The organism is Ensifer sp. Root142 (genome assembly GCF_001426785.1).
GTDB classification, from domain to species: domain Bacteria; phylum Pseudomonadota; class Alphaproteobacteria; order Rhizobiales; family Rhizobiaceae; genus Ensifer; species Ensifer canadensis.
Genome location: NZ_LMFK01000044.1, coordinates 57,002 through 285,908 on the forward strand (window position 1 = coordinate 57,002; position 228,907 = coordinate 285,908).

Below are 228,907 nucleotides of genomic sequence, written 5' to 3' on the forward strand. Positions count from 1 at the left end.
GAGCACCTGCATACGCGCACCGCGGCAGGTCTGTTCGACGTTTCTCACATGGGCCAGGTCATCGTTCGGCCAAAGTCCGGCAAGATTGAGGACGCAGCGCTGGCGCTGGAAAAGCTGGTGCCCGTCGATGTGCTCGGCCTTGGTGAAGGCCGGCAGCGCTATGCGATCTTCACCAATGCCGAAGGCGGCATTCTCGACGACCTGATGATCGCCAACCGCGGCGACCACCTCTTCCTGGTGGTCAACGCCGCTTGCAAGGATGCCGATTTCGAGCACCTGAAGAAGGGCCTCGCCGACACCTGTGAAGTCACGATGCTCGACGACCGTGCGTTGATCGCGCTGCAGGGCCCCCACGCAGAAGCAGTTCTTGGCGAATTGTGGGCCGATGTTTCGGCCATGCGCTTCATGGATGTCGCCGAAGCCGACCTGCACGATGTAGCCTGCATCATCTCCCGGTCCGGCTATACCGGCGAAGACGGTTTCGAGATTTCCATTCCCTCGGTATCGGCCGCCGACGTCACGCAGCGGTTGCTCGAACACCCTGATGTCAAGCCGATTGGCCTTGGCGCGCGCGATTCGCTGCGTCTCGAAGCCGGACTTTGTCTCTATGGCAACGATATCGATACTTCGACCACACCGGTCGAGGGCGCGATCGAGTGGGCGATGCAGAAGGCGCGGCGCGCCGGCGGTGCCCGCGAGGGCGGCTTTCCCGGTGCGGACCGGATTCTTGGCCAGTTCGCAGACGGCGCCAAGCGCCGTCGCGTCGGCCTGAAGCCAGAGGGCCGCGCGCCCGTGCGCGGTGGTGCCAATCTTTTTGCCGACACCGAGGGCAAGACGCTCGTCGGCAAGGTGACTTCGGGCGGCTTCGGCCCCACCGTCGATGGCCCGATTGCCATGGGCTATGTCGACGCCACCCATACCGACAACGGCACGACGGTTTATGCGGAGGTGCGCGGCAAATATCTGCCGGTCGTCGTCGCCGCCCTGCCCTTTGTCAAACAAACCTACAAACGCTGATCAGGAGAGAGCGCAAATGTTGAAGTTCACCGACGAACACGAGTGGCTGAAGGTCGAAGCTGGCGTAGCAACGGTCGGCATCACCGAACACGCGGCCGGCCAGCTCGGCGACCTCGTTTTTGTGGAACTGCCGGAAACTGGCTCCACCTTTGCCAAGGGCGACACGGCGGCAACGGTTGAATCCGTCAAGGCGGCATCCGACGTCTATTGTCCACTTGATGGCGAAATCGTCGAAGTCAACCAGGCGATCGTCGACGACCCGTCGCTGGTCAACAGCGATCCGCAGGGCGCTGCCTGGTTCTTCAAGCTGAAACTCGCCGATCCGAACGCAGCCGACGCCCTTCTCGACGAAGCGGCCTACAAGGAGCTCGTCGCCTGATGAGCATGCCCAAGGACTTCACCTTTACCGACTACAAGCCGTATGACTTTGCCAACCGGCGTCATATCGGCCCGTCGCCGGCGGAAATGGATGAGATGCTGAAGGTCGTCGGTTATCCGTCGCTCGACGCGCTCATCGATGACACCGTGCCGCCGTCGATCCGTCAGAAGACGCCTTTGGCCTGGGGCGCGCCGATGACCGAGCGTGAAGCGCTCGACAAGATGCGCGAAACGGCCAACCGCAACCAGAAGCTCGTGTCGCTGATCGGCCAGGGCTATTACGGCACGATCACGCCGCCGGTCATCCAGCGCAACATCCTGGAAAATCCGGCCTGGTACACGGCCTATACGCCCTATCAGCCGGAAATCAGCCAGGGTCGTCTCGAGGCGCTGCTCAACTACCAGACGATGGTCTGCGACCTGACCGGCCTCGACGTTGCCAACGCTTCGCTGCTTGACGAAGCGACGGCTGCCGCCGAAGCCATGGCGATGGCCGAACGTGTGTCGAAGTCCAAGGCGAAGGCCTTCTTCGTCGACGAGAGCTGCCACCCGCAGACGATTGCTCTGTTGAAGACCCGTGCCGAGCCGCTCGGCTGGCAGATCGTCATCGGCAATCCGTTCACCGATCTCGATCCGGTCGACGTCTTCGGCGCCATCTTCCAGTATCCGGGCACCTACGGCCACGTGCATGACTTTACCGGCCTGATCGCCCGCCTGCACCAGGCCGGCGCGATCGCGACGGTCGCGGCCGACCCGCTGGCGCTTGCCCTCTTGAAGTCGCCCGGCGAAATGGGTGCCGATATCGCCATCGGCTGCACCCAGCGCTTTGGCGTTCCGGTCGGCTACGGTGGTCCGCACGCTGCCTACATGGCCGTCAAGGACGCGCACAAGCGCTCGATGCCCGGCCGTCTCGTCGGCGTCTCGGTCGATGCACGCGGCAACCGCGCCTATCGCCTTTCGCTGCAGACCCGCGAACAGCATATCCGCCGCGAAAAGGCGACGTCGAACATCTGCACCGCGCAGGTGCTGCTGGCCGTCATGGCCTCGATGTACGCTGTTTTCCATGGACCGAAGGGCATCAAGGCGATCGCTCAGAGCGTTCACCAGAAGACCGTTCGCCTCGCCATGGGCCTCGAAAAGCTTGGCTACACTGTCGAACCGGACGTGTTTTTCGACACGATCACCGTCGATGTCGGCAAGCTGCAGGGCATCATCCTCAAGACTGCCGTCGCCGAGGAAGTGAACTTGCGTAAGATCGGCGAAACCAAGATCGGCATCAGCCTCGACGAGCGCTCGCGCCCCGTCACGCTCGAAGCCGTCTGGCGCGCCTTTGGTGGTGACTTCAAGGTAGAAGAGTTCGAGCCGGGCTATCGCCTGCCGCAGCCGCTGCTGCGCACCAGCGAATACCTGACGCATCCGATCTTCCACATGAACCGCGCCGAAAGCGAAATGACGCGTTACATCCGCCGTCTTTCGGACCGCGACCTGGCGCTCGACCGGGCGATGATTCCGCTCGGTTCCTGCACGATGAAGCTCAACGCTACGGCGGAAATGCTGCCGATCACCTGGCCCGAATTCGCCGAAATCCATCCTTTCGTTCCGAAGGATCAGGCGGCCGGCTACCAGCACATGATCGAAGACCTGTCGGATAAGCTCTGCGCCGTCACTGGCTATGACGCGATTTCCATGCAGCCGAACTCCGGCGCACAGGGCGAATATGCCGGTCTGTTGACGATCCGCGCATACCACCTGGCACAGGGCAACGACCATCGCGACGTCTGCCTGATCCCGACTTCGGCGCACGGCACGAACCCGGCGTCCGCCCAGATGGCCGGCATGAAGGTCGTCGTCATCAAGGTGAGCGACAACGGCGACATCGATATGGATGATTTCCGTGCAAAAGCCGAGCAGTACGCGGAAAACCTCTCGTGCTGCATGATCACCTATCCCTCGACGCACGGCGTGTTCGAAGAGAACGTCCGTGAGGTCTGCGAGATCGTGCACAAGCACGGCGGCCAGGTCTACATGGACGGTGCAAACATGAACGCCATGGTCGGCCTTGCCCGCCCCGGCGACATCGGCTCCGACGTCAGCCACCTGAACCTGCACAAGACCTTCTGCATCCCGCATGGCGGCGGCGGTCCTGGCATGGGCCCGATCGGCGTCAAGGCGCATCTGGCACCCTACCTGCCGGGTCACCCGGAAACGGATGGCAATGACGGTGCGGTTTCGGCTGCTCCTTTCGGCTCGGCCTCGATCCTGCCGATCTCCTGGAGCTACTGCCTGATGATGGGCGGAGAAGGCCTGACCCAGGCGACGAAGGTGGCGATCCTCAGCGCCAACTACATCGCTGCTCGGCTGAAGGGCGCCTACGAAGTGCTCTACAAGTCGTCCAAGGGTCGTGTCGCGCATGAGTGCATCATCGACACCCGCCCGCTGGTCGAAAGCGCCGGCGTGACCGTCGACGACGTGGCCAAGCGCCTGATCGACTGCGGTTTCCACGCTCCGACCATGAGCTGGCCGGTTGCCGGCACGCTGATGATCGAGCCGACGGAATCGGAGACCAAGGCTGAGATCGACCGCTTCTGCGAGGCAATGCTGGCAATCCGCGAGGAAGCCCGCGCCATCGAGGAAGGCCGGATGGACAAGGTCAACAACCCGCTGAAGAACGCTCCGCACACGGTCGAAGACCTGGTCGGCGATTGGGATCGTCCCTACTCGCGCGAACAGGCCTGCTACCCGCCAGGCGCTTTCCGGGTCGACAAGTACTGGTCGCCGGTCAACCGGGTCGACAACGTCTTCGGTGACCGAAACCTGGTCTGCACCTGCCCGCCGCTGGAAAGCTACGCGGAAGCAGCGGAATAAACCGATGACAAGCGGGGCGCGCCCGATGGTGCGCCCCGATCTTACCCTACTGATCAAGCACGACGCCGCGCGGCGGCAGGGTGTTTTCTATCCAGAAGCGGACGAAGGCCTCGGCGAATTGCCTGTAGCCCGAAAGCGACGACGGCTTGGCCGCATAGGCGTTTGCACCGGCCTTGTAGGACCGGAAAACGTCGCTCGGATTGGTGGACGACGTCAGCACGATGACCGGCACCACCGATGTGCCCTCATTGCTGCGAATGCGCTCCAAGAGTTCCATCCCGTCGACACCGGGCATCTTGATATCCAGAAGCACATAGTCGAAGTGCTCGTGCCCGAGGCGCGCCACGGCCTCGTCGGCGTGGGTGACATGGACGATGTCGAGCGTGTCGTCGGTCTGTGAAAGGGCACGCGTGACGAAACGCGCGTCGTGCACGTTGTCCTCCACCACAAGCAATCGCTTCGGTGACTTGGCCAATCTTGTCGCCTTACTTGGTCTTCCGCATGCGCTTGGGAAGCGTCACCACAAATCGTGCGCCTTCGGTGAAGCTCGTGTCAAGATGGATCGATCCGTTGTGGCTTTCGGCGATCCGCTTGGCAAGCGCAAGGCCGATGCCCGTGCCGCCATAGGTGCTTTCGTCGTGGTGCAAGCGCTGGAACACTTCGAAGATGCGCGTGGCGAATCGCGGGTCGATGCCGATGCCATTGTCCTCGACCGCAAGCTCCACCTGCTGGCCGACGGCGCGGCCGTTGACGCGCACGATAGGCCCGCGATCCGGATGTCGATACTTGATGGCATTGCCAACAAGGTTTTGCACCAGCCGGCGCAACAGTTCCGGATCGCCCTGGACCTTCGGCAGCGGACCGATCTCGAAGGCCACATTCGCCTCGCGCGCGTGACCGCCGAGAACGCCCAGAGTATCGGCGACGATGTCGCCGAGGTCGACATCGGACCATGTGCTGATCTGATAGGCAATCTGCGAATAATCGAGCAGGCTGTCGATCACCCGGTTCATCCGCCTTGCGCTGTCGCGCAGATGGCGGGCGCTGGCCGAAACCTCATCCTGATTGCCGGCGGCCAATTCATCCTCGATCATCTCGGAGAACATCGAAATGTGCCGCAAGGGTGCCTTCAGGTCATGGGAGACCGTTGCCGTGAACTGATCGAGGGCCTCGTTCTTGTGCTCGAGCTCCTGTCGCTGGCGCTCGAGCGTCAGTTCCGCGCGCTTCAGTTCGGTCACATCGACGCGCAGGACGACGGTGTTTCCGTCCTTGGTCTTGATATTTTCAACCCTCAGCCAGCGGTCGCCGGCGTAGCGGTAGATCTTCGCCCTGTTGTCCGGTTGACGAAAGTCCTGCAGCCGATGCGCCACCCAGGCGGGCCAATCCGGGTTACCGGGCAAGGCTTCGGGATAGTGCCCCTCCTTCTGCGCAAGCAGAAGGATCTCTTCGGCGGTCATGCCAGGGTGAAGCAAGGGGCCGGCTGGGCCGCAGATCGTCACATAGGCGCGATTGTAGACCAGCAACCTTTCCTCGGCATCGAAGATTGCGAAACCTTCCGGCATAACGTCGAATGCTGCGTCGAGCATGTCGGACGCCCGCTGTCTCTCAAGCACGGCCTTGGCGAGATCTGAGACGTCGCGGATGATGCCGATCAGGGCCAGTTCCCGTCCGGCGGCATCGATCAGCGGCGTGGTGCGCAGATGGCCCGAGAATGTCGAGCCGTCGCGCCGGATATAGCTGTAGGTCGAGGTGCGCGCGATCGTCTCGTCGACCCTTGCCGCGCGATTGCGCAGCCGCCTCAAGTATTCGTCGTCGTCAGCATAGATAAGGCGCGCCGGTTGGCCGATGAACGCGTCGGCCGCATAGCCGAATTGCGTGAGTGCAGCTGGGTTGGCGGAGCGAATGATGCGCTCAGCGTCGAGGATGATCACCGGATCCGGAAAGGTCTCATAGAGCGCATTGAAGACAAGTTCCTCGTCGAACGCCGTCACGCCCATCTCCCCCAGTTACGCGACCGCATATCAGCAGAAAAAAGGCCCGGCGAAAACCCGGGCCTGCCATCTCTCGAAACACAAGGAGCGTATCAGTTCGCGCGCACCACGGCGTCGCCGCGCTCCGCAAGCGCTGCCAGATCGGCCGGCTTCAGCTCGACCGATTCGCCGCATCCGCAAGCTGACGTCTGGTTGGGGTTGTGGAAGGTGAAGCCGGAGCGAAGCGTCGTCACCTCGAAATCCATCTGGGTGCCGAGCAGGTAAAGCACCGCCTCCGGCGCAACCCAGACCTTGGCACCAGCGTGCTCGATCAGATCGTCCTTTGGATTGGGCTCGGTGACGAGATCCACGGCATACTCCATGCCGGCACAGCCGCCCTTCTTGATGCCGACGCGGATGCCCAGGGCATCGCCACCTGCATTTTCAACGATCGACTTGACGCGCCCGGCGGCTGCATCGGTCAAGCTCATCACGGCAAAGCCCATCGGCCTTTTCTCCTTGTCGTCACCGGGGTAAAGGCCCGGCGCCTTCCAGAATCAAATGTAGTGTCCGCAGCTTAACGGATCAATATGGCGCCTTGCGGTCAGTACCAACCGATGGCCACCTGTGCCTCTTCCGACATGCGGTCAGGCGTCCACGGCGGATCGAAGGTCATAGAGACCTCGACTCCCGACACGCCTTCGACGGCGCCCACCGCATTTTCGACCCAGCCGGGCATCTCGCCGGCGACGGGGCAGCCCGGCGCGGTCAACGTCATGTCGATCTTGACCATGCGGTCATCTTCGATGTCGATCTTGTAGATCAGGCCGAGCTCGAAGATGTCGGCGGGGATTTCCGGGTCGTAGACGGTCTTCAGCGCGCTGATGATATCGTCGCTCAGACGTGCCAGTTCTTCGGACGGGATTTCCGAATGCACGATGCCCTCGCGCACGTCGATCTTGTCTTCCGTTGCATCCAGGCTCATGTCGGCCTCCTAGACTTTCTCTTTCAGTTCAGATGCTTGAGTTGAAACTCTGAACCATTTTCCAAACCCGATCAGGCGAAGAACTTGCGCGCGTACTCAAGCGCGTCAGCCAATGCGTCCACTTCAGCCCGCGTATTGTAGAGGCCGAAGGATGCGCGGCATGTGGAGGTGACGCCGAAGCGTTTCAAGAGCGGCTGCGCACAATGGGTGCCCGCGCGAACTGCGACGCCGGCGCGGTCGATCACCGTCGAGATGTCATGGGCGTGAACGCCTGCGATCTCGAAGGAAAAGATGCTGCCCTTATCAGGCGCATTGCCGAACACTTTCAGCGAGTTGATCCTCGACAGGCGCTCGCGCGCATAGGCGGTCAGGTCGGCTTCGTGCCTGGTGATCGCCGCCCGGCCGATCTTTTCCATGTAGTCGAGCGCGTAGCCAAGCCCGATCGCCTGGACGATCGGCGGCGTTCCGGCTTCGAAACGATGCGGCGGATCGTTGTAGGTGACGCGGTCTTCGGTCACTTCCTCGATCATTTCACCGCCACCCATGAACGGGCGCATTTCCTTCAGGCGGTCCATCTTGCCGTAAAGCACGCCGATCCCCGAGGGACCGTAGAGCTTGTGGCCGGTCATCACGTACCAGTCGCAGTCGATGTCCTGCACGTCGACAGGCATGTGGACTGCGCCCTGGCTGCCGTCGACCAGCACCGGAATGCCGCGCTCGCGGGCAATCCGGCAGATCTCCTTGACCGGTACAACGGTGCCCAGAGCATTCGACATGTGGGTAATGGCGATGAGCTTGGTGCGCTCCGTCAGGCACTTGACGAAATCTTCGATGTGGAACACGCCATCGTCGTCGATCGGCGCCCAGACCAGCTTGGCGCCCTGGCGTTCGCGGATGAAATGCCAAGGCACGATGTTAGAGTGGTGCTCCATGATCGACAGCACGATCTCGTCGCCCTCGCTAAGCTTCGGCATACCGTAGCCATAGGCGACTGTATTGATCGCCTCGGTGGAGGATTTTGTGAAGATGATGTTGTCGGCCGATGGCGCGTTCAGGAAGCGGCGCACTTTCTCGCGCGACGCTTCATAGGCCTCGGTGGCGGCATTCGAGAGGAAATGCAGGCCCCGATGCACGTTGGCGTATTCGTTGGCGTAGGCATGGCTCACCGCGTCGATGACTGACTGCGGCTTCTGCGCCGATGCGCCGTTGTCGAGATAGACAAGCGGTTTGCCATAGACAGTCCGGGACAGGATCGGAAAATCCTTGCGGATCGCTTCGACGTCATAGGCTGGCACCGGCACAGTGTGTTCCATGTCTTTCAATCCAATCAGTCGCGCCTGTCAGGCATGCTTCACGAGCCAGGCCGAGATTACGCCTTCCAGCGCCTCGACCAGCGGCTCGTCGTCGAGTTCCTCGACGATTTCGGCGACGAAGGCGTTGACGAGCATCGCCCGCGCCTTGTTTTCCGGAATACCGCGCGCAAGCAGATAGAAGAGCTGCGTGTGGTCGATGTCAGTAACCGTCGCGCCGTGACCGCACTGCACGTCGTCCGCAAAGATCTCCAACTCGGGCTTGGACGAAAGGTCGGCATCGTCCGAAAGAAGCAGCGTGTTGCACGCCATCCGCGCGTCAGTCTTCTGCGCGTCCTTGGCAACCAGGATCTTGCCCTGGAAGACGCCTTTGGCGCGATCGAAGACCACGTTGCGGATGATTTCCGTCGATGTGGTGTGCGGCACGTTATGGCCAAGCGTGAAGGTGACGTCCGTGTGGCTTTCGCCGCCGAGCAGGTTGATGCCGCGTAGCTTGAAATCAGCGCCTTCGCCGCTCGTCTTGCCGTGGATCTCCTGTCGCACCAGCTTGCCGCCGGCATTGATGACGAAAAGATACAGCTTGGCGTCCTTGGCGAGATCGAAGCGCATCTGCCCGAGATGGGTGTCTGCGGCTCCCTGCTGCTGCAGGATGATCCAGATGATGTCGGCACCCTCGCCAACCGCAACGTCGCTGACCGTTGAGACCAGGCTCTCGCCGGCATCGGTTGACAGGTGACGTTCGATCACAGTCGCCTTGGTGTTCGCACCGAAGGAAACCGGGAAGCGCGTGTGCGACTGGCCGATGCTCTGCACCAACTGAATTTCAAGCGGGTCTTCCAGCTCGGTTCCGTCTGCGATCGCAAGCTCGATACCACCGCGCACGAGGCCGCCGTTGATGCGGCCGATTGCGTCGTCCGAGCCGAGCACCGCAAGGCCGGCAGCAGCCGACCCGTCGAGCAGGCTGTCGGTGTAGGAGCGCATCGTCACGCCCTCGGGCGCATTGCCCTTGAGGTCGGCATGGCCGTTGCGCACCGCAAGTACTGTCGAGCCGGCGACAAGCGCCTCGACGCGATCAGCAAAAGCCGTCGGGTCGGCGGCAGGTACCGCACGCAGCAGCGTGCGAAGATCGGTATAGTGCCAGGACTCGACGCGGCGCGTCGGCAGGCCTGATGTCCGCAGTTCGTGCACCAAGGTGTCACGAACCGACAGCACCGAGCCGTCGCCGGGTAGATCGCCGATCTGCGCGGTATAGGCATCGACGAGCGCCGTTTCGGCTGCCGTCATCTTGATTGCCTGTTGCATATTCATTCGAACACTCCTTCAACAGGCCCTAGGCTGCAGCCTCGATGATATCAGCGTAGCCGTTGGCTTCGAGTTCGTGTGCAAGCGCCTTGTCGCCCGACTTGATGACCTGGCCCTTGTAGAGCACGTGCACCGTGTCCGGAACGATGTAGTCGAGCAGGCGCTGGTAGTGGGTGATGACGATGACGGCGCGGTCGGGCGAACGCAGTGCGTTGACGCCGTCGGCGACGATCTTCAGCGCATCGATGTCGAGGCCGGAGTCGGTTTCATCAAGCACGCACAGCTTCGGCTCGAGCAACGCCATCTGCAGGATCTCGGCGCGCTTCTTCTCACCGCCGGAGAAGCCGACGTTGAGCGGGCGACGCAGCATTTCCGGAGCGATCTTGAGCTCGGCAGCGGCTTCCTTGACACGGCGCATGAATTCCGGTGTCGTCAGCTCGTCTTCGCCGCGATACTTGCGCTGCTCGTTCATCGCCACCTTCAGGAACTGCATGGTGGCAACACCCGGGATTTCGACCGGGTACTGGAAGGCAAGGAAGATGCCCTTGGCGGCGCGCTCGGAAGCCTCCAGCTCAAGGATGTTCTCGCCGTTGTAAAGGATCTCGCCTTCGGTCACTTCGTAGTCTTCGCGGCCCGACAGGATGTAGGACAGCGTCGACTTGCCGGAGCCGTTCGGCCCCATGATGGCGGCGACTTCGCCGGCCTTCACCGTCAGGTTCAGGCCACGGATGATTTCAGTGCCGTCTTCGGCGATGCGGGCGTGCAGGTTCTTGATTTCAAGCATTATATCGTCCTCTTGGGAAACGAACGTCTGTTTGCGCGCAAAGCGGATGCGCGCCATTCAATAATCAGTTCAAGGCCTCAGCCGACCGAGCCTTCGAGCGAGATGCCGATCAGCTTCTGCGCTTCGACGGCAAACTCCATCGGCAGTTCCTGGATCACTTCCTTGACGAAGCCGTTGACGATCAGCGCGATCGCCGCTTCAGTCGGGATGCCGCGCTGCAGGCAGTAGAACAACTGGTCCTCGGAGATCTTCGAGGTCGTCGCTTCGTGCTCGAACTGTGCCGTCGAGTTCTTTGCCTCGATGTAGGGCACGGTGTGCGCGCCGCATTTGTCGCCGATCAAAAGCGAATCGCACTGGGTGAAGTTGCGGGCGTTCTCGGCCTTGCGGTGGGCCGAAACCTGGCCGCGATAGGTGTTTTCCGAAACGCCGGCAGCGATGCCCTTGGAGACGATGCGGCTCGACGTGTTCTTGCCGAGGTGGATCATCTTGGTGCCACTGTCGATCTGCTGATGGCCGTTCGATACGGCGATCGAATAGAACTCGCCGCGCGAACCGTCGCCGCGCAGGATGCAGGATGGATACTTCCAGGTGATCGCTGAGCCGGTTTCCACCTGGGTCCAGGAGATCTTGGAGTTCTTGCCGCGGCAATCGCCACGCTTGGTGACGAAGTTGTAGATACCGCCCTTGCCGTGCTTGTCGCCAGGGTACCAGTTCTGGACCGTCGAATACTTGATCTCGGCTTCATCGAGGGCCACGAGTTCGACGACAGCTGCGTGCAGCTGGTTTTCGTCGCGCTGCGGCGCCGTGCAGCCTTCGAGGTAGGAAACGTAGGCGCTTTCTTCGGCGATGATCAGCGTGCGCTCGAACTGGCCGGTGTTCTTCTCGTTGATGCGGAAGTAGGTCGACAGCTCCATCGGGCAGCGAACGCCCTTCGGCACGTAGACGAACGAACCATCGGTGAAGACGGCGGAGTTGAGCGTCGCATAGTAGTTGTCGGTCGGCGGAACGACAGTTCCGAGATACTTCTTGATCAGATCGGGATGCTCGCGGATCGCCTCGGAGATCGACATGAAGATCACGCCGGCCTTCTTCAGCTCTTCCTTGAAGGTCGTCACCACCGAAACGCTGTCAAAGACGGCGTCGACGGCGATCTTGGACTTCTGCACGCCGGCGAGGATTTCCTGTTCCTTCAGCGGGATGCCGAGCTTTTCGTAAACCTTCAGAATTTCCGGGTCGACTTCGTCGAGCGACTTCGGACCCGTCGTGCCCTTCGGCGCGGCGTAGTAATAGATGTCGTTGAAGTCGATTTTCGGATAGTTGACGCGCGCCCAAGTCGGCTCGTCCATCGTCAGCCAACGGCGATAGGCCTCAAGACGCCATTCCAGCATCCATTCCGGCTCGCTCTTCTTGGCAGAGATGAAACGGATGATATCTTCGGAAAGGCCCTTCGGCGCCTTTTCGACTTCGATGGTGGTTTCAAACCCGTATTTGTACTGGTCCACGTCGATCTGACGGACCTGATCAATGGTCTCCTGCACGGCAGGCATGTCGTTCTCCAATCTTGCCGGATCCAAGGTCCGGTAGCTTGTCAACACGATGCGAACTTGGCGCACCGCTTATGTAATGGCTAAAAGGCGCTTTTCACCCCGTTTGCCAAGCGGAAAATTGCTTTTCCGCAATTTCGTTCAACCGCGCGTTCTCACGCGGCCTGACCTGTCGTTCGGCGCCTTGCGGCGACCTTGGCGAACACCGCCGCGCAACGCTCGATCTCGGCCTCCGTGGTGGCCGGGCCGATCGAGATGCGCAGTGCCCCCTGACGGGGGTCGTAACCCATTGCAGTCAGCACGTGGCTCTGACCGACCTTGCCGGATGAGCAGGCGGAACCCGCCGAAAGTGCGACACCCTCGAGGTCGAAGGCGATCTGTCCGGTTTCCGCTTTCATGCCAGGAAGCGTGAAGAAGATGGTGTTGCCAACGCGCGAAACGTCGCGGCCATGGATCACCACATCCGGCGCCGAGGTCTGCATATCCTGTTCCAGCCGATCGCGAAGCGCTGCGACCGATGCCATGCGATCATCGAGGTTGTCGGCAGCCTTGCGCGCCGCTGCAGCAAAGCCTGCGATCGCAACCGCGTTCTCGGTACCTGAGCGATGGCCCTTTTCCTGGCCGCCGCCCCGGATCAACGGTGCCGGCATCATGATCTCACCCCGGGCGACAAGCGCGCCAGCGCCCTTGGGGCCGCCGATCTTGTGCGAGGAGATGATGAGAAAATCCGCACCCAGTTCTTCGATAGATAGCGGCAGCCGACCGGCCGCCTGTACGGCGTCGACGAGGAGAATACCGCCATGGGTGCGAACGATCGCGGCAATCTCGGAGATCGGCTGAATGATGCCGGTTTCGTTGTTGACCAGCATCACCGCGACCATCGGCAGGCCGCTTTCGCGGTCGTGGGTGTCGAGAAGCGCACGCAGGGCCTCGAGATCGACGACACCGGCGGTCGTCACCGGGATTTCCGAAACGTTCTCGCGCGCAAACCGCCCGCCTTCGCGCAATGCAGGATGCTCGATCGCCGAGGCATAGAGTCGGCCAATCTTCAGCGGCGTGCGGCCCATGCGGAAATCGGGCGTCAGCACCATGTTGGCCGCTTCGGTCGCGCCGCTGGTGAAGATCACGCTTGCCGCCTTGGCGCCGCAAAGCGCGCCCACGTCGCGGCGGGCATTTTCGATCAGCGTGCGGATCGTCCGGCCCTCGCCATGGACGGAGGAAGGATTGCCGACCAGATCGAGCGCAGACAGGCACGCGTCGCGCGCTTCGGCAAGAAGCGGCGCCGTGGCGTTCCAGTCCATATAGATGCGCGAGGTCGACATAATTTCCTTCGCTAGAACAATAGGCTCACCGCCGACAACCACCGACGATGCATTTTCCTTGAATTTTCCGCACCGCTTGCCTTATGAGACGAAGCACACGGCGGAATGCCCGCACAGAAGTTTTGAACGGTTCTAAACTAGGTTTTAGAAAAGCTGAGTGCTTTCGTCAAGACTCATCGCGATCCGAAACCAAGATTCGAACCAGGAACACCCCCGGAGAGCCAATGCCCGAAATTATCTTCAACGGACCTGCCGGCCGCCTCGAAGGCCGCTATCAGCCTTCGAAGCAGAAGAGCGCCCCGATCGCCATCATCCTGCACCCGCACCCACAGTTCGGCGGCACGATGAACAACCAGATCGTCTACCAGCTTTTCTACATGTTCCAGAAGCGCGGCTTTACGACGCTGCGTTTCAACTTCCGGGGCATCGGCCGTAGCCAGGGCGAGTTCGACCATGGCGCCGGCGAGCTTTCGGATGCCGCATCTGCGCTCGACTGGGTGCAGAGCCTGCATCCCGATTCGAAGAGCTGTTGGGTTGCCGGTTATTCCTTCGGCGCCTGGATCGGCATGCAGCTCCTGATGCGCCGTCCGGAAATCGAAGGCTTCATGGCCGTCGCCCCGCAGCCGAACACCTATGACTTCTCGTTCCTGGCGCCCTGCCCGTCCTCCGGCCTCATCATCAATGGTGATTCGGACAAGGTGGCACCCGAGAAGGACGTGAACGGACTTGTCGAAAAGCTGAAGGCGCAGAAGGGTATTCTCATCACCCACAAGACCGTGCCGGGAGCCAACCACTTCTTCAACGGCCAGGTCGAAGGCCTGATGGCGGAATGCGAGGATTATCTCGACCGCCGCCTCAACGGCGAACTGACGCCGGAGCCGGCTGCCAAGCGCATCCGCTGATACCGATGCGGGCGGCTCTTAAGGCCGCCCGATCCATTGTGGGGGCAATGGGTTGACCACATTTTGTAGCGCCTCGGCGCATTCCACACGATTGCGCCCGTTTTCTTTTGCCGCATAGAGAGCCTTGTCGGCCCGCTGCATCGCCTGTTCGAGCGGTTCACCCTTGGCAATCGCCGCAACGCCGAAGCTTGACGTCACTCTCGCCTGCTCCGCAAGACCGTCGATCTTTTGCGACATCATCGCAGCGCGCATTCCGTGCGCCACCACCCGCGCCTCCTCCAGATCTGTGGAGGGCAGGAAAACCACAAACTCCTCGCCGCCAAGACGACCGGCAACTGCGCGGTTGGGCATGACATCTTTCAGGACGCGCGCAAACTGGCGGATCACCTCGTCACCTGTGTGGTGTCCGTAGCTGTCATTCACCAGTTTGAAACGGTCGAGGTCGGCCAGAATCAAGGTGCCCGGCTGACGGCCCTCGCGCAGCTGGAGCATAGGGATGACGCGTTCGGTGAAGCCACGCCTGTTATAGAGCCCGGACAAGAGGTCTATTTCCGAGCGTGCGCGGGCATCATCGACGATCTCCTTGACCATGACGCCGAGCATCGCAAGACCGGTGCTGACGATCAGCACGGCGCCAAGCGCCTGGGAAATCAGCGCGAACGGGCTCGATACATAATCCTGCGCGGTTGCCCCGGAACCGGCCGCGACGGCCGCGTAGATTTTCAGGAGATAGTAGCCAGAGGTCAGTACCAGCAGCGAGAGCAGGATCCAGTCCGCCGCCGAGCGCCGTTTGGAGCGGATGACGACGGAGGCCGACCACGCCTGGATGACAAAGAATGGCAACTGGTAGGGGGCGGCATGCTGCAGCGTTCCCCTAGGAAGATCATAGATCGCGAGGTCGAGCGTCACCGAGGCCAGGAAGAAGGCGACAAGCACCTGCCAGTTGGCTGGCACGCGATAGAACAGACCAAGGCCGAAGCGCAGCAGACAGAAACCGGCAAGCACGCTCGCAAATGCACCGATGGCAAAAAAACGGGGAAAGGATGTGAAGGGCACGACGGTTTCGAATACCGCCGCGAGCGAGGCAACGGCAAAGCCGCCGGCGCAAAAGAGCGCGGCCCTTCTGGACCGGCTCTTGGCGGCAATGACAAGAAATGCTGCAGTGAATATCTGGGCGATAACGAAGTTCACAGCCAGCAGAGAAATCGCACCACCCATCGACGAACCCGAATTGTCTGTTGCCACGGCAGGGCCGCTTTGTGCCACCTCATGTGGCAGCACCGGACGATACTATCGGTGGCAGGCGAAAATTTGATTAATCGGGCAAAGGGAATCGCGGCAGGCGGTACCTGCCGTCAGCCTGCGGTGCGGGATGCGAATTTGCCGCCGGTGACCGGTTGGCGCACCCCGGTTGTGCCGGGATAGGTGAGCGGCAACCCCCGCTGCGCACGCACCGCGAGATAGGCCCAGGCCTCTGCCTCCATCGAATCACCGTTGAAGCCGACCGCTTCGGCCGCAAGCACGTTTGCACCATGGGCTGTCGCCTCCGATGCCAGATCCCGCATGATCACCGGATTGAGCCGGCCGCCGCCGCACACGATGTAGGTTCGGGGCGCTGCTGGCAGATGACTGGCCGATTTGATGATCGCAGCCGCCGTCACATAGGCGAGCGTTCGCGCTCCGTCTTCGAGATTGGCGTCCTTTCCCTTTGGCGGTGCGAAATCGTTGCGATCGAGCGAACGGCGCCTGTCCGAGGAGAAGAAGGGATTGAGCAGATAGCGTTCGGCAAGATCCGGCAGCACGCTGCCTTCGCTGGCAATCATGCCGCCCTGGTCAAAGGGAATGCCGGCATGTGCCTCCACCCATTGATCGATCAGCGTGTTGCCGGGCCCGCTGTCGTAGGCAACCAGTCCGACGTCGGCGCCGATGAATGTCAGATTGGAGATGCCGCCGATGTTGACGAAAACGACCGGCTGAACCAGTTCGCCATTCGCTGCGGCGTTCCGGGCGAGTGCTGCATGATAGGCCGGAATGAGCGGTGCGCCCTGGCCACCATGCTCCATGTCGTTGGCGCGCATGTCATAGACGACATCGATGCCCGTTTCGCGGGCAAGCAGCGCCCCGTCGCCGATCTGGACGGTCAGGGCATCGTCTGGCCGGTGAAGCACGGTCTGGCCGTGAAACCCGATAACATCAACACTTTCGCGCAAGATGTTGTTCTGCCGGAGAAATGCCTGAACCGCTTCGACATGCCTGAGCGTCAGTTCCCGCTCGAGATCGGCCAAAATTCCTGGCCGTTGCTCGCGGCTGGCGATCGACTTTGCGTCTTCGAGACCCTGTTTCAGCCGGTCGCGGAAGCGTGCCTCATAGGCGTATCCCGCCGAAGGTCCCTGCTCGACGATCGCATCGCCGTCGGTGCGCAGCAGCGCCACGTCGATCCCGTCCATGCTTGTCCCGCTCATCAAGCCGATCGCGGTCATGATCTTGCCCATGCATTCCTCCAAGGCGTTGCCCATCTACATAGCAAAAACATCGGCCAAGCAAAGACGTGCACTTTTGCCCAAACAGTGCTAAACGCCGCGCGCAGACGTTCTACCCAGCCGAAAGAGACAGGTCATGTCCGAGTTCAAGTCCGATTTCCTCCACACCCTCAGCGAGCGCGGTTTCATTCATCAGATTTCCGACGAATCTGGTTTGGACGAACTGCTGCGCAAGGAAACCGTGACTGCCTATATCGGCTACGATCCGACCGCTTCGAGCCTGCATGTTGGCCACCTGACACAGATCATGTTGCTGCACTGGTTCCAGGCAACCGGCCATCAGCCGATTTCGCTGATGGGCGGCGGTACAGGCATGGTTGGCGACCCTTCCTTTAAGGAAGAGGCGCGCAAGCTGATGACCGTTGAGATAATTGAGGACAATATTGCCTCTCTCAAGCATGTCTTCGCCAACTACCTCGACTACGACAAGTCCGAGACCCCGGCACTGATGATCAACAATGCTGAGTGGTTGCGCGGGCTTAACTACCTTGAATTCCTGCGTGACGTTGGCCGCCATTTCTCGGTCAACCGCATGCTGTCGTTCGACAGCGTCAAGACCCGGCTTGATCGCGAGCAGTCGCTGTCGTTTCTCGAGTTCAACTACATGATCCTGCAGGCCTACGACTTCGTCGAACTGCACAAGCGCACCGGCTGCCGATTGCAGATGGGCGGCTCGGATCAGTGGGGCAACATCATCAATGGTATCGACCTGGGCCACCGCATGGGAACGACCCAGCTTTACGCCCTCACCTCGCCGCTTCTGACGACGTCGTCCGGTGCGAAGATGGGCAAGTCGGTCAATGGCGCTGTTTGGCTCAACAAGGACCTGCTGCCGATCTATGACTTCTGGCAGTATTGGCGCAATACCGAGGATGCCGATGTCATCCGCTTCATGAAATTGTTCACCACTCTTCCCATGGCCGAAATAAATCGTCTCGCTGCCTTAGGCGGATCGGAGATCAACGATGCCAAGAAGATTCTGGCAACGGAAGTGACCGCAATCTTGCACGGACGGCAGGCAGCGGAGGAAGCTGCTGAGACCGCCCGCAAGACCTTCGAGGAAGGGGCAGTCTCCGAAAACCTGCCGTCGGTCGACGTGCCTGCGTCGGAACTCGAAGCCGGCATCGGCCTGCTGACGCTTGTCGTACGTGCGGGGCTTGCCTCGTCCAACGGCGAAGCCCGCCGTCACGTTCAGGGCGGCGCCGTGCGCATCAATGACGAGGCCGTCAGCGATGAGCGCCGCCTGATCGGCAGTGGCGATGTGACCTCGGATGGCATCGTCAAGCTGTCGCTCGGCAAGAAGAAGCATATCCTCGTTCGCCCCGCATAAGCCGGTGCACTCCTAGAGAATCTCGAAGGCCGGCCATTGTGCCGGCCTTATTATTGAAACTCGAAGATGCTGCGGAAGACGCCGGGCGCGATGATCGAAAGCGGGTTGATCGTCAGCTTCGGCTGGTTGAATGGGCCATTGAGTTTGAAGGTGATACCGAGCAGGCCACGGTCGCGGCCATTGCCGAGCAAGACGCCGATCAACGGCAGTTCGCCAAAAATTCGGTTCAAACCGTAGGCGGGCATGAAGGTACCCGTCATATCCATGATGCCGTTGCCGTCACGCACTGTTCCCTGGAAAGTCGCGCCGACATCGGTTCCCCTGAGGACGCCGCCATCGACCCGAATGGCGCTGCGGTCGAGGGCAAGCTGGGCAAAACCGCGCTCGAATCGCGCCGTGCTGACATCGATGTCGCGCTTTACCGCCTGGTTGAGGCTCCGTCCGTCCTGTCCAGCCGGCGTCGACACCATCGACTGCAGCCGTTGCTCGCCGACCAGCTGGAACTTGCGGATGTCGACCGAGCCGCGCCATGACCGGCCGCCACGATCACGCAACTTCATGTTCAACAGACCACCGCGCATGTTGCTATAGATGTCGGCGAACCGAGCAAGCGAGCCGGCGTCGCCGGTGGTCAGTTCAAGAATGTTGTCGGCACCGGATTTGGCGAGCCGCGCCACTACTGCCTGGCCGCTTCCGGTGACTGCCGACAGATTGATGTCTTCGATCTGTTGGCCACGCTCCGAATAGACCAGGTTCACATTCGAAAGCACTTCGCCGTTGAAGCCGGCGACGCGACCGAGCTGACCCTGGATGGTGATGTCGTCACCGGCGCCACCGTCGCCGTTCGAGCCGCTCTTCATCTGGGCAAGGATCGGACGAATGTCTGCCGCGGCACCGCTCAGCGTCACGACATGGATGCCTTTGCGGCGATCGATGGCAACGTTGAAATCGTCGCCCTGCGCCAGACGGACATTGCTGAGCTTTGCATTAACGATGCCGGCGCCATCGACCTGCAGATTACCGCGTGCGCCGAAACCGTCACCGGCGATTGCAAAGTCCTTGATGGTTGTAACGCTGTCGTTGATGTCGGATGTGAAGCGCACCTCGGCTGGTATGCCTGCACCTTTGTTCCAGCCGATCCAGGGAAGCGAGAGCCTGGCCTTGGTCAGATCGACGGTAACGTGCTGAACATCAGCCTCGTCGATCACCAGATCGACGTCCATCGGCCCGAAGATGATCTTCGACAGGCCGGGGGTCAGCTTCTCCCGGGCTGCCGCATCGAGTGTGCCGCTGATTTCGCGTTTGCGTTTGACCTTCGATTTGCTGTCGACCGGTTCGGTGAGCGCGATCTTGACCTTTGCGCCTTCAACAACCGCATCGGCATCGAGAACCGCTTGCTCGTTGTCGACCCGGAACGTGCCGGAAAGATTGGAGACGCCGCGTCCGGCGATCGGGCGCGTGACGGTGACGTCCTCAAGCTGCATCTCCACTTGCCAGAGCGGCGGTGGCGGGTGCTGGTCGGTGACAAGGCCAAACCGCGCTCCGACCTGTGCGGTTAGCGGGCCGGTAAAGTCGCCTGGGACAAACGGTGTCTTTTGCAGCGCCTGAATCGGCTTGTAGGTGACGAGCTCGGCGATCGCGTCTGCCTCGCCGCCAACTTCGATCTTCATTTCCGCGATCAACGGCTTGGTGTAGACATCGGGAATGATGAAATCGCCGCCATTGAGCGCGACGGACCGGCCGGAGGGAAAAAAGGCCGCCCCCTGCTTTACGCCCACTTCCATGCGCTGGCCGCTCAGCTTGAACGTGCCCGATGTGTCGCGCAACGGCGGTATCTCACCAGCAATGTTGATCCGCGTTTCGTCGATGTTGAACGTGATGTTCAGTTCTTTCTCGTCGAGCTTCAGCTCGCCTTCGTTCTGGGCGATCCGCCCCTCTGCCACCGAAACCTCGATGCGCGCATCAGTGACCGTGCCGCCGAAGAGATTGCGGATCGCCCAGCGGCGCGCGCCCTTGGCGATCCACCAGGGCCAAAGCTGCTTGACGGCCGTCGGTTGCATCTGGTCGCTGACGGCGGCAAAGCTGACCTGCGGCGAAGTCTTGCCGAAGGCGACCGAAAGCGAACCGAACATCGAGCCGAGCGGGCTGGAAACGGCGAGCTGATCGAAGATCAGGCGGTGGCGCGCATCCGAGGTGAAGCGGCCGCTTGCCTTCGCATCGAAGATCAAGGGACGTTCGGTAATGTCCTCCGGCGCGGAACTTGCATTCCTGAACAAAAGATCGATGGCAAAACCCTGATCGGTTGCGCCTGCTGTTCTGTCGAGGTCTTTCACTGCACCAGTAAACGGGAAGATCGAGCGACCGATATTGACCGTCGACGGCAGCACCTCGACGGCAGCCCGCTCAAAGTCATAGGCGATATCCATCTGGGAGGGATTGATCGTCGAAACCAGCCCACCGGCGTGGAATGCACCTTCCGACGTCCTGACGGCCACGCGAAGGTCGGGCTTGGCGCCTTCGGCGGCGCGTGTCGCCGTGAGGGTCAGCCCCGCGGTCGCATCGATGCCGAAGGCGGCCTCCTTGCCGAAGGGGCCGTGATAGAAGAAGGGCTTCAGCGGAATGTTCGAGATTGCCGCTTCGAAGCCGGACATATGACCCTTTGCACCAAGAGCGTTGGCGCTGAGATCGACATCGACTCCATCGACGGTCACGCTGCCTTTGACGTGCATGGAGCCATCGGCATCACGATTGAACTCCAGCTCCTTGGCATCGACCGGCACGACACGGTTACGTGCACCGGCGACTGTGAACGAAAAGTTGGAAAGCAACACCGTCTGGTCGCCACGACCTGCCGCCATCTTCGACATGCGGTCGACATGGGCAAAAAGCTGCTCCAGTGCGTCGCCGACATCGGCGATCTTGATCTTCGTCAGATCGACCGGCTCGCCGCGTGGCAGGAGGCCGGTGTCGAAGTCGCCACCTTCGGCTTCAAGACGTGAAACCGAAATCCTGCCCGTCAACAGCGCCAGAGGGTCGAGGGCAATGGATATCGAACTCAACTTTGCGACAGGTTGGCCGGACGTGGCTTCGCTCAGCGCCACTTCCCGCGCCTTGAGCGCCAGCGCGCCGTTCGAGGTCATGCGAACGACGGTGCTACCGACCTCAGCGCGATAGGCGCCGCCGAGTGCCGCGTTCAGCGCCGTGCGGGCGCGCGCGTTCAGTGTGCTGTCGATCGCCCCGCTCTCGACGACGGCGATGAGGCTGGCCGCAGTGATGAAGGCGAGCAGTAAGCCGCAAAGGGCAATCTTGCTGAGAAAGCGCAAGAGCCCGCGTTTGTGCGGGGCATGCACGATGACGGGTTCGTGTGCCTGCGCCGAGGGCAACGCATGCAACGCGACGATGTCTTTCTTGCGAAAGCCGACTTTTTCGCCGCGGATCTCACTCATCGGCGCGGACGCCCTCCAGTTCATACGGGAAAGCCCGCCTCTCCCGTCGACGCATCATGCGGCAGCGGGTCGACGGATCATTGCCGTCACGTAGACCACATCTGGCCGGACGGTGTCATCACGTCTGGCCGACCATGCTGTGGAAAGCATTCACACATCCGTGGGTTTCGTGTGCGCGAATGCCGGGCAAAGGGTCCTATCGACGCAACCCGTCCGGAACCTGTCAAATCTAGCACAAATCCGCTGGACTGCGGTCGCCGATTCTCGATATGCCCTAGCCGGCGATTGTTCACAAAACTTGGCGCAAGGAAGGTTTATTCATGGCAAGCCTCACCCCCGGAGATCTCGCTCCCGACTTCACGCTTCCCCGTGACGGCGGCGGCACGATTTCGCTTTCTGCCTTGCGCGGGCGTCCGGTCGTCTTGTTCTTCTACCCCAAGGACGACACGAAAAGTTGCACCTTGGAAGCGATTTCCTTCACCGAACTCGCCTCCGAGTTTGCCGCTGCAGGCGTTGAGTTGATCGGGCTCTCGCCCGATTCGGTGAAACGTCACGATCGCTTTGCGAAGAAATATGATCTGGCAGTCACGCTTGCTGCCGACGAGGAAAGATCCGTCGTCAACGCCTATGGTCTATGGGTGGAAAAGAGCCTCTACGGGCGCAAATATATGGGCGTCGAACGCACCACCTTCCTGATTGCCGCCGACGGCCGGATTGCGCGCGTTTGGGAGAAGGTCAAGGTCAATGGCCACGCCAATGAAGTGCTCGAGGCCGCCAAGGCGCTCTAAGTCAAAACGACGAGGCCGCAATGAAGACGCTTCCCAACTTTCACAGTCTACGCGGCGCTGCCGTTGAGGCGATCAGTGCTGCCGACCTGACCGTCAAGACGGAACTGGCCCAGGAAGCGGCACGGCGCTGGCAGCGCCGTGCGCTGTCGCTGCGTTCGCCGCTGGATCGCCCCGTTCCTCTGCGTCCGGGTCGGCCGGAAAGGCCTGTTCTGACGCCACCCACGCAGGTGAAGAAGCGCTCGCTCGGCTCGCTCAAGGGCCGGATCGCGCTCTTGCATTCGATCGCCCATATCGAACTCAACGCCGTCGATCTCGCGCTCGATATCGTCGCCCGCTTTGCGTCCGAATCGGTGCCGAATTCGTTTTTCGACGGCTGGATGAAGGTTGCATTCGAGGAGGCCAAGCATTTCCGCATGGTTCGGCAGCGCCTGAACGACCTTGGCGCCGACTATGGCGACCTGCCCGCGCATGACGGGCTCTGGCAGGCGGCGCACGACACCCGCAACGATCTGACCGCCAGGCTGGCCGTCGTCCCGCTTATCCTCGAGGCGCGCGGGCTCGACGTGACGCCGGCGCTGCAGGCGCGCATGCGCGAGACCGGAGACTTCGAGACTGCCGCGGTACTCGACGTCATCTACGAAGACGAGAAAGGCCATGTGGCCGTCGGTGCCAAATGGTTTCGTTTCCTGTGCGCGCGGGAGCGGAAAGATCCGGCAGCGACTTTCCAGCAGCTCGTTCGCGCCAATTTTCGAGGTCCCCTCAAGGCGCCATTCAACGATATCGCCCGCGCCGAAGCCGGGTTGACGCCATCGTTCTATCGCTCGATGACGGCTTCCACAACCTCTCGTAGCGCGAGCACTCAACCAAATATTAACCCTAACGAAGTGTAATGCCCGTCAAGCAATGCGAGACAATTCGCACATGGCGGGAGCGGTGGAGTGTCTGAACGTTCGGCAAATCGCACCTTCGGAAATCGCGCGCAGAATCACGTCCTGATCCTGGCGAGCGGCGACAAGGTTCGTCACATGACCGTGCGTCCTTGGATGGCGGCCCTTGCCGTTTCTGCAGCCGGTGTGTTCAGCATCGGTTACCTCGCCGCCACATCCTACCTTGTTCTTCGCGACGACCTCATCGGTGGCACGATCGCCCGCCAAGCGCGCATGCAGCACGAATACGAAGATCGAATCACCGCGTTGCGAGCGCAGGTCGATCGCGTTACGAGCCGGCAGTTACTCGATCAACAGGTGGTCGAAGAGAAAGTCGAAAAGCTGCTTCAGCAGCAGCAGGCGCTTTCTTCTCGAAACGGCAAACTCGGCGCGCTGATCGAACGGGCTGAAAATTCTGGTCTGTCGACCGATTTCACCCAACCTGCACCGGTCGAACCCCTCGCCTACGAAGAACGTGCCGATGCCACGGGCGGTGTGCAGGCAATCGAAAAACTGATGGGGCTGAGCGGCACACAGGGTGCCGCGCCCGCCCGAGTTGCGGCCCTCGCCTATGCCCGGCCTGCCACGGTTGAAAGCACCTCCGATCGCGCCGATCGGCTTTTTTCGAAAGTGACGCTCTCGCTGAAGGATGTTGAGCGCGACCAGATGTTGCGGCTTGAGCAACTGACCGACGGAGCCGCCAAAACGTCCGAGGCGATCCGCAAGATCGTCGGTCGCACAGGTGTTGCCCTACCAGAAAATGACGTCGCCGAATTGCCGCCCTCAGATGAAACCACCGGTTCCATAGATAGCGCGATCGGCGGACCTTTCGTAGAGCCCGTCAATGACGACGGCTTCGGTCGATCGCTTGCCGCGCTTGACTCGGCGCTTGTCGAGCTCGAGCGGACGCGCGCACAGGTCCGGGAGTTGCCATTCGGCAACCCGTCGCCCGCAAGTGATATCACCAGCGACTTCGGCAACAGGCTCGATCCCTTTCTCGGGCGGTTGGCGCTGCATGCGGGCATAGACTTTCGCGCCACCGTCGGCACCCGCATCCGCGCGACGGCTCCGGGCACCGTGACGACTGCCGGGCTGACGGGTGGCTATGGAAACATGGTCGAGATCGATCATGGCAATGGCGTTTCCAGTCGCTATGCCCATCTCTCGACGGTGCTCGTCAAGGTCGGCGACCGGATCAAGGCCGGTGATGTCGTTGCCAAGTCCGGCAACACCGGTCGTTCGACAGGCCCGCACCTGCACTATGAGGTCAGGCTGAACGGTCAGGCAGTCGACCCCATGCGGTTTCTCAACGCCAGTAGCAAGCTCGCGAGCTACATGAAATGAGCATCATGCCGACCCGCTCGGCCCGTGCTACTTGACAAGAAACGCAACAGATTCGTTGCCATCAACCTTTTCCAGCTTCAACGTGCTGGATTTCTTGACTTTCGACGGCATTCGGCTTAAGAGCCCGGCCACGCGGTGGTGTGTTTTCCACCGATCGAGCAGTGTTCTTCCCGAACCGGAACGGAAACAGATTTCCCTTTGACCAATTTTGCTGACCTTGGCCTTAGCCAAAAAGTTCTCTCCGCAGTTACCGATGCGGGCTACACAATCCCGACCCCGATCCAGGCTGGTGCCATTCCCCCGGCACTGCAGCGCCGTGATATCCTCGGCATCGCGCAGACGGGAACAGGCAAGACGGCATCCTTCGTGTTGCCGATGCTGACCCTGCTCGAAAAGGGTCGTGCACGTGCGCGCATGCCGCGCACGCTGATTCTGGAGCCGACGCGCGAACTGGCGGCCCAGGTTGCAGAGAACTTCGACAAGTACGGCAAGAACCACAAGCTCAACATCGCACTTCTGATCGGCGGCGTCTCGTTCGACGAACAGGACCGCAAGCTGGAGCGCGGCGCCGATGTGCTGATCTGCACGCCCGGCCGCCTGCTCGACCATTTCGAGCGTGGCAAGCTTTTGATGAGCGGCGTCGAAATCCTGGTCATCGACGAAGCTGACCGCATGCTCGACATGGGCTTCATTCCTGATATCGAGCGCATCGCCAAGATGATCCCGTTCACGCGCCAGACGCTGTTCTTCTCGGCAACCATGCCGCCGGAGATCCAGAAGCTTGCCGACCGCTTCCTGCAGAACCCGGAACGGGTCGAAGTTGCCCGTCCGGCATCGACGGCACAGACGGTGACGCAGCGCTTCGTCGCGACGCACGCGAAGGATTACGAGAAGCGCGCCGTGCTGCGCGATCTGATCCGCGCCCAGGACGAGCTGAAGAACGCCATCATCTTTTGCAATCGCAAGAAGGATGTCGCCGACCTCTTCCGGTCGCTCGAGCGTCATGGCTTCTCGGTTGGTGCTCTGCATGGCGACATGGACCAGCGCTCGCGCATGGCCATGCTTGCCGGCTTCAAGGACAACAACATCACATTGCTGGTCGCATCCGATGTTGCTGCCCGCGGCCTCGACATCCCCGATGTCAGCCATGTCTTCAATTTCGACGTGCCGATCCATGCGGAAGACTATGTTCACCGCATCGGCCGTACCGGCCGTGCTGGCCGCTCCGGCGCGTCCTTCACGCTGGTGACCAAGCGCGACACGAAGTTCTCCGACGCCATCGAGAAGCTGATCGGCCAGAAGGTCGAGTGGCTGAACGGTGATCTGTCGAACCTTCCCGAGCCGATGGAAAGCCACGACACCGGTCGCCGTGAACGCGGTCGTGACGGTCGCAGGGACCGTAATAAAAAAGATGGGGACCGGGCGCCACGTGGCCGTTCCGATCACAAAACCGATACGGTTCGTGCCGATAGTGAGGCCGAAATTGAAGCAGTCGTGGAAAGGGTAGAATCGGTGAAACCGGCACGCAACGCAGAGACGAAGCAGAGCAACGGCCACCGTCCGGAACGTCCGGTCCGCGCGGCAAACCCTGCCAATGACGACAACCGCGATCGCCGCAGCCGCCACCGTCGCGATCACGACGACGGCCCGACACCTGTCGGTTTCGGCGACGAAATCCCCGCATTCATGCTGATCGCCGGCAAGGCCTGATCCTATCAATGGGTCGGCCAGGCATCGACTTTCCGGGCTTCGGTTGCGGACTAGCGATCATGCGCGATGGCAAGCTGTTGTTGTGCAAGCGTTTGAAGGCGCCCGAGGCCGGCCACTGGAATATCGTGGGCGGCAAGGTCGATCACATGGAGCGCAGCGAGCTTGCTGCGCGCCGTGAGGCGGAAGAGGAAAGCGGCCTGTCTATCCGCTCGACCCGCTTTCTCTGCCTCAGCGAACAACTGATCGAAGCAGATCGTCAGCACTGGATCTCGATGATCTACGTGACCGACGACTTTTCGGGCGAACCGCAACTGACCGAACCGGACAAGCTTTCCGACATCGGCTGGTACGATCTCGATGCCCTGCCCCAGCCGCTTTCGCGGTTTGCCGCCGACGCCGTCCGTGCCATTCGCGTGCAGACGAAGGCGCTGGTTGACGCCAATTAAACTCCGTCGTCGATTCTATTTTTTGGCCCGCAGCGACGCCTCATAGGCAAGCCTGACCCACCGCGCCATTTCGTCCGGATCGTCGTACGCTTCTTCCGGGATGCTCCAATAGGGCATCTTCACCGTTTTCCCCTTGCCGTCATAGGCCCATTGTCTGGATCCGGCCGCTTCGAAGGTCGGGCCTGTCCTGTCGTCGCCCTTCAGCAATATTTCGCCATCGACTTCAAGCGCGAAGATGATGCCTTCGAAATAGACGCCCTTGCCGCCGAACATGCGTTTGATGGTCACGGCCCCAAGCGTTTCGAACATCTCTTCGATTGCCGCATTGTCCATGCTGTCACTCCTCCAATATGCCGCCGGCAGCGATGATCTGCTCCGGTGTGTCGAGGTCGAGACGCGCAGCTGCTCCAAGCTCGACGTCGACCACCGACAGTCCACATCTCTCGACGATATGCCTTGCGCCGACATCGCCAACCAGCTGGCTGATGGCAGCAAATGTCTGGCGCGGCAGGATAACCGGGTTGCCGCGCTGGCCATCGGCCGTTGCTCGAATCACTGCCCGCCCGCCTTCAGCGGTAAATGTATCGACGAGCCGGCGCAGATCGCCTGCCGTTATCCCGGGCATGTCGGCGAGCATCACCAGCATGCCGCCCGCTCCTTGATCGAGTGCCGAAAGCCCTGATGTCAGCGACGATGCCATACCGGACATGTAATCGGGATTGGAAACGAGCGTCACCGGCAAATCGCCGAGTGCCGCGCGGATTTCGGCCTCCCGATGGCCGGTGACAACGATCACCCGGCCGATATCGGCTGCAAGCGCGCTGACGACGGTGCGACGGATGAGCGGGACGCCATCGAAGGTCGCGAGCAGCTTGTGGCCGCCCTCCGGCCCCATGCGGCTTGCACGACCCGCTGCCAGCACGACGGTTTCCACCGGGCCCAGAGCTTTGGAGGCAACGGGCTCTCGCGGCTGCGGGCGGGTGGGTATCTCCTTCAGCAGGCCGCCGACGCCGAGCCCGGTAATGTCATGCGGGCTTGGCCATTCGCCGGCGAGGATGCGATCAAGCACCCAATCGAAGCCGTTTTCACGCGGGCTCCGCGCACAGCCGGGCGCTCCGACCACCGGCACCGTGCCGACGCGGCCGAGCACGATGAGATTGCCGGGATCAACAGGCATCCCGACATGGTCGACAGTGCCGCCCGCACGGCGGATGGCGGCCGGAATGACATCATCCGAATCGGCAACCGCCGACGCGCCGAAGACAACGATGAGGTCGTGGTCGGCCTTCAAATCGCCGATGGCTGCAGCCACGGCGTCTTCCGTATGGGCGACGCGCCGCTCGGTCGTTAGCCGGCTTGCGGATTGCCGCAGCCGCGCAGCCAGCACGGCATGGGTCTTATCCATGACCTGGCGTTTCAGCGATGGCAACTCGGTTGCTATTAGTGCCGCGTCGCGCGGGGCGAAGGGTTTGACCTCGAAGGTTGTGTGTTGGCGTAGCAGCGTTTCCGCCTTCGCCACGAGCGAGCCTGCCACTGCAAGCGGGATGATCTTGATCGTCGCCACCATGTCGCCGGGCTGCACCGGCACATGGTCCGCAAGGCAGGCGAGCGTGATGGCCGGGTCGATGCGGTTCAACTCGTCGACGGTCCCGCGGGTGGCGACGAACAGTCCGTGTACGCGGGAATAGATGTTTACGCGGCCGGTTGCCGCTGCCGAGAACCGCAGATGGTCGGGCGCGATCGCCGCAGCGATCCGGGCCGCCGCTTCATCCTCCAGCAGATCACCCCGATCCGGCTGGGCGACGATAACTTCGTCGGTGCCCGCCTGAACCAATGCAGCAATATCGGCTGAGGTCAGGACGTGCCCCTTCGGCAATCGAAGATTGCCAATCTTGACCGCGTGCGCAAGCACGGTGCCTTCGGCCGCTGAAACACTGAGGCTCCCAAATCTCATCGATGTTCCTCGCTGCCGGACATGATGTCCCGGCGCCTGAGCGCTTCGATGATTTCGGCAAGGATAGCAACGGCGATCTCCGCTGGGCTCGCCGCGCCGATGTCAAGGCCGATTGGCGCCCTGATCCGCGCGATCGCATCGTCGGTGAGCCCCAGGCGACGCAGGCGTTCGGCGCGGCCTGCATGGGTCTTTCTGCTGCCAAGCGCACCGACATAGAAACAGCCGGCACTAAGGGCCGCCCGGATCGGTTCGTCATCGATCTTCGGATCATGCGTGAGGGCGACCATGGCCGTGAACTGATCAAGCGGCCGGACGTTGAGAACATCTTCGGGCCACTCCGCTATCAGCTCTACGCCAGCAAAGCGCTCGGCCGTCGCAAAGGCCGTGCGTGGATCGATGATAGTAAGGTCGAAGCCTGCTATGGGCGCCATGCGCGCGAGCGCCTGGGAGATATGGACGGCGCCGACAACCAGGATGCGCGGTGGCGGCAGGTAGACATTGAGGAAAAAGGACCGCTCACCTACGACGATCATTCCGGGCTTGCCGGAGCGAAGTGCTGCCGACATCGCCTCGGTCCATTCGGCCGGACAGCGCTCGCCTTCGACGCAGAGCACGCTTTGGCCGGTCTCGAGATCGCTGAAGACGACAGCCGCTTGCCGCCCCGTCCGGGCTGCATTCAATGCCTGAAGGGTTGTGAGGTCCATGGCTCAGCCGTCAACCCGCTCGACAAGCACCCGGATCCGGCCGCCACAGGAAAGACCGACACGCCATGCCGTCTCGTCGGCAACGCCGAATTCCAGGATCCTCGGATTTCCCGTCTCAAGAATATCAGCGGCTTCGCTGATGACAGCACCTTCGACGCATCCGCCGGAAACGGAACCTTCGAAATTGCCGGCACCGTCAATCACCAGATGACTGCCGACCGGCCGCGGCGCAGACCCCCAGGTTTCGATCACCGTTGCGATCGCCACCCGGCGGCCCTCGCCGACCCAGGCCTCGGCGACTGCGAGCGGATCGAGGACGTCAGCTGATATCTGCATTTTACTTGCCTCCCAGCACGGCGCGATGCTCGCTCATGAACCGTCGAGGGTCGGCCTCTCCGGACCTTTGACCCGACAGCGATCTGACTAGCTCGCCCACGGACTCAAGATTGTGCACGGCACGGAATTCGTCAACATGCGGCAGCATCGCCTTGACGCCGCGCGCCCGCGCCTCGAAGCCGTCGAACCGCAACAGCGGATTAAGCCAGATCAACCGACGGCAGGATCGATGCAGACGATCGATCTCCTGCTCAAGCTCTGTCGTATCGTCCCGCTCGAGCCCGTCAGTAATCAAGAGCACGATGGCGCCCTGCCCCAGGACGCGCCGCGACCAGCGTCGGTTGAACTCATGCAAAGTTTCGCCGATGCGCGTGCCACCCGACCAGTCCTTGACCGCGGATAGGCATTCGTCGAGCGCGACATCCGGGTCGCGGTTTCGCATCGGTCGAGAAACATTGGTCAGCCGCGTGCCGAAGAGGAAGGTGTGAACGCGCTGGCGCTTTTCGCTCAAGGCATGGAGAAAGTGTAGAAAGATGCGGGTGTATTGGCTCATCGAGCCGGAAATATCGGCAAGCACGACCAGCGGCGGATGAACGAGACGCCGTTCGCGAAAGCGCGGCAAGATCAGTTCGCCGCCGAAGCGCATCGCATCGCGCATCGTCGCGCGCGGATCGATCCGGATCTGCCGCGCCGAAGGCCGGTATCGACGCGTACGCACCCGATCGAGTGGCAGCACCAAAGCCGATAGCGCCCGCCTCGCTTCGGTGATCTCGGCAGCCGTCATCTGGGCGAAATCGGCTTTGCGGAACAGCTCCTGGCCCGAGACCGTATAGCGCGCATCGACCTCGATCTCGGGTTCGTCACGTGGCGGCCGGGTGTCATCGTGGCCGGACATCAGTGCGTCGCTAACGCGCGTCTCGCCGGCCCGTCGGCGCTGGCGCTCGCTCTCGCGTTGCGGCGCGAGCGGAGACATCATCGCAATCATTTTCTCGACGAGGCCGCGCGAGCGCCAGAACAGGCGAAAAGCCTCTTCGAACACGGGCTGATCCTCGTGGCGCTTGACGAAGATGCACTGAAGGGCGGCGTAGAACTCCTCGCGGGCGCCGATGCCGATCAGGGCCACCGCGCCGATGGCGTCGGCCACCGCCCCGGGTCCGATCTTTATCCCGGCGCGTCGCAGGGCGCGGGCAAAGTACACGATGTTGTCAGCCAGCCTTCCATCGCCGGGCAGGATCGGCGGGAGAATGGCACCATCAGGCGGATGTTCTCCCGGCTCCATCGTCAACCAGCCGCCAGCAGTTCGGCCTTGACCTCGGCGAGCAGCCTGCGCCCCTCGGCTCCGTCGATCCTGGCGATGTCGTCCTGGTATTTGAGCAAGGTGCCGAGCGTATCGGCGATCGTTTCGGGGTCGAGCGCGAGCCGGTCGAGCTCGGTCAGGGCCGTTGCCCAGTCGATCGTTTCGGCGACACCCGGGTTCTTGAAGAGATCGATGGTGCGAAGCCGCTGCACATAGGCGATGATTTCGCGCGACAGGGCGGCGTTGCAGCCCGGAACCTTGCGGCGGATGATTTCGAGTTCCTGTGTTGCCTTCGGATAGTCGACCCAATGATAGAGGCAGCGCCGCTTCAAGGCGTCGTGGATCTCGCGCGTGCGATTGGTGGTGATGATGACGATAGGCGGCTCAATGGCACGGATGGTGCCGAGTTCAGGAATCGTGACCTGGAAATCCGAGAGGACTTCGAGCAGGAACGCTTCGAAGGCTTCATCCGTGCGATCGAGTTCGTCGATCAGGAACACCGGCGCCCGCCCGTTCTCAGCGGAAATCGCCTGAAGTACCGGGCGTCGAATGAGAAATCGTTCGGAGAAGATGTCGCTTTCGACCCTGCGTCGGTCGACCGCTCCGGCCGCTTCCGACAACCGGATCTCCAGCATCTGCGCAGGGTAGTTCCACTCATAGACGGCAGAGGCGACGTCGAGCCCCTCGTAGCACTGCAGGCGGATCAAGGGCCGATCGAGGGCACGAGCCAGCACCTTGGCAATCTCGGTCTTGCCGACACCGGCCTCGCCCTCGAGAAAGAGCGGGCGTTTCATCCGCAACGCGAGAAACAGCACGGTCGCAAGCGCCGTGCCGGCGAGATAATCCTGTGCCTCCAGCATCGCCATCGTTTCATCGATGGATTGGGGCAATACGCCTGTCGCCGGTGCCGTCATGCATCCTCCGCCACGGCCAGTTTCAGTTGTAAGCTATTTCGGTTGAAGTAATGCCTTTATATCAGTAAGTTGCAGGCGTTTTCTCAATCAAGCGCAGAGAGTGAATTACGCCTCGTGAAAACCTACAGCGAGTGATATCCGCGGTCTACATAAATGAGCGGCGGGCGCGGCGGGCCAAGCGCGACGTCCACGACCTCGCCGAACAGCACCAGATGCGTCGCAATGGTCTTGACCTCGATCAGCCGGCAATCGAACGCGGCCGTCGCATTGACGAGGATCGGCGAACCGGTTGCCAGCTGCCTCCATTGGCCAAGCGCAAAGCGACGATCCATGTCGAGCTGGTCACGGCCGGAAAAGGCGTGGGCGAGCGCACGGTGTTCGTCACCGAGCAGGTTCAGCGCAAAGCTGTCGCCGCGCACGAAGATGTCGTTGCGCGGGTTGGCGCCGTTCAGGCAAACGAGAACGGTCGGCGGACTGTCGGAAACCGAGCAGGAAGCAGTGACCGTGACGCCGCGGCGCTCGCCGCCATTGGCAGCGGTGATGAGCTGCACGTGGCCGGCCAGGCGGCTCATGGCGTCGCGATAACTTATCGGGTCCAGTCGGGTTCTCTCCAACACATCTCTCTCCGGGCGAGGTCAGGCACATATAGACGCTGGCGTAAATTATGAAACCCGCCGGCTGGAGATTCTTTCAGATCCGCGACATGGCCATGGCGCGGATCGGATGCCCGTTGTTTCCACTCGCATCTTTTCCTTTGACGCCGGTGGCCACATCCTTAAAACATGCGGCCACTACAGCGCTGCGGGTGATTGAGTTCATGCCAAGGATTGCGGTAGCATTTTTGGACTCGCTGCATAATCTTTCCTTGAAACCAATCCGAGCTTGGGAATTATGCAGTAGCGGGGAATTGCATGCTTCGATCGATCGTTTTGAGCCTCATCGTAGCGGGAATGGCGCAAGCCGCACCTGCCGCCGCTGCCGGCGTCAAGGTCGCGGTCGTTGCCCCCGTTGAAGGGCCATTTGCCCTTCTCGGCAAACAGATCATCGATGGCGCCTCTTTCCAGGCCGGCGATCGCGGCAGCGAAATCGTCGTCATCCCGGAAACATGCGACGCGGCCGGTGCAGAAGCGCTGACCAAGGCGCTTGTGGCAGCAGCTGCAGAGGCGGCCATCGGCTTCCTCTGCGTCGAGAGCCTCGACGCGACACTGCCCGCCCTCGCCGAGGCCAATATACCGGCGGTGACGTTGAGCGTACGGTCCGACATCCTGATGGAAGACGTACTCAAGAAGCATTGGCCGCTGTTCCGCCTGGCGCCGAGTGGCAAGGCCGAATCGGCAGCCGTCGTTGCTGCGATCACCGCGCGTTGGAAGGACAAGCCGATCGCCTTGATCGACGACGGCACGATCCATAGCCGCGAACTGGTCGAGAGCGTGCGCGCAGCGCTCGGCGAAATCGGATTGACCCCGGTCTTTACCGACACTTATCGCCCCGCCCAGGAGCAGCAGATCAATCTCGTACGACGGCTCGTCAAGAGCGGCTCCACCCACGTTTTCACCGGCGGCGACCGGCAGGATACTGCCGTGATCGCGCGCGACGCGCAGGAGGAAGGCGCGAACCTCACCTTGCTCGGCGGTGACACGCTGAATGCAGCCGACGTTGCCGTGCCGCTCACCGACGGTGTCCTGGCGCTGACGTTGCCCGATGCGGCGCGGTCGCCCGAAGGCAAGCCCATAGCCGAGGCCATGCGTGCCGCCGGCATCGAGCCCGATGGCTATGTGCTCCAGGCATTCGGCGCCATGTCTGTTCTCGAGCAGGCCAAGGATCAGGCTGAGAAGGATGAAAAGCCGTTGACGGAGGCGCTGCTCAAAGGCCCATACCAGACGGTTCTTGGGCCGATTGCTTTCAATGCGGGGCATGAACGCGCCGGCAACCCCTATCGCTTGATGCAATGGCAGAGCGGCCGCTTCGTGCCGGTTGCCGACGCCGCCGGAGTGCAATGATGCTGCCTGGTCCACGCAACCTTATCACCGACGTCGCCGGCCTTTCTGTCGGCAATGCCGAAGATCATCGCTTGAAATCGGGCGTGACCGCCATCGTCTGCGATCCACCGGCAACGGCCGCCGTCCAGGTGCTCGGCGGCGCGCCCGGCACGCGCGAAACGGATCTTCTCGAACCGCACAACACCGTGCAGACAGTCGATGGTATCATTCTGTCCGGCGGGTCAGCGTTTGGGCTGGATGCCGCCTCCGGGGCGCAGGCGGCGCTGAGGGAAATGGGACGTGGGTTTGTGATCGGCCCGCACCGTGTGCCGATCGTCCCGACCGCCATCCTGTTCGACCTGATCAATGGCGGCGACAAGGATTGGGGGCAGTTTCCGCCCTACCGCGAACTTGGGTATGAGGCTGTACAAAAGGCTGACGCTGATTTTGCCACCGGCTCGGTCGGCGCCGGCACTGGCGCCTTGACCGCGACCTTCAAGGGTGGCCTTGGCTCCGCCTCAATCGTGCTGCCGAACGGCATTACCGTCGGCGCGCTCGTGGCCGTCAATGCTTTGGGTTCTGCGACTGTCGGCAGCACCCGGCACTTCTGGGCCGCCCCTCACGAGAAACAGGACGAGTTCGGTGGGCTCGGCCTTCCCCACCCCATGCCGGCGAATGCATCCGAGGTCCGCACGAAAATGGGCGCAAATTTGTCGGCCGCCGCCAACACCACGATTGCGGTCATCGCCACAGATGCGGTGTTGACCAAGGCCGAGGCCAAGCGCCTGGCGATCGCCGCGCATGATGGCTTCTCGCGGGCAATATGGCCGGCGCACACGCCGCTCGACGGCGACCTCATTTTCGCCCTTGCCACCGGCGCAAGCGGCCGGACGCTGGAGCTCGCAGACTTCCTCGATCTGGGTGCTGCCGCCGCCGCGACGATGGCGCGCGCGATCGCCCGCGGCGTCCACGACGCCACACCTGCCGAAAACGATCCCTTGCCGTCATGGTCGAGCCGCGGCTAAGGCGCGATTAGCACCAGCGCATGTTGTTTGCGCGGCTGCGGAGTGCTATTGCGCGGGAAACAGCCGGAGCCTTCTCATGACCCATCCCATCCGCATTGCCCCGTCGATCCTGGCGGCCGATTTCTCGAAGCTCGGACAGGAAGTCCGCGATGTCGTCGATGCCGGCGCGGATTGGATCCATCTCGATGTCATGGACGGCCATTTCGTCCCGAACATCACGTTTGGGCCCGACGTGATCAAGTCGCTGCGCCCCTACACCGAAGCGACCTTCGACTGCCATCTGATGATCTCGCCCGCCGACGGCTTTCTCGAAGCCTTCGCAAAGGCCGGCTGCGATATCCTGACGGTTCACGCCGAAGCCGGGCCGCACCTGCACCGCTCGCTGCAGACTGTCCGGTCGCTCGGCAAGAAGGCCGGCGTCTCGCTCAACCCGGCAACACCCGAAAGCGCCATCGAATATGTGCTCGACACCGTCGATCTGGTGCTGGTGATGACGGTCAACCCGGGCTTCGGCGGCCAGAAGTTCATCGACGCGACCGCGGAAAAGATCCGCCGGATCAAGGCGATGATCGGCGACCGGCCGATCGAGATCGAAGTCGACGGCGGCATTGCGCCTGAAACGGCGGCGATTGCAGCCGGCGCCGGCGCAAACGTGCTGGTCGCCGGTTCGGCGATCTTCAAGGGTGGTTGGGTCGATGCCTATCGCTCCGCCATCCAGGCGATCCGAGCGCCTGCCGAACAGGCCCGCTGATGATCTCGCGCCCGGCAGCGCCAGGGCTCCTCCTCCTGGCGGTGACATTTGTCGCCTCGCAGGCATCGGCGGGTGACTATGCCGCATTCCAGCCGATCGGCTTTTCCTCCGATGGATATGTCTTTGCGTTCGAGGAATACGGTGTCCAGGACGGCTCGGGTTTTCCCTATTCCACGATCTACGTCATCGATACCCGCAACGACACTTTTCTGCCGGGTGCGCCGGTGCGCGCAGTCGGTCGCGAAGATGGCGCCCCCCTGCACCGGATGAGACATGAGGCGCATCGGCGCGCCGCTCCGCTGATCGACGCCTACAGGCTTGCCGAGGCGCCGGGATTGCTGGCGGCCTACAATCCGATTACCGAAGCCAATGCAACGCCATTGGCCCTCACTTACGATGCCTTTGCCGCCGACGATGCCTTCCGCCAGACCTACGGCCTGACGCTCGAAGAAAAGAGCTTCGAACCAGGTGGGCTCTGCAAGGACTTCCTGAAGGAGGTCAAAGGCTTCCGCCTGTCGATGACGATGAAGGCGGGCAAGCCTGCAAGCGACGTGCTGCAGGACGATACCCGTGTGCCGGAAAGCCGCCGTTGCCCGACGGGCTATCGCATCGGCGGTGCGGTAACGCACATGAATGACGACGGCACGCAAACCCACGTTGTGATGGTGCTCGTCAAATCGCTCGGGTTCGAGGGCACGACTGACGGACGATGGATTGCGGTTCCGACGCGGATCGCAAAATGAACGAAACGGGCGCCGGGGCGGAAGTGAAATCAGCATATGCTTCCGCGCCCTCCCTCAAGCGCTCGCGATTCCTGCGGGCGTTTCCGTCCGCGGCGGAACTTGTCTTCGGCACGCCAGCCTGGGGGCTGGTGATGGTCGCTTCCGCCTGGGTCGCGCTCTGGCTGCGCGAGGGCGCCCTGACCTTCCACCTGGTGGAACTGCTGGTGATGTATGGTCTGGGCGGCATGCTGGCCTGGCCAGCTGCCCTGTTCCTCGCACGGTTTTCTACGCTTGGCCGCCCTGCCGAGACGCGGTTTGCGGCCTATCTGCTCTGCCTTTCGCTCGGCACGATCGCCGTGACGGCAATGCTCTTCGCACTCGACTATCGCGTCTTTTACGCCCGCTGGCATGCCAATACCGGTACCCGGACCTGGTTCTACCAGTTCGCCTTTACCTCGCTTGTCGCCTTCTACCAGTTCCTTGTGCTGGGCGTTCGGCTCTATCTTCCGGTTGGCGGCGCCGCACTTCTGGCCGCCAGCCTGTGGCTTGCAGGTTCGCGAGGCCGTCAATAACGTTGAGCTTGTCGGGCATCTTTGCTAGAGGCACAGCCATCCTCCACTGATGACGAAAGCTGAGAGCCCATGATCCCCCGTTATTCCCGACCGGAAATGGTGGCCATCTGGTCGCCGGAAACCAAGTTCCGCATCTGGTTCGAGATCGAGGCCCATGCCTGCGATGCGCTGGCCGAAATCGGCGTGATCCCGAAGGATGCCGCAAAGACGATCTGGGAAAAAGGCGGCGCCGCCAAATTCGACGTCGACCGGATCGACGAAATCGAGGCCGTCACCAAGCATGACGTCATCGCGTTCCTGACGCATCTGGCAGAGTTCGTCGGCCCCGACAGCCGCTTCATCCACCAGGGCATGACATCCTCCGACGTGCTCGACACCTGCTTCAACGTACAGCTCGTGCGCGCAACCGACCTTTTGCTTGCTGATATCGACAAGCTGCTCGAAGCACTGAAGCGCCGCGCCTTTGAGCACAAGGATACGGTGACGATCGGCCGCTCGCACGGCATTCATGCCGAACCGACGACCTTCGGCGTCAAGCTGGCGCTTGCCTATGCCGAGTTCGATCGCTGCAAGCAGCGCCTTATCGCGGCCCGTGAAGAAGTCGCGACCTGCGCCATCTCCGGCGCCGTCGGCACCTTCGCCAATATCGACCCGCGCGTCGAGGAACACGTCGCCAAGGCGCTTGGCCTGAAGCCGGAGCCGGTTTCCACCCAGGTCATTCCGCGCGACCGCCATGCGATGTATTTCGCCACTCTTGGCGTCGTCGCCTCGTCGATCGAGCGGCTGGCAACCGAAATCCGCCACCTACAGCGCACCGAAGTCCTGGAAGCGGAAGAATACTTCTCGCCGGGACAGAAGGGCTCGTCGGCCATGCCGCACAAGCGCAACCCGGTGCTGACGGAGAACCTCACGGGTCTTGCCCGCATGGTTCGCGCCTTCGCCATTCCGGCGATGGAGAACGTAGCCCTCTGGCACGAGCGCGATATCTCGCATTCCTCGGTCGAGCGCATGATCGGCCCTGATGCGACGGTGACGCTCGACTTCGCGCTTGCCCGCCTGACCAACGTGATCGACAAGTTGCTCGTCTATCCCGACAACATGACCAAGAACATGAACAAGTTCCGCGGTCTCGTTCACTCGCAGCGTGTCCTGCTCGCTCTGACGCAGGCCGGTGTTTCGCGTGAGGACGCCTATCGCCTCGTTCAGCGCAATGCGATGAAGGTCTGGGAAGAGGGCAAGGACTTCCTTGAGGAGTTGCTTGCCGACACGGAGGTTCGCGCGGCCCTGTCGGAAGCCGACATCCGCGAAAAGTTCGATCTCGGCTACCACACCAAGCACGTCGACACGATTTTCGGCCGGGTCTTTGGCTGACGCCGCCGCGCAAAAGTGCGTAGCGCTTTTGCGATAACGACATGCGCAAGCAATAAGGGCCGGGCGCGATAGCCGCCCGGTTCGTGTCAGAGCGAAGCACGTTTCTGTGGTATTGCGCTATTATGCCCGCATTTGATGCAGTTTGCTCGAATGCGGGCATTTTTGTTAGCGAGGAATTCAATCTTTGCGTGAGATGATCGAGGCTGATCAATTCAGATCGAGGGTTCACATGGCCTACAAGGACAGTGTTCAGCGCACGGCAGCGCGCACGCAGACGAAGATTACCGGAACGGTGACCTGCAAGACGGGTGCGAGCAACGGCATCGTTACGGATCTTTCCGCAGAAGGCATCTGCTTTCAGCTCTATTTCGACATCAATGCACGCACCGGACAGGAAGTGACGATCCGCAGCGAAGAACTCGGATTTCTGACCGGCATGGTCCGCTGGTATCGCGGTGACAAGATCGGCATCAAGCTCAATCTTTCGTCCAACACCGCCGCCCAGATTTCGTCCTACTACAAATTTTTCAAGTAGGTCGGACGATCCTCACAGGAGGAAGCGGCCAGCCTCCGGGAGGCTGGCCGTTTTGTCGTTATCGCATACGGCTGCTGCGAGCACCGGGCTCAACCATCTTGCGATACATGTGCCATGTCGCGTGACCGAGGATCGGCATGATGACGGCAAGGCCGACGAAGACCGGGATCGACCCGATCAGCAGGCCGGCCGCAACGATCAGCCCCCAGAAGGCAACCGGGATGGGATTGACGAGAGTTGCGCGTATCGAGGTTTCGACGGCAGCCACAGCACCGACGTCACGATCGATCAGCAACGGGAACGACACTACGCTGATCGACAGCACGATCGCGGCGAAGACGAACCCGACGGCGTTGCCGACCAGGATCAGGTTCCAGCCCTGCTCCGTGTTGACGATGCCGTTCCAGAAGGCGGCGATCGATGCCGGCGGTTCGGCGCCGAAGATCCTGATATAGAGCGCCTGTGCCACCAGGAGCCAGGCAATGAAGATGACGAATAGCATCGCTGCGACAGCCACGATCGAGGGCAGTGCCGGAGATCGATGCAGGCGGAAGGCGTGAGGCCAGGACGTGTCCATGCCAAGTTCGCGGCGCCTGCTGATTTCATAGAGTCCGATGGCGGCGACCGGCCCGATAAGGGCAAAGCCGGACGCGAGCGGATAGAGCAGCGGCAGCATGTTGGCGCCCGCGCTCCACGTCATGAGCACGGCACCGGCGATGGGGTAGATCAAGCAGAGAAAAACATAGTGAGACGGCTTTTCGCGAAAGTCGTTGAACCCGAGGCGCAACGCGTCCATCACGTCAGCCAGGCCGATCTTTTTTATTCCGGGATGGGCGACGCTGGCGTCCGGTCCCGACAGAACATGGAATGTTGTCATGGCTCACACTCCTCAACCACTACAGAGCGGTCCCGGACCAGCGACAACGGCAAAACTCGAGCCGCATCGACCGCGACCTGCAGTGTCGATTATACATAAAATGATGCCTCTGTCGCCTACGCCTTGACTTCGACGATTTTCGACGCCACATCGCGGCCATTATGAAACTTTCCGACGCCCATATCCTCATCGTTCCCGGCTACACCAACTCCGGCCCTGACCATTGGCAGTCACGCTGGGAGAGAAAAATGTCCACCGCCCGCCGCGTGGAGCAGGCCGAATGGGCCAAGCCCGTGCGCGAGGATTGGGTGGCGCGCATGGTCGAGGAGGTCAATGCCGCTGAAAAGCCGGTGGTCATCGTCGCCCACTCCCTCGGCGTCGCGACCGCGGTCCATGCCCTGCCCCACATCGAAAAGAAGATCGCCGGCGCCTTCCTGGTGGCTCCGCCTGACGTGGCCAATGCCGCGATCCGTCCGAAGCATCTCATGACATTCGGCCCCTATCCCCGCGATCCGCTGCCGTTCCCGTCGCTGTTGATCGCAAGCCGCAACGATCCGTTCGGCTCCTATGAGCATGCCGACGAAATCGCCAAGTCCTGGGGCTCGCTGTTGGTGGATGCGGGGGAATCCGGCCACCTCAACACCGAGTCCGGGCATGGCCCCTGGCCGGAAGGCACGATGGTCTTTGCGCAGTTCCTCAGCCGCCTCCAACCCTGATCGCACTGCGAATAAGACGACTCGGCATTAATCCGAAGTTCATGGTCCGCGATCATCATCTGCCGGCAACAAATGCTGGATCGTGGGATACGTGACCGGACCGAAAGATCCCATCAGGAGCGAACGCCGCGCGCCGGCGAAGCTGAATATCGTGACGCAAGCGGCGCTGGACCAGCTGCCGGTGGCGGCGCTCGTTTTCAATGAACAAGCGTCAATCGTTTCGGTAAACCCCTATGCCAGCGAGCTTCTGCGTCTTCCGCCGGCAGAGTTGCTCAACCGTTCTCTTCGTGACCTTGTTCACCCCGACGACCATCACCTGCTGAGGCCGACCGGGACGGTGCGATCTTCCGCGTCCGCCCAGACGATCCGCTTGCATGGAGCAGCCGATATCGTTTCGGTGGTCTGCACCTCCTATGCAATGGCGGACGGTCGCATGCTGCTGATGCTGCCGGTCGACCACTTGATCGCCGAGATCGCGGGGCTTCGCAACGACGAGACGCGGTGGAAGTATGCGCTGGAAAGCGCACTTGAAGGCGTCTGGGATCACGATTTTTCGACCGGAAACCTCTTCTATTCCGCCACCTGGAAGCGCCTGCGTGGTCTGGCTGATGACGCCGAGGTCGATGGCGCGCTCGATCGCTGGATCGAGAATGTGCATCCGGACGACCGCGCGCATGTCATGGCCTCGATCGGACGCCAGGATTCTGGAGAGGTCACGTACAACACCTTCCAGTACCGCGAACGCCATGCGGACGGACACTGGGTCTGGATCGAAAGCCGCGGCGCATCCGTCGCCTATGGGCCGGACGGCAAGCCCACTCGCATCATCGGCACCGACACCGACATTACGCCGCGCAAGGAGGCCGAGGCGCGGCTGGAGGAAATCTCGCGGCGCCTGAGACTTGCCCTCGACGTATCGAAGATCGGGGTCTTCGACCATAACCTTGAAACCCAGGAGACGCTTTGGGACGAACGTATCCTCGGTATTTATGGGCTTGACCCCAAAGCCGGCGCGCCCAGCGGCCGCAGTTGGGAAGATATGCTCCACCCCGACGACCGCGAAAAGGCGATCGCCCGCGTCAATGACGGCGTCGCCGCGGGTGCACCCTTCACCAATGCGTTCCGCATCGTCCTGGCGAATGGAGAAATCCGGCACATTCGCGCCAACACGGCGTTCTATGTCGACCGCGATGGCACCCGCAAACTGATCGGCGCGAACTGGGACGTAACCGAAGACATCGCGCTGCAGGAGGAACTGCGCAAGGCCAAGGCCGCAACCGAGGCCCGCAACCGCGAGCTTGAGGAAGCGCGCATCCGTATCGAATACAACGCGTTGCACGACTACCTGACGGACCTGCCGAACAGGCGCTATCTCGACCAGATACTGGCGGACGATCCGACGCTCAACGCTATCCTCCACCTCGATCTTGATCGCTTCAAGCAGATCAACGACACGCTCGGGCATCAGGCCGGCGATGCGATGCTGACCCATGCAGCCGCAATCCTGCGGTCTCATGCCGACCAGGACGATTTCATCGCCCGCATCGGCGGCGACGAATTCGTGATCCTCTGTCGGCGCGGCCGCGGGATGGACGAGCTTGGAGATCTGGCCGCCCGCATCGTCCATGCCTTCCGCCGGCCCATTCCCTATGACGGCCAGCTTTGCCGGCTCGGGGCCAGCATCGGCATTGCCTGGAGGGGCGAGGTCGAGACGGATCCCAAGCAACTGCTGATGAATGCAGATATCGCGCTCTACCGGGCCAAGAGCCTCGGCCGCGATCGCTTCGAGGTGTTTTCCGAGCAGATCCAGAACCAGATCCTCAGCGCCAAACGCACCGGCGACGATATCCGTCAGGCGATCGAAGAAGGCCAGTTCGTGCCCTACTATCAGCCGCAGTTCGACGCCCACTCGCTGGAGCTCACCGGCGTCGAAACTCTGGTGCGATGGGACCACCCGGAACGCGGAATTCTTCCTCCGAGCCACTTTCTGAAGGTAGCTGAAGAGATCAACGCCCTGCCCGCGATCGACAGGAACATCGTCGAGATGGCCTATGCCGATTTTGCGGCCTGGGGGCGTGCCGGTCTGACCGTCCCCAAGATCTCGGTCAATGTCTCCTCGCGCAGACTGCGGGACCCGAGCCTGATTTCAGACCTTCGCGCCATGAACATCCCGCCTGGTGTCATGTCTTTCGAGCTCTTGGAATCCATCTTTCTTGACGATCTCGAAGACGAGATTGCCGCGACGATCGCCGCGCTCAACACGCTCGGTATCGAGATCGAAATTGACGACTTCGGCACCGGCCATGCCTCGATTATCGGCCTGCTCAACCTGAACCCGGCCCGCCTGAAGATCGACCGGGCGCTGGTGGGGCCGATCAACGAAAGCGCCAAGCAGGCAAAGCTCGTTCGTGCCATCATCGACATCGGGCATTCGCTCAATATCAAGGTGGTGGCCGAAGGTGTGGAAACGTGGGAGCACGCGGCGATACTGAGGGAGCTTGGCTGTGATATTCTGCAGGGCTACGCCCTGGCAAAGCCGATGAGCCGCCTCGATTTCGAACAGCGCATCAAGAGCGGCTGGAAACTGTCACCGAACGCGGATGCGCCGCCGGAAAAAGGGCGTCGCTACAAGGCGGTCAAATAAAAACCGCCCGAACTGAGGCCGAGCGGCGATATCATGGGCGTATGATAGCCTCGAAGATCAGCTGCTCTGGACTTGCTCGATGGCGACGCCGAGAAGCTCGAGCATGCGCACACGGATCTGCTCTTCGCTCTGGGCAACGCCGGCAGCGTCGAAATCGGCCTTGATCTTGCGCACAACGTCCTCGTGGCCGGCCTCTTCGAAATCGGCCACAACGACTTCCTTCGCATAGGCCTCTGGGTCGCTCTTGCCGAGCAAGCCGGCAGCCCAGAGACCAAGAAGCTTGTTGCGGCGCGCCTCAGACTTGAACCTCAGTTCCTCGTCCAGCGCAAACTTTGCTTCGAAGGCCTTTTCGCGATCCTGCATCGTCGTCATCAATTGATCTCCCGTGAGAATTCCATGCCGGAAATAGTTATGGCCATAAACCAAAACAGTGGTCAAAGTGCAATGCGAAGTTTTCTCGTTTCGTGACTTTCGTGGTACCGTAAGCATGTCGCGCAAAAGTGCGCAGCGGTTTTGCGACAACGGCATGCGAAAAACCAAAGAACGGATGCGCAAGGAGCGAATCTGAAAGGTTGCGACACGCTTTAGGTAAATCAGGGGAAGGGAAGATACGCCGATTGTGAAACGCGTTCTTTTCAGCTATGGACGCCGTGAGAAGACTCCACTAGCGCGACCCAAGTGCGCCAACAACCACAGAGACAATATCCATGAATCGTCGCCGCCGTATCTACGAGGGCAAGGCAAAGATCCTCTATGAGGGTCCCGAGCCGGGCACGCTGATCCAGTTTTTCAAGGACGACGCGACCGCCTTCAACAAGAAAAAGCATGACGTCATCGACGGCAAGGGTGTGCTGAACAACCGGATTTCCGAGTATATCTTCACGCATCTGAACCGTATCGGCATTCCGACGCACTTCATTCGCCGCCTGAACATGCGCGAGCAGTTGATCAAGGAAGTCGAGATCATCCCCCTTGAGATCGTCGTGCGCAACGTTGCTGCCGGCTCGCTGGCAAAGCGCCTCGGCATCGAGGAAGGCACCGTCCTCCCCCGCTCGATCATCGAATTCTACTACAAGGCCGATGCTCTTGATGACCCGATGGTCTCCGAAGAGCACATCACCGCATTCGGTTGGGCAAGCCCGCAGGAACTCGATGACGTCATGGCGCTTGCCATCCGCATCAACGACTTCCTGACCGGCCTGTTCCTCGGCGTCGGCATCCAGCTCGTCGATTTCAAGATCGAGTGTGGCCGCCTGTTCGAAGGCGACATGATGCGCATCATCCTGGCGGACGAGATTTCGCCGGATAGCTGCCGTCTGTGGGACATCGAGACCAAGGAAAAGCTCGACAAGGACCGCTTCCGCCGTGATTTGGGCGGGCTGGTCGAGGCCTATCAGGAAGTGGCTCGCCGTCTCGGCATCATGAACGAGAACGAGCCTGTGCGCGGCACCGGCCCCGTTCTGGTCAAGTAATTTCTGGTCAAGTTAGTTCGGGGAAAGTGAAAGTGATCAAGGCACGTGTAACCGTGACGCTGAAGAATGGCGTTCTCGATCCGCAGGGCAAGGCAATTGAAGGTGCGCTCGGCGCACTCGGCTTCGACGGCATCGGCCAGGTCCGCCAGGGCAAGGTCTTCGATCTACAGATCGAAACCGGCGACAAAGCCAAGGCCGAGGCCGACCTCAAGGCGATGTGCGAAAAGCTGCTCGCCAACACAGTGATTGAAAACTACACCATCTCCCTCGCCTGATGGCGGCGGAGTGCCGCGGATGGCCTGACGTGAAGGCCGGCGTGATCTGGAAATAATGAGGAGGCCCATCTGACATGGGCCATCCTCACGCAGATCAGCCGAAACGACATCGAAGGGGCATACTGTCCGCGGCTCGATGGTTTCGAAATAGCAGGATGCGCAGTGCATCCAATATCGGCCCGAGCGCGTCAAATTGCGCTTCGGCCGCATCGGAAACCGCCTCGAATTGCATGAGCTTCAAGAGGCGCAGGCAGGGTTTGAACCGCACCATGAAGTCAGCCGTCGTCCAGCTTCCAGGCCTCAACCGCGATCGCGACATGATCGCTGCCCTCACCAAGATCTCCGGCAAGGCGCCCGTAACCGTCTGGCAGACCGAAACGGAGATCCCTGATGTCGACCTGATCGTCATCCCCGGCGGTTTCTCCTACGGTGACTATCTGCGCTGCGGCGCGATTGCCGCGCGCATGCCGGTCATGCAGGCGATCAAGGCGAAGGCCGAAAAGGGCGTGAAGGTCCTCGGCGTCTGCAACGGTTTCCAGATCCTGGTCGAGGCCGGTCTGCTCCCGGGCGCGCTGATGCGCAACGCATCGCTCAAGTTCGTCTGCCGCGAGGTCAAGCTCGAAGTCGTCAACGCCGACACCGACTTTACCCGCGCCTATTCCAAGGGACAGATCATCCGCAGCCCGGTTGCGCACCACGACGGCAACTACTTCGCCGACGCGGAGACCCTGAAGACGATCGAAGGCAACGGCCAGGTCGTGTTCCGCTACGCCGAAGGCACCAATCCGAATGGCTCGATGGGCGATATTGCCGGCGTGATGAACACGGCCGGCAACGTGCTCGGCATGATGCCGCATCCGGAAAACCTGATCGAGGCGGCTCATGGCGGCGCCGATGGTCGCGGCATCTTCGCTTCGGCTCTCGAAGTAATCGCCGCTTAACCGTCGCGCTGATAGAAGGCATCCGACCATCCCCGTAACGCAAGCGAGACCGTCGATGCCTTCCATGTTTTCTAGACGCCTGACCGGCCCTGCTTGCGCGGCGTTCGCCCTGACGCTTCTGGCGTCCTGCCAAACATCGCGCCCGCCGGCGCCGACGGCAAGCTCGGCAGCCCTGCCGACAATGGAACGCGTGGCGCTCGGCGCCAACAGCTGCTGGTTCAAATCGGGCGATGCTGCCTTCAAGAACTACCGGCTTGCCCCTGAACTCAATTCCTTCTCCGGACGTCCCCGCATCCTGATCGTGCCGCGCAAGTCGCCGGAAGCACGGCCGCTTGCCGTCATCCAGGCGGAAGGCCAGCCGGCGCGGTTGCAGGCGTTCGGACCGCTCATGAGCGAACCGGTCGCCACCCGCATGAGTGCAGATATCCGGCGTTGGGCCGCTGGCGGCCAGGGCTGCAATTAATCCAGGCACCGGTTGAGAGTTCGGACGCTGTTGGCTGGTGCCCTCAGCGTTCGCTGATGCGCGTCGCAATCTCTAGGGCATACGGCGCTTTGTTCGCATGCCGCTATCGCAAAACCACCGCACGCTTTGTGTGATGCCCGTTAACGCCAGAACGCAACGGACGATTCCCGCCGGGCATCCTTCTCGCAGACCCCGATATCGATCAGTTGCCAATCGCTCATCTCTTCGAGAGCTAACCGGCTGCGTCTCTTGGCGGCCAGGAAACAATAGAGCCGCCAGAGACGTTGAAGCGCGTTCTTAGCACTCCCCGAGATTTCGACATCAAACCCGATCTTGCGACGCGCGCGAGGGGCCTTTTTCACGACTGCCGAGCAAATTGTATCAATTGTACTCATTGTAGGCTCCAATGCATCGATTGCTATCATTGCATTGGTGATAATTGACATATTTCGCTGTGTAATCTAGGTAATTGTCACTATGACAAATTGGCTCCCAGACATTCAGCAGGGTCATGGTCCGCTTTATGCGCGGATCGCCGACCAGATCGAACAGGCAATTGGCGAAGGCGCCCTGCCCGTCGGCGCAAAATTGCCGCCGCAGCGCAATCTCGCCTATGACATTGGTGTCACCATTGGTACCATTGGACGCGCCTACAATATCGTGCGCGAACGCGGCCTCGTCAGCGGCGAGGTCGGGCGCGGAACCTATGTTCTCGATCACCAGGAAAGCCGCCCGCCCGAGCAGGCCGATCCGCTGACCACATCCTTGGCCGGCACCCGGCCGCTGATTGCACCCGCCGGCAAATTGCGCTTCGACAGCACCGCGGCGCCGGACATCGGCCAGGGCTTTGTCCTGAGTGAGCTCTTGAGCGAGATCAGCCGCGATCACCACGCCGACATTGCCAGCTACGCGCGCAATTTCCCGGATCACTGGTTTGAGGCCGGATGCCAATGGCTGGCGCGCGGCGGCTTTCGTCCCTCGCCTGAAACGATCGTGCCGACGCTCGGAGCGCACGCGGCTGTCATTGCCGTGATCGCGGCAGTCACCTCGCCCGGCGATCGTATCGCCTTCGAGACCTTGACCTATTCCCAGGTCAGCCGCAGCGCCGGCTTGATCGGGCGCCGCACGACCCTGATGGAATCGGATGAATTCGGCCTGATTCCCGAGGATTTCGAGCGGGTCTGCGCGCAGCAGCATCCCAAGCTCGCCTTCCTTATGCCAAGCGCGCAGAATCCGACCGTTGCCGTCATGCCGCTCGCCCGGCGTCAGGCGATTGCCGATATCGCCCGCAAGTACGGTGTCTGGCTGGTGGAGGACGATCTCTACGGCGCCATGACCGGCGATCCGACGCCGCCTTTAGCGGAGCTTGCACCTGAGCGGACCTTCCTGGTTGGTGGTCTTTCAAAGTCTGTTGCTGCCGGTGTGCGCGGCGGCTGGGTTGCCTGCCCTCCCCATTTCAGCCAGCGCATTCGCATTGCCCACAAGATGGTCAGTGGCGGCCTGCCGTTCATCCTGGCGGAGCTGTGTTCGCGGCTGGTGCTTTCCGGAGCGGCCACTATTCTGCGCGGCAAGGGTATCGAAGAGATCCGGGCGCGCGAGGCGATTGCCCGCGAAGTGTTCGATGGCATCGAGTTCAGCTCGCATCCGTGCGTTCCCTTCCTCTGGATGAAGCTGCCGGAACCGTGGCTTTCCGGCACATTCAAGCAGGCTGCACTGCAGGAAGGCGTGCTCGTCGACGACGAGGACGAATTCAAGGCCGGCCGGGCGGACCGCGTCTTTCACCGTATCCGTATCGGCTTTTCCTCACCGGCCGACCGTGCCGAAGTGCGCAACGGCTTCCAGACTTTGCGGCGGTTGCTCGACAGCGGACGAGTGGGTTACGACAGTTTCGACTGATAACCCGGTGTCCCGTATGTTTTAGCAGTCTTGTGTAGATCGATTCGCCTCAACAATTCGGCATGCCAGCATTGCTTTTTCTTCGTTCATCCCACCGCCTCGCGACATCGTCGCTTGTTCTCGTCAGTTTGCTTTCGACAGCGCCTGCGAATATGCCGCAGCCGGATTCAGATTAAACGAGCATTGGAACCTGTCGGCAACGGTGGCGCATGCCTCGCATGCCGAACTTTGCGGCGGCCCCAACGATGGCTCGACCCGTGCCGATCTCGCACTCGGCTACAAGTTCTGACAGGTCGGCACCACCTGAGGCGCGTGAGGGCATCAAAAAGGGCGGCAACCGTTGTTGATCGCCCGTATTTTTCTGTCGCGCCGCGCCGCAGCATACGCTAAAGAAGCGGCAAAGCGCCCCCTGTGTCTGTTGCGGTTCGCACGCGCCATATCCCGTGGAAGGATTGCGCGCCGCCCGAAGGATTTGACGGTCGACGATGACGATTTCCAACACCCGCCCCATCACCCCGGAACTCATCGCCTCGCACGGGCTCAAGCCCGACGAATACGAGCGCATTCTCGGCCTGATCGGACGCGAGCCGACCTTTACCGAGCTCGGCATTTTTTCGGCGATGTGGAACGAGCACTGCTCCTACAAGTCTTCCAAGAAGTGGCTTCGCACGCTGCCGACCAAGGGCCCGCGCGTCATCCAGGGTCCGGGTGAAAACGCCGGCGTCGTCGACATCGATGATGGCGACTGCGTCGTCTTCAAGATGGAGAGCCACAACCATCCGTCCTATATCGAGCCCTACCAGGGTGCTGCGACCGGCGTCGGCGGCATCCTGCGCGACGTCTTCACCATGGGCGCCCGTCCGGTTGCGGCGATGAACGCCCTGCGCTTCGGCTCGCCGGATCACCCGAAGACCCGCCACCTCGTTTCCGGCGTCGTTGCCGGCGTCGGCGGCTACGGCAATTCCTTCGGTGTTCCGACCGTCGGCGGCGAAGTCGAGTTCGATGCCCGCTATAACGGCAACATCCTCGTCAACGCCTTTGCCGCCGGTCTCGCCAAAAGCGATGCGATCTTCTACTCCAAGGCCGAAGGCGTCGGCCTCCCGGTCGTCTATCTCGGCGCCAAGACCGGCCGTGACGGCGTCGGCGGCGCGACCATGGCCTCGGCCGAGTTCGACGAATCGATCGAGGAAAAGCGCCCGACCGTGCAGGTCGGCGACCCCTTCACCGAAAAGTGCCTGCTCGAAGCCTGCCTCGAGCTGATGCAGACGGGTGCCGTCATCGCCATCCAGGACATGGGTGCAGCCGGCCTCACCTGCTCGGCCGTCGAAATGGGCGCCAAGGGCGACCTCGGCATCGAGCTTAACCTCGACACCGTGCCGGTGCGCGAAGAGCGCATGACCGCTTACGAAATGATGCTTTCGGAAAGCCAGGAGCGCATGCTCATGGTGCTTGAGCCGGCCAAGGAAGAAGTCGCCAAGGCGATCTTCGTCAAGTGGGGCCTCGATTTCGCGATCGTCGGCAAGACCACGGACGACCTGCGTTTCCGCATTCTGCATCAGGGCGAAGAAGTGGCGAACCTGCCGATCAAGGAACTGGGCGACGAAGCGCCGGAATACGACCGTCCCTGGACCCCGGCCAAGGTCCCGACCGCGCTTGCGACCAACGACATCCCGCAGACGGACGTTGCTGATGCGCTCGTGCAATTGGTCGGTTCGGCCAACAATTCCTCGCGCCGCTGGGTCTACGAACAATACGACACGCTGATCCAGGGCAACTCGCTGCAGCTGCCGGGCGGCGACGCCGGCGTTGTGCGCGTCGAGGGTCACCAGAGCAAGGCGCTGGCCTTCTCCTCCGACGTGACGCCGCGTTATGTCGAGGCGGATCCGTTCGAAGGCGGCAAACAGGCGGTTGCCGAATGCTGGCGCAACCTGACGGCAACCGGCGCGCTGCCGCTGGCAGCAACCGACAATCTCAATTTCGGCAACCCGGAACGTCCTGAGATCATGAGCCAGCTGGTCCATGCCATCAAGGGCATCGGTGAGGCCTGCACCGCGCTTGATTTCCCGATCGTTTCCGGCAACGTCTCGCTCTACAACGAGACCAACGGCCAGGGAATCCTGCCGACCCCCACCATCGGCGGCGTCGGCCTGATCAAGGACTGGTCGAAGATGGCGCGCATCCGGTTTGCCGCTGCCGGCGAAACGATCCTGCTTGCCGGCGCGCCGGAAGGCCTCGGTTCGCACATCGCCCAGTCGGTCTACATGCGCGACGTCCATGGCCGCACTGACGGTCCGGCGCCGCATGTCGACCTCGCACATGAGCGCAAGGTCGGTGACTTCGTCCGTGGGCTGATCGTCGACGGTCTGGCGACATCAGTTCATGACTGCTCGTCCGGCGGCCTGGCTCTCGCCGTTGCCGAAATGGCGATGGCTTCGGATATCGGCGCGACCGTGGATGTGGTCGAAGGTCATGATCCGATTGCTGTTTTCTATGGCGAAGACCAGGGACGCTACGTGCTGACGGTTGCGGCCGGTAACGTCGCTGCCGTTCGCGCCCGTGCGGAAAAGGCAGGCGTTGCCCTGCCGGAAATCGGCAAGACCGGCGGCGATGCCGTCAAGCTCGGTGCAGCGCGCGCCGTCGCAATTCAGCAATTGCGCTCGGCCCATGAATCGTGGTTCCCTGACTTTATGGACGGCTCCAGCAACGCTGCTGCTGCCGCAGAATAATAAAGGGAGTTGGCATATCATGCCCATGGCACCAGGCGACATCGAAGACATGATCAAGGCAGGAATTCCCGGCGCCAAGGTCACGATCCGCGATTTGGCCGGTGACGGCGACCACTATGCCGCCGAAGTCGTGGCCGAAGTCTTTCGCGGAAAGACCCGCGTGCAGCAGCACCAGATGGTCTACAACGCATTGAAGGGCAACATGGGCGGCGTTCTGCACGCCCTTGCCCTTCAGACCAGCGCGCCGGAGTAAGGCTGGAATGGCCGACCTGATCAAGGAACTGGTCAGTGGCGTTGTCGACAGCGCGCTGAAGGAAATCCTGAAGAAGACCGGCGTCAAGCGGACCGCGACGAAGCGGACCAAGCGCCGGACGCGCAAGGCGGCGACGGGTGGCATTCTAGGGGATATCCTGGAAGCCGCCATCGGAAAGCCGGCCAAGAAACAGGTGAGCCGGCGGCGAACCGCCAGCGCACGCAGCAAGACCCGTCGCCGTTCGGCCTGAGCAGTTGTATTAAAACCACATCTTGAGGCCCATCAATATTTGTTGCACTTGGGTGATGAAAATCACCGATATGCATGCTATCTAAGGCCCAATCGATATCCGGTCCTTGAAACCGGGCGCAGGAAGGATGAAAAGATGAGCGGAATTCACGAATTCATCGCGAACGAAGTCAAGACCAACGACGTGGTGCTCTTCATGAAGGGTACGCCGCAGTTCCCACAGTGTGGGTTCTCCGGCCAGGTGGTCCAGATTCTCGATTACATCGGCGTCGACTACAAGGGCATCAATGTCCTTGCCGACGCGGACCTGCGTCAGGGCATCAAGGACTATTCGAGCTGGCCGACCATCCCACAGCTTTACGTGAAGGGTGAATTCGTCGGCGGTTGCGACATCGTCCGCGAAATGTTCCAGGCTGGCGAGCTCCAGTCGCACCTGCAGGAACAGGGAATCTCGGTCAAGGGCGCCGCTGCCTAAGTCAGGCCGCCAACTCCGATCTGGTCGGAAAAGGCGGGTGACCGCCTTTTTTGATTCCGGAATTAAATCCGGATCGTCTAATTTTCGTTGTTCTTTACTAGGCGGAGCACACTCACGCTCTGTCATGAAGTGGTCGCGATAAAGCGGCATAAGCAGCCTGAAAGGGCGTTCGCCCGTTCCCATGCTCCGGCTTGGCCCGGCTGCCCATCGCCGATAGTCCCTTTCGCTTCACATCGGATGCCGCCTGCACCGCTGCGCCGGACCAGGCCCGTCCCCTCAACTGTTCTCGACATGCCGACCGGCATTTTGCCAGCCGACGTCGCCTCTTTCCGGAACAAACTCCGGTCTTGACCTATTTCGGTTGCGTCCGGCGCGCCGCAAGGATTTTGCCTATGACGAGCATGACAGACGAAGCGGCCGCTCCCGGCCTCAGCAAATTTCAGTTCATCGCCTTGATGGCGATGCTGATGGCGGTCAATGCCGTGTCGATCGATATCATGTTGCCCGGCCTGCAGGAGATCGGCGCCAGCCTTGGTGTAACCGACGAAAACCATCGGCAATATGTCATCACCGCCTATCTTATCGGTATGGGCGTGGCGCAGCTTTTCTTCGGCCCGTTGTCTGATCGATTCGGCCGCAAGGCGCCGCTGCTCGTCGGCCTCGGCATTTATGGTGTCTGCGCGATCGCAATCGTCATCGTGCCGACCTTCGGCGCGCTGCTGGCGTTGCGCTTCGTCCAGGGCATCGGTGCAGCCGCGACCCGTGTTATTACCGTGTCGATCGTTCGCGACGTCTATGGCGGCCGTCGCATGGCTGAAGTGATGTCGCTGATCATGATGGTGTTCATGATCGTGCCGGTCATAGCGCCGAGCGTCGGCCAGTTGATCATGATCTTTGCCGAATGGCACATGATCTTCGTCGTCATCGCGCTCTTTGCCTTCACGATCGCAACGCTTGTGGTGTTCCGGCTTCAGGAAACGCTGAACCCGGATCATCGCCGCGCCTTTACCCCTTCGGTCATCCTCAGCGGCTTCAAGATCGTCCTGACGAACCGGCTGTCGCTGTTCTATACGCTGGCGACATCCGTTATCCTCGGGGCGCTCTTCGGCTTCATCAACTCTGCCCAGCAGATCCTGGTCGGGGTCTATGGGCTGGGCCTGTGGTTTCCGGTCGTGTTTGCGGCATTTGCCGGGATGATGGCGGTCGCGTCCTTCACTAATTCGCAGCTTGTTCGGCGCTTCGGCATGCGGGCGCTGTCGCATGCTGCCCTACTCGGCTTCACGCTGGCGAGCTTCCTCTGGATGGCGGCGTCGCTTTATGGTCCGGTGCCCTTCCCGCTGTTCGTGGTGCTCTATGGCGCCGCCATGTTCCAGTTCGGGCTGATCGCGTCGAACTTCAATGCGATGGCGATGGAGCCGCTCGGCCACGTCGCCGGCACGGCCTCCTCGGTGCTCGGCTTCACCCAGACCATCGGCGGCGGCGTCATCGGCGCCTTCATCGGCCAGGCTTTCGATGGGACGGCGACACCGCTCGCGATCGGCTACTTCACCGTCGCGGCGATCGGCGTCGTCTTCGTCCTCATCGCCGAACGCGGAAAGCTGTTCAAGGCACACAATCCGGCAGGCTGACGATAGCCTGCCGGCCGATTATTCCTCCCAGATCTGCTCTTCACGGGTTCGCACAATGACCACGATCACCACACAATCCGAACATGTCGACGGGGTTTCGGGCGCGGCCCGCCTCAATATGGGCCTCGTCGAATTCATCATCACCATTGCCGTCATGACGGCGAGCGTGGCAATCGCCATCGACAGCATGCTGCCGGCATTACCGAGCATCGGCCAGTCGCTGAGCGTCGCCAACTCCAACGACACCCAGCTCGTCATCGGCGTGTTCTTCCTTGGCTTCGGGCTTTCGCAGATCTTCTTCGGCAGCCTTTCCGATACGTTCGGACGTCGCGCCGTGCTGCTCGGCGGCCTTGCCTTCTTCACCGTGTCGATGTTTGCCGCCGCCCTGACCCAGAGTTTCGAAATGCTGCTGGTCCTGCGCTTCGTCCAGGGCATCGGCGCTGCCGCCGTGCGCATCACCACCATGGCGATCGTGCGTGACTGCTTCGGTGGTCGCGAGATGGCGCGGGTGATGTCCTACGTCATGATCGTTTTCATGATCGTTCCGATCGTCGCACCGTCGATCGGTCAGCTCGTCATCCTCTACGCCAACTGGCACTGGATCTTCATCCTGATCGGCATCGTCGGCGCTGTCCTCTTCGTCTGGGCACTGGCCCGCATGAAGGAATCGCTGCCGAAGGAAGAGCGCCTGCCGCTTTCCGTCTCATCGGTCGCATCCGGCTTCAAGACGGTGCTGACCAACCGCATCACCTGCGGCTACATGATCGGCATGACGATGTTCACCGCGGTCATCTGCGCCTACATCGTCACCGTCCAGCAGATCTTCGGCGAGGTCTATGGCCTCGGCGAGTGGCTGCCGATCGCCTTTGCCGGCACTGCCGGCGGCATCGCCGTTGCCAATTTCGCCAACGGCTTCTTCGTGCGCAGCTTCGGCATGCGCCGCATCTCGCACGTGTCGATGATCCTGTTCACGCTGATTTCCGTGATCGGCTTTGCCATGTCGCTCTGGGGCACGCCGGCATTCGTCATCAGCTACCTGATGTTCTCGGTTCTTCTGATGTTCTTCGCTGTCATCGCCACCAACTTCACCGCGATCAGCCTGGAGCCGATGGGTCACCTTGCCGGAACGGCGACCGCGATCACCGGTTTCGTCTCGACGACCGGCGGCGCACTGCTCGGTGGCGCCGTCGGCCAGTTGTTCAATGGCACGCTGCAGCCGTTGCTCGGGGGCTTTGCCCTCTTCGGGCTCGTGACGATCCTGGCCACCCTTTGGGCCGAAAAGGGCAAGCTCTTCACCCATCCCGGCGACAAGGATGTCTCGCTCGACCACGGCGGCGGCCATATGTGATATCGACCTCACCAACAAAAAGCCCGCCTGGATCGCTCCAGGCGGGCTTTTCTGTTTCGACGATGTCGGTGTTTAGATGGTGAAGACTTCGCGACGCAGCGTTTCCCAGCTGTCCTTGTCGGTCGTCAGCAGCAGGCCGCCATTGAGGTGGGCAGGCAGATAGGGCGCGCCGTCGAAGCGTGCGGCATAGGCACCCGCCTCCTGCGCGATCAGTGTGCCGGCCAGATGATCCCAGGGCATCAGCTTCTGGTACATCAAGAAGTGGATGTAGCCGCCGGCAAGGATGCGATACTCGTGCGCGGCGCACCGGTAGCTGGTCGCAATACGGACCTTGGCCAAGTTGGCCATGACTTCGCGCCGCGCCTCTTGGCTGTAGAAGCCCGTCGAGGCGCCGCCGACCATGCTTTCAAGCGGAACGCCTGCAGTCACCGACATGCGCTCCTGCGAGCCGTCAGGACGGCACATCCAGGCGCCGGAGCCCTTCTCGGCGATTACCCAGTCGTTGCCAAGCGGGTCGTAGATGATGCCGGCAACGGTCTCGCCCTTGGACACGACGCTCGCCATGACGCCGAACAGCGGCAGGCCGGCTGCGAAGTTAAAGGTGCCGTCGATCGGATCGACGACGACGGCGAGATCGGCGTCTGCCAGCTTGTCGAGCAGCGCCGGATCGGCAGCAACGGATTCTTCGCCGATGAACACGGCGCCTGGCGCAATCTCATCCATGCGTGCCTTGATCAGGCGCTCGGCTGCCTCGTCGCCCTCGGTGACGAGATCGATCGCTTCCGACTTCATCCGGACATCGCCCGCGCCGAGATTACGAAACCGCGGCAGGATTTCTTTGACCGCAGCCTCCTGCAGCAGATTGGCAAGGGCGGCGATGTCGACGGAATGGCTCATTCTTTGGGCTCCGGTGAGAGGGACTGGAAGTCGAAAAGCTTGGGGTCGAGCAGATGCGAGGGGTTCACATGGCCGAGCGCCCGCAGCATCGTGTCCTTGCGGCCCGGCATGCGTCGTTCGAGGTCGGCAAGCATTGCCTTCATGGCATTGCGCTCAAGGCCGTCCTGCGAGCCGCAGAGGTCGCAGGGAATGATCGGAAATTCCATGGCAGTGGCAAATTTCGCCAAGTCGTCCTCTGCCGCATAGGCCAGCGGCCGCAGCAGCATCAGGTCGCCTTCGTCGTTCAGAAGCTTCGCCGGCATCGAGGCGAGCCTGCCGCCGTGGAAGAAATTCATGAAGAACGTCTCCAGAATATCCTCGCGGTGATGGCCGAGCACCAGCGCATCGCAGCCCTCTTCGCGCGCGATCCGGTAAAGATTGCCGCGGCGCAGCCGCGAACAGAGCGAGCAATAGGTGGCGCCTGTCGGCACCTTTTCCTTCACGATCGAATAGGTGTCGCGATACTCGATACGGTGCTTAACGCCGATCGAGGCCAGGTATTCCGGCAGGATATGCTTCGGAAAATTCGGCTGCCCCTGATCGAGGTTGCAGGCGACAAGCTCGACGGGCAGCAGCCCGCGCCATTGCAGGTCCATCAGCAGTGCCAGCAGGCTATAGCTGTCCTTGCCGCCTGAAATCCCGACCAGCCAGCGCTTGGCGCCCTTCAGCATGCCGAAATCGTCGAGCGCCTGGCGCGTCTGCCGCAAGAGCCGCTTGCGCAGCTTGTTGAAGGAGACCGACGACGGCATGCGTTCGAAGATCGGATGAAGACCCGTCTCGATATCGCCGTCTTCAACGGCATTGTCGATTGCGTCAGGCGAAAGGGCTGGCGAATGATCCATGGCAACGATCCTGGAATGGCCGGCTCGGGAAGGAGAGCGCACGGCACGTCACGGCCAGCACTTGCCCCGTTCCATCCGCAAGATCAAGGGAAAACGGCCCTTCGTCCGAAATCAGGAGCCAAACACCGACCAACCGGTGCGGGCGGCCAACATCTCCAGCGCCAGCGATCCCAACAGCGAATTGCCGTTCTCGTTCAGGCCCGGCGACCAGACGGCGACGGAGGCCTTGCCGGGTGCGACCGCGAGAATGCCGCCGCCAACACCGCTCTTGCCGGGCAGACCGACGCGATAGGCGAAATCGCCCGAGCCGTCATAGTGGCCGCAGGTCAGCATCAGCGCGTTGATACGTCGGGCCCGCTGGCGCGATACGACGGAATGGCCGGTCAGCGGGTTGGTGCCGCCGGCTGCCAGAAACAGGCCCGCCTTGGCGAGCTGGCTGCAGGTCATTGCCAGAGCGCAATGGTGGAAATAGACGCCGAGCACATGCTCGACCGGGTGATCGAGCCGGCCGAAGGAGCGCATGAAGTTGGCAAGCGCGAAATTACGGAAGCCGGTCGCCGTCTCGGAGCGCGCGACCTCGTGGTCTATGACGATGGCATCGTCATCTGCGAGATAACGAACGAACTGGACGATCTCGCCGATCAGTTCGCGCGGCGTGTGGCCGGCAAGGATCAGGTCGCTGATGGTGATCGCGCCGGCATTGATGAACGGGTTGCGCGGCTTGCCGCCTTCCTGCTCGAGCTGGACGATCGAGTTGAAGGCCGAGCCTGAAGGTTCGCGGCCGACGCGGTGCCAGATGGTCTCACCGTGCTTGCCGAGCGCCAGCGTCAGGGTGAATACCTTGGAGACGCTCTGGATGGAGAACGGCACCTCGGCGTCGCCGACCCGGTGCACCTGCCCGTCGGTGGTGACGATTGCCATTCCGAAGTGTTTCGGAGAAACGCGCGCAAGCTGTGGGATGTAGTCGGCGACCTTGCCCTCGCCGAGCCGTGGCGTCAGCTCGCGGTAAATGTCCTCGATGATCGCCTGCAGGTCCTGCGGCGTCTTCTGCTCCGGCATGCGATTTCCCCTTCGTCGCGCGAGCCATTGTCCCGCCGAGGCGACCAAGTCCCCGTCGCGGAACAAGACGCGCGGCAGATCAAACAGCCACGTATCTGAAGAGACAAAAAAACCGCCCGTTTCCGGGCGGTTTCGATCGTTCACAAGGCCAGAGCCTCGGATTAACGCGAATAGAATTCGACGACGAGGTGCGGTTCCATGACGACGGCGTAAGGCACGTCGGAGAGAACCGGAACGCGGACGAAGGTTGCAACCATCTTGTTGTGGTCGACTTCGATGTAATCCGGAACGTCGCGCTCAGCGAGCTGAACGGCTTCGAGAACCGTAACGAGCTGCTTGGACTTTTCCTTGACTTCGATGACGTCGCCCGGCTTGCAACGGTAGGAACCGATGTTGACGCGAACGCCGTTAACCTTGACGTGGCCATGGTTGACGAACTGACGTGCGGCGAAAACGGTCGGAACGAACTTTGCGCGGTAGACGATCGCGTCGAGACGCGATTCGAGCAGGCCGATCAGGTTCTCCGGGGTGTCGCCCTTGCGGCGGTCAGCTTCGGCGAAGATCGCACGGAACTGCTTTTCGCGGATGTCGCCGTAGTAGCCCTTGAGCTTCTGCTTGGCGCGCAGCTGCACACCGAAGTCCGAAAGCTTGGACTTGCGACGCTGGCCGTGCTGGCCCGGGCCGTATTCGCGGCGGTTAACCGGCGACTTCGGACGGCCCCAGATGTTTTCGCCCATACGGCGGTCAATTTTGTACTTGGACGATTCGCGCTTGCTCATCGCATTTCCTTTCAGTCGGTTACACCGGTCTGTTGCCAAACCGGATCAAGGAAACACGCCCTCCTCTGAACCCATTTTGAGAGTTCTGACAGGATTCTCACGATCACGCTGCCGGAGAAACCACGGGACATGTCAAATGAAACACCGGACATTTCTGCCCGGCGTTGGGGCGGCTTTAGGGCTTCCAGCCGCCATTGTCAAACGAAATCACCGTATTCGGCACCATTTCAGGCAGGGTCGCCAGCCTGTTGGTTTTCCAAGGAAACAAGCAGCGTTTTCAATAGCGCTGCCAGTGCTGCGCGTTCCTCCGGCTTCAGACCTGCGATATAGCGCGCCTCGCTCGCCATGTCAGCCCGAAACGCGGCTTCGGCAAGCGCTATGCCCTTCTTCGTCAACCCAACCACGCTGCTGCGTCCATCCGATACCGAGCGCTCGCGCAGGATCAGCCCCGCCTTTTGTAATCGATCGAGTCGATGTGTCAGTCCGCCTGACGAAATCATCAGCAATGTATAAAGGTCGGTCGGCGTGAGGCGATACGGTGGGCCGGAGCGCCGGAGTGTTGAGATCACGTCGAATTCGCCGCGGTCGAGACCGAAGGAGGCAAAGGTTTCCTCGATCGACGGACGCACGAGATTAGAAAGCCGATAGGCCCGCCCGAGGATGGTCATTGGCTCCGTATCGAGATCCGGCAATTCGCGATCCCATTGCGCGCGCAACCGGTCGACGTGGTCCCTCTCCTCTTGCTCATGCTGCATTATCAACTCCGCGGTGTTTGGCAATATATCTTGACGAGAAGATATTTTTACATAATATCTTCTCGTCAAGATAATTCATTCGAACCGGTAAACCAACCCCGATGGAGGCCAGCATGTTTCATGTCATTCCCCGTGCAGAGCAGAAACAGAGCCCCAACCGGACGATCCTCTTTGAAGGGGGGCAGTACGGCACGCCGGTTTCGCTTTTCCTGATGGATGCGGAGCCTGGCCAAGGGCCGGCGCTTCACGTTCACCCCTATCCGGAGACCTGGCTCATTCATTCGGGCGAGGCGGAGTTCACGGTCGGTGAGCAGACGCTCATCGGCAAGGCCGGCGACATCATCATCGTCGATCCCAGCACGCCGCACCGTTTCGTCAACAGCGGCAACACCCGGCTTGAGATGACCTGCATCCACGCGTCCGACCGCGTGATTCAGGAGTGGGTTTGACGCCCCGCAAGCGACGGGTGGCGTTGTGCATCGGTACCGTCTCGTCTTCAAATACTTGGAATTGAAGCCTCGGGCGGAGGACGTGCCTATTCAGCTGCAGCGGCGGACGGATCCATTGCATCCGGCCCGTTGGCGTCGCCCGGCGCCGTTTCGTGGCCGAGGTCCGGAAAGGCGACTATACGCTTGCCGGTGAAATCGGCATGGACGACAACGAGCCCATTCTCCTCGAAATAGCCGAGCAGGCGTCTGGCGCGTCGTGCGGAATGGGTGCCGTAGGCGCGCGCGATCATCGCGTCCGACGGACAGGCAAGGCCGCGCACGGCCGCCTGCGCCATCATCAGGAACACGCCCTGCAGGTCCTCGGTGACGCGATCGGCAAGCCGGAGCGCCGACGCCCAGGCCTCTGTCGCCGCAGTCTCAGTGTCGACGCCGGAGCGGGCAATTGCCATCTTGCGCCGAAATGCGCTCAAGGACAGGGCTGCTCCCGGCACGCGGCGAATCCGGCAGCGCACGAGGAAATCCTGGAACAGTTCGGCATCCGGCCGGAACGCGGCATCGGGATTGGCGAGAATCTCGGTAAACAGACCGTCCAGCAGCGCACCGCGCTCCTCCGCCGACATTTCCGGCTGGGCTGGCCTGGTTTCCACCGGGGCGACCGGTTCGGGGCGCGGCCGGGAAAGCTCCGCGAGAATATCGGTTGCCGGGCGCGGCGGCGGTACGGCACGGCGCATGATCGGCCGCGTCAGTTCGTCGGCGTCAGGCGTGAAGATCAGGTCTTCCACGTCCTGCGGCGCTTCCGGCAGCGGCATCAGCTTCGGGCTCGTCGAGCGTGCTGAAGTCTCGACGGCACCGATCGTCACCTTCAGCGGCCGGCGCGACAGCGCCGGGCCAAGGGCGACGAAGGAGCCGCGCTTCAGATCGCGGAACATTTCGGCCGTGCGGCGATCCATGCCGAGCAGGTCGGCAGCGCGCAGCATGTCGATATCAAGGAATGTGCGGCCCATCAGGAAGTTGGACGCCTCCGCCGCCACGTTCTTGGCAAGTTTTGCCAGGCGCTGCGTGGCGATGACGCCGGCAAGTCCACGCTTTCGGCCACGGCACATGAGGTTGGTCATCGCGCCGAGCGAGATCTTGCGGACTTCTTCGGTGACGTCACCAGCGACCGACGGCGCAAACATCTGCGCTTCGTCGACCACCACGAGTACGGGATACCAGTATTCCCGATCCGCATCGAACATGGCGTTCAAGAAGACGCCGGCGCTGCGCATCTGCTGTTCGATGTCGAGACCTTCGAGCGAAAGCACGCAGGAAACTCGGTGCTGACGAATGCGCGTGGCAATGCCGATCAGCTCAGCGTCCGTGCGCTCACCCTCGACGACCACATGGCCGAACTTGTCGGCAAGTGTGACGAAATCGCCCTCGGGGTCGATGATGCATTGCTGCACCCATGGCGCAGACTGCTCCAGCAACCTTCTTAGAAGGTGCGATTTTCCCGAACCGGAATTGCCCTGCACCAGAAGACGGGTGGCCAGAAGCTCTTCGATATCGAGCGAGGCCGAGGTCCCTTCGGACGTCGCTCCCATGTCGATGCCGACCTTCATTTCCACCTCTTCATTTTGGATTGATTCGCGACCATGCTGAGTTCGCCAAACGAGCGACACCTAGCACGGTTTTGCCGGCGGTCATGCAACCGCTGCAGAAAACCCACAGGGAATACCGCGTTGTGGACCATGGAAAGATCGGCCAGTTCACCCGGTTGTTTGCGCGGAAACGTTGAATAAACCTATTGATACATCTTTAACAAGCGCCTGCCCCGGCCCATACGTCTTTGAGCGACCGGGATTTCCGGGCCACGAATGGATCAGAACGAGACCGAAAACCACTTCCAGATGAACTACGAGGATGGTCAACGCATCGTCTCGAAAAAGGAATCCGCGCAATCAGGCCGCGCGAACTTCCTGATTGCGATTGCGCTCGCCGCGTCGATTGGCGTCCTGCTGGCGATCTTCTTCTAGCCGATCGTTTCGCTGGCGGCCGTCTGTTCGGGGGTAGTGACGTTCGACATGACGGTCAGGCCGAAGCCCTGCATCAGCCGGCGTGTGGAAAAATCGGGATTTCCCGAAGTGAAGATCGCCGGGTCCTCGCCGTTCAACGGCTCAAAGCCGTCGGGCAGCGGCACGAGCGAGCGGGCCCGCCGGGCGATGGCCTCGGCTGGATCCAACCAGTCGACCGGCCAGGGCGCCAGCTTGCGGAACAGATTGGCCAGAAAGGGATAATGCGTGCAGGCGAGAACGACGATATCGGTCTTGCGGCCATCCATCTCGATGAAGCACGGGGTGATCTCGGCCAATACCTCCGCATCATCGAGCTTTTCGCCGCGAATATAGGCCTCGGCCATCTTGGCGAGGTTCTCCGATCCGACCAGGCGGACATGGCATTGGCTGGCGAAGGACTGGATGAGGTCGCGCGTATAGGCGCGCTTGACCGTGCCTGGTGTCGCAAGCACGGAAACCAGCCCCGAGCGCGTGCGCTCGGCCGCGGGCTTGATCGCCGGCACGGTGCCAACGAAGGTCATCTGCGGAAAGGCGGCGCGCAGATCGGCACCGACGAGGGTGAATGCGGTGTTGCAGGCAATCACGCAGATTTCGGGATCGTGCTCGGCCAGCAGCCGGCCAAAGAGCGCGATGACATGGGCGCGCAAGGCCTCTTCCTCCCAGCCGCCATAGGGGAAGCCGGCATCGTCGGCGATATAGATGAAATGCCGCTCCGGCATCAGCACCCTCGCCTCGCGCAGCACCGTGAGCCCGCCGATGCCGCTGTCGAAGACGAGAATGGGTTTCAGTTCAGTCGCTGTCACCGCTGTCTGATACTTTCTTGTTGTGCTCGGCCCTGCTGTGATCAACGGGAGCGCCGGAACCTCGGGGATGTTCACGCGAAAACCGATCGAGCGACGAAATCACGCCGCGCAGCACCCGGATTTCCGTTTCGGTAAAGGCTGGTCTGGTCAGAACTGTGCGCAGATTTTCGACCAATTTCGGCTTTTTGTCGGCGGAGCGGAAATAGTTGCGCGCTTCCAGCGCATCCTCGAGGTGATCGAACAGGCCCTGCAGATCGTCTTTCTTCGCCGGACGCTGCTCCAGTGCCTGGAACGACGTCTGGTCTTCGCTTTCCATGCCCGTCTTCAGCCACTCGTAGGACATTAGCAGCACCGCCTGGGCGAGATTGAGCGAAGCGAAAGCCGGATTGACGGGGAACGTCACAATCTCGTCGGCAAGCGCCACTTCCTCGTTCGTCAATCCGGTGCGCTCGCGGCCGAAGATGATGCCGGTCGCCTCGCCGGCTACGAAGCGCTGTCTCAGCGTGCGCGCCGCCACTATCGGCGAGCGAACCGGCTTGTAGCCGTAACGGTCGCGCGCCGTTGTCGCATAGACGAAGTTGAGGTCGGCGATCGCCTCTTCCAGCGTGTCGTAGAGCTTGGCGCCTTCGATGACGTGGTCGGCGCGGCTGGCGGCAGACTGCGCCTTTTCGTTCGGCCAGCCATCGCGCGGGTTGACGAGGCGCAGTTCAGACAGGCCGAAATTGGCCATGGCGCGGGCAACCATGCCGATATTCTCGCCGAGCTGCGGATAGGCGAGAATGATCGCCGGTCCTTCGGTCAGGAGTTCTCGTTCGCTGTTGGTGCCTGCCATGTCTTTCGCCTTCGCCTTCTGTTCGGCGCTTCCCTCGCACAAAAGACCGGAAAATTAAAGTCCGGCCGACATGCTGAGGACTGCGGGCATCACGGTGTTGCCGGATGCAGACGGCTGAGGGAGATGCCGATCATCTCCAGCCCCAGTTCCGCATCGTCCTTCGATATCGGCAGATGTCGGCTGACTGGCCCGGCGACGCGGCCGCCGTCGTAGAAATAGCCGGCCCCTTTCTCCGCGATCGAGCGAACCAATGTCAGATTTTCGTCGATGTCGGTGTGGAACGTGGAGCCGACGGCGTCGGCCTCGTCGGCAACGCGACGGGCAAACACGCGCGCCCAATAGGTGCACCCCATGAAGATCGCCAGCGTCTGCCTGACGTGGCCGGGGCGCGTGACAAGCTGCCAGGAAACGCCAAGGGGCTTGGCCGCCGCGGCAAGCTCGCGGTAGGCGCGGTCGACGGACTGCGACCGCGCAATCAGCGCCATGCCGGAGGCGCCCTCCTTCGCCGCTTGCAGCAGTCCTGTCAGTTCGCCACACCAGGCCTTGATCGCGAGATCAAGCGATGTTCGCGTACGGGTCGGGAAAACCACGAAGGCAACCACAGTACCGGCGATGGAGCCGATCAGGGTTTCCTCCAGCCGCAGCTGCAGCAGCTGTGGGGTCAGCACGCCCATCAGGCTGTAGAGCAGCGACAGCACGATAGAGACGAAGAAGGTCATCGACGCATAGGAAACTGCGAGGAAATAGAACGCGAGAAAGATGCAGAGCGCACTCAGCGGCAGCACCAAATAGATGTTTCCGGCAACCAGCGTGCCGGCGACGATGCCGACCACGATGCCAAATAGCGTACCGGCCGAGCGCTGTAGCGCCTTGACCGCCGTATCGCCGCGCGAGCGGGTGTTGGTAAAAACGAGAAAGGCAGCCAGCACCGCCCAGAACCATCGGTCGCGCGACAGCATCAGCCCGAACACCATGGCGATGCCGGCGGCGAGCGTGATCTGGATGGCCGTTTTGAGCGCCGGATTAGACACTGTCAGCTTTGGACGCGTGGACGCCGGGGCAACGGCTCGCTCCACCGGATCCTCGAGATCATGCGCGTCGAGTTTTTCCAGGCTATGGGCGAGGCGCTGGCGAACATTGCGCAGCCACGAGAGCGCCTTGACGGTCTCGACAAGCCGCTCGTTCGTGCGGTCGATGCGCGCCGTCTCCGCTTCGATCTCGGCGGAGTTGCGCGTAAGCATCGCTTCGACCAATGCGACCGGAGGCATGGCCTGAAGGCTCAGCACGATGACGCTTTCTGCCGCCAGATGCAGGTCGAAAAGGTTGATCACCACATCCGACGAGGCAAGGCCGGGCTCGGGTTCCGGGCGTCGGTTCTCGGTCGGAATGAAACTTTCCGCCATCAGCACCGCCTCCTTGAGGCGCTCTTCCCTCCGGTGCAGCCGGGTGCGATCCGTCTCGATCAGGGTCGGTTTGCGTGCGACATCGACCAGCTCCTCCAGCATCTGGTCGACGCGCTGCTGGACGCTGGCCGCAGCGCGCATGAGGTCGCGATAGCGGTGGTCGGGCAGAAGCACGGTGCGGACCAGGTGGGCGACCATGGCCGAAACCGCTGCACCGAAGACCAGTGCGGGCAACTGGTCAATCGTCGGACGCAGATAAGCTCCGATGAAATAGGACATGAAGGCGAACATGCCGACGGCAAACCATCTCGGCCCGAAGGAGCGACAATAGACCGCCAGGAAGATGATCGACAGGAAAACGACATCGGAGACGTAGCGGTGGCTCTCCAGCACCGAGGCCAGCGCGACCATCGAGACGCCAACGATGACGGCGATTATACGGGTCACGAGCTGTTCGCCGTGCGTGCGGTCGCGGACGGCAAGGCCGCCTTCGATCGAGAGCGAAACGGCAAGGCCGTAGGCTGCCGGCGGCAATGGCGCCACGAGATAGTGGAAGGCCATCAGCAGGCAAACCGACGAAACGATCGTCGCGGTGATGCGCGTCGCCTGGCGCAGCCGGGAAAAGGCAGGATCATTGGCGAGAAGCCAGTCGCGCACGCGGGAGCGAATTTCCATCGGATGCCTTTTGCCTGCTACGGTGACCATCGACGCGTCACCGCTTCTTCTTGATTAACGCTGCCTCCGATCTTTTCAAGGCGCAGGCCGGCTTAAACCAGTCCAAAACCCATCCTCGGCCCCTGCCCGCCGGTCGATCGAGTCTCCACCCAAAGTTTCAGCCAAGCATGCTTTGCCTTGCCGTTTCACAATGCTATAGGGCTCTGGATTTTTCTAAAGAGGAAGGGACATCGCTCCCGTTGTCCCGCTAAGCTACGAGGCATATTCATGGCAAAGATCAAGGTCGCCAATCCGGTCGTCGAACTCGACGGCGATGAGATGACCCGCATCATCTGGCAGTTCATCAAGGACAAGCTGATCCATCCCTACCTCGACGTCGATCTTGAGTATTATGACCTCGGCATGGAAAACCGCGACGCCACCGACGACCAGGTGACGATCGATGCAGCCAACGCCATCAAGAAGCACGGCGTCGGCGTCAAGTGCGCCACGATCACCCCGGACGAAGCCCGCGTCGAAGAATTCAAGCTCAAGAAGATGTGGAAGTCGCCGAACGGCACCATCCGCAACATCCTCGGCGGAGTCATCTTCCGCGAGCCGATCATCTGCAAGAACGTGCCTCGTCTGGTTCCGGGCTGGACCAAGCCGATCATCGTCGGCCGTCACGCCTTCGGCGACCAGTACCGCGCCACCGACTTCAAGTTCCCCGGCAAGGGCAAGCTGACGATGAAGTTCGTCGGCGAAGACGGCAAGGAAATCGAATACGACGTCTTCGACGCACCGTCGGCCGGTGTTGCCATGGGCATGTACAACCTCGACGATTCGATCACCGAATTCGCCCGCGCTTCGTTCAACTACGGCATCCAGCGTAAGGTTCCGGTCTACCTCTCGACCAAGAACACCATCCTCAAGGTCTATGACGGCCGCTTCAAGGACATCTTCCAGAAGGTCTTCGAGGAAGAATTCGCCGAGAAGTTCAAGGAACTGAAGATCTGGTACGAACACCGCCTGATCGACGACATGGTCGCTTCGGCGCTGAAGTGGTCCGGCGGCTACGTCTGGGCGTGCAAGAACTACGACGGCGACGTCCAGTCCGACATCGTGGCTCAGGGCTTCGGCTCGCTCGGCCTGATGACCTCGGTTCTGATGACGCCGGACGGCAAGACGGTCGAAGCAGAAGCGGCCCACGGCACCGTGACCCGTCACTACCGCCAGCACGAGAAGGGCGAAGAGACCTCGACCAACTCGATCGCTTCGATCTTCGCCTGGACCCGTGGCCTTGCCCATCGTGCCAAGCTCGACGGCAATGCCGAACTCGCCCGCTTCTCCGAAACACTGGAAAAGGTCTGCGTCGATACCGTCGAAGCCGGCTTCATGACCAAGGACCTGGCGCTCCTGATCGGCCCCGACCAGCCGTGGCTCTCGACCACCGGCTTCCTCGACAAGATCGACGAGAACCTGAAGAAGGCAATGGCTGCCTGATCGGCACACGCCATCGACCCGAATGCGAAACCCGGCCTTGTGCCGGGTTTCTTTTTGGTTGGATAGCCGCAGTTCCAAGAACCTCTGGCGACCCATTCCCTCTGTCATGCTCGGGCTTGACCCGAGCATCCAGGCCAAGCCTCTTGAGCCCAAGGACATCTGTGCGTTGGCGACGGCTCAGGTGGATCCTCGGGGCAAGCCCGAGGATGACGAGAGAAGTCGAGCGGGTCATTTCAGCGGCAGATAGATCTCGCTCAAGAGCTCGGTCGGCGGCACGTCGCGCGGATTGTTGAGATACTTCTCGAACATCAGGCTGTCGCGCACCTCGCGGCCGGATTGCGGCAGCCACGTGCCGTAAAGCCATTGATAGGCCAAGGGCATGTCCGCATAGGGGCCTTTGTGGCGCAGAACGGCATAGCGTCCGCCCTCGAGCGTCTGGGGTGTCAGCGGTGCATCGGCAGGCAGGGTCTCCTTGGCGGTGACGCAGGCAAAGGAGCGCAGCCTGTCCGCCGGCACCAGTTCCGGATCATCCAGATAGATGCCGATCATCTCCATGTCCGGACGATAAAGATTGCGCGAAATCAGTGTGCCGTAGAGCGTCTCGAATGCCTTGCCGATGCCCATATAAGAGCCGGAGTGGGCGACGCCGACGAGATCGAAGCCGTCGATCTCCTTGAGGGTGACTTCATACATATCCGCAATTCCTTCCGATGAAGCGGTTTCGAAGGTTTTGTGGCTGCCCTCCCTCCGATACCGCGCCGGCGGCAGTCCATAGACGGCCTTGAAGGTGCGGTTGAAGGATTGAATATTGGGGTAGCCAGAGCGCTGCGCGATCGCTTCGACAGGAAGATCGGACTGCACGAGATCGGCGGCGGCCTTCTGCAGCCGTAGCCGCTTGACCGTTGCCGCCAACGTCTCGCCGTGGACGGCCCTGTAGATTCGGTGCCAGTGGTGTGGCGACAGGCAGGCGATTTCAGCGAGACGGTCGAGATCCAGCTCCTCGTTGAGATGGCCGTAAATGTAGTCGCTCACCCTGTGCAGCCGTCTTTCGTAGCTTGCCCAGGTCGCCCGCTCGTCCATGTCTAGCCCTTCGCGCTTTGCTCACGGATCGGTAGACCATAGACGACTTTGACAAATCCTGCGGAGTTTTGCGGCGAGCATGCAGAGGGGGCAATCGCAATCACAAAAAAGGACGCCCGAAACCGGCGCCCTTTTCAATTTCACGTTTCTGCGCCTACAGCGCCGCGCATCAAGTATGACGCGCAAATGGCACTGTAACACCTTAAACTTGCTGCATAATTTTATCCTCCAATCGCATCCGATTTGAGGAATTATGCAGTGTCCTTAGCCGGCCAATGCAACGGCAACGGCCTCGATCGCGTCGGCTGCCTTCTCGCCGTCAGGGCCGCCGGCCTGCGCCATATCAGGGCGGCCGCCGCCGCCCTTGCCGCCAAGGGCGGCCGAGGCGATACGCACGAGATCGACTGCGCTGACCTTGGAAGTCAGATCGTCGGTGACAGCCACGACTGCGCTTGCCTTGCCATCGCCGGAAACGCCGACGAAGGCGACGACGCCGGAGCCGAGGCTCTTCTTGCCGTCATCGGCCAGGCTCTTCAGATCCTTTGGTTCGACACCGGAAACGACCTTGCCGAGGAAACGCATGCCGGCGATGTCGCGCGCGGCATCGGTCGATCCGGCCTGACCGCCGCCACCGAGCGCCAGCTTCTTCTTGGCTTCCGTCAGTTCGCGCTCCAGCTTGCGGCGCTCGTCGAGCAGTGCCTCGACGCGGCCGAGCACGTCGCCCGGCTGAACCTTGAGCGTGTTGGCAAGCGTCTTCACCCGCTCGTCCTGCTCGTTGAGATAGGCACGGGCTGCCTCGCCCGTCAGCGCCTCGACGCGGCGCACGCCGGCGCCAACGGCACTTTCGGAAACGACGCGCACCAGACCGATGTCGCCGGTTGCCGAAACGTGGGTGCCGCCGCAGAGTTCGACCGAATAGGCACGGTTGGCCTTGGAGCCGTGAATGCCCTGCCCCATGGACACGACCCGCACTTCGTCACCGTATTTCTCGCCAAAGAGCGCCATGGCGCCTTCGGCAATCGCATCGTCGACGCTCATCAGGCGCGTGGTGACCGGCGTATTCTGAACGATGATCTCGTTTGCCATCTCCTCGACGATCTTCAGCTCCTCGGCCGTCATCGGCTTCGGATGCGATACGTCGAAGCGCAGGCGCTCGGGCGCAACCAGCGAGCCCTTCTGCGCCACATGGGTGCCGAGCACCTCGCGAAGCGCCTCATGCAGCAGATGGGTGGCCGAATGGTTGGCGCGAAGGCGCGAACGGCGGGCATGATCGACTTCGAGCTGGGCCGCGTCGCCGGTCTTGATCGTGCCTTCGGCAACGACGCCGAAATGAACGAACAGGCCCTCGCCGCGCTTCTGCGTGTCGGTCACAACAAGCTTGCCGCCGTCGGTGGTGATCGTCCCCGTATCGCCCATCTGTCCACCCGATTCGCCGTAGAACGGCGTCTGGTTGAGGACGATCTGGACGGTTTCACCCTTGGTGGCCGACTGAGCGACAGCGCCATCGCGCAAGATCGCCTGGACGACGCCTTCGGCAACTTCCGTATCGTAACCGAGGAACTCGGTCGCGCCGTGCTTTTCGCGCAGCTCGAACCAGATGGTTTCGGTTGCCGCTTCGCCGGAGCCTGCCCAATTGGCGCGGGCTTCGGCCTTCTGCCGCTCCATGGCGGTCGTAAAGGCGTCGGTGTCGACGCTGATGCCCTTGGCGCGCAGCGCATCCTGGGTCAGGTCGAGGGGGAAGCCGTAGGTATCGTAGAGCTTGAAGGCGGTTTCGCCATTGAACTGATCGCCTTCGGAAAGGTCGGCCGAGGCTTCGGACAGGAGGTTCAAGCCACGCTCCAGCGTCTTGCGGAAGCGGGTTTCCTCGAGCTTCAGCGTCTCCGAGATCAGCGCCTCGGCGCGCATCAGTTCCGGATAGGCGCGGCCCATCTGGCCGACGAGCGCCGGCAGCAGCTTCCACATCAAGGGATCGCGGGCACCGAGCAGCTGCGCGTGGCGCATGGCGCGGCGCATGATACGGCGCAGCACATAACCACGGCCCTCGTTCGACGGCAGCACGCCATCGGCGATCAGGAAGGCGGACGAACGCAGGTGGTCGGCAATGACGCGATGGCTGGCGCGCTGGTCGCCTTCGGCCTTGACGCCGGTTGCTTCTTCAGACGCGGCAATCAATGCGCGGAAGAGATCGATTTCGTAGTTGTCGTGCTGGCCCTGCAGCACGGCTGCCAGGCGCTCGAGGCCCATGCCGGTGTCGATCGACGGACGCGGCAGGTTGACGCGCTCTTCCTTGGTGATCTGCTCGTACTGCATGAAGACGAGGTTCCAGATCTCGATGAAGCGGTCGCCGTCCTCATCGGCAGAACCAGGAGGCCCGCCCCAGATCTTGTCGCCGTGGTCGTAAAAGATTTCCGAGCAAGGACCGCAAGGGCCGGTATCGCCCATGGCCCAGAAATTGTCGCTGGTCGGGATGCGGATGATGCGGTCGTCGGAAAGGCCGGCGATCTTTTTCCAAAGGCCAAAGGCTTCGTCGTCGGTGTGATAGACCGTGACCAGCAGGCGCTTGGCGTCGAGGCCATATTCCCTGGTGATCAGGTTCCAGGCAAGCTCGATAGCGTTTTCCTTGAAGTAATCGCCAAAGGAGAAATTGCCGAGCATCTCGAAGAAGGTGTGGTGGCGCGCGGTGTAGCCGACATTGTCGAGGTCGTTGTGCTTGCCGCCGGCGCGCACGCATTTCTGCGCCGTCACGGCCGTCGAATAGGGACGCTGCTCAAGCCCGGTGAAGACGTTCTTGAACTGGACCATGCCGGCATTGGTGAACATCAGCGTCGGGTCGTTGCGCGGTACCAACGGGCTCGACGACACCACCTCATGACCATTCCTGCGGAAATAGTCGAGAAACGTCGACCGGATTTCATTCACGCCGCTCATCTTGCGTCCTATCTGTGCACCAATTCAGGCCCAGGCCCCGGCATCTGCCGCGCCACTCGCCGTTATCCTTCGACCCCGCGGCCATCGCTGACGGCTGCGCCCTCCAACGCCCTCGGTCGCCGGAACCACAGGCTTTTATCGTTCGCGTATCATGCTGTCCAGACGGCAGCAAAAAACCGGCCGCCGATGAAGGCGACCGGTTTTGAAAGCTTGAAGCTCGGCTCGCTGCTTATGCTTCGGCAGCGTCGTCGCCGTCGTCGGGTTCCGGACCACCATTCTCGAGGAACCGGTCGGCGATCAGGCCGGCGTTCTGACGCAGAGCCGTCTCGATCTCGCGCGACAGGTCCGGATTGTCCCTGAGGAACGACTTGGCGTTCTCGCGACCCTGGCCGAGGCGCTGGCTGTTATAGGAGAACCAGGCACCGGACTTCTCGACGATACCAGCCTTGACGCCGAGATCGACGAGTTCGCCGGTCTTCGAGACGCCTTCGCCATACATGATGTCGAATTCGACCTGCTTGAAGGGAGGCGCCATCTTGTTCTTGACGACCTTGACGCGCGTCTGGTTGCCGACGACTTCTTCGCGCTCCTTGACGGAACCGATACGGCGGATGTCGAGGCGAACGGAGGCGTAGAACTTCAGCGCATTGCCGCCCGTCGTCGTTTCCGGCGAACCGAACATGACGCCGATCTTCATGCGGATCTGGTTGATGAAGACCACCATGCAGTTCGACTTCGAGATCGAGGCGGTCAACTTGCGCAGCGCCTGGCTCATCAGACGGGCCTGCATGCCCGGCAGGCTGTCGCCCATTTCGCCTTCGATTTCGGCGCGCGGCACGAGCGCTGCGACGGAGTCGATGACGAGAACGTCGATCGCCCCGGAGCGTACCAGCGTATCGGTGATTTCGAGCGCCTGTTCGCCGGTATCGGGCTGCGAGATCAGCAGGTTTTCGAGATCGACGCCCAGCTTGCGCGCATAAACCGGGTCGAGTGCGTGTTCGGCGTCGACGAAGGCGCAGATGCCGCCCTTCTTCTGTGCTTCTGCGATGGTCTGCAGCGCCAGCGTCGTCTTGCCCGAGCTTTCCGGACCATAGATTTCGACGATGCGGCCCTTCGGCAAGCCACCAATGCCGAGTGCGATGTCCAGGCTGAGAGAGCCGGTCGAAACCGTCTCGATCTCGATGATGCTGTCCTTCCCACCGAGCTTCATGATCGATCCCTTGCCGAACGACCGTTCGATCTGGGAAAGTGCCGCTTCAAGTGCCTTGCTTTTATCCACCGATTTGTCCTCTACGAGCCGCAAAGAGTTTTGTGCCATTTGGTCCACCTTTAGGTTATTGAAGCTACCGAGGCAATGAAGCCGCCGCACGAGTTTTTGTACATGTTTTGTTCCGTTTTTGCAAGAGCAGGACAAGACATTGAAAAATAGGAATTATTCGGATTGTGTTCGATTCATGTTCACGCTTTGCTGCGTAATTTTTTTGGCAGCGCCAGGCGCACCCTGAGACGATGAACCCTCCCGATCCGATTCGGCCGATAGACAGCAGAGGAACATTCATGAAGGAAGGCGAAATCGCCGTCTTCGGCGGCGCTCATATCGATCGGCGCGGCCGCATCTCGGGCACGACCGCACCCGGTTCGAGCAACCCCGGCACCTGGTTCGAAGAGGCAGGTGGCGGCGGCTTCAACGCTGCGCGCAACCTGGCACGACTGGGTCATAGCGTCCGGATGATCAGCACGCGCGGTGGTGACGCTGCTGGCGACATCGTGACGGCGGCCGCAGCGGCTGCCGGCGTCATCGACAATCCCCTCACCTTTCTCGACCGCCAGACGCCGAGCTACACTGCGATCATTGAAAATGACGGCAACCTGGTGATCGCCCTTGCCGACATGGATCTCTACCGGATGTTCTCGCCGCGCCAGTTGCAGCGGCGCGCATTGCGCGATGCCATCGCCGACAGCCGGCTGGTGCTGACCGATGCGAACCTGCCCGAAGAAACCATCGCCGCCCTCGTAGCGGCGGCGTCGACGGATGGGCGCATTGTCGCCGGTATCGCCGTATCGCCGGCAAAGGTGATCCGATTCCAGCCGAGCCTGGTCAGGCTCAGCTTCCTGTTCATGAACGAGGCCGAGGCGCGGGCGCTCACCGGCAAGGATGCGGCGGATGCTGAGGGTTGGCCGCCGCTTTTGCGCGCCGCCGGGCTCAATGGCGGCGTCGTTACCCGAGGCGGCAGAGCGGTCGTCGCCTTCGATCGCGAAACCGTCTGCGTCGCGACGCCGCCGGCCCTGCCGGAGCTCGCCGATGTTACCGGCGCCGGCGATGCCCTGGCATCAGGCTTCCTCACCGCCCGTCTTGCCGGCCATGATCTGTCGGAATGCCTGCGGCGCGGCATTGCCGCCGCCGGCATTACGCTTCGCTCTCCCTTGGCCGCCTCGGAACAAATGTCGCAGGCCAACCTCGAACAGGCACTGGCCCTTGTGCCGGCACCTCAAATGCTGGCATGAACGCCGCCAGCCGAACTCCCAAGGAAAAACCATGACCAAACCCGCTTCCCCCTTCCTGCCGATGGAATATTCCGACGAGGTTGCAGCCGCCAAGGCACGCGGCGCGCCGATCGTGGCACTGGAATCGACGATCATCACCCATGGCATGCCCTATCCGGGCAACCTCAACATGGCCCGCAGCGTCGAAGCGATCATCCGCGACCAGGGTGCCGTTCCGGCGACGATCGCCGTCATTCACGGCGTTCTGCATATCGGCCTTGACGATGCGAAGCTGGAAGAGCTGGCCAAGACCGAAGGCGCGATGAAGGTATCGCGCGCCGATCTCGCCTTTGCCATCGCCGAGCGCCGCACCGGCGCGACGACCGTTGCCGCCACCATGATCGCCGCTGCCCGCGCCGGCATCCGCGTCTTTGCGACCGGCGGCATCGGCGGCGTGCACCGCGGCGCCGAGCTGAGCTTCGACATCTCCGCCGACCTCGACGAACTGGCACGCACGGCCGTCATCGTCGTTTGCGCCGGCGCGAAAGCCATCCTCGACATTCCGAAGACGCTCGAGGTCCTCGAAACCCGCGGCGTGCCTGTTGTGACCTATGACAGCGACGTGTTCCCGGCCTTCTGGTCGCGCGATTCGGGCCTCAAGAGCCCGCTGATGCTCAACAGCCCAGCGGCAATCGCCAACTTCCAGAACATGCGCGAACTGCTCGGCGTCGATGGCGGCATGCTGATCGCGAACCCGGTTCCGGCCGAAAGCGAGATCGCGCGCGAGGAGATGGAAATCTACATCGGCCGCGCGCTCGACAACGCCGAACGCGATGAGATTTCCGGCAAGGAGGTCACCCCGTACCTGCTCGACAACCTCTTCCACATGACCGAGGGCCGCAGCCTCGAAACCAACATAGCGCTGGTCGAGAACAATGCCCGCCTCGCCGGCGAAATCGCTGTGGCGCTGACCGCGAAGTAGTCGACTGACATTAAGATCATAAGAGAAAAGCCCGGCGCGAAAGCGTCGGGCTTTTTGTTGGACTGCAATTCTTGGCGAGCGCCGAAATGCGCGCCGCGATTTCTCAGATTCGCTCAATGCACTGCGCAGTTTCGCGCACGCCTCAGGAGTCCAGCATCTCGCGCACGGCCACGGCCAGTTGCTTCAGCGAGAACGGTTTCGGAAGGAAGCCGAATTTGGCGTCGGCAGGAAGATTGCGGGCGAAGGCATCTTCCGCGTAACCCGAGACGAAGATGAACTTCAGGTCCGGGTACTTCTTGCGCAGCTCCGTCAAGAGTGTCGGCCCGTCCATTTCCGGCATCACCACGTCCGAAACGACGATATCGACGGCGCCATCGAGCTCCTCCATGATCTCGAGTGCTTCGACGCCAGAGCCTGCCTCGTGCACGGTATAGCCGCGGGTCTCGAGCATGCGCTTGCCGCCGCGGCGGACCGCTTCTTCGTCCTCTACCAGGAGGACGACGGCTGAATCACCGGTGAGATCGGTCGGTTCCTCGGTCTTGGCGACTGGCTTGGCGACAGCTTCAGCCGGCGGCAGCGTCACCGCCCCATTGGATGCGCCCTGCGTCGGTTCACCCGCGGCTTCCGGAATGTCGATATGGCGCGGCAGCAGGATGCGGAAGGTGGTTCCCTTGCCGACTTCGGATTCCGGATAGATGTAGCCGCCGGATTGCTTGACGATGCCGTAGACCATCGAAAGACCAAGGCCCGTGCCCTTGCCGACTTCCTTGGTGGTGAAGAAGGGCTCGAAGATCTTGTCGAGAATTTCTGGCGGAATACCGGTTCCCTGGTCGGAAACCTCCACCATGACGAAATCTTCCTCCGGCAGTTCGCGCCGGCCAATGGCCGCGATTTCCGTTGCCGGCAGATTGCGCGTGCGAAGCGTGATGATGCCGCCTGACGGCATGGCATCGCGCGCATTGACGGCAAGGTTGAGCAGCACCTGCTCGAACTGGCCGAGATCCGTGCGCACCGGCCAGAGATCGCGCCCGTAGTCGACTTCGACCTTGACGTTGGTCCCGGTCATGCGATCGACGAGCATGCGCAGGTCGCCGATCACGTCGGTCATGCTCAGCACTGTCGGCCGCATGGTCTGCTTGCGCGAGAAGGCGAGCAACTGCCTGACGAGCACCGCCGCACGATTGGCGTTGCGCTTGATCTCCATCAGATCGGCAAAGCTCGCATCGGCCGGTCGCGCCGACAAAAGCAGGTGGTCGGAGGACAGCAGGATCGCCGTCAGCACGTTGTTGAAATCGTGCGCGATGCCGCCCGCAAGCGTGCCGACCGCATTCATCTTCTGCGTCTGCGCCATCTGGTTTTCGAGCGCCTTCTGCTCGGTAATCTCCAGCGCGTAGATGATCGCTGCCTCTTCCGGAGCCTGATCGCTCTGGTCGATGACGGCATTGATATAGAAGCGGAAATGCCGCTCGCCATCGGCCGGGTGCAAGGCGTCGATCGGCGCGATATCGCCCTGGCGATCCTTGGCGGCGGCAAGCGCCTCATGCAGACGGCCCTTTTCCGTCGGATGCACCACCGTTTCGATCAGCGCGCCACGCTCGACATCGTCCTGGGAGACAAGGCCGGAAAACAGCTTGAGGAACGGCGCATTGGTGCGAAGGATGCGACCGTTGCCGTCGACCGAGGCGATGGCCATCGGCGTATTGTTGAAGAAGCGGGTGAAGCGCATCGCAGCGCTCGACGCCGACTGATCCTCGTCCTCGCCGCCGTCGCGCGACATGACGATGGTCCGGCTTTCGCCGGGCGCGCCATCGCGTGCCGACGACACGCGGTGCACCATGCGCACCGGCAGGCTCTGGCCGTTGGACTTGCGCAGATCGAGATCCAGCACCTTGGTCTTCTTCAGGCCTGGCTCCGCCTGCACCGATTGCACCAGCGTCAACCCCTCGCCGGCGACAAGATCGCCGATGCTCATGGAGCCCGGCTGGAATTTTGTCAGGTCGATGCCCAGCCAATCCGCAAGGGTAGCGTTGATGTAGAAGATCTCGCCCTTGCGCCCGGCGGAGAAGAAGCCGGCCGGAGCATGGTCGAGATAATCGATGGCGTTCTGCAGTTCCTTGAAGAACCGCTCCTGGTCGTCACGTTCGGCGGTGATGTCGGCAATCTGCCAGAGATAGAGCGGGTTGCGGTCACTATCTTCGAGCGGCAACACCCGGGCCTTCAAGCGAAACCAGTGGGCACCAGAGCCGCTGGACGCAGCACCGGTCGCCAGCGGCTTCAACAGCCGAAACTCCTCGTGCCCCTGCTTGCCTTCGTGCAGACCGTTGGTGAGGCGGTAGATCGCTTCGGTCGCCTCGCGGTTTCGCGACAGGATCGTTTCGAGCGACTGGATGCCGGCAGAATTCTTCGCGCCGGTCAGCGCGCCGTAGGCGGCGTTGGCGTAAATGATGCGGCCCTTGCGGTCGGTGACGATCGTGCCGTCTTCATGGGCGTCGAGAAAGGCGCGCGCCAGTTCGTCCGGCCGCGATTGCGGCATCACCTCGATGAAGCCGATGACCGACGAGACGAGGAAGAAGATGCCGACCATGGCAAGAACGCCAAGGATGCCGAGCACGATCTCGTTGTCCAACTCGTTCTTGAAGATCACGAAGGCGATCGCAGAGACGGTCAGAACGATCGCAAGCAGGACGATCCGCATGACGGTTCCCGGCCTGACGCCACGGTCAACAACCGGCATCTGGTAGTCACCTGACTGCCGCATTTTCGTCATCGGGTCCTCATCTGCCGCCAATACCGCCCGGCACATAGCCGATACGGTCCGGCGCTCCGGCCGGCATCCGCGCAATCCGCCAGGTGAAATCGGCCAATCCCGACACGCCCTCGATCATTCGGATAGGAATCATCTTTAACGATCAGAGATAACAGCAAAAAGCACCTGTGCGGAAGCGCAGCGGTCAATTCACAGGGAATGTCGGCGAAGTGCTTGTCCAAGCCCGAAAAAAGCCGTCAAATACTGCCACTCGAAAGGCTTTAAGGAGTTCAGCCTATGATGGAAACGATCGTCGGAGACAACGGTAGCCGATTCATTATCGCCGCCGGCGCCGTTGCGATCGGGCTTCTGTGCCTCGTGGCCGTGCTCTGGATCATGCGCAACAGGCCGTCGTCGCCCTTCATTCGCGGCGGCAAGAACAGGCAGCCTCGCCTCGCTGTGCTCGATGCGGCCGCTGTCGACACACGCCGTCGCCTGGTGCTCGTGCGTCGCGACGACGTCGAACACCTGATCATGATCGGCGGACCTACGGATATCGTCATCGAAAGCCGGATTGCACCGATCGATGAGAGCGCCTCAGCGAACGACGGTCCGGCAGTCATCGAGCGCAAGCCGATCGAGCAGCCGGTTGCCAGCGGCAATGGAACAGAGACAAGGGCAGCAGCGCCGGTGCAGTTGCGCCCTGTCGTACAGCCGGAGATGGCCGTCGCCGCGCCAGTGCGTCCGGCGGCGATACCGCAGGAGCAGCCGGTTGCGCGTGTCGAGCCGGCCCCGGCGGTTCGCCCGATTGTCGAACAGCGCCCGGCTCCTGTGATGGCCCCCGTGATGGCCATTGAGCCGCGTCCGGTCGAAAGGGTTGCGCCACAGGCGCCCGAGATCGTTGCCCCTGTCAATACGGCCGAGAAGGTCGAGGGCATCTTCGATGCCGCCCGCAGCCGCGTGCTGCCGACCCAGCCGCCAGTGCAGGAACAGCGTCCTGCAGCCGTTGCCCAATCGCAGCCCGTTGCCCAAAGCGCGCTTTCGGACTTCGAACGTATCCTCGACGCCGAAATCAGCGGTGACCTGCAGCGGCTGACGCCGGCTGCGGCGGCCGCACGTCCGGAAAATCGCGCGCCTGTGGCCGCTGCCGCCCGCCATGAGCCGATGCTCGGCGCACCGATCGACGATGTCCGCAAGGAGCCGACGATCGAGGAAGAGATGAACCGCATGCTCGCCGACATCTCCGCCGGCCGTAAGCCTTGACACATTCGGCGTCATTTCACCACGGAACAAACATTCAGCAAAAAGAAAAAGGCGCGGTCAACCCGCGCCTTTTTCTCAAGACTGATCCGGAAATCGGACCCTTATTCGTCCCTATAGACCTTTTCCCGACGCTCGTGGCGCTCCTGCGCCTCGATCGAGAGCGTTGCGATCGGTCGGGCGTCCAGACGCTTCAAGCCGATCGGCTCTCCCGTTTCCTCGCAATAGCCGTAGGTCCCTTCATCGAGCCGCTGTAGCGCCGCATCGATTTTCGAGATCAACTTCCGCTGACGGTCGCGGGCTCTCAGTTCAATCGCCCGGTCTGTTTCGGAAGAGGCCCTGTCGGCGAGATCGGGATGATTGGCGCTCTCCTCGGCCAAGTGATCCAGTGTCTCGCGTGCCTCGCGAAGGATGTCGTTTCTCCAAGCATTCAGCTTGGCCCGGAAATAGGCCCGGTGGGTGGCATTCATGAATTCCTCGTCCTCCGAGAGGACAAAGGTACTAAGATCGATCTTCTCACTCAACGCGATTCTCCTGAAGAACATCTCATTGCGGCGGTGTATAGCCCCATGGAAGCCGCGATTCAAGCCTCGGATTAGACACTCAACCGTATTTTAACAATGCTTGCAATTCAGGCTAACTGGCGAATATTTCATCAAAATTACAGATGAGATCTTAGTCGTAGAGATGATCACCTACCCGGCGCCAAGAAGACCGGTCGTAACTTGGATGTTCTGCCGCCAGCGCGACGCCGCCCTTTTGCCGGGATTGGTGCGCCCGGCGGCAACCGGGCAATCCCCTGAAAAAAGCGGTTCACAGCTTGATCTTTGCATCATCGACGGGAAAAGGTGGTGATCCGCCGCGAGACGCGCAAGACCCCGATCCGGCGATACTTTATCCCGTCGCGACCCGCGGCCGGCAGCTACCGGAATTCAATATATGCAAGACAGTGCCGCCAGGCCCTTCCGTCTCTTCCTTCTGCGTCATGCCCGCTCCGGTTGGGCCTTGCCCGGTCAACGTGATTTCGATCGCGCGCTCGACGACGTAGGATATGCCGAGGCGGAACTGATCGCGCAGATGGCTGCCGATCGCGGCATCCGGCCGGAGCTGATCTTGTGCTCGACGGCGGTCCGCTGTCGCCAGACCGCGGAACCCTTCTTCCGATCCGTCAGCGAAGACATCCAGATCCGCTATGTCGATGCGCTCTATACCGGCCCGGCAAGCGTCTATACCGATATCATCGATGCAAACAGGCATCTGAATTCGTTGATGATCGTCGGACACAATCCGATGATTGACGAACTCTTCCGCCGCTTTGCCGGGAACGAGGCGGCGACCGACGCCCTTCCGCATGGTTATCCGCCGGCAGCCCTTGCGATCCTTGACTTACAGGGAGGCCCAGGCGGCGCCGCAACGGCCACGCTGGTGTCGCTGATCCTGCCAACCAGGGAACCGAAATGACATGCCATTGTTGCGGTGCGGGAAATATTTCCTATATCGCCAAGGCAAACAGGACCTGCCGCACGTCTGGCAGACATTCGCATGAACGAAAGCGGCAAGGTCCGCGAGGGATAGCACGACTTGGCGCCAAATCTGACCAGCTTCAAAGACGACGCCCTGATTGCATTCGACAATCTCACCGATCGTGCATCGGGCCTCGTCAATCCCTCTATCCGGCTGGGCGTCACCGGGCTTTCGAGAGCCGGAAAGACCGTCTTCATCTCGTCGCTGGTCCACAATCTCCTCAACGGCGGACGGCTGCCGGTGTTCGAGCCGGTGCGCTCCGGCCGCGTCTCGAAGATAAGGCTTGAACCCCAGCCGGACGACGCCGTGCCGCGCTTTCAGTACGAGGATCACATTGCCGCCCTGGTGCGCGATCGTATCTGGCCGGATTCGACCCGCGCGATCTCGCAGCTTCGCATTACCCTCGATTTCGAGAGCGCCAGCGGCTGGAACAGGCTGTTCTCGGCCGGCCGGCTGTCGCTCGATATCGTCGATTATCCCGGTGAATGGTTACTTGATCTGCCGCTACTCGCACAGGATTTCAAGCAGTTCAGCGACAATTCGGTTGCCCGCGCCCGTGCTCCGGGCCGCGCCAACCGGTCGGCGGATTGGCTGACGCTTGCCTCATCTGCGGGACCAACGGCGATCGCCGATGAAAGCAGCGCGCGCCGGCTCGCCGAAAGCTTCACCGCCTACCTCAAAGCCTGCAAGGCGGACGCGAGCTCGCCCTCGACCCTGCCGCCCGGTCGCTTCCTGATGCCGGGCGATCTCGAGGGCTCACCTGCCCTGACCTTCTCGCCACTGCCCGACCTGCCCGAGGGCCGTGCGCCGAAAGGTTCGCTCTGGGCGATGATGGAGCGCCGCTACGAAGCCTACAAGAAGCACGTCGTCGGCCCGTTCTTCCGCGAGCATTTTGCTCGGCTCGACCGTCAGATCGTGTTGGTGGATGCGCTACAGGCGATCAATGGCGGGCCGGAAGCGCTGCTCGATCTGGAGCAGGCGCTGGCCGACGTGCTCGCCTGCTTCCGTCCCGGCACGAACAGCTGGCTCTCGTCTTTCCTGACCCGACGGATCGACAAGGTGCTGATCGCCGCGACGAAGGCGGACCATCTGCACCACGAAAGCCACGATCGGTTGGAGCGCATCACGGCGCGTCTCGTCAGCCGGGCAGCCGCCCGCATCGGCATGAGCGGTGCGGGGCTCGAGGTCATGGCGATCGCCTCGGTCCGGGCGACACGCGAGGCCACGGTCGACCATGGAGGGCATACGCTTCCGGTTATCGTCGGAACACCGATCGCTGGCGAGAAGATCAACGGCGAGACCTTCGACGGTGAAGGGAAAACAGCGATATTTCCCGGTGACTTGCCGGATGATCCTGAAGTTTTTTTTAGGGCGCTTGATGCCGATGCGTCGGCGAAAAAATTCGGCGACGTGCACCCGATGCCCGAGCTCAGTTTCGTGCGCTTCCGGCCGCCGCATCTTGAAGAGACGGGCGGCGGATTGAAGCTGTCGGTGCCGCATATCCGGCTCGATCGGGCGATGCAGTTCCTGTTCGGAGACCGGTTGGCATGAGTGACGATTTCAACAGCCGTGGCCGAAAGCCCGGTGCTTTTTCGGTGAACCCGGATCCGGAGCAGAAGCCGGCGGAAAGCGACCGCCCCCGCCGCGCCCCGGCGAGCTTCGACGACAAGGTGGTGATGACCCCCGACACGGAGGATCCCTTCCGGGAAACGACGCTTGGCGTCGAAAGCCTCGCTTTGCCGGAGGCAAACCCGCGCAGGCGTCGCCTGTCCGTCGGCAAGATCGCCATGGGGGCATTCGGCATTCTCCTCTCGCTGGCGACGGGTCTTTGGGTCGACCGCCTCATCCGCGACCTGTTTTCCCGCGCCGACTGGCTCGGCTATGCCGCAATGGGTATCGTTGCCATCGGGCTCCTGGCACTGCTGGTAGTCATTGGCCGCGAGCTTTCAGGCATGATGCAACTGACTGCCGTCCAGAGCTTGAAGACGGAAACGGAGAATGCCGCCGCTTCCGGCAATACCAAGCTGGCACGGTCCGCTTCGGAAAAACTCGTCCATCTTCTCGCCACCAATCCGCGCACGGCACGCGGTCGTACGCGCCTTAAGGAAACCGAAGGCGAAATCATCGATGGCCCGCATCTGCTTGACCTGACGGAGCGCGAATTGTTGACGCCGCTCGATCGCGAGGCCCGGCGCATCATTCTCGCCGCTTCCAAGCGCGTGTCGATCGTCACCGCCGTCAGCCCCCGCGCGCTCGTCGATCTCGGCTATGTGCTTTATGAATCCGCTCGCATGATCCGCGCGATGGCCGAGCTTTATGGCGGCCGCCCCGGTACGCTCGGCATGATCAGGCTGATGCGCGACGTTATCGCCCATCTCGCTGTCACCGGCTCGATCGCCGCCGGTGACAGCCTCATCCAGCAGGTGCTTGGCCACGGCTTGGCGTCAAAACTCTCGGCCCGGCTCGGCGAAGGCGTAATCAATGGACTGATGGCCGCCCGCATCGGCATCGCTGCCATGGACCTTTGCCGACCGATGCCTTTCAGAGCACTGAAACGTCCCGGGATCGGCGACTTTCTTTCGGACCTCGCGCCCGGTGCCGGTCGCGCGGCTAGTCAGAACGGCGACGTCTAGAAACGACTGCATGTTTCCTAAAACCTACCCGACTTAAGGATGAAAACATGCAGAAATTCAAAGTGCTTCAGCGACCTTTGCGCGTCTGAAAAGACGCGCGGCCTGTAGAACTAGATGCCCGCATACCACTCATAGCCCAAGTCTTCCCAGAAGCCGCCGCGTCCACGACCGAACGTCGAAAGATCCGCAACGACCTCGATGGCACTGATGTACTTCGCCATCTTGTAGCCGAGCTGCCGCTCGATGCGCACTCGAAGCGGCGCGCCATTGGCGACCGGAAGTGACCGTCCGTTCAATCCATAGGCAAGGATCGTCTGCGGATGGCGCGCATCGATGAGGTCGATCGATTCGTAGTAGGCCGTCGGTCCGGAAAGCCCGAGACCCATGCGATCGAAGCAATGGAAGACGACATAACGCGCTTCCGGTCTGATCTTGGCTTCATCAAGTACCTTGGCTAGCGGAACGCCCGACCATTTGGCGATGCAACTCCAGCCCTCGACACAGTCGTGGCGGGTGATCTGTGTCCGCGACGGCATGTTGCGCAATTCGGCCAATGTCAGGCTGAGCGGCTTTTCGACCAAACCGGTGACGCCGAGGCGGTATCCGGAAAAATCCTGCTGGAGGGCGATATACTCCGGGTCGGTCGGATCGGTCGAGCCGTTCGGCCGTTGTCCCTGGCGGATTTCGCTTTCGGCGAACTCAGGCGCCAGCCGGTCCGCGTCCATCAATAGCCGCTGTACCCGATAAGTCAGGCTGTTCGCCGATGCCAGGACATCACGGACCGGGCTTCTGTTTTGCAGGATTCCATCGAATGCATCACAACCTGCAAGAGGCAACGTCGAGGCGGCAATGCCGGCGGCGGTCAAAAAGCGCCTGCGATTGATCAGAAGCCGCGTCATTGCCCTGCCTCCTTGCGCTGCGCCTCGCTATCGATGCGGTAACGCCCTGTTATCATCGAGCGCAATTCGTTGATCGGCCCGGCGGCAAAAACCATGAAGATGTGTATGGCGAAGAAGCCCACGAGCAAAAGCATGACGACGAAGTGGATCGTGCGTGCCGTCTGTCGACCGGCAAAGACGTCGATCAACCATGGCCAGGCCGCGTCCATGCCCGGCGACATCGTCAGCCCCGTCAGGATCATCAACGGAAAAAAGACGAGCAAAACAGCGGCATAGGAGAGTTTCTGCAAGCCATTGTAGCTGCGGCCGTGATCGAATCGGAACCGCACGTGGTTGACGAAACTTCGTGGCAGGCCGCTGATATCGGAGGCCGATGGCAGGATGTCGCGCCACAGGTGCCCGTTGATCAGGCTCGCAACCAACCAGACAAGAAAGACGGTCGCAAAAAGCCACGCGAAGAAGAAATGTATCACCCGGCCCGTCGCCAGGTCTTGATAAGAAGGCACCGTTAGCCAGGCTGGAAATGCCCTGTAGTCACGCCGGTCTGCGGCGCCGCTGACCCCGAGAACACCCGTCGTGTCGACCCCCCGGCCGAGCAGCGTCGTCACGCCCCTGACCTCTCCATCTTGCGTCCGGGCGGCGCTGATGGACAGCACGCCGTTGTCGAAGGCAAAGCCCGATTGCTGCCCAAGATAAAGCGTCGGGTGGGCGTTGAAGATCTGCAGGCCACTCAGGAGCAGGAAGAACAATGCCAGTGCCCACAGCCAATGGGTCAGCCGCGTGGCAAGTCCGTGGCGGCGGATTATGAGTGCCTGCGAGATGTCCGTTTCCGGGGTGGTGCTGTTGATCGCCGCTGCCATCATGAAACCTCCGCGTTTCAAGTGGATACGTACGCCGTTGCGATAGAGTTTCATAAACACGTCTGCGCGCATCGTAGCACATGACGGTGAGGCCGCCGTGACTGCCTTGCAGCCATCCGATCTGCGGCGCACAGAGCGCATCACCGACACAAAGAAGCCTTGATATCAGCCCGAAAGAAACCGTCCATTAACCATTTGCGCGCAAATGTGGCTCCTAGTTTCGGACGTTGACCCATCAAGGATCGTTTATGTTCTCGCGCCCTTCTTTGATCGCTCGCGGCGCTGCCGCCTTCGCGCTCGCAGCAACCGTCGGCGTTGCTACGCCAGCCATTTCCGGTGGCAAGGACAAGGCTTTCTTCGAGAAAGTCTCCGGCCAGTGGAAGGGCCCCGGCGAGATCGTCGCCGGGAAATACAAGGGCACCAAGTTCACCTGCGATCTCGCCGGCGAACCGGTTGCCGGCAATGATGCCGGCATCAAGCTCGACGGCTTCTGCCGCGTCGGCGTGTTCAAGCAACCGATGTCGGCGCTGATCACCCAGAAGGGCGGCAGCTACACCGGAAAATTTCTCGACGGCGCTGATGGCAAGGGTCTCGACGTAGTCTCCGGCAACGTCGCCAAGGACAAGGTCGTCGTCGGCATCAACCGCAAGAAGCTGAACGGCGCGATGATCGCCCGGCTCCAGAACGACTCGACCATGAACATCACCATCTCGGTGAAGGTCGAGGATACAATGGTGCCGGTGATCGGCGTCAGTCTCAACCGCCAGCTCGACAACATCGCCGTCGGCTCGATCAAGTAGACGACAGTCCAGATTGCGGAGAAAAGCCCCGGCCAAACGCTGGGGCTTTTCTTTTTGTGCTACTCGAACTCAGGCCCCTGCCCGCCACCATCCCCTGTCTTCGTCCACCACCTCGATGCCGGTGACGTCGGCATCCGCCAGCCAGTCTTCGACCCGCCGTCCGTTCACACGCATGCCGGAGGCAAAGTCCGCAAGCGGCATCAGGACGAAACCGCGCGCAGTCATGCGCGGATGTGGTAGCTCCAGCTTGGTCTCGGTCTGGGACAGGTCGCCGAAGGTGAGGACATCGATGTCGATCGTGCGCGGGCCCCAGCGTTCGTCGCGCACCCGCTTCATCTGCCGCTCGATATCAAGGCAGGCGTCCAGCAATGTCTCCGGGCCGAGCAACGTTTCGACTTCGGCGCAGGCGTTGAAGAACCAGTCCTGATCGGTCTTGCCCCAGGGTGGTGTCCGATACAGACGCGAAACGGCCCGAACCGCGCAATCCGGCCTGGCATCGAGCATCTGCAATGCATCTGCCATGGCCCTTCTCGGCTCGCCCAGGTTTCCGCCAAGTCCCAAAGTTGCGATATGCCCGCTCATCTCAGGCGACGTGCTCGACCGTGACTTCGACATAATCGAGAATTCCGGGAACCGGTGCATTCGGCTTGCGGACGGAGACCTTGGCACGCCGGACCTGCGGAAAACGCACGCACAGGGTCTTTGCGACCTCGAGCGCCAGCGCCTCGATCAGATAGCGCCGCCGACCGGTGACGATGCGCTCGATTTCGGTAAAGGCGATGCCGTAATGCACGGTGTCGTCGATCGAATCATCGACCAGCGCCGAGCCTTGCTCCACTTCAAGCTCCGCATCGACGAAAAACCGTTGCCCGAGGAATTCTTCCTCGTCGAGAACGCCATGGCGCGCAAAGAAGGCACAGTTTTTCAGGGTGATCGTATAGGTCGCGCTCATGGTTTTCCGTCCCGTCAGCTCTTCTTTGCACCCAGCATAGCATCCGCCACCATCAGCGCATCCCTGCTGTTTGCGACATCATGTACGCGGAAAATGGCCGCACCCGCCATGCGTAGCAGGGCCGTGGTCGCCGCGGTGGCGGCATCGCGGTCCGCCGGCTCTCGTTCGGTGACAGCACCAAGGAACCGCTTGCGTGACGTGCCGACCAGAAAAGGCAGCTCGAAACGGTGCAATTCGGTAAACCGCGCCATCAGTTCGAGGTTCTCTTCCGTGTCCTTGGCAAAGCCGAAGCCCGGATCAAGCACGATCCGTTCGCGTTCGATGCCGGCTTCTGCCGCGATCTGCAGCGAGCGGTCTAGGAAATGGAACTGGTCGTCCACCACATCGGCAAGCTTCTGGCGATCGCGGCCTGTGTGCATGATGCAGAGCCCGGCGCCCGTCTGCGCAGCAACCCGCGCGATATCCGGTTCGCGCTGAAGGCCGTGCACGTCGTTGATGATGTGGGCGCCAGCGTCGACGGCAAGCCGTGCGGTCTCTGCCCTATAGGTATCGACTGAAATGAGCGCATCGGTGTCGCGCGCCAATGCCGCGATGACCGGAAAGATCCGGTTCTGTTCCTCTTTGGCACTCACGGGCGCTGCGTCCGGTCTGGTCGATTCACCGCCAACATCGAGGATCAGGGCGCCGTCGTCGATGCAGCGCTTGCCCTGGACAACGGCTGCTGCCGTATCCGTGAAACGACCGCCATCGGAGAAAGAGTCGGGGGTAACATTGATGATCGCCATCAAAACGCCACGCGGCCCCAGTTCGAGACTACGGCCATGCGCCAGCTTCCAATGAAAATTTTGAAATGGATTGTAAGTCATTTCCCCTCACGATGCGCCGCAGACAACCATTTCGATTTGCTGTTGCACCCACGCTGGCTATGCCCCAAGCTTGATTGAAGTTCAACTAAAGAGAACTACGCATTGATGTCTCGAGTACGCGTTCCGTTCAAAGCCGCCCTTCTTGCCCTTCTGGTTGCCATGCCCTTGGGCTCTGCGTCCGGCGAAACGGTGATAAACAAGAGCTTTTCCTATTTCTCGATCGGCGGCCGCACGGCGGCGGACCTCGACAAAGCTCTGTCCAAAGCCGGGCCGATGATGAAATCGACGGGCGCGCGCCATCCGGGCGCGACGCGGATCAAGTTTGGCGGCACGATCACCTACGTCAATCGCGGCGGACGCTGCGCGGTCGGCGTCGCCCGCGTCACGCTCAGCACGCGCATCATCCTGCCGCGCTGGAAATATCGCAAGCAGGCCAGCCGCGACCTCGCTCTGGTCTGGGATACGTTGTCGAGCGATATCAAGCGGCACGAGGAACGCCACGCCGAGATCGCCCGCAACCACGCCCGCGAGATGGAGAAGATGTTTCTGGCCCTGAGGCCGCAGGCGGACTGCGAACAGATGCAAGAAAGCGTCACACGCGCCAGTACCGAAGCGATCGCCGCTCACGACAAGGACCAGGCCCGGTTCGACCGGACGGAGGCGGCCAATTTCGACAAGCGCATAATCCGATTGCTGCAATACCGGCTGGATGCGCTGAAGAAAACGCAGCGCTAGACAGGTCGCTGTTCAACGGTCACGACCGACATAAGCATAGCCGGAATATACTTTGAGGCGACCTGTTCAACGAGTGCGCACCCACAGTATTTTATTGGTGAAATCTAGCGATAGCTACAGCTGAGCGACTCGCTTATATTCAGAATATGGAACGTGGGGGCGAATTGAAATCCAACCCTCCGTTGTCGAAAGGAATTTGGCGGACCATCATGGTCTTGCACGACGTATAAATATTGCCGTTACTTGAGTTCAGCAGTGTCGTTTCGTTTCTTTAAGCGCAAAGCTCGACGACGCAGCAAATACAGGTTCTCCTGGCGTGTCTTCATGCAGCAGATGTTCCCTCCCTCATCTGCGTGCGATGCGCCCTCCTAGCCTCGCTCGTCACACGACCAGCGAGGCGCTTTTTTGGCAAACATGACATCAATAGATCGATAGACTGAAGATGGGCGCCAACGGCCAGCGATCAGGCCTGGCGTTCGGGCACGTGCACGACGAGCCCGTCCAGCGCATCGCTGACCTTGATCTGACAGGAAAGCCGCGAGGTCGGACGGACATCATAGGCGAAATCCAGCATGTCCTCTTCCATCGCTTCCGGAGCGCCGACGACAGCCGTCCAGGCATCGTCGACATAGACATGACAGGTGGCACAGGCACAGGCCCCGCCACACTCCGCTTCGACACCCGGAACCGAATTGCGAACGGCGTTCTCCATGACGGTCGAGCCGTTCTCGACATCGAGTTCGTGGCGCGTGCCATCAAAGGCAACGATCGTAAGTTTTGTCATGTCACTTTCCGGAATAAGCTGATGGGACTGGCCGATTGCGCAAAGCCGCGCGGGGCGGCGGGCGCGAATTCAGGGAAAGTTCTTCCAACAATTCGGCCATCCAGTCAACAACAGCCGGCAGTTGCATCGCGGACGCGGCGTTTCAGCGCGGGCCGCGATGCACCTTTGTGGCTCGCTGCAATCAGCGGCAGAGCTTCAGGATAAACAGTTCAGCCTCAAGCACGCTCTCTGCAAGAACGTCGGGCAAAGCCGCATCGGTCGGACGCTGTTCGATCGCGCCGGCCGCAGCAGCGACGTCGACGGCGCCGACAGCGAGTGCGGCCCCCTTCAACTGATGGGCCGCCTGGGCACGTCCATTCACGTCGCCATCGGTGATTTCCTTCATCACCTTGCGTGCCTGACGGGCGAACAATTGCAGCACTTCGATTTCGAGCGCCTTGTCTCCCATTGTCTGCGCGGCAAGGTGGGCAAAATCGATGGGCTTCTTGCCGGAAAGAGAAGAGCTACCCGGAGTGTCGGGAGCTTCGAAGGCAATTCTGAGGGCCGCCATGAGCCAATTTCCCTATTGTTTGTATGCTGTTGGTCTTTATCCGACGCCGTCCCGCGACATTCGCGGTCCAATTGCCATGGGCGGCACGGACACCGTGACCGACGACGCCTGTTCACCAAGCTTCGTCGCCGGACGATCGCTACGGTTTGCGAGCTACCATCCTCCACGGGCGGGCGCTGCTATCGGCTTAAAACGGGGCGCAATATAGGCAGGAATCTGGGAAAATGGTTAACGCTCGTTAAACCTCCTGATTTCCTTGCCTTTTCCGACCTAAACCCCTTTGCCACATTAAGAATTCATTAGGATTTTAATGAAGCTGGAGTGCTCTTAATTGTAACAACCGGGCTAATGTGTCACTACGATACGGTTAGGAACGGGCTTGCGTACGAAAATGGCAACCGTTCCGGTGGATAAGCTGTGCGAGTGGTGCCCTCGAGGGTCAATTCCGACTATCCATCGAGGAAATGCAGTGGTGTTCAGTAGGGTATTGCGTAGATGTGATGCGCGTATCTTGCCGTCACCGCCCCGGTGAAGTCAGTGCCTGGCCGCAATCGCGGATCAAATGGACACGCTTCATCGCAGGCAAAAGGTAATGAGGCGTATCCCTATGGCGACGAAGAAGAGCAACGAGTCAATTGATGAAAAGGCCTTCCAGGCTCTGGAAGCGGCCCTTAAGATCGATTTTGACGAGCTTAAGTCGAGCCCTAACGACAAGACTTCCTTGGATAATCCGGAGGAAAATGTGTCTGACTCCACTAATCAGGCTGCTCAGCCCGATCACAGCCGAAATGCCAAGCCTCAGCAGGAAGCCCCCCGCGCCGCGCGAGCAAATGACGCCGCACGCGGGCTCGCTCCTGAACCTGCGCCAAAGTCGCCTCCCCTTTCTCCGGCAAACGACGATGGGCGCCGCTCTCCGGCTGCCATGTTGCGCGCCCTCGACGTTCGCTCGAACCGCGCCGCCATCCGTGTCGCAGCCCTCGTTTCGGTGATCTGGGCCGTGGCCGGCATCGGTGTCGCCAACCTGCTCTATGGCCCACAGATCTGGCAGATCCGCTCGCTGAGCGATCTCGCTGCCACCCCGGGTGCCGTCGGCGTCGCCATTGGCATCGCGCTGCCGATCATGCTCTTCTTCTCCTTCGCCATCATGATCGCCCGCGCGCAGGAACTGCGCAACGCCGCGCGCTCCATGGCCGAAGTGGCATTGCGCCTGGCCGAACCGGAAACTGCGGCCGCCGACCGGGTCATGACCGTCGGTCAGGCCGTTCGCCGCGAAGTCTCGGCGATGAACGAAGGCATCGAGCGCACGATTGCGCGCGCCACCGAACTCGAAACGCTGGTTCACTCCGAGGTGAATGCGCTCGAGCGCAGCTACAGCGAAAACGAACTGCGCGTGCGTACGCTGGTTCAGGAGCTGGGCCTTGAGCGCGAAGCCATCATCGGCCACTCCGAGCGCATCCGCTCGACCATCGCCGGTGCGCATGGCAAGCTGAAGGACGATCTCGACCAGGCCGGCGAAGACATCGCCTCGCGCATCGCCATCTCCGGCGAGGCTTTTGCCTCGCTGATCGACACGCGGGCAGCGGCACTCAGCGAAAAGTCCGACACGGCGCTGCAGAACATCAGCACCATGCTGTCGAACCGCACGGACTCGCTCCTTTCCGGCCTGACGGCAGCCGGCCTCGGCCTCAGCAGCGAATTCGACACCCGCCTCGACCAGCTGAGCGATACGCTGACAAAGCGCGGCGAGCAGCTGCTCGGCCAGTTCGAGACCCGCGCCTCCTCGCTCGATGCTAACACTGAAAAGCTGAATGCCGCGCTGAACGAGCGCGCCCGCCAGCTCAATGAAACGCTGATTGCCCGCACCCGCGACCTCAACGAAAGCCTGAGCGTCGGCCAGCAGGCAATTGCCGGCGGCCTCGAAGACGTGCTCGCGACGCTCAACGCCACCCTCGACGAAAAGGGTGCGCATTTCCGCCAGAGCCTGCGCTCCAGCGCCGACGATGCCATCATGGATCTCGATCTGCGCGGCGGATTCTTCGAAGAAAAGCTGCAGACGACAGTCGGCCACCTTGCCACCGCCTTCGACGAACGCTTCCACGAGTTCGCATCGGCCTTCGACAAGCGCGCCAGCTTGCTCGACACCAAGCTGATGGAAAGCCTGCACCGCATCAACGAGACCGTCAGTGGCGGTTCGGATGCCATCGGTGGCGCGCTCGACAGCAGCATCGAGAAGATCGGCTCGGCGCTTTCGGATCAGTCGCTCACACTCGCGACAGCACTCGGCGCCACCCACGACTTCATCGAGGAGACGATCGGCAGCCGCACGTCCGATCTCAGCAACCTGATCGGCGGAGCCCATAGCCGCATCGACAGCGTTCTTTCCGAAAAGACCAGCAGCCTGATGGGCGCCTTGTCCGAGGCTCAGGATCGCATCGAGAACGGCTTTGGCCAGCGCGCAGATGCGCTTGCAAATGCACTGACATCAAGCGAACAGCGCCTGACCGAGGGCCTCGACACCCGCACGGCACAGTTCGTCGATGGCCTGCACGCGGCCCATGCCCGCATCGAGCAGACGCTGACCGGCTCGACCGACGAGATCACCAGCGCCATCGCGGCAAGCCAGCACCGCCTCGACAACACCCTGTCCGAGCGCACCCTTGCCCTTTCGACCGTGCTTTCGACCGGAACGGACGCGATCGAAGGTGCCGTCGGCGAAACGGCCGACCGGCTGGAGCGTGTTCTTTCGGAACGCAGCCAGGCGATTGCAGAAACCCTTTCGACCCAGACATCGGCACTCGACGGCGTTCTCGCCGATCGCTCCGCCCACATCACCTCGACGATGACGGCCCGCGCCAACGAAATGGCAGATTCCCTGAGCCGTCATGCCGAAGACGTCGCCGACAACCTCACCTTCCGCGCCACGGCCGTTGCCGAGACGATGACCGACCGTGTCGGTGAAATCGAACAGAAGCTTTCGGACAGCGTATCCCTCGTTGCCGAAAACCTCGGTGGCCGCGTCAGCCAGATCTCCGACACTCTTACCAACACCAGCGCTCGCATTGCCGAAGACCTCAGCGGCCGCGTGGGCAAGATCTCGGACGTCCTGACGGCCACCAGCGCCCAGATCGCCGAGGCGCTGACCGCGCGCACCACCGAGGCGACAGCCTCGCTCGCCGGCAAGGCGACGGAAATCGAACAGACGCTGACCGGCCGCGCCGAGCACCTGCGCGAAACACTCTCCTCGACCCACGAGCAGATTCGAGCCACGCTCGACGACCGGATCAACGCAATCAACCTCGCCGTCGACCAGGGCCGCGACCAGCTGGAAGGCATGTTGTCCGACCAGTCCGTGTCGATCGCCACCAGCCTTGCCACCAGCGCCAGCATGCTCGAAATGTCGCTCGAAGAGCGCCAAGCGGCACTTGCCGGCATCATCGACCGCAGCGGCGAAACGCTGGAAGCCCGCATGCGCTCGACGACCGGCAACATTGCCGAGCGCCTGGCGGAAACGGCCGGCCAGATCAGCCTCGCCGCCGACACGCTGACCAACCGCGTCGACATGTCGATCAACGGCCTCAACGACCGCCTTGACGACACCGGTCTGCGCATCGAGACAAGCCTTGGCGCGCTTGAAGAGCGCATGCGCGACAGTGCCGAAAATGTCGGTTCGATTGCCGATGCGGCGGGTGTTCGTGTCGAGACCCGTCTTGGCTCGCTCGAAGACCGTATGCGCGGCAGCGTCGATAATGTCAGCACGATCGTCGATGACACGGCCGCCCGCATCGAGACCCGTCTGGGTTCGCTCGAGGGGCGGATGCACGGGAGCGTCGATAAGGTCAGCGTCATCGTCGATGAAACCAGCAGCCTCATCGAATCTCGCCTCGGAACTTTGGAAGACCGCATCCGCGGCAGCGTCGGCAATGTCAACGCAATCGTCGACGACACCGGTATCCGCATCGAGGCCAGCATTGGCACCCTGGAGGATCGTATCCGCGACAGCGTCGGAAGCGTCAATGCCATCGTCGACGATACCGGCGCCAAGATCGAGACAAGTCTCGGTTCTCTGGAAAGCCGTATTCGAGGCAGTGTCGGCAGCGTCAATGCCTTGGTCGATGACACCGGTCTGCGCCTGGAAACGAGCCTCGGCTCGCTGGAGGATCGCGTCCGCGATAGCGTCGACAGTGTCAACGCTATCGTTGACAACGCCGGCCAGCGCATCGCCGACAGCCTCGGTGAGCGTTCCGGCGAGATCGACCGCGTCAGCGAGGAAGCCGCAAGCCGCATCTCCAGCGCCATCAATGCCGGTACGGACCGCATTGAAGAGCGCCTCGGCACCATGGACCGCGCCCTCAACATCGGCCTCGAAAACGTCAACCGCACGATCGAAGGCAAGGCTGCGGTGCTTGTCACCAGCCTGCGCGGCGCCGTCAGCGAAGCGACGCAGGAGATCGACGCCGAGGCCGGCCGGATCGAAGGCAAGACCGCGGACCTCATCAGCAACCTTCGCGGCGCAGTCGGCGATGTGGTCCAGGAACTCGACACCGAAGCCGCCCGCATCGGAGGCAAGGCTGCCGGTCTCGTCACCAGCCTTCGCGGTGCAGTCGGCGATGTTGCCCAGGAACTCGACACCGAAGCCGCCCGCATCGAAGGCAAGGCTGCCGGTCTCGTCACCAGCCTTCGCGGTGCAGTCGGCGATGTTGCCCAGGAACTTGACACTGAAGCCGCCCGCATCGAGGGCAAGGCTGCCGGTCTCGTCACCAGCCTTCGCGGCGCAGTCGGCGATGTTGCCCAGGAACTCGACACCGAAGCCGCCCGCATCGAGGGCAAGGCTGCCGGTCTCGTCACCAGCCTTCGCAGCGCGGTTAGCGAAGCAGCGCAGGACCTCGACGCGGAAGCGGCCCGTTCCGCCGGCCTTCTTTCCAAGGCTGGTCAGGACTTCGCCAATGTGCTGGCGGCCCGCAACGCCGACTTCGCAAATGCCATTGAGCAGACCGCCTCGACAACGGCCGCACGCCATGCCGAACTCGCCCGCTCGGTCGCCGATGCCTCTGACACCGCCACTGCACGCCTTGCCGCCACGCATGGCCAGGTTGCCAGCCACGCCCAGAACATCCAGCAGGGCTTGGCAGATGCCGAAAAGGCACTGGAAGCCCGTGGTGAGGCGATCCGCAGCACGCTCGACGATCGGACCCGCGAACTCAACTCGATGCTCGCCGGCCGCTCTATGGAACTGTCGCGCATCATCGACGAGCAGGCACGCCCGGTCATCGATCAATATGCCGCAACCGGCCGTGAGGCTGCCGAGCGCATCGCCAGCCTGACGAAGGACAGCACCGATCGCCTGCGCGCGGAAAATGCCGCATTGGTCAATGCCATTACCGAACGCACCGGCGAGACGCTCAACGCCATCTCGCTGCGCGCCGAGGAAACGGCAAAGGCGATGAAGATGGTCGAGAACCGTCTGCAGTCGACGGCCCTCGGCCTGATCGACCAGCTCGCCGCCAACAACACGGCGATCGCAACTGTCATCGACCAGGCAAGCGACAATCTCGGCGACATGGACCAGCGGCTGGAGGCTACGGCCACCCGATTCTCCGAAACCACGCGCCAGGCTTCCGACATGCTGTCGACCTCTACGCGCCTCATCGAAGGCAAGGTCGACAAGCTCTCGGACATCTCGGCCTCTACCCTGTCGCAGATCGGCGGCATCGTCGGCCGCTTCGAGGATCACTCCAAGGTGCTCGGCCAGGCCTCGGACCTGTTGGGCGCCGCCCAGTCGAACCTCGTCAGCACACTCGAGGAACGCCAGGATGCCTTGCGCACCCTGTCGGTCGGCCTCGTCCAGCGCTCGGAAGAAATCGAACGCACCATGCGTGCACTCGAAGGCTTCGTCGATGGTGCCTTCCAGCGTGCCGAAGAGCGCTCAGGTCTGGTTGCTGGTAATCTGCGTAGCGGCATCCAGCAATCCTTCTCGGATGTCGGCCGCCTGCTGTCGAGCACCGAACAGCGTGCAGCCGAAGCCGCCGAATCCATGCGCAATGCGCTGGCCCAGGCCGGCGACGAGGCTGGTGCCTCGGTCGAGGCAGTCTTCTCCCGCGCCGAAGAACGGTCGCGCCAGATTGCCGATACGCTGCGCTCCGGCGTCGAGACCTCGTTCGCCGACGTCAACAAGACGCTCTCGGCGGTCGAGGGCCGCGCGCTCGGCGCCTCCGAGGCGCTCCGCCAGGCGATCGCCAAGGTGGGCGAAGATGCGGGTTCCTCAATCGAGGGTGCATTCGCAACCGCCGAGGAACGCTCCAAGGAAGTGGCGTCCCGCCTGCGCGGCAGCGTCGCGTCGTCTGTCTCCGACGTCGAGCGCATGCTTAGCGAAAGTGGCAAGAAGTCCGACGGCGTCGCAATCCAGCTGCGCGACGCCGTTCGCGTGGCGATCGACGACGCCATCGGCCGCTTCAGCGGTGCGACCGACGATATCCGCCGCTCGGCCGGCGAGATCCGCAAGGAACTCGATATGACCCGCGAAGAGCTGAAGCGCAGCGCCTTCGACCTGCCCGAGGAAGCCAAGGAAAACGCCGCCGTCATGCGTCGTGCCGTGGCCGAGCAGATCAAGGCCCTGCAGGAGCTGTCGGAAATCATCGGCAAGTCCTCGACGCAGCTCGAAGTCGCCCAGCCGCTGCGCCAGCAGCCGGTTGCTGCCGCTGCTGTGGCTGCAGCGCCTGTCGCCCGTCCGGTCCAGCAGCCGGTCGCAGAGCCGCGTCGCCAGGATCCGGCGCCTGCCCTGCGCGGCAGCCTCGGCATCGAACAGGCGACCGTCCAGCAGCCTGCCCCGGCCCAGCCGGAAACGCAGGCCGTCACCAGCGAAGTCGCAGAAGGCGGTGGCTGGATGCGAGACCTGCTGCGTGCCGCGTCGCGGGAAGAAGCGCCGGCAGCCGCACCGCAGCGCCCGGCAGAAAGCCAGCCGGTTGCCCGCAGCGGCGATAACCGCAACCCGCGCCACGTGGTGGAATCGCTGAACTCGCTTTCGGTCGATATCGCCCGGGCCATCGACCACGACGCATCGGTCGACCTGTGGCGCCGCTACCAGCGCGGCGAGCGCGACGTCTTCACCCGCCGGCTCTATACGCTGAAGGGCCAGCAGACCTTCGACGAGATCAAGCGCAAGTACGACCGCGAGCCGGAATTCCGCACCGCCGTCGATCGCTACATCGCCGACTTCGAAAAGCTGCTCGCCGATGTCGCACGCAACGATCCGGACAAGCGCATCACCCAGACCTACCTTACATCCGACACGGGCAAGGTCTACACGATGCTCGCCCACGCCGCCGGCCGCTTCAACTAAGAGGCAGCCCGACCGGCAAGATTTGACGGCCCCATCGCAAGGTGGGGCCGTTTTCACATGTGTCGTCCACAGCGGAAGCGCGCAACAGGTTCGCGTCCGCATCGAGGGCTTCGAGATGTTCTGCATCGACCCAGTGTGACCCACGGCGCGATGACGGTCGTTGTGTGCCTTACCCAGATACCGCATTGTATCCGGATACCACACTGTCGAACCCAAAATCCCTGCCGCATCATCACCGCCGATCTTCCCCAACCACCCGGTGCCGTCGGGCGCCGAGGATCGACATTGAAAAGTGGCGCGTCGGTGCCAGCACAGTGCCGTTGGCGGCGGCACAGTGCCCTAAGTTCAAGGATGCGCGGCATCGCCAATGTTACGGCGCAAGCACGCCCCAGGAGCGGAAGCCGCTTCACTAGTCCCATTTGAATGGCAGAGTTACTCCACGCGCGTTGCGCGCCAACGTGGGCAGCTTACCGGCGGCTACCTACGGCAAACTGCCGTACTACATCACCGCCGATGCTGCCGAGGTGGCGGAGTACCAAGCACCCAACGGATGACCCTTTCATAGCGTCGGCTGGCCGACGCCATTGTCCACAAGAGTATCCCGCAGCCAATCTTGGCGGTGTGGGCCGGAGTGCAGGAGAACGGCGTTTGGCGCACCGTCGACCACAATCGAGAAAGGCGCGGTTCGAGCTTGGAAAAGCCCGGGCATGTTCGTCGCATGATCAGCAAACGCTGACCAGAAGACAGCAGACATGCCTAGCATTCTAAAATTCTGCCCAGGCCCAGGCGGACGCCCTGCCAGGTTCCGCAGTGGTATGTATCCACACCTTAACTATCTCCTGCGGAAGCTGCCGCGAGCATCTCATGCATCTGGCATTAGCCCGACGCGACAGATGTCGCGGTTCACTCCTCATGACGAGAACGACCTGGCGGCCACCACCATAGTAGCTACGCGGCATTGCGTTGCATCAGCGCGTTTGAGTGCATTCCGGCGGCAGCCGGCACATACCCCCAAAGGCGCTTATTTCGGGAAGTAGCAGCGATCCGACCCACTGGTCCGACGCAACCAATCGCGCCACGGTTCGACAACACGAGACAAGGCTCGGATACCCCATCACCGCATTGACACCAGGTTGCTCTTTCCCGTCCAGGCAGAGCCACCTCATGCGCATTTCGCACCGTCGAACGAAAACAACACCGCGCAAAACAAAAGGCCCCGGACAAACCGGGGCCTTTCTAAGGTTTCGATCAAGCTGGCGAAGCCAGTCTGCGATCAATGTTCCTTGTTGGCGTAAACCGACTTCTTGGTCAGGTAGACGAGACCGGTGAAGATCAGCAGGAACACCATGACCATGAAGCCGGTGCGCTTGCGGTCTTCCAGGTGCGGCTCGGCTGCCCACATCAGGAAGGCCGAAACGTCCTTGGCATACTGGTCCACCGTCTGCGGCGTGCCATCCTCGTAGGTAACCTGATCGTTGGAGATCGGCTGGGCCATCGCCAGCGCAGAAGCGTTGGCGAAGTAAGGGTTGTAGTGCGTGCCTTCGGCGACCTGAACGCCTTCCGGCGGCTCATGGTAACCGGTCAGCAGCGCGTGGATATAATCCGGGCCACCTTCCTGGTAAGGCCAGAACATATCGAAGACGAACTGCGGGAAGCCGCGTTCGATGCCGCGCGCCTTGGCGATCAGCGAGAAGTCCGGCGGTGCAGCCCCGTTGTTGGAAGCAGCAGCTGCTTCCTTGTTCGGGTACGGCGACGGGAAGTGATCCGCAGGCACGGCCTTGCGGGTGTACATTTCGCCGTCAGCGTTCGGGCCGTCCTGAACTTCGTAGTTCGCGGCGAAGGCCTTCACCTGTGCGTCGGAATAGCCGAGGCCTTCGAGCGTACGGAATGCCACCAGATTCATCGAGTGGCAGGCCGAACAGACTTCGGTGTAGATCTTCAGGCCACGCTGCAGCTGACCCTTGTCGTAGTTGCCGAACGGGCCGGCAAACGACCAGTCCTGCTGCTCAGGCTTGTGGATCGGATAGTGGGGCGTGCCGCCGCCATGCTCCGCGCCACCTGCCGCCTCTTCAGCGACAGCAGCTCCGAGACCGAGGCCAGCGACGACAGCAAGTGACAGAATGCCTGTTACAAGCTTTTTCATTGTTGTGGGTTCCTTATCAATCGCTGTTCTGATCAGGCACGTGCGGTGGCCGGCTGTGCCTTCGCATTCTTCTTCTCAAGCACCGCCTCGGTGATGGAATTCGGAATGCGCTTCGGCGTTTCGATCAGGCCGAGGACCGGCATGATGACGAGGAAGAAACCGAAGTAGTACAGAGTGCCGATCTGCGACATGACAACGTACAGGCCTTCCGCAGGGCGCGAACCCAGCCAGCCGAGCAGGATGGCGTTGACCACGAAGATCCAGAAGAACAGCTTGTACCAGGGACGGTAGACAGCCGAACGCACCTTCGAGGTATCCAGCCATGGCAGGAAGAACAGGATGATGATCGAGCCGAACATCACCAGAACGCCACCGAGCTTGGAGTCGATCGGGCCGACATTGAAGGTGATGGCGCGCAGCATCGCGTAGAACGGCAAGTAGTACCATTCAGGAACGATGTGGGCAGGCGTCTTCAGAGCGTCAGCCGGAATGTAGTTGTCCGGATGGCCGAGGAAGTTTGGCTGGTAGAATACGAACCATGCATAGACCAGCAGGAACACGGAGACGCCGAGTGCGTCCTTCAAGGTCGCGTAGGGCGTGAAGGGAACGGTATCGGTCTTCGACTTCACTTCGACGCCGGTCGGGTTGGTCTGGCCGGTGACGTGCAGGGCCCAGACGTGAAGCACGACAACGCCGGCGATCATGAAGGGCAGCAGGTAGTGCAGCGAGAAGAAGCGGTTCAGGGTCGGCTGGTCAACGGCAAAGCCGCCAAGCAGGAACTGCTGGATCCACTCACCCACCAAGGGGAAGGCCGAGAAGAAGCCGGTGATAACGGTCGCGCCCCAGAAGGACATCTGACCCCAGGGCAGAACGTAGCCCATGAAGCCGGCAGCCATCATCAGGAGGTAGATGACCACGCCGAGGATCCAGAGGATTTCGCGCGGTGCCTTGTACGAGCCGTAATAGAGGCCACGGGCGATGTGTAGGTAGACGGCGATGAAGAAGAATGATGCGCCGTTGGCGTGCATGTAGCGCAGCAGCCAACCGTGGTTGACGTCGCGCATGATCTTTTCGACCGAGTTGAACGCAACGGTCGTGTCGGAGGCATAGTGCATGGCCAGCACAATACCGGTCAGGATCTGCACGATCAGCATCACGGAAAGCATGGCGCCAAAGGTATATGCGTAGTTCAGGTTCCGGGGAACCGGATAGCTGATGAAGCTGTCGTGAATCATACGCGGCAGCGGAAGACGGGAATCAACCCATTTCTCAATGCCAGTCGTTGGCGTGTAGGTTGAATGTTCAGCACTCATTATCAGTAGTCCCCTCAACCGATCTTGATAACTGTGTCGGAAACGAACGAGAAGGTCGGCACGGCGAGGTTCTCCGGCGCCGGACCTTTACGGATTCGGCCGGCCGTATCGTAGTGGGAACCATGGCAGGGACAGAACCAGCCACCGAAATCACCGGCCTGACCAAGCGGCACGCAGCCGAGATGGGTACAGGAGCCGATCATCACGATCCAGTTTTCCTTGCCTTCGCCGGCGGAGCGATCGAGATCGTTCGCCTCGGCGTCGGTCGGAAGGTTGGCGTTGCGCGCAACCGGATCCTTGAGGTCGGCAAGAGCGACCGCCTTGGCCTCTTCCACTTCCTTCTCAGTGCGGTTGCGGATGAAGATCGGCTTGCCGCGCCATTTGGCCGTCAGCGACATGCCGGCCTGCAGGCTCGACACATCGACCTCGATCGAGGCGAGAGCAAGCGTCGAAGCATCCGGACGCATCTGGTCGATGAATGGCCAAGCGACCGCGCCGGCGCCGACGACGCCCGCCATGCCGGTGGCCAGGTAAAGGAAATCGCGGCGAGTGGGCTCGCCCGAGGTCTCGCTTGAAATGTCGTGTTCGCTCACGGCTAAACCATCCTCTCACGCAATGTTGCGGAAACCGCATCCGCCCAGCGAGATCCCTGCCCTTGCGGTTTCACCTAGGTCAAGGAAGCACGCCCAATCAATGTGCTGACACCTTAGCCGGTTTGCTGTTGCAAACACGTTATCGGGCGTCAGAATCCGAAAAGTGCTGCGCGCACACGGCTCGCAGATTCCCCGTCAATCCGGCGCGTTCTATGCTTGATCGCAAATTATGTCCAGCCTTGACAAGGGTGGGTGGGCAGATTGTCGCGGGGAAAAGCGCGGCCAATTGGCACAAGGACTTGACGGTCGTCATTGCAGTTGGCCGGCGGCCGTTCGAAGGGTGGAGAAAAGGCGACGAGGCCGCCCTACTCTGCCGCTTCTTCGCGTGCCAGAAAGCCGCCGGATTGCCGCGACCAGAGGTCAGCGTAAAGACCGCCCCGAGCGATCAGTTCGGCGTGGGTTCCGTCCTCGACGATCCGGCCCTTATCCATGACGACGAGCCGATCGAGAGCGGCGATCGTCGACAATCGGTGTGCGATAGCAAGCACCGTTTTTCCTTGCATCAGCCGGTCGAGATTGGACTGGATTGCCGCCTCGACTTCGGAATCGAGCGCCGACGTCGCCTCGTCGAGAACGAGGATCGGCGCATCCTTGAGCATGACGCGGGCAATCGCGATACGCTGCCTCTGCCCGCCAGAAAGCTTGACGCCGCGTTCACCGACATGGGCATCGAAACTCCTGCGGCCGCGCTGGTCCTGGAGATCGAGAATGAACTCGTAGGCCTCGGCCCTCTCGGCTGCGATGATCAATTGCTTGTCGGTTGCATCCGGGTGGCCGAAAAGGATGTTGTCCCGGATGGAGCGGTGCAGCAGCGAGGTGTCCTGGCTGACCATGCCGACCTGTGCGCGCAGCGATTCCTGCTTCACCGTCGAAATGTCCTGCCCATCGATCAGGATGCGCCCGCCCTCGAGGTCGTAGAAGCGCAACAGCAGGTTAACGAGCGTTGACTTACCGGCGCCCGAACGGCCGACGATCCCGACCTTTTCGCCTGGACGGATCACGAGCGAGAAGTCGTCGATGACGCCGGCACTCTTGCCGTAATGGAACTTCACATGCTCGAAACGGATTTCCGGCTCGCTGACCGACAACTCCTTGGCATCCGGTTTGTCCACAAGACCGATCGCCTGGGAGACGAGCTCAGCCGAATTCTGGATCGTGCCGATGTTGCGCATGATCGAGTTGAACTGCGTCATCATCCGGCCGAGCAGCATGTTGAGTCGCAGCACCAGCGCCAGCGTGAAGGCAACCGCACCCGAACTGATCGCACCGCCAAGCCAGAGGTGGATGGCATAGACGGCGATGGCCGCGATCATCATGCCCGAAAGCAGCGCAAGCGAGGCACGCACGGCCGTCAGTAGCCGCGTGAAGGGGATCACCGCCCGCTGGAAGCGATCGAAGCCGGCGCGGATATAGCGGTCGTTCTCGTCGTCGCGACCGAACAGTTTCAATGTCTGGATGTTCGAATAGGCATCAACCATCCGCCCGTTCAGCATCGAGGCCATTTCAGCCGTATCGCGCGCGTGCTTGCGGATGCGCGGAACGAAGTAGCGCGCCAGCGCCAGGAAGAGGACGATCCAGAACGCGACCATTGCCGCCAGCCGCCAGTCGAGCTGGGCGATGAGCGCCATGGTCGAGGCGGTATAGATGACGATGAACCAGACGACCTGCAGCAGCGAGACGATCAGATCGCTGGTCGCCTGCGCGCCGGACCAGACTTTCGTCACGATCCGGCCGGAAAAATCGTTCTGGAAGAAGGAAAGCGATTGCCGAGCGACGTGGGTGTAGGTTTGCCAGCGCACGAGATTGAGGAAGCCGGTGATGATCGACTGCTCCTCGACGAGGGCTGCCAGCGACACCGCGACGAAGCGGAACACCAGCACCGTCAGCAACATGAACAGAAGCTCTGGCCCGTTGGCGGAAATTAGCCCGCTCCAGCCCGCTTCGGGCTTCACAGTGTCGAGCAGATCGACCAGCCGTCCGACGAAGTAGAAGAGCCCCGCCTCCAGCATGGCGACAAGGCCCCCGAGGATGGCCATCGCCAGAAACGGCCCTTTGGCCTGGCGGGCGTAGAACCAGGCAAAACCCCACAGCGATTTCGGCGGCTGCAATCGCTCGCGCGGCGCAAACGGCTTGATCCAGTTCTCAAAGATGCTGACGATGGCGCTGAGCATGTTTCCGATATAGGCGGTTCGGCGGCAACAGCAATCGGTTTCCACCATCGGGCGCATTACAAATGCGTTAGGTGACGTGGCAAAACCCCGCCGCCCGCATGGGCGGCAGGGTCACAGCGGATCACTCCGCCGCTTCTTCCTTCTCGGTATCGTCGGCGATGAAGCCGCCCGACTGGCGTGACCAGAGGTCGGCGTAAAGGCCGCCCTTGGCCACGAGTTCGGCATGCGAACCGGTTTCGACGATCCGCCCGGCCTCGAGGATGACCAGGCGGTCCATTTCCGTCAGCGTCGACAGGCGGTGGGCGATCGCGATCACCGTCTTGCCAGCCATCAGCGCGAACAGGTTCTCCTGGATCGCCTGCTCGACTTCGGAATCGAGCGCTGATGTCGCTTCGTCGAGGACGAGGATCGGCGCGTCCTTGAGGAAGACGCGGGCGATCGCGATACGCTGGCGCTGGCCGCCGGAGAGCTTGACGCCCCGTTCGCCGACCTGGGCGTCGAGCCCCTTGCGCCCCTGGTTGTCCTCGAGCGCCTGGATGAACTCCCAGGCATTCGCCCGCTTCGCAGCCGCGGTGATCGCCTCGTCGTCGGCTTCCGGGTGTCCATAGGCGATGTTGTCGCGAATGGAGCGGTGCAGCAGCGAGGTATCCTGCGTGACGACGCCAATCTGGGCGCGCAGGCTATCCTGGGTGACGGCGGCGATATCCTTGCCGTCGATCCGGATTGCGCCTGACTCCACGTCGTAGAACCGCAATAGCAGGTTCATCAGCGTCGTCTTGCCGGCACCCGAGCGTCCGACCAGGCCGATCTTCTCGCCCGGCTTGATGTCGAGCGACAGGTGATCGATGACGCCCTTTGCCTTGCCGTAGTGGAAGCGGACGTTGTCGTAGGTGATCGCACCCTTTTCCGCCTTCAGCGCCTTGGCATCCGGTTCGTCGACGATGTCGTGCGCCTTGGTCATCATGCCGATACCGTCATAGACAGTGCCAATGTTCTCGAACAGCGCCGAGACTTCCCACATGATCCATTGCGACATGCCGTTGATGCGCATGGCCAGACCAACGGCGATCGCGATCGCGCCGACCGAGATGGCACTTGTCAGCCACAGGTGAATGCCGAGCGCGCTGATTGCAAACAGCGCGATGCTGTTGTTGGCGTAGACCAGCACGTGGAACAGCGTCACCTTGCGCATCTGGCGATGCACCGTGTCGAGGAAGCCGTCCATGCCGGCGCGCGCATACGTTTCCTCGCGGCCTGCATGCGAGAACAGCTTGACCGTGCCGATGTTGGTGTAGCTGTCGACGATACGGCCCGTCATCATCGATCGCGCGTCCGCCTGCTCCTTGGAAATCTTCTGCAACCGCGGCACGAAATAGGTAACGATGCAGATGTAGATCACCAGCCAGACGGCGAGTGGCGTCACCAGCCGCCAGTCGGCAGCGGCAACGACGATCAGCATCGTGACGAAATAGCTGACGACATAGACGAAGACGTCGAGGATCTTCATCACCGTTTCGCGAACCGCAAGCGAGGTCTGCATGACCTTGGTCGCCACGCGGCCGGCGAACTCGTTGGCGAAGAACGTCATGCTCTGGCGCAGCAGATAGCGGTGCATCTGCCAGCGGGCGATCATCGGGTAATTGCCGAGCAGCACCTGGTGCATGATGAACGAATCGATCGCCACCAGCAGCGGCAGGCCGATCAGAACCAGGCCGCCCATCCAGATCAGCCGGTGACCTTCCGCCTGCAGGAAGGTGTCGCGATTGGCACTCGACAGCCAGTCGACCATGTTTCCGAGAAACTGGAACAGCGCCACTTCGCCGATGGCGATGAGCATGGTGCAGACCGACATGATGAGCAACCACGGAACTGCGGGCTTGGAATAGTGCCAGCAGAAGCCGAAAAGGCTCTTCGGCGGAAGCACGGGCTCTTCCGTCGGATAGGGATTGAGGCGGGATTCAAACCAGCCAAACATAGACTTGCTCCTTCAGAGTATTTTGAAGGAAGGCGGGAATTTGCCCCGCATTCTTTATCGTGAAAATTTCAGTCCGGAAATGCTGCCCGCCATAGCGGTTTGTCTTCCGGAGTTCCGGAAGCGCGCATCGATCTCTTGAAAGATAAGTCGCGGAACCGGTCAGGCCAAACGGTGGCCCATCACTCCTGGAAGGCGTGTCAACATCAATACAGTCATCATTGCCTCCGTCGGTTCGCGTTGAAGAGAGGTTCTCTCTACCCCTAATCGCGTCGACATGCCAGATTGTCGCAGGCACTTTCCTGCCTGTTTTTTCATCGTTCGGTCGGATGTTGCTCATTCGGCACAGATTAGACACCGCGAAATCAAACGGAAACGACACATGGCAGGCGCGTCCGGCATTGGTAGGAGACGCATATGAACGCATCATCGACGCCCCCTCCCGAATTGAAAGGACAAGGTTTCCATCTGAGGCGGCCGCAAGGGGGCGACGTCGAGGCGCGACTGGCGCTCGGGCGGGATCCCGAGATCCACCGCATGTTCGGTGGCAGCGCCACCTTCGCCCGCGCTTTCGGACAAGCGGATGCAGAAGCGTGGGTGCAACACCTCGTCGAGCATCCAGCTGCCTGGATCATCGATCGCAACGGGCCAATTGGCGAAGTCAGGCTCGACAATATCAACCGGGTCGACCGGCGCGCCTCCTTTGCCATCGGCATCTTCAATCCGAAATTGCTCGGCCAAGGGCTTGGCACTGCCGTCACCAAGCTTGTATTGGCGCATGCGTTCGGCGCGCTCGGCCTGCACCGTGTTTCGCTGCGCGTGCTTGCCTTCAACGAGCGCGCCATCGCCAGCTACCGCAAATGCGGCTTCTCGGTCGAGGGACGAGAGCGAGAGACGGCGCTGATCGACGACGCCTGGCACGACGACATCATGATGGGGATTCTGGCGCATGAATTCTCCGCCGCAAAAGACAAGTCGCAAGAAAAGTGAACAGACGTGAGTGACCTCCGCATTGCCCTCTACCAGCCCGACATTCCCGGCAATACCGGCACGATCCTGCGCCTTGCTGCCTGCCTCGGCCTTGCCGTCGATGTCATCGAGCCGGCGGGCTTCGACCTTTCCGACCGCAATCTCAAGCGCGCCGGTATGGACTATATCGCCTCGGTCACCCTCACCCGCCACATCAACTGGGAACGGTTCGAGGCGTGGCGGGTGCCGACCGGCCGAAGGCTTGTGCTCGCCTCCACCAAGGCCGCCGAGCCCTATACCCGCTTTGAATTCAGGCCCGACGATATCCTGCTGTTCGGTCGGGAAAGCGCCGGTGTGCCAGACCATGTGCATGATCGCGCGGAAGGCCGCATCCTCATCCCGATGGCCGAGGGGCAACGGTCGCTCAACGTCGCCATGTCTGCTGCGATGATCGCCGGCGAGGCGATCCGGCAAGTGCAACTGCTCTGAAAAACATCGCATGGTAATGCCCTGCCTTTCCCGATGGGGGGTGACGATGGGCGCGGCCAACGGCAGCGCCCCAAAATTCAGGCGGCAACCTCGTTGTAGGGCGTCGCCTTGCGGGCCTGCTTCAATGTCCGCGCCCACCAGATGAGCCGATCCATCATCAGGAACAGCGGCGCACGCAGCTCCTCGGGCTTGTAGAGGTTGCCGGCCGCATCGAACTTCGACCAGGCTTTGGCAAACTGGACGCCGTCGCGCAGCGTCACCGCATGCAGCTCGGCAAAGACTTGGCGCAACTGCTCGACGGCGCGGATGCCGCCGGAAGCGCCGCCATAGGAGACGAAGGCGACGGGCTTGGCATGCCACGGCTCGTAGACCGAATCGATCAGTTCCTTCAGCGCGGCCGGGTAGCCGTGATTGTATTCCGGCGTCACCACCAGGAAGGCATCCGCTTCGGCCACCTTGCGCTCCAGCCACTCGCCGGGATTGACCGTGGCGCCGACGCCGCGCGATGCCCTCAGCCGTGCCGGATCGATGACCGTGAGATTGAAGACGTTCGAATCCGAGATCTCACGGATCAGCCAGTTGGCGACCGTGTCGCAGAAGCGCCCCTGCCGGGCGCTGCCGTAGATCACCGCAAGCGTCATTTTCTCTGTCATGGGGATCAGCTCCTTGTTGTGAATTCCATGGAGCTCATGCTATAAAACCTCAACATTAGTTGAGGTCAATAGCCCGCCATGACGATTGTAAGAAACAGCGAAATGCGACGCGAACTGACCGTCGGCGAAGTCGCCGAACGCAGCGGCGTCGCCGTTTCCACCTTGCATTTCTATGAGGCCAAGGGTCTGATCCGCAGCAACCGCAGCCGCGGCAACCAGCGCCGCTATCCCCGAAGCGTGCTGAGGCGCGTGGCGGTGATCAAGGTGGCGCAACGGACCGGAATTCCGCTTTCGGAAATCCAGGCGGCGCTGACGGTGCTGCCCGACGACCGGCCCCTGACGGTGCAGGATTGGGCTCGGCTGTCGGAAAGCTGGCACGAGCAACTGAATGCGCGCATCGCCAGCCTGATGGCGCTACGCGACCACCTGACGAGCTGTATCGGCTGCGGATGTCTGTCGCTCAGGGAATGTCCGCTGCGCAACCCCTACGATGTGCTCTCGATGGAAGGCGCCGGCCCTCGGCTGATGGATGCGACGGAAGAGGACGGCCAGCCCTAGGAGGCCTCAGTCTGCAGTCGGCAGGCGGCGCATGGTGAACTCGATCTCGTCGCCGTCGAGCTGGCGCCAGCTTTCCACTTCGGTCCAATAGGCGGCTTTTGGCCAGGTATCGAACCATTCGCGCGCCTTGGCGCGGGCCGCACTTCGATCGAGCCGAAAGGTTTCACGCACGAAAAGGCCATCGCCTCGTGTCGGATTGTCCCGGCGATGCCGGGCGATCTGGCGCCGCAAACCATCGAGCGGCGGACCTGCGGGTATTCTTGCCATGGGCCATACCTCTGGAGGTAAAGATAGTGTGAGTATCGGGCCATTGCGAGTCCGTTTTACACCGCCCATACGATGCGGCAGACTGCAGCGCGGCGCGCCAAATATGACGCGCAAAGGACGCTGCAGCGCTTTAGACTTGCTGCATAATTTTCTCCTTAAATCGAATCTGATTTAAGGAATTATGCAGTAGCCCGATGGCCCCTCCGCCGTTGCCAATCCGGCGGAAATATGAACTGTGGCCCACATCAACGAATCGGCGGCTTTCCGGCGCGCAAAGCCGCGAACAGGACAAATTTTCATGGAACGACCGCAACTACCCCAGGGGCTGCCTGCCGATATCGAAGACAAGAAGGCAGCAGCCAGAGCCTGGTTCGAAAGCCTGCGCGATACGATCTGCGCCGCTTTCGAGGCTGTCGAAGACGACCTGACCGGCCCGCTGTCCGACCGTGAACCGGGCCGCTTTGTCGGCAAGGAATGGAGCCGGGACGGCGGCGAAGGCGGCGGCGGTCGCATGTCGATGATGGAAGGTCGCGTCTTCGAGAAGGTCGGCGTACACACCTCGACCGTCTTCGGCGAATTCTCACCGGAATTCCGTGAGCAGATCCCCGGCGCCAGCGAAGACCCACGCTTCTGGGCATCGGGTATCTCGCTGATCGCGCATCCCGTGAACCCCAATGTGCCGGCCGTTCACATGAACACCCGCATGGTCGTCACCACCAGCAACTGGTTCGGCGGTGGCGCAGACCTGACGCCGGTGCTCGACCGCCGCCGCGTCATGACCGACCCTGACACGCAGCTGTTCCACCGCGCGATGGAGATCACCTGCAACCGTCACTCGGTGGCTGATCACGCCAGGTACAAGCAGTGGTGCGACGAGTACTTCTTCCTGAAGCACCGCAACGAGCCGCGCGGGACCGGTGGCATCTTCTACGATTGGCTTCAGTCTCCGGCCGAGCAAGGCGGTTGGGACGCGGACTTCGCCTTCACGCGTGATGTCGGCAAGGCGTTCGCGCTTGTCTACCCCAAGATCGTGCGCACCAATTTCAATACGCCCTGGACCGAGGAAGATCGCGACGAGCAGCTCGTGCGTCGCGGCCGCTATGTCGAGTTTAACCTGCTCTACGACCGCGGCACCATCTTCGGCCTGAAGACCGGCGGCAATGTCGAGTCGATCCTCTCGTCCCTGCCCCCGGTCGTGCGCTGGCCCTAAAAAATTTCTACTGCATGTTTCCTTAAATCCTATTCGATTTAAGGATAAAAACACGCAGCAACTCAAGGTGCTACAGCGACCTTTGCGCGTCTCATAAGACGCGCGGCGCTGTAGGAAAAGTGCGAAGCGGTTTCCGTCAGGAAATACTTGGAAATGAAGAGATAGAGCGTTTCTGAGGCTCCTTTTGAACGAAACCGAAGGTGCGCGGACGTCATTTGCAGATGCGCACCTTCTTGATCACCACCCGGCCATAGGCGCCATAGGTCTGCACCGTCTTGACCACGCAGGTCTGTCGATAACCGTAGCTGTAGTTGCCGGCTTTTGCCGGAATGGCGAGAGCAATGACAGTCGTCATCGCGAGCGCGACGGCGAAGAGAGAATGGCGCATGAATGGTTCCCCGTTCGAATTCTGCGGCCAGGAATGACGTGCGATCCGCATGTCCGAGCCATCGCACGAAAGCCTGGATTGCGCTGTTTCGATTGGAACAGCTGAACAAATCGTCGAGCGCCGCGTTGTCCTTCCATCGAGGAAGGGGGCCGGACCATGATCTTCAAGAAGCGCACATTTCACGGCAGCGAACCGGATCGCAGCACCGGGGATCACCCCGCCGAGCTGGAACGTCGCGTGGCGCATGGCCTTGCGGTGACGCCCGGGCTCGATGCATCCGACGTCACGGTTGTCTGCCAGGGAAATACGATCGTGCTTGCGGGGCATGTCGCCACGAAGGCCGAATCCGCCCGCGCCGAAGAGGCCGCAAGACTGACGAAGGGGGTGGCAGAAGTGGTCAACCGCATCGAGGCGGCAGAGGGAAGATAGGACTGGCTCAGATAGAACCGAGCGTCCAGCCGACGATCTCGGATGCGACCGTCGCGAACGCCTGATCGAGGGCCCTGACGAAGGCCGGGTTGCCGGTGCCCTTGACGCCGGCCGTGGCGCGGAATGCCTTCTGCGCCCGCACAGTGCCGTTCCGGTCATTGACGATCTTTGCAAAGATCTCGACGACCGCCGTATCGGCGCCTTCGGTCGAGATCTCGAAGGAGCGGATCTCGCTGATCACCTGATAGTCGATCGCCAGCCCCTCGCCGGGCTTGCCGACGCCCGCCACCTTGCCGGTATTCTCGAACGCCTGAACCAGCTTTGCCTGCACCATGCGCGGCAGGCGGTCGCTCCATTGTGCCTTGGACAGATACTGCAGCTCCGAACCGGAAAGACGGATGACGACCTGGTCGCTGTCGAGCGCTTTCAGCGCCGTCGGTTCCGGCACGAGTATCTGCTTGCTGGTCGCAGCCCGTCCTTCGACGACCGGCGACGCGGAAAGGCTGAATGTATCGTTGACGGCAGCACCGGCGCCGCACCCGGCCAACAAGACAGCCAGCGTGAAAACCAGGGCAGAGCGTTTCGCTCCCGTCTCACGCATACACACCAGCCCCGGAAAATTCATACTGCCCAAACCCTTGTCCAATTCGCAGCACCTTAGAGCGCTCTTTAATGAAAGCAACCCGCCGGCCCCACCCGGCTTTGTCTTACCTGATTCAGCGTCGGGTGCGACCATCGTATTGCTTGACTGTTTCGCCGCCGAACAGCAGGCGTTGCGGATTCTTGTCGAATGTCGAAATCGTATTCTCGAGGCTCTGCACGGTGCGACGTGTATCGGTCACCAGTGCCTCGACATCGCGAAGGCCGGAGCCGGAGAACCGCTTCAGATTGTCTGCAATCGGGCCGATCTGGGCGTTGAGGTTGTCGGCCATCTTGCGGAACGATTCGAGCGTGGTGCGCGCCTCGGCCGAAAGCGACGGTGCGTCGGCATCGCCGAGGAACCCATCGACCTTGACGAGGATGCTGTCGACGCGGCTGGAGGCAGCATTCAGCTTGCTGGCCATCTGGGTCACGTCGGTGATCGTGCGATCGATGTCCTGCTGGCGCGCCGTGATCTTCTCGGCAAACTGCGTGATGTTGGCGACCGTCCTGCGGGCGTCGGCACTTGCTGCCGAAATGTCGTTGACAACAAGTTCGACCTTCTGCTTGTCGACGGCAGCCACCAGCGTATCGACGCGCTCGAGCGTCTTCTGCGCATTCTTGCCGAACTGGTCATAGGTCTCGACCGTGCGCTTGAACGCTGCAATGGTTTCGGAAACGCCGCCTGAGGCGGCCTTCAGGTCATTGCTAAGCTGCTCAACGTTGCTGACGATATGATCGATCTTTTTCGGATCGACCGACTTCACCAGCACGTCGGCCGAGGCAAGGGTCGAATCAAGCTTCTTCGACGCGGCATTGATCGATGCCGAAAGCTCGGTCACGCTTTTCAGGAAGTCGTCGATTGCGCCGGAATTGTCGGCAAGCGCCTTGGAGAATTTCTCGGCATTGCCGATCGTGCTGGTCAGGGGGCCGCGCACGTCCTTGACGAAGCCCTGGATGTCGCTGATCGCATCGTCGGCGCGGTCCATGATCTTGTCCGCTGTCGCGAGCAAGCTGGTGACGCTCGACTGGTCGGCAAGAATGCGCGCCTGCGTACCATTTTCAACGGCGCTGCGCAGGATGTTCTCATCGCCCTTGTTGCCACCGCTCAGCTCGATATAGGCAGAACCCGTCAAACCTTGCACTTCGAGCGTCGCCTTGGTCGATTTCAGCACGGGCGCATCGATGGAGACTTCCGTGACAGCAATCGAGTAACGCGGATCGTTGGCGTCGATCGCCAGATTGCGCACCGAGCCGACGGGAATGCCGTTGAAGCGAACAGGCGAGCCGACGGAGAGCCCGTTGGCGGAACCCGGAATGTTGACGACCAGCTCGACCATCTCGCCGCTGCGGCCGTATTGCGACATCCAGTAGACGAAGCCGAAGGCAGCCGCGATCACGAACACCGTGAAGAAGCCGACAATGGCGTAGTTCGCTTTAGTTTCCATTCGTCCCGACTACCTCAGTGGCCATCCTATCGGCCGTTCTTCTGCTTCAGACACCCCGGAAGATGTCCAAGACACCCGGGATCGCCCGCCGGCTTCCTGACGCTATTCGTCGTGCCGCACGATCGACCGCGCCCGTTTGCCCCGGAAATAGGACTGCACCCAAGGATCGTCACAGGCCAACATGTCCTCGACGGTCCCCTCGACCAGAACCTTCTTGTTTCCGAGCACCGCAATGCGATCGCAAACCGAAAACAGGCTGTCGAGGTCGTGAGTCACCATATACACGGTCAATCCGAGCGTGTCGCGCAGCTTGGCGATCAACTCATCGAACTCGGCCGCGCCGATCGGGTCGAGGCCTGATGTCGGCTCGTCGAGAAAGACGAGATCGGGGTCGAGCGCGAGCGCGCGGGCAAGTGCGGCTCGCTTGATCATGCCGCCCGAAAGCTCGGATGGGTATTTGTCGGCCGCCTCCGGCGCCAGACCTACCAGCTCGATCTTCACGCGCGCCAGTTCGTCCATCAGGCTCTGCGGCAGGTCGAGATATTCGCGCATCGGCACCTGGATGTTTTCACGCACCGTGAGGGCCGAAAAGAGTGCGCCGTGCTGAAAAAGCACGCCGAGACGCATGTCGAGCGCGATCCGGTCAACCTCGGACATCCTGTCGTATTCCGCGCCAAGGATCTTGATCGTGCCGGAGCGCTTGGCCAGAAGCCGCAGCACCGTGCGCATCAACACCGACTTTCCGGTACCCGAGGCACCGACGAAGCCGAGGATTTCGCCGCGAAAAATCTCGAGGTTGAGCTTGTCGAGCACGATGTGGGAGCCGAAGCCGACCGTCAGGTCGCGCACGGACAGAACCGCTTCGTGTTCGTAGGCCGGATCCTGCTGTCTTTCCGTGGCTGCTGTGCTCATCGTTCCATCCGCCTCAGAAATCGATCGCTGCGTAGAACATGGCAAACAGGCCGTCGATCAGGATCACCACGAAGATCGATTTGACCACCGAAGAGGTCACGTGGCGGCCAAGCGATTCGGCGCTGCCGCCAACCTTCAGGCCTTCGACTGCCGCCACCACGCCGATGATCAGCGCCATGAACGGCGCCTTGATCATGCCTGCCGCAACCGATGAGAAATCCACGGCCTCCTGCAGGCGCGACAGGAAGGTCGCAACGGTGATGCCCGAATAGGTCCAAGCGACCAGCGCCGCACCGGTCAGTGCTGCGAAGTTGGCAATGATGGTCAGGAGCGGCAACGCGATCGTCAGCGCCACGAGGCGCGGAAACACCAAGACGCCGACGGGGCTGAGGCCCATGACCTTCAGCGCGTCCACCTCCTCGCGCATCTTCATCGAACCGATCTCGGCCGTGATCGCGCTGCCCGAACGCCCGGCGATCATGATGGCGGTCAGCAGCACGCCGATTTCGCGCAGTTGCAGGATGCCGACCAGATCGACGACGAAGACTTCGGCGCCGAAATAACGCAGCTGGAATGCGCCTTGCTGCGCAATGATCGCACCGATCAGGAAGGACATCAGCATGATGATCGGCACGGCCTTGACGCCCATGCGGTCGATCTGGTGAACGATGGCCGCCGGCGAGACGCCACTGTGCCGCCCGAGCTTGAGCTGGGCACCGCGAACCGCCGAGCCGAGAATGTACATCGCCGCGACGGTATCGTTCCAAGTGGCGATCATCACCTCGCCGACCGGTGCGAACAGCCGCTGGAACAGCGGAAGATGTTCGCTTTCGTCCTCCGGTGCCGGCAGTTCCGCCGGTAGCGCGCCGATCAGCTCGACATAGCGTTGACCGCCGTCGACGAACTGGATCTCGTCCTTTTCAGGTCCGGCAAGCCGCGTCATGAAGCGCCGGATGATCCAGGCGCCGGCCGTGTCCATAGCCGTCACACCCGACAGATCGAACTGCCTGACGCTGCTGCCCTTGCGCGCAAGCTGTTCGAGCTTGGCGGCCATGGCTTCAGCTGTCTCGTGCCGCCAGACGCCTGAAAAGACATACGCGCGTTCCGAGCCTCCGGCGTCTCCACTGAGCGCGACATCCGCAACGATCTTGGTCTGGGAACGCGTCACCTGGTCTCTGTCATCCCGATTTGCTAACCGCTCGTAAAAGCTTGCTCCGTCATAACGGCTCACATCCTTGATGTCATCCTGACGAAGCCGGTAACATCAAGACCTAAGCGCCAGATAGGCCCCGCCGGAGAAGATTTCATGTCAACTGTGCTCGAAGCGACAACCGAAGACTTCCCGATTGCGGGCACATTCACGATTTCACGCGGTTCGAAGACCACGGCAAGCGTCGTGACATGCCGAATCACCAAGGACGGCACCAGCGGTTGGGGGGAATGCGTACCCTATGGCCGCTACAACGAAACCATTGCCTCGGTGCTCGCCGAAATCGAAGCCATATGCCCGCAGATCGAACAAGGCCTGACGCGCCCGGAGCTACAGTCGGCGATGAAGCCGGGTGCGGCCCGCAATGCGGTCGACTGTGCGTTGTGGGATCTGGAAGCAAAGCAGAAAGGCAAATCTGTCCATGAGCTTGCCGGTCTCTCCTCACCTGGCACATTGACGACGGCCTATACGCTGTCGCTTGCCGAGCCCGATGCGATGCGCAACCAGGCCGCACAATATGCCCACCGCGCGCTGCTCAAGATCAAGGTCGGCACATCAGACGATGCCTCCCGCATCCGCGCCGTGCGCGAGGGTGCGCCGGAGAGCCGCATCATTCTCGATGCCAATGAAGGCTGGACGCCCGACAGCCTCGCCTATCACTTCGCCATCTGCGCCGAGCAGCGCATCGACCTGATCGAACAGCCGCTTGCCGCCGGCCATGATCAGGCCCTGGCCACGATCGCCCGCCCCGTTCCGGTGTGTGCCGACGAGAGCGTGCACGCGACCGGCGACCTCTCGGCCCTGGTCGATCGCTATGACGCCGTCAACATCAAGCTCGACAAGACGGGCGGCCTGACGGAGGCGCTTCGCATGCGCGATGCGGCAACGTCGCTCGGCCTCAAGGTGATGGTCGGCTGCATGGTCGGAACCTCGCTCGGCATGGCACCGGCAATCCTGGCGGCGCAGGGCGCGGATTTCGTCGATCTCGACGGGCCCCTGCTTCTGGCACGCGATCGCACGCCCGGCCTGCGCTACGAAGCCTCGCTGGTCTTTCCGCCGGAACCACGCCTCTGGGGCTGAAGATACCAGGCGGCAACGGCAAAGCAGCAGCCGGCAAAGGCGACGACCGACATCGAATAGAACCCGTTCACCCCGTACCAGGCGTAGAGATAGCCGGACAGGAAGGTGAGGATCGCCGTGAAAATGCCGGTGTAGAAGAAATAGAGCCCCTGGGCCGATGCCTCCTGCTCCTCGACGACGCGCTCCACCAGCTTGTTCTGCATGCCGGTGTGCATGATCGCATAGGTGAAGGCGTGGAAGCACTGCAGCACGAAATAGCCGGAAAAGCCGAGATCCATCGGGAAGATGATCCAGCGCACGACCGCCAGCGAGCAGCCGGACAGGATCATCGTCCAGACGCTGAAGCGGCGGATGATCGCCTTGGCGAAGATGAACATCGTCACTTCAGCAGCAACGCCGGCACTCCAGAGGATGCCGATCTCCGTGCCGCTATAGCCGATATGCTGCCAGTAGATTGCCGAGAAAGCGAAGAGCATGGCGTGGCTGGCGTTCACCAGCGTCACGCCGATCAGCAATAGCTGCAGATCGAGCTGGCGCAACGATTGCGGCGGAGGCTCGGTCAGCGCCGTGATCGGTGACGGGCGCCGCGGTCGGCCGACCTTTGGCGCCGCAAAGGCCATCAGGATCGTCAGGCCGAAACCGACCGCCATCGCCGGCAGCACCATGTCGCCACCGAAGATGCCGATCATCCAGCCGCCGAGCATGGTTGCGCCGATGAAGGCGACGGAACCCCAAAGCCGCATCTGCGCATAATCGAAACCCCAGCGCCGGACGCCGGAAAGCGCGATCGCCTCGACGATCGGCACATAGGGCGAATAGACCGCCGATTGCAGCGTATAGATGATCAGAACCGGCCAGAACTCCCGGGCGTAGAACAGCACGAAAGCCGTCGCCAGCGACAGGAAACCTGACCAGATCAAAACGATCGTGCGCTCTCCGAGCCGATCGGCGATCACACCGGCAATTGGCGCGGTGATCACGCGTACGAACATCGGCAGCGCCAGCACGACGCCGATCTCGAAATCGCTCATGGAAAGCGTGCTCAACCAGACCGGAAAATACGGCATTGCGAAACCGTTGACGATCAACGGAGCGCAGAAGAGCAAGGCGATGCGAAGCGCAAAATGACGCGGCGGAGGGCCCACAGTTGCGGGCGCTTGGGAGGGAATCATGGGAGAACCTGATGGCTATCGGCCAGCAATAGCATAGCCCGCTGCCGGATCGCCATAACCTAGATTTCACTACAAGCGACGCTTGCGCCCTCGCCGGCGTTCCCGTCAGGCTGCCCGTTGCGTCAGCAGGTGCGCCAGAAGCCGTTCGGCTTCGGCCGTTCCCTCGGCCTCTGCGACGCCGCCGCGCATCTGATGCCAGGTGATCAGTTCCATGGTGCCGTCGTGGTGTTCGGCGATCGCCGTGCAGCTTTCGACCCAGTCGCCCGTGTTGATGTAGCGCACGTCGCCGATATCCTCGATGACCGCATGGTGGATATGGCCGCAGATCACGCCCTGCGCATCATGCCGCCGCGCCTCGTCGGCAACCACCTTCTGGAACTCACCGATAAAGTTGACGGCGTGCTTCACCTGCAGCTTCGCCCAGGAAGAGAACGACCAATAGGGCATGCCGAGCCGGCGACGAACGGCGGCCAGGCCGATATTGATGGCGATCGCCGTATCGTAGGCCCAGTCGCCGAGATAGGCGAGGATGCGCGCATTGCGCACGACCACATCGAATTCGTCGCCATGCAGCACCAGATAGTTGCGGCCGTCGGCACCCTTGTGCATATGGCGCTGCGCCACTTCGATGCCGCCGAAGTGAACACCCGGGAAATCGCGCATGAACTCGTCGTGATTGCCGGGGATATAGATGATGCGCGTGCCCTTGCGCGCCTTGCGCAGCAGCTTCTGGACGACGTCGTTGCAGTTCTGCGGCCAGTACCAGCTACGCTTCAACCGCCAGCCATCGACGATGTCGCCGACGAGAACGATGGTCTCAGCCTCGTGATGGCGCAGAAAATCAATAAGAAAGTCGGTCTTGGCGGCCTTGGAGCCGAGGTGGACGTCGGAGATGAACAACGTCCTGAGGTGTCTTACGGAATTGATTTGCGGTGCCGCCATCATACCAGCCTCGTCTTGATTGAGCCTTCTGGGGCCCGTCAAAACCAGACTCGTGTTTCAGGAAGATGACACGGACGCCGGCCGCTTCGTCGCACCGGCTTAAAAGAACCGCGCAAAAACTGTACGCGGTTCGCAATTCATGCCACAAGGCCACGTCCAAAAAAGAGGAATGCAGACTATGAGCACGGGCGACAAAACGAAATCCCAGACAGGTCCGGTCAGCGGCGACATCGACCAGCAGGCCCTTTTCTTCCACCGTTACCCTCGCCCTGGGAAGCTCGAAATTCAGCCCACCAAGCCGCTCGGCAACCAGCGCGATCTCGCGCTCGCCTATTCGCCCGGTGTGGCTGCGCCCTGCATCGCCATCCGCGACAATCCTGAAACGGCTGCCGACTACACGGCACGCGCCAACCTTGTCGCGGTCATTTCCAACGGCACGGCCGTTCTCGGCCTCGGCAATATCGGTCCGCTTGCCTCCAAGCCGGTCATGGAAGGCAAGGCCGTCCTGTTCAAGAAATTTGCCGGCATCGACGTCTTCGACATCGAGATCGACGCGGCGAGCATCGAGCGTATGGTCGATGTCATCTCGGCGCTCGAGCCGACCTTCGGCGGCATCAACCTCGAAGATATCAAGGCGCCGGAATGCTTCGAGGTCGAGCGCCAGTTGCGCGAAAAGATGCAGATCCCCGTCTTCCATGACGACCAGCATGGCACCGCGATCATCGTTGCGGCCGCAATCCTCAACGGTCTGGAACTGGCCGGCAAGGACATCGCCAAGGCCAAGATCGTTACCTCGGGTGCAGGTGCCGCAGCGCTCGCCTGTCTCAATCTGCTGGTCACGCTTGGCGCCAAGACCGAAAACATCTGGGTGCACGACCTCGAAGGCCTCGTCTACAAGGGCCGCGAAGTGCTGATGGACGAATGGAAGTCCGTATACGCGCAGGAAAGCGACAACCGGGTATTAGCCGACAGTATCGGCGGCGCCGACGTTTTCCTCGGTCTTTCCGCCGCTGGAGTCCTGAAACCGGAACTGCTGGTGCAGATGGCCGAAAAGCCACTGATCATGGCGCTCGCCAACCCCACGCCCGAGATCATGCCGGAGGCAGCGCGCGCGGCGCGCCCCGACGCGATGATCTGCACCGGCCGTTCGGATTTCCCCAACCAGGTCAACAACGTGCTTTGCTTCCCGCACATCTTCCGCGGTGCGCTCGACTGCGGCGCAAGCACGATCAACGAAGAAATGAAGATGGCGGCGGTCCGCGCCATTGCCGGCCTTGCCCGCGAGGAGCCGTCCGACGTGGCCGCCCGCGCCTATTCCGGCGAGACGCCGGTCTTCGGTCCCGATTACCTGATCCCCTCGCCCTTCGACCAACGCCTGATCCTCCGGATTGCGCCGGCGGTTGCCAAGGCTGCCGAGGAAAGCGGCGTCGCCACCCGCCCGATCCAGGACTACGACGCCTATCTCGACAAGCTGAACCGCTTCGTCTTCCGCTCGGGCTTCATCATGAAGCCGGTCTTTGCCGCCGCCAAGAATGCGCAGAAGAACCGCGTGATCTTCGCCGAAGGTGAAGACGAGCGCGTGCTGCGCGCCGCCCAGGTGCTGCTGGAGGAAGGCACGGCCCGCCCGATCCTGATCGGTCGTCCGCAGATCATCGAGACGCGCCTGCGTCGCTACGGCCTGCGCATTCGTCCGGATATCGATTTCGAGGTGGTCAACCCCGAGGGCGACCCGCGCTACCGCGACTACGTCGAGGACTATTTCGCCCTCGTCGGCCGTCTCGGTGTCATTCCGGAAGCTGCCCGCACGATCGTCCGCACCAACACCACCGTCATTGGGGCGCTTGCCGTCAAGCGCGGCGAAGCCGATGCGCTAATCTGCGGTGTCGAAGGGCGTTACAGCAAGCACCTGCGCGACGTCTCGCAGATCATCGGCAAGCGCGACGGCGTGCTCGATTTCTCGGCCCTCAGCCTGCTGATCTCGCAGCGTGGCGCCACGTTCTTCACCGACACCTATGTCAGCTACTGCCCGAGTGCCGAAGAAATCGCCCAGACCACCGTCATGGCGGCGCAGGAGATCCGGCGCTTCGGCATCACGCCACATGCCGCCCTGGTCTCGCATTCGAACTTCGGCTCGCGCGATTCCGAGAGTGCCACCAAGATGCGCCAGGCGCTTCAGCTTGTGCGCGAACTCGCGCCCGATCTGGAAGTCGATGGCGAAATGCACGGCGATTCGGCCATCTCCGAAGTGCTGCGTCAGCGCGTCATGCCCGACAGCACGCTCTCGGGCGAAGCCAACCTGTTGGTCTTCCCGAACCTGGATGCTGCCAACATCACGCTTGGCGTCGTCAAGACGATGACGGACAGCCTGCATGTCGGACCGATCCTGCTCGGCTCAGCACTGCCGGCGCACATCCTGTCGCCGTCCGTGACCTCGCGTGGCGTCGTCAACATGGCGGCACTCGCCGTCGTTGAAGCCAGCCATCCGGGCTAGCGACGCCCTCGTTTTTAAGGGCCGCCGCACCCGGCGGCCCTGTGATGCTGCCGCGACCCTGGGCAACAACCATTGTTTGCAAGGGTCGACAATCCACAGCAAATCGGCTGTCGGTTCTGGACAAAAGGTGAACCCCCAACCATTGTGGGGTTTAGCGCAAAAATCGGTGTTGTGGCATGACTGAACAACAGGCTGTCCTCGACATGCTGGAAATTCTGGAATGCGGAGGCTGTGTCGAGCCGGCCCATTTCTTTACGTTGATGCGCCGTACCTTTCGCATCGCTCATCTCCTATATCTTGAAGCTGAGCCCTATGCCGACGAGCTCAAGATCTGCCGGTTGCACCACACGTTCGGTGCCTACGCGGCCGAGCTTTATCTGACGCGGGAGCTCTACCGTATCGACCCGATCCTCAAGCTGGCGCTCGGTGGCGTCAGGCCTGTCGAATGGACGACGGCGCGCCACCGCTTTCCCGAATGCGAGCCATTGTTCAAGACGGCCGAAGAGATCGGCCTTTCCAGTGAAGGCGTCGCCCTGCCGCTGCCCTCGCCGGCCGGCCGCACCGCCTTGCTGGCCATCAACGTCAATATGTCGGCCGCGGAGTGGTCGATCTATCGGCGCAACCACTTGCGCGACTTCCAGCTCGCCGCCAACCTGTTTCATGCCGGCATGCTTGAAAACGCCGCCATGACAGGGGGGCTGAACACGCGCGATACGCGCCTCACAGGTCGCGAAACCGAGGTTCTCACCTGGTCGGCGGCCGGCAAGAGCTATTGGGAAATTGCCACCATTCTCGGCATTTCCGAACGCACCGTGCGTTTCTTCATGACCAATGCCCGCCGAAAGCTCAATGTTGTCTCCAACACGCAGGCCGTGGCCCAGGCCGTTCGCCATGCACTGATCCCGACGGTTTGACCCACCCTCAAGACGCTCCTCCTTCGCTCATCTGAAAACCCGTCTATATTTAGTGGGAAAAAACGGTTTCCGGAACTGTCGGTAGTGACAGTTTCGCCCCTGCCTGAGGACTGACAGCATCACGCCATCCCCCAAAACAAGGATGGAGAAGAAGATGATCAGGATCCTCAACGGCAGGACACGCGGACAGCACCCACAGTCCATCGACGAGATGTTCAAGCTGCGCAAGCGCGTCTTCCACGATTTCCTGAAATGGGACGTGCAGACCGATGGGGAATGGGAGATCGACAATTACGACAAGTCGAATCCGCTCTATATTCTGTCCTATTCGCCGGAGACGGGAAAACTGCGCGGATCGCTGAGATTGCTGCCGACGCTCGGCCCCAACATGCTGGACGATACGTTCCCGATCCTGCTTGGCGACAACCCTGAGATCCGCAGCGCCTCGATCTGGGAATCGAGCCGCTTCTGCATCGACCCGGAGATTTCTCAGGACCGCGCCTCCAACCAGGTGACCGTCGCCGCCGCAGAACTGATGTGCGGTGTCGGCGAACTCGGGCTGGCCTCCGGCATCAGCCATATCGTCACGGTGACCGATGTCTTCCTCGAGCGGATGTTCCGCCGCATGGGTTGCCCCGGCGAGCGCATCGCTGACCCGCACCGGATCGGCTCGGTCTATGCCGTAGCGGTCGCCTGGGAAGTGACGCCGTCGCTGCTCAGCGCCATGAAGGCCGTAGCGGCGATCGAAGGCACGGTTCTTGAACGGCCGATGTCGCTGGAGACGGCACGCGCCGCCTGATCTCTAACGCTCCTTCCGTTCCTCCCACCGGACGGAGCTGTTAACGCAATGCGAGGCTTGTCGTTGCACCGGCGGCGACAAGCCTTATGATAGGGCTGAAACAGGAAGTGCCGACAGCGACCGAACCCGGACAACAAGGGTGGCGCCGTGCGGTTGCAGGAATGGACGTTCGCCCGTGTTCCGGAACATGAAAACCCTAGCCGCGGCGACCTTGCCGCTGCTTCTGGTTCTTGCCGATCAGGCGCTGGCCTCCAGCGTGTGCGACCGCCTGAACACTCGGCTCGCCGAACTGCCCGCCGCCATCGAAACTACGGCCGATACCCGCGATTATGCGAGCGCGATTTCCCGACAGAACATCGAATTGCGCCGGGCGCGCAACGATCGCCGACGCGCCGGCTGCGGCACAGGCAGCGTCGTCGTCTTCAACGGCGGCGACCCGGATATCTGCACAGACATCAACAGTCTGATCGCCGAGATGGAAGACAATCTGCGCATCCTCAAATCGGAGCGCCAGCAGCTGATGTCAGGCGATGGAGACGATACGCGCCGGCGCATCCTCGCCGCCCTCGAGATCAACGGTTGCTATGGTGGCAGCGAGGAATTTGCGACCGCCGACCCGGACGAGCCGGAAACGTACCGCAACATCCTGCGCGATCTGCCGCCGGACGAAAGCTACGGACCAATGCTGCGGGACGGCGAAATGGGCACCTACCCGCCGGAAAGCGGCGTCTATTCCGGCACGCTTCGCACCATGTGCGTGCGCACTTGCGATGGCGCCTTCTTCCCGATCTCGTCCGAGGCAAGCCCTGTGGACTTCGCCCGCGACGAGCAGGCCTGCCGCGCCCGCTGCCCGGGTGCCGAAACAGAACTATTTTTCCACGACCTGGCGACCGAGGAGAGCGACCAGATGGTCTCCGCCTCGACGGGACGCCCCTATAAAGAACTGCCAAACGCCTTTGCCTATCGGACGCGCGGCGTCGGCAAGCCGGGCATTTGCGGTTGCCAGATTCCAAAGATCGCGACGACGCCCAAGGCTTCCAGTGGCAACACTGGCAACAGCGAATCGTCGATCATCGTCATCGAGGGCAAGAAGGAAGCGGCCGCCCCTACCGCCAAGGCGGCTGCGGAGGAGCGCCCCTACGATCCCGCCAAGAGCAAGGTGCGGGTCATCGGGCCGACGTTCCTTCCCCAGGAGGAAACGTCGATCGACCTTCGCCATCCGAAGGGTCCGGGCTACCAGCCGGTTCAGAGCAACTGATCGCAGCGTCTGCCTTTCGGCAGGTTCCCCAGCCTTCCTCGAACACCAGCTCCTCCAGCGGCAGCCGCTGGCGCCAGCCCTTAACCGCAAGTTCCGGCTCCTGGTAAAGGCGATCGACATATCCGAGGCAAAGCCAGGCGACGATCACGACATGATCGGGAATGCCGAGGATCGCCTTGATCTCATTTTCATGAAAGATACTGACCCAGCCGACACCAACGCCTTCGGCGCGCGCCGCAAGCCAGAGGTTCTGCACGGCACAGACGGTGGAATAGAGATCCATCTGCGGGTTATGGGTGCGCCCGAGAACGACCGCTCCACCGCGCGTGCGGTCGCAGGTGACGCAGATGCTCAAGGGTGCCTTGCGGATCCCCTCCAGCTTCAGGGAGCGGTATTTCGCTTGGCGGTCGCCATCGAACATCAATGCCGCTTCGTCGTTGGCGCGGGAAAAGGCCTGCCATACCCGCTCGCGGGTTTCGGCCTGCCGGACCACGACGAAATTCCACGGTTGCATGAAACCCACCGATGGCGCCCGGTGCGCAGCATTGAGCAGGCGCATCACCACATCGTCAGGCAAGGGTTCGGCCAGGAACTGATCCCGCACGTCCCGGCGCGTTTCGATGGCTCGATAGACGGCTTCGCGCTCGTCGGATGAAAAGGCCTCTGCAGCCGCAAGGCCGCCATTAGCGTCAGTCAGCATCGTTCGATCCCCAACAATGCACAACCTTCCGCCGTCCGCGCGGATATCGGTCTATCTTGCCAGGCCGGTCTTCTGACTTCGGATCAACCGGCCGCCTCACCTTCCCAGATCACATGAAGATCCAGTGGCAAGATCTTGAGCAAGCTCAAAATCCCTAGAGGCAGTCGTCCCCGTCACAGCGTTGGGCACGTTCCGGAATAACACCGGATTCCCGATTCTCCCGCGTTGCGGGCACCTGACGGCGTCATAAGGGCACAGCCCACAGGGAATGACAAGCAAGTCCGGCGTCGCTTGCCGGTCACTCCACAGGGCCTCGCGACAGCGTCAGATGTCAGAGCGGCGCGACCGGATGCGGCGAGCCGTCATAGCCGCCCCACACCGACTGGTCGAAGCAGATGACCGACCCCGTCATCAGGCCGGACTCATCCGACGAGAGATAGGCGCAGGCACGCGCGACTTCCTTGGGGTCGACAAGCCGACCGAAGGGTTGGCTGGCGGCCGCCTTTTCGAGCCAGTCGTCTGCCGCCCCATGAAATTCGCGCTGGATGCGGTCTTCCCCTTCGGACGCCATCCAGCCGATATTGAGGCCATTGACGCGAATGCGGTTGCGCAGCAGCGCATAGGAGGTGTTCTTGGTCAGCGTCTCCAGCGCCCCCTTCGACGAGCAATAGGCGGCGATAAACGGCTGACCGGCCATCGCCGACATCGAGCCAATATTGACGATGGTGCCCTGCGTGCCCTCCCGCCGCATCAGCTTTACCGCTTCCTGCATCAGGAAGAACGGTGCGCGCACATTGACAGCGAACATCCGGTCGAACAGTTCGGGGCTGGTGTCCAGGATGGTGCCGCGATCGGTGATCGCCGCCGCATTGACCAGCGCATCGACGCGCCCGAATGTGGCGTCGCAGGCGCTGACGACCTTGCGCGCGTCCTCGACCTTTTCGAGGTCTGCCTCGACATAAAGTACCTGCGCGCCGGTTGCCTTGCGGATCTGCTCGGCCTTCGCTTCGCCCTTGGCAACGTTGCGTCCACAGATGACGACACCTTTAGCCCCACGTTCCGCAAACAGGTTGGCGATCGTTGCGCCCAGCCCCTGCGTCCCGCCGGTGACGATGGCGATCTTGCCGTCGAGACGGCCATATTGCTCGGTCATGAAAGTCCTCCCAGAATTGAAAGTGAGATGAAAACAGGGCGACCGGCCCCCGCCGCAGAACGCCGGGGACCGGAAAGATCGATTCTGCCGTTCAGCTCAGCTTGCGCTGTGCCTGCTCGCCAAGCGCGCTTCTGAAATCCGCATCGCTCCACCTGCCTGCCAGCGCCTCATGCATCAGTTGCGCCTGGGTCTTCGGCGCGAGACCGCCCAGCGGCGGATCGCGATCGAGATTGGTCGGGAAGGAATAGCCCTCGGCACAGGACGCAATCGCATTGGCCGCCTCATCGGCCGAAAGCGTGCCGGATGCCACGAGTGCGGTCAGCGCCGGGTAGAGGGCTGCACTCATCCTGGCGCGATCGACGGTCTCCATCGCCCTCCCGAAGGCCGAGGAGACCTGGAGCAGGTTGGCGACGCGCTTGATATCAGTCGAATGATTGCTGCCGGCCGCATGGAAGAGAGCCGGGTTGAAGAAGACGACATCGCCCTTTTCCAACGGCAGCTGCACGTGATGCTGGTCGAAATAGGCCCGGAACTCCGGACGTTTCAACGCGAGATAGCCGGGCACGTAGGTCTGGCTATAGGGAAGGAAAAGCGTTGGACCGCTCTCGATCGGCATGTCGCAATGGGCAACGGCACCTTGCAACGTCAGCACCGGCGACAGCCTGTGCACATGAACAGGATACTGCTCGATGACATCAGAGGTCTGGAATCCCAGATGATAGTCGCGATGGGCCGCCTGCGACGCGCCGCCGGGATTGACGCGATTGACCTGCGCCGTCAGCTGGTAGTTCGGACCAAGCCAGGCTTCGCTGACGAGCGCGATGATGGCGTTGGCGTAATAGGCGGCAAAGTTCTCAGGGCTTTTCAGGCAGTGTTTTTCGAGCGAATTCCAGATCCTGTCGTTAGCGCCGGGCTTGGCAAAGTGGTCGCCGCCGCCACTGTTGGTGCGGTGTTGCTCGTCGATGATGGCGTCAAAGATGCCGCTGGCCGCATCGATGACTGATGTGTCGGCATAGGCGTGCTTGAACACCGCCACCCCGGGCCCGGTTGCCAGCACCTCGCAGATTTCGGCCAGGGCAGCGCGGCGCCCCTCGGTCGTGGCGCAGGCGGCAACCAGGCTGGCGCTGTCATAGATCAGCACATTTTTCTCGCAGGCGAGCGCGTGTGGATAATCAGCAAGGTTCGTCTGCCGCTCCACCTCCGCACGGAACGCCTCGATGTCGCAGGCATCCTCGCTCAGCCACACACGGTCGAGGCGCTGGCGCGCCCTGTTGTCGGTCTTCATCTCGTTCCTCCTCAGAAACTTTCGATGTCCCGACTATAGGCGGCGTGAGATCGTGATATAGAGCAGGAATCCATCAAAAAACCATCAGGAGAGTTCGTCGTTGGCACATCCGTTTCTGGTCAAGGATATCGCCTTTCAGGCGGGACTCAGCACCGCGACCGTCGACCGCGTCCTGAATGAACGTCCCGGCGTGCGCCGGCAGACGGCAGCCCGCGTGCGAGCCGCCATCCGCGAGCTGGAGAAGCAGCAATCGGGATCGGAGATGCAAGGCCAGAAGCGCGCGATCGATATCGTGATGGAGGCGCCGGAGCGCTTCACCGAGGCGGTCAGGCAGGCGTTCGAAACCGAGGCGCCGACCTTCATGCCGACCACGTTTCGCTGCCGGTTCCATTTTGCCGAGATCATGCGGCCGCACGACATCGCGCAGCTGCTCGACCGCGTCCGCCTGCGTGGGACCGACGGCGTCGTGTTGAAGGCACCTGATGTGCCCGAAATCGTTGGCGCCGTCGCCCGCCTCGAACAGGCGGGAATTGCGGTCGTCGCGCTTGTCACCGATCTGCCGAACTCGGCGCGCACCGCCTATGCCGGGGCCGACAACCGCGCGGCCGGCGAGACGGCGGCCTATCTCGTGGGCGAACGGTTCGCCGGGCAGGCAGCAACCGTGCTCGTGACGATTTCGAGCAGCCGTTTTCGTGGCGAGGAGGAACGCGAAATCGGCTTTCGCCGGGTGCTCCGCGAGCACTATCCGGCGATCCGCATCGTCGAGATCAGCGAAGGCTACGGCAAGGACGCCGAAACCGGTGTTCTTGCAGCAAGAGCGCTTGCGACAGACGCCGACATCAATGCCGCCTATTCGATCGGCGGCGGCAACCGCGCCGTGCTGGCCGCCTTCGAGCGCCTCGGCCGCGACTGCAGCCTGTTCATCGCTCATGACCTCGACCAGGACAATCTGGCGCTGCTGCGCCAACGCCGGATCCATTTCGTCCTGCATCATGACTTGCGCAGCGACGCCCGCATGACTTTTCGCGCTATTCTCGCACGACGGAGCGGCGCCGGGCAAAAGCTGGGCGGAAGCCGACTGTCGGCCGTCGAGGTGATTACACCCTACAACGTGCCCATCATTTGAAAGGCGGGCCCCGCGACGACACGGGGCCGGTCTCTCACTCCGGCAAAAGCACGATCTTTCCGGAAAAGCTGCGGTCTTCGAGCCGCGCATGGGCTGCCGCACCGTCCGACAGTGCGAAGGTCTCGATGCGCGGACGTTCGATGATACCAGCGCGCAGGGCCTGGAACAGACGCTCTGCCCGGCTTAGCCGTTGCTGCCGGTCTGTCAGAAAATCCCAGAGATCGCCGCCAACGACGGTTTTCGAATTTTCCATGAGATAGCGCGGATCGACCAGCGGCGCCGGCCCACCCGCCATGCCGAATGTCACCAGCGTGCCGCGCGAGCGCACCGCCGAGAGACTGTCGAGCAAGGTTATGCCGACCGAATCATAGGCGACATTGACCCCACCGGCGCTCAAGGTGCGCACCTTGTCCGGCCAGCCCTCGTCATATCCGAGCGCATGGGCAGCACCGGCGGCCTTGGCAAGGGCCTGCTTTTCCAGCGTCGAGGCCATGGCGATGACGCTTGCGCCCCGCGCGATGGCGAGCCGGATCAGCAATTGCCCAACGCCACCGCCTGCCGCCTGGACAAGAACCGTGTCACCGGCCCGGACGCTATAGCTGTCCTCAACCAGATACTGCGCCGTCAGCCCCTGCAGCAGGAGCGCTGCCGCCGCCTCGAAGCCGATATCAACAGGAAGCGGAATCGCCCGCTCCAAAGGCACGGTCACCCGCGTTGCATTGGCAAACGGCACGTCGGCAAACCCTATCCTGTCGCCGAGGGCGATGCCTTCAACGCCTTCACCGACCGCGATGACCTCACCGGCCCCTTCATAGCCGGCAATAAAGGGTGCCTTGCCGGCGAGCACATAATTGCCCTTGCGCCGGTAGATATCGGCGAAGTTCAGCCCGATCGCCCGCATGGCGAGCTGGATGTGGCCGGGCGGCACGGCCGGGTCGGCAACCTCGCGGTAGCTCAGCACCTCGGGCCCACCGAACGAGTCGAACACCAATGCATGCATGATCACTTCCCCCTATCGGATGAGCGTACGGACGAATTCGTCGCCGAGCCCGACGGACTTACAGTGTGCCGCATACCGATCGAGCCTGACGAGCACATCGTCATACCCTTCGGCGTTGCCGTCCTCGTCGAGATAGACCAGGGGGCCGAACACATGGAACAGCGCCTTCATATGCCCGGCCTCCGGATGCACGTAGAGCGTATGAATGTCTCCCGCCGGCTCGAAGATGAAGGTGCCGCGTCGTGCTATCCAGTCGCGCTCACGATACCCCCAAGTGCCCTCGAGCGTCCAACCGGTAACCGGATTGGAATGGCGATGCCGCTCGATCGTGCCGGCTCCCTTCGCCTTGAAGAGGCTGACCCAGCTCCCGCCGCGCACGTCAAACAGCAAGGGCAAGGAAAAGGCACTGTCGCCAAATGGCAGCCATCGCCGCTCGTCGGCCTCCGCATCGGCAACGAGCAGCTCGTCTACTCCATATCTGCTTTCGGCAATGTTGATCACAGTCCATCCTCCCGTTAACTTCAACAATTGGGAATTATCTACTATAGTGGATTTCGTCAACAGAATTGAGAATCGTCGATTTTGCCTCTATCTGTTGCGCGAGGAGACGCCATGCCGAAGCTGACCATCACCCGCCGCCCCGCCGAACAGAGATTGCGCACGACTGAGGAGCGTCCGGCCGAACTCGGTGCAAGGGTCAAGGAGCTCAGAATCGCGCGCGACTGGACACTAGAAGAGGCGAGCCAGCATATCGGCCTGTCGCGTTCGGCCCTGTCGAAGATTGAGCGCAACGAGATGTCACCGACGTTCCACGCCATGCAGAAGTTGGCAGCTGGATTCTCGCTCGACCTCCTGAGTTTTCTCGCCTCCGGCGAGGCAAGCCCGCCTGCCGGTCGGCGCAGCATCACCCGACAGGACGATGGTACCCGCCACGAAACGCCGAACTATGGTCTGCGGCTGTTGATGGAAGAGGTCCGCAACACCGCCTTCATGGCGGTGGAGGTTCTGGTCAGAGCACGATCGCTCGACCAGTTCCCGGATTGGGACCGGCATGACGACGAGGACTTCATGTATGTTCTCGAAGGCGATATCACGCTCTACACCGAACACTACGCGCCAGCCGTGCTGAAATCCGGCGACGCCGTCTACTTCGATGCGCGCCTTGGCCACGCCTGCATATCGACCAGCGACAACGATGCCCGGCTGTTGTGGGTGACCGCTCCGCTTGGCGGGCGCTTCAGCCGTTCAGACGATGGCCATGCCGATGGAACGGCGTCGGCCTGACAGCTCAGCCGGTATGGCGCCTGTCAGCCTCATCGTCCGGCGCATCGTTGTTTTCCGTCGAAAGGTCGTCGGCCGTCTGGACGCGGTTGCGTCCCCGTCGCTTGGCCAGATAGAGCGCCTCGTCGGCTACAGCCAGCAACGACCGAGCAGTACGGCCATGCCTCGGCGCAAAGGCCACACCAATGCTACCGCCGATACGCAGCACCTGCCCCTCGAACTCGATTGGCGTCTGCGCATCGTTGACGAGACCGGTGGCAAGTTCGGACGCATCCTTGCCGGTTGACCGCAGGATGACGGCAAATTCATCGCCGCCAAGGCGGGCAACAGTTCCGCGCGCACCAACCCGCAGGCGGTAACGTTCGGCCATCGTCACCAAGACTGCGTCACCCGCCGCATGGCCGTGCTCATCGTTGACGGCCTTGAACTCGTCGAGATCGGCAAAGATCAGCGCGAATGGACGTTTTTTGACGTCGAGCAGGGCCGCAGCGAGCACTTCGTCGAAGCCGCTGCGATTGAGCAGCCCGGTGAGACGATCGTGTTTCGCCATGTGGCGGTTTCGCGCCTCGCTCTGCTGCAGGGCGGAAAAGACGGAGGAGAACCTGAGGGCCACAAACGCCATCAGCAGGGTAGCCGCGATCGCGATGACGATGACGCTCGGCAGGATTTCCGCGCGGACGAAGCCGCCGGGCGATTTGGGCGTCCAGGCGACGACAAGGCATGAGACATCAGCGCAGCGACCGGCGGAGACGTGCACGCCGTCGGCCGGCCGCTGTGACAATGGCACGAAAGCGAGGCCGGTTACGCCAAGCTTTGCCTCGATTTCGCGCAGCGACCGCGCCGTCAGCGGGCGAACCGAAACCATGAACACCGGCTTGCGGCGTTCGGCCGGCAGCTGCAGCGTTTCCGGGATGACGGCCTGAACGACGGCTATGCTCATCTGGCCCTCGATCTGGCGCATATCCACGGCATGAATGCCGGGCACGATCGGCGTGACCGATTGCCGATCAGGCTGGGGGATATCGAGCGTATAGGTGCCGTTGTTGTTTCTCAACGCGTTGTCGTAGCGGCGTCGGGCTTCGTCGAGCAGATCTTCGACGTCGTGAAGCGGGGCATCGGCCGCCTCCGCCGGCACGACCAGCCCATCCTTCACCGCGGTCGAGACATGCCCGTCGGCATCGCTGACGATCAGCCAGGAAAAGCCGTAGTCCTCCCACAGCCAACCCGCCAATTCCGGGGCCACAAAGGTATCGCTCAGCCGTCCGGCCGCAAGTTCCGCATAGGTCGCATTCCAGAAGGAAACCTGGGCCTGAAACTGGACGGCGGCTTCCATCTGGTGCCGCAATTCGTTTGCCACCAGCCGGCGTTCCGCCGAAAGACCGAAGCGATCGGCCTCGACGACGGAGCGGTTGAGAACGAAGATGAGGCTGGCGATCGTCAGGATCGCGACCAGGGTACAGGCCGCATGGATCGCCCACACCGCCCTGTTGCGCTTCGGTTGCCGAAACTTTTGCTCGATCACGCCAGCGCCCCCTCACCGGACCAGCCGTCAAAGGCGAGGGGTGGCACCGGTCAGACGCCACCCTAAAGATCAAAGCAGAAATTTAGTTTAAGCAAGCTGGTATTTGAAAGCCTTAAAGACTTCAACCGCCTAGTAAAGCCGACAATCACCAGTCGTGCGACTGTTAGTTGGACTGCACAGCCGGACGCAACAAGGAGACGATTTCGTCGTCGCCTTCGTCGCGCGCCAGGTCGCGGATCGACCTCGTACCAGTACCATCACGCAGGTTGGCGTTCGCGCCTTTTTCGAGCAACAGCTTCACCACGGATGGCCTCCTGTTGACGACAGCGATAGCGAGCGGCGTCATCCAGTCGCTCTGCGGGTTTGGCCGCCCACGCCCACGGAACTGACCGAAGGGGATGTCGAGCAACTCCGGCTTTTCATTGACGATCTCGAGCACCCGCTCTCCCTTGTCGAAGGCAGCGGCCGCAAACAGGTCGAGCGGCTGTGTCTCGAGGAAGCGCACCATATCGGCCTTGCCGTTGTATTCGGCCCAGCCGATCGGCGGTGCGTGATGATACGGGTCGCGCGCCATGGTGTTGGCACCATGCGCGATCAGCAGCTTCGCCATCTCGATATGCCCGTGCAATGCCGCCTCGTGCAGCGGTGTGCGCGACGTCATGCGGTTGACGTCGAAGCCGAGCGACAGCATCAGCGCCACCTGGGCCGGCTGGGCTTCACCCGCAGCCTCATGCAGGATCGCCGGATGGGCCGCCTGCGTGCGCGAAACAAGCGCCGCATCCCCGGCTGCCAGCGCCTTTGCCGCCGTCGCATTTCCCTCACCGATCGCCCGCGCGAGGCGATCGACATCGGTGAGTTCCGCGACCGTGGCGCCATGGGCCACCAGATAGCCGGCAAGGGTCGGATCACCGCCGAGCTCGGCCCATTGGTAGGGCGTGCGACCTTTCACGACGCGGTTTACGTCGGCCCCATGCTCGACCAGCAGCCGCACACGGTCCGTCATCTTCTTTTCCAGCGCCCAGGCAAGTTGATAGTCGAAGACCCTTTCGCTGTTCTCGATCAACTGACCGTCTTCGCGGACAAGCCAGTTGTTCCTGTCCTTTGCGCTTAGCCCATACCGCAACAAAAGACCGATGCAGGTGTTATCGGGCTCGAACATGCGGTTATAGAGCGCCTGGCTATCATTGGCCGTAGCGCCGGCCTTAAGCAGGAGTTCGGCAAAGGCGACGCAATCCGGATGTTCTGGCTGACGCTCTTTGCCCGCCTCGCCCTGGCCGAAGACGCCCGTCAGCGCGGTAAAACGATATTGCCCGTCGTCCATCCAGAAGGCATTGGCATCGGCGCCACACGCAATGAGCCGTTCAGCCGCTGCAAGGGAAGATCTGCCGGGAACGCGGGCATAGGCCGCGTAGAGCAGAGGCTCCCAATCGTAAGGCCCACCACGCTTGCCGGAGAGTTTCGGATCCGTGTCGAGCCAACGGTCGATGGCGTCGCCATCGCCAAGAGCGGCTGCTACATGGATGCTTTCACGGGCAATTTCTGGATGCTCGTCGAGCAAGGCTTTCGCCTGGGCATATCGCTCCGGGTCCGCAGCGATGTCGCCGAAATAGGACACGGTCGCCAATGCGAGGAAGCGATTGGCAAGCTGTTCGGTGGCGGGCTTGCCGCCCTGAGCGCGTTCGAGATGCGTTTTCAATCGGGTCCAGCTGGAGAAGCCGAACTCCCGGGCGATGACCAGTTGGGCATCCTGCAGGCCGATTGTGGCCGGCTCGGAGAAATAGGACAGCGCCCGCTGGCGTGCCGCGGCATCGCCAGCCTTCAGGGCTTTGTGAAAAGCCTTGGCCTGCTTGCGGATGGAATAGAGGGTAGCGTTCGCGGAAAGATCGCGCGTGATCATGAAAGACCTCCTTTCATTCACGTCCGGTATCCGCGCCCACAGACTGAAAAGAGGTGTGGCAACCAAGTCCAGTGAAACAGGTGGGTCTGGCCCTTCCCGCGGATCGGGTGCGCCCTGCGAACGACACGATCGCTAGCACGCAGCCGATATTCTTGTCCACTGCATGTTTCCTTAAATCCTATCCGATTTAAGGATAAAACATGCAGCAATTCAAAGTGCTACAGCGACCTTTGCGCGTCTGATAAGACGCGCGGCGCTGTAGGCTTCTCAGCTTTCCGGTTCGTAGCGAACGAAAGCAAAGCGATCCCCCTTGGGCGACCAGTTGGGAACATTCATCGTGCCCTGCCCGCCGAAGAGCTCGAACAGCTCGCGCGCGTTGCTGCCATCCATCTCCATCAATCGCAGACGGACGTTCAGGTCCCGCGGATGATCGAAGACATCGCCGTCATAGGAGAGAACCAGAAGGTGTCTTCCGTCGGGCGACGGATGCGGGAACCAGTCGCCATAGGGGCTGTCGGTCACGCGCTCAACGTCGGTGCCGTCGGGACGAACGCGCCAGATCTGCATGCGGCCAGTGCGGCTGGAGTTGAAGTAGATCCACGCTCCATCCGGCGACCAGTCCGGCCCGTCGTTGCGGCCTTCGCCCTGCGTCAGTCGCCGCTCTTCGCCGCCTTCGACCGAGATCGTATAGATATCGAAGACCTGATCACGAATACCGCAATAGGTCAGTGCGCCGCCATCCGGCGACCAGCCGTGCCAGTAGGACGGGAGGTTGGGGGTGACAAGCCGCGGAGTGCCGCCAGAAGCCGGCAGCAGGTAGATCGCCGACTTGCCGAACTCGGTCTTGTCGCTGATCGCAATCGTGCTGCCATCAGGCGAAATGCCGTGGTCATTGTTGCAGAGATGGGCAAAGCCGGTTTCGATCTCGACCGGCTCCGAGCCGTCGAAGGCCAGCCGGTAAAGCCGGCCGTCGCCATTGATGATGAGATATCGCCCGTCCGGAGACCAATTCGGCGCCTCGACCAGCCGCTCCGTCTGCCAGACGACGCGAGTCTCGGCGGTAACGATGTCATAGGTTTCGATGGAACTGCGCATACGCTTCTCCTGCCGCAACCGCAGCTATTTGCTTTCTTCGCCCCGTGGCAGCACCGCCAAGACTTTGGCGCAGATCGACCGCATCAAGATGACGCTGCGCTGGTCTTGCCAGGTCGAGACCAAGCCCCAGGCCAGCAGCAGAAGAATGCAGACGAAGGCGACGCCGACGGTGACGAGACTACCGGTCGCAAGACCATAGACACCGAACACGGCCGGCGTCGCGAAACAGGCGATCTGCGCCGAAAGCTGCCCACCGGCAGAAACGTCGCTCAGCGACCACAGCCGGATCAGCCGGATTTCCTCCTCGGTGAACTCCGGCTGGCTTTCCTTGCCGTCCCGCCCTTCGGGGATGCGCTCACCGTCTATCCCCGATCGCGGAACCGGTTGGTGATTGGATAGCGCCGATCGCGGCCAAAATTCTTCTTGGTGATCTTCACGCCGGGCGCCGACTGTCGGCGCTTGTATTCGGCGATATAGAGCAGATGTTCGATGCGGTGTACCGTTGTCTCGTCATGACCACGAGCAACGATCTCCTCCGTGCTCATCTCCTTTTCGACGAGGCACTCCAGAATGTCATCGAGCACCGGATAGGGCGGCAGTGAATCCTGGTCCGTCTGGTTGGGGCGAAGCTCGGCCGACGGCGCCTTGTCGATGATGTTTTGCGGGATGACCACGCCGGATGGACCGAGCGCGCCCGGCGGCACGGTGGTGTTGCGCCAGCGCGAGATGCCATAGACCTCCATCTTGTAGAGGTCCTTGATCGGATTGAAGCCGCCGTTCATATCGCCATAGAGCGTGGCGTAGCCGACCGACATTTCCGACTTGTTGCCGGTGGTGACCACCATCGAGCCGAACTTGTTGGAGACGGCCATCAGGATCGTGCCGCGCGTGCGGCTCTGCAGGTTTTCCTCGGTGATGCCCGATTCCGTGCCCTCGAACATATCGGCCAGCGCGCCGAGAAATCCTTCGACCGGCTCTTCGATCGGCACGATATCGTAGCGGCAGCCGAGCGCTTCGGCGCAATCCTTGGCGTCCTTCAGCGAGTCCTTCGAGGTGTAGCGGTAAGGCAGCATGATCGTGCGTACCCGCTCCTCGCCGAGCGCATCAACGGCAAGTGCTGCGCAGATCGCCGAGTCGATGCCGCCGGACAGGCCGAGCACGACGTTCTTGAAACCGTTCTTGTTGACGTAGTCGCGGAAGCCGAGCATGCAGGCGCGATAGTCTGCCTCCTCCCGCTCCGGCAGGCGCGATTGCAGGCCGCCGGCACAGTGCCAGCCATTGTCGCCCTTTTTCCATTCGACGATCGACAGCGCCTCCTCGAACTGGCTCATCTGGAAGGCGAGCGACTTGTCCGTGTTGAAGGCGAAGCTCGCGCCGTCGAACACCAGTTCATCCTGACCGCCGAGCTGGTTGGCATAGATCATCGGCAGGCCGGTCTCTATCACCTGCTTGAGCACGACCTGATGGCGCACGTCCACCTTGCCGCGATGATAGGGCGAGCCGTTCGGTGACAGCAGGATTTCGGCGCCGCTTTCCGCCAGTGTCTCGCACACACCAAGATCGCCCCAGATGTCCTCGCAGATCGGGATACCAATGCGAATGCCGCGGAAATTGACCGGCCCTGGCATCTCGCCCTGGTCGAACACCCGCTTCTCGTCGAACTCGCCGTAATTCGGCAGATCGACCTTGTCGCGTACCGCAATGATCTTGCCGCCATCGAGCACGGCGACGGCATTGTGGCGCCCGGTCTTGGCCAGGCGCGGGAAGCCGATAATGACGCCCGGGCCGCCGTCGGCGGTCTCCTCGGCCAACTTTTCCACCGCCTGTAAACAGGCCTTGAGAAAAGCAGGCTTGAGAACCAGATCCTCCGGCGGATAGCCGGAAATGAAGAGCTCGGTGAGCAGCAGGAGGTCGGCGCCCTGGCGCGCCGCATCGGCGCGCGCCTCACGCGCTTTCGCCAGGTTTCCGGCGATATCGCCGACGGTCGGATTGAGCTGGGCGATTGCGATACGAAGCAGGGTGGGAGCGGCTTTGTGAGCGGTCATGAGCGGGCCTGTCGGTCTGTTCTCGAACGAATGCGTCTGACTTTCGCCCCGATCTTTAGCGCAATCCGCGCGAAAATGCCCACAGCCAATCGCCGCGAAGCGAAAAATTCCAAAAAATTCTGCGTTTCCGGTTTGTTATCGGCGCCGGCTCGCGCGTCCTCACGTCACGAAAACCTGTTTCCAAACACCCTGAACAAGTCATTCATCCCCTGTTCAAAATGACAGTCGTATGACAGTTACACGACACATTGATGAAATTGGAGAAGACGTTGGCCAATATCGATTCAGCCGTAGCGAGGAGATCACGAGTCTACGCTGGTAGACCCGGATTTGCCGCGCGGCACGCCAAGACGCTGACCTCCGCACGCAGTGCATTGTTCTCGCTGTCGATCGCGGCAGCCCTCGTTTTTGCAGTCGAGTTGATCGTGCGCCAGTCCATGGCCGACACGGTCGCCTACTTCCTCGATCCGACGCGCCCCGCATGGACCACCATCGGTGCATTCTTCCTGATCCTTCTCGCCATCGATGGCGTTTTCGGCCGCGAACACAAGTCCGCCGTGGTGCTCGCGCCGCTGGCGATCATACCGGCCATCATCTGCCAGCAGAAGCAGGTCTTTCTCTCCGACCCGCTCTATCCGACCGACTTCCTCTTTGGCCGCCAGATCCTCGAATTGATGCCTGTGCTTGTCAAGGATCGTCCGTGGACGGCCGTCGGCATCGTTGTCGGCCTCATCGCAGCCGTTACAACCATCGGCCTGTTGCTGCGTTACGCCTGGCGCAACTTCCCCAAGCTGACACGCCGCGAGCGCATCGCTCGCGCAGCTTTTGCGCTGCCGCTGCTCTTCGCCTTCTGGCACATCATGGATTACAACCAGTTCTCCTGGATCCGTGATCGCCTGAAGGTCATCCCGATCATGTGGGACCAGACCGAAAACTATCGTCACAACGGCTTTGCGCTGGCGTTTGCGATCAATCTGCCGATGGCCAACGTCAACGCGCCCGCCGGCTACATGGCCGATGCGATCGATCGCATCCCGGTCAAGCCGCTGCCGGCCGGCACCTCCCACCGCAGCAAGCCCGACGTCATCGTGCTGATGAGCGAATCCTTCTGGGATCCGACCCGTCTGCCGAACGTCAAGCTTTCGCCCGACCCGATGCCGACGATCCGCGAAATGCAATCTGGCAACGTGTTCTCGCCAGAGTTCGGCGGCATGACGGCCAATGTCGAATTCGAAGCGCTGACCGGCTTTTCGAATGCCTTCCTGCCCTATGGCAGCATTCCGTACCAACAGTACATCCGCAATCCGATCCCCTCGCTTGCCACCTTCTTCCGTGGCGAGGGTTACGTTTCGCGTGCCATCCATCCGTTCCAGAGCTGGTTCTGGAACCGCACCGCCGTCTACAAGGCCTTCGGCTTCGACACCTTCAAGTCGGAGGAGAATATGCCGCCGATGCAGAAGCGCGGCATTTTCGCCTCGGACGAATCCCTGACCAAGGAGATCATCCGCCAGGCGGACGCCATGGATGACCCCTTCTTCTTCTTCGCGGTAACGCTGCAGGGCCATGGCCCCTATGAGCCGAACCGCTATGCCAAGAATACCATCAAGGTCGAAGGCAACCTGCCGGAGAGCGATCGCCAGGTGCTTGAAACCTACGCCCAGGGCGTCAAGGAAGCCGACGAGAGCCTGAAGAAGCTGATGGACTGGGCCAAGCAACGTGACCGCGAAACCATCATCGTGCTCTTCGGCGACCACCTGCCGCCGTTGAACACGGTCTACACCAACACCGGTTTCATGAAGGGCGTGACCGCGGAGCGCAAGGGCTCGAAGGACCAGATGAAGGCGCAGCACGAAACTCCGCTCGTCGTCTGGTCGAACAAGACGGGTCCGAAGAAGAATGTCGGCACGATCAGCCCGGCCTTCCTTTCCTACCAGATCCTCAAGCAGTCCGGCTACGAGCATCCCTACTATACCGGCTTCCTCGGCAAGGTGCACGACCAGTACCGCGTCGTCGACCGCTACATGCTGATCCGCAAGAACGGCAAGGATGTCGCCGAATGGTCTCGTCAGCCGAAGGTCCCGGCCCTGCTGCGCGACTATCGCTTCCTCCAGCACGACATGATGTTCGGCAAGCGCTACTCGACCGACCGCTTCTTCAAGTCGCACGCGGATCTCTACGCCGCAGGCTTCTAAACCACACCCGCACACGTTCGTGCGACATCACTGGCCTCTGAACAGAGCCGGACGGTAAACCGCCCGGCTCTGTGCACTTTCTCATCTATCCCGTTGATTTCCTCGTCGAAGTGGTGCGCTTAAGCGCGTCGCGATCTTTCCGATTCGCTCACTGCGCTTTAGGCTCTTGTTTTTTGCCCGTGTCGTTATCGCAAATCCGCCGCACACTTTTGCGCGAAACGCTTTCGATATCGTCCGATCCATTTCCGGAGATAGCCATGCCGCATTTGAACGAACTCTCGCAGCACATCTTCGGCAAACCGATGGCCGAGCTCGGCGAAATCGAGCGCCGCATCCTGACCCGCGCCAAGGAACGACGCACCGTTGCAACCGACACCAATGCCGCGTTCAGCGCCGAGCTGTCCGTCGGCGACCGGCTCGCCGACGCCATTGCCAGGATTGGCGGCTCCTGGGGGTTCATTCTCAGCTTTTGCGGCTTTCTCGTCGTCTGGGTGATCATCAACACCGTCTTGCTGGTGACCGGGGCCTTCGATCCCTACCCCTTCATCTTCCTCAACCTGCTGCTTTCGATGCTGGCGGCGCTGCAGGCGCCGGTCATCATGATGTCCCAGAACCGGCAGGCCGAGCGCGATCGCTTCGCTGCGGCAAAGGACTATGAGGTCAATCTGAAGTCGGAAGTCGAGTTGATCGCCCTGCACCACAAGGTGGACGATGTGCTACTGCGCGAGATCGCCGAGCTGAGGACCGACATCGCCAATCTTAACCGCCAGCTTTCCCAGTATCGGCACATACCCGACAATGAATAGACACCGGACAAGCCACTAAAGCGCGCAAGAATCTGCAAGATTCCTAATTCAATCACAAATTTGTATTTTGCAACAATAGGCTATTTCTGACTATTGAAACAACCTATTAGCGTATCGAAAAATTAACACTTGGGGAGCACCGTCAAGGCGCAGGGACAGAGAAAAAGCAGTCACGGTTCGGTCGGAGTTGCTGATATGTCCAAAATAACGCGCCTGTTCGGCAGCCGCGATGGCGCTGCCGCAATTGAATTTGCAATCATCGCCCCTCTATTCTTTCTATGTGTGTTGACGTTGATCGCCTACGGCATCTACCTCAGCGCGGCCCACTCCATTCAGCAGATAGCCGCCGACGCAGCGCGCACCGCCATTGCCGGACTTTCCGAAGGCGAGCGAGAACGCCTTGCCACGGACTACATCCAGCGCACGACCATGGACCAAGCCTTCATCAAGCCGTCCCGTATGACGGTCACCGTCAAGGACGATGCTGGTAACGCCAACCAGTTTACCGTGAGGATCAAGTACGACGCCGGCGATCTCCCGATCTTCAACATGTTCACTTTCGCCATGCCGAGCGAAAATATCGAGCGCTTCGCTACGATCCGTTTGGGAGGTATCTGATATGGGTTTGAAAGCGCCGGGAATAGCACACCTCGCCCGATCAAGAGGTGGCAACGTCGGCATATCCGCCGCTCTCGTCATGCCGCTCGTGATCGCCTCCATGGGACTTGGCATCGACTACGGTTACCTCACGGTCCAGAAGCAGGAAATGCAGTCGACCGTCGATCTTGCTGCCATCGCCGCCGCATCGAACGTCTCCTCCGCCGAGCAGGCTGTTCTCAAGTACTTCTCCAACAACCATGTCAATTTCGCTGTTGCGACGCCCTCCGGCCTGTTGACCGTCGATGGCAAGGTTCTGCCGCCCGGCGACGTCGGGACGGAAAAGGTCGACGGCGTGGCAACGGTCACGCGTGGACGGTATGTCCCCGATCCGGGCGTCGCAGCCGGCCAGCGCTTCGTCAGGGATGCCGCCCCTTCGGATGCGGTCCAGGTACTCCTGGAAAAGAAGGGGCAGATCTTCCTTGCCTCCCTCTTCACCGCACCGCCGGACTTGAGCGTGGTCGGGACAGCGGCGAGTTCGAAGGTTGCCGCCTTTTCCGTCGGCTCTCGCCTCGCCAGCCTGAATGACGGCCTGCTCAATGCCATTCTCGGCCAGATGCTTGGCACCAACATTTCGCTGAAGGTCATGGACTACACCGCCCTGATCGACGCCGACATCGATATCCAGCCTTTCCTGAAGATCGTCGCGACCAAGCTCAGCCTGACCTCCGCCTCCTATGAAGACGTGCTCGACGCCAATTTGACCCTGCCGCAGCTCCTGTCTTCGATGCGGCTGTTCCAGGGGCTCTCCGGTACGGTGACCTCTGCCCTCAAGAGCATCGAGCTGGCAACGGCCAACAACAAGAAAACCTTCACCTTGGCGCAGATCCTCAATCTGGACCCGAAAAAGGACATGAGGATCGATGCCGGCTCCGACTGGACGATGAAGGTGAGTGCGCTGCAGATCGTCTCGGCCGCCGCCGCCATCGCCAACGGCGAGCATCAGATCGCGCTTAACGCGGTTGCCGGGCTTCCGGGCATAGCTTCGGCCACGGTGAAACTCGCAATTGGCGAACCGCCGGTCGAAACGCCGAGCTATCGCCTGGGAACCCCAGGAGCAGCGGTCCGCACGGCGCAGACCCGGCTTGCCGTCGAGGTGGGCATAGACGGGCTTGCGGCCCTTGCCGGTATGCGCATTCGGTTGCCGATCTATGTCGAGCTTGCCCACGCAGAAGCCAAACTTGCCGACATCCGTTGCTACGGCGGCAAGCCGGAGAACGCGGCAGTCGTCGTCGACGCGGTGCCGGGCGTCGCTGAGATCGCCGTCGGTGACGTCAATCCGAAGGTGCTTTCGAGTTTCTCCTTCGACGCTCGGGTCGAGCGCGCCCGCATCGTCGATGCGCTGGCGGTCAAGATCGACGCCATCGCTCACGTCGAGGCGCAGAACCTTCAAGCGTCCCGCCTCACCTTCAGCCCCGCCGAAGTGGCCGCACGCTCGATCAAGAGCGTTTCGACCAAGGACATCCTGTCGTCGACGACGAAGACCCTGCTCAACAATCTGGACTTGAACATTCAGGTGTTGTTCCTGACGCTCGGCAGCCCGACTATCCTGCAACAGGCGCTTGCCCAGACCTTGGCCGCGGTCACGAAACCGGTGGACGATCTGCTCTACAATCTGCTGCTCCTAGTGGGGGTACGCGTGGGAGAAGCCGATGTCCGCGTCACCGGCGTCAAATGTCAGCCACCGGTACTGGTGCAGTAACAGCCTCGCGACAGCACAAAGGGACTGGCAACGGAAAATCGATTGCCGATGCTTTCGAACAAAATGACGGGTTCGCACGTTATGGGCAAGGTAGAGCTGCTACATGCAGATGGGTTGAGTAGTATCGAAGCACACGTGGCGAGGGATCGGAACCCGAGGCGTATGCGAGAGATCGTCGGGAGACGTGCGCGACAGATGCAGTTGGTTGCAAAACAGGGGGATGCTGCACCGGAGAAACCGCTCGCCTTCACGGCGGACGGATTGCTGCGCAACCCGCTCCTGCGCGAGACGCTGCAGATCAGCGCTCGCGATCTGATGGCGGTCTATGATATTTTTCCACGTGTGGCTCGTCTCGTCGCCTCCCACCAGAAATGGACGCTGACCCAGGCCGCTTACGCGCTTCATCTTGAGCGCGACCCGTCTCACCCCGATTCGGGAGTGACTGCCGCGCGGTTGTTGAAGTTCATGCGCGAGACCGGCGGCGCAAGCAGGAACACGGCAGCCGCATTCCTGTCCGAGCTGCTCGCCTACAAGCTGCTGCGCGATGTCAGAGGTGAGCGGACGAACAAGAAGGTTCGCCCACTTGAGCCGACGGAAGTCAGCGAGAGCGCCATGATGCGTTGGTTCATGAGCCAAATGGGCACGCTCGACCGCCTCGATGGCGGCAGACGTCTGGAACATGTCGAGGCCGACACCTCTGTCCTTGGACGCACGCAGCCGATCGCGGCGCGAATGCTCCTGTCCGACAAGAATTGGAGCGAGCCCCCCGAAGGCGTTGCCATCTTCGTTTGGACCGAATGCGGGGGCTTGCTGCTCGATGACCTCATGGCGCGTCCGAAAAGCCTGACGCCCGTGGACGGAAAGGTCTGGCTGGAACTCAATCTCGCCGAGCTTGCCAACCACTACACCATCTCCAACACGCACGTGCGCAGACTGTTCACCAAAGCGCAGGACACAGGTTTCATCGGCCGATCGAACGACGGCTCCCGTGGACGCTTTTGGATGAGCGCCGGACTGGTCGACGAGTATTGTCGCTGGCAGGCTATAAAGCTCGCGGCCCTGGCCAATGCCTATGAGCGAGCCACGGACGGTGCAGTCCGGTTGGCGAAATAGGTCATTTCCTTCACTAAGTGCGGCCCGGCGTCGCCGGAGGTTCGCGCGCACGGATCGCGTCATCGCCTGGCGGCCGGAAGTGGCTTGAACGGTCCTACGACCGGCCCGCTTCAAACTTCGGCAGATCGTCGTTAATGTCGTAGAAATCGCCCTTGTCGGCACAGAATATGTGATAGCCGGGTAGGAGATCCGTCGGCTTCTCAAAGGCGCCGGCCATGATCGAGACGTATTCGGCGCTATCGGATTTCCAGAACAGAGCCGAGCCGCAGTTGCGGCAAAAACCACGCTGCGCGCCATCGCTCGAACGATACCAGGTCACGTCCTCCGCCCCCTCAAGTTCCATGTCGCGATCCAGCACATTGGTCGCGGCGTAATAGAGGCCCGTCTGCTTGCGGCATTGCGTGCAATGGCAAAAGATCAACTCGCGCAGTTCGCCCCGCGTCTTGAACCGCACTGCCGCGCAAAGGCAGCTGCCGCTGTGAATATCCGACATGGTCCCCGACCTCCTGAAACGAGAAATGCCGGGCCAGCTTCGCGAGCCGGCCCGGCATTGTCAATTTCATAGCGACCGCTCGAGGTTCAGAAAATCTGAACCGTGCGGCAATGCCTCAGTATCAGCCGTTGACGACCAGCTTCTTCTCGTCGCGGCCGCCCTTCATGCGCTCGGCGAGCAGGAACGCCAATTCCAGCGCCTGGTCCGCATTGAGGCGAGGATCGCAATGGGTGTGGTAGCGATCGGCGAGATCGTCACCCGAAAGCGCACGGGCGCCGCCGGTGCATTCGGTAACGTCGTTGCCGGTCATCTCGATATGAATGCCGCCCGGGTGCGAGCCTTCCGCACGGTGGATCTGGAAGAAGCTTTCGACTTCCGACAGGATCCGCTCGAACGGGCGGGTCTTATAGTTGTTGAGCGTGATCGTGTTGCCGTGCATCGGATCGCAGGACCAGACGACCTTCTTGCCTTCGCGTTCAACCGCGCGGATGAGGCGCGGCAGGTGCTCGGCAACCTTGTCATGGCCGAAGCGGCAAATCAGCGTCAGGCGGCCGGCTTCGTTGGCCGGGTTGAGCAGATCGATCAGTTCCAGAAGGCCGTCAGCCGTCAGCGACGGGCCACACTTGAGGCCAAGCGGGTTCTTGATGCCACGGCAATATTCGATATGGGCGTGGTCCGGCTGGCGGGTACGGTCGCCGATCCAGATCATGTGGCCCGAAGTCGCATACCAGTCGCCGGAGGTGGAATCGACACGCGTCAGCGCCTGCTCGTAGCCGAGCAGCAGCGCCTCGTGGCTGGTGAAGAAATCGGTTTCGCGCAGGCTTGGATGATTTTCAGAGGTGATGCCGATCGCCTTCATGAAATCCATCGTCTCGGAAATCCGGTCGGCGAGCTTGCGGTAGCGCTCTGCCTGCGGGCTATCCTTGACGAAGCCGAGCATCCACTGATGAACGTTGTCGAGGTTGGCATAGCCACCCATCGCAAAAGCGCGCAACAGGTTGAGCGTCGCGGCGGACTGGCGGTAGGCCATGATCTGCCGTTCCGGATCCGGAACGCGTTCCGCTTCGGTGAACTCGATGCCGTTGATGATGTCGCCACGGTAGCTCGGCAGCTCGACGTCGCCCTGCTTCTCGATGTTGGAGGAGCGCGGCTTGGCGAACTGGCCAGCGATGCGACCGACCTTGACCACCGGCTGCTGAGCGCCGAACGTCAGAACGACGGCCATCTGCAGGAACGCGCGGAAGAAGTCGCGGATCGTGTCGGCCCCATGCTCGGCAAAGCTCTCGGCGCAATCGCCGCCCTGCAGCAGGAAGCCGCGGCCTTCGGCAACATTGGCAAGAGCAGTCTTCAGACGCCGCGCCTCGCCGGCAAACACCAGCGGCGGATACTTCGCGAGTTTCGCTTCCGTTGCCGCAAGAGCCGCAAGGTCCGGATAATCCGGAACCTGCTGGATGGGTTTCTGCCGCCAGCTATTCGGAGTCCAAGTCTGTGCCATTTCGATCACCTGTTGTCTGCCGCGGACGTCGGTCCGCGCGGGTCGCGCCCTGACGGTTTCGACACCGCCCGGTATTCGGAAATTTCACTGCGTCCGCGCGCCCCGCTTCAGCGCGTGGCCAAGCCTTCGCGCCCGCTCGAAGCCGGTGACTTCGCGGATGCGGGCTTATAGACGTTAAGCGATGGCTTGGAAAGGCATCCTACCAGAATTCATGGTTTCCGGCGTCAGCAAAGCAACCGCCCTGCTCAGCCGACCCGCTCGCCCTTACGCACGCGATAGGACGGCGCATACATCGTCACAAGCTCTTCCGATGCTGTCGGATGCACCGCCATCGTCCGATCGAAGTCGTCCTTGGTGCAACCGGCCTTCAGCGAAATGCCGAGCAATTGCGCCATTTCGCCGGCATCGTGCCCGAGGATGTGGGCGCCCAGCACTTTGCGGTCGGCAGCGTTGACGATCAGCTTCATGATCATCTTTTCCTTCCGGCCGGAAAGCGTCGCCTTCATCGGCCGGAACTCGGCACGATAGACTTCCAGTTCTTCGAACTGACGCGCAGCCTGCTCCTCGCTGAGGCCGACGGTGCCGATCTCCGGCTGGGAGAAGACGGCCGTGGCGATCAGGTCGTGGTCGGGCGATACCGGGTTGTTCTTGTATTCGGTCTCGATGAAGCACATTGCCTCGTGGATCGCGACCGGTGTCAGCTGGACGCGATCGGTCACGTCGCCGAGGGCATAGATGCCGGGCGCGCTCGTGCGCGAAAAGGCGTCGACGACGATCGCGCCGCGCTCATCCGTGTTCACCCCGGCGCTTTCGAGCCCGAGGCCCTTGGTGTTCGGCACGCGGCCAAGCGCCAGCATCACCTGATCGACGGCGATTTGGCCGTGTTTCATCGTCTGCGCCACGCGCTTGCCGTCGGCGTCAGTCGTGACCGACTGGATGATGTCTTCGCAAAGGATCCGGATGCCCTTCTCTTCCATCGCCGTGTGCAGGCCGCGGCGGAGATCCTGATCGAAACGCGAGAGGATTTCCTTGCCGCGATAGATCAGTGTCGTTTCGACGCCGAGACCATGAAAGATATTGGCGAACTCGACAGCGATATAGCCACCGCCTGCAATCAGGATCGACTTCGGCAGTTCCGCCAGATCGAAAGCCTCATTGGAGGAAATGCAGAGTTCATGGCCCGGCAGCGCGTCATGCGGCGTCGGGTGGCCGCCGACAGCAATGACGATACGTTCGGCGGTCACGGTCTTGCCAGTGTCGAGCAGGCGAACCGTATTCGGGCCGACAAGCTCAGCCCGTGTACGCAGGATCTCCGCGCCGGCATTGGCGAGCCCCTTCTGGTAGAGGCCTTCGAGCCGCGTGATCTCCTGCTCCTTGGCAGCGACGAGCTTTTGCCAATCAAAGCGACTTTCGCCGACGGTCCAGCCGAAACCCGCCGCATCCTCGAAATGTTCCGAATATTGCGACGCGTAGACATAGAGCTTCTTCGGAACGCACCCACGGATGACACAGGTGCCGCCATAACGGAACTCTTCGGCGATCGCGACCTTCTTGCCGAGACTTGCCGCCAGCCGGCCGCTTCTGACGCCACCCGAACCGCCACCGATTACGAAGAGGTCATAGTCGAAAGCGGGCATGGGCGAACTCCTGAAGGTCGTGCAAGCTGCAATTAGGACAATTAGGGGACCGCGGACCAGGCATTTTCGCCGGCGGCACGCCCCGCTCGGGGGGCAGTCCCCCGTCGCAGGCACATATAGTGTTGCACTGCAGAAAAAGAAAAGCCCGGATTGCTCCGGGCTCCCCAAAACGTGATGTTTAGCCCAGCTGACCCGAGCTCTCTCCGACCGACCGCGGATTATTGGGCGGGCGGTGTCTCAACGGTGCCTTCAATACGTGGCGGAGCCGAAGTGCCGACCTTGGCGTCGAGCGACTTCGTGGCTTCGGTGTTGAGGTCGCGCGACACGCCGGCTGCCCAGATGTCTGCCGCCTTCAACAATTCGCGCGAAGCAATCGGGCCGTCGTTCAGAAGCTTCTTGCCGGCCGTCGACTTGTAGAACTCGGTAATGGCGTTCAGCTCTTCAAGCGTAAAGGTCTTGGCGTAGATCGTCGCGGCTTCGTTTTCGAGATCGGCGCGACGCGCTGCCAGGGTCAAAGCCTTTTCGTCGACGGTCGCGGTGATCAGCTCCTGGAAGTTCGGCGAAGCCTGGATCAGAGTATTCTTCAGACGCTCGGCGAGGTTCGGCAGAATGTTGTCGAAGTTGTTGGTCACGCCGAGTGCAGCGATGGTCGCACGCGCGGCCTTGATCTGGGCGTCGGACACGTCCTGAGCCTGAACCGGAATGGATGCAGAAAGGAGAACCGCGGTGGCTGCGAAAGTGCGGACAAGACCTGCGAGTTTGTTCATTTTTATCCATGCTCCTGTGTTTGTCGCATGCTGCCGGGGCGATTGCCGCCGCCAGGCCCGCATGTGTGGTAACCTGTTTTCTTCACCGGCCCCTGCTCCCCAGGGAGCGACGGGAACCGGCTCAAGATGCGGTCAGAATGCGTGCCTCTTCCGGTCCGGCAATAATTGCCAGCGACGCGATGCCTATGAAAAGTCCATGCTCGACCACGCCCGGAATGGCATTCAGCTCTCCCGCGAGCGCATCTGCATCAGGAATACGGCCAAAAGATGCATCAAGAATGAGGTGTCCACCGTCCGTCTTGAAGGGGCCGTCGCCTGAGTTGCGCACGGAGATGTCACCGGAAAGACCGAGACGCGAGGCCACCTTTTCGATGGCGATGCGCGTTGCCACCTGGCCGAAGGGATTGACCTCGATCGGCAGCTTGAATGCGCCGAGAACATCGACGACTTTCGATTCATCGGCGATGACAATCATGCGCTTGGAAGCGGCCGCGACGATCTTCTCGCGCAGCAATGCGCCGCCGCCGCCCTTAATCAGTCGCAACTGACCATCGACTTCGTCGGCACCATCGATCGTCAGGTCCAGTTCCGGAAGTTCGTCCAGCGACTTCAACTGCACGCCAAGCTCCAGGCACAGCCGCGCAGTACGCTCGGAGGTCGGAACGCCTTCGATGCGGAAGCCCGCAGCGACCTTCTCGGCCAGGAGCCGAACGAACTCCTCGGCAGTCGATCCCGTCCCAATGCCGAGACGCATGCCGTCTTCGACATGTTCGAGCGCCGCTGCCGCGGCTTTGATTTTCATTTGGCGGGCGTCCATACGCCAGTCGCTCCCTTTTTACCCACCGGATGTGGATGCGGTTACCCACCTTCTCCATCCGTTTTCCGCTGAGACACTTACACGCCCAAAGCTGCAAACAAAAGCCAAAATCAGGGGCCCGGCCCGGATTCCTGGTCCCTTCCCACACACACTTGCCATTGCATTCTCTTGCAACTTCGCCTACCCGAACGACAACTCTTTCCGGCTACGCGAGGTTCACCTCTTGTCTTCCCCCATTGTCGTCTTTGATCTCGACGGAACCCTTGTCGATACGGCGCCGGATCTGGTGGCGAGCCTCAACCATGCGGTGACCCAGGCCGGCGTCGAGCCGGTCACCTACCGCGACCTCACCCATCTCGTTGGCCACGGTGCCCGCGCGATGATCGAGCGGACTTTTGCGCTTCGCAACAAGCCGCTCGATGAAGAAGCGTTGGCCTGGCAGATGAAGGAGTTCGTCGACTTCTATCATGGCTCGATGCCGGGTGATTCCCTGCCTTACCCGGGCATGCTCAACGCACTCGACCGGCTGTCGGCGGCGGGCTTCAAGCTCGCAGTCTGCACCAACAAGCCGGAGATGCTGGCAAACCGGCTGCTCGAGCGCCTAGGCCTCATCGATCGCTTCGCGGCGGTTTCCGGTGGCGACACGTTCGAAATCCGCAAGCCGAATGCCGACCACCTGCTGCGCACGATCGCCAATGCCGGCGGCAGTGCCGCGCACTCGGTGATGATCGGTGACAGCCTCAACGATATTCTGGTCGCCCGAAACGCCGCGATCCCGTCGATCGCCGTGCCGTTCGGCTATTCCGACGTGCCGATCGAAAGCCTGGAGCCGACAGTGATCATCCGCCACTTCGACGAGTTGACGCCGGCGCTGGTGACAGGGCTTTTCAACGGCAAGTAAGCGCGCGGGCGCTGGGCCTGAGGTTTTGATCCGCATCTGATCGAGGATAGAGCCCACTAAGATCAATCGTCATTGGCAGCGCGCACGTAGCAGGTTCCTGCGTCGCGCCGCTTCTCGCATCGCAAAAACACGCTACGTTCCTCTCGCGTCACCACCACCTAAACGAAAAACCCCATGGAGAAGCTCCACGGGGTCTGAAATTCTGTCGTCGAACACGGTGCCAGTGCGAGTGGCGCCATCGCCTAATTGGGACTTACCCCTCGGCCCGGCGAGCGTCGCGGGTGGCGTCGAGGGCGCGGTTCACGTACATGTCGCGCTCATACACGTCGTCGAAATACTCGATGACACCGTCCTTGTTCGGCCAGGCGGTAAAATAGGCGACGTAAACAGGAACCTTCTGCGGCACCTGCAACGCCTTGTTGCTGCCGCCGCCGATTTCCTTGCCGACATCCTCGACGCTGGTGCCAAGCACGGCCGCTGCCATCCGGCGCGGATCGGCGAGCCGCACGCAACCGTGGCTGAGTGCGCGCTGGTCACGCTTGAAGAAGCTCTTCGACGGCGTGTCGTGCATGTAGATGGCATGCGCATTCGGGAACAGGATCTTCAGTTCGCCAAGCGCGTTGTCGCTGCTCGGCGGCTGGCGCACGGCAACCGAGGCGGTCGATCCGGTCCAGTTGACGGAAGACGACGGCACTGAGCGCCCGCCTATCTCAACCTGATAGCCCATCCGATCGAGATAACCAGGGTCGTTGCGCAGCTTCGGCAGCATCTCGTTGATGATGATCGACTGCGGCACGCCCCAGTATGGATTGACCTCGACGGTCTGAATCTCATCCTGGAAGAAATAGGTCTGGTTCGCCTTTGAACCGACGACGACGCGCATCGAAAACTGCTCGGCGCCATTGTCGCTATAGGACGCGGTAAAGGCCGGCTGGTTGATGAAGACGTAGCGGTTGCCGAGCCCATCGGGAAGCCAGCGCGCCTGTTCCATCGCGACTTCGAGCTTGTTGATCTTGCTTGCCACGGTGTCGCCACCGGTCAGGAGTCGCAGCGACGCCTGACCGACGACGCCATCGGCCTTCAGGCCATTCTCCTTCTGGAACGCTTCGACGAGCAGAACCAGCTCAGGCGTGTACTCAGGGGTTCCTTGATAGGCCGCGAGCACTGCGGCGTGATCCGACTTCAGCGTCTCGGAACCCTTGATGCGGATCCCGGCGACGATGTTGGCAAGTTCCGGATTGCTTTGGCCCGGCTTCAGGAGCGTGCCCGGCGCGATCTCGACACGCTGTTCCACGCTCTTCTCTGCACGAAGGCGCTCGAGTTCAACCGACAATGCAGCGAATTGTTCGCTCTTCGGGTTCTGATCGTTGAGCAGCGTGGCAACATCGGAGCTTGCCGACATCCTATCGAGGAAGGCTGAGAGATCGACGGTCTTGCGCTTGAAATCGTGATAGCCGGAGATCTTGTTGGGATCGATGCGGCCACGCACCGTGTCCTCGACATAGGAAAGCGTTGCCGCCGACAGCGCGATTTCGAACTGAACAAGTTCCTTTTCGCGCGCGATCATATCGCCGCGGTCGAATTCATCAGCAGGCACCTGAACGGCATAATCCTGCGGATCGAGACCGACCTTTGCTGCATCGGCAAGAACGGCAATCGCCCCCTTTGCGCGCGCGTTGACACCGGTGCCGTCGATCCAGACGAAATCAGAACGCGAGCCGTAATGGGTCTCGATGGCTTTTGCCACATTCGAGGTCGTGCGAACCTCAACGTCAGGCATGAATTGACGGGCATCGGTGAGCGCCGCACGCAGCATTGGCGGCAGCGCTTCGTTGCGCACAGAACCGGTGACGACCGGATCGAGCAGCCTACCGGTATCGACCCGGCGCAGAGGTTCCGCCTTGTAGGTATAATAGCGAGGGCCGGTCACCTTCGGCAGCGGCGTGGAGACCGTCCTCTGCTGCGGCTGCCCCATGGAACCGACACCGGGCAGCGGCTGGCCGGACTGCATCTCCTGCTTCGGCGTCTTCTGTCTGCCGCCGCGGATAAGGTCCATCAACGTGATGGCCGCAGCCGGCCGCACATCGAAGGTTGCAATCGAACAGCTGCTCATGAGCGCTACGATCGCTGCCGTCTTGAAAATTCTCATGTGAAACTACGTCCCCGTATCGCGTTGTCGCCGAACTCGGCTTTAGCCAGATTCTCGCCACGCCCTCGTGCTCTAAAACTTATAGAAAAGGATGGTGAATGAAAAGGAAACGCGCCTCCCCGAACGTGCATGAAAACACCTCTGCGTGTTAAAAAAACCGCTTGATTGCCAGGACGTTCGAGGGGGCGTAAAAATTTGATTTGCATCGACATTAGTGTCGTTGCCACCCGGCCCGCACGGCAAGGCGAGCAATGCGAGCCTTAAAGGAAGGCAACGAATGTGACTGAAACGCCACAAGGAATCCGGGTTCGCCGCGCGCACGCGAATCAGCCGCTGCACGACTGCAAAGGCCGCTCTTTGTCGCACGCCCGCCTTTCAAACGATTGTAGCATTGCCAGCTCCGGGGCCACCTCTTTACAAGCCTTGCCAGCCGGGGCAGAGAGAGGCCCGGCACCTTGGGGAAGGGACAGCCGGTTGCGACCGCGTCCCCTCGCCCAGACTTCATGAACCGCATGACGAAGGCAGGGATCACGATGACATCGACGCGCACGGAAACAGATACGTTCGGCCCCATCCAAGTGGCAAACGACCGCTATTGGGGCGCCCAGGCCGAGCGTTCCCTCGGCAACTTCAAGATCGGCTGGGAAAAACAGCCGGTCGCAATCGTCAGCGCGCTCGGCATCGTCAAGCAGGCCGCGGCCCGCACCAACATGGCGCTCGGTCGCCTGGATGCAACCATTGCCGATGCCATCGTCAAGGCCTCGCAGGAAGTCATCGACGGCAAGCTCAATGACCACTTCCCGTTGGTTGTCTGGCAAACAGGCTCCGGCACCCAGTCGAACATGAACGCCAACGAGGTCATCTCGAACCGCGCAATCGAAATGCTCGGCGGCGTCATGGGCTCGAAGACGCCGGTGCATCCGAACGACCACGTCAACATGAGCCAATCGTCCAACGATACCTATCCGACGGCGATGCACATCGCCTGCGCGGAGCGGGTGATCCATGATCTGCTGCCGGCGCTAAAGCACCTGCACGAGGCGCTCGAAGCCAAGGTCAAGGCGTTCGATCACATCATCAAGATCGGCCGCACCCACACCCAGGACGCAACCCCGCTGACGCTCGGCCAGGAATTCTCCGGTTATGCCGCCCAGGTCGCGTCCTCGATCAAGCGCATCGAGTTGACCCTGCCCGGCCTTTGCGAGCTCGCGCAGGGCGGTACCGCCGTGGGTACCGGCCTCAATGCACCCATCGGCTTTGCCGAGAAGGTCGCGGAAGAAATCGCCAAGATCACCGGCATTGCCTTCACCACGGCACCGAACAAGTTCGAAGCGCTTGCCGCCCACGATTCGATGGTCTTCAGCCACGGCGCTATCAACGCCGCAGCAGCTGCCCTCTTCAAGATTGCCAACGACATTCGCTTCCTCGGCTCCGGCCCGCGCTCGGGCCTCGGCGAGCTCTCGCTGCCGGAAAACGAACCGGGTTCGTCGATCATGCCGGGCAAGGTCAACCCGACCCAGTGCGAAGCGCTCACACAGGTCTGCGTCCAGGTGTTCGGCAACAACGCCGCACTGACCTTTGCCGGCAGCCAGGGCCATTTCGAGCTCAACGTCTTCAACCCGCTGATGGCCTATAACTTCCTGCAGTCGGTACAGTTGCTCGCCGATGCCGCGATCTCCTTCACCGACAACTGCGTCGTCGGCATCGAGGCCCGCGAAGACAACATCAAGGCAGCGCTCGACCGCTCGCTGATGCTGGTGACGGCGCTGGCGCCGAAGATCGGCTACGACAACGCGGCCAAGATCGCTAAGACCGCCCACAAGAACGGCACGACACTGCGCGAAGAAGCCGTCGGCGGCGGTTACGTCACCAACGAAGAGTTCGACGCCATCGTGCGTCCGGAAACGATGATCAGCCCGGCCTGATCCGTATACCCCTGCCGCGGCGCCTTAATCCGCGTCGCGGCTCGGCCCTCGCCCGGATCGACGGGACATTGCATTGTCTGCGTTAAGTCGAATTGTCTTCATTCGCAGAAGCAATCATTAAGACTTCGCAAATCATTTGCCCCTAAAAATCAGTACCTGTAAGCAATGAGTAATATTGGGGGTTTGCGAATGCAAACGGCCACCTCTGGAAAAACGCAAGCTCCGGATATCGCAGCACAAGTAACTCATGCGATGCGCATGATGGGCGTGTCGCCGATACCGCGCAATTACGAGCTTTATTACGAAGCCTACCTCGGTTCGAATCCGCAATTGTCCAAGGAACTCGCAGCTCTCGGCAGCCGCGCGACCCAGGAGGAACTCGACGCGATCGGCGCACAATATTTCAGCCATATCCATCGCTCGACCGGTATCGAGCGCGCCCACACCAGCCTTGCGGCCAAGCTGACCGAACTGGTCAACCTGTTGAAGGACGAGCAATATGCGCTCGAGACTTACAACAAGGTTCTCGACGAAGCCTATGTCAACATAACGAGCAAGAGCGCGTCCAGCGCCGACATCCTGCGCCACGCCATCGGTATCCTCACCGAGGCGACCGCCGACACGATGAGCCAGGGCAAGGAGCGCGTGCAGACCGTGGTGCAGAAGTCCTTCGAGATGGAGGTCATCCGCCAGGAACTCGACGAATACAAGCGGATCGCCAATACGGATTCGCTGACGCGGCTCGCCAACCGCCGTGCCTTCGACGACAATCTCGCCGCCGTCTACAACAACGATCATGAGAAGAACTTCACCGGCCTGCTGGTTGCCGATATCGACCACTTCAAGAAGGTGAACGACACGTTCGGCCATCCGGTCGGCGACAAGATCCTGGCGACGGTCGGCAGCGTCATCCGCGCCAATGTCCGCCGCGACGCCTTTGTCGCCCGCACCGGCGGAGAGGAGTTCGCGGTCATACTCAAAGACAGCAGCCAGGAAGAATGCCTGCAGGTCGCCGATCGCATTCGCACCGTACTGGCCGGCACGCCCTTTAGAAATTCCAAGACCGGCGTCAATTATGGCCCGATCACCCTGTCGGTCGGCGTCTGCATGGCGACCGCCGCGGAGGATGCCGTCGATCTCTACAACAAGGCGGATATCGCGCTCTATTCCGCCAAGAATGCCGGCCGCAACAAGACGATGCTGTTCGAAGACGGCATGCGCAAGGAATCCGGCCGCAACTGGCTGATCTACCGACGTTAGCAACGTCCGAGATACCCTTCATGAAAATGGCGTCCATCGGGCGCCATTTTCATGTCAGCACTCTCGTTCCCTTGGAAACAGCCAGGCCTGATTGCAATCGCTAGAACAGTTGCAACAGGGACCAACGGCTACGGAAAGCACGATCGGTTCCCACAATCCGAGGGGGAGAACCGACATGAAGCGCATTTTTGCAGCCGTCACCGCGATCGTCTTGATGACAGGATCAGCCGCAATCGCCGGCGAAAAGGCACAGGGTCAGATCACCGTCGCCTCCCTCGACAGCAACGCCGCCAAGACCGGTTGGCTTCAGGTCCTGTCGCAAGGCGGCGCCAGCTATAAGGCCAAGCGCGGCGACATCAGCCAGTCACCGATCGCGCGAGAACTCGTCGCCTTCCCTGAGACCGCCGCTCCCGGCACCATCATCATCGACAATTCCGAGCGTCGCCTCTACCACGTCGTCGGCCGCGGCATCGCAGTCAAATACGCCGTCAGCGTTGGGCGGAAGGGGTTTCTGTGGACCGGAACCAACACCGTGAGCCGCAAGGCCGAATGGCCCACCTGGGTGCCGCCCGAGGACATGCGCGTTCGTGAAGCCAAGAAGGGCAAGGTGCTGCCCGCCAGCATGGAGGGCGGCATCGACAATCCGCTCGGTGCCCGCGCCATGTATCTCGGCTCGACGATCTACCGCATTCACGGGACCAACCAGCCGCTGTCGATCGGCAAGGCGATGTCATCAGGCTGCATCCGCATGGCCAACGAGGATGTCGAGCACCTTTATGCCAATGTCCAGCTCGGCACGACTGTGGTCGTTCGCGACTGACCGACCAGTCAAGGCAAGGCGTCCACACTCAGCCTATCGACAGGCGGAGGCACCCGCCTGTCTTGCAATGGCGATCAGTTCCGGCCGGTACTCGAAATGCATGGTGTCGAAATGATACCAGCGGCCGCCCCAGATGAAACCATGCTTCTCGAAGACCTCGACGATCTCCAGCGGATAGCGGTTGCGGTAGGGCGCCGCGCCGCTCTTGCCTCCGCCCGCCCAGCGCCAGTAGCCGGCAAAGCCGGTGTTGAGATCGATCGCCGCGCCAAAACTGTGCACCGAGAGCGTGTGCGCGCCGGCAATGTTGCGCCAGTTGAAGGTCCCGGCACTGGGCACGAGATACCGCTTCAGCTTTGGTCGTGAGGCAAGCTCGCGCCCGACCGCCTGCAACGCCTTGGCCACACCGTGCCTGCTGGTGACGCTCAGGCGCTCGCCGAACCAGTCAACCACGACAAGATCGCGCCTGACGCCCGCAGCACTGCCCCCATAAAGACGTTTCATCAAGGCTTCGCTGCGGATGCGGCCCGGATCGAAATCCACACCCGGCGGCTTGGCACAGGGACCAAGCGGATAGATCTGCGAAAGACTGTCCTCGATATCGCCGGATGCGAGCTTTTCGGCGTGGCTCTTCTGCCTGCCATCATCGATCGGCAGCGCCGGGCCGCCATCGCGCAGGGTCAGCGTGTCTTGGCCGACCTCGGCGACCGCCTCCGGATAGGCCCTGGCGAGCAGTTCGAGCTTTTCGCTGAGCGTCGGCTCGGCCGCCAAGCCTCTGCTGACACAGGCCGAGACAAGCAGAACGGCGGCACCAAGACACGCGCTTATAGATCCACGTCGCATCACGTTTCCATCTCTGGCTTGCGTCGGCTCCGCGGTCGTTCGCAAACCCGCTCGGCCGTTCAGCCTACCACATGGTCTGGGCTGCGCGCTCCGGCCATTCGCGGTCATAGGTATCCCGATCGAAATCGGCCTTGGCGGCCTTCAGCAACGCACCGGGCGTCGGAAGCGTCGCGGGATCGATGAAGCGCTCAGGATTCCAGATCTGCGATCGCATCAAGGCGCGGGCGCACTGGAAATAGACCTCGCCGATGGTGACGACGAGGACGCTGCGCGGGTTCCTGCCATCGATCTCGAAGGAGTCAGTCAGCGCCGGATCGATGCTGACGACGGCGGTGCCGTTGATGCGCATGGTGGTGTTGGATCCAGGCACCAGGAACATCAGCGCCACGCGCGGGTCGCGCACGATGTTGGCGAGCGAATCGACGCGGTTGTTGCCGCGCCAGTCGGGCATCAGAACCGTCTTGTCGTCGGCGACCCGGACAACGCATTCGTCGTCGCCGCGCGGAGAACAGTCGAGCCCTTCGGGACCTACGGTCGCAAGTGCGGCAAAGGGAGATGCCTCGATCATCTGCCGGTACTCTGCGGTCAGCACTTTGGTGACCTTTGCCACCGATGCCTCGCTGACGCCGCCGTAAAGCGCGTTCAATTCCTCGACCGAGGTGATGATCGACATGCCGTCCTCCCGCAAATGCATGATGCCCAAACCGTTATCCGGCTTCATGCAGCCAACTCAATATCAGCAGCGGCGCTCGCCTCGCGAAAGACGGTAACACCGCGGTCGAAGTGATCCTTTCGACGGATAGCATGACGGGCATATGACGGCATCAGCGAAATCTTCCGAAGCCGTATCGGACGCGAGAACGCGGATGCGCGACCAGCCTTCGGTCAGGCAGCAGCCTTTCGATCCTCGGCATGGACGAAAGCATTGATCCTGTCGATCACCGGGCTTGCCGATACGATGCGGCGATGGCCGTAGCCATTCGCCCAGTGAAGCTCGACATTGGGTCCGGCCGCCGCATAGCGGCGCGCATGGTCGGCCGAAACCTCCTTGTCATCTTCCGCATGGATGATCAATGTCGGAACGGCCCGCACCTCAAGGATCCTGGCCGCATCGAAATCCTCCAGCCGGCGGCCGGACAGGCGTTCGACGACGCCTTCGAAGGCGCCCTGGGTTTTGGGTGAAAGGCGAAGAACTTTTCCGAAGCCCTTGAAAAGCCAGGTCATCTCGCTCGGTGCACCGATCAGGACAAGCTTTTTTGCGACATGACTAGGCACGTCGCAAACGAGACCACCGGCCGCACAGGCAAGGCTGGCGCCTCCGAAGGAATGGCCGACGCTGACGTCAAAGCCCCCGAAATGCCGCCAGGCGGCATCGATCGCCCTGACGGCGGCCGGCATCGTCAGCGTCCGCCCCGGCGAGGCGCCATGCCCGGGCCAGTCAAGTGTTACCACCTCGGCTCCGCTGGCAACCAGCCCTTCGATCATGGTGGCGAGATAATCGCTGCGCGATCCCCAGCCGTGAACCAGCAGCACGCGCTTGGCGTTGGCGGCATTGCGCGGGCTCGCGAAATGCCGTGCTAGGACCCACCCGCCGGCATAGGAAAGCGTCACCGGCTCGCCCTTGGCGATCACCGGGACGGCAGCGGCAAGGGCCGCGCGTTCCTTGGCGCTCTTCGGCTTGCGGCCGGGCGTAACACTGAACAGTTTGAAGGCGAGCCGGCCGGCGGCCTCGGGAGAAATGACCGACACGCCGGCAAGCGCATGGCGGATGACCTTGATCGCAAAGGATGCCATAGTGAGAATCTCTTGATATGTTCAATGCTGAACATTATTGTACAACGATGAACAAAAAGCAAGTGATGAACGAACAGCATCATTTCCCCTGGGACCACCCGCGTTTTCGTAGCTGGATTGCAGTCGCGCGCGCCTGTCAGTTGATGCAGCAGACGATGACGCGCTCGCTCGCGCATCTCGACATCAAGCCGCCTCATCTCGACATCCTGATCAACCTCTATCGCTTTGACGGGATCTCGCAGCAGGAGCTTGCCCGCAAGCTGCTGGTGGGGCGGTCCAACATGAGCATGCTGCTGCCGCAGCTGGAAAAACGCGGGCTGATCGAGCGCCGCGGCGACGACAAGGACAAGCGCGTGCTTCGGCTGTCGCTGACACCCACCGGGCGCACGCTGACGGAAGAGGCCATGGAGGTTCAGACCGGCCTCATCGAAAAGTCGATGGAGGGCGCACCGCTCGAGGACTGCATGGTCGTGGCACAATCCATGGAGCGGCTCATCGCCGTTCTGCTCAGGGACGAGAACGAACTCGCCTGACTGCCGGACCGGGCACGAGCCAGTCTTTAGCTGGCTGAGCCTTCCTGTGCCTCGCGGGCTTCCGCTTCCGCCCGCTCGCGCGCGGTTCGCGAGGCGATAATGTCGGACGGCTGCGCGTTGCCTCGGATCAGCTGTCGCCCGGCATAGATGCCGCCGATGGTTTCGAGCGCAAAGCGCTCCTTGTCGAGGTCGCGGAACTCTTCGATCACATCCGCAGCTGTTTCAGCATCCTCGCCCAGAACATTCAGCACTTCAGTGCCAAAAGCGAGCGCCGATTCGAACGTCTCGCGGATCTCGAAGTCCACCCCGGCGTGCAGGAGGTCGATGGCATGACCGCGGTCGAACGCGCGCGCCAGCACGGGCACCAGCGGAAACTCCTCCTTGGCGGTGTGGGCGATCTTGATCGCCGCCGCCTTGTCGTCGACGCAGATGAGGATTGCCCTTGCGGTGGCTGCGCCTGCCGCGTGCAGGATATCGCTGCGGGATCCATCGCCGTAAAAGACCCGGAAGCCGAAGTTCGAAGCGTCGCGCACGAAGTCCGCATCCTTGTCGATCAGCGAGAGCTTGTAACCGCGCGCCAGCAACGGCTGGCTGACGATCTGGCCGAAACGGCCGAAGCCGATCATCAGCACCGTGCCTTCGACATTCTCAGGCACTTCCAGATCGTCAGTCTTCGGCGGCTCGGGTTTGGCGAGACGGCCATGGATGAAGATCGCGATCGGGGTCAGCATCATCGACAGGATGATCGTCGCCGTTAGCGTCGCATTGGCTTCGGCATCGATGATGCCGGCCGAGACGGCGGCGGCATAGAGCACGAAGGCGAATTCGCCGCCCTGCGCCATCAGCACCGCCCGCTCCAGACTTTCGCTGTGGCAGGCACGCAGCAGCCGCGCGACCGCATAGATCAGCACGCCCTTCAGCGCCATATAGGCGAGCACGGAAATCACAACGACCTGCCAGTTGGCGGCGATCACCGACAGGTCGATCGCCATGCCGGCACCAAGGAAGAACAGGCCGAGCAGGATGCCGCGAAACGGCTCGATATCGGCTTCGAGCTGGTGGCGGAATGCAGACTCAGAAAGCAGCACGCCGGCAAGGAAGGCACCCATCGCCATCGACAGGCCGCTCTGCTGCATCGCCAGCGCCGAACCGAGGACCACAAGCAGCGCCGCTGCGGTCATCACCTCGCGTGCGCCCGCGGCTGCCAACAGCCGGAACAGCGGGTTCAACAGGTAACGACCGGCGATCACCAGCGCCACAAGCGCTGCAAAAGCAATGCCGATCGCCATCCAGCGCTCCGACGGCTCGCTCGCAGCCCCGCTGCTGCCAAGCAGGGTCACGAGCACCAGCAGCGGCACGATTGCCAGATCCTCGAACAGGAGGATCGCGATCATGCGCTGGCCCTTCAGCGTCGAAATCTCGTTTCGCTCCTGCAGCATCTGCATGACGATCGCCGTCGAGGTCAGCACGAAGCCGGTGCCGGCGATGAAGGAGGGAATGGGCGCAAAGCCGAGCTCTAACCCGACACCGGTCAGGCCGGCAATGCAGGCGAGCACCTGTGCCGCGCCAAGGCCAAAGATATCCTTGCGCATGCTCCAGAGCTTCGACGGCTGCATTTCCAGCCCGATGATGAACAGGAACATCACGACGCCGAGTTCGGCCACATGGAGGATCGCCTGCGGCTCGGTGAAGAAGCGCAGGCCGAACGGGCCGATCACCAATCCAGCAATGAGATAGCCGAGCACCGACCCGAGCCCGATGCGCTTGAACAGCGGCACGGCAACGACACCGGCGGTCAACAGCACGACCACCTGCATCAGGTCATTCGCATCAGATGCTTCGGCCAATAGACCCTCTCCTTTTCAGATGGTTCAGCGTGGCTTTTCGGTCTTGTCGCGCGACATGCCCTTGTCGGCGAGTTCCTGCTCGTAAGCCGCAAAAAGCTCCTCGCCCTTCTCGCCCAGCTCGCGGAGATAGGTCCAGGTAAAGATGCCGGTATCGTGAAAATCGTCGAAGCCGATCCGCACGGCGTAGTTTCCGGTCGGCTGCACCGAGATGATCTGGACGTTGCGCTTGCCCGGCACGGTCACCCGCTGACCCGGTCCATGCCCCTGCACCTCGGCAGACGGCGAAAGCACCCGCATCATCTCCGCCGAAAGGTCGAAGGTTGCGCCGTCATTGAAGGCGACGACGAGGCGGTGGCGATCTTTCGATACACGCAGTTCCGTCGGCCAGATTTCGCTCATGATGTCTGCTCCTGTTTTCAAGCTCACGCTTAACTGAAGAATCGCCCGTGGAGAATTACCCGGCTTTTCCAATCAACACTTTGCGACAGGATGCGCCTTGACGCGACCACGTTTGCTGGCGACATTGAAGGGGCTGGGAGAAAGACATTTGAACACAGCAGCGATAGTGAAAGCCGGCGCAAGGCCGCTTGAGGACAGAACCGCCCCGATGATCGATCCGTTCGGCCGGGCGATCACCTATCTGCGCGTGTCCGTTACCGATCGTTGCGATTTCCGCTGCACCTATTGCATGGCGGAACACATGACCTTCCTGCCGAAGAAGGATCTTCTGACGCTGGAAGAACTTCACCGGCTCTGTTCCGCCTTTATCGCCAAGGGTGTGCGCAAGCTGCGGTTGACCGGCGGCGAACCGCTGGTACGCAAGAACATCATGTTTCTGGTGCGCGAACTCGGCCGCGAGATCGAGGCCGGGCGCCTTGATGAGCTGACGCTGACGACCAACGGTTCGCAACTTGCGAAACACGCCGCGGAACTGGCCGATTGCGGCGTGCGCCGCATCAACGTCTCGCTCGACACGCTCGATCCCGCGAAATTCCACCAGATCACCCGCTGGGGCGATCTCGGCAAGGTCATCGAAGGCATCGACGCGGCCCAAGCCGCCGGCATCAAGGTCAAGATCAATGCCGTTGCGCTGAAAGGCTTCAACGACGCCGAGATCCCCGACCTGATGCGCTGGGCGCACGGTCGCGACATGGACCTGACATTGATCGAAACCATGCCGATGGGCGAGATCGAGGAAGATCGCACCGATCACTACATGCCGCTGTCGGAAATGCGCCGGCAGCTTGAGCAGCAGTTCACGCTGTCCGACATCGCCTACAAGACCGGCGGACCGGCCCGTTATGTCGAGGTCGCCGAAACCGGCGGCCGGCTCGGCCTCATCACGCCGATGACCCATAATTTCTGCGAAAGCTGCAATCGCGTCCGGCTGACCTGCACCGGCACGCTTTACATGTGCCTCGGCCAGAATGACGCCGCCGACCTGCGCACAGCACTGCGGGCCTCGGACGACGACGTGTATCTCGGCCAGGTGATCGACGAGGCAATCGGCCGCAAGCCGAAGGGCCACGACTTCATCATCGATCGTGAGCACAACCGCCCGGCCGTTGCCCGCCACATGAGCGTCACCGGCGGCTGATCCGCCCTCTTCTCCCCGCCAGCGGGGAGAAGAGCACGCGTGGCAGCGCTCTCGCCTCCCTTGAGCCTTGAGCCTGCGCGGCGGGCCGGACAAAGGTCAACCGCTACGAAGTGAGTCGGGCAAGGATGCGCGATCGACATGTTGGGAATGGCGCCGTAAACGAGCCGAAGCAGTCGAAAACCTGTCGCGTGGCACGTGCCCTCTCCCCGTCTGCGGAGAGGATTAGGGTGAGGGGCAGCCGGCAGATGCCGCCCGCCGGCTCGCTCAAGCCGCGTAGTTCGATCCATAGCCACGGCCATAGGCCTGGCTCGCGACCGTCGAGGTACCGGTCTTGAAACGCTCGATCTTTTCGTTGAGCGCCTCGACCTGCCGGCGCAGGCCGTGGATCTCGGCGGTGTTTTCCTCCACCATGGCCGCATTCTGCTGGGTGAGCAGCTCGACCTCGTGCACCGCCGAGTTGACCTCGTTGAGCCCCGTATATTGGTCGGCGGCGGCGGCCTCGATGTTGCTGACGAGCTGATGGATGGTGCCGATGTGGTCGTTGATCACTGCAAGCGCGTCGCCGGTTTCCTTCACCAGCGCCACGCCGCTTCTGACCTGCGCCGAACTGTCGGAAATCAACCCCTTAATCTCACGCGCAGCACCAGCACAACGCTGGGCGAGCTCCCGTACCTCCTGCGCGACCACGGCAAAGCCGCGACCCGCCTCGCCCGCCCGCGCCGCCTCGACGCCGGCATTGAGCGCCAGAAGGTTGGTCTGGAAGGCGATCTCGTCGATGACGCTGATGATCGTGCTGATCTTCTCGGACGAGCGGTTGATCTCCGCCATGGCGTCGATCGCCTTGGCGACGACCTGGCCAGAATGCTTGGCGTAGGAATTGGTCTCGTCGACCGAGACAGTGGTCTTGCGGGCGCTTTCGGCCGTCGAGCGAACGATCTCTGTCAGCTGGCGCAAGGCGCGCGAGCTTTCCTCGAGCGCGGCCGCCTGCTGCTCCGTCCGCCGCGCCAGATCGTCGGCCGAGGCCGAGAGATTGCTGGTGCCGCCGGTGATCTCGCCGGTCACCATACGCACATCGCTGAGCGTGGCGCGCAGTGCCTCGACAGCGTTGTTGTAGGTGCGCGCCATGATCACGTAGTCGGCCGGCAGGTCTTCCGCCATGCCTTCTTCGAGATTGCCGGCGGCAAGCTCCGCCAGCACGTCAGAAAGCGCGTTAAGCGCCTGCATCTGTTCGGCCTCGATCCTGGCACGCTCTTCGGCGCGGCGGGCTTCGTCTTCCGCCGATAACGTACGGGCGGCCTCCGCCTCGCGTCCCAACCGGACGTTTTCGACCGCGTTGTCGCGGAACACCGCTACAGAACGCACCATGTCGCCGATCTCGTCGCCGCGGTTGCGGCCTTCGATCGCCACGTCGAGATCGCCGTTGGCAAGCCGGGTCATCGTCTCGGTCACGCGCTTCAACGGGCCGCGCAGGGTCTCGACCAGCATCAGGCCGCCGACGATTGCAAGCAGCGTTCCGGCCACCATCGCCACGATCGACATGTCAGCCGAACGCTGGCTGTCGACCTTGCCGGCTTCCTGGGCGCTGCTGACGAAGCTTTCCAGCGTCGCACTCGCACCGGCAACCAGTGTCGAGGCCGCGGTCTTGGCTTCCTGCCAGCGCCCGCCGACGTCGATCAGCGCGGCCGTGCCCTTGTCGATGTTGTCGAGCGACGGCTTGAGCTTGGCCGGCAGGTCACGCAGCGCGGCATTCTTGCCACCAAGCTCCGACAGTTTCGCCGCGCTGTCACGAACGGCCTGAATATCGGCCAGCACCAGATCGCGGCCTTCCGCGTCGAGCTTGCGGTGTAGCTCGCTGATATGCAGCCGCGTGCTGTCTAGCCCCTTGAAGGTATCGCCCATCAGCGCGATCAGCGTCTTCAACTGCGAGATCTCGCTGTCCATGCCGACGAAACGCTTGGCGGCTGTGTCGGAGTTCTTGGCCGCTTCCTTGGCGAAGTCGGCCTCGTATTTCGAGAACTTGCTGAGGATCGGCACCAACGCGTTCTTCTTGGTCTCGCTGTCTTCAGCGCCGGCAAGGATCGCCTGGACCTTCAGCGCCAAATCCTTCAGCTCGGCAATCGGCTTTTGAACCTTTTCGGAAGCGATCGTCTCGGCGTCCTCGATCTGCTTGATGAGGTGCGGCAGCAACTTGCCCGCCTGATCGATCTTGGCGTCGGCGTTCGCCGCCATCGTCACCGGTAGGCGGAATTTCTTGATCCGCTCGGCGATCCCCTGATAGGCGGCGGCATCGAACAGCAGCGCCTTGGCAAACGCTTCCTTCTCACCCGATTCCTTGCGGATGATGTCGATCTGTTTGTAGGCGCTGTTGCCCTGCGTCGTCATGTCTGTCAGCGCCGCCTCGAGCGAAGCCGTCACCTGATCCTGTTCGACCTTGATCGACCAGAGCTTTTCGGTCTGGGCGCGCATGGCTTCACCGAGCGACAGCACGGAGGCGATCTCTGACTTGTCAGCCTCGCGCGTCAGTAAGCCGTCAAGCGAACGGACGCCGCTTTCCTGTTCGTCGATCTGGGCGCTGAGCGCCCCTCGCGTTTCTTCGCTCGGCGCATCGGCAAAACTCTGGAGCGCGCTGCGCAGCGCCTGGAAATCCGAGAGATTGTTGATGGTTTCGCGCGTCACGGTCATGTGGCCGTTCAGCGTTCGCGCCGTGAAGAAGCCGATGAGGCCGATACCCGCGATCAGAGCCACCAGAGGAACCACGAAGAGCAGAACCTTCGTGACGATTCGCAGTCGCTGTAATAGACGATCGATGAAAGACATTGCGGACCCCAGATTATTCTTATGTGAGACATGTCCGCGCGGTGGCTTCTTCTTGCTGGAAGCACGGGTGAAATATCGGCGGAAGCACCTCCCAGGCCCCGACCGACATCTCTGGAATGACGCGCCGCCAAGGTTCCGGCGCACGCCATCCACCGATCGCGTCATGCGATTGGAAGCGGAATCATCGATGACGATAGGCAGTGAAACTTAAGATTCCGCGAATAGAAACCGGTTCGGGAGAACGCATTTTCTGCACGGCGGACAGTCTTCGTCCGGGTTGATCTCGCCATTGCCCGAAAATTCTACTTGCGCTGGAAGAAAAATCCGCCGTCGGCGGGTTGGTGTTTGCACAAAATGGCGGCCGATGCTTAAACGGTATGCGAGATCCGGCAACGGATTCGCCTTCCCATCCGCCGTCAGGTTTCCGCCCGATCCGGCGCCGCAGGACAGCCCGCATGCAATGCTCCAGCAATTTCCGCGGCATCGTCTTCATGTGCCTGGCGATGGTCGCCTTCTCCTGCAACGACGCCTTGGTGAAATCGGTGACCGGGGCGATGAATGTCGGCCAAATCCTGTTCGTGCGCGGGCTGCTGACCACCTTGATGGTGATCGTCATCGCCCGGCATTTCCGGGCATTTCGTCCGCTTCGCACCATGATGAAGCCGGTCATCATCCTGCGCATCATCATGGAGGCGCTGGCGTCCATCACCTACATCTCGGCGCTCGGACAGATTCCGCTCGCCAATGCATCCGCGATCATGCAGGCGCTGCCGCTGGCCGTGACGCTCGGCGCCGCCGTATTCCTCGGCGAGCCGGTCGGCTGGCGGCGCTGGACCGCCATCTTCGTCGGCTTCATCGGCGTGCTGATCGTCCTTCGCCCGGGGCCGGAAGGTTTTACACCGGCCGCACTCACGGTCGTTGCCTGTGTCTTCTGCACAGCCACGCGCGATCTTTGCACCCGCCGCATCGACCACGACATCCCCTCGCTCTACATCACGGTGACGACGGCGCTCGTGACGACCCTGGTCGGTGCCGCAATGATCGTACCGCTTGGCGGATGGCAGTCGATGTCCTCGACCACGCTGACCCACATCGCTGCCGCAAGCCTGCTTCTGATGGTCGGATACCAGACGATCGTGCTTGCCATGCGCGGTGGCGATATCTCCGTTATCGCGCCCTTTCGCTACACCAGCCTGCTGTTTGCGATCACGATCGGCATTTTCTTCTTCTCGGAGAAGCCGGATGCATGGATGCTGCTTGGTGTTGCCGTGATCATCGGTTCCGGCCTCTACACCTTCTATCGCGAGAGCCGGCGCGGCAAGAAGCCGATAGCCCAAAGCTCGCTGACCGGACCGCTCGAATAGGAACAACGAAAGCCCGATGCCAACAGTCAAGACACCAGATGCGAGACACCCACCGTGGCCGGCCGTGATCCTTGCCGGCGGGCTTTCACGCCGGATGGGTCATCCGAAGTCCGGATTGAGCCTCGGCGGAAAGACGATGCTATCGCGGATTATCGACAGGCTCCGGCCACAGGTCGCAAGCATCGCCATCAACCTCAACGGCGCAGCCGAGCAGAAGACGATCGTGGGGCATCCTGTCATCGCCGATACCGTGCCCGGCTTTCTTGGCCCACTCGCCGGTGTATTGACCGCCATGCGCCACACGGCCGCCATCACGCCGGCAGCAACGCATGTCCTCGTCGTGCCCACCGATACGCCCTTCTTCCCGCACGACCTCGCCCAACGCCTGACCGATGCGATGACGCAGCGCGAGCAGATTGCCGTTGCGTTATCCGATGACGCCCTGCATCCGCTTTTTGCCCTATGGCCGGTCGCGCTCGCCGATGACCTAGAACACTGGATCACAACCGACCCAAAACGCCGCGTGCGCGCCTTCATCGAGCGCCATCCATCGGTCACGGTCGATTTTCCGATGACCACCACAGCCAGTGGATTGTTCGACCCCTTCTTCAACGTCAACACACCAGACGATCTGCTGCGGGCAGAGGAATGGCTTCGCATTCTCGGGGAGAACAGCGCATGACTGCGACGAAAATCTTCGGCATCGCCGGCTGGAAGAATTCCGGCAAGACCGGGCTTATGGTCCGGCTTGTCAGCGAACTGACACGGCGCGGCTTCGTCGTCTCGACCGTCAAGCACGCTCATCATGACTTCGACATCGACAAGGTGGGCGCCGACAGCTACCGCCACCGGGAGGCAGGCGCCCACGAAGTCACGATCGTGTCAGGCACGCGCTTCGCGATCATGCATGAACTGCGCGGCGGGCCGGAACCGAGTTTCGAGGAAATCATCGCCCGGCTCGCCCCGTGCGATCTGGTTCTGGTCGAAGGCTACAAGCGCGAGCCGATCCCGAAGATCGAGTCCCGTCGGCTGGAATCGGCCAACCGCGAACCTCTGGCTCCGACCGATCCGCATATCTGCGCCATTGCCGCCGATCACCCGGTTACGGACACGGATCTGCCCGTGTTCGATCTCGACGACACGAATACGATTGCCGATTTTGTCGAGCGCGTGACCGGCTTGCAAAGCAACAGCGGCGCTCGTTAACGCCGTCATGTCATTGCTGAGCAAGCGAAACGCAGGGCTTACCCGCGCGAAGTCACGACACGCGGTCGAACAGAGTCAGTTGGTGGCGCCGACTGTCATTTCATCGGGAATATCGTTGAGGCGGACGAAGCTGTAGCCCTTTGCCTTTAAGTCGAGAATACCGCGAGCGACGCCGGCGCCGGCGGCGTGCGTCGGCTGGTTGATATGGGCGATGATGACGTCGCCGTCCCGGGCGTTGCGGATGCGCTTCTCTGCCATGGCCGCCCCGAGCAGCGACCCGCCGTCGCCATTTACGGAATAGCCGGCGATGCGGTAGCCCATTTCGCGGATCTGGCTCATCGAGGTGTGGGTGTATTTCGCCGTCGCGCCGCGGAACCAGCGTGGTGCGGCAAGGCCATGCGCCTTGATTGCGGCCGCGCCACCGTCGACCTCGGCCGCAACGGCAGCGCTCGAGCCTGCCGCAGCCAACCCATAGACAGAGACCTTGATGTCGATCGGCGGCACATGCATGGCGCCATGATCCTCGATCTCGAACAGGTCCGGGTGCGCCTTCATCATCTCGACCACCAGCCCGTTGCGCTTCAACCAGCGCGCCGTCACAAAGATCGTCGCCGGAATGCGGTTCTCGATCAGGGTTCCGAGGATGCGCATGTCGGTTGCGCCGCTGCAGGCGTCAAGCGTCAACGCCACGCGCGGAGGTTGGTCCCTGCCCAAAGGATTGCTCGGAAGCCGCAGGTCCGGTTCGACGAGTGCCGGCGCCGCAGTGGCGGACTGGGCAAACAGGGCAAGGGAGGCAATGAGAAGAGCAGCGGTTTTCATGGCAATCCGGAATGAAGAAGAAGAATGGAAACGGCAGAAACCCGCCCTGTGACGGGCGGGTTTCCGAAGATTTGCGCGGGCGACTGTGCCCGCGCTTTGATCAGCGCTGGGCGACCGGGCGAACCAGCGGCGTCACGCGGCGAATGGTAACGCGGCGGTTCTGCTGCTCGGCGACCTCGGTGCGAACCTTGAGGAAGCGCTCGCCATAGCCCTGCGTCACCAGGTTTTCGGCAGGAATGCCGTAGACCTCGGTCAGAAGCGAGGCGACCGATTCGGCGCGCTGGTCGGAAAGCACCAGGTTCGAGCGGTCGGAGCCGACAGCGTCGGTATGACCTTCGATGAAGAAGGTTTCACCCGGATCCTTGGCCAGCACCTTCTCCATGGCGGCGGCAACGCTGCGCATGGTCTTTGCCTGCGACATCGACACTTCGGCACTGCCCGTCGGGAAGGTGATGGTGTCGAGGTCGATGCGGCGAACCTTGTCGCGCAGACGCGCGGAGTGCCGCACTTCGTCGATCGTATAGACGCGCTCTACGCGCTCCACCGGCGGTTCGGCCAGGAAGTCGTAGTAGTCACGGTCCGGATCTTCGGAAACATCGGCGATGTATTCGCGAACCGGGATGCGCAGGCGCATCGGCGGCAGCTCGTAGCCGACGTCGATGATCGCCGGACGCGGACCTTCGTCGCGCTCAGGCGCGTAGATCATCAGGTACTCGTTGCCATCACGGTCGACACGCGAGCGCTGCAGGATGTCGCCATAGCGGTTGTAGACCGTGACGATCCGGTAGCCGCCGGGACGAACGATGGTTTCGCGGGTGCGGCCACGCGGCAGCTCGTCGTAGAAGGTCTCTTCCGCATCGCGGCGAAGGCGTGGACGATCGTCGCCGCGAACGAAGATCTGGTCGCCAACGCCGAGGATGACGCGGTTGTCAATCTCCTGCACCACCTCCACATTGGTGACGTTGTTCGTCACGTTGTTGACGGTCGTGTTGTTGTTGATCACCGTGTTGTTGACAATGGTGTTGTTGACGATGTTGGTCGTCTCGGGAACGGCGAATACCGGCACTTCCTCGACGCGCGTGCCCTTCTCGTTCAGGTTCGCTTCGATCTTCTGAGGCAAGTCAGCCTGAATCTCTGCCGGTATCTGCGCCTGCGAAGAGGCGTCATCGGTCGGCGCCGGAGCGGCTTCTTCCTGCGCACGCAGTTCTTCGCGCTGCTTCTGTCGGTCTTCGCGCGACTTGTTGCCGCCGGCATTGTCGGCGTCCTTGTCGCTGTCGAGAACGGCAGCGCCGTTTTCAACCGGCAGAACGACAGTTTCGTCTGACGCCGCGGGATCTTCGGCGATCTTCTGCTTTTCTTCCTCGGTGCGGGTGTCGACCACCTCCGGTACTGGCTGGACCTGAGGCTGCTGCTCAGCCGTCGCCGGCTGCTCGGTGCCCGGAGCCGGCTGTCCCTCGCCTGTCTGCGGCTCGGTTTGAGGCTCGACGGCGGGTGCTACGGCTTCGCCGGCATTCTGCCCGTCGGTTGCAGGCGGCTGTTCACCGGCGTTCTGGCCTTCGGTCGCCGGCGGCTGACCGGTCGTCGCTTCGCCACCAGCCGGCGGGCAAGCGGTGGATGCATCCTGGCCTTCCGGCACGACGCACTCGCCCTGCTGGGCCTTCTTGGCTTCATCGGCCTGGCGCTTGGCTTCTTCCTCGGCGGCCTTCTGCTGCTCGGCCGCCTGGCGGGCGGCTTCGTCCGCAGCCTTCTGCTCGTCCGCGGCCTTCTGCTGGGCTTCGCCTTCGGCAGCCTTCTGCTCGTCGGCGGCCTTCTGGGCTTCGGCGGCCTTTTCCTGTTCGGCAGCCTGGCGCGCAGCTTCGTCTTCGGCCGCCTTCTGCTGTTCGGCGGCCTTCTGTTGTTCTGCCGCCTGACGGGCCGCCTCCTCTTCGGCAGCCTTCTGGGCTTCGGCAGCCTTTTCCTGCTCGGCGGCCTGGCGTGCGGCTTCTTCTTCAGCCGCCTTCTGCTGCTCAGCCGCTTGCTGTTCCTGCTGTTTCCGCGCGGCTTCCTCTTCCGCAGCTCGCTGCGCTTCGGCAGCCTTCTCCTGCTCGGCGGCCTGGCGTGCGGCCTCTTCCTCGGCAGCGCGCTGCTGCTCGGCCGCCTGGCGGGCAGCCTCCTCTTCGGCGGCCTTCTGCTGTTCGGCGGCCTGCTGTTCCTGTTGCTGGCGCTGCGCTTCGGCTTCCGCCGCACGCTGCTGCTCCTCAGCGGCCCGCTGTTGTTCTTCCGCTGCGCGCTGCTGCTCTTCCGCCTGGCGCTGCTGCAGCAGAAGCTCTTCTTCCGATGGCTGCCCGCTTCCTTCCTGCGCCACTTCGAACGGCTTCATCAGGCTGTCGGCAAGGGCTGGTTGCACCGCAAGCGACACCGAGAGCACCGGTAGCGCCACGGTTGCGAATAGTCTGGATCGAATCGACATAGTCTTCCTTCCTCGTCCTGGGAGGTCCCTTACCTGCCACTGTTACCCACCGGACAGCCAGTTCGGCAACAGGGGGTAGGCGTGAATTCTCAAGGGCCTTGATCCAAGCTTCCGGCTTTTTTGTGTTGCCGGCCAAACGAGCCGCCAACCCAACGCCCGCACCTCAGATCGGTTCCCGTAATAGGGCTAACCAAAGCAAGATTAACCGCCCCTGAACGCACCGTTCATGTTCGCTTGGATCATGGCCAGTGCAATCTCCGGTCGAAATTCTTTTCCCGGCGAGCGTTGTCGCTTTCCAGTTGATTTTTGCGGGAAAACAGTACGAATATCGCCTCAACCGGTGGCAAGCGCCCCGGTCAAGATAGGCATCCGTGAAGAACAAGAAACCGGATGTCGGCCAACAGAGAGGACTATCATGCGTATTTCCAGACGGCTGGCAGCCGCCGCATCGGCTGCCGTTTTCGTGCTCATGGCTGGCTCTGCCATGGCAGATGGCGAAAAGGTCGTTATCGGCACGGAAGGCGCCTACCCGCCCTTCAACAATCTCGAATCAGACGGCACGCTGACCGGCTTCGACGTCGACATCGCCAAGGCCCTCTGCGTCGAGATGAAGGTCGAATGCACGTTCGTGACGCAGGACTGGGACGGCATCATTCCGGCACTAATCGCCAAGAAGTTCGATGCAATCATCGCCTCCATGTCGATCACTGCCGAGCGCAAGGAAAAGGTCGACTTCACCAACAAGTACTACAACACGCCGCCGGCGATCGTGGTGCCGAAGGATTCGCCGATCACCGAAGCAACCGAGGCAGCACTTGCCGGCAAGTCGCTTGGTGCTCAGGGCTCGACCACCCACTCCAACTATGCCGAAGCGCATATGAAGGAAGCGGACATCAAGCTCTATCCGACCGCTGAAGAGTACAAGCTCGACATCGTCAACGGCCGCATCGACGCGGTGATCGACGACGTCGTCGTTCTTTCCGAGTGGCTGAAGTCGGCTGACGGCGCATGCTGCAAGCTGCTCGGCACGCTGCCGGTTGATCCTGTCATCAACGGCGAAGGCGCCGGCATCGCGGTGCGCAAGGGCGATGACGCGCTGCGCGAGAAGTTCAACAAGGCGATCGAAGCCATCCGCGCCAACGGCAAGTACAAGGAAATCAACGAAAAGTACTTCCCGTTCGACGTTTATGGCAGCTGATCGACGGCTTCCGGCCTGTTTTCCTAGTGAATCATGCCGGAAAAACGTTGGTTGATGAAAAAAATGCAACGGCGGATGGCTTGCCCTTCCGCCGTTTTTGTTTGACAAGAAACTAAAACATAAGCGCGATCCATATCCATAAGAACAGCGCAAAGGGGAATTCTCTGACATGAGCGGGTTGTTTACCGGCTTCTACTCGATCCTAGCCTGGATCGGCTCCATCGTGGATCCATTGTGCGGCCCTGTCGGCGTCTTTCGCTGGCTGGCACCCGGTACGCTCCTTGCCTGCGGCGACGCCGGCTGGGGCGACGAGATCGCCTACGGCTTCGTTGTCACCGCAAGCCTTGCCATCGCGACCTTGCCGGTCGGCCTTCTGATCGGCTTCTTCGTTGCACTCGGCAAACAGTCAGAAGAGCGCACGGTCCGCCTGGCATCGAACATCTACACCACCATCTTCCGCGGTCTGCCGGAACTGTTGACGCTGTTCATCGTCTACTACGGCCTGCAGATTCTGGTGCAGCAGCTTCTGGCATCGTTCGGCTACGAAGGGCCGGTCGAGATCAACGCCTTCTTTGCCGGCATGATCGCGCTTGGCGTGGTCTTCTCGGCCTATTGCTCCGAGGTTCTGCTGTCGGCCTTCAAGGCGATCCCGCATGGCCAGTACGAGGCGGGTGCGGCACTCGGGCTCCATCGCGGCCGCACCATGCGGCTGATCATCCTGCCGCAGCTCGTGCGCATCGCCTTGCCGGGCCTCGGCAATCTCTGGATGGCGCTGCTCAAGGATACGGCTCTGGTCTCGGTCGTCGGTCTGCCCGACATCCTGCGCCAGACCGGCATTGCCGCCCGCGTCACCAAGCAGGCCTTCGAGTTCTTCGGCATGGCCTGCATTCTCTTCTTGGTGCTGGCCATGGTTTCGTCGATCATATTCTCGAACCTTGAACGCTGGACCAAACGCGCGGAGATGGGTCGATGAGCTTCGTCGAAACGATGATCCCGCCGCAAGCGCCGCCACCGGCGCCGCCCAAGCCTTACACCCTGGCGCGCTTCGTCGGCAGCGTAACGCTCGGCATCTGGCTCGCCCTCGGCGTCGGCGTCTTCCTGACTGTCGTCAACGGCTGGGATCCGGCGAAATTCGCCAAATACGGTCCGAGCTTCCTGTCGGGTCTTGGCGTCACCTTGATGCTGGTCGCCTGCTCGGTGGTGCTCGGCGCCCTCCTGTCGCTGCCGGTCGCGCTCGGCCGCATGTCGAAGAACAAGATCTGGTCTTGGCTTGCCTATGGCTACGTCTACTTCTTCCGCGGCACGCCGCTGATCGCCCAGCTCTTCCTGATCTACTACGGCCTCGGCAGTTTCCGCCCGCAGCTCGAATCCGTCGGCCTCTGGTGGTTCTTTCGCGAGGCCTGGAACTGCGCCCTCTTTACCTTCACGCTGAACACCGCCGCCTACCAGGCGGAAATCCTGCGCGGCTCGATCGAGAGCGTGCCGCGCGGTCAGCGCGAAGGTGCAGCCGCCCTCGGGCTGCCGGAGCGCATCGCTTTCTACAAGATCATCCTGCCGCAGGCGATGATCGTGGCGCTGCGCCCCTACGGCAACGAGATCATCCTGATGATCAAGGGTTCGGCCATCGTCGCGATCGTCACCGTGTTCGACCTGATGGGTGAAACGCGCCGCGCCTTTTCGCGCACCTTCGACTACCAGATGTATGTCTGGGCGGCGATCCTCTATCTCCTGATGGTGGAAGTGCTGCGCAATATCTGGGCCTGGCTCGAAAACCGCCTGACCCGGCATCTGAAGCGCTAAAGCGTTATCTCGCCAAGACCGAGTTGAAATGAAATAGCGTGGCAGCACTCTGCATGGAGTGCTGCCAGGCTATTGTTTTTACGCCTAAATTTCATATTGAAGCAAATATTAGAACTTGATTAATAAATCAAGCGTTTCATCATAAAGACCAACCTTTGCGAGAAGTGAGGTTCATATGACGAACGAAATGGAACTGCAGCTGAAGGGCTACGGCGTGACCACGGCCCAGATCCTCTACCGCATGCCGGATCATCCGACATTCCTGCAGACCTACATCTGGCAGCACTACGACATCGCCCCGGATTTCCCGGAGATGCGCAGCTTCCTGAAGTTCTGGCAGGAAAAGCTGGATGGCCCGTTGCATTCGGTACGCTACGTCCACCGCAAGCTGATCTCGGCCACCGAATGGCGGGCACTCAACGGCGAGTTCATCCTGCACTGAACCCGCCCTCCGCTGCATCAGGTTTCTATTGAGCGCAAAATCATGCAGCCAGGTTGCTGCGCGCCCGGCCCGTCACACTTGACGCGCGGTGCTGTAGAGAACGACGCACCGCCGTCGGCCACAAATGCAACAATCCTTGGCGCCTATGCCGCGTCAGACATGGACCTCGCCATGGGCAAGCTCGCCCTCGCCCGGTTCCTTGTGCAGCGAGCCGTAAAGCACCACTGCGTAGAACAGCACCACCACCATGATGACGGGCCAGCCGGGCAAAGGGCCTAGCGCTGCATTCTCCGTGACATCGATCCAGGAGCGCACGTGCCCGAAGGGCTCGCCATTGGTCGACAGTTTCGGCGACGAGATCTTGAGGGCCCAGGCGAGCAGCAGGATCAGGTACATCCAGCAGTAGTTGCGCTGCAGCCGGCGGCACAACGCCTCGCGGTAGCTCATCAGGAACGCCGGTTTGCGCAGGCTCTTGGCAATCGACGCGGCCCAGTTAAGGTTGGCAGTGCCGTCCGGCGCCAGGATCTGCGCGAAATACCCGCGCTCGAGCTGGCGCACGCGGGCGCGGTAGACGTCGAAGAAGCGATAGCGGCGAGCCTCGATCAGAAGCAGTAACGTGATCAGCAGCATCGCGAACAGCAGCACGCCGTGATGGGAGTTGGGCGTCGACAACGATACCGACAGCAGGGCGGCGACCACGGTAATCGCCCAGTTGGACGTGCGGTCGATGCGATCCCGCCAGCCGGCCATCCGCCCCAATTCGCCGCGATAATAATGCACGACGGCATTGATCTGCTCCTGCGAGGTCTGGGGCAGTGGCGGGCCCTTCGGCTCCTTGATTTCCGTGCCCACAAGCAGCGGACTGAGTTCGGCAGCCATCGGCATTTCCTCCGTCTTTTCTTGTTGTTGCGATCATGAACCCTTTCCCCCTCCGGATAAATCCCGTGCTCGCCGCCGGCCGTCGTTTTTTGCATTTTCGGCGCCCCGGAGACCCAAGGATCTCGGCGGGCTGCATCTTGCGGCGCATTGCCAAAAGCGGCCTTCGGACGTAAGAAGCGCGCATGACCCAGAACACCACGAAAATCGACGAGGAAGCGCTGGCGGAAGCCTACAACCGCGCCCTCACCCTGGAAAAATCCGGCAACTTCGATGCCGCCGCCGATGCCTATGCCGAAGTGCTGGCGCTCGATCCCGAGGATCACGGCGGCGCATCCGTGCGGCTCGCCTCGATGGGGCGCGGCGAAACACCGGTGAAGGCGCCGGACGCCTATGTCGCGACGCTCTTCGATCAGCATGCCGACGTGTTCGACAACGTGCTTGTCGAGCAGCTTGGCTACTGCGTGCCGCTGCTCGTGCGCCAGCGCCTGCAGGCGCTCGAACTCGGTCCTTTCAACCGCGTGCTCGACCTTGGCTGTGGCACGGGCCTGACCGGCGGCGCCCTGCGCGACATGGCCGAAGACATCACCGGCATCGACCTCTCCGAAAACATGGTTGAGATCGCCCACGAGAAGGAGCTCTACGACACCCTCTACGTCGCCGAAGCGGTGGACTTTCTCGACGACAACGACGACGAACCCTTCGACCTGATCGTCGCAACCGACGTTCTGCCCTATATGGGCGCGCTCGAGGCATTGTTCTTCGGCGCCGTCGACAATCTCGTACCCGGCGGCCTGTTCATCTTTTCGAGCGAAACGTTGCCGGCCGAGATCTTCGCCGGTCGCCCCTTCATGGTCGGCGCGCACCAGCGCTTTGCCCATGCCGAGACCTATCTGCGCGAACGCCTGACGGCGACCGGTTTCGAAGTAATCGAAGTCGGCGACATCACCGTACGCATGGAAGAAGGCGAGCCGATCGCCGGCCACCTCGTGATCGCCCGCTTCAAACCTTAAGCAGAAAACAAAAGCTTGCGAGGGAACAGGCGTCCGCCTGTTCCCTCGCCCCTTTCGCGCACCCGCGCCATCGGCTAAACCTCACCCAGAGCAATCGGGAGTGTTTTGGAAATGGCAAAGGTCGCATTCATCGGTCTCGGCGTGATGGGTTACCCCATGGCCGGCCACCTTAGGGTACGTGGCGGACACGAACTGACGGTCTATAACCGCACCTTCGCCAAGGCCGAGAAGTGGGCCGCCGAGTTCGGCGGACGTGCAGTCAAGACGCCGGCGGAAGCGGCCGATGGCGCCGATTTCGTCTTCGCCTGCGTCGGCAACGACGACGACCTGCGCTCGGTCACCACAGGCAAGGACGGCGCCTTCGAAACGCTGGCGGCTGACGCCATCTTCATTGATAACACCACGGCCTCGGCCGAAGTCGCCCGTGAACTTTACGAGGCGGCCCAGGCCCGTGGCGCCCATTTCGTCGATGCGCCCGTGTCCGGCGGTCAGGCCGGCGCCGAGAACGGCGCGCTGACGGTGATGTGCGGCGGTGACGAGCCTGCCTTCGAGCGCGCCAAGCCGGTGATCGACGCCTTTGCCCGCATGGTCGGCTTGATGGGACCGGCCGGCGCCGGCCAGATCACCAAGATGATCAACCAGATCTGCATTGCCGGTCTCGTCCAGGGCCTCGCCGAAGGCATTCACTTCGGCAAGAAGGCCGGTCTCGACATCGAGAAAGTCATCGACGTCATCTCCAAGGGCGCTGCAGGCTCCTGGCAGATGGAAAACCGCCACAAGACGATGAATGCCGGCAAATATGATTTCGGCTTTGCCGTCGACTGGATGCGCAAGGATCTCGACATCGTGCTGACGGAAGCGCGCCGCAACGGCGCCAAGCTGCCGGTGACCGCCCTCGTCGACCAGTTTTATGGCGACGTGCAGGCCATGGGCGGAAACCGCTGGGATACGTCTTCGCTGCTCGCTCGGCTGGAAAAATGAGCCTTTCGCCGACCTCGGGCGCCGGCGACATCATCGAGCACTTGCGGACGCTGCGTTCGCAGGAGAACCTCGCCGGCATGGCACGGTTCGGCATCGTCACCGAGACGGCGCTTGGGCTCTCGAATGTCGAGCTCCACCGGATCACGCGGCTGGTGAAGGTCAACCATGCCCGCGCGCTCGAACTATGGCAGTCCGGCATCCGCGAGGCACGTATTCTCGCCGCCTTCACCGCCGACCCGAAGACGTTGACGCTCGATGATGCAAGGCTCTGGGCCGATGATTGCAATTCCTGGGAGGTCGTCGACACCATCGCCGACGTCTTCGTGGCTGCGCGCTTCGAACAGGTCCTGATCCCGGAGTTCGCGGCGGACACCCGAGAATTCGTTCGCCGCATCGCATTCGCGATGATCGCGACCGCCGCGGTGCATCTGAAGAAGGAGCCGGATGCAAGCCTTCTTGCCTGGCTGCCGCTGATCGAGCGCCACGCCAAAGATGAACGCAACTTCGTCAAGAAGGCGGTCAACTGGGCGCTGCGCCAGATCGGCAAGCGCAACGCCGCCTGTCATGGTCCTGCACTGGCACTTGCCCAAAAACTCGCAGGCAGCACCGATCGCACAGCAAGGTGGATCGGCAAGGACGCCCTGCGTGAACTGAGCAGCGACAAGGTATTGGCGAGGCTCGGTGTCGTCGGCGCCAGCACGGATCGCGCTCAATCCTAGATCGGATCGCCCAACACAAGACGGCTGCTTTGTCGGGCGCAAACCGAACGATCCGGGTCTTCTCAAGAGCTTGACGAATCAAAACGGCAACGCCATCCTTCCCTTGGCGTGACCTTCGCCTAACCTCCCAAGGCCTTCCTCAGCATGGTCTTAAACGGAGGCAAAGGGACTTCTGTCTCGGGCTATTGTCTTGGTCCGATCGTTTCGGACGTGGTTGCTGGGGAACTGACGTCCGCGACGTGAAAGGCCCGACAATGACAAAAAATGGAAATCTCAAGCGCCGCGTCCGTGCTCGCGCAGCCAAAACGGGCGAGTCCTATACATCAGCTCTCAGACACGTTCGGCAAACATCCCCTGATCATCCCGGCGCCAAATCGGTGCGTTTGGCTGTCGCGCAAACGTCGCTCTTCGACGACCCCCACGACATTTCAGGCCTTCGTGCCAGCGGAATGGAAATGCGACGCCTCATGCGGGAAGCACGCGAGACCGGCGCGCGCTTAATACATTTCCCCGAGGGAGCAACGTGCGCGCCCAACAAGCGCATCATGTCTGAAACCGGTCCCAGAGAGATCGGCCCATCCGATTGGAGCAGGTTCGAATGGACGGTTTTGCGTGAGGAGCTAAGCGTAACCAGCCAGCTAGCGAGAGAACTCAAGCTGTGGACGGTATTTGGCTCGGTCCATCAACTCACGCCACCACATTGCCCGCATAACAGCCTTTATGTCGTTTCCGATCACGGAGAACTGGTGACGCGCTACGACGAGCGCATGCTGTCGAACACGAAGATCTCGTTCATGTACGCGCCAGGGAAAATCCCGGTGACATTTGAGGTTGATGGCGTCCGCTTCGGATGCGCACTGGGTATGGAAACGCATTATCCCGAAATCTTCCGAGAATATGAAGGGCTGGACGTCGATTGCGTCCTCTTCTCAACGACAGGCGAAGTCCCTTCCGCTGCGCCGGCTTTCGCGGCTGAGGTGCTGGGCCATGCCGCGAGCAACGCATTTTGGGTCAGCTATTCCGCCCATGCGCGCCAAAGTGTAGTCGTTCCCTCGGGAATAGCCGCGCCCGACGCTCAATGGGCCGCGCAATCTTCGTCAGACGGCACCCCCGCAATCGCTATCGCGGATATCAATCCCAATCCGGAGCATCCTGCACGGCTATGGAGACGAACGGCCGGGCCGATCTTTACATGCCGCATCAGATCCACAGTGATCCAAGGAGCGACGGCCGCAACACATTCTAAGCGGCGTTCTCCGCCGCCCGTTTACCAAGCCTCAATCCTCGCTGGATTTCGCCTGATCGATCATCATGTAGTCGAGCGGAAGCTCGGTCGTGTACTTGATCTGCTCCATCGCGAAAGCTGAGGAGACGTCACGGATCTCGATCTTGGCGATCAGCCGCTTGTAGAAGGCGTCATAGGCGGCGATATCGGGAACGACAACCCGCAGCAGGTAGTCGACGTCGCCGCTCATGCGGTAGAACTCGACGACTTCGGGGAATTCGCCGACCACTTCCGAGAAGCGCCGGAGCCATTCGATCGAATGCGTGTTGGTGCGGATCGACACGAACACCGTAACCTTGGTGTTGATCTTCACCGGATCGAGCAGCGCCACACGGCGGCGGATGACGCCGTCCTCTTCCATCTTCTGGATGCGCCGCCAGCAAGGTGTGGTCGACAGGCCCACCTTCTTGGCGAGGTCAGCAACAGCCAGCGTGGAATCCTCCTGCAACAGGCGCAGGATTTTGCGGTCTAGACGATCCATGATGTCCCTCTCGAATTATTTTTCTTTCTATAGCGTGAAATCGACAAAGATAAAGAATATTTTTTCAGACAATCAACAGACCGACGCGCTCGCGCAGGAACGGCAAAACCTCCGCTTCGAACCACGGATTGCGCTTCAGCCAGCCGGTATTGCGCCAGCTCGGATGCGGCAATGGCAGGATCGCAGGCATGGCGTTGCGCATGGCGTAACGACGCCAGCCGACGACGGTCGCGGTCATTGATTTCGGACAGTCCGGCCCGATATGCCAGCGCTGCGCATAGTGACCGATGGCCAGCACCAGCTCCACCTGCGGCATCGCCGCCATCACGCTCGTGCGCCAATAAGGCGCGCATTCCCGCCGCGGCGGCAGATCGCTGCCATGGGCATCGTAGCCGGGGAAACAGAACCCCATAGGCACGATCGCCAGCTTGTCCCTGTCGTAAAACGTCTCGCGATCGACAGCGAGCCATTGCCGCAGCCGGTCGCCGGAGGCGTCGTTGAAGGGCAATCCGCTTTCATGCACCCGCAGGCCCGGTGCTTGACCCGCGATCAGCACCCGCGCGGAGCTGGAAATGACCGCAACCGGTCGCGGCTCGTGCGGCAGCCGGTCTTCCGCCCCGCGCGCCGGCTGGTCGCGACAGATACGGCAGGCGGCGATAGCGGCGCGAAGTGCTGCGAGATCATCCCGTTCCTCACCCATCGCCGATCCTCGCAAACAGCGCCGATAGGTGGTCGAACAGCCAAAGCCGGATCGCCTCAAGCCAACCGTCAACCACATGCGGCGCCTCTTCCGCATGGCGGTTGCTGCGGCGCCAGGCCTGCGGCCGGGTGAACTCGCCGGCCCAAAGCCCGACCCTCTGCCTTTCGGCCGTTGCCTCCTCCTTCTGATAGCGGCCGTAGCTCACGGCATAGCCGGTCGCCACCATCTGGCGCCCGACGTCTCGCCCATTGGTCTCGCAGGTGCCGAGATCGCGGCCATATTTGTCGCGTCCATGCAGGCGACACAGCGTCGTGCCGCCCGAGACCATTGCCTTCAACCGCTTGCGGGCATCCGCCCCACAGTCCCACTCCGCTCCATCGCGTCTGCAGGTCTGGCCGATCTCGGGCGCATCGATGCCTTCTAGGCGTATGCGCCGGCCGTCAAGGCGCAGGCTGTCGCCATCGCTCGCGGTCGCAAACCCCGAGAGTTCTCCTGTCACGGTCCGCTCTGGCGGCGGCAGTTGCGAGGCGACATAGGCGCCGGCGCAGAGCAGCAGGAAAATGACCCAACCGCCGATGGTCCCGATGTGCCCGGCAGGCGCGCCCTTTCCGCCTCCGCCCGTGAACCGATATCTCGATCTGCCCGATCTCAACTTGTCCGCATCCCCTTGTTTTTCGGTGTCTCAAGGCGATCGCCAAACACGATCGCGCCACAATGGTTGTCGAATCCTTCACCTGAGGCAGCAACTTCTTAAGGATTGCTGTCTAGACTGCAACCAGCTGTAACCTTTGCATATATGAGCATGAGTATCGCCGTCAGCACCTCGACAGATAAGATCATCGTCGACAAGTCGCGAAGCCATCGAAACAAGGCTGTTTCGAAGACGGTACGCGCGACGCGCGAACGGCTGCAAACCGGTTCGTCCGCCCCTTCCGGCTTTGAACGCGAAATGCTCAATCTCTATATCGGGTCCGCCTTGCATGGCGCCATTGCCGTGCCGTTGCTGGTTGCGCTCATCACTGCGGTCGGCATCTACCTTTCTGGCAATCTGAGCATCGTCGTCTGGGCCGTGATGACGCTTTCGACTCACGCCGTCACCGTCTTCCTGGCGCGAAAGGCGCGCAAGGAGGACATCGCCGCCGATAAGGTGCCGGTGTGGCGCCGCCGCTTCCTGATCGGCCAGCTGCTGATGGGCCTTTGCTGGGCGACGTTCGTCACGCAGGACTGCGCAACCTGCGGCGATATCCGCTATGGCCTGTTCGAAGGCGCCGGCCTGTTGATCGCGCTTGCTGCCACCGCGATGGGCACCTTCCTGCTGCGCAATGCCCTGCTCTACACGTTCGTACCTGTCGTCGCCGCTCTCGCCTTTTCCTCGCTGACCACGGCCGATCCGGTTCACGTCGGTCTCACCGGCGTGATCTCGCTGTCTCTGCTGTTCCTCGTCTTCATGACCGACCGCATGAACCGCGCCAATGTGCACATTCTGTCGATGCAATCGGAGAAGGACGACCTGATTGCCGAGCTCGAAGTGGCAAAATCGATGTCGGACGAAGCCCGTCGGCGCGCCGAGGAAGCGAACCTTGCCAAGTCGCGGTTCCTCGCCTCGATGTCGCACGAGCTGCGCACGCCGCTCAACGCCATTCTCGGCTTCTCCGAGGTCATGTCGACCGAAGTTCTCGGGCCGCTCAACAACCCGACCTACAAGGAATATACCAGCGACATCCACCGCTCGGGCGAACATCTCCTGAACCTGATCAACGAGATCCTCGATCTGTCGCGTATCGAGGCCGGCCGCTACGACCTCAACGAAGAGGCCGTCAGCCTGGTCGATATCGCCGACGATTGCATCGGCATGGTCCAGCTTCGCGCCCGCGCCAAGACGATTGCCATCCACGCGCAGTTCGAGCAGGGCATGCCTGCCGTCTGGGTCGACGAAAAGGCCATGCGCCAGGTGATCCTCAACCTGCTGTCGAATGCGGTGAAGTTCACCAGTTCCGGCGGGGAAGTCACCGTCAAGGTCGGCTGGACGGCCGGCGGCGGTCAATATCTCTCGATCAAGGACAATGGCCCGGGCATTCCCGATGAGGAGATCCCGATCGTGCTTTCGGCCTTCGGTCAGGGTTCCATCGCCATCAAGAGCGCCGAACAGGGCACTGGCCTCGGCCTGCCGATCGTGCAGGCGATCCTAGCCAAGCACAATGGCGAGTTCATCCTGCGCTCCAAGCTGCGCGAAGGCACCGAAGCCATCGCCATCCTGCCGGCCCGCCGCGTGCTCGAAAGCCTGCCCGCGGTCGAGGATGTGCCCGCCCCTGCCCGCCGCCGCAAAAGCTTCGCTTGATCCATGCAGATTGAGACACAACGCCTGCGGCTCCGGCCCTGGCAGGAGCGCGACGTCTCGCCTTTTGCGGTCATCAATGCCGATCCTGAAGTCCGGCGCTACTACTATCCCGCCATCCTGACACCTGAAGAAACCGCGGGCGTCATCGCAGAGTGTGATGCCCACTTGCGCCAACACGGCTTTGCCTTCATCGCACTGGAGCGCAACACGGATGCGGCCCTCATCGGCGGGCTCGGCCTTTCCATTGCCGGTAACGAAATTCCTGATGGTCCGCATGTCGAGATCGGCTGGATCCTCGGAAGGCCCTACTGGGGCAACGGCTATGCGCTGGAGGCGGCCTGCGCTTGCATGCAATATGCCTGGACGACGCTCGGACTTGCCGAAGTCATCGGCTACACCTCGCAGATCAACCATCCCTCACGGGCATTGATGGAAAAGCTGGGAATGCGGACCGATCCGGCTGAGGATTTCGACGACGTCACGGTGCCCGAAGGCAATCCGCTGCGGCCGCACGTGCTTTATCGGATCAGTCCGGCTGACCGATGAGCATTCCTTGGAAAAATGCGACGCGTTTTCCGCAATGAAATGTTGAAAAAGGAGATCGAGCGTTTCTACGAGTCCGTGGAAACCGGAAACGCTCTCGTGCTCAGCTCATGAAGCCGACGAAGATCACCACGTAGCCGGCATAGACGGCGTTGGCGACGATGAGGCAGAGGCAGGCGAAGGAGCCGAGGTCCTTGGCATTCTTGCCCATCTCCGAGATTTCCGGCGAGACGCGATCGACGATCTCTTCGATCGCCGTGTTGATCGCCTCGAACGCCATCATCAGCAGGAACAGGATCGCCATGGCGACATACTGGAAGAAGGTGGCGCCGGCGATGGCGAACGCGACCATCGCCACCGCGAAGGCGATCAGCTCGTGCCGGAACGCCGCCTCGCCGATCAGCCGTTTGGCGCCGCCCAGCGAATAGCTGGCGGCAGCGAACAGATGGCGGATCCCGGTCTGCTTTTCGACGGGGCCGGTCTGGCCGCGGCGGGGCGTGGTGTTGTTGGCGTCCATTTCATCTCGACTGGCTATAAACTGCGCTGCTTCGACATCGTCATTGAGGCGAATGCAAGGCGGTCTCGGTTGCAGAGACGCCGGCAGGTGGCTGCGGCGTGCATCTGCGCCTCTGGATAGGCGAGAAGAATGCGGCCAGCAAGGCCCGACACGCGTAGCGAAGCAGCGACGACAGCCAATCGACAGCAAACGGCGGGCCTTTGCTCAAAGGCCCGCCGTTTCTTCGTCAGTTCTTGTTGCTGACGCCGGCCTGCGCAAACGTCGCCATGCCGCCGTGGCAGGCGGCAGCCGCCTTGACGATGCCGGCGGCAAGGGCTGCACCCGTGCCCTCGCCAAGCCGCATGCCGAGCGCCAGCAGCGGCGTCTTGCCGAGCTTCTCGATCGCCCGCATATGCCCGGGCTCGCCGGAGACGTGGCCGATCAGGCAATGGTCGAGCGCCGAAGGATTGGCAGCCTTGAGGATGGCGCCAGCGGCCGTCGCGACGTAACCGTCGATGATGACAGGCACCTGCTGCATGCGGGCTGCCAGGATGGCGCCGGCCATGGCCGCGATCTCACGGCCGCCGAGGCGGCGCATCAACTCGAGCGGGTCGGACAGATGGTTGCGGTGCAGCGCGACTGCCTTTTCGACGGCGGCGATCTTGCGCTTCAGCACCTCTCCTTCCGAACCGGTGCCCGGACCGACCCAGTCTTCGGCAGAACCGCCGTAAAGGCCGAGATTGATCGCCGCGGCGATGGTCGTGTTGCCGATGCCCATCTCGCCGATGCACAAGAGGTCGGTACCGCCGGCGACAGCCTCCATGCCGAAGGCCATCGTTGCCGCGCAGTCGCGCTCGGAAAGTGCTGCCTCCTCGGTGATATCACCGGTCGGATAGTCGAGCGCCAGATCGAAGACCTTCAGGCCGAGATCGTGGCTGACGCAGATCTGATTGATCGCGGCACCGCCTGCGGCAAAGTTCTCGACCATCTGTGCCGTCACCGACGAGGGAAATGGCGTCACGCCCTGGCGGGTGACGCCGTGGTTGCCGGCGAAGATCGCGACGAGCGGCCGGTTGACCGCCGGCGGCTTGCCCGTCCAGGCGGCGAGCCAGAAGGCGATCTCCTCGAGCCGCCCGAGCGCGCCCGGCGGCTTCGTCAGTTGCGCATCGCGATCGCGCGCGGCAACCAGCGCGGCCGAATTCGGGCCTGGCAGGTTGCGCAACAATTCGCGGAAATCATCAAACGGCAGGCCGCTGGCGCTCATGGAGAAGAATCCTTGCATTTCGTGAAGTTCAATCCACGCTCCTCATAGAGGGCGAGGAAATTTCGGGCAACGACATTTGCGCCAATCCGCGTCGCCGGAGCATGATCCGCCGAACGCGCGGCGATTCGGCGCACCGGAATTTGGAGGGGCCATGACCTATCTTCGCGACTTTTGTGACGATGTGGCGCGCTCGGTCGCCTTCCTCAGCCGCATCCACATGCCGCAACGCCATTTTGTTGACTATGACGGCCGGCTCAATCGCGCCGTTCGCGCCTTTCCGCTGGCGGGCATGCTGATCGCCCTGCCCGCAGCCGCGGTCGCCTCCTTGCTGATTGCGCTTCAGGTCAGCTCCCTCTTCACCGCTTTCGTGGTCGTCGCGGTGCAGGCGCTCATCACCGGCTGCCTGCACGAGGACGGGCTCGGCGACACCGCCGATGGTTTCGGCGGCGGGCGAGACCGGGAGGCGGCGCTGGTGATCATGAAGGACAGCCGCATCGGCTCCTATGGCGCCGTGGCGCTGATCCTTTCCTTCGGCCTTCGCGTGTCGGCGCTTGCATCCTTCCTGCCGCTGTTCACGCCGACTGGCGCAGGCCTCATGATCCTCGGTGCCGCCGCCCTCAGCCGTGCGGCCATGGTCTGGCACTGGTCACGGCTGCCGCCGGCACGCCGCGACGGGGTTGCCGCCTCGGCCGGCGAACCGGACCCGGCAGCGACATCCTTCGCGCTTACCTCGGGCGTGCTCGCCGCCATGCTGCTCTTCTATTTCGCCAAGGCCCCGGCCCTTGCCCTCATCCTCTCGCTCGTCGCTTTCATCGCAACCGTTGCCGCCTTCGGCCGTCTGGCCACCCGCAAGATCGGCGGCCACACCGGCGACACCATCGGCGCTACCCAGCAACTGACGGAGATCGCTGTTCTCAGCGCCCTTGCGCTGACAGTTTGAAACGCCGATATAATCATTCGAAACAACGCTACAGTGCCGCACGTCTTGTCAGACGTGCAAAGGTCGCTGTAGCACTTTGAAATGCTGCATGTTTCCCCAAACCGGATGGGATTTGAGGAACATGCAGTCCCATTCGCCGCAACCCGGGACCGTCAGTTCAGGACCATGGAATCTCCCTGCATTCTCGTCTGTTCTATCGATGAAAAGACCGGCTACTGTTTCGGCTGCGGTCGCACACGAAACGAGATCGGCGCCTGGACGCTCTACACCGATGCCGACAGACACGCGATCATGCTGGCGCTCCCGGCAAGGCTTGAAACAATGGTGCGAAAGCCCCGGCGCGAAACGCGCCGCGCGCGCATGGCCAGGGAACGCGGCGACGCATGACACGTCTTTTGATCCTGCTCTCGATCCTTGCGATCGGCCTCCTGCTGCTGATCGTCAATCACGACGTCGGCCGCACCTTCGGACTGGCAAATGACGATTTCGGCCAGCTCGTTTCACTCGGCGCAATTGCCACGCTCTTGAGTGCCGGCATCTGGCAAAGCCGCCGCCGCTTTGGCGAAGGCGCCCGACAGGCTGCGATCTGGCTGCTCATCGTGCTGGCGCTCGTCTCGGCCTATGTCTACCGCTTCGAGTTTCAGGGCTTCGGCAACCGGGTGCTCTCCGGTCTGATGCCGGGCCGCGCGACTGTGATCACCGACAGCGAGGGTCGTCAGGAAGTGGTGCTGCAGAAGATGATCAACGGTCATTTCGAGACCAATGCCGCGGTCAACGGCAAGGAAATCAACATGCTGGTCGATACCGGCGCCAGCAGCATTGCGCTGACCTATGAAGATGCTGAGCGTATCGGTCTCGATCCGGCGAATCTGAGCTACACGATGACGGTCATGACCGCCAATGGGCAGGCGATGGCCGCACCCGTATTGCTTTCCGAGGTCGCGATCGGCCCGATCGTGCGCAACGACATCCGTGCGACGGTCGCCGCTGAAGGCAAGCTCGACCAGAGCCTGCTCGGCATGACCTTCCTCTCGACGCTCGACTTCCTGCAGATGCGCACCGACGAGCTTCGACTGCGCGATTGATCGGGCATTTGCGGCGAACGCGTCTTCGTGCATGTTGGCGAGATCCGGCCTGCGCCTATCGCCATCGCAAAACCGCCGATTATTTTTGCACGACAGACGTCAAGGAGAAGCGCCTCATGGATTTCATGCGATTGCTGAAGTCGATCGAAGAGCTTCTCTATGAACTCGTGTCATGGCTGCTGTTCTATCCGCTGACGATGTGGCGCACACTGCGGCAACCGCAGGCGATGATGCGCTATGCTGATGTGGAGCTGACGGACGATGTGTCCGAGCAATATACCGAGACGCTGAGCCCGCCACTCTTTCTGCTGCTCGCCCACGGCGTCGAACTCGGGCTTGTCAACCAGACGACGCCTTGGGCACCGCCGCCGCTGCTTGCAAGCCATTCCAATCTGTTGATGTTTCGCGCCGTCGCCTTCAGCATTCTGCCGCTGCTGATGGCAGTCAAGTTGCTGCACCGCAAGGGCGTGCGGCTGACCAGACACACGCTGAGGGCGCCCTTCTACAGCCAATGTTACATCACGGCGCCGTTCGCGCTTGCACTCAGCATCGGTACGCTGCTCTCCCGAGCGGAAAACCAGAAGGCGCTTGCCGCAGGCCTCGCCTTCATCCTTGTCGCGTTCGTCTGGTACGTGATCGTCGAAACGCGCTGGTTCAAGTCCGACCTCGGTCTGTCGACATCACAGGCGGCCCTGCGCGTCGTGTGGACTTTGTTTCAAGCGCTGATCGCTATTTTCCTGGTTGGCGCCGCTATCGTCTTCGGCACAGGCGCAACGCCCGCCTGATATCGGCTGGCGCCCGCAGGTTTTGGCTCTCCGCCGTCAGTTCCGCAGCCGGTAGCCGGTGCGGAAGATCCAAGCGAGAACCGACAGGCAGATCGTCAGGAACACCAGGATGATCGCGGCGCTGAAGACTGGGTTGACGTCGGACACTTCAAAGAAGCTCCAACGGAAACCGCTGATGAGATAGAGCACCGGGTTGAAGTGGCTGACCGCCTGCCAGAACGGCGGCAGCATGTCGATCGAGTAGAAGCTGCCGCCCAGGAACACCAGCGGCGGAATGACCAGCATCGGGATCAGGTTCAACTGCTCGAAGTCCTTGGCCCAGATACCGATGATGAAGCCGAACAGGCTGAACGACACGGCTGTCAGCACGAAGAAGAACACCATCGCGATGGGATGGGCGATCGAAAGATCGACGAACAGCGAAGCCGTCAACAGGATGATCGTGCCGATCATCAACCCCTTGGTCGCCGCCGCGCCGACATAGCCGAGCACGATCTCGATCATCGAGACCGGCGAGGACAGCACCTCGTAGATCGTGCCGGTGAACTTCGGAAAATAGATGCCGAACGAGCCGTTGCCGATGCACTGCGTCAGAAGCGTCAGCATGATCAGGCCCGGCGTGATGAAGGCGCCATAGGAGACGCCGTTGATCTCCTGGATGCGCGCGCCGATCGCCGCGCCGAAGACGATGAAGTAGAGCGAGGTGGAAATGACCGGCGACACCACGCTCTGCAACAGGGTGCGCCGCGTGCGCGCCATCTCGAAGAAATAGATCGACTTGATCGCTTCGATGTTCATCGTCCTGCTCCCACGATCTCGACGAAAATATCCTCCAGCGAGCTCTGCCGCGTGGAAATATCCTTGAGGCGCACGCCGGCCTCGGCAAGAGCCGCCAGCAGCGAGGTTATGCCGGTGCGGTCGGCGCTGGTGTCATAATCGTAGATCAGACAATGACCATCACCCTCAAGCATCAGGTTGTAGCCCGAGAGCGTTTCGGGCACGGCTTCCAGCGGATGCGACAGGTCGACCCGCAACTGCTTGCGCCCAAGCTTCGACATCAGCGCCGTCTTGTCCTCGACCAGCAGAATCTCGCCGCCGTTGATCACCCCGATGCGGTCGGCGATCTCTTCTGCCTCTTCGATGTAGTGCGTCGTCAGGATGATCGTCACGCCCGAGGCGCGCAGCCGCTCGACGACTTCCCACATGCTCTTGCGCAGGCTGACGTCGACGCCGGCCGTCGGCTCGTCGAGGAAGAGCACGCGCGGTTCATGCGACAGCGCCTTGGCGATCAGCACACGACGCTTCATGCCGCCGGAAAGCTCGCGCAGCATGTTGTCCTTCTTGTCCCACAGCGACAGATCCTTCAGCACCTTTTCGATATGGGCCGGGTTCGGCTTCTTGCCGTGCAGGCCGCGCGAAAAGGTGACGGTGTTCCAGACGGTCTCGAAGGCGTCCGTCGTCAGTTCCTGCGGCACCAGACCGATCATCGACCGCGTCTCGCGAAAATCGCGCACGACGTCATGGCCGTTGACCGTCACGGTACCACCACTCGGGTTGACGATGCCGCAGATGATCGAGATCAGCGTGGTCTTGCCCGCCCCGTTCGGACCAAGCAGGGCCAGGATCTCGCCCTGCTCGATATCGAGGCTAACGCCTTTCAGCGCCTTGAAGCCCGAGGCATAGGTCTTCGAAAGATTGGAAACGGAAACGATTGGTGCCATGAAGCTGATCCGGAATGCGGGGGGCGAAGTCGGCAGGTCACGCCTATATGGGCCGTTTCATCACGATTTGCAGCCCGCGCCCCGCAAAAAACAAGGTGACAGAGCGTCAACATCAGGACAATCGGCCGCTTTCCATTCCGATCGGACCTCGGCCCTCACCTTGCTGACGCGATCCCACCCGCGGCAACCGGTCGTGCAGCACCATGCCGGCAAGCATGGCGACCACGAAGAGTGCCGTCGCCGGCAACCCGAGCGACAGCGATGCCAGCGCGGGGCCAGGACATAGGCCGACAAGGCCCCAGCCGACACCGAAGATCGCCGAGCCTATGATCAAGCGACGGTCGATCACGCGGTTCGAAGGCAGATGAAAGGCATCGTCGAGCAGCGGGCGCCGCATGCGCCGGGTCAAGAGAACGCCAAGCGCCGAGACGGCGACAGCGCCTCCGAGCACGAAGGCAAGGCTCGGGTTCCAGTCGCGCGTGACGTCGAGAAAGCCGCGAACGCGGGCCGGATCCAACATGCCGGAGAGCGACAGGCCGATACCGAAGATCACGCCGGAGGCAAGCGTTGCCAACAGGCGCGGGAAGGCGCTGCCGTTCATTGGACGAAACCTTGGAGATAGACGGTGACGACGGCAGCGATCATGAAGGTCGCAACCGCTGCAATCGACCGGCGGGAAAGCCGGGCGAGACCGACGACACCATGTCCGCTGGTGCAGCCTGAACCCATGCGCGAGCCAAAGCCGACAAGCAACCCGCCGACCACCAGCAACGGCCAGGAGGAGGTGACGGTGACGGTTGGCCAGATGCCGGAGAAAAGACGGTAGATCACCGGGCCAGCCAGCAGGCCAAGAACGAAGACGATGCCGGTCGAGGCCTGCACACCCTGCAGCAGCCTGCCGGCAATTCCGCTGACACCGGCCACACGTCCGTTTGCCACCATCAGTATTGCCGCCGAAAGCCCGATCAGCAGGCCTCCGGCAAGCGCATTCCAGTACTCATTCATTTTTTCGCGCCTTCGCGACAGAAGATTTGACAAAGCGTGCCCACGAGCCGGGCGACCTTATCATGGCTCAGGCGATAGAAAACCTGCTTGGCCTGCCGCCGCGTCGAAACGACGCCGGCTTCCCGCAGCACAGTCAGTTGCTGTGAGAGCGTCGGCTGTCGGATTCCGAGCAATTCCTCAAGTGCCGCCACCGAATGCTCCCCTTCGAGAAGCGTCGTCACGATCAGCAGTCTGTTGCGATTGGCAAGCGTGCGCAGGATCTTCGAAACTTCTGTGGCATGCGCGGTCATGTCGGCGCGCACGCCGGGAAATCGCATCACAGTTCCCATGCCGTCCTCCCGTCGTATCAAGGAGTGAGTAGAACCCTAAAACAATGCGTCCGGGACAAGCCCGGATTCTATCCATGATTGTTATATGAAGTAATATAATATCATATTACTTATACGCAAGCCAGACGACACACAAACGCGTTACCGACCCACTTCGGCCCGCACCGATCCTCACAGAGAAAATAATACCGCAAATTCAGCTTGTTACAATTGCGCACCACGGGAGAACGACGCGCCAAAGTTGGGTCGATTCCTGAAATCAACCATGAGGAAGCGCTAAAACCTACGGTATAAAAACGGCTTAACCGTACAGGCTGTAGAAAAAACGGGCTGCAATCAGAATCATGAAAATGCCGAATCCGACCTCGAGCTGCCGGCGGTTCATGGCGTGAGCGGCGCGCACGCCGAGTGGCGCAACCAGCAGGGTGATCGGTATGATCAGGCCAACGGCGATCCAGTTGATGAAGCCGGTCGAAAACGGCGGCAGGCCCGGCATGCCCCACCCGGCCCAGACGTAGCCGAACAGACCAGGGATAGAGATCAACACACCGACGCCCGCAGACGTCGCGACCGCCTGGTGAATCGGGCGGTTATAGAGCGTCATGAAGGTGTTGTTGAGAACGCCGCCACCGATGCCCATCAGCCCCGAGAGGATGCCGATCGCCACGCCGACCAGCCATTTCACCGGATTGGCCGGCAGGTCGGATCCAAGCCGCCAGCTCGCGCGGTTGAGCAGCATGCGAAAGGCGACGGCAAGCGCGATCACCGCAAAGATCAGCCGAAGCGTTCCGCTGCTGATAGAAGCCGCGATGACCGACGCAAGGATCGCGCCAAGCGGCACGGCAATGGTCCAGTTTCGCAACAGCGCCATGTCGACGACGCCGCGTTTGTAGTGCGACAGGAAGGACCGCACCGAGGTCGGCACGATGATGGCAAGCGACGTCCCGACCGAAAGATGCATGCGAACCGCATCGTCGATGCCGAGCAGCCCAAAGACCTGGTAAAAGACGGGAACGAGGATCGCTCCGCCGCCAATGCCAAAGAGACCGGCAAGCAGCCCTGCGACCACGCCGGCGGCGGCCAGCGCCAGGGCAAACATCATCAGTTCCGAAACCGGCGGCACGGCGTGCTCCATCGTAATAGTGGGAATCCGGCGAACGAACGCAACATTGCCGCCGACGCGGCAGTTCTGTCACAAAACGGTGATGCTTTTCAATCAGTTTGGCGTGGCACGCGGCACGCCCGCCACGTGATTTGCACGCATCACTTGATCTCCGGAGCCTCCCCCTTTCTCCGGATACAGGCCGGCACCACCTCCGCCGGCCTCTTTTTTTGCCGGCTCACGATAGGCGCGATGCTGACGGATGCTCAATCACAGTGACGATAACCGGTCTTGCGCGTCCGCAGGTCGAAGTGGAAATGATCCTTGTGAAAGGGATCGCTGCCGGGGCCGAGAACCGTATTGAAGTATTTGCAGCTGTCGGTGCGAACGGCCTTCAAAAGCCCCTTCTCGCGAAAGGCGAAGAAGCCCTTCTTGCGCACGTCGATTTCCTTGCCGTTCTTCAGCACGAACTTGCCGACATCGATGGCGTTGCCATGCGCATGCTCGGACATCGGGTTGCCCCGGCGCGAGTTCATGGTGCGGCAGGAGTAGCCGCCGAGCGGCTTGATCGTCTTGACGCCGGACCAGTAGCGATAGCGCGACGATGGCGCCAGCTCGTATTTCACCCACTTCGCGAAGGCTTCGGTCACTTCGCAGTTGAGCTTGACGGCGGGCTTGACGTCGATGCCGCCCGACAGACCGCCGAGTTCGATCGGATAGTCGATGCCGCAGGAAGGGCCGTTGCTGATGCGCGGGATATCGCGGAACTCGACGCCGAGCTTGCGCAGCCGCTGGCGGCAGGCGACTTCAGAGCGAGGCATCTGGCCGGTATATTGTGATTCCGGCTCCGCCATCGGATTGCGGGTGCGCGGCAGCATCGCCACCTGCTGCGGCTCCTGAGCGCGCTGCATCGCCTTTTGCCGCTCGAAGGCACGGATACGCTCAGCCTCTTCGGCTGCAATCTGTTCTTCCGTCAGCGGTGGCAGATCCGGGTCGCCGCCAAGGCTCGCCTGCGCCTCGTTCAAGGTCTGCGGCGGACTGCCAAGTTGGCGGACATTGTCCTCGCCGATACCACCGACGACAGGCTGGCTGGCATTGCCCTCGGCGATCTCGTTGCTCTGCTCCTCCGCCAGCCCGACCACCGGCTCCACGCCAAGCATCTGATCCATGTTGACGCCTTCGGACGGAATGGCGGTCGAACCAGTGTTGACCTGCTGGGCGCCCGAACGCGCCGCCTCCTCGCTGTCGATCATCGGCAAGGCGCGGCGTTTCTGCTGATGCGTCGAGGCAGGCATTGTTGTGCCGCCGCTGTTGCTGAAAGTCGAAACCGGCTCTCCGGAAGGATAGGCGGCTACCTCCTGCTCGGGCACGGCATCGACAGGAACGGGCCTGATCGCACCGACGCGTTCGCCGCCGTCGATACGGGCCGAGGGCGTCAATACATCGGTCGTGCAGGCGACAAGAGAGAGCGACAGCGCGAGCGCCGCCAACGGACGATGGAGTGAGGAAACATACGCCATACCGATTTGCCGCCTTCATCCAGCGTATGCGCCCGAAAATCGGCATCGATTTTCGAAGAAGCCCATACGTGCGCACCCACCCGAAATCAAAACGGTGCAGGCCGCCTGTGTCGCAAACCGGGCACGCCGCCGAAAAAGCCCGATTTGGAACCTATTTTATGCAAACACGGTAAATGAAGCCTTGCGAGGCACACCCAACATCAAGCAGGTCGGCAGTCGAAATCGTGTCGGGCTTACAGCGCCGCGCTGACGCGCAAAGGACGCTGTAACGCATGAAACCTGCGGCATGATTTTCTCCGCGGCGACGCCGGCATCAGCGATACCGATGGCATGCCGACGCAAAAAGGCCCGCGCAGATTGCTCGACGCGGGCCTTTGTTCTTACAGCTTACAGCGCCGCGCGTCTTATTAGACGCGCAAAGGTCGCTGTAGCACTTTGAATTGCTGCAGTTTTTATCCTTAAATCGAATACGATTTGAGGAAACATGCAGTAGGCGTGCTTAGCGGCACTCACCGGGGTGTACGACCCGGAAGCCGGCGCCGCCCGCTTCGCAGGAATTCGGGAAGGTCTGAACTCTGCTGCCGCGTTGACCGCAGACCGGTGCGTATTCGCGGGTGCAGAACTGGCCCTGCGGCGGACGGTCGTCGTCGCGGCGGCATTCGCCTGGCGAAACCACCCGGAAGCCATCGGCCCGCGCCATGCAGGCATTCGAGAACGTCTGCTGCTGGCGACCGCGCTGGCCGCACACCGGAGCATATTCACGCGTGCAGGCCTGCGGCTGCGGCTCCGGCGGACGGTAATCCGGGCGGCACTCGCCGCGGTGGATTACGTTGAAGCCGTCGGCCCGCGCCTGGCACGAATTCGAGAAGGTACGCGTGCGGTTGCCCCGCGCCCCGCAGACCGGCGCATATTCCATCGTGCACATCGGCGGACGGATCGGCCCCGGACCGGGCCTCGGCTCGTCAACCACGACGGTACACGCGGACAGAAATCCGAATGCCAACAGAATTGCCGCCCCCGGCCGCGTAAAAAGAAGTCTGAGAAGCGCCATCAATATCCCTCTAACACCGGCAGACAGGCGACCCGGCGCCATGCCGCGTCATTCCACCTCCCGTTCAGCCGTATCTATCTCCGCACACGGATTGGTCAAGCCCGCTCCCGCTTCGACAAACCAATGGTTGAACTGCTCGGTCGTCAACGAACGGGAGCAAGCCGAACCCGCCTCACACCGCACTCAAATTTCAGCTTGATCGGCGCGTGCCGCATACAGTCCGAAATGCAGAAAGGCCCGCGTGCTGCCGCACACAGGCCCTTCATTGATCACGCTGGCGTCGTGCTCAGGCAGCGCGACCGTAAGCGGTCTGCCTTGCTGTTTCCCGCAACCGGAACTTGGTCAGCAGCATCTTCAGTTCGCGGCTCTCGGCTGCGAGCGTCTGGCTTGCTGCCGTCGTCTCCTCCACCATGGCGGCGTTCTGCTGGGTCATCTGGTCCATGCTGTTGACGGCGGTATTGACCTCCGCCAGGCCGGTCGCCTGTTCGCGGGCTGCCGTTGCAATCAAGGCGACCTGTTCGTTGACGCGGTTGACCAGCGCTTCGATCTCCGTCAGCGCATCGCCGGTCGAGCGCACGAGCTCGACGCCGGCGCCAACTTCGCGCACCGATGTTCCGATCAGTGCCTTGATCTCCTTGGCGGCACCGGCAGAACGTTGCGCCAGTTCGCGCACTTCCTGCGCAACCACGGCAAAGCCACGGCCGGCTTCGCCTGCCCGCGCCGCTTCGACGCCGGCGTTCAGCGCCAGAAGGTTGGTCTGGAAGGCGATCTCGTCGATCACGCCGATGATCTGGCTGATCCGGCTCGATGAGGTCTCGATCCGCCCCATGGCGTCGATGGCATTGCGCACGATGCCGCCGGATTTCGCAGCACTCGCCCTGGTCTCATCGACCATGTTGCGCGCTTCGTTGGCCCGGTCGGAGGAATGACGCACCGTCGACGTAATCTCGTCGAGGGCAGCTGCCGTCTCTTCCAGTGCCGCCGCCTGCTGTTCGGTACGGCGCGACAGGTTGTTGGCCGCCTCCGAAATGTCTCCAGCGCTGGCGGTGACGATCTCGGTCGAATGCGAGATTGAACCGATGACATCGCGCAGAGCAGCAACGGCCGTGTTGAAGTCCTGCCTCAGCTTGCCGTACTCAGGGGCGATATCGCCAATTTCAGCCGTCAGGTCACCGCTTGCCAGCAGTTCGAGGGCGGCACCGACTGTCTCCATCGCATCGGCCTGTGCGTCGGCCGTTGCCCGCTGGCGCTGCTCATTGCCGCGCCGCTCGGACGCCAGCCTGTCCTGTTGCTCGGCCTCGCGGAAGCGCAGCTCCAGTCGCTCGCGCACCGAGTCGCGCAGCACGACGAGAACCTTGGCCATCTGGCCGATCTCGTCTCCGCGGTCGGTTTCCGGCACTTCGGATGACAGGTCCTCATCGGCAATCGACCGCATCGAGGCCTTCAGCTTTTCGACCGGCTTGACGACGCTGCGCACGATCGCCAGCGCCGCCATCACGATCGCCAGCGCCGCGGCGAGAAGAATGCCGGCCACCTGCCACGCGCGTTCACGGAACATGGCGGTGAGGTCGTCGGAATAGACGCCGGTGCCGACCACCCAGCCCCAGGGCCTGAAGCCGGCGAGGTGCGAATACTTCAGCACAGGCTCGTCGGCGCCCGGCTTCGGCCAGTAGTAGTCGACGAAGCCCTGCCCGCTCTTTTCCACCGTCTTCACAAATTCGACAAAGAGGTGCTTGCCATTGGGATCCTTGTTGGCGGAAAGATCCCTGCCATCCAGTTCCGGCTTGATCGGATGCATGATCATCGTCGGATGCATGTCGTTGATCCAGAAGTAACCGCTGCCCTGGTAGCGCATCGCCTTGATCGCTTCGAGGGCGCGCTTCTGCGCGTCTTCGCGCGACAGCGTGCCGGCCACTTCCTGTTTGTGGTAGGCGTCGAACACCGCAATGGCGTTCTCGTTCATTGCCGACAGCATCGCCTTGCGTTCGCCCACGAGCTTGTCCTGCGCCTGAAGCAGACCGAAGGTCAGCGCCGCCGCCATGGTCAAAAGTGCGAACGCGACGAGCGCGTAGAGCCGCACCGAAATCCTGAATCGTTTCATCCCCAGTCCCCTGCCTCCAGTAGAAGCGTGCAGGATAGGGACCGCGCTTTGCAAAGCCCCTAACAAACGATCCCTAATTTTTACAATTCTGAATTATCACCTTCGAAAGGAATGGCGTTCGCCATCATGGACTAACGCGATTTGTCGCCCGCCGCTCTTCCCTGACGAAGCAACCATGCGCTACATCTTTCCCGACACAGGGAGACAGGCCGCATGACCGCAGACAACAAACCGACCGGCGAACTGACCTTGCGCACGCTCGCAATGCCTGCCGACGCCAATGCCGCCGGCGATATTTTCGGCGGCTGGGTCATGGCGCAGATGGACCTTTCCTGCGGCATTCGCGCCGCCGAGCGGGCCCGTGGCCGCGTGGTGACGGCAGCGGTGAAGGAAATGGCCTTCGCGCTACCGATCAAGATCGGCGATACGCTCTGCATCTACACCGATGTCGTCAAGGTCGGACGCACATCGATGACGCTCAAGGTCGAGGCCTGGGCGCAGCGCTATCTCTCGCATCTGATGGAAAAGGTGACCGACGCGATCTTCGTCATGGTCGCGCTCGACGAAAATGGCAAGCCGAAGGCGGTACCGGAGGAATAGGAGGAGCGTTCATGGATCCGACCCTACCTGATCCGGCGATTTTCTCGCATATCCGCGTCGTCATGGGCATGGTCGTCAGTCTCAGCCTTGCGAGACTGCTGAGCGGGCTTGCCCTCTTCGTGCAGCATCCGGGAAAGACCGGGGTCTACTGGATCCACCTCGGCTGGGTCCTGTTCATGTTCGTCTTTCTCGTGCACTTCTGGTGGTGGGAATTCCACCTCCATGCCCTGCCTGTGCTTGACGTCACCGTCTATCTCTTTCTCATCCTCTATTGCTGCGTCTTCTTCTTTCTTTGCGTGCTCTTGTTTCCGACGACACTGGAGGATTACAGCGACTACGAGCATTACTTCATGTCGCGGCGAAGCTGGTTCTTTGCGTTTCTGGCACTCGCCTTTGCCGTCGACCTCGTCGACACCGCGCTCAAGGGCAAGGCCTATTTCACGTCCTACGGACTGGAATACCCGATCCGCAACGTGACCTACATTGTGCTCTGCCTGATCGCCGCCTGGACGCCGAACCGGCGTTTCCATGCCGCGTTCCTCATCGGCGCCGTCACCTATCAGCTTGTCTGGATGTACCGCGCCTTCGACCTCTTGGATTGAACACCGCCAAGGCTGTTCTTGACCACCACAATGACGTTATTCCCGAGCTGCCTCTCCTGCCGCAAAAGCGTTCCGCAAAATGCGCCGACAACAAAACAAACAAACTCCATAAATTTTATATTCTTCTCTTACACTGATCCCAGTTCACCGGACGGCGCCCTAGGCCCGCCAGCAAACAGGAGCGGGACAGATGTTCAAACTGACCAGACGGCTTTTCGGCACCGGCCTCTTCACCGCCGCAGTACTGGCCTCCTTCGGCGTCATGGCCGAAGAGCTGAAGGAATTCCGCATCGGCTTCCAAAAGACCGGCCTGCCTGTTGTCGCCCAGCAGCAGAAGGTTATCGAGAAAGCGCTGGAGCCGAAAGGCATCGCCGTTTCCTGGGTGGAGTTCACCGCCGGGCCACCGCTGGTCGAAGCGTTGAACGTCGGTTCCATCGATGTCGGCTGGACCGGCGACGCACCGCCGATCTTCGGCCAGGCCGCCGGCTCGGCGATCGTCTATGCCGCTGCACTTCCGTCGAACGGCAAGGGCGAAGCGATCTTCGTCAAGCCGGGCTCGCCGATCCAGACGCTCGCGGATCTCAAGGGCAAGAAGATCGGTGTCGGCAAGGGCACCAGCGCCCACAATCTGGTGGTCGCTGCTCTGGAGAAGGCAGGCATCGGCTTCGGCGACGTTACCCCTGTTTATCTGAGCCCCGCCGATGCGGCGGCCGCCTTCGCCAGCGACAAGATCGATGCCTGGGCTGTCTGGGATCCATTCTTCGCCATCGCCGAAACGCGCTACAAGCCACGCATTCTGACGACGTCGGCCGAGACCTTGAAGGTCAACACCTATTTCCTCGCCAACCGCGACTTCGCTGCCAACCATGCAGACGCCGTCACCACCACGATTGCAGCGCTGAAGGAGGCCTCCGTCTGGGCCGACGCCAACCGCGACAAGGTGGCGGCCGCCTTGCATGAGGTGACCGGCGTGCCGCTTGAGGCACAGACGATCGCGGCGAACCGCAGCGTCTTTTCGATCGGGCCGATCACCGACGATATCGTCGCCGGCCAGCAGCAGACCGCCGATCGCTTCTTCAAGCTCGGGCTCATCCCCAAGCAGATCACCATTTCCGATGCTGTCTGGACGGCGCCGGGCAACTGATCCCTCTCCCTCCCAAGGCGAGAACCGGCCGGCGTCGAGACGGAAGTTTCGGCGCCGGCGCCGCGAAGACAGAAGGCCCCGAACAGACGAGGACCTAAGCCATGGTGAGAACCGCACCGAACACCGTCGCGCGCAACCTTGCGGGCTGGCTGCTGCCCGCCGCCCTGATCCTTGCCTGGGAAGCGGCTTCCCGCGCGGGCCTGATTTCCGAGAGCGTGATGGCGCCGCCCTCGGCCGTGCTTGCCGCCTTCGTCCGTCTCCTCGCCTCGGGAGAGCTTGTCGAAAACATCGGCATCAGCACGCTGCGGGCACTTTCGGGTTTTGTCATCGGCGGTTCGATCGGTTTTGCGTTCGGACTTGCCAACGGCCTGTCACGCTTGAGCCGGGATCTGACCGACACGACGCTGCAGATGGTGCGCAACATTCCGCATCTGGCACTGATCCCGCTGGTCATCCTGTGGTTCGGCATCGACGAAGAGGCCAAGCTGTTCCTCGTCGCGCTCGGCGTCTTCTTCCCGATCTACGTCAACACGCTGCTCGGCATCCAGGGAGTCGACCCGCAGCTCGTGGAGATGGGCCGGATCTACGGCATGTCGAGGCGCGAACTCTTCTTCCGCGTCATCCTGCCAGGCGCCCTGCCGGCAATCTTCGTCGGCCTGCGCTATGCGCTCGGCATCATGTGGCTGACGCTGATTGTGGCCGAGACGATCGCGGCCTCCTCAGGCCTCGGCTACATGGCGATGCAGGCACGGGAGTTCCTGCTGATCGATGTCGTCATCCTGTCGATCCTGATCTACGCGCTGCTCGGCAAACTCGCAGATAGCTTCGCACGGTTGCTCGAGCGACTGACGCTGCAATGGCACCCGGCCTTCCAGCCGGCCTGATTGCCGTTGAACTGGACGAGCCCGATCCCGAGGAAAAATGGAGCAATCCCGATGTCCGTCATCGCCCTACATCCAAAACAGAAACAGGAAGCGAGCGACACCCCCGCGACCAGCCTGGCTCCCACCTCGCCGTCACCAGTTTCGACAAACGCTCCGCTCGCCTTCTCGCTCCGCGGCATCACCAAACGCTTCGGTGACAAGACCGTTCTCGACGGCATCGATCTCGATGTACCGCAGGGGCAGTTCGTCGCCGTTATCGGCAAGAGCGGCTGCGGCAAGAGCACCTTGCTGCGCATCCTCGCCGGGCTGGATAGCCCAACGAGTGGCACCCTGACCGTTGCCGGCGGCAGGGCGTCGGAGCGGCGCAGCCGCATCATGTTTCAGGAGCCGCGGCTTTTGCCCTGGGCGAGGATCGGCCGCAATGTCGAAATCGGCCTCACCGGCATCGCCAAGGGCGAAGTCGCCCGCGACCTCTCGCTCCAGATCCTTAAAGACGTCGGTCTTGTCGACCGCGCTGAGGAATGGCCGTCGGTGCTGTCGGGTGGGCAGAAGCAGCGCGTGGCGCTGGCCCGGGCGCTGGTCGCTCACCCCTTCATCCTGGCGCTTGACGAGCCGCTTGGCGCACTCGACGCCCTGACGCGCATCGAGATGCAGCAGCTCCTGGAGCGCATCTGGCAACAACAGAACTTTACCGCCGTACTTGTCACCCACGATGTGGCCGAGGCCGTGGCGCTTGCCGACCGCGTCGTCGTCATCGATGAAGGCCGCATTGCGCTCGACCTGTCGATCCCGCTCGCCCGCCCGCGCCGACATGGCAGCCCCGAAACCGCCCGGCTCGAAGGGCAAATCCTGGATCGATTGTTCGGCCGGGGATAAGGTGCCGCTTTCGATCGCTGTTTGGGACGATGCCCATTGACGAACACAACCCTCCGTGGAAGCAATGCAATCATTGCCCGCATAGTAGGTTGGAACATGAACTCAGCGACCGCCGATACCGTTCCTCCGCGTTTCTTCTGGCGCCGCTTCGCAGCCTTTGTGATTGACACTCTGCTCTTTTACGTCGTCGCAATCGTTATTGCGGTCACCCTTGCGTTCGTTCTTCCCTGAGCGCCACGCTTCTTCGTTTCCGCGACAACCCAATGCGAACCTGCCGGGCAGAGCGCGCTTGCAGATAGAATCGACCGCGAATGGCCGCTCGCCACAGGACAGACGCGTGAGAACCAGATCTGCATGACGTCCATATGGGGAGTGCCCGAAGGCAGGGCGTTCGTTTCAACATTGATCGATGTTGATGACAAACCGGCACAACGCTCGATCAGTCTTGCGATCGACGAGACCGGCAAGCCGATTGAATTTGAATCCATGCAGGTCGGACGCGGCGTTCTGGACCAACTCGCGCCGCTGGTTTTCTTCTGCTTGTGCAGTGCCGGCTTCATAGCACGCTTCGGCACCACGCCCGGCAAACGGCTGCTCGCCTTGCGCGTGGTTCAGGGCAACGGCGAACCGCTGCCGTTTGCCTCGGCCGCCAAGCGAGAGACGTTACGGATGCTGCCGTCAATACTGCTCACTGTATTCGGTGCGCCGATGATGCTCCTGTCGGCGTTAGCGATCTTTGGCACCGGCGACATTCTGATGGATGCAGTCGAAACCGTGACTGTTTTCGGCGCTCCCGCCCAGGTCATCCTGTTGGCCAGCTTTCTGGTCTTCACGCTTTTCGCTCTGATCTGGTGGGTTTTTCCCTTCATGCGCTGGCGCGGCCAGACAATCTACGATCGTCTGACTGGCTCCCATGTCGCGTCAGGCGAACCGTTCAGCGAACGGCGGGTTCACCTGCAGCGACAGCGTCCTGACGGACAGATGACGCCATTACAGCGCCGCGCGTCAAACAGGACGCGCCAAGAACGCTGTAACGCTTTGAACTAGCTGCATAATTTTACCGCTAAAGCAGATTCGATTTAAGGAATTATGCAGTAGGCTGACCCGCTCACCCCTTGAAGATGAACGAGGCACCGATGGCGATCAGGGAGAAGCCAACGAGATGGTTCCAGCCGATCGATTCCTTCAGCCAGAAGACCGAGAACGCCGCGAACACCAAGAGCGTGATTACCTCCTGCATCGTCTTCAACTGTGCCGCGGAGTAGACCTCGTGGCCGATACGATTTGCCGGCACGGCCAGACAATATTCGAAGAAGGCAATGCCCCAACTGGCGACGATCGCCATGTACAGCGGCGACGACGTGTATTTCAGGTGCCCATACCAGGCGAATGTCATGAAGACGTTGGAGATCAGGAGCAGCAGGATCGGCCAGAGATAGGCCGGATTGATGGAGAACGACATGAGGATCCTCGAAGGCGCGAATCGTTCCGGCAGGATGATCTTGCCGCTCGCGCTATGACAAGCGCAAACATCATCTGAGACGCGCGATCGGCAGCGCACGAGACCTGAATTTGTCGTTGAAAAAATCCCGGTAACTGCTGTAAAGACGTTAATTTGCGCCGGTCGGCGCAGCTATGCCGCTGATCGTCGTCGCATGGAGTTATGCGTTCGAGGAACAGCGACGCGCCGGCATCCATCAACTTCTGCCGCCCGACCTCCGGCGCCTTGGTGCGCGGTCGCCCGACCTTTGCGGCCGCCCGCGTCGATTCCTGTTCCTTTCCATGGCTTTGCCCGTTCTGCCGCATTCGGCTACAATTGACATTGCTGCCTTAATTAGGGCCCGAAGATGCGATCAATGGATCGCGGTGCCTGCGCCAGGGGCCAGGCAGAACACAAAAATAACGCACCAAACCCAGAAAACACGGCGATATCTAACCCAAATGGATTAGATTGCGCACGAATATTCGTATTTTTTGCCCTTTGCCACAATTTTGCACCAGACGGTGAGCAAAGTCCGCGCACCGTCCGACGGGACAGGCAGGGGAATACCACACTCCGACGGCAATCGCCGTGAAGTTGGCACCGCGTTTCATCGCGGTTCGCCGACGCGCTGATGCTGCGTTCAAGGTGCAACGCACGAGGCGCGAACCGCCGATATCCCCGAAAACAGTGATCGATGCAGATGAAAACCGGGGGCAGTGTTCGGCGATCGCCAGGCACATCCGGGATGCACGCACCAAACAACTTGGCAAGGAGACCTGACCATGAAGGTCCTGGCGTTTCTCGCGGCTGCCTATGTCGCGCTTTTGACACCGGATGTGGCCACGGCGGGCATGTTGGCCCAGGCCCAGCAATATAACGGCCTGCACGAGGTCAAGAACAACAAGCGGCTCCGGACCGCGCTCGGCATCAATCCGGCCCGCACCCCCTGGTGCGGCCACTTCATGGGCTTGATAGCCCGTAAGGCTGGCCGAACACCGCCACAAAGCTTCGGCATCGCCCGCTCCTGGCTGCGTTTCGGCGCGCCGGTCAAGCTGTCCTATGCCCGTCCCGGCGACATCATCGTTGTGCGCACCGGCCGCAGCTATCACGTCGGCATCATCTCCGCCCTGTCCAAATCGACGGCGAAGGTGATTGGCGGCAACCAATCGGGTCGCGTCACGGTTTCGCAGTTCACCCGCGGTCAGGTGGTCGCAGTTAGACGTTAGCCGACGACGGAAAGATCTGCGGTCAACGAACGAGGCTATCGTCGCGCATGTCCGGCTGCGCACCGTCGAGCGACAGGCGCATCGCGCAGCGCCGCTCGGCCGGTAGGCCGTTTGTCGCCTCCTTCGCCAGGATCTGGGCCAGCCGCGAGCCGAGCTCTTCTTCGCCGAGCGTCAGGAAGCCGAGCTTGCGATAGAAGCGCTCGTTCCAGACGAGTTCGCGGAACGTGGTCAGCGTCACCTCGCCAAGCGAGCGGTCGCGCGCATGCGCGATAGCGGCTGCGAACAAGGCGCGCCCAAGTCCAAGGCCTTGCCGCTCGTGCAGCACCGCGAGCTGCCAGATGTGCAGAGCACCATCGCTGATCTCGGCGCAAAGAAATCCAAGCGGGCGGTCGCGATCGTCGACCGCAACCCAGGAAAGACCGGAGCGAACGAATTCCAGATGCGATGCGACCGACTGGACGTCGTCGTCAGCAATCCAGGCAAGCTCGGGCACGGTGCGAAATGCCTCACCCGACGATCTCTCGATATCGGGCAGCGCTGGCGCATCGTCTTCACGGGTCAGTCGTATCAGGGCGTTCATGGCGGCATCCTATCGACGGAATTTGGTCCGTCGAAACAGTCTTTCGATAGAACGCCCAAGTAAGCGATAACGACGATACGTTTCTAGAGTTTTCTCCATGAAGACAAACGCTTATCCCCATATCTTCGCCAACCACACGCGATCCGCCCCCGGCGGAACCGTCAGGCGCATAACGCACAAGCCCGCCGGCAGCATCGAAACCGCCAATGACCGTGGCGATGGTCAGCCGGTTGACGAACCAGTCGAGCGGCTGCTTCGCCTCATCTTCAAAGGCGGCGCCGAACGCCTCTGGATGGCGCGAATGACCATCGAGGCATAGCGCCCGATGGAGGTCGACGTCTGGGGCAATCAAGCCGGCGGGGTTGAAAGGAAGACAGCACGGTTCCAAAATTGGCTGCTGGGCGAAAGATCCTCTCCGCATAGACCCGCCGCGTCACGGCAATCCGTGATGCCGGCAACCGGATTCCGAATTTTAAATCTTCGCCCTAAACACCTGAATCAACAATCAAACACTCTACTCATCGCGCAACCCGCGAGGCCATCTGCGCGATCTGTTCCAACGCGGCGCTCAGCCCCGCAGACGGGCTCGTCAAGGGGCGCGTTCCTCGACGCACAAGCTCGGCCGCCCCGGCCATGGAGGCTTGAGCGAGAGCGACAATCGCCGCGCCATCGTTATAGGCGGCGTCGGCTGCATCGGCGATTGCGGCGAGATAGCCATCGCGGTCACCGGCCTTGAACAGACCCCATGCGCCTGCGACGAGACGCACCTCGAGCGCCACACCCTTTCGCTTCGTGGCCTCGGCAAAAAGCGCAGTGGTCGGCGCCACGGTCGTTTCGACGGCGCAGAGCGCCACCACCTTTTCTCCGATCGCCGCTGCCTTTTCGGCAAGCGCGGCATCAGTCCGCAACACCGGCACCGGCGCTTCACGCACGATCGCGGTACTCGGCCCGAGCGTCGAACAGGTGAGGAGCACGGCGTCGGCGCCGCCTGCAAGCGCCGTCAGCGCTGCAGCCGTCTCCTCGGCTATATCGTCGGTGAGCCCGCCTGCCCGTTCCGCAGCCTCGAGCAGGTCCGGCCGCACCGCATGGCGAAGCACGCCCGCGGCAAGGCCGAGTTCGCGCGCGGCGGCTTCGAAGACGGCGACGTTGCTGTCGGCGGTATGCAGGCACGCGATGATCAAGATGCTTTCCCTCACGCTGGATTCGCGCTTTGCGGTCGCCGTCGGCCACTCGCTGCCGGTAAACTTCGCACGTTACGTCGCCGGCTGGAAACAGGGATTGAGGCCCCCAACACAACGCAGGTCCTTCCATCGCTTCAAACGTGCAATCCACGGGCGAAAGCGCCTTCGGCCCGCAAATGGCCCCAAAATCGGCGCAGCAATCGATGCCGACACACGATCGCCGCGCTTTTCGCGCTTCTAGATATTGCTAAATTACGTTACCCTTAATTTCCTCTAGCTGTACGCCGCGGGAGGGGCTTGCCCCTTTGGAACGGAAGCTCGCAGTCATCCTCGCTGCCGATGTCGCTGGCTATAGTCGCCTCGTCGCGACCGACGAGGAAGGTACGCTTGCGACGCTGGGCACCTATTGCGCCACGATCGGCGACCTCGTCGCCGAGCATGGCGGTCGCATTTTCAGCACTGCCGGTGACAGCGTCGTCGCCGAGTTCCACAGCGCCGTCCAGGGGGTCCGCGCCGCCGTTGCTATCCAGCGCGCCCTGCAACGCCGCAATGCCGATCTGGCGCCGGAGAAACGCATGGAGTTCCGCATCGGCATCAATCTCGGCGACGTCGTGGTCGAAGGCACAAACCTGTTGGGCGACGGCGTCAACGTCGCAGCGCGGCTGCAGCAGGTGGCGCGACCGGCCGGCGTCTGCATCTCGGGAACGCTGCACGACCAGATCGAGGGCAAGCTCGACTTCCCCATGGTCAAGCTCGGCGAGCAGACGCTCAAGAACATGCCGCGGCCGGTGCTGGTGCACAGCGTCGACTGGCGCGAAGACCCGACGGTGCCCGACCTGCCCGGCATGCCGCTCCGCCTGCCGAACAAGCCGTCGATCGCCGTGCTCCCCTTCCTCAACATGTCGGACGATCCCGGCCAGGACTACTTCGCCGACGGGTTGACCGAGGACATCATCACCGGGCTCTCGCTCTGTCGCTGGTTCTTCGTCATCGCGCGGAACTCCTCCTTCGCCTACAAGGGGCACGCAGCGGACGCGAAGCAGATCGGCCGCGATCTCGGCGTGCGCTACATCGTCGAGGGCAGCGTGCGCCGATCAGGAAGCCGCGTGCGTGTCACCGGGCAATTGATCGAGGCCGAGACCGGCGTGCATCTCTGGGCGCAGCGCTTCGATCGCGAAGTGGCGGACATCTTCGCCATCCAGGACGAACTCACCCAGCACGTCGTCGCCGCCATCGAGCCGGAAATTCTGATCGGCGAAAATCGGCGAGCGCTGTTGCGCGGCACCGAGAACCTCGACGCCTACGAATGCCATATGCGCGGCACGCTGCTGCACAACGCCCAGGACACGGCCGCGCATTTCTCCGAGGCGATCGACTGGCATCGTCGTGCCATCGCGCTCGATCCGGATTTCGGCCGCGCCCATATGATGCTGGCGCGTTCGCTCTACGCCCGATGTTTCTTCGGCTTCAGCGACGATATCGACCGCGACAGGACTGAACTGCTCGCCGCAGCCGAGCGCGCCATCGCGCTCGAAGATCGGGATCCCTATTCGCACTACGTCATGTGCCTTGCCAATTTCGCAGCCCATCGTCCGCATGCGGCCGTTGCCGAAGCGCAGCAGGCGATCGATCTCAACCCCAATCTCGCATTGGCCTATATGGCACTCGGCTGGGCCCGCATTTTCATCGGCCGCTTCGCCGAAGCGCTCGATCCACTGCACAAGGCCTTGCGTCTGAGCCCGCACGATCCGCTGACCTATCTCTTCCTTAACCGGCTCGCGCTTGCCCACTATCATCTCGGCAATTACGAGGAGGCGCAGCACCATGCCGAGCGCGGACTGCTGTTGCGGCGCACCTATTTCAATCTGGTCGTTGTGCTCGCCTGCCTCGGCCAGCTCGGGCGCACGGAGGATACCTGCAAGCTTATCGACGAGGCGATCGCCAACGCCCCCTCTGATCTCAAGCGCTACTGGCAGATCCTCACCGCCTATGTCGATCCCGCCGACTACGCGCATTTCACCGACGGGCTGCGCAAGGCGGGCCTGCCCGCTATACCGTGAGGCGCCATGACACGTGCGCAACAGCTCGGCGTCGTGATCGGTCTGGCCGTCGTGGTAGTCCTGACATTGCTGCGCGCCAGCGATCCGCAGCTTCTGAAACAGGCGCGCGACGTCACCTTCGACGAATATCAGCGGCTGTCCCCGCGCGCCTACGAGCCGATGCCGGTCAAGGTCGTCGATATCGACGAAGCCTCGCTGCGCGCCTTCGGGCAATGGCCCTGGCCGCGAGACCGGCTGGCGAAGCTGACGGACAGGCTGGCGGAGATGGGGGCGTCGGCGATCGCCTTCGACATCCTGTTTGCCGAGCCGGATCGGCTGTCGCCACGCAACGTATTGCGCGACGTGCCGGAGATCGATCCCACGCTGCTTGAGCGCCTGCCCGACAATGACGAGGTCTTTGCACAGTCGATCGCGGAAAAGCCCGTCGTCCTCGGCTTCGGGTTGACCAACGAAGGAAGCTACCTGCCGCCGGTCAAGGCGGGCTTCGCCTTCACCGGCGAAAGTCCGATCGGCGCACCGCCGCGCATTCTGTCGGCCACGCCGCTGCGACCGCAACTGGAGAGCAATGCCGCCGGTCTTGGCCATATCAGCCTCAACCCCAGCGACTCCTCGGCCGTCGTGCGAGCGGTGCCCCTGTTCCTGAGCGACGGCCAGCAACTCTACCCTAGTCTCGCAATGGAGGCGCTGCGTGTGGCGCAAGGCGCATCGACCTATGTCATCGCCGGCGCGCCCGACCTGCCCGATACGATGACGGCTGCCAAGATCGGCGATTTCGTCGTGCCCTTGACCGCCGCCGGCGAACTCTGGCTCTACGTCAGTCCCGATACAACCGAGCGCTATGTCTCCGCACGGCGCATTCTCGAGGATGGAGACATGTCTCCCGACGTCAGCGCGGCAATCGAAGGCAGCATCGTGTTCATCGGCACCTCCGCCGCCGGCCTGCAGGACGTTCGCACGACGGCGCTCGGCCAGAATGTTCCCGGCGTCTCGCTGCATGCTCAGATCGTCGAGCAGATCCTCTCCGGCCACTATCTCTCTCGCCCGGACTGGGCCAATGGCCTGGAAATCCTGGCGATTGCGATTGCCGGCTGCCTGCTCGTGCTGTTGACGACTTTCGTCAGTCCCGTCATGGCGCTTGCCTGCGGCATGGCGATCACGGCGCTGGCGCTCGTCGCCTCATGGGTCGCGTTCGCCTATGCCGGCCTGCTCTTCGATCCGCTGGCGCCGATCCTTGCGGCGTCCATCACCCATTTTTCGGCCACGGCGTTCCGCTTCCTCGTCACCGACCGCGAGCGCCGCGAGGTTCGCCAGGCCTTCGGCCGCTATCTCTCACCGTCGTTGCTCTATCGGATCGAACACAATCGCAACGCCCTTCGGCTCGGCGGCGACGATCGAGAACTGACGGTCATGTTCGTCGACGTGCGCAGCTTCACCGAGATCAGCGAGCGCATGGCGCCGACCGATGTCGTTACCTTTCTCAACACCCTGCTCGATGCGCTGAGCCGGCACGTCATTGCCAATGAGGGCACGCTCGACAAGTTCATCGGCGATTCGATCATGGCCTTCTGGAACGCACCGGTCGATGTCGCCAACCATCCGCGAAAGGCGCTGCGGGCAGCGCTCGGCATGCGTGAGACCTTGGCGCGGCTCAATGCCGACGACGCCTTCGGTTTCGGCGCGACGCAGGCGGTCGGTATCGGCATCGGTATCCATACGGGGATCGCCTGTGTCGGCAACATGGGCGCCGAGACGCGCTTCAACTATTCGGCTGTTGGCGACACGGTCAACATCGCCGCCCGCATCGAGGCGGCGTGCAAGGAGGTGAGCTTCGACATTCTCGTATCGGAAGCGACGGCGCAGGCGCTGCCCGGTTGCGCGCTGCTGGAAGCAGGCGCCCTGGGGCTGAAGGGAAAGACGACGCGAACCCGGCTCTTTGCCGTCGCCGGCGACGAAGGCGTCGCCTCTTCGCTCGACTTCGGTGAGTTGCACAGACTACATTCGAGGCTGATCGAAAACCTGCGTGCACGCGCCTCGACCAGCCGCAGCCTGGCCAATGCCGCCAAGCTCAAGGCGGCGGCGATCACGCCGGGTCTGGTGACCTTCTACGGCAGGATCACTCGCCGGGCGGAGCATTTCATCGATGTTCCCGCCGAGCAGGAAAGCCGAATCGCCGAGTAGCGATCAATCGTCATTGTCACCATCAAGGACGCGTTTGGCAGCCCGGTGGGGCACCTATTGCGCGGTCTCCTGCTACTCACCGGTGTTGCGACCACGGTCGCCACCGCCGCGTTTGCCGCCATCCTGGCTGTTGCCGCCACTCTGGGCGCCGACGTTCTGGCCGGCGCTGCTCTGAGTGCCGTTGGTCTGATTGCCGCTGCTCTGTTCCGTGCTGCCAGGTCCGGTGTCGTTGTTGTCGCCGCCCTGATCCTGATTGTCGCCGCCTTGATCCTGCTTGTCGCGGCCCTGGTCGTGCTTCTCGCCACCGCGATCATGCTTCTCACCTCGATCGTGCTTCACACCTCGATCATGCTTGTCATGGCCCTGTTCGCGAAGCTGCTTTTGTGGTCGCGGCGTTTCCGGCTTAGGCTCTTCGCGGACGACCGGATCCGGTTGCTGCGCCGGAGAACTCTCGCGCTGGATTGCAGCCCGTAGCCCGCAGCCGCCTCCGGCCCAACCCATGGCGCCGGAAAGCCGCTGGCCGCCAGACAAGAACGGCAAGGCCTGGGCGTTGCCGAGTGCTTGCAGCGTACGGCGGTTGACACGGCTGGCCTGGCTGACGGCGCCGCCGGGCTTTGCCACCACACAGTCGCAGCGCTGCGTCAGCTGGCGACATCCGCCGGCGCCGCAGAAGCTCGCCGCGCCGCTGAGCAGCACCATCGCGGTCGTTCCATCGCTGCCGACATAAAAATCGAACGCCGTGCCGCGCACGCCGATGGTGCCGGCCGGCGTGACGATTTCGTAAGCCGAATGTTTGGATTTGCCGCTGACCCAGCGAAAGGTTCCCTTGGCGGCCATGATCGTCAGTTTCTTCACCGACTTGCTGCCTTCATAGACGAACTGATCGATGACCACGGATGATCCCCAGCCGACAGCCAGCTTGGTCCCGTCCTGAAAGACGAATTGTCCAAGGCCGGACTTTGACGTCCGGATCCGTTCATCCCGGTAGACCGGGTCCCTGACCGCCAACGGACCACTCTTGCCGGAGACTTCCGTCCTGATCGAGACTGCCTGGCCAATGGGCTCGGCAGTAAAGCTCGGCACTGGACAAAAAAGCGTGGCACTAACAGCGATGAGTGCGGCACTGCGCAAACGCGACATGAGCCCCTCCAAACCACTCTTTTTACCACGCGGCATGGCCGGATGTCTGCTCGCCCATTCGAGGTAACCGGCGGCAACCAGAACTAGCAAAAGCTAACCCCTCCCCGTTGCCGGCGCGAAAACAATACGTCCAAAACGCCAGATGCGCCGGGCATGTTGCCTCACGAACGGCAGGCGCAAATACAACGCCAGATAGACAACTCAATGCACCGACACACCGGAAGTCACCCGTCGAAAGCTGCCGTGAGCCGACAGGAAGACGAGGAAACGGTGGGCATTGCCTGGCCAAGGCGAACGGGCTGGTAGTCTGCTTCCGCCGGGCCATAGGGAAGCCAAGATGCACACGATGCAAGCGTCGCGCTTTCAGCTGCGACTGGCGTCATTGCCGGCTGTTTTCTTGAGCCGGAACCGATGACGGCAAGATGCAGCAGTTGGAACGACTGCAAGCTCCAGTTGATCTTGCTAGATCGGGGGTCGCACATGCGCCCGCAGACTACCTCTCCCCGTTGGCGGGCAAGCTCGGCCACCGACATGGGCAAACCGTCGCCCCAGGACCGGTAAACACCCGGAAGAATCCATGCATTTCGTTTCCCTTTTGTACTCATTCCCCCTTTATTTTCGTTATGACTCTGTCCATATTCCCGCCATGGCCCAGGATCCGAAGAAGTCTGCAAAAAATCCCCCCAGGAAAACCACAGTGCCCGGCGGCTTCGAGGAAGCCCCGCAGGCGCCGCTGTCGGGAACGCCGCTATCCGGCAACGTCTCCGATTGGGTGAAACAGCTCGAGGCCGATGCCGAGGCTTCCGCCTTCGAGAGCCAGCGCGAGGTCGCCTCCAAGGCCGGCAAGCACCGCAAGAAGGTGGAGATCGCCGCGAAATCGGCCGCAGGCCGCAAGCCCGAAGGGGCGTCCGAGCCACTGCGAGGCCCACGCGGAGCGAAGGCGCAAGGCGCCGACAGCGTGAGCGGAAGGACGTCCCGCGGGACGTCCATGGGCGGCACGACCGACCCGAAGACGCGCGCCGCGGCGGGCCTCAATCCGGTCGCCGGCCTCGACGTGTCGCTTGAGGATGCCGACAAGCTGTCCACTTCCGGCGTCACCGCCACCGTGGAGGCGCTGTCGGCGCTGATCGAGAGCGGCAATCCGCTGTTCAAGGACGGCAAGCTCTGGACGCCGCACCGCCCTGCCCGGCCGCCGAAATCCGAAGGCGGCATCGAGATCCGCATGGTCTCCGACTACGAGCCCGCCGGCGATCAGCCGACGGCGATCGCCGATCTCGTCGAGGGCCTTGCCTCCGGCGAGCGCAGCCAGGTGCTGCTCGGCGTCACCGGCTCGGGCAAGACCTTCACCATGGCCAAGGTGATCGAGGCGACCCAGCGCCCCGCCGTCATCCTCGCGCCCAACAAGACCTTGGCCGCCCAGCTCTATTCCGAGTTCAAGAACTTCTTCCCCGACAACGCGGTCGAGTACTTCGTCTCCTATTACGACTACTACCAGCCGGAAGCCTACGTGCCGCGCTCGGACACCTTCATCGAGAAGGAATCCTCGATCAACGAGCAGATCGACCGCATGCGCCACTCGGCCACCCGCTCGCTGCTGGAGCGCGACGACTGCATCATCGTCGCCTCGGTCTCGTGCATCTACGGTATCGGCTCGGTCGAGACCTATACCGCCATGACCTTCCAGATGAGCGTCGGTGACACGCTCGACCAGCGGCAGCTGCTGGCCGACCTGGTGGCGCAGCAATACAAGCGCCGCGACATGGATTTCCAGCGCGGCTCGTTTCGCGTGCGCGGTGATACCATCGAAATCTTTCCGGCCCACTTGGAAGATGCCGCCTGGCGCATCTCCATGTTCGGCGACGAGATCGACGCCATCACCGAGTTCGATCCGCTGACCGGCCAGAAGACCGGCGACCTGAAATCGGTAAAAATCTACGCCAACTCGCACTACGTCACCCCGCGCCCGACGCTGAATGGCGCCATCAAGGCGATCAAGGAAGAGCTGAAGCACCGGCTGGCCGAGTTGGAAAAGGGCGGCCGCCTCCTCGAAGCCCAGCGGCTGGAGCAGCGCACCCGCTACGACATCGAAATGCTGGAGGCCACCGGCTCCTGCGCCGGCATCGAGAACTATTCGCGATACCTCACCGGCCGCAATCCCGGCGAGCCGCCGCCGACGCTGTTCGAATACATCCCCGACAACGCGCTGCTGTTCATCGACGAGAGCCACGTCTCCGTCAGCCAGATCGGTGGCATGTATCGCGGCGACTTCCGCCGAAAGGCGACGCTGGCCGAATACGGCTTCCGCCTGCCCTCGTGCATGGACAACCGTCCGCTGCGCTTCGAGGAATGGGACGCCATGCGCCCCGACACCGTCTCGGTTTCGGCCACGCCCGGCAGCTGGGAAATGGAGCAGTCCGGCGGTGTCTTTGCCGAACAGGTCATCCGCCCGACCGGCCTGATCGATCCGCCGGTGGAAGTGCGCTCGGCGAAAACCCAGGTCGACGACGTGCTGGGCGAAATCCGCGAGACGGCCGCTGCCGGCTACCGCACGCTGGTGACGGTGCTGACCAAGCGCATGGCCGAGGACCTGACCGAATACCTGCACGAACAGGGCATTCGCGTCCGCTACATGCACTCCGACATCGACACGCTGGAGCGCATCGAGATCATCCGCGATCTTCGTTTGGGTGCTTTCGACGTGCTCGTCGGCATCAACCTCCTGCGCGAAGGCCTCGACATTCCCGAATGCGGCTTCGTCGCCATCCTCGACGCCGACAAGGAAGGCTTTTTGCGCTCGGAGACGTCGCTGGTGCAGACCATCGGCCGTGCCGCGCGTAACGTCGACGGCAAGGTCATCCTCTATGCCGACCAGATCACCGGGTCGATGCAGCGCGCCATGGACGAAACCAGCCGCCGCCGCGAAAAGCAGATGGCCTTTAACGAGGCCAACGGCATCACGCCGGAATCAGTAAAGGCAAAGATCTCCGACATCCTCGACTCGGTCTACGAGAAGGACCACGTGCGCGCCGACATCTCCGGCGTCGCCGGCAAGGGCTTTGCCGATGGCGGCCACCTCGTCGGCAACAACCTCCAGGCGCACCTCAACGCGCTGGAAAAGCAGATGCGCGACGCCGCCGCCGACCTCGACTTCGAAAAGGCCGCCCGCCTGCGCGACGAGATCAAGCGCCTCAAAGCCGCCGAACTCGCCGCCATGGACGACCCGATGGCACGGGAAGAAGCCAAGGCGATCGAAGGTGGAACGGGGCGGAAAAAGGCAACGGCACCAAATAGCGGTAAGGCCTCCCCCTCGCCGTCATCCTCAGCCTTGAGCCGAGGACCCACCACCATCGCGGACGACAATTCCCTGTTCCAGAAACCGTCGCTCGACGACATGGGTCCGGGCACCGACACCGAACGCCCGCTGTTTCGCAAGCCCGAACTCGACGAAATGGGCCGCGACGTGGCAACGCCGGCCGGCCGCAAGGATGCCGAGAGCCAGTCGCTCTTCCGCAAGAACAGCCTCGACGAAATGACTGTCGGCCGCACCGAAAAACCCGTCATCGGCAAGGTGCCGGACAAGCCGCTCATCCGCGCCAAACCGGGCGTCGGTTCCTATGAAGACCCCGTCGACGAAAAGCGTCAGAAGGGGCGGACGAAGGGCAAGACGGGGCGGCCGGGGAAGTAGCGTCGGCAACGGCGAACAAGTTTGCGTTATCCCGGCGCAGCTCTCATCACACCACGCCCAGTATGCGCGAACCAGACGCGCCAAGGATAGGACCTTTCTCAAGGCGCAGCGCCATTCAATGTGAGGGCGGCGCGGGTTGCAAAGCCTATCGCTGGCGTCAAGCTTGGGATCCACTTCTATGAGTATCTTGTCGACGTGACCTGACCAGACGAGATGACCGCGCGGCGAGGATGATATGCAGAAAGTTAAATTGGCACTCCAGAAACTGAGAGGTTCCGGTCGAATCAAACCCGTAAATGAGAACGCATCTGCGTTTAACTTCCGCTACATCAAAGCATAGTTCTTTTTGGGAGAGCAGCCGCAGAGTCGTCAATCATTCGGCAGAACTGAACTCATCCAGTTCCGTCGCCTCAGGCGGCCTGGCCAAACAGGACTGCCTTATGCGGCCACGTGGGCTTCCTCTGCTTTAGCTTTTCATAAGACCGCGCTCCGGCCCGATGGCTTGAGTACCCCCGCACGTCTTAATCGAATGATGGGCTGGCTAATTCAACTCCACCCCCCCTGTGCCTATCAAGCTCCTGCATCATCAGGCCCTTGAGGTCGCGCGGCTCGGCGAGTTGCGGATCGTAGCCGGTGTCGGCATGGATCTTCCGGCGCACCAGATCCTTCAGGAGAACGCAGGCCGCCTGCAGCCGGGCAAATTGCCCGGAATCGCGCAAAGCTTTGCGGACGGCAGCGGCTAGCCCAGCATGCATCACCGCTCCGCGCTACAGCTTCATCTCCGCCAGCGCCCTATGCAGGGGCGCATCTGAAATCAGGATCGCGCCGGTGAACGGAATGTCCATGTCGAGCACGACATAGACAGAGGCGGCGATGAACATCGCCGAAACCACGAACATGGCGACGACCACGACGTTTTGCGGCGCGCGATAGCCGAAGCTGGCGAAGATCAGCGTCATCCACGCCATCAGCATGCCGATGACGGGCATCGGTATTGCGCCTTCCGATTGCTCGACGATCGTCCAGCGCTGTTCGACGATGCGGTTATATTGCTGGCGGGCACTCACCAGCATGGATTCATGCAGGCTGTCGGCGGGCTGAATGGCCGCGAGGCTGTTACCGACCGTATCCAGCCGCTGTTGCGTGGAATTGGGTCCCTGGTGCTGCACATTGTCGACCCTTTCGGGATCGGCAATCACCCCCTCTACATAGGCGATCAGATATTGCCGCGCATCGTTGCCGGCGAGGCCATAGGTCCTGAGCGTCCGGTCGAGAAGGATCAGATTGATGGCGAAGGAATGCACATTGTCGTCGATCCCCTCGAACGTATTCTTGGCCGAATTGATCATCAGGCCGAAGACCAACGACGCCATGACCACGAAGATATTGGCAACGAGCCGCACGACGGTATTGGTGTCATCATCGCGATGACGCGCCGGCAGCTTCGGATAGAGGTGCATCATGCCAAGCGCCGCCACACTCAGGCAAAGGAACGCGGCAACGGCAATCAAGATCGCACTCATTCCGGCCCCGTTCCCGTTATTCCACTGCCCTCTGTCCGTCTGGCGCGTCCCATGGGCGGCTACTGCATGTTTCCTTAAATCCTATTCGCTTTAAAGAAACATGCAGCAGTTCAAAGTGCTACAGCGACCTTTGCCCATCTAGTCAGATGCGCGGCGCTGTAGGATAGGAACTTTATCAAAGTCCGCAACGGCTGAGGTGTTGGCCGACGGTCTCGAATCCGCGGCAGCCCGGTCGTCAGTTCACGACATCGCCGAGCTTGAGCCATCGTCTTGCGGGCCACGCTTTAGCCGCCAGTGCCAGCCGTCACCTGCCCCAGCACTCCAACCAGCGCCTTGCCATCGGTAAAATAGGGATCGCCACCGCCGTTGCGGCCGGTCGTGGTGGCGCCTATGCCGGGGATGTCGTAGGTCGAGGAAACCTGTCCGGCCTTTTGCAAATCGCCGATGACCAAGTCTCGCTCTGCGTCCAGGTTCGGGCCGATATGGTGGGTGATCTGGCCGGTGTCGTGGCTGAAGCCGACACCGCGGTCGAAGCTGGCCGAGCCGAGCCAAAGCGGCTTGCCATCCGAGCCGGTATGTTTGGTCTGCCAGAAGCGCACGTGGTTTCGCTCGTCGGCGCTGTTACCGACGGGCTTTTCAAACGCCAGATCCTGTTTCCGGCCCTCGAAGAACAAAGGGCTGACCGGTGCATCGAGGTCCGGCCGATCGAGCACCACGCTCAATCCGATGTCGACGGAGGATCGCAGGGTTATCTTGTCGGCCGGATCCCAGCCGGCCGCGGCGAAGGCGCGGATCACCTGTTCCTTGGAGCCAACGAGGCCGACGTTGATAGGGTCGCCGGGAATATCCTGCTCGGTGGTGGTGACCATGGCGCTAAAATCGTCAACCCGGCTCCTGTCGTGAAAGATCCAGAGCTCCGGCAGCAGGAAATAGCTGACCAGCAGATAGGCGACCAGCACAACCGCCAGGACGCTCAGAGATGCATGAAGTTTCCTGCGACGGGTCATCTGCGTTCACCCTAGTCCCGGTGCGGTGATATCAGCTAAAGGCGATATCAGCTAAACCTGAAACAGCCAGGAAAGCAACGTGTGGTTATGGTCATGCCGATCCTGCACCAGCCCGTCTCCGTTCCGCCACCACCGCCGCAAACTCATTCCCTGCGCTCTGAACCGACGCGACCGCCTTGCGTGTCCCAAAAACGACCGTCGAGTATGGTGCAGACGGCTGCAGCTGCACGCCGTTGACGAGTATTCCTGCATCTCGCAAAGCCCATAGCAAAACAGGCGGCCATTCAAAGTGCTGCAGCGACTTTGCGCGTCTGATTAAGACGCGCGGCGCTGTACGCGAACCGGATCGCCGCGTTTTCAAGCGCAGTGACGGCCAGTTGGAGGCAGAACGTCCGCAGGCTGCCGGCGTCGGGCCGCGAGTGGCGAGCGGCACGGCTCCCTTGCCTTCTGCGGCAAGATGCGAGCAGCGCTACTCCGCGGCGTGCGCCTTTACCTCCAGCGCCTCCAGCTCGTAGGAATAGCCTTCCAGCATTTCATAGGCCTGCTCGATCGTCTTGATCTGCTCTTCGGTGGTCTTGATCGCCTCGGCGATCGAGCGTGAGCGGGCGCGCAGCATCGAGCCGAGGACGTCGGTTTCCGGCCGGCGGCCGAGGCGGTCGAGGTGTTTTCGCACGCGGGCGCGGTGGCGCTCCAGCTCGAGGATGTGGAAGCGGCTCTTGACGATATCGTCGGAAAGCTTGCGGCGCATGGCGGCGACGGGGTCGAAGCTGCCGGGCTCGCGCTCGTCGAGAATGAAGTCGTTGACCAGGGTCTCCAGCATCATCAGGCCCTTGAGGTCGCGCGGCTCGGCGAGCTGCGGGTCGTAGCCGGTGTCGTCAAAGACCTTGCGGCGCACCGGATCCTTCAGGAGATCATAGACCGCCTGCAGCCGGGCGAATTGCTCGGCATCGCCGCCCGAGTCGGGATGGGCCGCCTTGGCCGCCTTGCGATAGGCCGTGCGGATGGCCTGGTCGTTCGCGTCGCGGTCCACGCCAAGCATCTCGTAGGGATCGATCACGCTGCCCCCTGTTCGTCTCGCATTCCGATTTCTCCGCCTGACCTAACGCACGCAACCGAAGACCGGAACCAATCACCGGTAAAGCCTGCGCGTTATCCCAAACTTGTTCAAGTGCTGATGCGGCGTGATGGGATCATCACCGCATCCGGGCGCCGCGTTCATCAAGTCGAGGCGCGCCGAAGCACTCGCCCTTCCGACGCGGCGGCGCGCACGTTCGTCCGTGGTCGGGACGAAATTGTGGTCGGAAACGGGCCGTCCCCGATTTTTCCATGCAGGACCAATGGTTACGGCGCAAACCGACCACGTGACCTGCGTCGCCCGCAACAGGAGCGATGGCCGGAAGGCGGCCCATCGAAGGGCGACGCACCTTGGCGCACGCGGAAACCGATGCGCGTTCGGCCCGCTTGTTCGGCTGCTTATCGGCCCGCGCGTGGCCGCGACAATCAACGGACGTCGCCATCAACGGCCCTCACACGCACTCCGCCCGCCGCGGGTGACCTTCGCTCTTTTCTGCGGCACGCGCCTGCCCCAAAACCTTGGTCGCCTCTTCCACTTTTGCCGATAGCGGCGATGGTTGCCCGCTGAGGAATGACACCAAGATCGCGATCATCCAGCGGCCGGAACGCGGCAGTCTGCAACATGCTCGCCGATAGCCCGCCCGGCTCTGCGTCCCCTCGCCGTTCGTCTGCACCAAGCGGCAGCCGCTACAGCGCCGCGCGTCTAATCAGACGCGCCAAGGTCGCTGTGGCGCTTTGAATTGCAGAAGCCCAAAACCCCTGAGAATGCTGTGGTTGGCGGCACATTTTCCCGAAATAAGCCGCGCGAATGGCTCTTGCGTTTTTTTGCAAATACTGTCACTGCTGCTACCGTTCGGGCGTTTTCAATCCCGGAGACTGGACTTTCTCTTTTGTGCCCGGCTTGCCGGGCCGGCCGGAAGCGGCAAATGGACGTTCTTTCCCCGTTATCGTGACTACTCGACGCCTATCCGCTTGTATGCGGAAGACGACACACCCACATCCTCACGGGGGCGCGGGTATAGCTTTAAGACTGAAGGAAAAGGACTTCTTCCATGGCCACTAAGGGCACCGTAAAATTCTTCAACCAGGACAAGGGTTTTGGTTTCATCACGCCGGACGGCGGCGCTAAGGACGTATTCGTCCACATCTCCGCTGTACAGGCCGCTGGCCTTGCTACGCTGAAGGACGGCCAGGTTGTCACGTTCGACACCGAAGCTGACCGCATGGGCAAGGGCCCGAAGGCCGTCAACATCCAGGCTTCGTAAGCCGGATCGTCCGACTGGACTTTTTGGAAGCGGCGCTCCCCAGGGGGCGCCGTTTTCGTTTGGGCTGTTGGTTTGTGTCGGGGCGGGTGCCGACGCATTGGCCGGAAGCCGCCTTCGCTTCGACCGAGGAGACCTCGGCATCCGCATCCGCAAGTATTCGCGGGGCGGCCAGGGGGATCATCGGCTCAAGGCCGAGGATGACAGCGGTTCAAGGCTGAGTATGGCGCCGGCTCAAATGAGAGACTCGCGTCGGTGTGAGGACGACGGCCGATGTTGGCGGGTCCGCCAGCTCTTTTCATTTGGCCTCAGGCGTTCTCGATCACCGTGAGGATCGACAACACACCATGTGGCCAGCAAGCGGGGCCACCGCTCTGCCTCGAACAAGTCGCCCCTCATTTCTGTGCTCGTCACAGAAATCCAGCAGCGCCGCGTCCGCGGCGCAAGGTTGCAGCTGTAGGCGCAGTCCCTAGTCGCCATGTGAGACATTCCGGCCGTGCCGACGCTGGCCCTCTGCGACATGCAGAGGATGACGTTCCGCGACGTCTCCGGACCTACTCGGCCGCCTGCTTTGCGGCTGCCGCCTCGAACACGGCATCGAAGGCGGCGTGGATGACCTCCGGCCCAGCCCCTTGGCGGGTGGCGTCAGACGACAGGATCTGGCGGTAGCGCCGTGCACCCGGCCAGCCCTGGAACAGCCCGACCATATGCCGCGTGACATGGGCGAGCCGGCCGCCATTGGCGATGTGGCCGGCCGCATAATCGGCCATCGCTTCGCGCAATTCCGCCCAGAAGGACAGGTCCAGCCGGTGGCCGCGCTCTGAGAAGTCGGCAGCGTCGTGAATGAGCGTCGGCGCGCCGGTCAGCGGATGCGGGAAAAAGCCATCGACCGACGAAAGCATGGCGCTGTCGTGATAGGCGGCCCGACCGAGCATCACGCCATCGAGATGCTTGAGCTCGTCAAGCGACTGATTCAAAGTCTGAAGTCCGCCGTTGAGGCCGATGAAAAGATTAGGGTTTTCAGCCTTCAGCCGGTGCACGAGAGCGTAGTCGAGCGGCGGGATGTCGCGGTTTTCCTTGGGCGAGAGCCCCTGCAGCCAGGCTTTGCGGGCATGGACCCAGACCGCGTCCGTACCGGCGTCGACGACGCGCGACACCAGATCGCGCAACGCCACTTCCGGATCCTGCTCGTCGACGCCGATGCGGCATTTCACCGTCACCGGGATCGTGACCGTGGCCTTCATCGCCGCCACGCATTCCGCCACCACGCCAGGCTCCTGCATCAGGCAGGCGCCAAAAGTGCCGGATTGCACCCGGTCGGACGGGCAGCCGACATTCATGTTGATTTCGTCATAGCCGAACGCTTCGGCAATGCGGGCCGCCTCCGCCATCTTGCGCGGATCGCTGCCGCCCAGCTGCAGCGCCACCGGATGCTCCGACGCATCAAAACCGAGCAGCTTCACCCGATCGCCCCTGAGGATCGCGTCGGCGACGATCATCTCGGTATAGAGCAGCGCATGCCGCGAAAGCCGGCGCGCAAAAAACCGGTAGTGCCGATCGGTCCAGTCGATCATCGGCGCCACGGCGAAGATCGGAGCCTTGAAATACGCTCTTCCGGCCGCAGATTTTGCTGCGTTCTCAGTCATTTCTTCTGTCTCTTGTTCGCTCGCGGCGGCAAAGGGCAGCGCGATGGCCACGCGCCCGCCGACGGCCAGCGTCTTGTACCGTTGCCGGCTTATATAATGGCGCAGGCAAGAAAGCGAGCCTTTGACGGGCAGCAAGGCTCCTGGCTGCGGATCGCCGTCATCGGGCGTGGCTGCTCACGCGAACGGCACGGCGGGACGCTTCGGATCAGAAATGCCGGCAACGCCACGGGCTGTTGCGACAGACGCTTCATTTCGCGCCAGAGTTTCTGGCAGACTTTGATGGCTTGCGCCCTGCCGCCTGCAAGACTTGCGTCGCGACATCCGAAGCCTTCGTCGGGCGGAGGCAGTTCGGCGGGGCCGGAAAGCCGGGCGCAAAAACGCACCAAAAATGGCTCACGCTCGAGCCGTCATCCTTGATAAAAAATCACAGGCGACTCGATCGGGGACCATTCATGCAAAATGTCACATTTGCTTTTGTGCTGGGGCTTGCGACGGCGGTTGCAACAGGCGCCTGGGCTCAGCCATTCAGGTCCCCGACCGCGCTCATCGAGGCGCTCTATGCGCCATATCTTGGCGACGGCGACACCTCGGAGCGCGACGCGTTTTTCTCCAACGATCTCACCAAGCTTTACGAGACCGACGCGGAGAAGAGCCAGGGTGAGGTCGGCGCCATCGGCTTCGACCCCGTCATCAACGGGCAGGATTGGGACATCGCCAACCTGCGCATCGGCAAGGCCGAAATCACCGGCCCATCCGCTGTCGTCACCGTGCGCTTCGAGAATTTTTCGGCGCCCGTCACCCTGCGCTACAGTCTGATGAACGAAGCCGGAAACTGGCAGGTCGACGACATCGAAAGCACCGAGGGCGATACCCGGTGGACGTTGAGCGAGATCTTCGCCAACGCGCAATATTGAAGCGGTAGATATGGCTCGAACCGCAGCACGGAAACGAATTCGCAGGTGGCCGGGCCGCGCAAACAACCAGACGCAAGCATCTTCGGCTTGACAGGCGGTATCACAGGCGATTAGGGCAGCGTCCCTGTATCGATACAGAAGGCAGGAACAAGGGAAGACGGCATGAAACGTGCGATCGTGGCACTCCTCACCCTCCAGCTCGCGGGTTGCCAGTCAGTGGCGCTCGAGGATCAGGAGATCGCGAAGCCGAAACCGCCTTCCGTGCCGACGCTCTCCGGCACCGATCTTCAGGCCCTTATCGTCGGCAAGTCGCTGCGCTACACCATTAACGGCGTCGTCTCCTCCTATTTTGCCGACGGCCGATATGGCTACCGCGATTACGAAGTGCGCGACGGCGGAACCTACACGATTGCGGGCGACGAAGTCTGCATCACCTTCGAGGATGGTGGCAGGCGCTGCGACCAATTCGCCCGGATCGGACCCGACTATGTCAGGATCGAGGAAGGCGGCCGCCAGACCAAGGTGGCAGGCGTCGGACCGGCCTGAACCGGCGACAGCGCTGCGGGCACCAGCGTCGCGGCAATGCTTCAGAAAGGCGGAGATGCCCGCGCTCGAAATTCGCCCTGCCCGTCCAGACGAGCGCCTGGCGCTGATCGAGCTTTCTCTCCAATCCGCTTCGCGAACCCCTTATTCCCAAGGGGTTCTATTATGGGGGGTTATGGCATAGTTCGCCGGGCACCGGGGCTTGGGTGCCGGGGGAGAAAGACGTGAACCCTTTGCGCTCGACACAATGTATCGCGCTGTCGCAGCCTGATATCGACACGCTGCAGCGCGTCTTCGACAACATCTGCGCCGAGCAACACTGGCCGCGCGACAGCGCCCGTGCCCGCCGCCATGCACGCATGCTGATCGACGAATATCTGGCCGGCACGACCAATGAGCAATTGCTGCTTGTCGTCGGCCGCTTGTTCGCCTCACGCTTGGCGGAGACATCGACCTCGGCCTAGGGGCGAAGTCCAGCGGTTGTGCTTCGGCAAGACGCACCCGGAAAAGCTGCTTACAAAAGCGTTATCCTGCGCTACATTAGCACAGTTGACCCTTGCCGCGTGGGAGGAGCCCTGTCGCAAGCAGTCGCGATGCCGACATTCATTGAGATGATCTCGAGGAGGAGACGCATGCATCAAATCATCTGGAACCAGCCGATCGAACTCGACTTCGTGACGGGCGATGTCCGCACCGTCAAGGGCCCGTCAGACGCGCTTGCCTGCCTTGCCGACCATTGGCCGCGGCGCGGACCGAGTTACGTCGCCGCCCGCAGCGCCTGCCGCGCCGCCATCGACGGCCGTCGCACGGTGGAAGAAGCGCGATCGCTGTTCATCTCGGCTGCAAATGAAGCCGAATTGAAAGCGCATTAAGAGGCATTTGCCACCCGCATTGAGTGCCCTGCACTCGCCCCTTGCCGTTGGCATGCGAAGAGCACGCCGGAGGGCCTGTTGATTGGCATCTGCGCCCTCTTGGAAGAAATGACTTGCGGCGGCGCGATCGCGCCCCAGACAGTGCCTGAGCATGGCATCCGGTGGTGGAGTTACCGTGCCGATTCGGCGCAGCATCTTCAAATAGCACGCAAATTTCCCGGAAATGGCCCGATTTCTGTCGTGAAGCCTTCATTTCTCTGCGCTATATCATGAGGTGCCTCACAAAAACCAATTTCGAAGCGTCTGAGTCCCATCAAGGGAAAAAGCATAATGTCCCAGAAAAAAGGGACAACGAAAACGGGAGAGATATCATGAGCGAGCAGAATCTCTATCGCATCGTTGAAGTCAGTGTGAAGCGCGACGGCGATCGTCGCGATGTCGGCATCATGACCGTGCGCCAAGCCCTGGAACTTCAAGTACCGAGCCTCGAATACAGCCATCCGGAACTGAACTCTCGGTCGGATGGACGGTTTCTCACGCGCGCCCAGTTGCAAGCCTACGCCTGCTGCGCCTGAGATAAACCCTTGCAGCACCCGAACAGGGTGTTAACGTCCGGCTGGGATTCGAAACAGCCGGACAATCATGCAAACAGTCATTCCACCTTCACCACCCGTCCTGTTGCCGATCGCCGGTAGCCTCGTGGGTTTTCCGGTGCGCCGGGTCTATTGCGTGGGCCGCAACTATGCGGCCCACGCCATCGAGATGGGTCACGACCCGGATCGCGAACCGCCGTTCTTCTTCCAGAAGAACCCGGACAACCTGCTGGTGGCCGATAAGACCTTCCCCTATCCGCCGCGCACGGCCGATGTGCACCATGAGGTCGAGCTGGTTGTCGCCTTGAAAAGCGGCGGCGCCGACATCCCTGTCGAACAGGCGCTCGACTGCGTCTACGGCTATGCTGTTGGCATCGACTTCACCCGCCGCGACCTGCAGGCCGAGGCCAAGAAGGCGGGCAAGCCCTGGGCAGCGGCCAAGGCCTTCGAACATTCGGCGCCTGTTTCCGAGATCGTGCCGGTCGAGGCGATCGGTCATCCCGTCAACGGCAATATCTGGCTGAAGGTCAATGGCGAGCTACGCCAGCAGGGCGATCTCGAGCAGATGATCTGGAAGATACCCGAAGTCATCTCGGAGCTTTCACGGCTGTTCACGCTCGCCCCCGGCGACATCATCATGACCGGGACCCCTTCGGGTGTCGGTCCGGTGGTGCGCGGCGACGCGGTGACCTGCGGCGTCGATGGCGTCGCGGCGCTTGCCGTTACCGTTCTCTAAGATCGGAGCGCTTCCGCTTTCGTTTCGGAACGCATCGCGGAAGCGCCCCATCGCATTGTCTTGACGCATCTCCCGATAAAGGAAGCGCTGCACGCGGTTTCAGGGAATGCTCCAACAACAAGGATTGCCCGATGCCGCTCTATGCCCTTGGACCGCTGCGTCCGCAAACGCCTACTGAGGGCAGCTACTGGGTGGCGCCTGATGCCAACATCATCGGCCAGGTGGAAATCGGCGAGGATGTCGGCATCTGGTTCGGCGCCACGCTGCGCGGCGACAACGAGCTGATCCGGCTCGGCGCCCGCACCAATATCCAGGAAAACACCGTCATTCACGTCGACCCCGGCTTTCCCGTGACCATCGGCGAAGGCTGCACCATCGGTCATGGCGCCATCATCCACGGCTGCACCATCGGCGACAACTCGCTGATCGGCATGGGCGCAACGGTGCTGAACGGTGCGAAGATCGGCCGCAACTGCCTGGTCGGCGCAAATGCGCTGGTGACCGAGGGCAAGGAGTTCCCCGACAATTCGCTGATCGTCGGCGCGCCCGCCAAGGCCATCCGCACGCTTGACGATGCCGCCGTCGAAGGGCTGAAGCGCTCGGCCAGCCACTACGTCAAGAACTGGCAGCGCTATGCGATGCAGCTGACGAAGCTCGACTAGAGCGTTTCCGGTTTAAACGGAGTCACAAAACGCTGACGGAAAACCGCTTCGCACTTTTCCTGGAATTGCTCTAAGCGCGACGAGCCCGCCGCGCTCAGTCAGGCGCAGCTCTGGCAGTGACCACGGATCTCGATGGTGGTCTTTTCCGTCTTGAAGTTCTGTGCACGCGTCAGCGCCGACAACCGCTGCTCGATCGCGGTGTCGTGGAACTCGGTTACCTGCCCACACCCCTCGCAGATCGTAAACGCCGTGACCCCGTGATCATGCTCGTGCTCGTGCGGGCATGTGCAGGCAACGAAGGCGTTGAGGCTTTCGAGCCGGTGCACGAGGCCATACTCGAGCAGCTTGTCGAGCGCGCGATAGACCTGCAGTGGCGCGCGAAACCCCTGGTCGCGCAGCTTGTCGAGGATTGTGTAGGCGCTCAAGGGGCCTTCGGAATGGCTGAGCGCATTCATCACCATCGTCTGGTTCTTGGTCAGTTGCGGGGTCGTCATCAATGATGCCCTCCAGGCGTGGAATGAGACGCTGTCTCCAACCGACGCCGCCCGATCGGCAGCAGACTCAGTACGAAAAGCGCAAGTGCAGCAACGACGATAGACGGTCCCGACGGCGTGTCCCAGTGCAGCGAACCGAAAAGCCCACCGGTAACGGCAAGCGCACCGATCACCGAGGCAAGAACCGCCATTATTTCCGGCGACGTCGCAAAGCGGCGGGCTGTGGCCGCCGGGATGATCAGCAGCGAGGTGATCAAGAGGATGCCGACGATCTTCATGGCGATGGCGATCACCAGCGCCATCAACAGCATGAAGAACAACCGCGCCCGCTCCGGCTTCATGCCCTCGGCCTCGGCGAGTTCAGGATTGACCGTGGAGGCCAGCAGCGGCCGCCAGAGATAGACGATCGCGAAGATCACCAGGATGCCGCCGCCCCAGATGATGTCGATGTCGGATTCCGACACAGCGAGAATGTCGCCGAAGAGAAAGCCGACGAGATCGATGCGCACCCAGGTCATGAAGGCGACGATGACGAGGCCGATCGACAGCGCCGAATGCGACAGGATGCCGAGCAGCGCATCGGTCGACAGCGCCCCGCGCCGCTGCAGGAACAGCAGTAATATCGACACGGCAGCCGCAACGATGAACACCGCCACCATCAGGTTGAGATCGAGAAGCAGCGACAGCGCCACACCCAGCAGCGCCGAATGCGCCATGGTATCGCCGAAATAGGCCATGCGCCGCCAGATGACGAAGCAGCCGAGCGGCCCCGCCATCACGGCGATACCGATGCCGGCGATCAGCGCCCGGACGAAGAAATCGTCAAGCATCGCGCTTCTCCTTCACCTCGAAGCCATGCAGGCGGGTGTGGTGGCCGCAGCCGCAATCCTCGCCATGGTCATGCACGTTGTCGTCCTCGTCGTGGTGATGGCCGTCGCCCGGGTAACAGTGCTCGGTGATCGAACCATCAGCATGCAGCACGCGCCCGTCAGGCAGATGCGTGTGGTCGTGATTGTGGCTGTAGACCGCAAGCGTGCTGGCAGCGCGCCTGCCGAACAGCTTCTGGTACTCCGGGCTCTGGCTGACGGCCTGCGGCGTGCCGCGGCAGCAGACATGGCCATTGAGGCAGACGACCGTGTCGGTTTCGGCCATGACGATATGCAGATCGTGCGAGATCAGCAGGATGCCGCAGCCGGTGCGGTTGCGGATCTGCTTGATCAGTTCGTAGAGCGCGATCTCACCGCTGAAGTCGACGCCCTGCACCGGTTCGTCGAGCACCAGCAGGTCCGGCTTGCGGGCGATCGCCCGCGCGAGCAACGCCCGCTGGAATTCACCGCCCGACAGATGCTGCACCTCGGCTTTCGCCAGATGCAGAACGCCGGTCGCCGACAGCGCCTCCTCGATCTCCCTGCCCTTCAGCGGGCCGGTCAGCGTCATCAGCCGTTCGACTGTCAAGGGCAGCGTCCAGTCGACTGCAAGCTTCTGCGGGACATAGCCGACCTTCAGGCCCGGCTTGCGCTCGACAAAACCTTCGTCGGCCTTCAGCACGCCGATCGCCGTCTTCGCGGTCGTTGACTTGCCAGAGCCATTGGGGCCGATCAGCGTGACGATCTCGCCCGGGCTGATGGAAAACTCCACGCCACGCACCAGCCAGCGGCCGTTGCGGCTGACGCCGGCATTGTTCAACCGCACCAGCGGTGTCGTTTCTGGGGATCGGAAATTCAGCATCAAAAAATTCCGGATTGGCGGTTGCCACTGGCTATCGCACACGTTATAGCATAACGCAATTGATGTAATAACATTACATTGAAACATCGACACGTTCAACCGGACGTGTGCTCGGTGTTTCAAGTGTCCGAACTGCGCCTGTCCCTGGCCGAAAACGATAGTCGGTTCAGGGCCTTGCGTGACATTCAAGCCCGGAGAAACCGATGAAATCGTCTTCCGCCCTGCTCTTTGCCTCCACAATCCTGCTGTCTTCGCCCGTTGCAGCGGCCGGCCCCAATGTGGTGGCTTCGATCAAGCCTGTCCACTCGCTCGTCGCTTCGATCATGCAGGGCGTCGGCGAACCGTCGCTGATCGTCGAGGGTGCTGCTTCGCCCCATACCTACAACATGAAACCGTCGAACGCCGCGGCGCTGCAGGCGGCCAAGGTGGTCTTCTGGGTCGGCCCGGGGCTCGAAGCCTTCCTCGACAAGCCGCTCGATGCGCTGAGCGGCGGCGCCAAGGTGGTGGAGCTCAGCGAAGCGCCGGGTCTTGAGAAGCTGAAGTTCCGCGAAGGCGGCGCCTTCGAGGCGCATGATCACGACGACGAGGGCCATGGTGAGGAGGGCCACAAGCACGCCGAGGGCGAAGCGGAACACGACGATGCCGCAGCTCCCGAGGCTGCTGCCGCAGATGACCACGATCATGCGCATGAGGGCCATGATCACGAAGGCTTCGACATGCACCTGTGGCTCGACCCGCAAAATGCTAGGGCGATGGCAGCCGAGATCGAAAAGACGCTCACAGAGGCCGACCCGGACAATGCCGGCGCCTACAAGGCCAATCTCGAGAAACTCAACCAGCGCCTCGACGCGCTGGACAAGAGCCTGGTCGCAACCGTCGCGCCGGTGAAGGACAAGCCCTTCGTCGTCTTCCACGATGCCTATCAGTATTTCGAGCATCGCTACCAGGTGCGGGTGGCGGGCTCGATCACGGTCAGCCCGGAGGTTCTGCCCGGCGCCGATCGGCTGTCGCAGATCCACGCCAAGATCAAGGAACTGGGTGCGACCTGCGTCTTTGCCGAACCGCAGTTCGAACCGAAACTGATCAATGTGGTGATCGAAGGCACGCCGGCGAAATCCGGGACGCTCGATCCAGAGGCGGCCACGCTCGATGCCGGGCCGGACCTCTACTTCCAGCTGATGGAAGGTATCGGCACGTCGCTCAAGACCTGCCTCGCCTCGGCAAGCTGATCCGTGCTCCCAAGGCGGCATAGCCGTCCTCCCAAGGCGGCAAAGGCGCGCCACGCGCCGCCCCTCTCCGTCATGCTCGGGCTTGACCCGAGCATCCAGCGTGCCTCCCTGTGGGGCTTTCAGCCGCTGGATCCTCGGGTCAAGCCCGAGGATGACGAAAGGACAGATCAAGCCCCGGAAGTGACCGGCGGACAGGTCTAACCGATGACTGAGACCGGTCGAGGCAGGACCGGCGCACAAGGCCGAAGCCTCGCGGCCGATGGCAAAGCCAGTCCACGAGCGACCGGATTGTTCAGGCGGGCGTAAGCGTCCGCCTTTTATAGGCGCGTCAAGCGTAATGGTATAACATACAGGAAACAACGATGGAAAGACTTCCCGTAACCGTGCTGTCCGGCTTCCTTGGCGCCGGCAAGACGACGCTGCTCAACCATGTGCTGTCCAACCGCGACGGCTTGCGTGTAGCCGTCATCGTCAACGATATGAGCGAGATCAATATCGACGCCGCGTTGATCCGCGACGGCGGCGCCAACCTGTCGCGCACCGAAGAGCAGCTCGTTGAAATGACCAATGGCTGCATCTGTTGCACGCTGCGCGACGATCTGCTGCGCGAAGTCCGCGATCTCGCCGAACAGAACCGCTTCGACTACCTGCTGATCGAATCGAGCGGCATTTCCGAACCCCTGCCCGTCGCAACCACCTTCGATTTTCGCGACGAGGATGGCGAAAGCCTTACCGACGTCGCCCGCCTCGACACCATGGTCACCGTGGTCGATGCCGCCAATCTGCTTGCTGACTACTCCTCGCTCGATTTCCTTGCCGATCGCGGCGAGACGGCAGGCGAAGGCGATACCCGCACATTGGTCGACTTGCTTGTCGAGCAGATCGAGTTCGCCGATGTCGTCGTGCTCAACAAGATCGGCACGGCTACATCAGAGCAGCGCGATGCCGCACGCAAGATCATCGTCGGGCTGAACCCGGATGCGCAGCTGGTGGAAGTGGATTTCGGCCAGGTGGAACTGCGCGACGTGCTCGGCACCGGCCGCTTCGACCTTGCCAAGGCCGAACAGCACCCGCTCTGGTACAAGGAGCTGCATGGTTTCAAGGATCATATTCCGGAAACCGAGGAATACGGCATCCGCTCCTTCGTCTACAAGGCCCGCCGCCCGTTCGATCCCACCCGGTTCCAGGCGTTTCTCAATCGCTCCTGGCAGGGCGTGGTGCGGGCCAAGGGTTTCTTCTGGCTGGCGACGCGACCCTATCATGTCGGCGAACTGAGCCAGGCCGGGCCGCTGGTCAGAACATCAAAGATGGGCCTGTGGTGGGCGGCAGTGCCTAGGGAGCAATGGCCGCGCGACCCGGGCTTCCTGAAGGCTGTCGGTCCCTACATCGATCCCGTCTGGGGCGATCGCCGCCAGGAGATCGTCTTCATCGGCGCCGACCCCATGGATCAGGCGATGCTGACGGCCGAACTCGACGCCTGCCTGGTCAATGACACCAGCTTCCAGC

The 228,907-nt window shown here is 61.8% G+C and carries 210 protein-coding genes, 3 pseudogenes and 1 riboswitch (2 of these 214 cut by a window edge); of the genes and pseudogenes, 104 read left to right on the top strand and 109 right to left on the bottom strand.

All coding sequences use genetic code 11. The features are described 5' to 3' along the window. The 3 genes in view from gcvT to gcvP are tightly spaced (at most 16 nt apart) and all read left to right on the top strand, a layout consistent with a single transcriptional unit that may run on beyond the window. Positions 1-1,017 carry the 3' portion of a glycine cleavage system aminomethyltransferase GcvT gene (gcvT, locus tag ASD52_RS28850; RefSeq protein WP_025427111.1) on the top strand. 123 nt of this gene lie to the left of the window's left edge, so 1,017 of the gene's 1,140 nt are visible here — the last part of the coding sequence; its start codon lies off the left edge, out of view; its stop codon occupies positions 1,015-1,017. A 16-nt stretch (positions 1,018-1,033) separates the two neighbouring features. Beyond that, the gene (gene gcvH / locus ASD52_RS28855; RefSeq protein WP_025427112.1) at positions 1,034-1,396 is read left to right on the top strand and encodes a glycine cleavage system protein GcvH; all 363 of its coding nucleotides are present in this window, start codon (positions 1,034-1,036) and stop codon (positions 1,394-1,396) included. Beyond that, positions 1,396-4,260, top strand: a complete 2,865-nt coding sequence (gene gcvP / locus ASD52_RS28860; protein ID WP_025427113.1) for an aminomethyl-transferring glycine dehydrogenase — start codon at positions 1,396-1,398, stop codon at positions 4,258-4,260. Before gcvH ends, gcvP begins: the two co-directional genes overlap by 1 nt. A gap of 46 nt (positions 4,261-4,306) precedes the next feature. On the opposite strand, the gene ASD52_RS28865 is transcribed toward gcvP, so the two are convergent. The 9 genes from ASD52_RS28865 to ASD52_RS28905 form a co-directional block, all read right to left on the bottom strand. Further along, positions 4,307-4,735, bottom strand: a complete 429-nt coding sequence (locus ASD52_RS28865) for a response regulator (protein ID WP_025427114.1) — start codon at positions 4,733-4,735, stop codon at positions 4,307-4,309. Between the two features lie 10 nt (positions 4,736-4,745). Continuing rightward, positions 4,746-6,251, bottom strand: a complete 1,506-nt coding sequence (locus ASD52_RS28870) for an ATP-binding protein (protein ID WP_158071672.1) — start codon at positions 6,249-6,251, stop codon at positions 4,746-4,748. A gap of 92 nt (positions 6,252-6,343) precedes the next feature. Further along, the gene (gene sufA / locus ASD52_RS28875; protein WP_025427116.1) at positions 6,344-6,736 is read right to left on the bottom strand and encodes a Fe-S cluster assembly scaffold SufA; all 393 of its coding nucleotides are present in this window, start codon (positions 6,734-6,736) and stop codon (positions 6,344-6,346) included. Between the two features lie 98 nt (positions 6,737-6,834). Beyond that, positions 6,835-7,215 carry an SUF system Fe-S cluster assembly protein gene (locus ASD52_RS28880; RefSeq protein ID WP_025427117.1) on the bottom strand — a complete coding sequence of 127 codons (381 nt, stop codon included), beginning with the start codon at positions 7,213-7,215 and terminating at the stop codon, positions 6,835-6,837. A gap of 71 nt (positions 7,216-7,286) precedes the next feature. After that, entirely contained in the window at positions 7,287-8,528 is a 1,242-nt protein-coding gene (locus ASD52_RS28885) for a cysteine desulfurase (protein WP_057208634.1), read from the bottom strand. 27 nt (positions 8,529-8,555) lie between these two features. Continuing rightward, positions 8,556-9,833 (bottom strand): Fe-S cluster assembly protein SufD, encoded by a 1,278-nt coding sequence (sufD, locus tag ASD52_RS28890; RefSeq protein ID WP_025427119.1) that lies wholly within the window; start codon positions 9,831-9,833, stop codon positions 8,556-8,558. A gap of 22 nt (positions 9,834-9,855) precedes the next feature. After that, positions 9,856-10,611: a Fe-S cluster assembly ATPase SufC gene (gene sufC / locus ASD52_RS28895; protein ID WP_025427120.1), complete on the bottom strand. Its 756-nt coding sequence runs from the start codon at positions 10,609-10,611 to the stop codon at positions 9,856-9,858. Positions 10,612-10,688: 77 nt separating this feature from the next. Beyond that, complete coding sequence (sufB, locus tag ASD52_RS28900) at positions 10,689-12,158, bottom strand: Fe-S cluster assembly protein SufB (protein WP_025427121.1); 1,470 nt, start codon at positions 12,156-12,158, stop codon at positions 10,689-10,691. Between the two features lie 152 nt (positions 12,159-12,310). After that, on the bottom strand, positions 12,311-13,477 hold the full coding sequence (locus ASD52_RS28905; protein ID WP_025427122.1) for a cysteine desulfurase family protein: 1,167 nt from the start codon (positions 13,475-13,477) through the stop codon (positions 12,311-12,313). Between the two features lie 224 nt (positions 13,478-13,701). Between ASD52_RS28905 and ASD52_RS28910 the strand changes: the two genes are divergently transcribed. Further along, complete coding sequence (locus ASD52_RS28910; RefSeq protein ID WP_025427123.1) at positions 13,702-14,379, top strand: alpha/beta hydrolase; 678 nt, start codon at positions 13,702-13,704, stop codon at positions 14,377-14,379. Between the two features lie 18 nt (positions 14,380-14,397). Here the strand turns inward: ASD52_RS28910 and ASD52_RS28915 are convergent, their stop codons facing one another. Together ASD52_RS28915 and ASD52_RS28920 are read right to left on the bottom strand one after the other, a co-directional pair. Then, on the bottom strand, positions 14,398-15,597 hold the full coding sequence (locus ASD52_RS28915; protein WP_057208642.1) for a GGDEF domain-containing protein: 1,200 nt from the start codon (positions 15,595-15,597) through the stop codon (positions 14,398-14,400). Positions 15,598-15,734: 137 nt separating this feature from the next. Beyond that, the gene (locus ASD52_RS28920) at positions 15,735-16,871 is read right to left on the bottom strand and encodes an anhydro-N-acetylmuramic acid kinase (RefSeq protein WP_057208644.1); all 1,137 of its coding nucleotides are present in this window, start codon (positions 16,869-16,871) and stop codon (positions 15,735-15,737) included. A gap of 124 nt (positions 16,872-16,995) precedes the next feature. Between ASD52_RS28920 and tyrS the strand changes: the two genes are divergently transcribed. Beyond that, entirely contained in the window at positions 16,996-18,249 is a 1,254-nt protein-coding gene (gene tyrS, locus ASD52_RS28925; RefSeq protein WP_057208646.1) for a tyrosine--tRNA ligase, read from the top strand. Positions 18,250-18,299: 50 nt separating this feature from the next. Here the strand turns inward: tyrS and ASD52_RS28930 are convergent, their stop codons facing one another. Then, positions 18,300-21,695: a DUF3971 domain-containing protein gene (locus ASD52_RS28930; protein ID WP_057214332.1), complete on the bottom strand. Its 3,396-nt coding sequence runs from the start codon at positions 21,693-21,695 to the stop codon at positions 18,300-18,302. A 320-nt stretch (positions 21,696-22,015) separates the two neighbouring features. Between ASD52_RS28930 and ASD52_RS28935 the strand changes: the two genes are divergently transcribed. The 5 genes from ASD52_RS28935 (at position 22,016) to ASD52_RS28955 (ending at position 26,909) form a co-directional block, all read left to right on the top strand. Beyond that, positions 22,016-22,483, top strand: coding sequence for a peroxiredoxin (locus tag ASD52_RS28935; RefSeq protein ID WP_025427128.1), 468 nt, complete (start codon positions 22,016-22,018; stop codon positions 22,481-22,483). Positions 22,484-22,503: 20 nt separating this feature from the next. Next, on the top strand, positions 22,504-23,373 hold the full coding sequence (locus ASD52_RS28940; protein WP_057208648.1) for a ferritin-like domain-containing protein: 870 nt from the start codon (positions 22,504-22,506) through the stop codon (positions 23,371-23,373). A gap of 48 nt (positions 23,374-23,421) precedes the next feature. Beyond that, positions 23,422-24,753 (top strand): M23 family metallopeptidase, encoded by a 1,332-nt coding sequence (locus ASD52_RS28945; protein ID WP_025427130.1) that lies wholly within the window; start codon positions 23,422-23,424, stop codon positions 24,751-24,753. A gap of 198 nt (positions 24,754-24,951) precedes the next feature. Continuing rightward, the gene (locus ASD52_RS28950) at positions 24,952-26,463 is read left to right on the top strand and encodes a DEAD/DEAH box helicase (RefSeq protein WP_025427131.1); all 1,512 of its coding nucleotides are present in this window, start codon (positions 24,952-24,954) and stop codon (positions 26,461-26,463) included. Between the two features lie 8 nt (positions 26,464-26,471). Further along, complete coding sequence (locus tag ASD52_RS28955) at positions 26,472-26,909, top strand: NUDIX domain-containing protein (RefSeq protein ID WP_025427132.1); 438 nt, start codon at positions 26,472-26,474, stop codon at positions 26,907-26,909. Positions 26,910-26,924: 15 nt separating this feature from the next. Here the strand turns inward: ASD52_RS28955 and ASD52_RS28960 are convergent, their stop codons facing one another. The 7 genes from ASD52_RS28960 to ASD52_RS28990 form a co-directional block, all read right to left on the bottom strand. After that, positions 26,925-27,242: a TfoX/Sxy family protein gene (locus ASD52_RS28960; protein WP_025427133.1), complete on the bottom strand. Its 318-nt coding sequence runs from the start codon at positions 27,240-27,242 to the stop codon at positions 26,925-26,927. A gap of 4 nt (positions 27,243-27,246) precedes the next feature. Further along, the gene (locus ASD52_RS28965; protein WP_025427134.1) at positions 27,247-28,863 is read right to left on the bottom strand and encodes an NTP transferase domain-containing protein; all 1,617 of its coding nucleotides are present in this window, start codon (positions 28,861-28,863) and stop codon (positions 27,247-27,249) included. Continuing rightward, positions 28,860-29,567, bottom strand: a complete 708-nt coding sequence (locus tag ASD52_RS28970; protein ID WP_025427135.1) for an XdhC family protein — start codon at positions 29,565-29,567, stop codon at positions 28,860-28,862. Before ASD52_RS28970 ends, ASD52_RS28965 begins: the two co-directional genes overlap by 4 nt. A gap of 3 nt (positions 29,568-29,570) precedes the next feature. Next, positions 29,571-29,903: an XdhC family protein gene (locus ASD52_RS28975; protein ID WP_025427136.1), complete on the bottom strand. Its 333-nt coding sequence runs from the start codon at positions 29,901-29,903 to the stop codon at positions 29,571-29,573. Between the two features lies 1 nt (position 29,904). After that, entirely contained in the window at positions 29,905-31,182 is a 1,278-nt protein-coding gene (locus ASD52_RS28980; RefSeq protein WP_057214329.1) for a VWA domain-containing protein, read from the bottom strand. 2 nt (positions 31,183-31,184) lie between these two features. Beyond that, entirely contained in the window at positions 31,185-32,114 is a 930-nt protein-coding gene (locus ASD52_RS28985; RefSeq protein WP_025427138.1) for a MoxR family ATPase, read from the bottom strand. A gap of 122 nt (positions 32,115-32,236) precedes the next feature. Then, complete coding sequence (locus ASD52_RS28990) at positions 32,237-32,686, bottom strand: flavin reductase family protein (protein ID WP_081788855.1); 450 nt, start codon at positions 32,684-32,686, stop codon at positions 32,237-32,239. A 339-nt stretch (positions 32,687-33,025) separates the two neighbouring features. Between ASD52_RS28990 and ASD52_RS28995 the strand changes: the two genes are divergently transcribed. From ASD52_RS28995 to ASD52_RS29025, 7 genes are all read left to right on the top strand, one after another. Beyond that, a complete protein-coding gene (locus ASD52_RS28995; RefSeq protein ID WP_025427140.1) occupies positions 33,026-34,114 on the top strand; it encodes a branched-chain amino acid ABC transporter substrate-binding protein in 1,089 nt (362 codons plus the stop codon). Further along, the gene (locus ASD52_RS29000) at positions 34,111-35,118 is read left to right on the top strand and encodes a P1 family peptidase (protein WP_025427141.1); all 1,008 of its coding nucleotides are present in this window, start codon (positions 34,111-34,113) and stop codon (positions 35,116-35,118) included. The genes ASD52_RS28995 and ASD52_RS29000 overlap by 4 nt, the downstream gene beginning before the upstream one ends. A gap of 76 nt (positions 35,119-35,194) precedes the next feature. After that, positions 35,195-35,869 (top strand): ribulose-phosphate 3-epimerase, encoded by a 675-nt coding sequence (gene rpe / locus ASD52_RS29005; RefSeq protein WP_025427142.1) that lies wholly within the window; start codon positions 35,195-35,197, stop codon positions 35,867-35,869. Then, positions 35,869-36,612, top strand: coding sequence for a DUF2259 domain-containing protein (locus ASD52_RS29010; protein WP_025427143.1), 744 nt, complete (start codon positions 35,869-35,871; stop codon positions 36,610-36,612). The genes rpe and ASD52_RS29010 overlap by 1 nt, the downstream gene beginning before the upstream one ends. Next, positions 36,609-37,163, top strand: a complete 555-nt coding sequence (locus tag ASD52_RS29015; RefSeq protein ID WP_051509166.1) for a hypothetical protein — start codon at positions 36,609-36,611, stop codon at positions 37,161-37,163. The genes ASD52_RS29010 and ASD52_RS29015 overlap by 4 nt, the downstream gene beginning before the upstream one ends. 69 nt (positions 37,164-37,232) lie before the next feature. Beyond that, on the top strand, positions 37,233-38,534 hold the full coding sequence (gene purB, locus ASD52_RS29020; protein WP_025427145.1) for an adenylosuccinate lyase: 1,302 nt from the start codon (positions 37,233-37,235) through the stop codon (positions 38,532-38,534). A 229-nt stretch (positions 38,535-38,763) separates the two neighbouring features. Next, on the top strand, positions 38,764-39,069 hold the full coding sequence (locus ASD52_RS29025) for a PilZ domain-containing protein (RefSeq protein WP_025427146.1): 306 nt from the start codon (positions 38,764-38,766) through the stop codon (positions 39,067-39,069). 58 nt (positions 39,070-39,127) lie between these two features. On the opposite strand, the gene ASD52_RS29030 is transcribed toward ASD52_RS29025, so the two are convergent. Next, positions 39,128-39,946 carry a DUF2189 domain-containing protein gene (locus ASD52_RS29030; RefSeq protein ID WP_057208670.1) on the bottom strand — a complete coding sequence of 273 codons (819 nt, stop codon included), beginning with the start codon at positions 39,944-39,946 and terminating at the stop codon, positions 39,128-39,130. A 161-nt stretch (positions 39,947-40,107) separates the two neighbouring features. On the opposite strand from ASD52_RS29030, the gene ASD52_RS29035 reads away from it, so the two are divergent. Continuing rightward, positions 40,108-40,662: an alpha/beta hydrolase gene (locus tag ASD52_RS29035; RefSeq protein ID WP_025427148.1), complete on the top strand. Its 555-nt coding sequence runs from the start codon at positions 40,108-40,110 to the stop codon at positions 40,660-40,662. A 91-nt stretch (positions 40,663-40,753) separates the two neighbouring features. Then, positions 40,754-43,306, top strand: coding sequence for an EAL domain-containing protein (locus ASD52_RS29040; protein ID WP_051509167.1), 2,553 nt, complete (start codon positions 40,754-40,756; stop codon positions 43,304-43,306). Between the two features lie 57 nt (positions 43,307-43,363). On the opposite strand, the gene ASD52_RS29045 is transcribed toward ASD52_RS29040, so the two are convergent. Beyond that, entirely contained in the window at positions 43,364-43,678 is a 315-nt protein-coding gene (locus ASD52_RS29045; protein ID WP_025427150.1) for an ATPase inhibitor subunit zeta, read from the bottom strand. Between the two features lie 335 nt (positions 43,679-44,013). On the opposite strand from ASD52_RS29045, the gene purC reads away from it, so the two are divergent. The 4 genes from purC to ASD52_RS29065 all read left to right on the top strand — a co-directional run bounded on the left by purC (position 44,014) and on the right by ASD52_RS29065 (position 46,457). Next, complete coding sequence (gene purC, locus ASD52_RS29050) at positions 44,014-44,778, top strand: phosphoribosylaminoimidazolesuccinocarboxamide synthase (RefSeq protein WP_025427151.1); 765 nt, start codon at positions 44,014-44,016, stop codon at positions 44,776-44,778. 32 nt (positions 44,779-44,810) lie between these two features. Continuing rightward, positions 44,811-45,053 carry a phosphoribosylformylglycinamidine synthase subunit PurS gene (purS, locus tag ASD52_RS29055; RefSeq protein WP_025427152.1) on the top strand — a complete coding sequence of 81 codons (243 nt, stop codon included), beginning with the start codon at positions 44,811-44,813 and terminating at the stop codon, positions 45,051-45,053. Between the two features lie 269 nt (positions 45,054-45,322). Continuing rightward, positions 45,323-45,994 (top strand): phosphoribosylformylglycinamidine synthase subunit PurQ, encoded by a 672-nt coding sequence (gene purQ / locus ASD52_RS29060; protein WP_025427153.1) that lies wholly within the window; start codon positions 45,323-45,325, stop codon positions 45,992-45,994. 55 nt (positions 45,995-46,049) lie between these two features. Beyond that, entirely contained in the window at positions 46,050-46,457 is a 408-nt protein-coding gene (locus tag ASD52_RS29065) for a hypothetical protein (RefSeq protein WP_025427154.1), read from the top strand. A 140-nt stretch (positions 46,458-46,597) separates the two neighbouring features. Here ASD52_RS29065 and ASD52_RS40670 read toward each other — a convergent pair whose 3' ends face one another. After that, positions 46,598-46,903 carry a DUF1127 domain-containing protein gene (locus ASD52_RS40670; protein WP_038576122.1) on the bottom strand — a complete coding sequence of 102 codons (306 nt, stop codon included), beginning with the start codon at positions 46,901-46,903 and terminating at the stop codon, positions 46,598-46,600. Between the two features lie 31 nt (positions 46,904-46,934). Between ASD52_RS40670 and ASD52_RS29075 the strand changes: the two genes are divergently transcribed. From ASD52_RS29075 to ASD52_RS29105, 8 genes and pseudogenes are all read left to right on the top strand, one after another. Continuing rightward, positions 46,935-48,353, top strand: coding sequence for a PLP-dependent aminotransferase family protein (locus ASD52_RS29075; RefSeq protein WP_025427156.1), 1,419 nt, complete (start codon positions 46,935-46,937; stop codon positions 48,351-48,353). 148 nt (positions 48,354-48,501) lie between these two features. Then, a pseudogene (locus ASD52_RS40455) lies at positions 48,502-48,642 on the top strand (acyloxyacyl hydrolase); the annotation flags it as partial. A gap of 196 nt (positions 48,643-48,838) precedes the next feature. Then, entirely contained in the window at positions 48,839-51,079 is a 2,241-nt protein-coding gene (gene purL / locus ASD52_RS29080) for a phosphoribosylformylglycinamidine synthase subunit PurL (protein ID WP_025427157.1), read from the top strand. Positions 51,080-51,098: 19 nt separating this feature from the next. Further along, complete coding sequence (locus tag ASD52_RS29085) at positions 51,099-51,332, top strand: BolA family transcriptional regulator (protein ID WP_025427158.1); 234 nt, start codon at positions 51,099-51,101, stop codon at positions 51,330-51,332. Positions 51,333-51,339: 7 nt separating this feature from the next. After that, positions 51,340-51,582, top strand: a complete 243-nt coding sequence (locus ASD52_RS29090) for a hypothetical protein (protein WP_025427159.1) — start codon at positions 51,340-51,342, stop codon at positions 51,580-51,582. A gap of 135 nt (positions 51,583-51,717) precedes the next feature. After that, on the top strand, positions 51,718-52,056 hold the full coding sequence (grxD, locus tag ASD52_RS29095) for a Grx4 family monothiol glutaredoxin (protein WP_025427160.1): 339 nt from the start codon (positions 51,718-51,720) through the stop codon (positions 52,054-52,056). Positions 52,057-52,448: 392 nt separating this feature from the next. After that, positions 52,449-53,684: a multidrug effflux MFS transporter gene (locus ASD52_RS29100; protein WP_025427161.1), complete on the top strand. Its 1,236-nt coding sequence runs from the start codon at positions 52,449-52,451 to the stop codon at positions 53,682-53,684. Positions 53,685-53,739: 55 nt separating this feature from the next. Continuing rightward, positions 53,740-55,032, top strand: a complete 1,293-nt coding sequence (locus ASD52_RS29105) for a multidrug effflux MFS transporter (RefSeq protein ID WP_025427162.1) — start codon at positions 53,740-53,742, stop codon at positions 55,030-55,032. A 72-nt stretch (positions 55,033-55,104) separates the two neighbouring features. On the opposite strand, the gene ASD52_RS29110 is transcribed toward ASD52_RS29105, so the two are convergent. The 5 genes from ASD52_RS29110 to ASD52_RS29130 all read right to left on the bottom strand — a co-directional run bounded on the left by ASD52_RS29110 (position 55,105) and on the right by ASD52_RS29130 (position 59,403). Next, positions 55,105-55,929, bottom strand: a complete 825-nt coding sequence (locus ASD52_RS29110; protein ID WP_025427163.1) for an inositol monophosphatase family protein — start codon at positions 55,927-55,929, stop codon at positions 55,105-55,107. Beyond that, positions 55,926-56,810 carry a tRNA 2-thiocytidine(32) synthetase TtcA gene (ttcA, locus tag ASD52_RS29115; protein ID WP_025427164.1) on the bottom strand — a complete coding sequence of 295 codons (885 nt, stop codon included), beginning with the start codon at positions 56,808-56,810 and terminating at the stop codon, positions 55,926-55,928. Before ttcA ends, ASD52_RS29110 begins: the two co-directional genes overlap by 4 nt. 111 nt (positions 56,811-56,921) lie before the next feature. Then, positions 56,922-57,869, bottom strand: coding sequence for a glutaminase (locus tag ASD52_RS29120; protein ID WP_025427165.1), 948 nt, complete (start codon positions 57,867-57,869; stop codon positions 56,922-56,924). A 161-nt stretch (positions 57,870-58,030) separates the two neighbouring features. Beyond that, positions 58,031-58,648, bottom strand: a complete 618-nt coding sequence (rpsD, locus tag ASD52_RS29125; protein WP_025427166.1) for a 30S ribosomal protein S4 — start codon at positions 58,646-58,648, stop codon at positions 58,031-58,033. A 227-nt stretch (positions 58,649-58,875) separates the two neighbouring features. Next, entirely contained in the window at positions 58,876-59,403 is a 528-nt protein-coding gene (locus ASD52_RS29130) for a MarR family transcriptional regulator (protein WP_057214325.1), read from the bottom strand. 113 nt (positions 59,404-59,516) lie between these two features. Here ASD52_RS29130 and ASD52_RS29135 point away from each other — a divergent pair, with 113 nt between their 5' ends. Beyond that, positions 59,517-59,852 (top strand): cupin domain-containing protein, encoded by a 336-nt coding sequence (locus tag ASD52_RS29135; protein WP_025427168.1) that lies wholly within the window; start codon positions 59,517-59,519, stop codon positions 59,850-59,852. Positions 59,853-59,938: 86 nt separating this feature from the next. Here ASD52_RS29135 and ASD52_RS29140 read toward each other — a convergent pair whose 3' ends face one another. After that, positions 59,939-61,453: an ATP-binding protein gene (locus tag ASD52_RS29140; protein WP_025427169.1), complete on the bottom strand. Its 1,515-nt coding sequence runs from the start codon at positions 61,451-61,453 to the stop codon at positions 59,939-59,941. 255 nt (positions 61,454-61,708) lie between these two features. Between ASD52_RS29140 and ASD52_RS38925 the strand changes: the two genes are divergently transcribed. Beyond that, a complete protein-coding gene (locus ASD52_RS38925) occupies positions 61,709-61,867 on the top strand; it encodes a hypothetical protein (RefSeq protein ID WP_156407977.1) in 159 nt (52 codons plus the stop codon). Here ASD52_RS38925 and murI read toward each other — a convergent pair. The 3 genes from murI to ASD52_RS29155 all read right to left on the bottom strand — a co-directional run bounded on the left by murI (position 61,864) and on the right by ASD52_RS29155 (position 65,619). After that, the gene (gene murI / locus ASD52_RS29145) at positions 61,864-62,709 is read right to left on the bottom strand and encodes a glutamate racemase (protein ID WP_025427170.1); all 846 of its coding nucleotides are present in this window, start codon (positions 62,707-62,709) and stop codon (positions 61,864-61,866) included. The genes ASD52_RS38925 and murI overlap by 4 nt on opposite strands. After that, entirely contained in the window at positions 62,696-63,541 is an 846-nt protein-coding gene (locus ASD52_RS29150; protein WP_025427171.1) for an RNA methyltransferase, read from the bottom strand. Before ASD52_RS29150 ends, murI begins: the two co-directional genes overlap by 14 nt. A gap of 89 nt (positions 63,542-63,630) precedes the next feature. Further along, entirely contained in the window at positions 63,631-65,619 is a 1,989-nt protein-coding gene (locus ASD52_RS29155; RefSeq protein ID WP_057208679.1) for an FUSC family protein, read from the bottom strand. 267 nt (positions 65,620-65,886) lie between these two features. Here ASD52_RS29155 and ASD52_RS29160 point away from each other — a divergent pair, with 267 nt between their 5' ends. Next, entirely contained in the window at positions 65,887-67,101 is a 1,215-nt protein-coding gene (locus tag ASD52_RS29160; RefSeq protein ID WP_025427173.1) for an NADP-dependent isocitrate dehydrogenase, read from the top strand. Between the two features lie 228 nt (positions 67,102-67,329). Here the strand turns inward: ASD52_RS29160 and ASD52_RS29165 are convergent, their stop codons facing one another. The 3 genes from ASD52_RS29165 to recA form a co-directional block, all read right to left on the bottom strand. Then, on the bottom strand, positions 67,330-68,181 hold the full coding sequence (locus ASD52_RS29165) for an AraC family transcriptional regulator (RefSeq protein WP_025427174.1): 852 nt from the start codon (positions 68,179-68,181) through the stop codon (positions 67,330-67,332). A gap of 264 nt (positions 68,182-68,445) precedes the next feature. Then, on the bottom strand, positions 68,446-71,109 hold the full coding sequence (gene alaS / locus ASD52_RS29170) for an alanine--tRNA ligase (RefSeq protein WP_025427175.1): 2,664 nt from the start codon (positions 71,107-71,109) through the stop codon (positions 68,446-68,448). Positions 71,110-71,338: 229 nt separating this feature from the next. Next, positions 71,339-72,427 (bottom strand): recombinase RecA, encoded by a 1,089-nt coding sequence (gene recA, locus ASD52_RS29175; RefSeq protein WP_025427176.1) that lies wholly within the window; start codon positions 72,425-72,427, stop codon positions 71,339-71,341. A 239-nt stretch (positions 72,428-72,666) separates the two neighbouring features. Between recA and ASD52_RS29180 the strand changes: the two genes are divergently transcribed. Beyond that, on the top strand, positions 72,667-73,614 hold the full coding sequence (locus ASD52_RS29180) for a carbohydrate kinase family protein (RefSeq protein WP_057208681.1): 948 nt from the start codon (positions 72,667-72,669) through the stop codon (positions 73,612-73,614). A 31-nt stretch (positions 73,615-73,645) separates the two neighbouring features. Further along, entirely contained in the window at positions 73,646-74,575 is a 930-nt protein-coding gene (locus ASD52_RS29185; RefSeq protein ID WP_025427178.1) for a pseudouridine-5'-phosphate glycosidase, read from the top strand. Positions 74,576-74,717: 142 nt separating this feature from the next. Here the strand turns inward: ASD52_RS29185 and ASD52_RS29190 are convergent, their stop codons facing one another. Continuing rightward, complete coding sequence (locus ASD52_RS29190; RefSeq protein ID WP_025427179.1) at positions 74,718-77,342, bottom strand: PAS domain-containing sensor histidine kinase; 2,625 nt, start codon at positions 77,340-77,342, stop codon at positions 74,718-74,720. A gap of 276 nt (positions 77,343-77,618) precedes the next feature. On the opposite strand from ASD52_RS29190, the gene ASD52_RS29195 reads away from it, so the two are divergent. Next, positions 77,619-78,584, top strand: coding sequence for a flagellar biosynthetic protein FliO (locus ASD52_RS29195; protein WP_057208683.1), 966 nt, complete (start codon positions 77,619-77,621; stop codon positions 78,582-78,584). Between the two features lie 101 nt (positions 78,585-78,685). On the opposite strand, the gene dksA is transcribed toward ASD52_RS29195, so the two are convergent. Then, positions 78,686-79,105, bottom strand: a complete 420-nt coding sequence (gene dksA, locus ASD52_RS29200; protein WP_025427181.1) for an RNA polymerase-binding protein DksA — start codon at positions 79,103-79,105, stop codon at positions 78,686-78,688. Between the two features lie 415 nt (positions 79,106-79,520). Between dksA and ASD52_RS29205 the strand changes: the two genes are divergently transcribed. From ASD52_RS29205 to ASD52_RS29215, 3 genes are all read left to right on the top strand, one after another. Further along, on the top strand, positions 79,521-80,042 hold the full coding sequence (locus tag ASD52_RS29205; protein ID WP_057208685.1) for a histidine phosphatase family protein: 522 nt from the start codon (positions 79,521-79,523) through the stop codon (positions 80,040-80,042). A gap of 120 nt (positions 80,043-80,162) precedes the next feature. Then, positions 80,163-81,656, top strand: a complete 1,494-nt coding sequence (locus ASD52_RS29210; protein WP_025427183.1) for a YcjX family protein — start codon at positions 80,163-80,165, stop codon at positions 81,654-81,656. Next, positions 81,653-82,738 (top strand): TIGR01620 family protein, encoded by a 1,086-nt coding sequence (locus ASD52_RS29215; protein ID WP_057214322.1) that lies wholly within the window; start codon positions 81,653-81,655, stop codon positions 82,736-82,738. Before ASD52_RS29210 ends, ASD52_RS29215 begins: the two co-directional genes overlap by 4 nt. A 110-nt stretch (positions 82,739-82,848) precedes the next feature. Here the strand turns inward: ASD52_RS29215 and ASD52_RS29220 are convergent, their stop codons facing one another. Together ASD52_RS29220 and ASD52_RS29225 are read right to left on the bottom strand one after the other, a co-directional pair. Further along, positions 82,849-83,637, bottom strand: a complete 789-nt coding sequence (locus tag ASD52_RS29220; RefSeq protein ID WP_025427185.1) for a molybdopterin-binding protein — start codon at positions 83,635-83,637, stop codon at positions 82,849-82,851. Then, entirely contained in the window at positions 83,634-84,497 is an 864-nt protein-coding gene (locus ASD52_RS29225) for a cytochrome b/b6 domain-containing protein (RefSeq protein WP_162250506.1), read from the bottom strand. The genes ASD52_RS29220 and ASD52_RS29225 overlap by 4 nt, the downstream gene beginning before the upstream one ends. 248 nt (positions 84,498-84,745) lie before the next feature. On the opposite strand from ASD52_RS29225, the gene ASD52_RS29230 reads away from it, so the two are divergent. Beyond that, the gene (locus tag ASD52_RS29230) at positions 84,746-85,297 is read left to right on the top strand and encodes a hypothetical protein (protein ID WP_025427187.1); all 552 of its coding nucleotides are present in this window, start codon (positions 84,746-84,748) and stop codon (positions 85,295-85,297) included. Positions 85,298-85,366: 69 nt separating this feature from the next. On the opposite strand, the gene folK is transcribed toward ASD52_RS29230, so the two are convergent. From folK to folP, 3 genes are read right to left on the bottom strand one after another with little or no spacing between them, the layout of a single operon-like run. After that, positions 85,367-85,879 carry a 2-amino-4-hydroxy-6-hydroxymethyldihydropteridine diphosphokinase gene (gene folK / locus ASD52_RS29235; RefSeq protein ID WP_057214319.1) on the bottom strand — a complete coding sequence of 171 codons (513 nt, stop codon included), beginning with the start codon at positions 85,877-85,879 and terminating at the stop codon, positions 85,367-85,369. 1 nt (position 85,880) lies between these two features. Next, entirely contained in the window at positions 85,881-86,249 is a 369-nt protein-coding gene (gene folB, locus ASD52_RS29240; RefSeq protein ID WP_025427189.1) for a dihydroneopterin aldolase, read from the bottom strand. A 14-nt stretch (positions 86,250-86,263) separates the two neighbouring features. After that, positions 86,264-87,115 carry a dihydropteroate synthase gene (gene folP / locus ASD52_RS29245; RefSeq protein ID WP_025427190.1) on the bottom strand — a complete coding sequence of 284 codons (852 nt, stop codon included), beginning with the start codon at positions 87,113-87,115 and terminating at the stop codon, positions 86,264-86,266. A 105-nt stretch (positions 87,116-87,220) separates the two neighbouring features. On the opposite strand from folP, the gene ASD52_RS29250 reads away from it, so the two are divergent. Beyond that, positions 87,221-87,850 (top strand): DUF922 domain-containing protein, encoded by a 630-nt coding sequence (locus tag ASD52_RS29250; RefSeq protein WP_025427191.1) that lies wholly within the window; start codon positions 87,221-87,223, stop codon positions 87,848-87,850. A 463-nt stretch (positions 87,851-88,313) separates the two neighbouring features. On the opposite strand, the gene ASD52_RS29255 is transcribed toward ASD52_RS29250, so the two are convergent. Continuing rightward, on the bottom strand, positions 88,314-88,634 hold the full coding sequence (locus ASD52_RS29255; RefSeq protein ID WP_025427192.1) for a 2Fe-2S iron-sulfur cluster-binding protein: 321 nt from the start codon (positions 88,632-88,634) through the stop codon (positions 88,314-88,316). Positions 88,635-88,815: 181 nt separating this feature from the next. Further along, the gene (locus tag ASD52_RS29260) at positions 88,816-89,184 is read right to left on the bottom strand and encodes an Hpt domain-containing protein (protein ID WP_025427193.1); all 369 of its coding nucleotides are present in this window, start codon (positions 89,182-89,184) and stop codon (positions 88,816-88,818) included. 607 nt (positions 89,185-89,791) lie between these two features. Between ASD52_RS29260 and ASD52_RS29265 the strand changes: the two genes are divergently transcribed. Next, positions 89,792-96,520 (top strand): kinesin, encoded by a 6,729-nt coding sequence (locus ASD52_RS29265; protein WP_057214317.1) that lies wholly within the window; start codon positions 89,792-89,794, stop codon positions 96,518-96,520. A gap of 1,273 nt (positions 96,521-97,793) precedes the next feature. On the opposite strand, the gene ASD52_RS29275 is transcribed toward ASD52_RS29265, so the two are convergent. From ASD52_RS29275 to ASD52_RS38930, 6 genes are all read right to left on the bottom strand, one after another. Then, positions 97,794-98,663 carry a cytochrome c1 gene (locus ASD52_RS29275; protein WP_025427195.1) on the bottom strand — a complete coding sequence of 290 codons (870 nt, stop codon included), beginning with the start codon at positions 98,661-98,663 and terminating at the stop codon, positions 97,794-97,796. 32 nt (positions 98,664-98,695) lie between these two features. Then, entirely contained in the window at positions 98,696-99,976 is a 1,281-nt protein-coding gene (locus ASD52_RS29280) for a cytochrome b/b6 (RefSeq protein WP_025427196.1), read from the bottom strand. A gap of 14 nt (positions 99,977-99,990) precedes the next feature. Beyond that, entirely contained in the window at positions 99,991-100,569 is a 579-nt protein-coding gene (gene petA, locus ASD52_RS29285) for a ubiquinol-cytochrome c reductase iron-sulfur subunit (RefSeq protein ID WP_025427197.1), read from the bottom strand. Positions 100,570-100,934: 365 nt separating this feature from the next. After that, positions 100,935-102,800 carry an ABC transporter ATP-binding protein gene (locus ASD52_RS29290; RefSeq protein WP_038576142.1) on the bottom strand — a complete coding sequence of 622 codons (1,866 nt, stop codon included), beginning with the start codon at positions 102,798-102,800 and terminating at the stop codon, positions 100,935-100,937. A 121-nt stretch (positions 102,801-102,921) separates the two neighbouring features. Then, positions 102,922-104,775: an ABC transporter ATP-binding protein gene (locus ASD52_RS29295; RefSeq protein WP_057226406.1), complete on the bottom strand. Its 1,854-nt coding sequence runs from the start codon at positions 104,773-104,775 to the stop codon at positions 102,922-102,924. After that, entirely contained in the window at positions 104,759-105,202 is a 444-nt protein-coding gene (locus ASD52_RS38930; protein ID WP_144239149.1) for a hypothetical protein, read from the bottom strand. The genes ASD52_RS29295 and ASD52_RS38930 overlap by 17 nt, the downstream gene beginning before the upstream one ends. On the opposite strand from ASD52_RS38930, the gene ASD52_RS29300 reads away from it, so the two are divergent. Together ASD52_RS29300 and ASD52_RS29305 are read left to right on the top strand one after the other, a co-directional pair. Then, positions 105,190-105,762 (top strand): GNAT family protein, encoded by a 573-nt coding sequence (locus tag ASD52_RS29300; RefSeq protein WP_025427200.1) that lies wholly within the window; start codon positions 105,190-105,192, stop codon positions 105,760-105,762. The genes ASD52_RS38930 and ASD52_RS29300 overlap by 13 nt on opposite strands. A gap of 6 nt (positions 105,763-105,768) precedes the next feature. Next, on the top strand, positions 105,769-106,230 hold the full coding sequence (locus ASD52_RS29305) for a tRNA (cytidine(34)-2'-O)-methyltransferase (protein ID WP_057208691.1): 462 nt from the start codon (positions 105,769-105,771) through the stop codon (positions 106,228-106,230). Positions 106,231-106,307: 77 nt separating this feature from the next. On the opposite strand, the gene ASD52_RS29310 is transcribed toward ASD52_RS29305, so the two are convergent. After that, positions 106,308-106,883 carry an NADPH-dependent FMN reductase gene (locus tag ASD52_RS29310; RefSeq protein WP_025427202.1) on the bottom strand — a complete coding sequence of 192 codons (576 nt, stop codon included), beginning with the start codon at positions 106,881-106,883 and terminating at the stop codon, positions 106,308-106,310. A gap of 78 nt (positions 106,884-106,961) precedes the next feature. Here ASD52_RS29310 and soxR point away from each other — a divergent pair, with 78 nt between their 5' ends. Then, on the top strand, positions 106,962-107,441 hold the full coding sequence (soxR, locus tag ASD52_RS29315) for a redox-sensitive transcriptional activator SoxR (protein WP_025427203.1): 480 nt from the start codon (positions 106,962-106,964) through the stop codon (positions 107,439-107,441). A 6-nt stretch (positions 107,442-107,447) separates the two neighbouring features. Here soxR and ASD52_RS29320 read toward each other — a convergent pair whose 3' ends face one another. Then, the gene (locus tag ASD52_RS29320; RefSeq protein WP_025427204.1) at positions 107,448-107,708 is read right to left on the bottom strand and encodes a hypothetical protein; all 261 of its coding nucleotides are present in this window, start codon (positions 107,706-107,708) and stop codon (positions 107,448-107,450) included. 298 nt (positions 107,709-108,006) lie between these two features. On the opposite strand from ASD52_RS29320, the gene hemF reads away from it, so the two are divergent. Next, on the top strand, positions 108,007-108,918 hold the full coding sequence (gene hemF / locus ASD52_RS29325) for an oxygen-dependent coproporphyrinogen oxidase (RefSeq protein ID WP_025427205.1): 912 nt from the start codon (positions 108,007-108,009) through the stop codon (positions 108,916-108,918). A 211-nt stretch (positions 108,919-109,129) separates the two neighbouring features. Here the strand turns inward: hemF and ASD52_RS29330 are convergent, their stop codons facing one another. Further along, positions 109,130-109,306 carry a hypothetical protein gene (locus tag ASD52_RS29330; protein ID WP_156407975.1) on the bottom strand — a complete coding sequence of 59 codons (177 nt, stop codon included), beginning with the start codon at positions 109,304-109,306 and terminating at the stop codon, positions 109,130-109,132. Between the two features lie 156 nt (positions 109,307-109,462). Here ASD52_RS29330 and ASD52_RS29335 point away from each other — a divergent pair, with 156 nt between their 5' ends. Further along, complete coding sequence (locus ASD52_RS29335; RefSeq protein WP_025427207.1) at positions 109,463-109,735, top strand: BON domain-containing protein; 273 nt, start codon at positions 109,463-109,465, stop codon at positions 109,733-109,735. Between the two features lie 7 nt (positions 109,736-109,742). Here ASD52_RS29335 and ASD52_RS29340 read toward each other — a convergent pair whose 3' ends face one another. From ASD52_RS29340 to ASD52_RS29355, 4 genes are all read right to left on the bottom strand, one after another. After that, positions 109,743-110,360, bottom strand: a complete 618-nt coding sequence (locus ASD52_RS29340; RefSeq protein ID WP_025427208.1) for an ABC-type transport auxiliary lipoprotein family protein — start codon at positions 110,358-110,360, stop codon at positions 109,743-109,745. A 91-nt stretch (positions 110,361-110,451) separates the two neighbouring features. Further along, positions 110,452-111,822 carry an MlaD family protein gene (locus ASD52_RS29345; RefSeq protein ID WP_025427209.1) on the bottom strand — a complete coding sequence of 457 codons (1,371 nt, stop codon included), beginning with the start codon at positions 111,820-111,822 and terminating at the stop codon, positions 110,452-110,454. Between the two features lie 102 nt (positions 111,823-111,924). Beyond that, entirely contained in the window at positions 111,925-112,734 is an 810-nt protein-coding gene (locus ASD52_RS29350; RefSeq protein WP_057208693.1) for an ABC transporter ATP-binding protein, read from the bottom strand. Positions 112,735-112,747: 13 nt separating this feature from the next. Further along, positions 112,748-113,902, bottom strand: a complete 1,155-nt coding sequence (locus ASD52_RS29355; protein ID WP_025427211.1) for an MlaE family lipid ABC transporter permease subunit — start codon at positions 113,900-113,902, stop codon at positions 112,748-112,750. Positions 113,903-114,040: 138 nt separating this feature from the next. On the opposite strand from ASD52_RS29355, the gene dgcA reads away from it, so the two are divergent. Continuing rightward, entirely contained in the window at positions 114,041-115,024 is a 984-nt protein-coding gene (gene dgcA, locus ASD52_RS29360) for an N-acetyl-D-Glu racemase DgcA (RefSeq protein WP_025427212.1), read from the top strand. On the opposite strand, the gene ASD52_RS29365 is transcribed toward dgcA, so the two are convergent. Together ASD52_RS29365 and ASD52_RS29370 are read right to left on the bottom strand one after the other, a co-directional pair. Then, positions 114,976-116,196 carry an MFS transporter gene (locus ASD52_RS29365; RefSeq protein WP_025427213.1) on the bottom strand — a complete coding sequence of 407 codons (1,221 nt, stop codon included), beginning with the start codon at positions 116,194-116,196 and terminating at the stop codon, positions 114,976-114,978. The two genes, dgcA and ASD52_RS29365, sit on opposite strands and share 49 nt — an antisense overlap. A gap of 105 nt (positions 116,197-116,301) precedes the next feature. Next, a complete protein-coding gene (locus ASD52_RS29370) occupies positions 116,302-117,141 on the bottom strand; it encodes a UDP-2,3-diacylglucosamine diphosphatase (RefSeq protein WP_025427214.1) in 840 nt (279 codons plus the stop codon). Positions 117,142-117,316: 175 nt separating this feature from the next. Between ASD52_RS29370 and ASD52_RS29375 the strand changes: the two genes are divergently transcribed. The 4 genes from ASD52_RS29375 (at position 117,317) to ASD52_RS29390 (ending at position 122,600) form a co-directional block, all read left to right on the top strand. Beyond that, positions 117,317-119,629 carry an NADP-dependent malic enzyme gene (locus tag ASD52_RS29375; RefSeq protein ID WP_025427215.1) on the top strand — a complete coding sequence of 771 codons (2,313 nt, stop codon included), beginning with the start codon at positions 117,317-117,319 and terminating at the stop codon, positions 119,627-119,629. Between the two features lie 176 nt (positions 119,630-119,805). Continuing rightward, positions 119,806-120,543, top strand: coding sequence for a LuxR family transcriptional regulator (locus tag ASD52_RS29380; protein WP_025427216.1), 738 nt, complete (start codon positions 119,806-119,808; stop codon positions 120,541-120,543). A gap of 154 nt (positions 120,544-120,697) precedes the next feature. Next, the gene (locus tag ASD52_RS29385; protein ID WP_025427217.1) at positions 120,698-121,342 is read left to right on the top strand and encodes an acyl-homoserine-lactone synthase; all 645 of its coding nucleotides are present in this window, start codon (positions 120,698-120,700) and stop codon (positions 121,340-121,342) included. Between the two features lie 187 nt (positions 121,343-121,529). After that, positions 121,530-122,600, top strand: a complete 1,071-nt coding sequence (locus tag ASD52_RS29390; protein ID WP_025427218.1) for a DUF2865 domain-containing protein — start codon at positions 121,530-121,532, stop codon at positions 122,598-122,600. Here ASD52_RS29390 and bluB read toward each other — a convergent pair. The 3 genes from bluB to ASD52_RS29405 all read right to left on the bottom strand — a co-directional run bounded on the left by bluB (position 122,509) and on the right by ASD52_RS29405 (position 125,738). Beyond that, the gene (bluB, locus tag ASD52_RS37970; RefSeq protein WP_057214315.1) at positions 122,509-123,300 is read right to left on the bottom strand and encodes a 5,6-dimethylbenzimidazole synthase; all 792 of its coding nucleotides are present in this window, start codon (positions 123,298-123,300) and stop codon (positions 122,509-122,511) included. The genes ASD52_RS29390 and bluB overlap by 92 nt on opposite strands. Positions 123,301-123,344: 44 nt before the next feature. Beyond that, positions 123,345-123,554: riboswitch (cobalamin riboswitch) on the bottom strand. Positions 123,555-123,631: 77 nt separating this feature from the next. Beyond that, complete coding sequence (locus tag ASD52_RS29400; RefSeq protein WP_025427220.1) at positions 123,632-124,453, bottom strand: SDR family oxidoreductase; 822 nt, start codon at positions 124,451-124,453, stop codon at positions 123,632-123,634. 91 nt (positions 124,454-124,544) lie between these two features. Next, complete coding sequence (locus ASD52_RS29405) at positions 124,545-125,738, bottom strand: phytanoyl-CoA dioxygenase family protein (RefSeq protein WP_057208695.1); 1,194 nt, start codon at positions 125,736-125,738, stop codon at positions 124,545-124,547. A 100-nt stretch (positions 125,739-125,838) separates the two neighbouring features. On the opposite strand from ASD52_RS29405, the gene ASD52_RS29410 reads away from it, so the two are divergent. Next, positions 125,839-126,864, top strand: a complete 1,026-nt coding sequence (locus ASD52_RS29410; protein ID WP_025427222.1) for a LacI family DNA-binding transcriptional regulator — start codon at positions 125,839-125,841, stop codon at positions 126,862-126,864. 34 nt (positions 126,865-126,898) lie between these two features. Here ASD52_RS29410 and ASD52_RS29415 read toward each other — a convergent pair whose 3' ends face one another. Together ASD52_RS29415 and ASD52_RS29420 are read right to left on the bottom strand one after the other, a co-directional pair. After that, positions 126,899-127,864 (bottom strand): quinone oxidoreductase, encoded by a 966-nt coding sequence (locus ASD52_RS29415; RefSeq protein WP_025427223.1) that lies wholly within the window; start codon positions 127,862-127,864, stop codon positions 126,899-126,901. A gap of 12 nt (positions 127,865-127,876) precedes the next feature. After that, complete coding sequence (locus ASD52_RS29420) at positions 127,877-128,365, bottom strand: 2,4'-dihydroxyacetophenone dioxygenase family protein (RefSeq protein WP_025427224.1); 489 nt, start codon at positions 128,363-128,365, stop codon at positions 127,877-127,879. 111 nt (positions 128,366-128,476) lie between these two features. Here ASD52_RS29420 and ASD52_RS29425 point away from each other — a divergent pair, with 111 nt between their 5' ends. Beyond that, entirely contained in the window at positions 128,477-129,148 is a 672-nt protein-coding gene (locus ASD52_RS29425) for an XRE family transcriptional regulator (protein WP_057214313.1), read from the top strand. 4 nt (positions 129,149-129,152) lie between these two features. On the opposite strand, the gene ASD52_RS29430 is transcribed toward ASD52_RS29425, so the two are convergent. The 5 genes from ASD52_RS29430 to ASD52_RS29450 form a co-directional block, all read right to left on the bottom strand. Continuing rightward, positions 129,153-130,667: a diguanylate cyclase gene (locus ASD52_RS29430; protein ID WP_057214310.1), complete on the bottom strand. Its 1,515-nt coding sequence runs from the start codon at positions 130,665-130,667 to the stop codon at positions 129,153-129,155. A 163-nt stretch (positions 130,668-130,830) separates the two neighbouring features. Continuing rightward, entirely contained in the window at positions 130,831-132,564 is a 1,734-nt protein-coding gene (locus ASD52_RS29435) for an ankyrin repeat domain-containing protein (protein WP_025427227.1), read from the bottom strand. A gap of 267 nt (positions 132,565-132,831) precedes the next feature. After that, on the bottom strand, positions 132,832-133,659 hold the full coding sequence (locus ASD52_RS29440; protein ID WP_025427228.1) for a TolB family protein: 828 nt from the start codon (positions 133,657-133,659) through the stop codon (positions 132,832-132,834). A 24-nt stretch (positions 133,660-133,683) separates the two neighbouring features. Beyond that, positions 133,684-133,869, bottom strand: coding sequence for a hypothetical protein (locus ASD52_RS29445; RefSeq protein ID WP_025427229.1), 186 nt, complete (start codon positions 133,867-133,869; stop codon positions 133,684-133,686). 152 nt (positions 133,870-134,021) lie between these two features. Next, the gene (locus ASD52_RS29450; RefSeq protein WP_025427230.1) at positions 134,022-135,704 is read right to left on the bottom strand and encodes an NAD+ synthase; all 1,683 of its coding nucleotides are present in this window, start codon (positions 135,702-135,704) and stop codon (positions 134,022-134,024) included. A gap of 269 nt (positions 135,705-135,973) precedes the next feature. Here ASD52_RS29450 and ASD52_RS29455 point away from each other — a divergent pair, with 269 nt between their 5' ends. From ASD52_RS29455 to ASD52_RS29475, 5 genes are all read left to right on the top strand, one after another. After that, complete coding sequence (locus ASD52_RS29455; protein WP_025427231.1) at positions 135,974-137,896, top strand: LTA synthase family protein; 1,923 nt, start codon at positions 135,974-135,976, stop codon at positions 137,894-137,896. Positions 137,897-138,153: 257 nt separating this feature from the next. Then, on the top strand, positions 138,154-138,702 hold the full coding sequence (locus tag ASD52_RS29460) for a DUF1003 domain-containing protein (RefSeq protein WP_025427232.1): 549 nt from the start codon (positions 138,154-138,156) through the stop codon (positions 138,700-138,702). Between the two features lie 195 nt (positions 138,703-138,897). Next, a complete protein-coding gene (locus ASD52_RS29465) occupies positions 138,898-139,320 on the top strand; it encodes a TadE/TadG family type IV pilus assembly protein (RefSeq protein ID WP_025427233.1) in 423 nt (140 codons plus the stop codon). Position 139,321: 1 nt separating this feature from the next. After that, positions 139,322-141,061: a pilus assembly protein TadG-related protein gene (locus tag ASD52_RS29470; protein WP_057214304.1), complete on the top strand. Its 1,740-nt coding sequence runs from the start codon at positions 139,322-139,324 to the stop codon at positions 141,059-141,061. Positions 141,062-141,223: 162 nt separating this feature from the next. Beyond that, positions 141,224-142,174 carry a hypothetical protein gene (locus tag ASD52_RS29475; RefSeq protein WP_038576148.1) on the top strand — a complete coding sequence of 317 codons (951 nt, stop codon included), beginning with the start codon at positions 141,224-141,226 and terminating at the stop codon, positions 142,172-142,174. Between the two features lie 94 nt (positions 142,175-142,268). Here ASD52_RS29475 and ASD52_RS29480 read toward each other — a convergent pair whose 3' ends face one another. From ASD52_RS29480 to rpiA, 5 genes are all read right to left on the bottom strand, one after another. Continuing rightward, positions 142,269-142,667 carry a GFA family protein gene (locus ASD52_RS29480; RefSeq protein ID WP_025427236.1) on the bottom strand — a complete coding sequence of 133 codons (399 nt, stop codon included), beginning with the start codon at positions 142,665-142,667 and terminating at the stop codon, positions 142,269-142,271. A 121-nt stretch (positions 142,668-142,788) separates the two neighbouring features. Then, on the bottom strand, positions 142,789-144,162 hold the full coding sequence (locus ASD52_RS29485) for a 3-deoxy-7-phosphoheptulonate synthase class II (protein ID WP_025427237.1): 1,374 nt from the start codon (positions 144,160-144,162) through the stop codon (positions 142,789-142,791). A 245-nt stretch (positions 144,163-144,407) separates the two neighbouring features. Further along, positions 144,408-145,799, bottom strand: a complete 1,392-nt coding sequence (gene gor / locus ASD52_RS29490; protein ID WP_025427238.1) for a glutathione-disulfide reductase — start codon at positions 145,797-145,799, stop codon at positions 144,408-144,410. 218 nt (positions 145,800-146,017) lie between these two features. Next, positions 146,018-146,566 carry a DUF2059 domain-containing protein gene (locus tag ASD52_RS29495; protein WP_025427239.1) on the bottom strand — a complete coding sequence of 183 codons (549 nt, stop codon included), beginning with the start codon at positions 146,564-146,566 and terminating at the stop codon, positions 146,018-146,020. Between the two features lie 121 nt (positions 146,567-146,687). Next, complete coding sequence (rpiA, locus tag ASD52_RS29500; RefSeq protein ID WP_025427240.1) at positions 146,688-147,383, bottom strand: ribose-5-phosphate isomerase RpiA; 696 nt, start codon at positions 147,381-147,383, stop codon at positions 146,688-146,690. A gap of 223 nt (positions 147,384-147,606) precedes the next feature. Between rpiA and ASD52_RS29505 the strand changes: the two genes are divergently transcribed. Further along, complete coding sequence (locus tag ASD52_RS29505; RefSeq protein WP_025427241.1) at positions 147,607-148,284, top strand: HAD family hydrolase; 678 nt, start codon at positions 147,607-147,609, stop codon at positions 148,282-148,284. 253 nt (positions 148,285-148,537) lie between these two features. Here ASD52_RS29505 and ASD52_RS29510 read toward each other — a convergent pair whose 3' ends face one another. Then, positions 148,538-150,433: a murein L,D-transpeptidase gene (locus tag ASD52_RS29510; protein ID WP_025427242.1), complete on the bottom strand. Its 1,896-nt coding sequence runs from the start codon at positions 150,431-150,433 to the stop codon at positions 148,538-148,540. 503 nt (positions 150,434-150,936) lie between these two features. Here ASD52_RS29510 and fumC point away from each other — a divergent pair. The 3 genes from fumC to ASD52_RS29525 all read left to right on the top strand — a co-directional run bounded on the left by fumC (position 150,937) and on the right by ASD52_RS29525 (position 154,438). Next, positions 150,937-152,358 (top strand): class II fumarate hydratase, encoded by a 1,422-nt coding sequence (fumC, locus tag ASD52_RS29515; RefSeq protein ID WP_107027596.1) that lies wholly within the window; start codon positions 150,937-150,939, stop codon positions 152,356-152,358. 189 nt (positions 152,359-152,547) lie between these two features. Further along, positions 152,548-153,618 carry a GGDEF domain-containing protein gene (locus tag ASD52_RS29520; protein ID WP_025427244.1) on the top strand — a complete coding sequence of 357 codons (1,071 nt, stop codon included), beginning with the start codon at positions 152,548-152,550 and terminating at the stop codon, positions 153,616-153,618. A gap of 175 nt (positions 153,619-153,793) precedes the next feature. Then, complete coding sequence (locus ASD52_RS29525) at positions 153,794-154,438, top strand: L,D-transpeptidase (RefSeq protein WP_025427245.1); 645 nt, start codon at positions 153,794-153,796, stop codon at positions 154,436-154,438. Between the two features lie 33 nt (positions 154,439-154,471). On the opposite strand, the gene ASD52_RS29530 is transcribed toward ASD52_RS29525, so the two are convergent. From ASD52_RS29530 to ASD52_RS29540, 3 genes are all read right to left on the bottom strand, one after another. Beyond that, complete coding sequence (locus ASD52_RS29530; RefSeq protein ID WP_057214302.1) at positions 154,472-155,278, bottom strand: M15 family metallopeptidase; 807 nt, start codon at positions 155,276-155,278, stop codon at positions 154,472-154,474. A gap of 64 nt (positions 155,279-155,342) precedes the next feature. Next, entirely contained in the window at positions 155,343-155,951 is a 609-nt protein-coding gene (locus tag ASD52_RS29535) for a pyridoxamine 5'-phosphate oxidase family protein (RefSeq protein ID WP_025427247.1), read from the bottom strand. Between the two features lie 212 nt (positions 155,952-156,163). Further along, a complete protein-coding gene (locus ASD52_RS29540; protein ID WP_025427248.1) occupies positions 156,164-157,072 on the bottom strand; it encodes an alpha/beta fold hydrolase in 909 nt (302 codons plus the stop codon). A gap of 47 nt (positions 157,073-157,119) precedes the next feature. On the opposite strand from ASD52_RS29540, the gene ASD52_RS29545 reads away from it, so the two are divergent. After that, positions 157,120-157,605 (top strand): MarR family transcriptional regulator, encoded by a 486-nt coding sequence (locus ASD52_RS29545; protein ID WP_025427249.1) that lies wholly within the window; start codon positions 157,120-157,122, stop codon positions 157,603-157,605. Positions 157,606-157,631: 26 nt separating this feature from the next. On the opposite strand, the gene ASD52_RS29550 is transcribed toward ASD52_RS29545, so the two are convergent. Further along, positions 157,632-159,452: a monovalent cation:proton antiporter-2 (CPA2) family protein gene (locus ASD52_RS29550; protein WP_025427250.1), complete on the bottom strand. Its 1,821-nt coding sequence runs from the start codon at positions 159,450-159,452 to the stop codon at positions 157,632-157,634. Positions 159,453-159,476: 24 nt separating this feature from the next. Then, positions 159,477-159,851, bottom strand: a complete 375-nt coding sequence (locus ASD52_RS29555; protein ID WP_025427251.1) for a DUF971 domain-containing protein — start codon at positions 159,849-159,851, stop codon at positions 159,477-159,479. Positions 159,852-159,999: 148 nt separating this feature from the next. Between ASD52_RS29555 and moaA the strand changes: the two genes are divergently transcribed. Next, the gene (moaA, locus tag ASD52_RS29560; protein ID WP_025427252.1) at positions 160,000-161,049 is read left to right on the top strand and encodes a GTP 3',8-cyclase MoaA; all 1,050 of its coding nucleotides are present in this window, start codon (positions 160,000-160,002) and stop codon (positions 161,047-161,049) included. 264 nt (positions 161,050-161,313) lie between these two features. Here the strand turns inward: moaA and ASD52_RS29565 are convergent, their stop codons facing one another. After that, entirely contained in the window at positions 161,314-163,866 is a 2,553-nt protein-coding gene (locus tag ASD52_RS29565; protein WP_025427253.1) for a methyl-accepting chemotaxis protein, read from the bottom strand. 455 nt (positions 163,867-164,321) lie between these two features. Here ASD52_RS29565 and ASD52_RS29570 point away from each other — a divergent pair, with 455 nt between their 5' ends. The 3 genes from ASD52_RS29570 to mobB are packed head-to-tail and all read left to right on the top strand — an operon-like array spanning position 164,322 to position 166,436. After that, entirely contained in the window at positions 164,322-165,230 is a 909-nt protein-coding gene (locus ASD52_RS29570; protein ID WP_057214299.1) for a DMT family transporter, read from the top strand. A 16-nt stretch (positions 165,231-165,246) separates the two neighbouring features. Beyond that, positions 165,247-165,912: a molybdenum cofactor guanylyltransferase MobA gene (gene mobA / locus ASD52_RS29575; RefSeq protein ID WP_051509168.1), complete on the top strand. Its 666-nt coding sequence runs from the start codon at positions 165,247-165,249 to the stop codon at positions 165,910-165,912. Further along, positions 165,909-166,436, top strand: coding sequence for a molybdopterin-guanine dinucleotide biosynthesis protein B (gene mobB, locus ASD52_RS29580; RefSeq protein ID WP_025427256.1), 528 nt, complete (start codon positions 165,909-165,911; stop codon positions 166,434-166,436). Before mobA ends, mobB begins: the two co-directional genes overlap by 4 nt. A gap of 75 nt (positions 166,437-166,511) precedes the next feature. Here mobB and ASD52_RS29585 read toward each other — a convergent pair whose 3' ends face one another. Both ASD52_RS29585 and ASD52_RS29590 read right to left on the bottom strand, forming a co-directional pair. Next, entirely contained in the window at positions 166,512-167,255 is a 744-nt protein-coding gene (locus ASD52_RS29585; RefSeq protein ID WP_025427257.1) for a polysaccharide deacetylase family protein, read from the bottom strand. 100 nt (positions 167,256-167,355) lie between these two features. Continuing rightward, the gene (locus tag ASD52_RS29590) at positions 167,356-169,704 is read right to left on the bottom strand and encodes an OmpA family protein (protein ID WP_025427258.1); all 2,349 of its coding nucleotides are present in this window, start codon (positions 169,702-169,704) and stop codon (positions 167,356-167,358) included. Between the two features lie 415 nt (positions 169,705-170,119). Between ASD52_RS29590 and ASD52_RS29595 the strand changes: the two genes are divergently transcribed. From ASD52_RS29595 to ASD52_RS29610, 4 genes are all read left to right on the top strand, one after another. After that, positions 170,120-170,902, top strand: coding sequence for an ABC transporter substrate-binding protein (locus ASD52_RS29595; protein ID WP_057208703.1), 783 nt, complete (start codon positions 170,120-170,122; stop codon positions 170,900-170,902). 169 nt (positions 170,903-171,071) lie between these two features. Continuing rightward, a complete protein-coding gene (locus ASD52_RS29600) occupies positions 171,072-171,875 on the top strand; it encodes an ABC transporter permease (RefSeq protein ID WP_025427260.1) in 804 nt (267 codons plus the stop codon). Then, positions 171,872-172,702 (top strand): ABC transporter permease, encoded by an 831-nt coding sequence (locus tag ASD52_RS29605; RefSeq protein ID WP_025427261.1) that lies wholly within the window; start codon positions 171,872-171,874, stop codon positions 172,700-172,702. Before ASD52_RS29600 ends, ASD52_RS29605 begins: the two co-directional genes overlap by 4 nt. A 175-nt stretch (positions 172,703-172,877) precedes the next feature. Continuing rightward, on the top strand, positions 172,878-173,144 hold the full coding sequence (locus tag ASD52_RS29610) for an usg protein (RefSeq protein ID WP_025427262.1): 267 nt from the start codon (positions 172,878-172,880) through the stop codon (positions 173,142-173,144). 153 nt (positions 173,145-173,297) lie between these two features. Here the strand turns inward: ASD52_RS29610 and ASD52_RS29615 are convergent, their stop codons facing one another. Next, a complete protein-coding gene (locus ASD52_RS29615) occupies positions 173,298-174,023 on the bottom strand; it encodes a DUF2270 domain-containing protein (RefSeq protein ID WP_025427263.1) in 726 nt (241 codons plus the stop codon). A gap of 182 nt (positions 174,024-174,205) precedes the next feature. Here ASD52_RS29615 and ASD52_RS29620 point away from each other — a divergent pair, with 182 nt between their 5' ends. From ASD52_RS29620 to ASD52_RS29635, 4 genes and pseudogenes are all read left to right on the top strand, one after another. Further along, the gene (locus ASD52_RS29620) at positions 174,206-175,033 is read left to right on the top strand and encodes a class I SAM-dependent methyltransferase (protein WP_057208705.1); all 828 of its coding nucleotides are present in this window, start codon (positions 174,206-174,208) and stop codon (positions 175,031-175,033) included. Between the two features lie 111 nt (positions 175,034-175,144). Further along, on the top strand, positions 175,145-176,014 hold the full coding sequence (locus ASD52_RS29625; protein WP_025427265.1) for an NAD(P)-dependent oxidoreductase: 870 nt from the start codon (positions 175,145-175,147) through the stop codon (positions 176,012-176,014). Continuing rightward, positions 176,011-176,733, top strand: a complete 723-nt coding sequence (locus ASD52_RS29630; RefSeq protein WP_025427266.1) for a DNA alkylation repair protein — start codon at positions 176,011-176,013, stop codon at positions 176,731-176,733. The genes ASD52_RS29625 and ASD52_RS29630 overlap by 4 nt, the downstream gene beginning before the upstream one ends. Positions 176,734-176,987: 254 nt before the next feature. Further along, a pseudogene (locus ASD52_RS29635) lies at positions 176,988-177,979 on the top strand (carbon-nitrogen hydrolase family protein). 31 nt (positions 177,980-178,010) lie between these two features. On the opposite strand, the gene ASD52_RS29640 reads toward ASD52_RS29635, so the two are convergent. The 3 genes from ASD52_RS29640 to ASD52_RS29650 form a co-directional block, all read right to left on the bottom strand. Beyond that, positions 178,011-178,499, bottom strand: a complete 489-nt coding sequence (locus ASD52_RS29640; RefSeq protein ID WP_025427268.1) for an Lrp/AsnC family transcriptional regulator — start codon at positions 178,497-178,499, stop codon at positions 178,011-178,013. Positions 178,500-178,563: 64 nt separating this feature from the next. Next, positions 178,564-179,199, bottom strand: coding sequence for a uracil-DNA glycosylase family protein (locus ASD52_RS29645; RefSeq protein WP_057208708.1), 636 nt, complete (start codon positions 179,197-179,199; stop codon positions 178,564-178,566). After that, a complete protein-coding gene (locus tag ASD52_RS29650; RefSeq protein WP_081788859.1) occupies positions 179,192-179,851 on the bottom strand; it encodes a thermonuclease family protein in 660 nt (219 codons plus the stop codon). The genes ASD52_RS29645 and ASD52_RS29650 overlap by 8 nt, the downstream gene beginning before the upstream one ends. Before the next feature lie 150 nt (positions 179,852-180,001). On the opposite strand from ASD52_RS29650, the gene ASD52_RS29655 reads away from it, so the two are divergent. Together ASD52_RS29655 and ASD52_RS29660 are read left to right on the top strand one after the other, a co-directional pair. Then, complete coding sequence (locus ASD52_RS29655; RefSeq protein WP_025427271.1) at positions 180,002-181,537, top strand: HAMP domain-containing sensor histidine kinase; 1,536 nt, start codon at positions 180,002-180,004, stop codon at positions 181,535-181,537. 3 nt (positions 181,538-181,540) lie between these two features. After that, positions 181,541-182,083, top strand: coding sequence for a GNAT family N-acetyltransferase (locus tag ASD52_RS29660; protein WP_025427272.1), 543 nt, complete (start codon positions 181,541-181,543; stop codon positions 182,081-182,083). Between the two features lie 100 nt (positions 182,084-182,183). Here ASD52_RS29660 and ASD52_RS29665 read toward each other — a convergent pair whose 3' ends face one another. Further along, positions 182,184-182,597, bottom strand: coding sequence for a diacylglycerol kinase (locus tag ASD52_RS29665; protein ID WP_025427273.1), 414 nt, complete (start codon positions 182,595-182,597; stop codon positions 182,184-182,186). Positions 182,598-182,823: 226 nt separating this feature from the next. Next, the gene (gene cobT, locus ASD52_RS29670) at positions 182,824-183,840 is read right to left on the bottom strand and encodes a nicotinate-nucleotide--dimethylbenzimidazole phosphoribosyltransferase (protein WP_025427274.1); all 1,017 of its coding nucleotides are present in this window, start codon (positions 183,838-183,840) and stop codon (positions 182,824-182,826) included. Positions 183,841-183,991: 151 nt separating this feature from the next. Here cobT and ASD52_RS29675 point away from each other — a divergent pair, with 151 nt between their 5' ends. The 4 genes from ASD52_RS29675 (at position 183,992) to ASD52_RS29690 (ending at position 186,650) form a co-directional block, all read left to right on the top strand. Next, the gene (locus ASD52_RS29675; RefSeq protein WP_025427275.1) at positions 183,992-184,780 is read left to right on the top strand and encodes an adenosylcobinamide-GDP ribazoletransferase; all 789 of its coding nucleotides are present in this window, start codon (positions 183,992-183,994) and stop codon (positions 184,778-184,780) included. 165 nt (positions 184,781-184,945) lie between these two features. Then, positions 184,946-185,167, top strand: coding sequence for a DUF1289 domain-containing protein (locus ASD52_RS29680; RefSeq protein WP_025427276.1), 222 nt, complete (start codon positions 184,946-184,948; stop codon positions 185,165-185,167). Next, positions 185,164-185,865, top strand: a complete 702-nt coding sequence (locus ASD52_RS29685; RefSeq protein ID WP_025427277.1) for a TIGR02281 family clan AA aspartic protease — start codon at positions 185,164-185,166, stop codon at positions 185,863-185,865. The genes ASD52_RS29680 and ASD52_RS29685 overlap by 4 nt, the downstream gene beginning before the upstream one ends. Before the next feature lie 116 nt (positions 185,866-185,981). After that, positions 185,982-186,650 carry a hypothetical protein gene (locus ASD52_RS29690; RefSeq protein ID WP_057214295.1) on the top strand — a complete coding sequence of 223 codons (669 nt, stop codon included), beginning with the start codon at positions 185,982-185,984 and terminating at the stop codon, positions 186,648-186,650. A gap of 36 nt (positions 186,651-186,686) precedes the next feature. Here ASD52_RS29690 and ASD52_RS29695 read toward each other — a convergent pair whose 3' ends face one another. From ASD52_RS29695 to ASD52_RS29735, 9 genes are all read right to left on the bottom strand, one after another. After that, entirely contained in the window at positions 186,687-187,448 is a 762-nt protein-coding gene (locus ASD52_RS29695; RefSeq protein ID WP_025427279.1) for an ABC transporter permease, read from the bottom strand. Continuing rightward, positions 187,445-188,371 carry an ABC transporter ATP-binding protein gene (locus ASD52_RS29700; protein ID WP_025427280.1) on the bottom strand — a complete coding sequence of 309 codons (927 nt, stop codon included), beginning with the start codon at positions 188,369-188,371 and terminating at the stop codon, positions 187,445-187,447. Before ASD52_RS29700 ends, ASD52_RS29695 begins: the two co-directional genes overlap by 4 nt. A gap of 112 nt (positions 188,372-188,483) precedes the next feature. Continuing rightward, a complete protein-coding gene (locus ASD52_RS29705) occupies positions 188,484-188,972 on the bottom strand; it encodes a YeeE/YedE family protein (protein ID WP_025427281.1) in 489 nt (162 codons plus the stop codon). Further along, positions 188,969-189,376, bottom strand: a complete 408-nt coding sequence (locus ASD52_RS29710) for a YeeE/YedE family protein (protein WP_025427282.1) — start codon at positions 189,374-189,376, stop codon at positions 188,969-188,971. The genes ASD52_RS29705 and ASD52_RS29710 overlap by 4 nt, the downstream gene beginning before the upstream one ends. Then, on the bottom strand, positions 189,373-189,705 hold the full coding sequence (locus ASD52_RS29715; RefSeq protein ID WP_025427283.1) for a metalloregulator ArsR/SmtB family transcription factor: 333 nt from the start codon (positions 189,703-189,705) through the stop codon (positions 189,373-189,375). Before ASD52_RS29715 ends, ASD52_RS29710 begins: the two co-directional genes overlap by 4 nt. A gap of 301 nt (positions 189,706-190,006) precedes the next feature. Beyond that, positions 190,007-190,828: a sulfite exporter TauE/SafE family protein gene (locus ASD52_RS29720; protein ID WP_025427284.1), complete on the bottom strand. Its 822-nt coding sequence runs from the start codon at positions 190,826-190,828 to the stop codon at positions 190,007-190,009. Between the two features lie 245 nt (positions 190,829-191,073). Continuing rightward, the gene (locus ASD52_RS29725) at positions 191,074-192,327 is read right to left on the bottom strand and encodes an extensin family protein (RefSeq protein ID WP_025427285.1); all 1,254 of its coding nucleotides are present in this window, start codon (positions 192,325-192,327) and stop codon (positions 191,074-191,076) included. 499 nt (positions 192,328-192,826) lie between these two features. Then, the gene (locus ASD52_RS29730) at positions 192,827-193,378 is read right to left on the bottom strand and encodes a Kazal-type serine protease inhibitor domain-containing protein (RefSeq protein ID WP_025427286.1); all 552 of its coding nucleotides are present in this window, start codon (positions 193,376-193,378) and stop codon (positions 192,827-192,829) included. Positions 193,379-193,664: 286 nt separating this feature from the next. After that, complete coding sequence (locus tag ASD52_RS29735; protein WP_057214291.1) at positions 193,665-195,479, bottom strand: methyl-accepting chemotaxis protein; 1,815 nt, start codon at positions 195,477-195,479, stop codon at positions 193,665-193,667. 213 nt (positions 195,480-195,692) lie between these two features. Between ASD52_RS29735 and ASD52_RS29740 the strand changes: the two genes are divergently transcribed. From ASD52_RS29740 to ASD52_RS29765, 6 genes are all read left to right on the top strand, one after another. Then, entirely contained in the window at positions 195,693-196,079 is a 387-nt protein-coding gene (locus ASD52_RS29740) for an acyl-CoA thioesterase (RefSeq protein ID WP_025427288.1), read from the top strand. A gap of 11 nt (positions 196,080-196,090) precedes the next feature. Then, the gene (locus ASD52_RS29745; protein WP_025427289.1) at positions 196,091-196,681 is read left to right on the top strand and encodes a hypothetical protein; all 591 of its coding nucleotides are present in this window, start codon (positions 196,091-196,093) and stop codon (positions 196,679-196,681) included. A 190-nt stretch (positions 196,682-196,871) separates the two neighbouring features. Further along, positions 196,872-197,825 carry an aliphatic sulfonate ABC transporter substrate-binding protein gene (locus ASD52_RS29750; RefSeq protein WP_025427290.1) on the top strand — a complete coding sequence of 318 codons (954 nt, stop codon included), beginning with the start codon at positions 196,872-196,874 and terminating at the stop codon, positions 197,823-197,825. A gap of 101 nt (positions 197,826-197,926) precedes the next feature. Next, positions 197,927-198,709, top strand: coding sequence for an ABC transporter permease subunit (locus tag ASD52_RS29755; RefSeq protein WP_051509170.1), 783 nt, complete (start codon positions 197,927-197,929; stop codon positions 198,707-198,709). A gap of 51 nt (positions 198,710-198,760) precedes the next feature. After that, positions 198,761-199,585: an ATP-binding cassette domain-containing protein gene (locus tag ASD52_RS29760; protein ID WP_025427292.1), complete on the top strand. Its 825-nt coding sequence runs from the start codon at positions 198,761-198,763 to the stop codon at positions 199,583-199,585. Positions 199,586-199,957: 372 nt separating this feature from the next. After that, positions 199,958-200,632, top strand: a complete 675-nt coding sequence (locus ASD52_RS29765) for an RDD family protein (protein WP_057208710.1) — start codon at positions 199,958-199,960, stop codon at positions 200,630-200,632. Between the two features lie 61 nt (positions 200,633-200,693). Here the strand turns inward: ASD52_RS29765 and ASD52_RS29770 are convergent, their stop codons facing one another. Continuing rightward, positions 200,694-201,047 carry a DMT family protein gene (locus ASD52_RS29770; RefSeq protein WP_025427294.1) on the bottom strand — a complete coding sequence of 118 codons (354 nt, stop codon included), beginning with the start codon at positions 201,045-201,047 and terminating at the stop codon, positions 200,694-200,696. A gap of 803 nt (positions 201,048-201,850) precedes the next feature. Here ASD52_RS29770 and ASD52_RS29780 point away from each other — a divergent pair. Further along, complete coding sequence (locus tag ASD52_RS29780; RefSeq protein WP_025427296.1) at positions 201,851-202,294, top strand: TIGR02594 family protein; 444 nt, start codon at positions 201,851-201,853, stop codon at positions 202,292-202,294. A 22-nt stretch (positions 202,295-202,316) separates the two neighbouring features. On the opposite strand, the gene ASD52_RS29785 is transcribed toward ASD52_RS29780, so the two are convergent. Continuing rightward, positions 202,317-202,874, bottom strand: coding sequence for a GNAT family N-acetyltransferase (locus ASD52_RS29785; protein WP_025427297.1), 558 nt, complete (start codon positions 202,872-202,874; stop codon positions 202,317-202,319). A gap of 97 nt (positions 202,875-202,971) precedes the next feature. On the opposite strand from ASD52_RS29785, the gene ASD52_RS29790 reads away from it, so the two are divergent. Continuing rightward, on the top strand, positions 202,972-203,193 hold the full coding sequence (locus ASD52_RS29790; RefSeq protein ID WP_025427298.1) for a hypothetical protein: 222 nt from the start codon (positions 202,972-202,974) through the stop codon (positions 203,191-203,193). 199 nt (positions 203,194-203,392) lie between these two features. Here ASD52_RS29790 and ASD52_RS29795 read toward each other — a convergent pair whose 3' ends face one another. Continuing rightward, positions 203,393-204,055: an aspartate/glutamate racemase family protein gene (locus ASD52_RS29795; protein ID WP_025427299.1), complete on the bottom strand. Its 663-nt coding sequence runs from the start codon at positions 204,053-204,055 to the stop codon at positions 203,393-203,395. 305 nt (positions 204,056-204,360) lie between these two features. Here ASD52_RS29795 and ASD52_RS29805 point away from each other — a divergent pair, with 305 nt between their 5' ends. Further along, positions 204,361-206,115, top strand: coding sequence for an adenylate/guanylate cyclase domain-containing protein (locus ASD52_RS29805; protein ID WP_025427301.1), 1,755 nt, complete (start codon positions 204,361-204,363; stop codon positions 206,113-206,115). 6 nt (positions 206,116-206,121) lie between these two features. After that, positions 206,122-208,293, top strand: a complete 2,172-nt coding sequence (locus ASD52_RS29810) for an adenylate/guanylate cyclase domain-containing protein (RefSeq protein WP_025427302.1) — start codon at positions 206,122-206,124, stop codon at positions 208,291-208,293. A gap of 72 nt (positions 208,294-208,365) precedes the next feature. Here the strand turns inward: ASD52_RS29810 and ASD52_RS29815 are convergent, their stop codons facing one another. Next, the gene (locus ASD52_RS29815) at positions 208,366-209,433 is read right to left on the bottom strand and encodes a FecR domain-containing protein (protein WP_063991878.1); all 1,068 of its coding nucleotides are present in this window, start codon (positions 209,431-209,433) and stop codon (positions 208,366-208,368) included. A 646-nt stretch (positions 209,434-210,079) separates the two neighbouring features. On the opposite strand from ASD52_RS29815, the gene uvrB reads away from it, so the two are divergent. Next, positions 210,080-213,118, top strand: coding sequence for an excinuclease ABC subunit UvrB (uvrB, locus tag ASD52_RS29820; protein ID WP_057214366.1), 3,039 nt, complete (start codon positions 210,080-210,082; stop codon positions 213,116-213,118). A 575-nt stretch (positions 213,119-213,693) separates the two neighbouring features. Here uvrB and ASD52_RS38945 read toward each other — a convergent pair. The 4 genes and pseudogenes from ASD52_RS38945 to ASD52_RS29840 all read right to left on the bottom strand — a co-directional run. Continuing rightward, positions 213,694-213,831 (bottom strand): annotated as a pseudogene (locus ASD52_RS38945) (molecular chaperone DnaJ); the annotation flags it as partial. Positions 213,832-213,885: 54 nt separating this feature from the next. Next, on the bottom strand, positions 213,886-214,641 hold the full coding sequence (locus ASD52_RS29830; protein ID WP_057208713.1) for a DUF4239 domain-containing protein: 756 nt from the start codon (positions 214,639-214,641) through the stop codon (positions 213,886-213,888). Between the two features lie 284 nt (positions 214,642-214,925). Next, a complete protein-coding gene (locus tag ASD52_RS29835) occupies positions 214,926-215,648 on the bottom strand; it encodes an LssY C-terminal domain-containing protein (protein WP_025427307.1) in 723 nt (240 codons plus the stop codon). A 469-nt stretch (positions 215,649-216,117) separates the two neighbouring features. Beyond that, positions 216,118-216,687 (bottom strand): J domain-containing protein, encoded by a 570-nt coding sequence (locus ASD52_RS29840; protein ID WP_107027611.1) that lies wholly within the window; start codon positions 216,685-216,687, stop codon positions 216,118-216,120. A gap of 1,087 nt (positions 216,688-217,774) precedes the next feature. Here ASD52_RS29840 and ASD52_RS29845 point away from each other — a divergent pair. Beyond that, the gene (locus ASD52_RS29845) at positions 217,775-217,987 is read left to right on the top strand and encodes a cold-shock protein (RefSeq protein ID WP_025427309.1); all 213 of its coding nucleotides are present in this window, start codon (positions 217,775-217,777) and stop codon (positions 217,985-217,987) included. A 551-nt stretch (positions 217,988-218,538) separates the two neighbouring features. Here the strand turns inward: ASD52_RS29845 and dusA are convergent. Further along, positions 218,539-219,630, bottom strand: coding sequence for a tRNA dihydrouridine(20/20a) synthase DusA (gene dusA / locus ASD52_RS29850; protein ID WP_025427310.1), 1,092 nt, complete (start codon positions 219,628-219,630; stop codon positions 218,539-218,541). 452 nt (positions 219,631-220,082) lie between these two features. Here dusA and ASD52_RS29855 point away from each other — a divergent pair, with 452 nt between their 5' ends. The 7 genes from ASD52_RS29855 to ASD52_RS29885 all read left to right on the top strand — a co-directional run bounded on the left by ASD52_RS29855 (position 220,083) and on the right by ASD52_RS29885 (position 223,950). Next, entirely contained in the window at positions 220,083-220,544 is a 462-nt protein-coding gene (locus tag ASD52_RS29855) for a DUF3828 domain-containing protein (RefSeq protein ID WP_057214286.1), read from the top strand. Positions 220,545-220,706: 162 nt separating this feature from the next. Continuing rightward, a complete protein-coding gene (locus ASD52_RS29860; protein WP_057208715.1) occupies positions 220,707-221,090 on the top strand; it encodes a hypothetical protein in 384 nt (127 codons plus the stop codon). Between the two features lie 221 nt (positions 221,091-221,311). Further along, positions 221,312-221,551: a hypothetical protein gene (locus ASD52_RS29865; RefSeq protein ID WP_171519872.1), complete on the top strand. Its 240-nt coding sequence runs from the start codon at positions 221,312-221,314 to the stop codon at positions 221,549-221,551. A gap of 168 nt (positions 221,552-221,719) precedes the next feature. Then, on the top strand, positions 221,720-221,959 hold the full coding sequence (locus tag ASD52_RS29870) for a DUF982 domain-containing protein (RefSeq protein WP_025427314.1): 240 nt from the start codon (positions 221,720-221,722) through the stop codon (positions 221,957-221,959). Between the two features lie 371 nt (positions 221,960-222,330). Continuing rightward, positions 222,331-222,534 carry a hypothetical protein gene (locus ASD52_RS29875; protein ID WP_025427315.1) on the top strand — a complete coding sequence of 68 codons (204 nt, stop codon included), beginning with the start codon at positions 222,331-222,333 and terminating at the stop codon, positions 222,532-222,534. Between the two features lie 67 nt (positions 222,535-222,601). Continuing rightward, positions 222,602-223,288 carry a fumarylacetoacetate hydrolase family protein gene (locus ASD52_RS29880; RefSeq protein WP_025427316.1) on the top strand — a complete coding sequence of 229 codons (687 nt, stop codon included), beginning with the start codon at positions 222,602-222,604 and terminating at the stop codon, positions 223,286-223,288. Between the two features lie 131 nt (positions 223,289-223,419). Beyond that, on the top strand, positions 223,420-223,950 hold the full coding sequence (locus ASD52_RS29885) for a gamma carbonic anhydrase family protein (RefSeq protein ID WP_025427317.1): 531 nt from the start codon (positions 223,420-223,422) through the stop codon (positions 223,948-223,950). Positions 223,951-224,048: 98 nt separating this feature from the next. Here ASD52_RS29885 and ASD52_RS29890 read toward each other — a convergent pair whose 3' ends face one another. From ASD52_RS29890 to ASD52_RS29900, 3 genes are read right to left on the bottom strand one after another with little or no spacing between them, the layout of a single operon-like run. Continuing rightward, on the bottom strand, positions 224,049-224,444 hold the full coding sequence (locus ASD52_RS29890; protein ID WP_025427318.1) for a Fur family transcriptional regulator: 396 nt from the start codon (positions 224,442-224,444) through the stop codon (positions 224,049-224,051). Further along, positions 224,444-225,274, bottom strand: coding sequence for a zinc ABC transporter permease subunit ZnuB (znuB, locus tag ASD52_RS29895; RefSeq protein WP_025427319.1), 831 nt, complete (start codon positions 225,272-225,274; stop codon positions 224,444-224,446). Before znuB ends, ASD52_RS29890 begins: the two co-directional genes overlap by 1 nt. Beyond that, positions 225,267-226,172 (bottom strand): ATP-binding cassette domain-containing protein, encoded by a 906-nt coding sequence (locus ASD52_RS29900; RefSeq protein WP_025427320.1) that lies wholly within the window; start codon positions 226,170-226,172, stop codon positions 225,267-225,269. The genes znuB and ASD52_RS29900 overlap by 8 nt, the downstream gene beginning before the upstream one ends. 203 nt (positions 226,173-226,375) lie before the next feature. Between ASD52_RS29900 and znuA the strand changes: the two genes are divergently transcribed. Together znuA and zigA are read left to right on the top strand one after the other, a co-directional pair. Then, entirely contained in the window at positions 226,376-227,401 is a 1,026-nt protein-coding gene (gene znuA / locus ASD52_RS29905) for a zinc ABC transporter substrate-binding protein ZnuA (protein WP_025427321.1), read from the top strand. Positions 227,402-227,763: 362 nt separating this feature from the next. Next, positions 227,764-228,907, top strand: the 5' portion of a protein-coding gene (gene zigA, locus ASD52_RS29910; protein ID WP_025427322.1) for a zinc metallochaperone GTPase ZigA. It continues 59 nt past the right edge of the window; only the first 1,144 of its 1,203 coding nucleotides appear in the window; the start codon lies at positions 227,764-227,766; the stop codon falls past the right edge of the window.

Coding starts and splice junctions, on each gene's coding strand:
- ASD52_RS29595 (WP_057208703.1), top strand. CDS start 170,120: ATGCGTATTTCCAGACGGCTGGCAGCCGCCGCATCGGCTGCCGTTTTC.
- ASD52_RS29370 (WP_025427214.1), bottom strand. CDS start 117,141: ATGATGGCGGCACCGCAAATCAATTCCGTAAGACACCTCAGGACGTTG.
- ASD52_RS29870 (WP_025427314.1), top strand. CDS start 221,720: ATGCATCAAATCATCTGGAACCAGCCGATCGAACTCGACTTCGTGACG.
- ASD52_RS29160 (WP_025427173.1), top strand. CDS start 65,887: ATGGCAAAGATCAAGGTCGCCAATCCGGTCGTCGAACTCGACGGCGAT.
- ASD52_RS29155 (WP_057208679.1), bottom strand. CDS start 65,619: ATGGAAATTCGCTCCCGCGTGCGCGACTGGCTTCTCGCCAATGATCCT.
- ASD52_RS28980 (WP_057214329.1), bottom strand. CDS start 31,182: ATGGAGCCGGGAGAACATCCGCCTGATGGTGCCATTCTCCCGCCGATC.
- ASD52_RS29705 (WP_025427281.1), bottom strand. CDS start 188,972: ATGAACGGCAGCGCCTTCCCGCGCCTGTTGGCAACGCTTGCCTCCGGC.
- ASD52_RS29380 (WP_025427216.1), top strand. CDS start 119,806: ATGACTGAACAACAGGCTGTCCTCGACATGCTGGAAATTCTGGAATGC.
- ASD52_RS29585 (WP_025427257.1), bottom strand. CDS start 167,255: ATGAAAACCGCTGCTCTTCTCATTGCCTCCCTTGCCCTGTTTGCCCAG.
- ASD52_RS29815 (WP_063991878.1), bottom strand. CDS start 209,433: ATGTCGCGTTTGCGCAGTGCCGCACTCATCGCTGTTAGTGCCACGCTT.
- ASD52_RS28920 (WP_057208644.1), bottom strand. CDS start 16,871: ATGGGCAAGATCATGACCGCGATCGGCTTGATGAGCGGGACAAGCATG.
- ASD52_RS28910 (WP_025427123.1), top strand. CDS start 13,702: ATGCCCGAAATTATCTTCAACGGACCTGCCGGCCGCCTCGAAGGCCGC.
- ASD52_RS28955 (WP_025427132.1), top strand. CDS start 26,472: ATGGGTCGGCCAGGCATCGACTTTCCGGGCTTCGGTTGCGGACTAGCG.
- ASD52_RS29075 (WP_025427156.1), top strand. CDS start 46,935: ATGACAAATTGGCTCCCAGACATTCAGCAGGGTCATGGTCCGCTTTAT.
- ASD52_RS29600 (WP_025427260.1), top strand. CDS start 171,072: ATGAGCGGGTTGTTTACCGGCTTCTACTCGATCCTAGCCTGGATCGGC.
- ASD52_RS29225 (WP_162250506.1), bottom strand. CDS start 84,497: ATGGCAGCGGCGATCAACAGCACCACCCCGGAAACGGACATCTCGCAG.
- ASD52_RS29205 (WP_057208685.1), top strand. CDS start 79,521: ATGCAAGACAGTGCCGCCAGGCCCTTCCGTCTCTTCCTTCTGCGTCAT.
- sufC (WP_025427120.1), bottom strand. CDS start 10,611: ATGCTTGAAATCAAGAACCTGCACGCCCGCATCGCCGAAGACGGCACT.
- ASD52_RS29845 (WP_025427309.1), top strand. CDS start 217,775: ATGGCCACTAAGGGCACCGTAAAATTCTTCAACCAGGACAAGGGTTTT.
- ASD52_RS29630 (WP_025427266.1), top strand. CDS start 176,011: ATGAGCCTTTCGCCGACCTCGGGCGCCGGCGACATCATCGAGCACTTG.
- ASD52_RS29365 (WP_025427213.1), bottom strand. CDS start 116,196: ATGATTCCCTCCCAAGCGCCCGCAACTGTGGGCCCTCCGCCGCGTCAT.
- ASD52_RS29180 (WP_057208681.1), top strand. CDS start 72,667: ATGAAGGAAGGCGAAATCGCCGTCTTCGGCGGCGCTCATATCGATCGG.
- ASD52_RS29610 (WP_025427262.1), top strand. CDS start 172,878: ATGACGAACGAAATGGAACTGCAGCTGAAGGGCTACGGCGTGACCACG.
- mobB (WP_025427256.1), top strand. CDS start 165,909: ATGACTGCGACGAAAATCTTCGGCATCGCCGGCTGGAAGAATTCCGGC.
- ASD52_RS29460 (WP_025427232.1), top strand. CDS start 138,154: ATGCCGCATTTGAACGAACTCTCGCAGCACATCTTCGGCAAACCGATG.
- ASD52_RS29535 (WP_025427247.1), bottom strand. CDS start 155,951: ATGTCGATCATCACCTCGGTCGAGGAATTGAACGCGCTTTACGGCGGC.
- ASD52_RS29085 (WP_025427158.1), top strand. CDS start 51,099: ATGCCCATGGCACCAGGCGACATCGAAGACATGATCAAGGCAGGAATT.
- gcvP (WP_025427113.1), top strand. CDS start 1,396: ATGAGCATGCCCAAGGACTTCACCTTTACCGACTACAAGCCGTATGAC.
- ASD52_RS29100 (WP_025427161.1), top strand. CDS start 52,449: ATGACGAGCATGACAGACGAAGCGGCCGCTCCCGGCCTCAGCAAATTT.
- ASD52_RS29165 (WP_025427174.1), bottom strand. CDS start 68,181: ATGGACGAGCGGGCGACCTGGGCAAGCTACGAAAGACGGCTGCACAGG.
- ASD52_RS29400 (WP_025427220.1), bottom strand. CDS start 124,453: ATGACCGAGCAATATGGCCGTCTCGACGGCAAGATCGCCATCGTCACC.
- ASD52_RS29665 (WP_025427273.1), bottom strand. CDS start 182,597: ATGGACGCCAACAACACCACGCCCCGCCGCGGCCAGACCGGCCCCGTC.
- dusA (WP_025427310.1), bottom strand. CDS start 219,630: ATGACTGAGAACGCAGCAAAATCTGCGGCCGGAAGAGCGTATTTCAAG.
- ASD52_RS29295 (WP_057226406.1), bottom strand. CDS start 104,775: ATGTTTGGCTGGTTTGAATCCCGCCTCAATCCCTATCCGACGGAAGAG.
- ASD52_RS29570 (WP_057214299.1), top strand. CDS start 164,322: ATGCAATGCTCCAGCAATTTCCGCGGCATCGTCTTCATGTGCCTGGCG.
- ASD52_RS38930 (WP_144239149.1), bottom strand. CDS start 105,202: ATGATGCGTTCATATGCGTCTCCTACCAATGCCGGACGCGCCTGCCAT.
- ASD52_RS29770 (WP_025427294.1), bottom strand. CDS start 201,047: ATGTCGTTCTCCATCAATCCGGCCTATCTCTGGCCGATCCTGCTGCTC.
- ASD52_RS29035 (WP_025427148.1), top strand. CDS start 40,108: ATGAAACTTTCCGACGCCCATATCCTCATCGTTCCCGGCTACACCAAC.
- ASD52_RS29620 (WP_057208705.1), top strand. CDS start 174,206: ATGACCCAGAACACCACGAAAATCGACGAGGAAGCGCTGGCGGAAGCC.
- bluB (WP_057214315.1), bottom strand. CDS start 123,300: ATGCTGACTGACGCTAATGGCGGCCTTGCGGCTGCAGAGGCCTTTTCA.
- grxD (WP_025427160.1), top strand. CDS start 51,718: ATGAGCGGAATTCACGAATTCATCGCGAACGAAGTCAAGACCAACGAC.
- ASD52_RS28905 (WP_025427122.1), bottom strand. CDS start 13,477: ATGTCGACCTCGCGCATCTATATGGACTGGAACGCCACGGCGCCGCTT.
- purC (WP_025427151.1), top strand. CDS start 44,014: ATGAATCGTCGCCGCCGTATCTACGAGGGCAAGGCAAAGATCCTCTAT.
- gcvH (WP_025427112.1), top strand. CDS start 1,034: ATGTTGAAGTTCACCGACGAACACGAGTGGCTGAAGGTCGAAGCTGGC.
- ASD52_RS29025 (WP_025427146.1), top strand. CDS start 38,764: ATGGCCTACAAGGACAGTGTTCAGCGCACGGCAGCGCGCACGCAGACG.
- ASD52_RS29065 (WP_025427154.1), top strand. CDS start 46,050: ATGCCTTCCATGTTTTCTAGACGCCTGACCGGCCCTGCTTGCGCGGCG.
- ASD52_RS29710 (WP_025427282.1), bottom strand. CDS start 189,376: ATGAATGAGTACTGGAATGCGCTTGCCGGAGGCCTGCTGATCGGGCTT.
- ASD52_RS29090 (WP_025427159.1), top strand. CDS start 51,340: ATGGCCGACCTGATCAAGGAACTGGTCAGTGGCGTTGTCGACAGCGCG.
- ASD52_RS29525 (WP_025427245.1), top strand. CDS start 153,794: ATGAAGCGCATTTTTGCAGCCGTCACCGCGATCGTCTTGATGACAGGA.
- ASD52_RS29780 (WP_025427296.1), top strand. CDS start 201,851: ATGAAGGTCCTGGCGTTTCTCGCGGCTGCCTATGTCGCGCTTTTGACA.
- ASD52_RS29470 (WP_057214304.1), top strand. CDS start 139,322: ATGGGTTTGAAAGCGCCGGGAATAGCACACCTCGCCCGATCAAGAGGT.
- ASD52_RS29425 (WP_057214313.1), top strand. CDS start 128,477: ATGCCGAAGCTGACCATCACCCGCCGCCCCGCCGAACAGAGATTGCGC.
- ASD52_RS29695 (WP_025427279.1), bottom strand. CDS start 187,448: ATGAACATCGAAGCGATCAAGTCGATCTATTTCTTCGAGATGGCGCGC.
- ASD52_RS29510 (WP_025427242.1), bottom strand. CDS start 150,433: ATGAGAATTTTCAAGACGGCAGCGATCGTAGCGCTCATGAGCAGCTGT.
- soxR (WP_025427203.1), top strand. CDS start 106,962: ATGACGATTGTAAGAAACAGCGAAATGCGACGCGAACTGACCGTCGGC.
- hemF (WP_025427205.1), top strand. CDS start 108,007: ATGGAACGACCGCAACTACCCCAGGGGCTGCCTGCCGATATCGAAGAC.
- ASD52_RS29340 (WP_025427208.1), bottom strand. CDS start 110,360: ATGAATTTTCCGGGGCTGGTGTGTATGCGTGAGACGGGAGCGAAACGC.
- ASD52_RS29480 (WP_025427236.1), bottom strand. CDS start 142,667: ATGTCGGATATTCACAGCGGCAGCTGCCTTTGCGCGGCAGTGCGGTTC.
- ASD52_RS29615 (WP_025427263.1), bottom strand. CDS start 174,023: ATGGCTGCCGAACTCAGTCCGCTGCTTGTGGGCACGGAAATCAAGGAG.
- sufB (WP_025427121.1), bottom strand. CDS start 12,158: ATGCCTGCCGTGCAGGAGACCATTGATCAGGTCCGTCAGATCGACGTG.
- ASD52_RS28970 (WP_025427135.1), bottom strand. CDS start 29,567: ATGGACCTCACAACCCTTCAGGCATTGAATGCAGCCCGGACGGGGCGG.
- ASD52_RS28935 (WP_025427128.1), top strand. CDS start 22,016: ATGGCAAGCCTCACCCCCGGAGATCTCGCTCCCGACTTCACGCTTCCC.
- folP (WP_025427190.1), bottom strand. CDS start 87,115: ATGACTTACAATCCATTTCAAAATTTTCATTGGAAGCTGGCGCATGGC.
- ASD52_RS29450 (WP_025427230.1), bottom strand. CDS start 135,704: ATGACCGCTCACAAAGCCGCTCCCACCCTGCTTCGTATCGCAATCGCC.
- ASD52_RS28885 (WP_057208634.1), bottom strand. CDS start 8,528: ATGGAACACACTGTGCCGGTGCCAGCCTATGACGTCGAAGCGATCCGC.
- ASD52_RS29385 (WP_025427217.1), top strand. CDS start 120,698: ATGATCAGGATCCTCAACGGCAGGACACGCGGACAGCACCCACAGTCC.
- folK (WP_057214319.1), bottom strand. CDS start 85,879: ATGAGCGGGCATATCGCAACTTTGGGACTTGGCGGAAACCTGGGCGAG.
- ASD52_RS29415 (WP_025427223.1), bottom strand. CDS start 127,864: ATGCATGCATTGGTGTTCGACTCGTTCGGTGGGCCCGAGGTGCTGAGC.
- ASD52_RS29300 (WP_025427200.1), top strand. CDS start 105,190: ATGAACGCATCATCGACGCCCCCTCCCGAATTGAAAGGACAAGGTTTC.
- ASD52_RS29350 (WP_057208693.1), bottom strand. CDS start 112,734: ATGAGCACAGCAGCCACGGAAAGACAGCAGGATCCGGCCTACGAACAC.
- ASD52_RS29700 (WP_025427280.1), bottom strand. CDS start 188,371: ATGGCACCAATCGTTTCCGTTTCCAATCTTTCGAAGACCTATGCCTCG.
- ASD52_RS29690 (WP_057214295.1), top strand. CDS start 185,982: ATGGATTTCATGCGATTGCTGAAGTCGATCGAAGAGCTTCTCTATGAA.
- ASD52_RS29495 (WP_025427239.1), bottom strand. CDS start 146,566: ATGAACAAACTCGCAGGTCTTGTCCGCACTTTCGCAGCCACCGCGGTT.
- ASD52_RS29760 (WP_025427292.1), top strand. CDS start 198,761: ATGTCCGTCATCGCCCTACATCCAAAACAGAAACAGGAAGCGAGCGAC.
- znuB (WP_025427319.1), bottom strand. CDS start 225,274: ATGCTTGACGATTTCTTCGTCCGGGCGCTGATCGCCGGCATCGGTATC.
- ASD52_RS28960 (WP_025427133.1), bottom strand. CDS start 27,242: ATGGACAATGCGGCAATCGAAGAGATGTTCGAAACGCTTGGGGCCGTG.
- ASD52_RS29555 (WP_025427251.1), bottom strand. CDS start 159,851: ATGAGCGAAATCTGGCCGACGGAACTGCGTGTATCGAAAGATCGCCAC.
- rpe (WP_025427142.1), top strand. CDS start 35,195: ATGACCCATCCCATCCGCATTGCCCCGTCGATCCTGGCGGCCGATTTC.
- ASD52_RS29390 (WP_025427218.1), top strand. CDS start 121,530: ATGAAAACCCTAGCCGCGGCGACCTTGCCGCTGCTTCTGGTTCTTGCC.
- ASD52_RS29835 (WP_025427307.1), bottom strand. CDS start 215,648: ATGACCCGTCGCAGGAAACTTCATGCATCTCTGAGCGTCCTGGCGGTT.
- ASD52_RS29875 (WP_025427315.1), top strand. CDS start 222,331: ATGAGCGAGCAGAATCTCTATCGCATCGTTGAAGTCAGTGTGAAGCGC.
- ASD52_RS29105 (WP_025427162.1), top strand. CDS start 53,740: ATGACCACGATCACCACACAATCCGAACATGTCGACGGGGTTTCGGGC.
- ASD52_RS29485 (WP_025427237.1), bottom strand. CDS start 144,162: ATGGCACAGACTTGGACTCCGAATAGCTGGCGGCAGAAACCCATCCAG.
- ASD52_RS29290 (WP_038576142.1), bottom strand. CDS start 102,800: ATGCTCAGCGCCATCGTCAGCATCTTTGAGAACTGGATCAAGCCGTTT.
- ASD52_RS29320 (WP_025427204.1), bottom strand. CDS start 107,708: ATGGCAAGAATACCCGCAGGTCCGCCGCTCGATGGTTTGCGGCGCCAG.
- ASD52_RS29135 (WP_025427168.1), top strand. CDS start 59,517: ATGTTTCATGTCATTCCCCGTGCAGAGCAGAAACAGAGCCCCAACCGG.
- znuA (WP_025427321.1), top strand. CDS start 226,376: ATGAAATCGTCTTCCGCCCTGCTCTTTGCCTCCACAATCCTGCTGTCT.
- ASD52_RS29185 (WP_025427178.1), top strand. CDS start 73,646: ATGACCAAACCCGCTTCCCCCTTCCTGCCGATGGAATATTCCGACGAG.
- ASD52_RS29265 (WP_057214317.1), top strand. CDS start 89,792: ATGGCGACGAAGAAGAGCAACGAGTCAATTGATGAAAAGGCCTTCCAG.
- sufA (WP_025427116.1), bottom strand. CDS start 6,736: ATGGGCTTTGCCGTGATGAGCTTGACCGATGCAGCCGCCGGGCGCGTC.
- tyrS (WP_057208646.1), top strand. CDS start 16,996: ATGTCCGAGTTCAAGTCCGATTTCCTCCACACCCTCAGCGAGCGCGGT.
- purQ (WP_025427153.1), top strand. CDS start 45,323: ATGAAGTCAGCCGTCGTCCAGCTTCCAGGCCTCAACCGCGATCGCGAC.
- ASD52_RS29890 (WP_025427318.1), bottom strand. CDS start 224,444: ATGACGACCCCGCAACTGACCAAGAACCAGACGATGGTGATGAATGCG.
- ASD52_RS29590 (WP_025427258.1), bottom strand. CDS start 169,704: ATGTCGATTCGATCCAGACTATTCGCAACCGTGGCGCTACCGGTGCTC.
- ASD52_RS29755 (WP_051509170.1), top strand. CDS start 197,927: ATGGTGAGAACCGCACCGAACACCGTCGCGCGCAACCTTGCGGGCTGG.
- ASD52_RS29140 (WP_025427169.1), bottom strand. CDS start 61,453: ATGAAGGTCGGCATCGACATGGGAGCGACGTCCGAAGGGACCTCGGCC.
- ASD52_RS29110 (WP_025427163.1), bottom strand. CDS start 55,929: ATGAGCCATTCCGTCGACATCGCCGCCCTTGCCAATCTGCTGCAGGAG.
- ASD52_RS29790 (WP_025427298.1), top strand. CDS start 202,972: ATGAAGACAAACGCTTATCCCCATATCTTCGCCAACCACACGCGATCC.
- ASD52_RS29880 (WP_025427316.1), top strand. CDS start 222,602: ATGCAAACAGTCATTCCACCTTCACCACCCGTCCTGTTGCCGATCGCC.
- ASD52_RS29735 (WP_057214291.1), bottom strand. CDS start 195,479: ATGAAACGATTCAGGATTTCGGTGCGGCTCTACGCGCTCGTCGCGTTC.
- rpiA (WP_025427240.1), bottom strand. CDS start 147,383: ATGGACGCCCGCCAAATGAAAATCAAAGCCGCGGCAGCGGCGCTCGAA.
- ASD52_RS29520 (WP_025427244.1), top strand. CDS start 152,548: ATGCAAACGGCCACCTCTGGAAAAACGCAAGCTCCGGATATCGCAGCA.
- ASD52_RS29280 (WP_025427196.1), bottom strand. CDS start 99,976: ATGAGTGCTGAACATTCAACCTACACGCCAACGACTGGCATTGAGAAA.
- ASD52_RS29230 (WP_025427187.1), top strand. CDS start 84,746: ATGTTCTCGCGCCCTTCTTTGATCGCTCGCGGCGCTGCCGCCTTCGCG.
- ASD52_RS29830 (WP_057208713.1), bottom strand. CDS start 214,641: ATGAGTGCGATCTTGATTGCCGTTGCCGCGTTCCTTTGCCTGAGTGTG.
- ASD52_RS28965 (WP_025427134.1), bottom strand. CDS start 28,863: ATGAGATTTGGGAGCCTCAGTGTTTCAGCGGCCGAAGGCACCGTGCTT.
- ASD52_RS28985 (WP_025427138.1), bottom strand. CDS start 32,114: ATGACGGCACCGGCGACAGGCGTATTGCCCCAATCCATCGATGAAACG.
- ASD52_RS38925 (WP_156407977.1), top strand. CDS start 61,709: ATGGATCAGAACGAGACCGAAAACCACTTCCAGATGAACTACGAGGAT.
- ASD52_RS29675 (WP_025427275.1), top strand. CDS start 183,992: ATGACCTATCTTCGCGACTTTTGTGACGATGTGGCGCGCTCGGTCGCC.
- ASD52_RS28995 (WP_025427140.1), top strand. CDS start 33,026: ATGCTTCGATCGATCGTTTTGAGCCTCATCGTAGCGGGAATGGCGCAA.
- ASD52_RS29605 (WP_025427261.1), top strand. CDS start 171,872: ATGAGCTTCGTCGAAACGATGATCCCGCCGCAAGCGCCGCCACCGGCG.
- ASD52_RS29130 (WP_057214325.1), bottom strand. CDS start 59,403: ATGCAGCATGAGCAAGAGGAGAGGGACCACGTCGACCGGTTGCGCGCG.
- ASD52_RS29000 (WP_025427141.1), top strand. CDS start 34,111: ATGATGCTGCCTGGTCCACGCAACCTTATCACCGACGTCGCCGGCCTT.
- purL (WP_025427157.1), top strand. CDS start 48,839: ATGACGATTTCCAACACCCGCCCCATCACCCCGGAACTCATCGCCTCG.
- ASD52_RS29655 (WP_025427271.1), top strand. CDS start 180,002: ATGAGTATCGCCGTCAGCACCTCGACAGATAAGATCATCGTCGACAAG.
- ASD52_RS29680 (WP_025427276.1), top strand. CDS start 184,946: ATGGAATCTCCCTGCATTCTCGTCTGTTCTATCGATGAAAAGACCGGC.
- ASD52_RS28940 (WP_057208648.1), top strand. CDS start 22,504: ATGAAGACGCTTCCCAACTTTCACAGTCTACGCGGCGCTGCCGTTGAG.
- ASD52_RS40670 (WP_038576122.1), bottom strand. CDS start 46,903: ATGTCAATTATCACCAATGCAATGATAGCAATCGATGCATTGGAGCCT.
- ASD52_RS29255 (WP_025427192.1), bottom strand. CDS start 88,634: ATGACAAAACTTACGATCGTTGCCTTTGATGGCACGCGCCACGAACTC.
- ASD52_RS29405 (WP_057208695.1), bottom strand. CDS start 125,738: ATGAAGACCGACAACAGGGCGCGCCAGCGCCTCGACCGTGTGTGGCTG.
- ASD52_RS28990 (WP_081788855.1), bottom strand. CDS start 32,686: ATGAGCCGCCTGGCCGGCCACGTGCAGCTCATCACCGCTGCCAATGGC.
- ASD52_RS29660 (WP_025427272.1), top strand. CDS start 181,541: ATGCAGATTGAGACACAACGCCTGCGGCTCCGGCCCTGGCAGGAGCGC.
- ASD52_RS29530 (WP_057214302.1), bottom strand. CDS start 155,278: ATGCGACGTGGATCTATAAGCGCGTGTCTTGGTGCCGCCGTTCTGCTT.
- ASD52_RS29545 (WP_025427249.1), top strand. CDS start 157,120: ATGAACAAAAAGCAAGTGATGAACGAACAGCATCATTTCCCCTGGGAC.
- ASD52_RS29640 (WP_025427268.1), bottom strand. CDS start 178,499: ATGGATCGTCTAGACCGCAAAATCCTGCGCCTGTTGCAGGAGGATTCC.
- rpsD (WP_025427166.1), bottom strand. CDS start 58,648: ATGAGCAAGCGCGAATCGTCCAAGTACAAAATTGACCGCCGTATGGGC.
- ASD52_RS29045 (WP_025427150.1), bottom strand. CDS start 43,678: ATGACGACGATGCAGGATCGCGAAAAGGCCTTCGAAGCAAAGTTTGCG.
- mobA (WP_051509168.1), top strand. CDS start 165,247: ATGCCAACAGTCAAGACACCAGATGCGAGACACCCACCGTGGCCGGCC.
- ASD52_RS29330 (WP_156407975.1), bottom strand. CDS start 109,306: ATGCGCCATTCTCTCTTCGCCGTCGCGCTCGCGATGACGACTGTCATT.
- ASD52_RS29855 (WP_057214286.1), top strand. CDS start 220,083: ATGCAAAATGTCACATTTGCTTTTGTGCTGGGGCTTGCGACGGCGGTT.
- gor (WP_025427238.1), bottom strand. CDS start 145,799: ATGCCCGCTTTCGACTATGACCTCTTCGTAATCGGTGGCGGTTCGGGT.
- ASD52_RS29275 (WP_025427195.1), bottom strand. CDS start 98,663: ATGAAAAAGCTTGTAACAGGCATTCTGTCACTTGCTGTCGTCGCTGGC.
- ASD52_RS29435 (WP_025427227.1), bottom strand. CDS start 132,564: ATGATCACGCGCGATCTTTCCGCGAACGCTACCCTCTATTCCATCCGC.
- ASD52_RS29150 (WP_025427171.1), bottom strand. CDS start 63,541: ATGGCAGGCACCAACAGCGAACGAGAACTCCTGACCGAAGGACCGGCG.
- dgcA (WP_025427212.1), top strand. CDS start 114,041: ATGTCAACTGTGCTCGAAGCGACAACCGAAGACTTCCCGATTGCGGGC.
- ASD52_RS29625 (WP_025427265.1), top strand. CDS start 175,145: ATGGCAAAGGTCGCATTCATCGGTCTCGGCGTGATGGGTTACCCCATG.
- ASD52_RS29540 (WP_025427248.1), bottom strand. CDS start 157,072: ATGGCATCCTTTGCGATCAAGGTCATCCGCCATGCGCTTGCCGGCGTG.
- ASD52_RS29900 (WP_025427320.1), bottom strand. CDS start 226,172: ATGCTGAATTTCCGATCCCCAGAAACGACACCGCTGGTGCGGTTGAAC.
- ttcA (WP_025427164.1), bottom strand. CDS start 56,810: ATGGATCATTCGCCAGCCCTTTCGCCTGACGCAATCGACAATGCCGTT.
- ASD52_RS28930 (WP_057214332.1), bottom strand. CDS start 21,695: ATGAGTGAGATCCGCGGCGAAAAAGTCGGCTTTCGCAAGAAAGACATC.
- ASD52_RS29785 (WP_025427297.1), bottom strand. CDS start 202,874: ATGAACGCCCTGATACGACTGACCCGTGAAGACGATGCGCCAGCGCTG.
- uvrB (WP_057214366.1), top strand. CDS start 210,080: ATGGCCCAGGATCCGAAGAAGTCTGCAAAAAATCCCCCCAGGAAAACC.
- ASD52_RS29745 (WP_025427289.1), top strand. CDS start 196,091: ATGGATCCGACCCTACCTGATCCGGCGATTTTCTCGCATATCCGCGTC.
- ASD52_RS29260 (WP_025427193.1), bottom strand. CDS start 89,184: ATGGCGGCCCTCAGAATTGCCTTCGAAGCTCCCGACACTCCGGGTAGC.
- ASD52_RS29335 (WP_025427207.1), top strand. CDS start 109,463: ATGATCTTCAAGAAGCGCACATTTCACGGCAGCGAACCGGATCGCAGC.
- ASD52_RS29195 (WP_057208683.1), top strand. CDS start 77,619: ATGATGGAAACGATCGTCGGAGACAACGGTAGCCGATTCATTATCGCC.
- ASD52_RS29120 (WP_025427165.1), bottom strand. CDS start 57,869: ATGCCGGAGCAGAAGACGCCGCAGGACCTGCAGGCGATCATCGAGGAC.
- ASD52_RS28880 (WP_025427117.1), bottom strand. CDS start 7,215: ATGAGCCTGGATGCAACGGAAGACAAGATCGACGTGCGCGAGGGCATC.
- ASD52_RS29730 (WP_025427286.1), bottom strand. CDS start 193,378: ATGGCGCTTCTCAGACTTCTTTTTACGCGGCCGGGGGCGGCAATTCTG.
- ASD52_RS29885 (WP_025427317.1), top strand. CDS start 223,420: ATGCCGCTCTATGCCCTTGGACCGCTGCGTCCGCAAACGCCTACTGAG.
- ASD52_RS29860 (WP_057208715.1), top strand. CDS start 220,707: ATGAAACGTGCGATCGTGGCACTCCTCACCCTCCAGCTCGCGGGTTGC.
- purB (WP_025427145.1), top strand. CDS start 37,233: ATGATCCCCCGTTATTCCCGACCGGAAATGGTGGCCATCTGGTCGCCG.
- fumC (WP_107027596.1), top strand. CDS start 150,937: ATGAACCGCATGACGAAGGCAGGGATCACGATGACATCGACGCGCACG.
- ASD52_RS29030 (WP_057208670.1), bottom strand. CDS start 39,946: ATGACAACATTCCATGTTCTGTCGGGACCGGACGCCAGCGTCGCCCAT.
- ASD52_RS29740 (WP_025427288.1), top strand. CDS start 195,693: ATGACCGCAGACAACAAACCGACCGGCGAACTGACCTTGCGCACGCTC.
- ASD52_RS28915 (WP_057208642.1), bottom strand. CDS start 15,597: ATGGGTGGTGCGATTTCTCTGCTGGCTGTGAACTTCGTTATCGCCCAG.
- ASD52_RS29465 (WP_025427233.1), top strand. CDS start 138,898: ATGTCCAAAATAACGCGCCTGTTCGGCAGCCGCGATGGCGCTGCCGCA.
- ASD52_RS29345 (WP_025427209.1), bottom strand. CDS start 111,822: ATGGAAACTAAAGCGAACTACGCCATTGTCGGCTTCTTCACGGTGTTC.
- ASD52_RS29215 (WP_057214322.1), top strand. CDS start 81,653: ATGAGTGACGATTTCAACAGCCGTGGCCGAAAGCCCGGTGCTTTTTCG.
- ASD52_RS29015 (WP_051509166.1), top strand. CDS start 36,609: ATGAACGAAACGGGCGCCGGGGCGGAAGTGAAATCAGCATATGCTTCC.
- ASD52_RS29440 (WP_025427228.1), bottom strand. CDS start 133,659: ATGCGCAGTTCCATCGAAACCTATGACATCGTTACCGCCGAGACTCGC.
- cobT (WP_025427274.1), bottom strand. CDS start 183,840: ATGAGCGCCAGCGGCCTGCCGTTTGATGATTTCCGCGAATTGTTGCGC.
- ASD52_RS29375 (WP_025427215.1), top strand. CDS start 117,317: ATGAGCACGGGCGACAAAACGAAATCCCAGACAGGTCCGGTCAGCGGC.
- ASD52_RS29725 (WP_025427285.1), bottom strand. CDS start 192,327: ATGGCGTATGTTTCCTCACTCCATCGTCCGTTGGCGGCGCTCGCGCTG.
- ASD52_RS28975 (WP_025427136.1), bottom strand. CDS start 29,903: ATGCAGATATCAGCTGACGTCCTCGATCCGCTCGCAGTCGCCGAGGCC.
- ASD52_RS29250 (WP_025427191.1), top strand. CDS start 87,221: ATGTCTCGAGTACGCGTTCCGTTCAAAGCCGCCCTTCTTGCCCTTCTG.
- ASD52_RS29810 (WP_025427302.1), top strand. CDS start 206,122: ATGACACGTGCGCAACAGCTCGGCGTCGTGATCGGTCTGGCCGTCGTG.
- recA (WP_025427176.1), bottom strand. CDS start 72,427: ATGGCACAAAACTCTTTGCGGCTCGTAGAGGACAAATCGGTGGATAAA.
- alaS (WP_025427175.1), bottom strand. CDS start 71,109: ATGAGCGGCGTGAATGAAATCCGGTCGACGTTTCTCGACTATTTCCGC.
- ASD52_RS29220 (WP_025427185.1), bottom strand. CDS start 83,637: ATGACGCGGCTTCTGATCAATCGCAGGCGCTTTTTGACCGCCGCCGGC.
- ASD52_RS29310 (WP_025427202.1), bottom strand. CDS start 106,883: ATGACAGAGAAAATGACGCTTGCGGTGATCTACGGCAGCGCCCGGCAG.
- folB (WP_025427189.1), bottom strand. CDS start 86,249: ATGAGCGCGACCTATACGATCACCCTGAAAAACTGTGCCTTCTTTGCG.
- ASD52_RS29750 (WP_025427290.1), top strand. CDS start 196,872: ATGTTCAAACTGACCAGACGGCTTTTCGGCACCGGCCTCTTCACCGCC.
- ASD52_RS29475 (WP_038576148.1), top strand. CDS start 141,224: ATGCGAGAGATCGTCGGGAGACGTGCGCGACAGATGCAGTTGGTTGCA.
- sufD (WP_025427119.1), bottom strand. CDS start 9,833: ATGAATATGCAACAGGCAATCAAGATGACGGCAGCCGAAACGGCGCTC.
- ASD52_RS29715 (WP_025427283.1), bottom strand. CDS start 189,705: ATGGGAACTGTGATGCGATTTCCCGGCGTGCGCGCCGACATGACCGCG.
- ASD52_RS29190 (WP_025427179.1), bottom strand. CDS start 77,342: ATGACGAAAATGCGGCAGTCAGGTGACTACCAGATGCCGGTTGTTGAC.
- ASD52_RS29645 (WP_057208708.1), bottom strand. CDS start 179,199: ATGGGTGAGGAACGGGATGATCTCGCAGCACTTCGCGCCGCTATCGCC.
- ASD52_RS29010 (WP_025427143.1), top strand. CDS start 35,869: ATGATCTCGCGCCCGGCAGCGCCAGGGCTCCTCCTCCTGGCGGTGACA.
- ASD52_RS29840 (WP_107027611.1), bottom strand. CDS start 216,687: ATGCTTGGCGTGGACCGCGACGCGAACGACCAGGCCATCCGCACGGCC.
- ASD52_RS29685 (WP_025427277.1), top strand. CDS start 185,164: ATGACACGTCTTTTGATCCTGCTCTCGATCCTTGCGATCGGCCTCCTG.
- ASD52_RS29565 (WP_025427253.1), bottom strand. CDS start 163,866: ATGTCTTTCATCGATCGTCTATTACAGCGACTGCGAATCGTCACGAAG.